The sequence below is a fragment of the Gluconobacter cadivus genome, assembly GCF_015244745.1.
Lineage (GTDB): Bacteria > Pseudomonadota > Alphaproteobacteria > Acetobacterales > Acetobacteraceae > Gluconobacter > Gluconobacter cadivus.
On the sequence record NZ_JABCQI010000004.1, the window covers coordinates 115,343 to 277,594 of the forward strand.

General features: G+C 57.9%; 150 protein-coding genes, 8 tRNA genes, 1 other RNA gene and 1 pseudogene (1 of these 160 running past the window's edge). 73 read left to right on the top strand and 87 right to left on the bottom strand.

Annotated features, from left to right (window positions below):
• The 11 genes from HKD28_RS07350 to HKD28_RS07400 all read right to left on the bottom strand — a co-directional run.
• On the bottom strand, window positions 1-347 hold the 5' portion of the coding sequence (locus tag HKD28_RS07350) for a ribonuclease J (protein WP_194267756.1). 1,312 nt of this gene lie to the left of the window's left edge; only the first 347 of its 1,659 coding nucleotides appear in the window; its start codon is at window positions 345-347; the stop codon falls past the left edge of the window.
• Window positions 348-387: 40 nt separating this feature from the next.
• A complete protein-coding gene (locus tag HKD28_RS07355; protein WP_194262085.1) occupies window positions 388-1,200 on the bottom strand; it encodes a type III pantothenate kinase in 813 nt (270 codons plus the stop codon).
• 16 nt (window positions 1,201-1,216) lie between these two features.
• Window positions 1,217-1,948, bottom strand: a complete 732-nt coding sequence (locus tag HKD28_RS07360; protein ID WP_194267757.1) for a biotin--[acetyl-CoA-carboxylase] ligase — start codon at window positions 1,946-1,948, stop codon at window positions 1,217-1,219.
• A 19-nt stretch (window positions 1,949-1,967) separates the two neighbouring features.
• A tRNA-Val gene (locus HKD28_RS07365) sits at window positions 1,968-2,042 on the bottom strand.
• Window positions 2,043-2,117: 75 nt separating this feature from the next.
• Window positions 2,118-2,402 (bottom strand): HU family DNA-binding protein, encoded by a 285-nt coding sequence (locus tag HKD28_RS07370; protein WP_011251684.1) that lies wholly within the window; start codon window positions 2,400-2,402, stop codon window positions 2,118-2,120.
• A 141-nt stretch (window positions 2,403-2,543) separates the two neighbouring features.
• Window positions 2,544-5,096 (bottom strand): endopeptidase La, encoded by a 2,553-nt coding sequence (gene lon / locus HKD28_RS07375; RefSeq protein ID WP_194267758.1) that lies wholly within the window; start codon window positions 5,094-5,096, stop codon window positions 2,544-2,546.
• Between the two features lie 152 nt (window positions 5,097-5,248).
• Window positions 5,249-6,514, bottom strand: a complete 1,266-nt coding sequence (gene clpX, locus HKD28_RS07380) for an ATP-dependent Clp protease ATP-binding subunit ClpX (RefSeq protein WP_194267759.1) — start codon at window positions 6,512-6,514, stop codon at window positions 5,249-5,251.
• Window positions 6,515-6,706: 192 nt separating this feature from the next.
• Entirely contained in the window at window positions 6,707-7,354 is a 648-nt protein-coding gene (locus tag HKD28_RS07385; protein ID WP_062029672.1) for an ATP-dependent Clp protease proteolytic subunit, read from the bottom strand.
• A 134-nt stretch (window positions 7,355-7,488) separates the two neighbouring features.
• The gene (gene tig, locus HKD28_RS07390; protein WP_194267760.1) at window positions 7,489-8,820 is read right to left on the bottom strand and encodes a trigger factor; all 1,332 of its coding nucleotides are present in this window, start codon (window positions 8,818-8,820) and stop codon (window positions 7,489-7,491) included.
• Window positions 8,821-8,879: 59 nt separating this feature from the next.
• Window positions 8,880-8,964 (bottom strand) — tRNA-Leu (locus tag HKD28_RS07395).
• A 68-nt stretch (window positions 8,965-9,032) separates the two neighbouring features.
• Window positions 9,033-10,502 (bottom strand): NAD(P)H-hydrate dehydratase, encoded by a 1,470-nt coding sequence (locus HKD28_RS07400; protein WP_194267761.1) that lies wholly within the window; start codon window positions 10,500-10,502, stop codon window positions 9,033-9,035.
• Between the two features lie 182 nt (window positions 10,503-10,684).
• Between HKD28_RS07400 and HKD28_RS07405 the strand changes: the two genes are divergently transcribed.
• From HKD28_RS07405 to HKD28_RS07415, 3 genes are all read left to right on the top strand, one after another.
• Window positions 10,685-11,137 (top strand): hypothetical protein, encoded by a 453-nt coding sequence (locus HKD28_RS07405; protein WP_194267762.1) that lies wholly within the window; start codon window positions 10,685-10,687, stop codon window positions 11,135-11,137.
• 157 nt (window positions 11,138-11,294) lie between these two features.
• Window positions 11,295-13,637, top strand: a complete 2,343-nt coding sequence (locus HKD28_RS07410; RefSeq protein WP_235993361.1) for a DEAD/DEAH box helicase — start codon at window positions 11,295-11,297, stop codon at window positions 13,635-13,637.
• On the top strand, window positions 13,612-14,955 hold the full coding sequence (locus tag HKD28_RS07415; RefSeq protein ID WP_194267873.1) for a class I SAM-dependent RNA methyltransferase: 1,344 nt from the start codon (window positions 13,612-13,614) through the stop codon (window positions 14,953-14,955). The genes HKD28_RS07410 and HKD28_RS07415 overlap by 26 nt, the downstream gene beginning before the upstream one ends.
• Here HKD28_RS07415 and HKD28_RS07420 read toward each other — a convergent pair.
• The 8 genes from HKD28_RS07420 to HKD28_RS07455 form a co-directional block, all read right to left on the bottom strand.
• A complete protein-coding gene (locus tag HKD28_RS07420) occupies window positions 14,900-15,256 on the bottom strand; it encodes a HesB/IscA family protein (RefSeq protein ID WP_099286457.1) in 357 nt (118 codons plus the stop codon). The two genes, HKD28_RS07415 and HKD28_RS07420, sit on opposite strands and share 56 nt — an antisense overlap.
• A 16-nt stretch (window positions 15,257-15,272) precedes the next feature.
• Window positions 15,273-15,641, bottom strand: a complete 369-nt coding sequence (locus HKD28_RS07425) for an SUF system Fe-S cluster assembly protein (protein WP_194267763.1) — start codon at window positions 15,639-15,641, stop codon at window positions 15,273-15,275.
• Entirely contained in the window at window positions 15,638-16,879 is a 1,242-nt protein-coding gene (locus HKD28_RS07430) for a cysteine desulfurase (RefSeq protein WP_194267764.1), read from the bottom strand. Before HKD28_RS07430 ends, HKD28_RS07425 begins: the two co-directional genes overlap by 4 nt.
• Window positions 16,876-18,069: a Fe-S cluster assembly protein SufD gene (gene sufD, locus HKD28_RS07435; protein ID WP_194267765.1), complete on the bottom strand. Its 1,194-nt coding sequence runs from the start codon at window positions 18,067-18,069 to the stop codon at window positions 16,876-16,878. Before sufD ends, HKD28_RS07430 begins: the two co-directional genes overlap by 4 nt.
• Window positions 18,066-18,836 (bottom strand): Fe-S cluster assembly ATPase SufC, encoded by a 771-nt coding sequence (sufC, locus tag HKD28_RS07440; protein WP_194267766.1) that lies wholly within the window; start codon window positions 18,834-18,836, stop codon window positions 18,066-18,068. Before sufC ends, sufD begins: the two co-directional genes overlap by 4 nt.
• A 1-nt stretch (window position 18,837) precedes the next feature.
• On the bottom strand, window positions 18,838-20,322 hold the full coding sequence (sufB, locus tag HKD28_RS07445) for a Fe-S cluster assembly protein SufB (RefSeq protein ID WP_194267767.1): 1,485 nt from the start codon (window positions 20,320-20,322) through the stop codon (window positions 18,838-18,840).
• 12 nt (window positions 20,323-20,334) lie between these two features.
• Window positions 20,335-20,817, bottom strand: coding sequence for an SUF system Fe-S cluster assembly regulator (locus HKD28_RS07450; protein ID WP_194267768.1), 483 nt, complete (start codon window positions 20,815-20,817; stop codon window positions 20,335-20,337).
• A gap of 120 nt (window positions 20,818-20,937) precedes the next feature.
• Window positions 20,938-22,227, bottom strand: a complete 1,290-nt coding sequence (locus HKD28_RS07455) for a DUF445 domain-containing protein (RefSeq protein ID WP_194267874.1) — start codon at window positions 22,225-22,227, stop codon at window positions 20,938-20,940.
• A gap of 134 nt (window positions 22,228-22,361) precedes the next feature.
• Between HKD28_RS07455 and HKD28_RS07460 the strand changes: the two genes are divergently transcribed.
• Window positions 22,362-25,139, top strand: a complete 2,778-nt coding sequence (locus HKD28_RS07460; RefSeq protein ID WP_194267769.1) for a phosphoenolpyruvate carboxylase — start codon at window positions 22,362-22,364, stop codon at window positions 25,137-25,139.
• 89 nt (window positions 25,140-25,228) lie between these two features.
• Window positions 25,229-26,812, top strand: a complete 1,584-nt coding sequence (locus HKD28_RS07465) for a S10 family peptidase (protein ID WP_194267770.1) — start codon at window positions 25,229-25,231, stop codon at window positions 26,810-26,812.
• Between the two features lie 171 nt (window positions 26,813-26,983).
• Here the strand turns inward: HKD28_RS07465 and fusA are convergent, their stop codons facing one another.
• The 3 genes from fusA to HKD28_RS07480 form a co-directional block, all read right to left on the bottom strand.
• Window positions 26,984-29,086, bottom strand: a complete 2,103-nt coding sequence (gene fusA / locus HKD28_RS07470) for an elongation factor G (protein WP_099286467.1) — start codon at window positions 29,084-29,086, stop codon at window positions 26,984-26,986.
• 169 nt (window positions 29,087-29,255) lie between these two features.
• Entirely contained in the window at window positions 29,256-29,558 is a 303-nt protein-coding gene (gene rpmB, locus HKD28_RS07475) for a 50S ribosomal protein L28 (protein WP_041110511.1), read from the bottom strand.
• Window positions 29,559-29,671: 113 nt separating this feature from the next.
• Window positions 29,672-31,468: an ABCB family ABC transporter ATP-binding protein/permease gene (locus HKD28_RS07480; protein ID WP_194267771.1), complete on the bottom strand. Its 1,797-nt coding sequence runs from the start codon at window positions 31,466-31,468 to the stop codon at window positions 29,672-29,674.
• A gap of 67 nt (window positions 31,469-31,535) precedes the next feature.
• Between HKD28_RS07480 and HKD28_RS07485 the strand changes: the two genes are divergently transcribed.
• The 3 genes from HKD28_RS07485 to HKD28_RS07495 all read left to right on the top strand — a co-directional run bounded on the left by HKD28_RS07485 (window position 31,536) and on the right by HKD28_RS07495 (window position 34,069).
• Entirely contained in the window at window positions 31,536-32,378 is an 843-nt protein-coding gene (locus HKD28_RS07485; RefSeq protein ID WP_328749555.1) for an NUDIX hydrolase, read from the top strand.
• Window positions 32,375-32,821, top strand: coding sequence for a DUF3574 domain-containing protein (locus tag HKD28_RS07490; RefSeq protein ID WP_194267773.1), 447 nt, complete (start codon window positions 32,375-32,377; stop codon window positions 32,819-32,821). The genes HKD28_RS07485 and HKD28_RS07490 overlap by 4 nt, the downstream gene beginning before the upstream one ends.
• Window positions 32,822-32,944: 123 nt before the next feature.
• A complete protein-coding gene (locus tag HKD28_RS07495) occupies window positions 32,945-34,069 on the top strand; it encodes an AI-2E family transporter (protein ID WP_194267774.1) in 1,125 nt (374 codons plus the stop codon).
• 22 nt (window positions 34,070-34,091) lie between these two features.
• Here HKD28_RS07495 and HKD28_RS07500 read toward each other — a convergent pair.
• The 7 genes from HKD28_RS07500 to HKD28_RS07530 all read right to left on the bottom strand — a co-directional run bounded on the left by HKD28_RS07500 (window position 34,092) and on the right by HKD28_RS07530 (window position 38,545).
• A tRNA-Pro gene (locus HKD28_RS07500) sits at window positions 34,092-34,168 on the bottom strand.
• A 60-nt stretch (window positions 34,169-34,228) separates the two neighbouring features.
• Window positions 34,229-35,047, bottom strand: coding sequence for a MerR family transcriptional regulator (locus HKD28_RS15580; RefSeq protein WP_207728909.1), 819 nt, complete (start codon window positions 35,045-35,047; stop codon window positions 34,229-34,231).
• Window positions 35,037-35,360, bottom strand: a complete 324-nt coding sequence (locus tag HKD28_RS07510) for an integration host factor subunit alpha (RefSeq protein WP_194262106.1) — start codon at window positions 35,358-35,360, stop codon at window positions 35,037-35,039. Before HKD28_RS07510 ends, HKD28_RS15580 begins: the two co-directional genes overlap by 11 nt.
• 72 nt (window positions 35,361-35,432) lie before the next feature.
• Window positions 35,433-36,407, bottom strand: coding sequence for a beta-ketoacyl-ACP synthase III (locus HKD28_RS07515; RefSeq protein WP_194267775.1), 975 nt, complete (start codon window positions 36,405-36,407; stop codon window positions 35,433-35,435).
• 7 nt (window positions 36,408-36,414) lie between these two features.
• Window positions 36,415-37,524 carry a phosphate acyltransferase PlsX gene (gene plsX, locus HKD28_RS07520; RefSeq protein WP_194267776.1) on the bottom strand — a complete coding sequence of 370 codons (1,110 nt, stop codon included), beginning with the start codon at window positions 37,522-37,524 and terminating at the stop codon, window positions 36,415-36,417.
• 73 nt (window positions 37,525-37,597) lie between these two features.
• Window positions 37,598-37,810 carry a 50S ribosomal protein L32 gene (rpmF, locus tag HKD28_RS07525; RefSeq protein ID WP_062026921.1) on the bottom strand — a complete coding sequence of 71 codons (213 nt, stop codon included), beginning with the start codon at window positions 37,808-37,810 and terminating at the stop codon, window positions 37,598-37,600.
• Window positions 37,811-37,963: 153 nt separating this feature from the next.
• A complete protein-coding gene (locus tag HKD28_RS07530) occupies window positions 37,964-38,545 on the bottom strand; it encodes a DUF177 domain-containing protein (protein ID WP_099286476.1) in 582 nt (193 codons plus the stop codon).
• A 107-nt stretch (window positions 38,546-38,652) separates the two neighbouring features.
• Between HKD28_RS07530 and HKD28_RS07535 the strand changes: the two genes are divergently transcribed.
• The gene (locus tag HKD28_RS07535) at window positions 38,653-39,225 is read left to right on the top strand and encodes an outer membrane protein assembly factor BamE (protein ID WP_194267777.1); all 573 of its coding nucleotides are present in this window, start codon (window positions 38,653-38,655) and stop codon (window positions 39,223-39,225) included.
• Between the two features lie 16 nt (window positions 39,226-39,241).
• Here HKD28_RS07535 and HKD28_RS07540 read toward each other — a convergent pair whose 3' ends face one another.
• Genes HKD28_RS07540 through def form a run of 4 tightly spaced genes read right to left on the bottom strand, consistent with a single transcriptional unit; the run spans window position 39,242 to window position 42,306 of the window.
• A complete protein-coding gene (locus HKD28_RS07540) occupies window positions 39,242-40,636 on the bottom strand; it encodes an ATP-binding protein (RefSeq protein ID WP_194267778.1) in 1,395 nt (464 codons plus the stop codon).
• On the bottom strand, window positions 40,614-41,312 hold the full coding sequence (locus HKD28_RS07545; protein ID WP_194267779.1) for a response regulator: 699 nt from the start codon (window positions 41,310-41,312) through the stop codon (window positions 40,614-40,616). The genes HKD28_RS07540 and HKD28_RS07545 overlap by 23 nt, the downstream gene beginning before the upstream one ends.
• Window positions 41,309-41,797 (bottom strand): MarR family winged helix-turn-helix transcriptional regulator, encoded by a 489-nt coding sequence (locus tag HKD28_RS07550; protein WP_194267780.1) that lies wholly within the window; start codon window positions 41,795-41,797, stop codon window positions 41,309-41,311. Before HKD28_RS07550 ends, HKD28_RS07545 begins: the two co-directional genes overlap by 4 nt.
• Window positions 41,794-42,306, bottom strand: coding sequence for a peptide deformylase (gene def / locus HKD28_RS07555; protein WP_207728910.1), 513 nt, complete (start codon window positions 42,304-42,306; stop codon window positions 41,794-41,796). Before def ends, HKD28_RS07550 begins: the two co-directional genes overlap by 4 nt.
• 201 nt (window positions 42,307-42,507) lie before the next feature.
• Between def and rpsU the strand changes: the two genes are divergently transcribed.
• The gene (rpsU, locus tag HKD28_RS07560; protein ID WP_011251722.1) at window positions 42,508-42,711 is read left to right on the top strand and encodes a 30S ribosomal protein S21; all 204 of its coding nucleotides are present in this window, start codon (window positions 42,508-42,510) and stop codon (window positions 42,709-42,711) included.
• Between the two features lie 117 nt (window positions 42,712-42,828).
• Here rpsU and HKD28_RS07565 read toward each other — a convergent pair whose 3' ends face one another.
• Genes HKD28_RS07565 through HKD28_RS07590 form a run of 6 tightly spaced genes read right to left on the bottom strand, consistent with a single transcriptional unit; the run spans window position 42,829 to window position 49,899 of the window.
• Window positions 42,829-44,946, bottom strand: a complete 2,118-nt coding sequence (locus HKD28_RS07565) for a prolyl oligopeptidase family serine peptidase (protein WP_194267782.1) — start codon at window positions 44,944-44,946, stop codon at window positions 42,829-42,831.
• Window positions 44,947-44,998: 52 nt separating this feature from the next.
• Window positions 44,999-45,865, bottom strand: coding sequence for a flagellar motor stator protein MotA (motA, locus tag HKD28_RS07570; RefSeq protein ID WP_062027286.1), 867 nt, complete (start codon window positions 45,863-45,865; stop codon window positions 44,999-45,001).
• Between the two features lie 26 nt (window positions 45,866-45,891).
• On the bottom strand, window positions 45,892-46,842 hold the full coding sequence (locus tag HKD28_RS07575) for a flagellar motor protein MotB (protein ID WP_194267783.1): 951 nt from the start codon (window positions 46,840-46,842) through the stop codon (window positions 45,892-45,894).
• A gap of 50 nt (window positions 46,843-46,892) precedes the next feature.
• Complete coding sequence (locus HKD28_RS07580) at window positions 46,893-48,293, bottom strand: ArnT family glycosyltransferase (RefSeq protein WP_328749570.1); 1,401 nt, start codon at window positions 48,291-48,293, stop codon at window positions 46,893-46,895.
• 4 nt (window positions 48,294-48,297) lie between these two features.
• A complete protein-coding gene (locus HKD28_RS07585; protein ID WP_194267785.1) occupies window positions 48,298-49,404 on the bottom strand; it encodes a glycosyltransferase in 1,107 nt (368 codons plus the stop codon).
• Window positions 49,405-49,416: 12 nt separating this feature from the next.
• The gene (locus HKD28_RS07590) at window positions 49,417-49,899 is read right to left on the bottom strand and encodes an Lrp/AsnC family transcriptional regulator (protein WP_099286487.1); all 483 of its coding nucleotides are present in this window, start codon (window positions 49,897-49,899) and stop codon (window positions 49,417-49,419) included.
• Window positions 49,900-49,998: 99 nt separating this feature from the next.
• Between HKD28_RS07590 and trxB the strand changes: the two genes are divergently transcribed.
• Both trxB and HKD28_RS07600 read left to right on the top strand, forming a co-directional pair.
• The gene (gene trxB, locus HKD28_RS07595) at window positions 49,999-50,973 is read left to right on the top strand and encodes a thioredoxin-disulfide reductase (RefSeq protein ID WP_194267786.1); all 975 of its coding nucleotides are present in this window, start codon (window positions 49,999-50,001) and stop codon (window positions 50,971-50,973) included.
• Window positions 50,974-51,091: 118 nt separating this feature from the next.
• On the top strand, window positions 51,092-51,997 hold the full coding sequence (locus HKD28_RS07600) for a LysR family transcriptional regulator (protein WP_099286563.1): 906 nt from the start codon (window positions 51,092-51,094) through the stop codon (window positions 51,995-51,997).
• Between the two features lie 24 nt (window positions 51,998-52,021).
• Here HKD28_RS07600 and HKD28_RS07605 read toward each other — a convergent pair whose 3' ends face one another.
• From HKD28_RS07605 to HKD28_RS07620, 4 genes are all read right to left on the bottom strand, one after another.
• Window positions 52,022-52,348, bottom strand: coding sequence for a hypothetical protein (locus tag HKD28_RS07605; protein WP_194267879.1), 327 nt, complete (start codon window positions 52,346-52,348; stop codon window positions 52,022-52,024).
• 97 nt (window positions 52,349-52,445) lie between these two features.
• Window positions 52,446-52,751, bottom strand: a complete 306-nt coding sequence (locus HKD28_RS07610; protein ID WP_194262120.1) for an integration host factor subunit beta — start codon at window positions 52,749-52,751, stop codon at window positions 52,446-52,448.
• Between the two features lie 40 nt (window positions 52,752-52,791).
• Window positions 52,792-53,736 carry a signal peptide peptidase SppA gene (sppA, locus tag HKD28_RS07615; protein ID WP_194267787.1) on the bottom strand — a complete coding sequence of 315 codons (945 nt, stop codon included), beginning with the start codon at window positions 53,734-53,736 and terminating at the stop codon, window positions 52,792-52,794.
• Window positions 53,737-53,779: 43 nt separating this feature from the next.
• Window positions 53,780-54,247 carry a MucR family transcriptional regulator gene (locus HKD28_RS07620; protein ID WP_194267788.1) on the bottom strand — a complete coding sequence of 156 codons (468 nt, stop codon included), beginning with the start codon at window positions 54,245-54,247 and terminating at the stop codon, window positions 53,780-53,782.
• A 199-nt stretch (window positions 54,248-54,446) separates the two neighbouring features.
• Between HKD28_RS07620 and HKD28_RS07625 the strand changes: the two genes are divergently transcribed.
• Window positions 54,447-55,712 (top strand): UdgX family uracil-DNA binding protein, encoded by a 1,266-nt coding sequence (locus HKD28_RS07625; RefSeq protein ID WP_194267789.1) that lies wholly within the window; start codon window positions 54,447-54,449, stop codon window positions 55,710-55,712.
• A 27-nt stretch (window positions 55,713-55,739) separates the two neighbouring features.
• Complete coding sequence (locus HKD28_RS07630) at window positions 55,740-57,983, top strand: FUSC family protein (RefSeq protein ID WP_194267790.1); 2,244 nt, start codon at window positions 55,740-55,742, stop codon at window positions 57,981-57,983.
• A gap of 47 nt (window positions 57,984-58,030) precedes the next feature.
• Here the strand turns inward: HKD28_RS07630 and glsA are convergent, their stop codons facing one another.
• Entirely contained in the window at window positions 58,031-59,101 is a 1,071-nt protein-coding gene (gene glsA, locus HKD28_RS07635; RefSeq protein WP_207728911.1) for a glutaminase A, read from the bottom strand.
• Window positions 59,102-59,593: 492 nt separating this feature from the next.
• Here glsA and HKD28_RS07640 point away from each other — a divergent pair, with 492 nt between their 5' ends.
• Genes HKD28_RS07640 through HKD28_RS07660 form a run of 5 tightly spaced genes read left to right on the top strand, consistent with a single transcriptional unit; the run spans window position 59,594 to window position 66,934 of the window.
• A complete protein-coding gene (locus HKD28_RS07640; RefSeq protein WP_194267791.1) occupies window positions 59,594-60,823 on the top strand; it encodes an acyl-CoA dehydrogenase family protein in 1,230 nt (409 codons plus the stop codon).
• Window positions 60,823-62,190: an LLM class flavin-dependent oxidoreductase gene (locus tag HKD28_RS07645; RefSeq protein WP_194267792.1), complete on the top strand. Its 1,368-nt coding sequence runs from the start codon at window positions 60,823-60,825 to the stop codon at window positions 62,188-62,190. The genes HKD28_RS07640 and HKD28_RS07645 overlap by 1 nt, the downstream gene beginning before the upstream one ends.
• Window positions 62,191-62,242: 52 nt before the next feature.
• Window positions 62,243-64,705: a TonB-dependent receptor gene (locus HKD28_RS07650; RefSeq protein ID WP_194267793.1), complete on the top strand. Its 2,463-nt coding sequence runs from the start codon at window positions 62,243-62,245 to the stop codon at window positions 64,703-64,705.
• Between the two features lies 1 nt (window position 64,706).
• Window positions 64,707-66,005, top strand: coding sequence for an MFS transporter (locus tag HKD28_RS07655; protein WP_194267794.1), 1,299 nt, complete (start codon window positions 64,707-64,709; stop codon window positions 66,003-66,005).
• Window positions 66,002-66,934 carry a TauD/TfdA dioxygenase family protein gene (locus tag HKD28_RS07660; protein WP_194267795.1) on the top strand — a complete coding sequence of 311 codons (933 nt, stop codon included), beginning with the start codon at window positions 66,002-66,004 and terminating at the stop codon, window positions 66,932-66,934. Before HKD28_RS07655 ends, HKD28_RS07660 begins: the two co-directional genes overlap by 4 nt.
• A 135-nt stretch (window positions 66,935-67,069) precedes the next feature.
• On the opposite strand, the gene HKD28_RS07665 is transcribed toward HKD28_RS07660, so the two are convergent.
• Window positions 67,070-67,159 (bottom strand) — tRNA-Ser (locus tag HKD28_RS07665).
• Window positions 67,160-67,451: 292 nt separating this feature from the next.
• Between HKD28_RS07665 and rplU the strand changes: the two genes are divergently transcribed.
• The 4 genes from rplU (at window position 67,452) to proB (ending at window position 70,310) form a co-directional block, all read left to right on the top strand.
• Entirely contained in the window at window positions 67,452-67,766 is a 315-nt protein-coding gene (gene rplU / locus HKD28_RS07670; RefSeq protein WP_062494728.1) for a 50S ribosomal protein L21, read from the top strand.
• Window positions 67,767-67,799: 33 nt separating this feature from the next.
• Window positions 67,800-68,066: a 50S ribosomal protein L27 gene (rpmA, locus tag HKD28_RS07675; RefSeq protein ID WP_062027139.1), complete on the top strand. Its 267-nt coding sequence runs from the start codon at window positions 67,800-67,802 to the stop codon at window positions 68,064-68,066.
• A gap of 100 nt (window positions 68,067-68,166) precedes the next feature.
• The gene (obgE, locus tag HKD28_RS07680) at window positions 68,167-69,177 is read left to right on the top strand and encodes a GTPase ObgE (RefSeq protein ID WP_194267796.1); all 1,011 of its coding nucleotides are present in this window, start codon (window positions 68,167-68,169) and stop codon (window positions 69,175-69,177) included.
• Window positions 69,174-70,310 (top strand): glutamate 5-kinase, encoded by a 1,137-nt coding sequence (gene proB / locus HKD28_RS07685; RefSeq protein WP_194267797.1) that lies wholly within the window; start codon window positions 69,174-69,176, stop codon window positions 70,308-70,310. Before obgE ends, proB begins: the two co-directional genes overlap by 4 nt.
• A gap of 17 nt (window positions 70,311-70,327) precedes the next feature.
• On the opposite strand, the gene HKD28_RS07690 is transcribed toward proB, so the two are convergent.
• Both HKD28_RS07690 and HKD28_RS07695 read right to left on the bottom strand, forming a co-directional pair.
• The gene (locus HKD28_RS07690; RefSeq protein ID WP_194267798.1) at window positions 70,328-70,942 is read right to left on the bottom strand and encodes a hypothetical protein; all 615 of its coding nucleotides are present in this window, start codon (window positions 70,940-70,942) and stop codon (window positions 70,328-70,330) included.
• 54 nt (window positions 70,943-70,996) lie between these two features.
• Window positions 70,997-71,263 (bottom strand): DUF2312 domain-containing protein, encoded by a 267-nt coding sequence (locus HKD28_RS07695; protein WP_099286501.1) that lies wholly within the window; start codon window positions 71,261-71,263, stop codon window positions 70,997-70,999.
• A gap of 276 nt (window positions 71,264-71,539) precedes the next feature.
• Between HKD28_RS07695 and zwf the strand changes: the two genes are divergently transcribed.
• Together zwf and HKD28_RS07705 are read left to right on the top strand one after the other, a co-directional pair.
• Window positions 71,540-73,009 carry a glucose-6-phosphate dehydrogenase gene (zwf, locus tag HKD28_RS07700; protein ID WP_194267799.1) on the top strand — a complete coding sequence of 490 codons (1,470 nt, stop codon included), beginning with the start codon at window positions 71,540-71,542 and terminating at the stop codon, window positions 73,007-73,009.
• A 6-nt stretch (window positions 73,010-73,015) separates the two neighbouring features.
• Complete coding sequence (locus HKD28_RS07705; protein WP_174694266.1) at window positions 73,016-73,486, top strand: hypothetical protein; 471 nt, start codon at window positions 73,016-73,018, stop codon at window positions 73,484-73,486.
• A gap of 23 nt (window positions 73,487-73,509) precedes the next feature.
• Here the strand turns inward: HKD28_RS07705 and HKD28_RS07710 are convergent, their stop codons facing one another.
• Window positions 73,510-74,505 carry an alpha/beta hydrolase gene (locus HKD28_RS07710; protein WP_194267800.1) on the bottom strand — a complete coding sequence of 332 codons (996 nt, stop codon included), beginning with the start codon at window positions 74,503-74,505 and terminating at the stop codon, window positions 73,510-73,512.
• 75 nt (window positions 74,506-74,580) lie between these two features.
• Here HKD28_RS07710 and rnpB point away from each other — a divergent pair.
• Window positions 74,581-75,000, top strand: an RNA gene (gene rnpB / locus HKD28_RS07715) — RNase P RNA component class A.
• Between the two features lie 138 nt (window positions 75,001-75,138).
• On the opposite strand, the gene HKD28_RS07720 is transcribed toward rnpB, so the two are convergent.
• Window positions 75,139-75,291, bottom strand: coding sequence for a hypothetical protein (locus HKD28_RS07720; protein ID WP_194267801.1), 153 nt, complete (start codon window positions 75,289-75,291; stop codon window positions 75,139-75,141).
• On the opposite strand from HKD28_RS07720, the gene mraZ reads away from it, so the two are divergent.
• The 23 genes from mraZ to HKD28_RS07835 all read left to right on the top strand — a co-directional run bounded on the left by mraZ (window position 75,290) and on the right by HKD28_RS07835 (window position 102,787).
• A complete protein-coding gene (gene mraZ / locus HKD28_RS07725) occupies window positions 75,290-75,784 on the top strand; it encodes a division/cell wall cluster transcriptional repressor MraZ (protein ID WP_194267802.1) in 495 nt (164 codons plus the stop codon). The genes HKD28_RS07720 and mraZ overlap by 2 nt on opposite strands.
• Window positions 75,781-76,737 carry a 16S rRNA (cytosine(1402)-N(4))-methyltransferase RsmH gene (gene rsmH, locus HKD28_RS07730; protein ID WP_194267803.1) on the top strand — a complete coding sequence of 319 codons (957 nt, stop codon included), beginning with the start codon at window positions 75,781-75,783 and terminating at the stop codon, window positions 76,735-76,737. Before mraZ ends, rsmH begins: the two co-directional genes overlap by 4 nt.
• Window positions 76,734-77,531 (top strand): cell division protein FtsL, encoded by a 798-nt coding sequence (gene ftsL / locus HKD28_RS07735; protein ID WP_194267804.1) that lies wholly within the window; start codon window positions 76,734-76,736, stop codon window positions 77,529-77,531. Before rsmH ends, ftsL begins: the two co-directional genes overlap by 4 nt.
• An 81-nt stretch (window positions 77,532-77,612) precedes the next feature.
• Window positions 77,613-79,604, top strand: coding sequence for a peptidoglycan D,D-transpeptidase FtsI family protein (locus tag HKD28_RS07740; RefSeq protein WP_194267805.1), 1,992 nt, complete (start codon window positions 77,613-77,615; stop codon window positions 79,602-79,604).
• Window positions 79,605-79,612: 8 nt separating this feature from the next.
• Window positions 79,613-81,073 (top strand): UDP-N-acetylmuramoyl-L-alanyl-D-glutamate--2,6-diaminopimelate ligase, encoded by a 1,461-nt coding sequence (locus HKD28_RS07745; RefSeq protein WP_194267806.1) that lies wholly within the window; start codon window positions 79,613-79,615, stop codon window positions 81,071-81,073.
• Entirely contained in the window at window positions 81,070-82,443 is a 1,374-nt protein-coding gene (locus tag HKD28_RS07750; protein ID WP_194267807.1) for a UDP-N-acetylmuramoyl-tripeptide--D-alanyl-D-alanine ligase, read from the top strand. Before HKD28_RS07745 ends, HKD28_RS07750 begins: the two co-directional genes overlap by 4 nt.
• The gene (gene mraY, locus HKD28_RS07755) at window positions 82,443-83,534 is read left to right on the top strand and encodes a phospho-N-acetylmuramoyl-pentapeptide-transferase (RefSeq protein ID WP_194267808.1); all 1,092 of its coding nucleotides are present in this window, start codon (window positions 82,443-82,445) and stop codon (window positions 83,532-83,534) included. Before HKD28_RS07750 ends, mraY begins: the two co-directional genes overlap by 1 nt.
• Window positions 83,531-84,877: a UDP-N-acetylmuramoyl-L-alanine--D-glutamate ligase gene (murD, locus tag HKD28_RS07760; protein WP_194267809.1), complete on the top strand. Its 1,347-nt coding sequence runs from the start codon at window positions 83,531-83,533 to the stop codon at window positions 84,875-84,877. The genes mraY and murD overlap by 4 nt, the downstream gene beginning before the upstream one ends.
• A 4-nt stretch (window positions 84,878-84,881) precedes the next feature.
• Window positions 84,882-86,075, top strand: coding sequence for an FtsW/RodA/SpoVE family cell cycle protein (locus HKD28_RS07765; RefSeq protein WP_194262142.1), 1,194 nt, complete (start codon window positions 84,882-84,884; stop codon window positions 86,073-86,075).
• Window positions 86,072-87,169, top strand: coding sequence for an undecaprenyldiphospho-muramoylpentapeptide beta-N-acetylglucosaminyltransferase (gene murG, locus HKD28_RS07770; RefSeq protein WP_194267810.1), 1,098 nt, complete (start codon window positions 86,072-86,074; stop codon window positions 87,167-87,169). Before HKD28_RS07765 ends, murG begins: the two co-directional genes overlap by 4 nt.
• 31 nt (window positions 87,170-87,200) lie before the next feature.
• A complete protein-coding gene (gene murC, locus HKD28_RS07775; protein ID WP_194267811.1) occupies window positions 87,201-88,634 on the top strand; it encodes a UDP-N-acetylmuramate--L-alanine ligase in 1,434 nt (477 codons plus the stop codon).
• Complete coding sequence (gene murB / locus HKD28_RS07780) at window positions 88,631-89,551, top strand: UDP-N-acetylmuramate dehydrogenase (RefSeq protein WP_194267812.1); 921 nt, start codon at window positions 88,631-88,633, stop codon at window positions 89,549-89,551. The genes murC and murB overlap by 4 nt, the downstream gene beginning before the upstream one ends.
• A complete protein-coding gene (locus HKD28_RS07785) occupies window positions 89,548-90,459 on the top strand; it encodes a D-alanine--D-alanine ligase (protein ID WP_194267813.1) in 912 nt (303 codons plus the stop codon). Before murB ends, HKD28_RS07785 begins: the two co-directional genes overlap by 4 nt.
• Entirely contained in the window at window positions 90,459-91,415 is a 957-nt protein-coding gene (locus tag HKD28_RS07790) for a cell division protein FtsQ/DivIB (protein ID WP_194267814.1), read from the top strand. The genes HKD28_RS07785 and HKD28_RS07790 overlap by 1 nt, the downstream gene beginning before the upstream one ends.
• Window positions 91,412-92,809, top strand: a complete 1,398-nt coding sequence (gene ftsA, locus HKD28_RS07795) for a cell division protein FtsA (protein WP_062028568.1) — start codon at window positions 91,412-91,414, stop codon at window positions 92,807-92,809. The genes HKD28_RS07790 and ftsA overlap by 4 nt, the downstream gene beginning before the upstream one ends.
• A gap of 57 nt (window positions 92,810-92,866) precedes the next feature.
• Complete coding sequence (gene ftsZ, locus HKD28_RS07800) at window positions 92,867-94,399, top strand: cell division protein FtsZ (protein WP_194267815.1); 1,533 nt, start codon at window positions 92,867-92,869, stop codon at window positions 94,397-94,399.
• Between the two features lie 121 nt (window positions 94,400-94,520).
• A complete protein-coding gene (gene lpxC, locus HKD28_RS07805) occupies window positions 94,521-95,552 on the top strand; it encodes a UDP-3-O-acyl-N-acetylglucosamine deacetylase (RefSeq protein WP_194267816.1) in 1,032 nt (343 codons plus the stop codon).
• 69 nt (window positions 95,553-95,621) lie between these two features.
• Entirely contained in the window at window positions 95,622-96,521 is a 900-nt protein-coding gene (locus HKD28_RS07810; RefSeq protein ID WP_099286519.1) for an outer membrane protein assembly factor BamD, read from the top strand.
• Between the two features lie 45 nt (window positions 96,522-96,566).
• On the top strand, window positions 96,567-98,288 hold the full coding sequence (gene recN / locus HKD28_RS07815) for a DNA repair protein RecN (RefSeq protein ID WP_194267817.1): 1,722 nt from the start codon (window positions 96,567-96,569) through the stop codon (window positions 98,286-98,288).
• Window positions 98,285-100,336, top strand: coding sequence for an NAD-dependent DNA ligase LigA (gene ligA / locus HKD28_RS07820; protein ID WP_194267818.1), 2,052 nt, complete (start codon window positions 98,285-98,287; stop codon window positions 100,334-100,336). Before recN ends, ligA begins: the two co-directional genes overlap by 4 nt.
• A 70-nt stretch (window positions 100,337-100,406) precedes the next feature.
• Window positions 100,407-101,756 (top strand): hemolysin family protein, encoded by a 1,350-nt coding sequence (locus HKD28_RS07825; protein ID WP_194267819.1) that lies wholly within the window; start codon window positions 100,407-100,409, stop codon window positions 101,754-101,756.
• A gap of 36 nt (window positions 101,757-101,792) precedes the next feature.
• Window positions 101,793-102,365 carry a nicotinamidase gene (locus tag HKD28_RS07830; protein WP_194262154.1) on the top strand — a complete coding sequence of 191 codons (573 nt, stop codon included), beginning with the start codon at window positions 101,793-101,795 and terminating at the stop codon, window positions 102,363-102,365.
• A gap of 11 nt (window positions 102,366-102,376) precedes the next feature.
• Window positions 102,377-102,787: an Ivy family c-type lysozyme inhibitor gene (locus tag HKD28_RS07835; protein WP_194267820.1), complete on the top strand. Its 411-nt coding sequence runs from the start codon at window positions 102,377-102,379 to the stop codon at window positions 102,785-102,787.
• Window positions 102,788-102,830: 43 nt separating this feature from the next.
• Here the strand turns inward: HKD28_RS07835 and HKD28_RS07840 are convergent.
• From HKD28_RS07840 to gpt, 3 genes are all read right to left on the bottom strand, one after another.
• A tRNA-Arg gene (locus HKD28_RS07840) sits at window positions 102,831-102,907 on the bottom strand.
• A 17-nt stretch (window positions 102,908-102,924) separates the two neighbouring features.
• Window positions 102,925-103,001 (bottom strand) — tRNA-Pro (locus HKD28_RS07845).
• 49 nt (window positions 103,002-103,050) lie between these two features.
• The gene (gene gpt / locus HKD28_RS07850) at window positions 103,051-103,557 is read right to left on the bottom strand and encodes a xanthine phosphoribosyltransferase (protein WP_062029496.1); all 507 of its coding nucleotides are present in this window, start codon (window positions 103,555-103,557) and stop codon (window positions 103,051-103,053) included.
• Window positions 103,558-103,627: 70 nt separating this feature from the next.
• On the opposite strand from gpt, the gene HKD28_RS07855 reads away from it, so the two are divergent.
• Window positions 103,628-104,854: an MFS transporter gene (locus tag HKD28_RS07855; RefSeq protein WP_194267821.1), complete on the top strand. Its 1,227-nt coding sequence runs from the start codon at window positions 103,628-103,630 to the stop codon at window positions 104,852-104,854.
• Window positions 104,855-104,925: 71 nt separating this feature from the next.
• Here the strand turns inward: HKD28_RS07855 and HKD28_RS07860 are convergent.
• From HKD28_RS07860 to ispH, 4 genes are all read right to left on the bottom strand, one after another.
• Window positions 104,926-105,001: transfer RNA gene (locus HKD28_RS07860), tRNA-Asn, on the bottom strand.
• A 110-nt stretch (window positions 105,002-105,111) separates the two neighbouring features.
• A complete protein-coding gene (gene rnhA, locus HKD28_RS07865; RefSeq protein ID WP_099286527.1) occupies window positions 105,112-105,564 on the bottom strand; it encodes a ribonuclease HI in 453 nt (150 codons plus the stop codon).
• A complete protein-coding gene (locus tag HKD28_RS07870) occupies window positions 105,557-106,507 on the bottom strand; it encodes a homoserine kinase (RefSeq protein WP_194267822.1) in 951 nt (316 codons plus the stop codon). Before HKD28_RS07870 ends, rnhA begins: the two co-directional genes overlap by 8 nt.
• Window positions 106,508-106,513: 6 nt before the next feature.
• Window positions 106,514-107,524 carry a 4-hydroxy-3-methylbut-2-enyl diphosphate reductase gene (gene ispH / locus HKD28_RS07875; protein WP_194267823.1) on the bottom strand — a complete coding sequence of 337 codons (1,011 nt, stop codon included), beginning with the start codon at window positions 107,522-107,524 and terminating at the stop codon, window positions 106,514-106,516.
• 114 nt (window positions 107,525-107,638) lie between these two features.
• Here ispH and HKD28_RS07880 point away from each other — a divergent pair, with 114 nt between their 5' ends.
• Window positions 107,639-108,232: a hypothetical protein gene (locus HKD28_RS07880; RefSeq protein WP_194267824.1), complete on the top strand. Its 594-nt coding sequence runs from the start codon at window positions 107,639-107,641 to the stop codon at window positions 108,230-108,232.
• Window positions 108,233-108,328: 96 nt separating this feature from the next.
• The gene (locus HKD28_RS07885) at window positions 108,329-110,212 is read left to right on the top strand and encodes an OPT family oligopeptide transporter (protein WP_194267825.1); all 1,884 of its coding nucleotides are present in this window, start codon (window positions 108,329-108,331) and stop codon (window positions 110,210-110,212) included.
• Window positions 110,213-110,230: 18 nt separating this feature from the next.
• On the opposite strand, the gene HKD28_RS07890 is transcribed toward HKD28_RS07885, so the two are convergent.
• The 3 genes from HKD28_RS07890 to HKD28_RS07900 all read right to left on the bottom strand — a co-directional run bounded on the left by HKD28_RS07890 (window position 110,231) and on the right by HKD28_RS07900 (window position 112,195).
• A complete protein-coding gene (locus HKD28_RS07890; protein WP_194262161.1) occupies window positions 110,231-110,791 on the bottom strand; it encodes a hypothetical protein in 561 nt (186 codons plus the stop codon).
• A gap of 214 nt (window positions 110,792-111,005) precedes the next feature.
• Window positions 111,006-111,578, bottom strand: a complete 573-nt coding sequence (locus HKD28_RS07895) for a cob(I)yrinic acid a,c-diamide adenosyltransferase (protein ID WP_194267826.1) — start codon at window positions 111,576-111,578, stop codon at window positions 111,006-111,008.
• 26 nt (window positions 111,579-111,604) lie between these two features.
• Complete coding sequence (locus HKD28_RS07900; RefSeq protein ID WP_194267827.1) at window positions 111,605-112,195, bottom strand: DUF4142 domain-containing protein; 591 nt, start codon at window positions 112,193-112,195, stop codon at window positions 111,605-111,607.
• Between the two features lie 115 nt (window positions 112,196-112,310).
• On the opposite strand from HKD28_RS07900, the gene HKD28_RS07905 reads away from it, so the two are divergent.
• Window positions 112,311-112,745 (top strand): DUF423 domain-containing protein, encoded by a 435-nt coding sequence (locus tag HKD28_RS07905; RefSeq protein ID WP_194267828.1) that lies wholly within the window; start codon window positions 112,311-112,313, stop codon window positions 112,743-112,745.
• Here the strand turns inward: HKD28_RS07905 and HKD28_RS07910 are convergent.
• Window positions 112,726-113,058 carry a hypothetical protein gene (locus tag HKD28_RS07910; RefSeq protein ID WP_194267829.1) on the bottom strand — a complete coding sequence of 111 codons (333 nt, stop codon included), beginning with the start codon at window positions 113,056-113,058 and terminating at the stop codon, window positions 112,726-112,728. The genes HKD28_RS07905 and HKD28_RS07910 overlap by 20 nt on opposite strands.
• Before the next feature lie 89 nt (window positions 113,059-113,147).
• On the opposite strand from HKD28_RS07910, the gene HKD28_RS07915 reads away from it, so the two are divergent.
• Window positions 113,148-113,666: a TlpA family protein disulfide reductase gene (locus tag HKD28_RS07915; protein ID WP_235993363.1), complete on the top strand. Its 519-nt coding sequence runs from the start codon at window positions 113,148-113,150 to the stop codon at window positions 113,664-113,666.
• Window positions 113,667-113,707: 41 nt separating this feature from the next.
• On the opposite strand, the gene HKD28_RS07920 is transcribed toward HKD28_RS07915, so the two are convergent.
• The 12 genes from HKD28_RS07920 to HKD28_RS07975 form a co-directional block, all read right to left on the bottom strand.
• A complete protein-coding gene (locus HKD28_RS07920) occupies window positions 113,708-115,396 on the bottom strand; it encodes a M3 family oligoendopeptidase (protein WP_194267831.1) in 1,689 nt (562 codons plus the stop codon).
• Between the two features lie 54 nt (window positions 115,397-115,450).
• Window positions 115,451-116,662 carry a pyridoxal phosphate-dependent aminotransferase gene (locus HKD28_RS07925; RefSeq protein ID WP_194267832.1) on the bottom strand — a complete coding sequence of 404 codons (1,212 nt, stop codon included), beginning with the start codon at window positions 116,660-116,662 and terminating at the stop codon, window positions 115,451-115,453.
• Window positions 116,659-117,861, bottom strand: coding sequence for a pyridoxal phosphate-dependent aminotransferase (locus tag HKD28_RS07930; RefSeq protein ID WP_194267833.1), 1,203 nt, complete (start codon window positions 117,859-117,861; stop codon window positions 116,659-116,661). The genes HKD28_RS07925 and HKD28_RS07930 overlap by 4 nt, the downstream gene beginning before the upstream one ends.
• Before the next feature lie 143 nt (window positions 117,862-118,004).
• Window positions 118,005-119,114, bottom strand: coding sequence for a 3-isopropylmalate dehydrogenase (gene leuB, locus HKD28_RS07935; RefSeq protein WP_194267834.1), 1,110 nt, complete (start codon window positions 119,112-119,114; stop codon window positions 118,005-118,007).
• A complete protein-coding gene (gene leuD, locus HKD28_RS07940; RefSeq protein ID WP_194267835.1) occupies window positions 119,111-119,737 on the bottom strand; it encodes a 3-isopropylmalate dehydratase small subunit in 627 nt (208 codons plus the stop codon). The genes leuB and leuD overlap by 4 nt, the downstream gene beginning before the upstream one ends.
• Window positions 119,737-121,164: a 3-isopropylmalate dehydratase large subunit gene (gene leuC / locus HKD28_RS07945; RefSeq protein WP_194267836.1), complete on the bottom strand. Its 1,428-nt coding sequence runs from the start codon at window positions 121,162-121,164 to the stop codon at window positions 119,737-119,739. Before leuC ends, leuD begins: the two co-directional genes overlap by 1 nt.
• A 21-nt stretch (window positions 121,165-121,185) precedes the next feature.
• A complete protein-coding gene (gene rplS / locus HKD28_RS07950) occupies window positions 121,186-121,578 on the bottom strand; it encodes a 50S ribosomal protein L19 (RefSeq protein ID WP_041110658.1) in 393 nt (130 codons plus the stop codon).
• A 24-nt stretch (window positions 121,579-121,602) separates the two neighbouring features.
• Window positions 121,603-122,307 carry a tRNA (guanosine(37)-N1)-methyltransferase TrmD gene (gene trmD / locus HKD28_RS07955; RefSeq protein WP_062109737.1) on the bottom strand — a complete coding sequence of 235 codons (705 nt, stop codon included), beginning with the start codon at window positions 122,305-122,307 and terminating at the stop codon, window positions 121,603-121,605.
• A complete protein-coding gene (gene rimM / locus HKD28_RS07960; protein ID WP_194267837.1) occupies window positions 122,304-122,846 on the bottom strand; it encodes a ribosome maturation factor RimM in 543 nt (180 codons plus the stop codon). The genes trmD and rimM overlap by 4 nt, the downstream gene beginning before the upstream one ends.
• Window positions 122,847-122,874: 28 nt before the next feature.
• Entirely contained in the window at window positions 122,875-123,219 is a 345-nt protein-coding gene (gene rpsP, locus HKD28_RS07965) for a 30S ribosomal protein S16 (RefSeq protein ID WP_062029531.1), read from the bottom strand.
• 40 nt (window positions 123,220-123,259) lie between these two features.
• A complete protein-coding gene (gene ffh, locus HKD28_RS07970; RefSeq protein WP_194267838.1) occupies window positions 123,260-124,687 on the bottom strand; it encodes a signal recognition particle protein in 1,428 nt (475 codons plus the stop codon).
• A gap of 129 nt (window positions 124,688-124,816) precedes the next feature.
• The gene (locus HKD28_RS07975) at window positions 124,817-125,344 is read right to left on the bottom strand and encodes a Spy/CpxP family protein refolding chaperone (protein ID WP_235993364.1); all 528 of its coding nucleotides are present in this window, start codon (window positions 125,342-125,344) and stop codon (window positions 124,817-124,819) included.
• A gap of 219 nt (window positions 125,345-125,563) precedes the next feature.
• Between HKD28_RS07975 and HKD28_RS07980 the strand changes: the two genes are divergently transcribed.
• Both HKD28_RS07980 and HKD28_RS07985 read left to right on the top strand, forming a co-directional pair.
• A tRNA-Ser gene (locus tag HKD28_RS07980) sits at window positions 125,564-125,653 on the top strand.
• Between the two features lie 453 nt (window positions 125,654-126,106).
• Window positions 126,107-126,658 carry a GNAT family N-acetyltransferase gene (locus HKD28_RS07985; protein WP_194267839.1) on the top strand — a complete coding sequence of 184 codons (552 nt, stop codon included), beginning with the start codon at window positions 126,107-126,109 and terminating at the stop codon, window positions 126,656-126,658.
• Between the two features lie 104 nt (window positions 126,659-126,762).
• Here HKD28_RS07985 and HKD28_RS07990 read toward each other — a convergent pair whose 3' ends face one another.
• The 3 genes from HKD28_RS07990 to HKD28_RS08000 all read right to left on the bottom strand — a co-directional run bounded on the left by HKD28_RS07990 (window position 126,763) and on the right by HKD28_RS08000 (window position 129,655).
• A complete protein-coding gene (locus HKD28_RS07990) occupies window positions 126,763-127,590 on the bottom strand; it encodes a bifunctional transcriptional activator/DNA repair enzyme AdaA (protein ID WP_194267840.1) in 828 nt (275 codons plus the stop codon).
• Window positions 127,590-128,279 (bottom strand): flavin reductase family protein, encoded by a 690-nt coding sequence (locus HKD28_RS07995; protein ID WP_194267841.1) that lies wholly within the window; start codon window positions 128,277-128,279, stop codon window positions 127,590-127,592. The genes HKD28_RS07990 and HKD28_RS07995 overlap by 1 nt, the downstream gene beginning before the upstream one ends.
• A 224-nt stretch (window positions 128,280-128,503) precedes the next feature.
• Entirely contained in the window at window positions 128,504-129,655 is a 1,152-nt protein-coding gene (locus HKD28_RS08000; RefSeq protein ID WP_194267842.1) for an FAD-dependent monooxygenase, read from the bottom strand.
• Between the two features lie 99 nt (window positions 129,656-129,754).
• Between HKD28_RS08000 and HKD28_RS08005 the strand changes: the two genes are divergently transcribed.
• On the top strand, window positions 129,755-130,390 hold the full coding sequence (locus HKD28_RS08005) for a TetR/AcrR family transcriptional regulator (RefSeq protein WP_194267843.1): 636 nt from the start codon (window positions 129,755-129,757) through the stop codon (window positions 130,388-130,390).
• Window positions 130,391-130,456: 66 nt separating this feature from the next.
• Here HKD28_RS08005 and HKD28_RS08010 read toward each other — a convergent pair whose 3' ends face one another.
• On the bottom strand, window positions 130,457-131,086 hold the full coding sequence (locus HKD28_RS08010) for a LysE family translocator (RefSeq protein ID WP_194267844.1): 630 nt from the start codon (window positions 131,084-131,086) through the stop codon (window positions 130,457-130,459).
• Between the two features lie 149 nt (window positions 131,087-131,235).
• Complete coding sequence (gene metC / locus HKD28_RS08015) at window positions 131,236-132,435, bottom strand: cystathionine beta-lyase (protein ID WP_194267845.1); 1,200 nt, start codon at window positions 132,433-132,435, stop codon at window positions 131,236-131,238.
• Between the two features lie 101 nt (window positions 132,436-132,536).
• Between metC and HKD28_RS08020 the strand changes: the two genes are divergently transcribed.
• Together HKD28_RS08020 and HKD28_RS08025 are read left to right on the top strand one after the other, a co-directional pair.
• On the top strand, window positions 132,537-132,995 hold the full coding sequence (locus HKD28_RS08020; RefSeq protein WP_194262181.1) for an Lrp/AsnC family transcriptional regulator: 459 nt from the start codon (window positions 132,537-132,539) through the stop codon (window positions 132,993-132,995).
• 121 nt (window positions 132,996-133,116) lie between these two features.
• Window positions 133,117-134,235 (top strand): MFS transporter, encoded by a 1,119-nt coding sequence (locus tag HKD28_RS08025; protein ID WP_235993365.1) that lies wholly within the window; start codon window positions 133,117-133,119, stop codon window positions 134,233-134,235.
• A gap of 69 nt (window positions 134,236-134,304) precedes the next feature.
• Here HKD28_RS08025 and HKD28_RS08030 read toward each other — a convergent pair whose 3' ends face one another.
• Window positions 134,305-134,715, bottom strand: a complete 411-nt coding sequence (locus HKD28_RS08030; RefSeq protein WP_207728912.1) for a winged helix-turn-helix transcriptional regulator — start codon at window positions 134,713-134,715, stop codon at window positions 134,305-134,307.
• Between the two features lie 102 nt (window positions 134,716-134,817).
• Here HKD28_RS08030 and HKD28_RS08035 point away from each other — a divergent pair, with 102 nt between their 5' ends.
• From HKD28_RS08035 to HKD28_RS08045, 3 genes are read left to right on the top strand one after another with little or no spacing between them, the layout of a single operon-like run.
• Window positions 134,818-135,837, top strand: coding sequence for a zinc-binding alcohol dehydrogenase family protein (locus HKD28_RS08035; protein WP_194267847.1), 1,020 nt, complete (start codon window positions 134,818-134,820; stop codon window positions 135,835-135,837).
• 52 nt (window positions 135,838-135,889) lie between these two features.
• The gene (locus tag HKD28_RS08040; protein ID WP_194267848.1) at window positions 135,890-136,324 is read left to right on the top strand and encodes a cupin domain-containing protein; all 435 of its coding nucleotides are present in this window, start codon (window positions 135,890-135,892) and stop codon (window positions 136,322-136,324) included.
• A gap of 13 nt (window positions 136,325-136,337) precedes the next feature.
• Window positions 136,338-137,480 (top strand): SMP-30/gluconolactonase/LRE family protein, encoded by a 1,143-nt coding sequence (locus HKD28_RS08045; RefSeq protein ID WP_235993366.1) that lies wholly within the window; start codon window positions 136,338-136,340, stop codon window positions 137,478-137,480.
• Window positions 137,481-137,639: 159 nt separating this feature from the next.
• Here HKD28_RS08045 and HKD28_RS08050 read toward each other — a convergent pair whose 3' ends face one another.
• The 4 genes from HKD28_RS08050 to metX form a co-directional block, all read right to left on the bottom strand.
• Window positions 137,640-138,938 (bottom strand): DEAD/DEAH box helicase, encoded by a 1,299-nt coding sequence (locus HKD28_RS08050; RefSeq protein WP_194262186.1) that lies wholly within the window; start codon window positions 138,936-138,938, stop codon window positions 137,640-137,642.
• A 262-nt stretch (window positions 138,939-139,200) separates the two neighbouring features.
• Window positions 139,201-139,809 carry a nitroreductase family protein gene (locus HKD28_RS08055; RefSeq protein WP_194262187.1) on the bottom strand — a complete coding sequence of 203 codons (609 nt, stop codon included), beginning with the start codon at window positions 139,807-139,809 and terminating at the stop codon, window positions 139,201-139,203.
• A 95-nt stretch (window positions 139,810-139,904) separates the two neighbouring features.
• The gene (gene metW, locus HKD28_RS08060) at window positions 139,905-140,510 is read right to left on the bottom strand and encodes a methionine biosynthesis protein MetW (RefSeq protein WP_194262188.1); all 606 of its coding nucleotides are present in this window, start codon (window positions 140,508-140,510) and stop codon (window positions 139,905-139,907) included.
• Window positions 140,510-141,700 carry a homoserine O-acetyltransferase MetX gene (metX, locus tag HKD28_RS08065; protein WP_194267850.1) on the bottom strand — a complete coding sequence of 397 codons (1,191 nt, stop codon included), beginning with the start codon at window positions 141,698-141,700 and terminating at the stop codon, window positions 140,510-140,512. The genes metW and metX overlap by 1 nt, the downstream gene beginning before the upstream one ends.
• 648 nt (window positions 141,701-142,348) lie before the next feature.
• Between metX and HKD28_RS08070 the strand changes: the two genes are divergently transcribed.
• Together HKD28_RS08070 and HKD28_RS08075 are read left to right on the top strand one after the other, a co-directional pair.
• Window positions 142,349-145,606: a glycoside hydrolase family 99-like domain-containing protein gene (locus tag HKD28_RS08070; RefSeq protein ID WP_235993375.1), complete on the top strand. Its 3,258-nt coding sequence runs from the start codon at window positions 142,349-142,351 to the stop codon at window positions 145,604-145,606.
• Between the two features lie 147 nt (window positions 145,607-145,753).
• The gene (locus tag HKD28_RS08075) at window positions 145,754-146,611 is read left to right on the top strand and encodes a PhzF family phenazine biosynthesis protein (RefSeq protein ID WP_194267852.1); all 858 of its coding nucleotides are present in this window, start codon (window positions 145,754-145,756) and stop codon (window positions 146,609-146,611) included.
• Between the two features lie 490 nt (window positions 146,612-147,101).
• On the opposite strand, the gene HKD28_RS08080 is transcribed toward HKD28_RS08075, so the two are convergent.
• Entirely contained in the window at window positions 147,102-147,350 is a 249-nt protein-coding gene (locus HKD28_RS08080) for a hypothetical protein (RefSeq protein WP_194262192.1), read from the bottom strand.
• A gap of 595 nt (window positions 147,351-147,945) precedes the next feature.
• On the opposite strand from HKD28_RS08080, the gene HKD28_RS08085 reads away from it, so the two are divergent.
• The 3 genes from HKD28_RS08085 to HKD28_RS08095 all read left to right on the top strand — a co-directional run bounded on the left by HKD28_RS08085 (window position 147,946) and on the right by HKD28_RS08095 (window position 151,699).
• A complete protein-coding gene (locus HKD28_RS08085; RefSeq protein ID WP_194267853.1) occupies window positions 147,946-149,226 on the top strand; it encodes a Hint domain-containing protein in 1,281 nt (426 codons plus the stop codon).
• 26 nt (window positions 149,227-149,252) lie between these two features.
• Window positions 149,253-151,238 (top strand): glycosyltransferase family 4 protein, encoded by a 1,986-nt coding sequence (locus HKD28_RS08090; RefSeq protein ID WP_194267854.1) that lies wholly within the window; start codon window positions 149,253-149,255, stop codon window positions 151,236-151,238.
• A gap of 212 nt (window positions 151,239-151,450) precedes the next feature.
• Window positions 151,451-151,699, top strand: coding sequence for a hypothetical protein (locus HKD28_RS08095; RefSeq protein ID WP_194262192.1), 249 nt, complete (start codon window positions 151,451-151,453; stop codon window positions 151,697-151,699).
• A gap of 211 nt (window positions 151,700-151,910) precedes the next feature.
• Here HKD28_RS08095 and HKD28_RS08100 read toward each other — a convergent pair whose 3' ends face one another.
• Both HKD28_RS08100 and HKD28_RS08105 read right to left on the bottom strand, forming a co-directional pair.
• Window positions 151,911-152,723 carry an SDR family NAD(P)-dependent oxidoreductase gene (locus tag HKD28_RS08100; protein ID WP_194267855.1) on the bottom strand — a complete coding sequence of 271 codons (813 nt, stop codon included), beginning with the start codon at window positions 152,721-152,723 and terminating at the stop codon, window positions 151,911-151,913.
• A gap of 61 nt (window positions 152,724-152,784) precedes the next feature.
• On the bottom strand, window positions 152,785-154,317 hold the full coding sequence (locus tag HKD28_RS08105) for an efflux transporter outer membrane subunit (RefSeq protein ID WP_235993367.1): 1,533 nt from the start codon (window positions 154,315-154,317) through the stop codon (window positions 152,785-152,787).
• A 101-nt stretch (window positions 154,318-154,418) separates the two neighbouring features.
• Between HKD28_RS08105 and HKD28_RS08110 the strand changes: the two genes are divergently transcribed.
• The 5 genes from HKD28_RS08110 to HKD28_RS08130 all read left to right on the top strand — a co-directional run bounded on the left by HKD28_RS08110 (window position 154,419) and on the right by HKD28_RS08130 (window position 160,387).
• Complete coding sequence (locus tag HKD28_RS08110) at window positions 154,419-155,027, top strand: TetR/AcrR family transcriptional regulator (protein WP_194267856.1); 609 nt, start codon at window positions 154,419-154,421, stop codon at window positions 155,025-155,027.
• 46 nt (window positions 155,028-155,073) lie between these two features.
• Window positions 155,074-156,255 carry an efflux RND transporter periplasmic adaptor subunit gene (locus HKD28_RS08115; RefSeq protein WP_328749631.1) on the top strand — a complete coding sequence of 394 codons (1,182 nt, stop codon included), beginning with the start codon at window positions 155,074-155,076 and terminating at the stop codon, window positions 156,253-156,255.
• Window positions 156,165-159,041: an efflux RND transporter permease subunit gene (locus tag HKD28_RS08120; RefSeq protein WP_194267857.1), complete on the top strand. Its 2,877-nt coding sequence runs from the start codon at window positions 156,165-156,167 to the stop codon at window positions 159,039-159,041. The genes HKD28_RS08115 and HKD28_RS08120 overlap by 91 nt, the downstream gene beginning before the upstream one ends.
• Window positions 159,042-159,200: 159 nt before the next feature.
• Window positions 159,201-159,800: a glutathione S-transferase family protein gene (locus HKD28_RS08125; protein ID WP_194267858.1), complete on the top strand. Its 600-nt coding sequence runs from the start codon at window positions 159,201-159,203 to the stop codon at window positions 159,798-159,800.
• Window positions 159,797-160,387, top strand: a complete 591-nt coding sequence (locus HKD28_RS08130; protein ID WP_194267859.1) for a hypothetical protein — start codon at window positions 159,797-159,799, stop codon at window positions 160,385-160,387. Before HKD28_RS08125 ends, HKD28_RS08130 begins: the two co-directional genes overlap by 4 nt.
• On the opposite strand, the gene HKD28_RS08135 is transcribed toward HKD28_RS08130, so the two are convergent.
• Complete coding sequence (locus HKD28_RS08135) at window positions 160,377-161,294, bottom strand: LysR family transcriptional regulator (RefSeq protein ID WP_194267860.1); 918 nt, start codon at window positions 161,292-161,294, stop codon at window positions 160,377-160,379. The two genes, HKD28_RS08130 and HKD28_RS08135, sit on opposite strands and share 11 nt — an antisense overlap.
• Window positions 161,295-161,397: 103 nt before the next feature.
• Between HKD28_RS08135 and HKD28_RS08140 the strand changes: the two genes are divergently transcribed.
• Window positions 161,398-162,153, top strand: a complete 756-nt coding sequence (locus tag HKD28_RS08140; RefSeq protein ID WP_194267861.1) for an NAD(P)H-dependent oxidoreductase — start codon at window positions 161,398-161,400, stop codon at window positions 162,151-162,153.
• Here HKD28_RS08140 and HKD28_RS08145 read toward each other — a convergent pair.
• Window positions 162,142-162,252 (bottom strand): annotated as a pseudogene (locus HKD28_RS08145) (IS481 family transposase); the annotation flags it as partial. The gene HKD28_RS08140 and the pseudogene HKD28_RS08145 overlap by 12 nt on opposite strands.

The following is a 162,252-nucleotide window of genomic DNA, read 5'->3' on the forward strand; positions in this document are numbered from 1 at the left end:
AGATGCGCTTCCTGCAATTTGCGCCGCAGAACAGCCGCCGCAAACGGCGTTGCATAAACCGGGCAGCGCAGATACGGCCACAGATGCGCCACGGCACCCAGATGGTCTTCATGCGCGTGCGTAATTACCAGACCGCACAGATCCCGTGCGCGATCGGCGATGAAGGTCGGGTCCGGCATCAGCACTTCGGCTTCGGGTGTGTCGTTGCCCGAAAATCCGATGCCGCAATCGATGGCAAGCCAAGTGTCGCGACCATTCTTTGTCAGGCAGTAGAGATTGAAATTCATGCCGATCTCGCCCGTCCCGCCCAAGGGCAGGAAAGACAGACCGTCCGGTGTTTCCGTCATGATGGTTCCTTGCAGATACGATATAAAATCAAAACGTGAGTCATTGCCCAACGCCCTGCGGGCGCTCAGGGGAATAGGAAAGCGGCGGACCCGTATTGCGGTCCGCCAGAAGGCGCAGGCCATCCAGCGTCAGATCGGGCGCCAGCACATCAAAAAGCGGCGTTCCCTCAGAGAACAGTGGAGCCAGACCGCCTGTTGCGATCACTGTTGGCTTTGCGTCCATTTCATCGGAAATACGACGGATTAGTCCCTCGACGAGGCCGACATACCCCCAGAACAGACCGGAGCGCATCGCAACACTCGTATTGCGGCCAATCGCCGTGGAAGGACGGCCAATGCTCATGCGGGGCAATCGTGCGGCAGCCCGGTGCAGCGCGTCGATCGACAGGTTCACACCCGGAGCAATCGCCCCCCCACAGAACTGACCCGCCGTGTTGACCACATCGAATGTCGTCGCGGTACCGAAATCAACAACGATCAGGGGTGTGCCATAAAATTCACGGCCTGCCAGACCATTCAGACGCCGGTCCGCACCCAGTTCGTTCGGATTGTCCACAAGAACATCAATGCCCCAGTCCAGCCTTGCATTGGCGACAAGAGGCACGACATCCAGCCATTCACGACAGAAACGGCGCAGTTCATACAGCGCAACAGGAACCACGGTCCCGATAATGGCGCGACTGATCTTTGTCGCATCCAGACCGCGCCGGTCAAAAAGCGTCAGAAGCCAGGCCGCATATTCATCCGCCGTCCGTGCTTCGTTCGTCGAGATTCGCCACTGCCCGAGCCACGACTCTCCGTCGTGTACAGCGAACACGATGTTGGTGTTTCCAGCATCAATGACGAGAAGCACGTTGCGGTCCGGTCCTTCAGTCCAGCAGGATATCGCCGGTTACAACCGGAATGGTTTCACCGTTGGGAAGGGTGAGCAGCAGGCGTCCCTGCGCATCGAGCCCTGAAAACGAACCTGTAATATAGGTTTCACAACCCTGAACCGCAAGCCGCGACCCAACGGGGTGTGCGCGGGCCAGCCAGGCAGCCCGGATCGGTGCAAAGCCCTGCACCGCCAGAATGTTGGTCCAACGCTCGATCTGCGCGACCAGAATTTCGCCAAATGCCTTTGCGGATGGCGCAGCCGTTTTTTCGGAAAGCGCGGCGAGACGGCGACCGGGGATCTCGGGAGCCTGCGCCAGATTGGCGCCGATTCCCACGACAACCCACGGCCTGCCCTGTGGTCCGCCCGTCTCGATCAGGACACCAGCCATCTTCCGGCCATCCAACAGCAGATCATTGGGCCACTTCACCATGAAAGGCGTCGGCCCCACAGCGGCAGGACAGAAATGCGCGGCCGTCTCGTAAAGAGCCACTGCAGTGAGGAATGGAAGAGCTTCTATGAACGGCACAGGCTCAGCAGGCCGGAACAGGAGAGAGATCGCAAGGTTTCCCCCCGGATCAGTCCAAGTTCGTCCGCGCGTACCACGGCCTGATGTCTGGGAAAAAGCTTGAATAGCCAGATATTCGGGCTCGCCAGCCTCAGCTCTGATTTTGCACAGATCGGAAGTGGAGCCGAGCGTTTCATGGTATTCGAAACGCCAGTTCATGGCTGCATTGTATTCATAATGGTGGGCGATGACGGGATTGAACCGCCGACCCTCTCGGTGTAAACGAGACGCTCTACCGCTGAGCTAATCGCCCTCAGAATGTTTGTGAGGTCTATATACACGGTTCCGGATGGCGGTAAAGCCACCCGAAACCGTTTTGTGAGCTTTCTCAGCTCACGGCGTCCTTCAGACCTTTGCCCGGCTTGAAGCGGACAGAGGTGGATGCCGGAATGTCGATCTCTTCGCCTGTACGCGGGTTACGGCCCTTGGCGGCCTTACGCGTTGCGGTCACGAAGCTGCCGAAGCCGACGAGACGGACTTCCTGCTTCTTGGCAAGCGTCGCTTCGATCGTGCTGAACACCGCATCGACAACTTCGCTGGCCTTTGCCTTCGGAAGATCGGCAGCGTCTGCAACGGCGGCGATCAGTTCCTGCTTGTTGAGGGGCTTCTCCATGATGTGCCTTTCTGGTGTTAGAGCGCCTGAGCCGGGCTCAAATGAGTCCCTTCTGGCTCAGGCGCCTTGTTCGATCTGCGGCCGCACTATGAAGCGGATTTTTCCGGCGTCAACTGCCAGAATCGCAGAAGATCGTCCGTGTTAGTGGGGAAGTGCCTGTGGAGCCGCTTTATCCACCGTTATTTCACTGATGGGATCAACATTTTCATCCCATTCAATGGCTTCCGGCATACGAGTCAGCGCAATCTTGAGCACTTCGTCCACATGGCTCACGGGAATGATCTTGAGTGCGTGACGGACATTGTCCGGCACCTCCGCCAGATCCTTCTCGTTATCCTTGGGAATCAGGACCGTCTTGATCCCTGCCCGCAGGGCGGCCAGCAGCTTCTCCTTGAGCCCGCCGATCTCCAGAACCCGGCCACGCAGGGTGATCTCACCCGTCATGGCCACGTCCCTGCGGATGGGGATCTGCGTCATGACGCTCACCAGAGACGTCGCAAGCGCAATACCGGCAGACGGACCGTCCTTGGGCGTTGCCCCTTCTGGAAGATGGATATGGATATCCCTCTTCTCGAACAGGGGCGGCCGGATTCCGAATTCCTGAGCCCGCGAACGGACATAGGAGAGCGCAGCAGAAATACTTTCCTGCATAACTTCGCCAAGCTTGCCGGTCTGCTTGACGTTCCCCTTGCCGGGAACCATCACGCTTTCGATCGTCAGGATCTCGCCGCCAACCTGCGTCCAGGCCAGACCTGTCACGACGCCAACCATATCCTCCGTCTCGGTCTCACCATGACGGAAACGACGGACGCCAGCATATTTCTCGAGGTTTTTTGGCGTGATCTCGACATGCTTGACGCCGGTCGTGATGATTTCCTTGACCGTCTTGCGCGCCAGCTTGGCAAGTTCGCGCTCAAGATTTCGCACACCGGCTTCCCGGGTATAAGCCCGGATCAGTTCGCGGATCGTATCATCCGTGACCGTCCATTCATCTGGCTTGAGATTATGCGCCTCAGCCTGCTTGCCCAGAAGATGACGGCGCGCGATCTGCACTTTCTCATCTTCGGTATAGCCAGAGAGGTTAATGATCTCCATGCGATCCAGCAGCGGCTGGGGCATGTTCAGACTGTTGGCCGTCGTGACGAACATCACGTCCGACAGATCATAATCCACTTCAAGATAATGATCGGCAAACGTAGCGTTCTGTTCCGGATCCAGCACCTCAAGCAGCGCCGAAGACGGATCACCGCGCCAGTCAGCGCCCAGCTTGTCGATTTCATCAAGCAGAAAGAGCGGATTGGACGTCCGGGCCTTCTTCATGCCCTGAATGATCTTGCCTGGCATGGAGCCGATATATGTCCGCCGGTGGCCACGGATTTCGGATTCATCCCGAACGCCACCCAGTGACATACGGATGTAGTTCCGGCCGGTTGCTTTGGCGATGGAACGCGCCAGAGAGGTCTTGCCCACACCTGGAGGTCCGACAAGGCACAGGATCGGTCCTTTGAGCTTCTGCGAACGCGTCTGCACAGCCAGATATTCGAGAATACGTTCCTTGACCTTTTCCAGACCGTAATGCTCGGCTTCGAGCACGTCTTCAGCATGCTGGAACTCGCGCGTGATCTTCGAGCGCTTCTTCCAGGGAATGCCCAGCAGCCAGTCCAGATAGTTGCGGACCACCGTGCTCTCGGCCGACATCGGGCTCATGCCACGCAGCTTCTTCAGCTCGGCATGAGCCTTTTCCTTGGCCTCCCGGCTCAGGCGGGTCTTGTTGATCTTCTCTTCAAGCTCGGAGTTTTCGTCCTTGCCATCCTCGCCCTCGCCGAGTTCCTTCTGGATCGCCTTAAGCTGCTCGTTCAGGTAATATTCGCGCTGGGTCTTTTCCATCTGCCGCTTCACGCGGTTCCGGATGCGCTTCTCGACCTGAAGAACGCCAATTTCCGTTTCGATATGCGCGAACACCTGCTCGAGACGTCGTGCTGGAGACGCCGTTTCCAGAATGTCCTGTTTCTCGGAAATCTTGAGGTTCAGGTGGCTCGCAATCGTGTCGGCCAGTTTCGAAATACCCTCGATCTGGTTGATCGAGACCATGACCTCAGGCGGAATTTTCTTGTTGAGCTTGATATACTGCTCGAACTGCGAAACCGTTGAGCGGCTCAGCGCCTCGATTTCGCTTCCCGGAGCCGCATCCACGGCTTCCTCCGGAATTTCTTCGATTTCAGCTTCGAAATGTCCGTCCACATCGAACAGACGCGTGATATGCACACGGCGCGTCCCCTCGACCAGAACCTTCACGGTCCCATCCGGCAGCTTCAGCAACTGCAGAATGGTCGAGACCGTACCATAACGGTAGATATCATCGACCGAAGGATCGTCCAGAGAGACATCCTTCTGCGCTACAAGCAGGATCTGCTTGCTTTCACGCGTCACGGTTTCCAGTGCCTTCACCGACTTTTCACGCCCGACAAATAGCGGCACGATCATGTGGGGGAAGACCACGATATTGCGCAATGGCAGAACGGCCATCACATCGTGACGCACAGGCTCCTCAACGGGTTCCACAACAGTGGGTGCAGCAGCCTTGCGAGGCTTACGAACGACCTTTTTGGGGGCCGTTACGGATGTTTCGGCAACAACCACGTCATCCGTTTTTTTTGTCCGGCGACGGGTTTTCGGCTTGGTATCGTCAGTCATTCACTTGATCTCCAGAGGGACGATCTTGCGATACCAACCTGCTTTGCAGCGTCGGTATCGCATCTCTTTCATGCCTTTGAGGCACGAATTGGGACAACCTCAGTCAGTTATGTCGAAACCCGAGGGCTCCGGCACAAGAGCCGAAACCATTTTTACGCAGACTGTTCGGCAGGCTCGGACTTGCCTTTCCCATAAACATACACTGGCTGAGCCTTGCTTTCAGCCACTTCGCGATTGATGACGACTTCTTCGACCCCTTCAAGGCCGGGAAGATCGAACATCGTACCGAGCAGGATGTTTTCCAGGATCGAGCGCAATCCACGCGCACCGGTTTTACGCTCAATGGCACGCTTAGCGATGGCAGCCAGTGCATCATCCGTGAAGGTCAGCTTGACGCCTTCCATTTCGAACAGACGACCGTACTGCTTCACCAGAGCGTTCTTAGGCTTGCTCAGGATCTGGATCAGGGCGGCTTCATCCAGATCATTTAGCGCAGCAATGACCGGCAGACGGCCGATAAATTCGGGAATAAGGCCGAATTTCAGCAAATCTTCCGGCTCGACGCTCTGAAGGATGGCTCCCAGACGCCGTTCGTCCTCGGAACGCACATCCGCGCCGAACCCGATCCCCGAACCCTTGCCGCGGGCCGAGATGATCTTGTCCAGACCGGAGAACGCTCCACCGCAGATGAAGAGCATATTGGTCGTATCGACCTGCAGGAACTCCTGCTGCGGATGCTTGCGACCACCCTGCGGCGGCACGGAAGCGACTGTGCCTTCCATGAGCTTCAGAAGTGCCTGCTGCACGCCCTCGCCCGACACGTCACGCGTGATGGAAGGATTGTCGGACTTGCGGGAAATCTTGTCGATTTCGTCGATATAGACGATGCCACGCTGCGCCCTGTCCACATTGTAATCGGCGGACTGGAGCAGTTTGAGAATGATGTTTTCCACGTCCTCGCCGACGTAACCGGCTTCGGTCAGGGTCGTGGCGTCGGCCATCGTGAAAGGAACGTCGAGAATACGGGCCAGAGTCTGGGCGAGCAGGGTCTTGCCCGAACCCGTCGGACCAATCAGCAGGATATTCGACTTGGCAATCTCGACATCGGTGCTCTTCGCGGCGTGGGCGAGGCGCTTGTAGTGGTTGTGAACAGCCACAGAGAGCGCGCGCTTGGCCTCGAACTGTCCGATCACATAATCGTCAAGAACCTTGCAGATTTCCTTGGGCGTCGGAACGCCGTCACGCGACTTCACAAGATGGGTCTTGTGCTCTTCACGGATGATATCCATGCACAGCTCGACACATTCATCGCAGATGAAGACCGTGGGACCCGCGATCAGCTTACGGACTTCGTGCTGGGATTTCCCACAGAACGAGCAATACAGGGTGTTCTTGGAATCGCCGGATTTGTTGCTCACTGCTGCTTCCTTTCCCTTACGCACGACATGGCCGCATTCACGCAGCAGACATGCGAAAGAACTTTAACTTTAGGCCGAGGTCAAAGCCTTCGGCAACCCCGGAGCCTGAAAGCCCCAAGACACGAAAAGCGGCACATCGAAATGCCGCTTTTCAGTTCCAAGAGGAGAACTGCTCCCCGTACTGGAAACGCCTTAACTCGGGTCTGCTGTCGTCTCATGCGGATTACGCTCGACGACCTTGTCGATCAGGCCGAATTCGCGGGCTTCATGCGCCGAAAGATAGCTGTCACGTTCGAGCTTCTGTTCGATCTGTTCCAGCGTCTGACCGGTATGCTCGCGATAAATCTCATTCAGCCGCTGACGGATGATGAGAATTTCGCGGGCCTGAATCTCGATGTCCGAAGCCTGTCCCTGCGCACCGCCAGACGGCTGGTGGACCATCACGCGCGCATTCGGAAGGGCGTAACGATGCCCTTTCTCGCCACCTGCGAGCAGCAGCGACCCCATGGAGGCAGCCTGACCGATGCAGACCGTGCTGACCGGGCAGCGGATGTACTGCATGGTGTCATAGATCGCGAGACCGGCGGAAACGACACCGCCCGGGCTGTTGATATAAAACGAGATTTCCTTGGTAGGATTGACGCTCTCAAGATAGAGAAGCTGCGCGCAGATCAGGGAGGAGACCTGATCGTAAACGGGTCCGGTCAGGAAAATGATGCGCTCCTGAAGGAGACGCGAAAAGATGTCGAAAGCGCGCTCTCCGCGGGCAGTCTGCTCGACCACCATCGGCACCAGAGAGTTGCTCAACACCTCGAGGGGATCACGATCCCGAATGGCCATGCTGTCTGTTCCTCAATGCCCGATGGGCTTTCTTCTACTCCCTAACATGGACCCGACATGGCGTTCCGTCAAAGGGAGCAGGCAGGAAAAAACGGGCACCCCGAAGAGTGCCCGCTGGTTCCCACGCCGAAAGATCAGAGTTCGGCGGGCGGGATTTCTGCCAGTTCTTCCGGCGTCACGTCCTTGTCGGTGACGTCGGCCAGCTCGATCAGGTAATCGACGACCTTGTTTTCCAGAATCGGGCCACGGAGCCCTTCAACGGCCTGCGGGTTCTTGGAGAAGAACTCGAAAACCATCTGTTCCTGACCCGGATAACGCTGGGCTTCCTGCTGCATCGCACCCAGAAGCTCTTCACGGGAAACCTGGATTTCCTGCTTGCGGCCGATTTCAGCCAGCAGCAGACCCAGCTTCACGCGACGCTCGGCAATACGACGGTAATCGGCCTTGAGAGTGTCTTCGTCCTTACCAGCATCTTCCTCGTCCAGACGACCGGCCTTGCGGTCTTCCTCGACGCGGGCCCAGATCTGGTTGAACTCGGCGTCAACCATGCTGGACGGCGCTTCGAAGTCCGTCTTCTCGGACAGCGCGTCCAGAAGATCGCGCTTGATGCGCAGACGCGACAGCTGCTGGTATTCGCCTTCAGCCTGTTCCGTGATGATCTTGCGGATCTGTTCGAGGTTCTCGAAACCGATCGTCTTGGCAAGCTCGTCATCGATGGCCGGATCAACGGCCTTCTTCAGGGACTTCGCCTTGATGTCGAAGGTCACGGCCTTGCCGGCCAGTTCTTCGGCCTGATAGTCGGCGGGGAACGTCACGTTGATGACGCGCTCTTCGCCAGCCTTCATGCCTTCCATCTGCTCGGCGAAGCCGGGGATGAAGCCTTCGCCACCGATTTCGACATTCACGTCGTCAGCCGTGCCACCGTCGAACGGCGTACCGTCCAGCTTACCCACGAAGTCAACGCAGACGACATCGCCCTGAGCGGCTGCGCGGTCTTCTTCGATCGTCTCGAACTTGCGGCTGCGACGGGCAACGTCGTTCAGGGCCTTCTCAACGGTCTCTTCGCTGACCTTGGCGCCAAGGCGCGTCAGCTTCAGGCCGGACAGGTCGGGAACTTCGATTTCCGGGAGAACTTCGGTCTCAACCTTGAATTCGAGATCCTTGCCGTCTTCGATGGCGGAAACCACTTCGACCTTCGGCTGCATCGCCGGGCGGACGTTCTGCTCTGCGAACAGCTTGGTCGTGGCGTCGTTGATGACTTCTTCCAGCAGTTCCGCATTCACGGAATCGCTGTAACGCTGCTTGACGAGGGAGGCCGGCACCTTGCCCGGACGGAAGCCCGGAAGTTTGATCGTCTTGGCGACTTCAGCGAGTCGTGCATCGCGACGGGCCTGCAGGTCAGCAGACGGGACAACGACGGTGAAGGCGCGCTTAAGTCCTTCGTTGAGCGTGGGCGTAACCTGCATGAGCCAGGCGATCCTCTCGGTCGGTAGGTTGGTCAAATCTCTTTCTCGGGAAGCCGGGTTGGTGCGGGCGGAGGGACTTGAACCCCCACGACTTGCGCCACCAGAACCTAAATCTGGCGTGTCTACCAATTTCACCACGCCCGCAGCGCTCGGCTTCCTGGCTCGTGTTACCGAACCTCGGAAGCGCGGCCTTTAGCGCATGAAACGCGACTTCACAACAGGGAGCCGACCGCCTTTTTGCGTCCGGCCTCCTGCGCAAGGCGTGTGGCGGTGGCACGGGCCGCCCCAAGAGGCAGGTCCAGATCTTCTGCCACAGGCCAGCCACCATGGGCTTTCCCGGCCTCGATCCCGGCTTCTCCATGCAGCCAGACGCCTGCACAACAGCCTTCCCAGACGTCCATTCCCGCAGCGAGCAATGCAGCGATCACACCCGTTAGCGTATCTCCCGAGCCTGCGGTCGCAAGAGCGGAAGACGCATGATTATTGATGGCAATCCGTCCGTCAGGGGCCGCGATAATGGTATCCGGCCCCTTCATGACAACGACGGCAGCAAGGCGTTTTGCCGCCATACGCGCCGCATCGAGGCGACTTCCTTCGACAGGCCCGAACAGTTTGCGAAACTCGCCGATATGCGGCGTGATGGCTGCAACACCTTCCAGGCGGGACAGATCCTTCGCTCCCCAAGCCAGCGCCCCGGCATCGGCAATCACCGTACGACCGGCCTCCAGAAGCTGCGGCAGGGTCGTTGCGGCTTCATTTTCGGTCAGGCCGGGCCCGCAGATCCACACTTTGCGCCGAGCATCTTCCAGCAGCTCGGAAAGCGGTTCAGCGTCCACAACCAAACCGGGGGCGCCGAGTCGATAGGCTGGCGCCCCCTCGCCCGCTGAAATCCGGACCAGTCCCGCGCCGCTTCGTCGGGCCGCTGCCGCTGCAAGACGGGCCGCGCCCGGCATCTGGGCCCCACCACACAGACTGACGACCCCGCGACGATATTTGTAATCGCCCTCACCCGAGACGGGCAGGCTCCACAGGCCAGGATCGTTATGCTGCACGGTCGGTGCAATTCCCTCCCATGCACGCTCAGGCATCCCAATATCGGCGCAGATCACTTCGCCACACAGACCAGCGCCCGGCTGCAGAACGTGGCCGGGACGTAAGCGCACAAAGGTCACGGTGAGGAGGCAATCGCGCGCCCGACCCAGAATTTCACCCGACGCACCCGAAACGCCGCTGGGCACATCGATCGCCACGACACGCCGAGCAGCGGCCAGTACGGAGGCGATCTCGTCCGAAACCGGTCGCTTCAGTCCCGAACCGAAGACCGCATCCACCACCAGATCCGCCCGCTCCATTTCTTTAACCGAAAATGGAACCGTAAGGCCCGTCCATCGCGCAGCCATTTCCGCTGCTGGTGTTCCTGCCTTCGGACTGGAGAGTGCGGCCACACAGACCGGCCAGCCCTGATGCGCAAGATGGCGCGCAACGACATAACCATCGCTACCATTATTCCCCGGACCGCAGGCCACAGTGACACGACAGGGCGAAAATCGGCTTTGGATCACGCGGGCAACAGCCCACCCGGCATTTTCCATCAGAAGCGTGGAAGGCAAAATGCTGGCCGCCGCCCGATCCATCCGGTCACTTTCGTCTGGAAGAAGCAGTGCAAAAGGATGTCGGGACATATCGGGGCAATCTCCTGTCGAACTCAGAACGCAAAGACCGAACCACATTTTGCGCCGCGCGGTTTACGATGACACTTTCGCAATCACTCTGGCGCAGAGAGGGCTGCGTCGGGTATTCAAGAGAAACGTATTTCGGGAATGATCTTTCCCTCTCTTTCAATTTTCAACCCTGACGAGAATCAATGACAGGATCGATTATCTGGAGCCTAGTGCTCGCAATTCATGTGCTGTGCATGACTTACTGGGTTGGCGGGTCGATCTATTCGACACTGGTTGTCCGCTCCACGGTCGGACTGCTTGATCCCGGACCGCGCAATTCAGTTCTGCTTCAGGGCTATACACGCTTTTTCCGAGGGCTTTATCAGGTGGTACCCTTTTCCCTGCTGAGCGGCTGGGGACTGATTTTTCATGAAGGTGGCTTTGGCGCCGTGGCCTGGCCCGTCAATGCCATGCAGCTTCTGGGGCTGGTCATGGCGGCGGTGTTCATCCTGACCGTTCAGGGGCCATTCCGTCGGGCACGCCGGGCCATGCGTCCCCAGCAGGCCCTGTTCGACACGCTGCGCAGCCGCACCGCGATCATGGCGGGGCTGGGTGTTCTGACCATCCTTGTCGCAGCAATGGCACGCGGCATCTGAAATCGTATGCGATACGGCGCTTTTGGGGCCGTATCGCTTGCCATTTCTGCCATTTATCGATAACGCACCAGATTATAGCTGCGGGTCACTGCCCCGCCCTCAACTCCGGCCCGCACCTGTTGGGGTGCGCACCGTCAACGAGAGTCTCGAGAGTCATTTGAGCGCGAAAACGACCTCCGGTCCTTCCAAATCCCGTACGACTGCCACCCCCAAACGTGGTCGCCCTCCCGCTTCGCGCAGTGCCGCAGCCGAGGTTTCCCCGACGCCTGCCGATGACGGCGATACGTCTGCGACACCGCAAGCCCCTGCTGCCAAGGCCCCGCGAGCCCGACGCTCAAAAACCGCAGCTCCTGCAACCCCGGATAAGACGGAGGCTGCAAAGCCCGTCACGCGTCGCGCCCGCAAGGTGACATCTCCGGCTGTTGAGACTGTAACCGAGGCCGAAGCTCCTGTTGCCAAATCTGCCGTTCGCCGCAAGAAGACTGCTGCTGAACCTGAGGCAATCAGTGAAACAGCCCCTGCCCCCCGCCGTAAGCGTTCCGCGAAAGTGGCGGATGAGACGGTAGCTGAGGCAGCGCCCAAACGTCGTGGCCGCCCGCGCAAGGTTGCGCTTGTAGAGCAGCCTGAATTGGAAGTCCTGGCGGAAGAAACTCCGAAGCCTGTCGAAGCTCCGCGTCGCCGCGGTCGGCCCCGCAAAACGGACGTAGTCGCCACGGCCGCTCCCGTGGAAAAACCTGACGCCAAAAAGACAGAGAAGAAAGCCCGCACGACCCGTCGCAAGACCTCTGCTCCGGTTGAAGAAATCGCCGCGCCTGTCGTCGAAGAAAAGGCCGCCTTGGCCGCTGAACCGACCAAGAGCGAAAAAGCTCCGGTCCGGCGGCGTCGCACTAAGGCTGTTGTTACAGAACCCACCGTCGCCGCTGAAGACAGTGTCGAACTCCCCGCCGTCGCTGAGACTGTCGTGATCGCCGAGGCTTCTTCCGACAAGCCCCTCTTTGCCGATCTGGGTCTTGGCGAGCCAATCATGCGCGCCATTGATGAACTGGGGTACGAGCACCCCACCCCCATTCAGGCACAGGCTATTCCTGAAGTCCTGAAAGGCCATGACGTTCTGGGCGTCGCGCAGACCGGCACCGGCAAGACCGCTTCTTTCACACTGCCGATGCTTCAGAAGCTCTCCGGATCGCGTGCCCGCGCCCGGATGCCGCGTTCGCTGATCCTTGAGCCGACGCGTGAACTGGCTTTGCAGGTCGCGGAGAATTTCAAGCTCTATGGCAAACACCTACGCCTGACGCATGCGCTGCTGATCGGCGGCGAAAGCATGGCCGAACAGCGCGATGTCCTGAACCGGGGCGTCGACGTACTGATCGCAACGCCGGGACGCCTACTCGATCTGTTCGGCCGGGGCGGCCTGCTCCTGACGCAGACCAGCACACTTGTGATCGACGAAGCCGACCGTATGCTGGATATGGGCTTTATCCCCGATATCGAGAAAATCGTCGGGCTGCTGCCACCCCATCGCCAGACATTGTTCTTCTCCGCCACAATGGCTCCGGAAATCCGCCGTCTGGCAGATGCTTTCCTGCGTCACCCGGCTGAAATTACGGTCTCGCGTCAGTCTTCCGTCGCTGCGACCATCGAAGAAGCTCTGGTGATCGTGCCGGAGGACGAAAAGCGTCGCACCCTCAAAAAGCTGCTGCGTCGTGAAAACGTCCAGAGCGCGATCGTGTTCTGCAACCGCAAACGCGATGTGGACATGATCCAGCAGTATCTGACCAAGCACGGCATAGAGGCTGGACATCTGCACGGAGATCTGGCCCAGTCGCTGCGCTTCTCGACGCTTGAGCGTTTTCGTTCCGGGGAACTGAAGTTTCTGATCTGCTCGGATGTGGCGGCTCGCGGTATCGACATCGGCGGCCTGTCACATGTCTTTAACTATGACCTGCCATTCAATGCCGAAGATTACGTCCACCGGATCGGACGCACCGGACGTGCTGGCAAGGAAGGCCACGCTTTCAGTCTGGCATCGCCGCGCGATCGCAGACTCCTTGAGGCGATCGAGACCCTGACGGGTAAGGTCATTGCACGCCCTGCGCTCGAAGGGATCACAACTGTTGACTGGGCTCCGGAAGACGGCGAACGCCGCCCGACAGAAGCCACTCCTGCGCCGCAGGAATCCTCAGAAGACGGCGAACACCGTGCACGCAAGCGTCGTCGGGGTGGTCGCAAACGCAACCGTGGCGACCGTGAGGAAAACGAGAGCATTCAGCAGGCAACTCCTGTTGCCGTCCCGCCTTCCGTCTCCGTGATCGAAGCTCCTGTGAGCCATCGCTCGGTTGAGCTGGCGCCCGCATTCGAAAACGATGGCCCGAAGACCGGCTTTGGTGGAGATACACCGGCCTTCATGCTGGTTCCGCGCCGTCGGAAAATCATGGTGTCCGGTGACACCGATCTCGCTGCTCCTGTTCAGCATGATGGACGCCATTACGGTAATGAATGAAACCTTAACCGGAGTTGCAGAACTCCGGATTGAAGGACTGGGTGCGGCAGGCGACGGCGTTGCGCATCTTGATGGCCAGAGCGTCTTCATCCCGGGTACCTTGCCCGGAGAAGAGGTTCGGGTCCGCCTTGCTTCCGGCCACCCTGAACTGATTGATATCGTTCATCCATCTCCTGAGCGCGTAACGCCGCCCTGCGACCTGTTTGGTGAATGCGGCGGCTGTGCATTGCAGCACCTTTCCCTCCCGGCCCTGCTGGAGTGGAAATCGCAGCGCGTCCTCCATGCCCTGACAGCCGCAGGTTTCACCGATCTGCCGCCTGCACGGATGTTCCAGACTGCGCCTAAAACACGGCGACGGATGGATTTTGCTGTCCAACGCGTGCCGGGTGGCGTGATTATCGGGCTGCATCGCCGCAACGGTGACCCTGTGGACATGACGGAATGTCACGTCCTGCACCCTGCGATTTTCGAGCTTCTGACGCCATTGCGTGAAGTTCTTGGAAGTCTGGGAGCCCTGACGAGTCGCGGAAGCCTGATGATCAACCTGCTCGACAGCGGACCGGATCTGACACTTCAGACCCCTGCCCCACTGACCAGCGCAGACCGCACCAAACTGGCGGCCTTCGCACGCGAACATCATCTGTCCCGCATTTCCTGGCAGGACCCGAAAGATCAGGGAATCGAGACCGTCGCCCATTCTGGAGCCGTGCGGGAAGAGTTTGGCGGGGTAGCCGTCTCGCCACCACCTTCTGCATTCCTTCAGGCAACGGCGGATGCCGAAAAGGCCATTGTCACGGCCGTTCTGGATGGTCTGCCGTCGCTGAACAAAAAAGACGTAACGGTCGAACTGTTTGCCGGCTGTGGAACGCTCACCTTTCCGATGTCGGAAAAAGGGCGCGTCATGGCTTATGAGGGTAATCTGGCCGCCGCAAACTGCCTCAAGACGGCAGCGGGTGGCCGACGCGTGGATGGTTTTCATCGGGATCTGGGGCGCCAGCCACTTCTGCCGCATGATCTGAAATCAACACGGGCTGTTGTGCTCGATCCGCCTTATGCAGGTGCGGGCGCACAGACTGTGCCTCTGGCAAAATCTGCCGTCCCGGACATCGTTTATGTAAGCTGCAACCCTGCTGCCCTTGAAAAAGACGGCAGAGTGCTTTGGAACGCAGGTTTTTCAGTCATTGGCCTGACAATTGTGGACCAATTCCTGTGGTCCACAGAAGTCGAAGCGGTTGTTGTGCTGTCGCGGGATGCGAAGCGGATCAAACGTGAAAGCTCTCGCCGCAACCGCAACGACCCTTCTCGTTCGGATTCCTGAACGTAAAACCGGATTCGAGGTCTTTGACCTCGTAGTCCATGACAGTACCAGTCAGGAACAGGGTGGCCTTGCGATCCACCAGCAGGGTCACGCCCTGATCCTCGACCCGCTCATCGGCGGGTTGCGGCTCTGTCACGAAATTCATTTCGTAAGACAGACCCGAGCATCCACGCGTTCCTACGCTGATCCGGAGAAGCTGTCCCTGATGAGAGCCTTCATAAAGAGCTTTCAGACGCTTGGCAGCCTGATCAGAAACGCTCATGAGCGCAGGCAGAGGACGGCGCGTTGCAACATCGGACATGATGGTTTTCCCCGGATCAGAACATGTTAAGGGCAAGACGGGCATCATCGCTCATACGGCTCATGTCCCACGGCGGATCCCAGACGATTTCGATCGTCGCCTGACTGACGTCCGGCACATGAGAGACGGCATCACGCACCATCTCGGGAAGTTCCTGCGCGCTGGGGCAATTGGGCGCCGTCAGCGTCATCTCCATATGGACGCGGCCGTCGTCATGCAGATCGATGGCGTAGATCAGGCCGAGTTCATAGACATTCACCGGAATTTCCGGGTCATAAACCGTGGCAATAGCGGCAATGACCGCGTCCTGATCAGGCGCAGTTCGGGTGGCCGGAACGCAGGCTGTGTCTTCAGTGGTGGGGATATCGGTCATGGCTTCACTCATGTGAGCATCATCCGGGCCCGTTCAAGACCCTCGATAAACGTGTCGATTTCATCGGTCGTGGTATAGATGCCAAAACTGGCGCGCGCTGTTGCCTGCACGCCCAAACGGCGAACTAGCGGCTCCGCACAATGCTGTCCCGCACGGATGGCAATCCCAAGCTGATCGAGCAATGTCGCCAGATCATGCGGGTGTGCACCATCCATAATGAAGGAAATCACGCCACCACGCTCCGCAGGTTCACCCAGAACATGCAGACTGTTGATTGCGCGCATTTTTTCCAATGCGTAGCGGGTAAGTTCCGCTTCATGACGGGAGATCGCCTCATAGCCGATCTCTTCCACGAAGCGCACGGCAGCCCCGAGGCCGATTGTTTCCAGAATGGCCGGTGTGCCGGCTTCGAACTTGTGCGGAACATGCGCCCATGTCGCGCGCTCGAACGAGACGTTCTCGATCATGTCACCGCCGCCCATGAACGGCGGCATAGCGTCCAGAAGCTCCATCTTGCCCCAAAGCACACCGATGCCTGTGGGACCATAGAGCTTGTGCCCGGTGAAGGTGAAGAAATCCGCGCCAAGCTCCTGCACATCAATCCTGCGATGCACGACGGACTGCGATCCATCCAGCAGGATGCGCGCGCCATAAGCGTGAGCAATGTCCGTCAACTTGCGGGCCGGGGTAATCGTTCCGAGCACATTGGACATATGCGTGACGGCCACAAGCGCCACTTTGCCATCCGACAGGAGCGCCTCATAGGCATCGAGATCAATGTCGCCAGCGTCATTGATGGGCGCGACACGCAGATCAATCCCCGCCCGGTCCCGCAGCATGAGCCAGGGCACGATATTGGCGTGATGTTCCAGTTCGGAAATCAGAACCGCCTGCCCTGGTTTCAGCAGACTGCCGAAACTGTGGGCCACGAGGTTGATGGCCTCGGTACTGTTGCGGGTAAAGACAATTTCGCGATGATCGGGCGCATTGAGAAGGCGGGCAACGTCATGACGGGCGCGCTCATAGGCTTCTGTCGTGCGCTCGCTCATCCAGTGCAGGCCGCGATGGATATTGGCATATTGATGATACGCCGCATCTCGCATGGCCTCGATCACGACATCCGGCTTCTGGGACGAGGCCGCGCTGTCGAGAAAAACCAGCGGGCGGCCATGAACGGTTTCGTTCAGGATCGGAAAATGAGCGCGGATTTCAGCCGTGGTTTTTCCGGGCGAGGGGCTGCTGCCGGTCATGACGCCATGCTCCGCACCAACAGATCACGCAGGGCCTCATCGGCGACGAGATCCAGTGCATCGATCAGGAACGCCCGCACGAGAATATCGCGCGCCTGCGCTTCGGGAACGCCGCGAGAGCGCAGATAGAAAAGCTGTTCGTCATCAAGAGCGCCTACGGTCGCGCCGTGGCTGCACTTGACGTCGTCGGCATAGATTTCCAGCTCGGGCTTGCTGTTGATCTGCGCTTTTTCAGACAGCAGCAGCGCCTGATTCATCTGATATCCATCGGTTTTCTGGGCCACGCGGTCCACGAGGATCTTGCCCTGAAAAACACCCTGCCCGGCGTCGGACAGAACCGTCTTGACGGTCTGGCGCGAACTGCCATCGGGAGCCGCATGGTGGATCATGGAGGTCAGGTCGTTCAGCCGCTGGCCGTCCACGATCTGCACCCCATTCACATGCACCATGGCATGTGGGGCGTTCAGCGTCACGACGGCTTCGTGTCGGGCGAGGCTCCCGCCCTGATTTAGGGTGAAGCTGTCATACTCTCCCTTCTCCGACACGTCAGCGGACACGATCGCAAGATGCGTACCGCTCAGGCTCTCGCGCTGCAATTTGATGTGACGCAGCGTGGCGCCTTTGCCCACGACGATATCGAAACGCGGATTGGCGATATACCGCCCTTCGCCTGCATTGACGTCGTACAGTGTCAGAGATGCGCCCTCTTCCAGCACGATGCGGTGCTGAAGATGCGTCGAAACAGTATCGCCGCTGGACAGGCTGATAAGGGTCAGCAGTCCTGCGTCCATTCCTGCCGGAATGTGAAGATCAAGCCCCTTTTCGCCCAGCGCCATATTCAGCGTTGCGGAAAAGACACCCTTGAGCGGGGAAACATGGTCCGAAGCCTGCTGGACAACGTCTAAAGGAGCAGACAGCCCCTCTAACAGCCTGCCATTGCCATAAACCATACGCGCGCCGCTTTCCGGCAGCGGCAAATCGTTCAGAAGCGCACTGACGGATTCGGCCGCCAGAGGAGCAGCCTGTGTCCATGCCGTGTCCGCGATCGCCCGCAGCGGTGTATAGCGCCATGCTTCGACGCGGCGTGTCGGCAGGCCGATTTCAGCAAGAGCGCCCCCATGCGCAGCCGAGCGCTGGACGAACACCTCCAGAGCTGGAGCGCCTGACGCTACGGAGGACTGTACGCTCACGCTGCCGCCTCGAGAAACTGGGTATAGCCCTGCTTTTCAAGCGTCTTGGCAATATCGGGGCCGCCGCTATGGATGATACGGCCATGCGCCATGACATGCACACGATCCGGCACGATATAGTCGAGCAGACGCTGATGATGCGTGATGACCAGAGCAGAAAAATCTGGGCTACGCAGGGAGTTCACGCCTTCCGCGACGATGCGCAGGGCATCGATGTCCAGACCGCTATCCGTTTCGTCAAGGATGGCAAAGGACGGCTGGAGCAGACGCATCTGGAGCACTTCGTTGCGCTTCTTCTCGCCACCCGAAAAGCCGACATTGACCGCACGCTTGAGCATGTCGTCGGACATGGACAGATGCTTGGTCTCGGCACGCACAGCTTTGAGAAAGGCCACGGCATCCAGTTCGGCTTCACCACGCGCCCGGCGAACCGCGTTCACAGCAGTTCGCAGGAAATTCGCGTTGTTCACACCCGGCAGTTCGACCGGCGACTGGAATGCCAGAAACAGGCCCAGAGCAGCCCGTTCTTCGGGTTCAAGAGCCAGCAGATCCTGCCCCTTGAACGTGGCCGACCCACCCGTGACTTCGTAGTCGTCACGACCGGCAAGCACATAAGACAGCGTGGATTTACCCGAGCCGTTCGGCCCCATGATGGCATGGACTTCACCCTGGGGGACTTCGAGATCGAGCCCCTTGAGGATATCCTTGGGCGTGCCGTCGGCGTCGATGCGGGCCTGAAGACCCTGAATTTTCAGAAAATCGCTCATATTAACCCACACTTCCTTCGAGGCTGATCTGCAGAAGCTTCTGCGCCTCGACCGCGAATTCCATCGGCAGCTCTTTGAGCACCTCGCGGCAGAAACCATTGACGATCAGACCAACCGCATCTTCTTCCGACAAGCCGCGCGAACGGCAGTAGAAGAGCTGGTCCTCAGAGATTTTCGACGTGGTCGCTTCATGCTCCACGCGCGCCGTCATGTTACGGCTTTCGATATAAGGCACCGTATGCGCGCCGCACTGATCGCCGATCAGAAGACTGTCGCACTGCGTGAAATTGCGCGCATTGCGAGCCTTCGGCTGCATACGAACCAGACCGCGATAGGTGCTGTCCGACTGACCGGCCGAGATCGTTTTGGCAATGATCGTCGAGCGCGTGTTCGGTGCCAGATGGATCATCTTAGTTCCAGTATCGGCCTGCTGATGATTGTTGGTCACCGCGACCGAGTAGAACTCACCGACCGATCCCTCACCCGCCAGCACGCAGGACGGATATTTCCATGTGATCGCAGAGCCGGTTTCGACCTGCGTCCACGAAATCTTGGACCGTGCGCCACGGCAGATGCCACGCTTGGTGACGAAATTGTAGATGCCACCCCGGCCTTCATCATCGCCCGGATACCAGTTCTGGACCGTGGAATACTTGATCGAGGCGTCTTCCATCGCGATCAGTTCGACCACCGCCGCATGAAGCTGGTTCTCATCACGCTGCGGCGCCGTGCAGCCTTCCAGATAGGAGACGGTGGCACGGTCTTCAGCGATGATGAGTGTGCGTTCGAACTGCCCCGTATTGCGCGCATTGATGCGGAAATAGGTGGACAGCTCCATCGGGCAACGAACACCTTCAGGGATGTACACGAATGAGCCATCGGTAAAGACAGCAGAATTCAGCGCCCCGAAGAAGTTGTCGGATACTGGCACGACCGTGCCCAGATATTTCCGGACCAGTTCGGGATGTTCGCGGATGGCCTCGGAGATCGGGCAGAAAATGACACCAGCCTCCGCAAGCGTTTTGCGGAAGGTCGTTGCGACGGACACGCTGTCAAAAACGGCGTCCACGGCAACCGGCAGGCGCGCTTCTTCAGCACCTTCCACACCGGCCAGAAGAGCCTGTTCGTGCAGGGGAATGCCCAGCTTAGCGTAGGTCTTGAGAAGTTCGGGATCGACTTCATCAAGGCTCTTGGGGCCGGATTTCTTCTTCGGCTGGGCGAAGTAATGTGCGTCCTGATAATCGATCGGCGGGTGATGGATATGAGCCCAGGTCGGCTCTTCCATTTCCAGCCACGCACGAAAAGCCTTCAGACGCCAGTCCAGCATCCATTGCGGCTCGCCCTTGCGCTCGGAGATCAGGCGGACCGTTTCCTCATTGAGACCCTTGGGCGCGATATCCATTTCGATATCGGTCTCAAAGCCCCATTCGTAGCTGGATTTCGCGAGTTTTTCGACTGTCTCGCGGGTTTCCGTCACGGCTGGCATGGTGTGTTGTCCTTAACTGACCGCTTCGGTCACGGAGGGGGCCTCCGCTCCAACGGTGGCGACAGGAGCCGGGGCGGGGCCGCGCCTTGGCAGGCGCTCCGCATGCCGGCCCATATCGGCCAGTGTAATACTGTTGAGTGTGCTGAGGATGGCATCGTTCACGACATCCCACTGGCCCGACAGACCGCACAGGGAGCTATGTTCGCACTCGCGCCCGTCACAGCAGGCGGTAATGGCGATAGGTCCGTCCACGGCCGCGATAACGGCGGCGACGGTCACTTTTTCAAGCTCGCCCGCAAGGCGGTAGCCGCCCCGTGCGCCACGATGGGACAGGACCAGACCGCTGGAGGCCAACCCCTTGAGGAGCTTGGCCACGGTGGGTTCGGGAACGCCGGTTTCTACTGCAAGGGCTGCGGCTGTTGCCAGTCCTTCATGACGACCGAGATGGACCAGAAGGACAGTGGCGTAATCGGCCAGTTTGGAGAGCCTCAGCATCGCTTGCACACTCGCATCTTGTTCTAATTCAAGACTTGCTAAGTCCTGATTTGTTCCAAATGACCCATACCGGAGCAAAGGTCAAGGCTTCTGTGCCCGACCTTTGGCTGACATGGAATGTCACACACCAAAAAACAGTCGGGAAACGCCGTCAAGCGCCGCTCCGGCCAGAAAACCGACCACCGTGCCATTGATACGGATGTAGGCAAGGTCACGCCCGACACGCGACTCCAGCCGCATTGCCAGATCGTTTCCGTCCCATCCTGCCATGACGGCGGCGATGAACCCGGACAGCTTCTCGCGCAGCCCCGGCAGGATCCGCTGGACCGTACTTTCTACAGCCTGATTAACTTTCAGACGCAGAATATCGTTGGAGCGCAGGGCAGTCGCAAGCTGGACGATTGCGGCATCAACAACCGTGGCGCTCCAGCCATCCTCACGTCCGCTGTCTTCCTCCACCATGCGCCGCAGACGGTCCCATAGCTCCGAACTCCATCCCTTGAGGCTGGTATGGGTCAGGACGGAGGTGATGGTATCGGCCATATCCTTGCGACGGACTGGATCGTGTTCGATCCGGTCGATTTCGCCGCGAACCCATGTCGTGAAGCCGTGCCGCAGGTCCGAGTCCATCGGATCGACCCGTTCGAACTCGGCATGCAGCGCCATGAGAACACGACTGGCGACGGAACCCCCAATCGCCCACCCCAGAAAACGACCGCCCTGTTCCCGCACACGCTCCTCAACAAAATGTCGCAGGTCCGACTCACGGGATGTTACGGTGGTCTTGATGCGCTCAAGCAGGAAGGACAGGACCTCCTGATGCATCTCACTGTCCACCATGGCGCGCATGCCGCGGGAGACGAGAGGCGCCATTTCCTCTCCATTGAGCAGGACCGGAAGGGCGCGTGAAATGGCAGCTTTGGCCCGCCCGTCTTCAAGATGGTCGAACATCAGAGGAATGGCGGAGCGCATGCTGTTGACGAGGGTCTGGCGCGTCGCGGGCTCGCTCAGCATATCGGCGATCAGGCTGGAGAGATCGATTTTCGACAAAGCGCGTCGAACGTCGTCTTCGGTGAAGAACTGTCCTGAAATAAAACGGCCCAGTGCCTGACCGAGACGCTCTTTCTGACGCGGCAGAATGGCCGTGTGCGGAATGGGAAGGCCCAGCGGATGGCGAAACAACGCAGTCACGGCAAACCAGTCGGCCAGACCACCAACGACGCCTGCCCTGGAGCCCGCTCTCAGGAGTCCAAATGCCAGACTGCTGTCGCCGATATGACGGGCAGCCGCCAGCGTCGTGCCCGCAGCGAGTGCCCCCATGCCAACGAGCAGTCCCCCGGCCATAAAGCGTGGCGACAGACCTGAAGGGCTGGATTTTCGTGAAACGGGATGAGGCGTGTCCGCGTGCATCCACACACGGATAGCATCATCCGGGCGGGCTGTCGCGGTCAGAGCAAGGTTGCACTTGGCGGCAGGGCGTGAAAAGTATTGCGGCCCGTTTTTCGGTCCATTTTTCTTTTTTCGCAGAAGCGAGACTGCTCCCGATGTCTGACTGCGCCTCCCGGCTCGATCCGTCTCTCCATGACCGTATTGACGCGATGACGTCCCGGCTGCTCCACGAACGCGACGGTCTTGAAGACCTGATTGCGTCTATCGGGCAGGATCTGTCCAACGACGATCCGGAGACGTGCAAGGCACGACTAACCGAGATCGGAAACGTTGTCCGCGCCCTGCGTGACGAGCATTTCGTCGAGCGCGCCGCACATCTGCGCGCGTATGTCGGTCTTGATGAAGCGGCCCCGCAGGAGCGTCTCGAAGCCGTGGCGAAATCTCTGGTGGATCAGGCTGCCGATGCGGTGTCCCTGACCGTGCCTAAAATTGCCGCAGTTTTCACCGCGCATCCGACCTTCGCACTGGCGGACGGCGTGTATGACATCCTGACGCAACGGGCCGAAAATCCCGACATGCCGATCCCTTGCCTCAAAACGCATCGCCGTCCGGGGCCGCCGACACTGGCACAGGAACAGGCTCTCGCACTGGCAGCCATTCTGCGGGGCCGTGATGCGCTTGATGACCTCACAACAGCGCTCCTGCGGGAGATGTCCCAGCGCTGGTCGGGAGAAAACAGCCATGTCGATCCCGCCCCTGTCGTTCTGGCAAGCTGGGTCGGTTTCGATACGGACGGACGCAACGATATTGGCTGGTGGGACACTCTCCGTATCCGGCTTGAATTAAAGTCGTCCCAGCTTTATCGTCTGACGGATGGGCTGGAGCGGCTGGGCCTTCAGGAAAGCGCACTGGCTATGCGCACGCGCCGGGCTATCGAAGCCGTCAAAACACAGCACGCCGCCTGCCCGACCGGACGAGATGCTGCACCGGAAACGATCCGCGATTTTGCCCAGACGCTGATTTCGCACCGTGACAAAGCGCTTCTGGACGCGGCTGAACTTCTGCCGCTCTTTCAGGATGCTGCCTCCGGTCTCGATGAAGACAGTCTGCTGCATCTGCGGACGCTCCGCGCTGGCTTCATGAGCCACGGCCTCGGCATCGCGCGTATCCATACCCGACTGAACGCGGCACAAATCTATAATGTCGCGCGCACACGACTGGGCCTGACGGATGACCCCGCCCTGCCCTCGCGCCGACGCGTCCTGCTGACGAAAATCGACGAGGCTCTCTCTGACCTGACGCCCCGCGCCGTGGATTTCGGCTCGCTGCTGGTCGAGCCTGCATCCGCCGCACGGTTGATGATGACCATGGCGCAGATCCTCAAGCACATCGATTCAGGATCGCCCATCCGCTTCCTCATCGCCGAGACGGAGAGTGGCTACACGCTGCTGGCGACGCTCTGGCTGGCACGACTGTTCGGAATTAAAGACCATCAGATCGAGATTTCGCCGCTTTTTGAGACGGAAAGCGCGCTGGAAAATGGTGAGACCATTCTCGAGGAAGCGTTCCGTTCAAGCCATTGGCGCGATTACCTGAAGGCAAACGGACGGCTGTCGCTTCAGTTCGGCTACTCCGATTCGGGACGCTATGTCGGACAGCTTGCCGCCACCAATCTGGTCGAGCGTCTGCGGATGCGGACTCTCTCTTTGCTAGCAGAACATGGGCTGGAGGATGTTTCCCTCACCCTGTTCGATACGCATGGCGAAAGCATCGGACGTGGGGCCCATCCTTTCAGCCTGCGTCAGCGTCTGGATTATTTCTCCCCGGCCCGCACACGACTGGCCATGCGCGAAGCCGGGATCGGCTGCCGCGTTGAAACCGCGTTTCAGGGTGGCGACGGCTACACGCTGTTCGGAACGAAGGCTCTTGCGGCCTCCACGATTGCCACTCTTGCCGAGCATACGGCTGAAATTCCGCAGGACACGAAAGATCCGGTCTATACGCGCCCTGACTTCGCAGCGGACTTCTTCTCCACCATCGCGCTCGACATGGGCGCTCTGGTCGATGATCCGGGCTATGCAGCCCTGCTCAGCGCCTTCGGGCCGTCACTGATCGACAAGACGGGCTCCCGTCCCTCGGCCCGTCAGTCTGACGCAGCGACCGTGACGCGTATCACGCATCCCGGCCAACTTCGGGCCATTCCCAACAATGCAATCCTTCAGCAGCTCGGCTGGTGGGCGAATGTGCTGCACGGGCTGGGCAATGCGGCGCAACGCCATCCCGAGACATTCGAGCAGTTCGCAACAGAATCATCGCGCTTCCGCGAAGCCATGGACTTTGCGCGTCAGGCGCTGGCTCATTCCGATCTGGATGTTTTGCGGACGACAATCCATCAGCTCGACCCCGGCACCTGGCTGGATCGTGCAGCCAACGCCCAGAGCGATGAGGAACGGCAGAGCCTGTTGAGCATTTCACACGGGCTGGAGCTGCTGCGCTTCTGGACCAGCGGCCCCGCAATGTTCCGGCGTATTCAGGCGGACCACATCGCCTTGCGCGCCGCATGGCCCGACGCACCACGTATGGCGGCGCGTGAAAAGCTGCTTCATGCGATCCGTTTTGCCCTTATCGACCGTCTGTGGGGTCTCTCGACGCGCATTCCCTATTTCGGCCCTCGCAATAGCCTGACACGGGAATCGATCACGAACCTCATCCTCTGTCTGGATGTGCCGCGCGCGCTTCATCTTCTGGACGACCTGTTCCCCCTCACCGTTCCCAGCGTTGCCAATCTCGATTTCGCAGAGCCGGGCGATGCGGCGGAAGCTGGCGGCTTTGCACGGGAACATCAGGAGATTTTCGAGCCGCTATCGCACTGTTTTGCGCTGCTGCGCGAAGTCGGGATCGCGATCATGCATGCCAACCGGGCTTTCGGCTGAGGAATGATACGCGGCCGGAACCCTTGTCGGTAACGGCCACGTCCGTTTAGAAGGCTCTCGTAACAAACCCTAACGGAAAGTTCCTCTGCATGCTTCGCAAGGCCCTTCTTCTGGGTGCAGCCATGATGGCTGTGCCTGCTCTGGCCGCAGGTCCCGCCACACCGGCACCCAATGCTGACAGCGTGACGAACGGGACGGTGACGGTCAATGGCGTCACGATCCCCTACCGGGCTGTTGCGGGAACCATTCTGGTTCATGGCGCCGACTATAACGATTCCAGCGATGTTCTGGCCAAGCGCGGCACGAAAATTGATGGCGGCAAGGACGACGACAGCAAGAACGCGCCGGTCGCGTCCATGTTCTACACGGCCTATTTCAAGGAAGGCGTACCGTCGGAAAAGCGTCCGATCACGTTCCTCTATAATGGCGGTCCGGGATCAGCATCGGTCTGGGTCCATATGGGCACGTTCGGTCCACGTCGCGTCAATACGCCGGGCGACACCCATCTGCCCGCTGCCCCTTATGCGCTCATTAACAACCCGCAGTCTTTGATGGACGTCTCGGACGTGGTGTTCGTCGATGCACCGGGAACAGGTTTTTCGCGGATCGCCGGAAAAGATGCCGACAAGGAATTTCTGGGCGTTGATGGCGACGGCGAGGCGTTCACGCATTTCATCTCGAAGTTCCTCGCCAAATATCACCGCTACAACTCGCCAAAATACCTGTTCGGCGAGAGCTACGGCACGATGCGTTCGGCTGTGGTCATCAACGACCTTGAGCAGGACGAGAACATCGACTTCAACGGCGTGATCTTGCTGTCGCAGATCCTGAACTACGACAACAGCGATGATGGCCCGGAGTTCAACGCTGGCATGGACGACCCGTATGTGCTGGCGCTGCCAACCTATGCGGCAACGGCCTGGTATCATCACTGCCTGCCCGCCGAACATCCGGACCTGAAGACGTTCCTGCACGAAGTCGAGCATTTCGCGATGACCGACTACACACTGGCCCTGCGTCAGGGTGCAGACCTGCCGGAAGACCAGCGTCAGGCGATTGCGGCAAAGCTGCATGACTATACGGGCTTGCCCGTCGATTACATCCTGCGGGCGGATCTGCGCGTCAATGGCGGCGAATTCGACCAGCAACTTCAGGCCAAGACCGGCATGGCGACGGGCCGTCTGGATACACGCTATTCAAGCCCGACGATCGACCCGATGAGCCAGGAAGTGGATTACGATCCGCAGTCCAGCGCCATCAGTTCGGCCTATGTTACGGCCTTCAACGACTATGTCCGCAATACACTCAAATACGGCACGGACGAGGATTATCGTCTGTATAACAGCCAAGGGCACTGGGACAATCACCACCGTCAGCCCGGTCACGGCTACCAGCCCAAGGGCGAGCCTAACGTCATGACCGATCTGGCCATGGCAATGAAGACCAACCCGAACCTGCATGTGATGCTCAACGCGGGCTACTACGATCTCGCAACGCCGTATTTTGAAGGCATTTACGAGATGAAGCACCTGCCGATGGCCAAGAGCCTGCAAAAGAACATCGAATACGCGCAGTATCCTTCTGGCCACATGGTTTACGTGGACCCGGCAACGCTCCAGCAGCTGCATGACAATGTCGCGGCCTTCATTCGCCGGACAGACAATCTGCACTGATCCCTGACGGGACCGGAAAAGGCGGCGGAGGGGAAACCTTCCGCCGCCTTTTTTATGCACTACTAAGACGCAGGAACCGGGAAAGCGATCTCACCCGACAAAAGATCAGACACAAAAAAAACCCGCCAGATTGCTCTGGCGGGGTTCGATGTTTCAGCAAGGCTGAAGAAATCAGGCGGACTTCGCGATGATTTCGTCGGCCACGTTCCGGGGAACGGCTTCGTAGTGGTGGAACTGCATGGTGAAGGACGCACGGCCCTTCGTGGCAGAACGCAGATGCGAGATGTAGCCGAACATTTCCTTCAGCGGCACCTGTGCTCGGATCATCACGGTCGAACCAGAGGTTTCCTGATTCTGGATGATGCCACGACGACGGTTGAGATCGCCCACAACGTCACCGACATGGTCGTTCGGGGTCGTGACTTCAACGTCCATGATCGGTTCGAGGATCACCGGACCGGCGTTCTTCATGCCTTCACGGAAGCAGGCCTTGGCGGCAATTTCGAAGGCCAGAGCCGACGAGTCAACGTCATGGTACTTACCGTCGAGCAGCGTGAACTTGAAGTCCACCGTCGGGAAGCCGGCGAGAACACCCGTGGTGCTCTGCATACGGATGCCCTTTTCGACAGCCGGGATGTATTCCTTCGGAACCGTACCACCGACGACCTTGTTTTCGAAGATGATCTCATCCGGCTTGTCGGACGGAGCAAACTCGATCTTGACTTCAGCGTACTGACCCGAACCACCAGACTGCTTCTTATGGGTGTAGGTCTCGACATGCGGCCGCGTGATCGTCTCACGGTAAGCCACCTGCGGTGCGCCGATGTTGGCATCAACGCCGTATTCGCGACGCAGACGGTCAACGATGATGTCCAGATGAAGCTCGCCCATGCCAGACAGGATGGTCTGACCCGTTTCCTGATCGGTCTTGAGGTGCAGGGACGGATCTTCAGCCGTCAGCTTCTGCAGCGCCAGCGTCATCTTCTCGACGCCGTCCTTGGTCTTCGGCTCGACGGAGATGTCGATCACCGGAACCGGGAACTGCATACGCTCCAGAACCACCGGATCGGAAGCATCAGCAAGCGTGTCACCCGTGACGGTGTCCTTGAGACCCACGAATGCGGCGATGTCACCGGCACCGACGGACTTCACTTCCTGACGCTTGTCGGCGTGCATCTGGAACATGCGTCCGACGCGTTCCTTGTGACCCTTCGTTGTGTTCAGGATGGTGTCACCGGAGTTCAGGACGCCACGATAGACGCGAACGAAGGTCAGCGTGCCGTACTTGTCGGAAATGATCTTGAACGCAAGGCCAGCGAACTTGCCATCCGGATCGACCGGAACGATCGGCAGGAAGTCTTCGTCGACTTCTTCACCTTCCGGCGGAGCAATACGGATGCCTTCGACTTCGTCAGGAGCCGGCAGGTAGTCGATGACCGCGTCGAGCAGGGGCTGCACGCCCTTGTTCTTGAACGCCGTACCGCACATGACGGGACGGAATTCACCGGAAATCGCACCCTTCTTGATGCACTTCTTCAGGGTTGCGACGTCCACGTCGCCCTTCTCGAAGTACTCTTCCATGGCAGCGTCGTCGACGGCGAGAGCCGTGTCGAGCAGAACCTGGCGGGCTTCGTCAGCCTTTTCCTTCAGGTCAGCCGGGATCTCTTCGTAGTGGAACTTGGCGCCGAGTTCGCCGCCTTCCCACACGATGGCGCGCATCTCGACCAAATCGACCACGCCAACGAAGTTTTCTTCGGCACCGATCGGGAGCTGCAGCGGAACGGCCACGATGTCCAGCTTCTCTTTCAGCGTGCTGAAAGCGTAATAGAAGTCGGCGCCGGTACGGTCGAGCTTGTTGATGAAGATGACGCGCGGAACGTTGTAACGGTCAGCAAGGCGCCAGTTCGTTTCGGACTGCGGCTGCACACCAGCCACGCCTTCGATCACGAAGATTGCGCCATCGAGCACGCGGAGCGAACGGTTGACTTCGATGTTGAAGTCAATGTGGCCCGGGGTGTCGATGATGTTGATGCGGTGGTCGTTCCACTCACACGTCACGGCAGCCGAGGTGATCGTGATGCCACGCTCACGCTCCTGCGCCATGTAGTCGGTGGTGGTGTTGCCTTCGTGGACCTCACCGATCTTGTGAGAGACACCCGTGTAATACAGGATACGCTCGGTCGTCGTGGTCTTACCGGCATCGATGTGCGCGGTAATACCGATGTTGCGAATCTTCGAGAGAGCCGACTTGGCTTCCTGAACGCTTTCGGACACGGAGAACCTCCAAAATACAATGAAAGGTGTTTCAGCCTGGACCGAAACACCTCCGCTGCGGCCCTATGAAAGGACCGAACCTGATTTATCCCAGTGGCGGCTGAATGACCCAGACCGCCATGGTTTTCAAGAGCAATCTTGTTACCAAACAAAGTTCGGTAAAGATTCCTCAGGCGGTCTGGGCAGCCTTGCGTTCCTGAACGCGCAGGATACGGCGCTTGATGACCTGAGCTTCCGTCGGAAGCTTGCGGTTCGGCGTACCCAGCAGGAACGAATCCAGTCCACCGTTGTGCTCAACCGTGCGGATACCATTGGTGGACAGGCGCATACGCACCGAAGCACCGAGAATATCGGAGATCAGCGTGGTCTCCTGCAGGTTCGGGAGAAAACGACGGCGGGACTTGTTATTGGCGTGGCTGACGTTGTTGCCCGTCAGCACGCCCTTGCCCGTGATCTGGCAACGGCGAGACATGGTGATACTTTCCTCGATGCTGGATGACGCAGGACAGCGAGGCCCGGCGTGTTCCGTAAATCAGGCGCGGCTTATGACGTATGGTTGGGGGCTTCGTCAACCCCCGGAGACGTTCAAGCGGCGTTTTCCCCGGCCTGCGCGGCCCACATTGCGGCATAATGGCCACCTGCGGACAGCAGTTCCGGATGGCTTCCCTGCTCCACCACGCGCCCCGCGTCAAGCACGACGATGAGATCGGCATCCTGCACGGTGGACAGACGATGGGCCACAATGATCGTCGTGCGTGCCTGGGAGAGGATCGCCAGTTCCTTCTGGATGGCGACCTCGGTGCGGGTATCAAGCGCACTTGTGGCCTCGTCCAGCAGCAGGATACGCGGGTCTTTGAGGATAACGCGGGCAATAGCGACACGCTGTTTCTCGCCCCCTGAGAGCTTCAGCCCCCGCTCCCCGACAACAGTCTCATACCCGTCGGGCAGTTCCCGGATGAAGGCGTCGATCTGCGCGCTACGGGCCGCATTTTCAATCTCTTCGCGGGAGGCCGACAGATCGCCATAGGCAATATTGTCGCCAATGCTGGAATTGAAGAGCACCGTATCCTGCGGGACCGTCCCGATAATGTTCTGAATGTCGGTCGGCGCGATCTCACGCAGGTCATGCCCATCAATGCAGACCGAGCCCTGCGTGGGATCATAGGCGCGGGTCAGCAAACGCCCGAGCGTAGATTTCCCAGAGCCTGTATGGCCGACAACGGCCAGAGACGTCCCTGCGGGTACGGTGATGGACACATCATGCAGGATCTGCCTTGCGGGGCTGTAGCCGAAAGAGACATGGCGGAACGCAACCGCTGCCGCTCCGGCCTCTGACAGTTTTCCAGCAAGGTGCACAGGGTGTGGAACCTGAAGAATTTCGGACCGGATGGCGAGCAGTTCGAGGTAGTTTTCCAGATCGACGCGGGCATTACGCCAGCCTGCACTGACATAGTTCAGGGCGCCCACGGACGAATAAAGCCCGCTCAGATAACTGCCGATCAGAACAAACTGGGCCACCGCGAGACGATGCAACACGATATCATGCGCGGCCATAGCCAGAAGCGTGGTAGTCGTCGCGGCTATCAGAAAGCCCCGGCTGATCTGGGACAGGCTGACATAACGCTGAAGGCTGATTTCCGCCTGCCGGAGATCCTTGCGCGCTGCGTCGTAACGCTCGATCTCGTGGCTTTCATTGGCAAAGCTACGCACTGTCTCGAAGTTGAGAATGCTGTCTACAAGCTGGTGCTGGGCCTGATTGCTGGCACGGTTCCGCGCCCGACGGGCCGTCATCCTCAAACGGGTAAAGACATAGGAAACGGTGGAATACAGCCCCAGCGCCACCAGAAGCAGCGCCACATATCGCCAGTCGAAGATTTTCAGGATGACGGTCAGCGTCATGATGAGTTCGATGACGTTAGGCAGAACGTTGAACAGCGCCAGTGAAAGCAGTGTTCCAACAGCATCGGCTCCACGATCAAGCGTTCGGGTCAGGGAGCCCGTCTGCCGGTCCAGATGAAACCGGACACTCAGATCATGCAGATGTCGCAGCCCGAGGACAGCGACACGACGTTCAAGATCCGTTTCGACCGGCTTGACCAGAAATTCCCGCAATGGGCTCGCCAGCCCGGAAATAATGCGGATGACCGCATACTGGGCGATAAGCCAGACCGGAACAGCCAGAAGAGTTTCGGGACGCGAAAGACTGCTGACCATGCGACTAAAGAGCCAGGGCGTTGCAACTGCAGTCGCGCTCTCCACCAGAAGAATGAGCAGCGCAAACCCGATGCGCGTCGCGTCCGGCCAGAGCTTCTCCGGTCGGATAAGGGGCCACAAAACACGAAGGGAAAGCGCTTCAGACGTCGAATCGGTTTTTTTGAGCATGGATTGAGTATGTGGAAGTGCTGACGGCGCTTTGCAAATAACTGTCCTGCATGCGACATATTCAGCTGTGTCGAATAAATCTTTCTCCCGCACCCTTGAGCCGTTTCTGCGGCATATCGCAGCCTGCAACAGCGCTGTCCTGCCGGGCGGTCGCACTCCGTTCTTTTGTGCTGACTCACAGATCGGCTGGCTCAGTCCGCCCACGGTGCAGGCTCTTGAAACCCTTGGTGTTCGCGAAGGGGAAAAATTCGGCGTCAGCGCCGGAGCAGACCTCTTTCCGCTGTCCCACACGCTCTGCGAGATGGGCCTCTACGCCTCCCATCACGAAGCCTTCGACGTGCGCGATGACAGCGGCATCGTTCTTGGACAGGTGGACCGGGGTGCCATTCCGGTTCTGGGGCTTGCGGCCGAAGGCGTACATCTGAACGGACTGGTCGAGCGTGCAGACGGACTTTTCCTCTGGGTCGCACGGCGCAGCATGAGCAAGCGCCTCGATCCGGGAAAGCTGGATCATCTGGTTGCAGGAGGCATGAGCGCCGGTCTCGACCCGCAGACGACCGTGATCAAGGAAGCGCAGGAAGAAGCCGGGATCCCCGCCGAACTCGCGGCAAAAGCGCAAGCCGTCGGACGGATCCACTATGCTCTTGAGCGACCTGAAGGGCTAAGGCGCGATGTCCTGCACTGTTATGATCTCCTGCTCCCCGAGGGCTTCGTGCCCATAGCGGAGGACGGAGAAGTGGAAAGCTTCCACCTTCTGCCCATTCAGGAGGTCATGGCACTGGTCCGCGACACCGACGACTTCAAGTTCAACGTCAATCTCGTCCTGATCGATCTCTTCCTCCGCCGCGGTCTTTTCGCTCCCGCCGACGCCGCCATTTTACGCCGCGCCCTCTCCGGACAGGCCGCGTGAGAAAAGCAGTCGCGTCCCTGATCCTGACGACGCCTCTGTTGGGCGGATGCATTGTTCCTGTCAGCGTCACACCCAATCTGTGTCGGGAAATCGGCGCGCATGACGGATTGCAGATCCGTCTGGCATTCGGCCTGACCCGCCCTGATGGCAGTGTCATCGAAAGGCAGGACTGGCAGCAGTTTGTGGACAGCGAAATCACACCGCGTTTCCCTGCGGGTTTTACCGTGATCGACGCTCAGGGGCAGTGGTATGATGCCGCTGGTCACAAGGTCATTCAGGAAGGGTCACGAATCGTCTGGATTGTTGCGCCTTCCACAGACCGCAGCCTTCAGGCTCATCTGAGAGCCATTCGTCAGATCTATCAAAAACGTTTCAACCAGCAGGCTGTTGGACTCAGCATACAGTCCGGCTGCTCTTCATTTGAAAGCCTTCCCGTGGAATAGTTCCGCACTACGGAACCGCGTTTCCCGGTTTTTTTGACGCCTTCTTCATCCGGACTTTTCTCGTCACGGCAGATCGCTCTGCACGGGACGACAGTTCAGGCATGTTTTTCTTCCGGAAGTCCCATGACAGATCTTTCTTCTCCCTCAGCACCCGACACCATCACGATAGAGGCCTCAGACTCCACGGGAACGATCCAGCGGCGCGCACGGGGCTTTCTGGCACTCTTTTTCGTGGCGATAGGCCTCTATACCCTCAAGGGCTTTCTGCCGGCGCTTCTCTGGGGCTGCGTGTTCGCAATTTCGATCTGGCCGCTCTACCGCCGCGCTGAACTGCGCTTCGGTCGCAGCGACTGGCTACCCATAATCTTCACTCTGGCCGTGGCATTGATCTTTCTGGTGCCTGTCTCGCTGGTTGGGGTGAAAGTCGCGGATGAGGCACGAAGCGCGCTGGAATGGATTGATGACGTCCGCAATAACGGCATTCCGATGCCGGAATGGGTGCCTCGTCTGCCCTTTATGGCCACTCAGGCCACCAACTGGTGGCAGAACCACATGACCAGCCCCCAACGCCTCTCCCATCTGCTTCATTCTGTCGATGTCGGACACGGAATGCAAATGACCAGACAAGTGGGAACCCAGCTCGCCCGCCGGGGCACGCTGTTCGCCTTTTCGCTCCTGACACTGTTTTTCCTGCTGAAAGATGGCGACAGCGTCATCCGTAAATGCCTTCTGGGATCACAGCGTCTGTTCGGTGAGCAGGGAGAAAGCCTCGCCAAACAGATGATTTCGTCAGTTCACGGGACGTTGGCCGGACTGGTTCTGGTCGGTCTGGGTGAAGGTGCGATCATGGGCATCGTCTATATGTCGACGGGCGCACCCCAGCCCCTGCTGTTTGCAATGGTGACGGCTGTAGCCGCCATGATCCCATTTCTGGCATGGCCGACGGTTGGGCTGGTGGCGCTGCTGCTGCTGGCAAAAAGCAGCATGATCGGAGCGATCGTCGTAGCCGCCATCGGCTCCGTCGTGATCTTCATCGCGGACCATTTTATCCGCCCCGCCCTGATTGGTGGCAGCACGAAAATGCCGTTCCTGTGGGTTCTGCTGGGAATTCTTGGCGGCGCCGAGACCTGGGGTCTGCTGGGTCTCTTCCTTGGTCCGGCCATCATGTCCGCCCTGCATCTGCTGTGGACGATCTGGACAGAGACAAATCCCCGCAAAGGGATCTATGCAAAAGACACTGAATATTAAGGAAGAATTATTACCGCAGGACTGGTCGGGCAGGCGGGATTCGAACCCACGACCCCCAGTCCCCCAGACTGGTGCGCTACCAGGCTGCGCTACTGCCCGTCGTCCTGCGGTGGCGGTGGTTTAGCAGTGTCCTACCCTCACCGCAATGGGGGATTTTGACTAAACTGGCAGAAGATTTCGCAAATTCTGAAGCTCTTCAAAAATTTCGCGCAGTTCCGCCCGCAACAGACCGTTCTCGGCCTCGGTCTTTTCGAGCGCGTTGAACAGAAGCTCGTTTTCGTCACGCAGGGTTATGAGAAGAGCAGAATCGTGCGCTTCGGCTTCGGCTTCGGCTTCGGCTTCGGCTTCGGCTTCGGCTTCGGCTTCGGGCGTCTTCTCTTCTTCTGGAATGTCAACAACCTCAGTCACGATGACGTTGTGAGCTTCGGCAGGAAGTTCAGGGAAAATGATTTCGTCGTCAGCTTCGGTTGCTGATGCGATATCCAAGTCCTCATCGTGGACAACCTCCGTAAGCAGCGATTCATCCGCAGAAGGCTGCTCCTCCTCAGTCAACTCGGCGCTAACAATGGGCATAGAAACCAATTCCGCGGAGTCTGCTGAAATTTCAGGTACTGCTTCCGGAACTGCCTCTTCAACAGTCTTCTGACCCGCCCGTGCTTTCTGCGCACGGCGTTCCCGCAGCACGCGCAGAACCCCCTGCCCCTTGTAGCCCTGCACATAAAGCAGGTCTGAAATCAGCCGAAGCGTCTCGATATGCTCGGGGCTGTAATAGCGCCGTCCACTTTCCCCACGAAACGGCTTTACACCCGGATAGATGGTTTCCCACGAACGCAGACGGTGCTGGGGAATATGCAGTTCCTCGGCAACCTCGCTGATGGTCCGGTACGCATCCGGAGCCTTCCTGACCTTTTCAGCGCCAGCCGGAATATCGTCATTCGGCGGCAGCACGACGGCTTCGGGCATAGACTTATCTGTCATGGGACGATGCCTCGGCAGCGACCGTCTCGGAGCCGTTCATGCGATCCCTCAACAGTTGAGAGGGCCTGAACACCAGTACAGCTCTGGGAAGGATGGGGACTTCCACGCCCGTTTTGGGATTGCGTCCAATGCGCTCTCCCTTCTGGCGGACGGAAAAGGTTCCGAACCCGCTCAGCTTTACGGATTCGCCCGCCTCGAGCCGGTTGGAAATCGCATCCAGAAGGCTCTCGAGAATCATGGAGGAATCGTGCCGGGAAAGACCGACACGACTATAGAGATGCTCGACAAGATTCGCGCGCGTGACTGTGCTCATGTCACTTGCGTATCATGACGTTCAGAACAGTCAAAGGAATCAATCATTAACCTGCTCTAAACGGGGAGCAGGTTACATCCGGACGAGAGCGGATCCCCATGTCAGGCCGCCGCCCAGTGCCTCCATAAGAACCAGATCGCCCTTCCGGATCCGTCCGTCCCGCACCGCCTCGTTCAGGGCCAGCGGAATGGAGGCCGCAGAGGTGTTGGCATGACGGTCCACAGTCACGACGACCCGATCCGACGGCAGCGCCAGTTTCTTCGCCATACCTTCGATAATCCGCAGATTGGCCTGATGCGGCACCATCCACTGAATATCCTGACCCGTCAGATTATTAGCAGCCAGCGCTTCATCCACGGCTTGCGAGAGCTTGACCACAGCATGGCGGAAAACCTCACGTCCCTGCATGCGCAGTTTCTGCGTCGCGGACGCACAGCCTGCGGCACCGTCCACATAAAGAATATCGCCCGTCCGGCCATCGGAGTGTAGATGAGTGGAGAGAATACCCTCCTCACCGTCACGGCTTGCTTCCAGCAGGACCGCACCCGCGCCATCTCCGAAGAGAACGCAGGTGGAACGGTCCGTCCAGTCCAGAAGGCGCGAAAAAACTTCGCTCCCGATCACGAGGATTTTCTTCGCCTGACCTGCCAGCATCAACGCGCGTGCCGTTGCCAGCGCATAGACAAAACCCGAGCAGGCAGCGCTGAGGTCGAAACCGAAACCCGTCGTCATGCCGAGCAAAGCCTGAACCTGCACAGCCACAGCGGGGAAAACCTGATCCGGCGTGGCCGTGGCGACCAGAACCGCATCGACTTCGGAAACGTCAACGCCAGCGTAGTCCAGCGCCTGTCGGGCTGCTTCAGCCGCCATGCTGGCCGTGGTTTCGTCACCGGAAGCGATATGCCGCTGGGCAATGCCGGTTCGGGTCCTGATCCATTCGTCCGAAGTCTCGATGCCGTATTTCAGGGCAAGGTCGTCATTGGTTACGACGTCGCGCGGCAGATAGGCCCCGACACCCGTCAGACGGACACGAATGGGATCGGACATATTTTTTTCAGCTCACAGGTTCAGGAACAGCCTTGGTGGACACGGCATCAGTCGGTTCGGACGTCCCCATGCCCAACTGCTCCAGACGATCACGGATCTTGTCGTTCAGATGGTGCGTGACGGCATCCATGGCAACATCGACGGCTGCGGCAAAGCTCTCGCCATCCGCGCCGCCATGCGATTTCACGACAATGCCGTTCAAACCGACGAATAGAGCTCCGTTGTAGCGACGCGGGTCAATCCATTCCCGCATCCGCTCCAGTCCGGGTTTGACCAGCAGATATCCAAGGCGGGTCAGCAGATTGGTTTCAAAAACGCGCCGCAGGAGGCCAAAGGCAAGTTTCAGCGCACCTTCGCCGGTTTTCAGCGCGATATTGCCGGTAAATCCGTCCGTCACGATCACGTCGGTCGTGCCGGCGGTAATATCATGTCCTTCGACAAAGCCATGAAACTGCGGCGCCAGAGGGCTGGCCCTCAGGCGCTCGGAAGCTTCTCGCAAACGGTCATCCCCTTTCAGCTCTTCCGAGCCGACATTGAGAAGGCCGATTGTCGGAGACGGCAGGCCGAGCGCGGCTTGAGCGAAAGCCTCGCCCATGATCGCAAACTCGACCAGATTGCGCGCATCGCAGGCGATGTTCGCGCCGAGATCGAGCATTACGACATCACCACGCGCAGACGGCTGGACCGCGACCATGGCAGGTCGGGAAATTCCTGGAAGGGCTTTGACGATGATTTTCGCAAGCGCCAGCATGGCACCGCTATTACCCGCAGAAACAACGCCACGGGCTTCGCCTGCCGCCACAGCTTCCATAGCCATACGCATGGACGAACCCCGGACACGCAACGCGGATGTCGGCTTCATTTCCATGGGAATGCTGGCGTCTGAGTGACGGATATCACACAGGCTTGCAGCTTTGGGATGTTTGAGCAGAGCGGCCCTGAGAACGACTTCATCTCCGATCAGGAGAAGACGAGCCTTCGGGTGCCGGTCGGCAGCCAGATCAAGTCCGGCAAGGACGATATCCGGGGCCCTGTCACCACCCATTGCATCGACGGCGAGGGCATAAGGCCCGGAGGCCGCGACGTCACGTTCGGGCGTGACAGGCGCATTGGTCATTGAGACAGTTTCCCGGACAGCATCACAGATGCGGGGCCGCGCTCCTGGGAGGCAACGGACCCGCAGGTAGGGATCAGGCGCGGACGGCGGTCTTCAGGCCCTTGCCGCTGTTGCCAGCAGCGACCACTTCACGGCCGTCATAGTGACCGCAATGGCTGCAAACGTGGTGCGGACGCTTCAGTTCGCCACAGTTCGAGCACTCTGCGTGCGCCTCGACGGTCAGGGCGTCGTGGCTGCGACGCATGCCACGACGGGACGGCGTAGTCTTTCTTTTAGGGACGGCCATGGCTTTTATGCCTCTTTCTGCTTCTGTGTCGGCACCCCTGCTCCGCTCCCCGCGGCATCCGGTGCCCTGTTGTTCGTCGTCTCGTATTTACGTCGAGTTCAGGCGGGCGGCTCTAGCAGAGCCAGAAGAAACCCGCAAGTCAGACGTGGGATTTTATTCTTTCCTGTCCCCGTTCTTCAGCGCGGAAAGTGCTGAAAACGGATTGGGACGGCGTGGACCATCCGGTCCTTCGCCAGACAACTCAGCCCCTTCTTCCCCTTCTGCGGGCGCCACGTCAACCGCATTTTCCAGACCGACGCCGGGTTTGCGCGGATACGGGTCCAGCATCAGGGCAAGCTGCTCCGCTGCAGCCTCGCCGATATCAAGGGCCTTTCCGTCATGCGGAACCTCGTCCGGACCGTCCAGATCAATGGAATCGATATCGAACTCGTCTTCCGGCATCTCTTCTGCGGGGATGAACTTCAAAAAGAAGGTTTCGGCCAGAACATCCTTGAACGGTTCTGACGTGATAACGCAGACCTGCGTAAGCTTTGCGGCAAGATGCCCCTCCGCCAGAACGCTTCGGTTGGTCGATGGCGTCAGACGGAAACGGCAGGTCAGGGTTTCAATCTCGGGGATACCCAGACGGGCCGCGAGGGCTGCCCGCTCTGCGGGCGTTGCCTCGATCGTCTCGTCCAGTCCCGATCCCAGCCGGTTGAAGAGAATACGTCGGGAAAATTCAGGAGAATGGGACATTCAGGCACTCCAGCCCCCGGATTATGGGGGAAATCGTTGACATGCAGGCGCCATTCGGGCACGCGCTCAGTGGAGCGGTTCTCTTGCACAGGATAGTTTCCGGATCCATGAATAACGCATCTTCCCCGACGCCCCAAAGCAGAACACGCCGCCTTCGCCGTTTCGCGCAGGCTGGAGTGGCATGTGTTCCGCTGATGCTCGGCGGATGCTCGTTCTTTTCTCCGATTCCCGAGCCACGCGGCTCCCTGATCGAAAAGACCGATTACGCACAGCTCGTACCCGGAACAAGCACCCGCACGGATGTTCTCGATCTGCTGGGCTCACCGACGGCGCACGCGACCTTCGATGACAATACCTGGATCTACGTCTCGATGATCACGTCCCCTACGCCGCTGACATTCCCGAGCGTTAAAAAGCAGGAAGTCGTGGTGCTGAACTTCGATAATGGCGGCGTCCTGCGCAAGGTGGACACACTCAACAAGAAGAACGCGATGTATGTCGGCATGGTAGGCGCGAAGACACCAACGCCAGGCACCAGCTCGTCCATCCTGCAGGAACTGCTGGGCAATGTCGGCCGCTACAACCCGATGAGCGGCATGAGCAGCCAGTTTGGCGGAAGCACCGGACCGATGGGCGGTCAGGGCACCGGCAATGGTGGCGCTGGCAACTCGCTGCCCTAAGTTTCTGGAAACCTGATTACTTCGGGAGGTTGAGCAGAACGCCCAAACCTCCCAACGGACTGTCCGTCAAACGGATGGACCCGCCATGGGCGTGAATGATGTCCCGCACAATTGTCAAACCCAGACCTCCGCTTTGTCCGTCCTGACTGACACTCGTGCCATTCAGTTCCGAAATGGCGGCCCGGCGGCTGGCGGACAGGCCCGGCCCGTTATCCTCCACAGAAATTTCGATAGTCCGCTCTCCTTCGCGCAAGGAGAACCGCATCGCTCCGCCATGACGGCGGGCATTTTCTGCCAGATTCGTCAAAACGCGGCGCAATGCGTCAGGCCGTACCACAGCCTCAACGCCTTCCCGACCTTCAACGCCCAGAACCTGCCCTCCCGTACGCAGCGTGGCAGTCGCGACATCGTCCAGCATGCCTCTCAGGTCGGTCAGAACGGGCTCCTCGGCCCCTTCTCCACGCGCGAATGACAGATAGCTGCCGATCAGACGTTCCATGTCCTCGATATCCGTGACCATATCCGCCAGATCCGGCTTGAGGCTCTCGGCGCGGATCGGGCCGAAGGTCGGGATCATGGCAACTGTCAGGCGCAATCGGGTCAGGGGCGTTCGCAGATCGTGCGAAACACCGGCGAGAACAGCCGTGCGTTGCGCCACAAAGCGGTTCACCCTCGCCTGCATGCGATTGAACGCAACAGCAGCCTGTCGCACCTCCCGCGCGCCCTGAGGGCGGATCGGCCCAGCATCCCTTCCCATCCCGAACAGTTCGGCAGCCTGCCCCAGACGGCGGATGGCGCGCACCTGATTGCGCATGAACAGCCCGGCGATCAGGAACAGGAGAATGGAACTGCTGACGGCCCAGACCACGAAAAGCCAGATCGGCCCGATATTCAGGCGCTTGACCGGCACCATGACCACCATCACACCCTGCGGAAGCTGGATTGAGGCGCGGACTGTCTGGGGCGCTTCAGACCAGTCCACATCATAGGCTTGGCCAAGGTTCTGCCGGATCGAGCGGGCAAAATCGTCATCCATTGGGCCAAGCACATGATTGGTGCCGTAGCGGGAGAGTTTTTCAGCAGGATGGAATGAGAAGCCCAGTTGGGTCCGCGAGGACGCATCCTGCAGGATGAGCTCCTGTTCCGCTGGGGATGAGGCGTGCTCGATCATGGCCACGACTAGCGAAATCTCGCCCGTCACGCCGTCTGACAGGCGGCGAGAGACGACGTTCAGATAGGTTCCGTAAAACAGGCCCAGCGCGATCGCCTGCGTCACCAGTAGCGGAATGAGCACGATCAGCATCGACCGCCCCATGAGGGAGCGCGGCAGAATACGCCTTAACGGGCGGTCCAGCTTCTGCCAGGACTCGTCCCGCTCAACCGTTGGATCAGCGTCCCGGTTTGAGAACATAACCCTTGCCCCGCACGGTATGAAGGAAACGGGGTTCCTTGGGATCGACCTCAATCCGACGACGCAGACGCGTGACTTGAACATCGACCGCACGTTCGCCGATCTCGTCCATTTCCAGCGCCTTGGCGATGGCTTCACGCGACAGAACCGTTCCCGGCTGACTGGTGAGAACGCCCAGAAGCGCGGATTCTCCTCCCGTCAGATGAACGGCCCCCTGAGGGCCACTGAGGAGCCCGCGTTTGACATCGAATTCCAGCTCTCCCAGCCGCAGGATGTCGGGAACTTCGTCCACCACAGGCAACGCAGGCACAACACGTCGAAGATGGGCCCGCAGACGGAGCAGAAGCTCACGCGGTTCAAAAGGCTTACCCAGATAGTCGTCCGCACCGGCTTCAAGCCCCCCGATCCGGTCCGCAGGCTCCCCCCGCGCCGTCAGGAGCAGAATGGGAAGTGACAGACCCTCCTTGCGCAGGCTGTTGGTCAGGGACAGACCGTCCTCGCCTGGCATGGTCACGTCGAGAACGAGTGCATCGGGCTGAATCCGTTGCAGAACGTCGCGGGCCGCCAGAGCATCCAGGGCCGTGCTCACCCGATAACCGTTCTCGGACAGGTAACGCTGAAGTAGCCGCAAAAGGCGCGGATCATCATCAACGACCAGAATATGCTCGTCACTCATGGGACAGGATTCCCGGCTGGTGTCTGGAGGGGCGCAAGGACCCGGCGGAACCCTTCCACAGCCGTCATGCCCGCTTCACGATAGGCCCGGGTCATCACTTCGCGGATCATAAGGAACAGTTCGCGTTCAAGAGCCTCCCCGGCTTCCGTCAGGCGCAGGGGACGTCTGCGGCGGTCATGGCGGTCTTCTTCCTGTACGAGCAGTTTGCGATCCCGAAGATCCCCCAGAGCGCGACCCAGAGACTGTTTGGTAATGCCAAGACTGTTCAAAAGCGCGCCCGGGGTAATCCCCGGGTGTGCGGCAGCCAGGAAAAGAATGCGGTGATGCGCTGGCCCCAGCCCTTTCTCGCGCAGAAGACTTTCACAATCGGCATTCAGGGTCCGCCAAGCCAGCATCATGGCCTCATAGGACTGCCGGATCCGGTCTTCCCGCAGATAAAGATGGGCCGTCGCGGATGACGGGATGTCCATGGTTCTGGCCGTCACCGAAGGGTTTCCTCCACATATCCGAAGCGATCGAAGTCAATGATGCGCTGCGGATAGAGAATGCCGTTCAGATGGTCGTTTTCGTGCTGCAAAACATTGGCATGAAACCCCGTCGCCTCGCCTTCGATCAAGACACCATCCTGATCCAATCCCGCATAGCGCACTGCGGCATAACGCGGCACATCAGCCCGCAGTCCCGGAATCGACAGGCACCCTTCGGTGCAAGTCATCATCTCTTCACCCAGAGGCGTGATTTCGGGATTGATGAGAACGCGGGGCAGCAATGCCTCCTCGGGAGTCGCCACGCGGCTTGCAGGAACGTGATAAACGAACATCCGCAAGGGCTGATGGACCTGAGGCGCTGCCAGCCCCGCCCCGAGCGCATCGGCCATCGTTTCCATCATGTCTGCGATGAGAGACTGGATTTCCGGGGCTTTCGGGTCGGAAACGGCCCGTGCCACCTGATGCAGGACGGGGTTGCCCATCCGGGCAATCTTGAGCAGGGCCATGAAATCCTCTTTCTTCAGACGGACGTTGCATCGGGTGGAACGCAAATACACGCCGCAGAGTGCGCTTTGCGAAGAATCCATTCAAGCATGGCCGAATGAATTGCGTTCCCCGCAAAAGATGTGTTAAGGGCACCATCCTTAGTTGGATTGCCATATCACGGGTGGCGCTGAAGAGCGGGCCCATAAGGAGTTGACGGCACCGTGCAGGTTCTCGTTCGTGACAACAATGTTGACCAGGCGCTTAAGGCGCTCAAGAAGAAGATGCAGCGCGAAGGCGTGTTTCGTGAAATGAAGCTGCGTCGCCACTTCGAAAAGCCCTCCGAGAAGCGCGCCCGCGAAGCAGCTGAAGCTGTTCGTCGCGCCCGCAAGATGGAGCGTAAGCGTCTGGAGCGTGAAGGCTTCTAAGCCTTCCCGTCCTCCGAACGGAAAAAAAAGCCGCCTCCTTTGGGAGCGCGGCTTTTTTTGTGCCTGAAATGCTTTCGCTCCCCTGCCCGCCATCTGCGGACAGGGGAGACGCACAGGTTACTGCGCGTCCATCAGGCGGTGACTGAGATAGATGGCTTCCAGAGCCCGCTCATGCGCGACTTCCGCCGCATTGACCGTACCCGCATGGCCGCCTTCCACGTCTTCATAATACAGGAAGGGCTGTTTCAGGCTTTCCAGCCGCGCCGCGAAACGACGCGCATGGATCGGGCCGACGCGATCATCGCGCGTTGACGTAAAAATAAATGGCTCCGGATAGGCCACACCCGCCTTCAGGTTCTGCAAAGGCGACATTTTCTCCCAGAACGCTCGCGGCCCTGGCTCCGAGACGCTGCCATACTCGGCGGCCCAGGACGCGCCCGCCGCCATCTGCTCGTAATTCATCATATCCAGAAGCGGCACGCCAATGATGGCGGCATTCCACAGTTCTGGATGTTGGGTGAACTCCACCCCCGCCAGCAGACCGCCATTGGAGCGTCCCCGCAGCCCCAGATGCCGTGGCGATGTGATATGACGCGCCGTCAGATCCCGGGCAACGGCTGCAAAGTCGTCATAAGCCTTCTGCCGCCCTTCCCGACGCGCGACATCATGCCATGCCGGGCCAAATTCTCCGCCGCCACGGATATTGGCCATGACGTAAACGCCACCGCGGTCAAACCACGTGATCCCAAGATCGGGATGATAGACCGGCAAATAGGAGAGTCCGAAACCACCATAGGCCGTCATCAGCGTCGGACGGGCCCCGTCTTTCTGCCAATCCTTGGCATGCACAATGAAATAGGGAATGGCCGTCCCATCCGTGCTGGTCGCCGACATCTGCTCGACAGCCAGATTGGATGCATCGAACAGATCGGGTTGTCGATACAGAGGCTGAGCGGTCTGAACTGTCGTATTCAGGCTCCAGATCTGTGGCGCCTGAATGAAGCCTTCAAGCTGGAGATAGGCCTGCGACACGCTAGGATCTGACGAAACGATTTCTGCGGCCATATTCTTTGGGAGATCAATGGACCGCGAAATCCATGCTCCAGTCGCGGCCCGGCGAAAGAGCTTCAGGACAGGTTGAACGTTGTCATACAGAACAACCACCAGACCCTCTTTTGTCACCGCCAGAGCATCACCCATCCCATCCCCAACCGTCTGACGGGACGTCGGCGACAGGATGAGTCGAGGCACGGCAGGATTTTTCAGGTCCAGCGCGACAATGCTATCGGCGTGAAATGTCTGACCGGACACCGTCCAGTCCTGCAAGAGATGCAGAACCAGTTGGCGATTCAGATAGGACAGGCTGTCATATTTTTCTGGCAGAGGCAGCCGGGTCAGCGTCTGCGTGGCAGGATCAAACAGACTGACTTCCGTGTGGAAAAAATCCCGATGGCGGCTGATCAGAAAGACTTCGTGGCCTTTTTCATCACGCAAGCGCTCCGGTGCCACATCCATATCCGTGATCTGACCGCGATAGACTTCGACGGCCCGATCCAGCTTCTGCCCACGATGCAAAAGCCGAACCGAATAGGGGTAGCCCGAATGCGTCAGCCCGGCATTGCCCGTCCCCCAGTCCCGCGAGACCAGAAGTGTATTGGCATCAACCCAGATGGCCGTCTGCTTTCCGGAAGGAAGATCAAAGCCGTCTTTTACAAAAGTATCTGCCTGCGTGTCGTATTCCCGGACCACATGAGCATCTTCCCCCGCCTGTGAGAGCGACATCAGACAGAACCGGTCCTGCGGACTGAGACAGTACAAACCTTCCATGACCCAGTTGGCATGCTCATTGCGCGCCAAAGCATCAAGATCGAAACGCGTTTTCCATTGCGGATGGCCGGACTGGAAGGAGGAGGTGGACGTGCTGCGCCATATCCCGCGTGTATGATGCTCATCCTGCCAGAAGTTCCAGATTTCTCCGCCCTGCTGCGTCGGAAGCGCAAGACGTGCGGGGGACTGCTGGGCCGTCAGGATTTTCTGATAGAGAGGCTTGTAGCGGGGATCAGAAGTGAGCGTCGCCTCTGTATGGGCGTTCTGTGCCCGCACCCATTCCAACGCTTTGGCGCCGTCTGTCTGACTCAGTTCAGCAGGCGACGGAAGAGAAGATGAGCCCGCATAGGCTGCCAGAGGCAGGATGGAGAGAGACAGACAAAGTGCTCTCGCAAGAACAGGAGACATGGAACGCCTTTACGATACCGACAATATCGGCATCGTAAAGGCATCCGGACAATCAGGCCACAGCTGCTGCGCTGACTGCTTCTTCCACTTCCTGAAAGCTCGGCATCAGATCGGATGGAATGCTTTTGCGGCCGATTTCGACACTGACCTGAGGCGCATTGCCCTGAAGATGCGCCACGATCACAGAGCGCACGAGATCAAGATAAGAGGATTCTTCCTCCACTACGCCCCCCAGCCGACTGGCAATTGGTGCGACAATTCCGTAGGCCAGAAGAATACCAAGAAATGTTCCGACCAGAGCGCCTGCAATCATTTCACCCAGAATGATGGGCGGCTTGCTGATGGACGCCATGGTCTTGATCACACCCAGAACGGCCGCCACGATCCCAAGTGCAGGCAGCGCATCAGCAATGGACTGCAGCGCATGGGAAAGGTGCATTTCCTCCCGCATGTTTTTCTTGAGTTCATTCCCCATCACCTCATCCATCTGATACGGATCGGTGGCGTTCATACCCGCCATACGCAGGTAATCGCAGATGAACGAACAAACATGGGAATTGTCCCGGATTTTCGGGAAAGCACCGAACACCGTACTGCCCTGCGGGTCTTCGATATGGGATTCAAGCGCCATGAACCCTTTGGAAGAGGCCAGCTTCGAGATATGGAACAACAGACTCAAAAGGTCGACATAGTCCGAACGGACATACTGCGAACCCTTCATAGCCTTCTTCAGGCCACCCGGCAGGTGCTTCACGGCCGCTATGGAATTGGCCATCAGAAAGGTTCCGACGGCAGCCCCCAGAATGGTCAGAAGCTCGAAAGGCATTGATGAAACGAGAGGGCCAATGGCCCCGCCGGATGCCACGAACGATCCGAAAACACAGCCCAGAACAACAACCAGACCGATAATGATGAACATCCGAAAACTTCCTGACTGACCTGAATTTATTGAGAAATATCGGGCGACAGCACCAGAACGATGCGACGGTTCCGCGGATTGAGAGGCTGGGTGGGGTCAAACAGGTTCCGATCGGCATATCCGCTGACGGATTTCAGGCGTCCATCCGGAAAGCCGTTCTGAACCACCAGATCCCGTACGGCGACCGCTCTTGCACTCGACAGGCTCCAGTTGCTCATCTGTCCGGGACGGTAGGGTGCTGCGTCCGTGTAACCGGCGATGGAGAGCTTGCCGTGCAGTTTTTCGAGGTAGGGCACGATCGCCTTGATCAACTGAACTGCATGGGCATCAGGAGTAGACTTACCCAAAGCGAACATCGGTTGATGGTCGGAATCTGCGATCTGGATATGAAGGCCATCATCGCCCGCGGAAACCGAGACCTGCGAACGGACATCGGCCAGTTCCGGCGCATTGCTGATCAGGGCCTGAATTTTCTGGGCCGCAGCCATTCTGGCAGCCTGTTCCGCCTTCTGGTCTGCGTTCCGGGGAGAGGACGTGACAGGCGGCTCGCCGGGCTGGATCTGATTATCATGAAGAACGACGATCTGGGCCGTATGAGGGCTGGACGTGCTCTGATCTCTGGCCGTTTGTGCGCCCGAAGCCCCTCCCTGCACCGGTTTTCCGTACTGGTCCTTGCCCGGTTTCAAGGCGACGGCTTTTGTTTCCAGAGAAACAGGCTCGGGAGCCGCAGGCAGAACATTATCCACGGGTGGTGGCATGTCTTTCCAGACCGCCATCGGGTTGAAGAAGTTGGCGATACCCTTTCGCTGCTCTTCCGTCGTGGCGTTGATGAGCCACATGACCAGAAAGAACGCCATCATGGCCGTTACGAAATCGGCGTAGGCGATTTTCCATGCCCCGCCGTGATGACCACCTTCAACAACGTCAAAACGTTTGATGATGATCTTTCGTGCTGCTTTGCCGTTCTGGTTGGACATCCCGCCTCCTGAGTGGTCTCAGTATGACAGGCAAGTTCTTAAGGAGAGGTTTAAGAACGCTCCGGCAGCCCCACGCCTGTGACAAAATCCAGCTCATGCAGAATGTAACAGCGGATAGCTTGACCCCGAACTTCGCGGCAGGAGGTCGCGGCTTTCTGCCCTTCCCCGCCATGCCTCTGCTCTTCAATCACGACCGTTTTCGCCCTCGCTGTGGCTGGAAGGCGGAAAAGATGCCACCGCGGATCCGTTCCGATAACGGGAAGAATATTCTGCGTAAATGCCAGACGGGAGGCCAGACCATAATCTTCGGCAGCCAGAGCCGTCGCGCCCTGCGCCTTTGCCTGTAAGGCAACCTTGCGGGCAAATTCATCCCATCCTCCGGTCAGACGCAACACCGGGTCGCGATGCGGGACGAGATGAAGCGGCGAAAATATTGCCTGAATGCAAACGATCATGGTGATGACCAGCCCACTGATCACAGGCCAGCGGATGCGCCATCCGGCTTCAAGTGCGGCGATAGCAAGCACCGGATAGATGACGGCAGGCCAGTTTGGCTGCACGCGATCTCCGAAAGCATGGGCGACAAACACGGCCGTCGGCACCAGAGCCAGCCATGCCAGAAGCCGGTTACGCCTGACACACACCCAAAGCCCGACCACAAACAGGATAAAAACAAGCGGCGTGGCGAGTCCGATCTGTCCGCCAATCAGTTCTCCCATGAACTGGAGCGCCCGCGCCGGATGCCAGTCGCCCGTTCGGCCTCCCTGCCTGATAAAGCTGGCCCAGTGATGTCCCGCATTCCACACAATGACAGGCGACATCGCCACAAACAGCCCCGGAAGAGCCAGCCAGGGGCCGGACTGCTGACGCAGGCGTTTCGTCGTGAGAACCGCCCAGCCCAGCCCAAGACCGATCAGGACGGCGGTATATTTTGAATCAAACGCCAGTCCCAGCAGAAGGCCTGATCCGATCCACCACGGAAGAGCCGCGCGTGCGGTCAGTCCGGGATCAATCGCGCGGCTGAGCGTGTAGAGAAACAGCGTAATGAAGAACAGCAGCGGCGTATCGGGCGTCATCGTCGCAGCCCCCAGCCCAAGCATCAGGGTAGCATTGAGCAAAAGCGCGGCCCTGAGCCCCGATTGTGGCCACGGAGACCCCGGTAACAGCCGCCGCGCCGCATGGTACAGCGCCCAGCTTCCCGGCAGAACAGACAGTGGCCCCAGAAGACGGACACCCAGCGTCGTATCCCCGACGATCCATGTTCCAACACGGATCCACAGGGCCACCATGAACGGATGGTCCAGATAGCCGGGCTGAAGATTGCGCGACCAGACCCAGTAATACGCTTCGTCCGGCGTTAGTGGCACACTGGCTGCAAGATACAGACGGATAATCGTCAGGCCCGCAAGAAGCCCCCAGAAGAGCCGGATATTTCGCGTATTGTCACCCACGGTCTCAGCGCCAGACCAGCGTGGAAGACACCGCATAGTTCCAGACCACACCAACGACGGCCCCCGCCGCAGACGAGCGGTCCCAGTGACCATGACCCGCACTATCCAGCATCATCCGGGCAATGCCGATATTGGCAACGGCCCCCAGCGAACAGACCGCGACGAAGACAGCCAATCCTCGCCAGAGCTTGTGACCCTTGAGACGCCGATCATGGTAGGTGAAGCGGTTGTTCAGCAGAAAATTCGTCAAAATAGCGACAGCGGTTCCGGCGAGTTGTGCCCAGGAAAAACTCAGGCCGCATGCGCCTGCCAGATCCAGAACGCTGACATTCACGACCACACCAATAAGCCCGACCAGCGCGAAGGCCATGAAGCGGGTCGGCAGCCAGCCATGCGTCAGCTTGTCGAGCACCATGGTCGCAAACTGAAGCAGTACCACGACATCAAGCTTGCTCTCGCCTGCAAGGCGCGGGCGGAAGACGAATGGCACCTCGACAATCCGGACAGTTTTAGGGGCGGACATCACCAGATCGAGCAGGATCTTGAAGCCTGTCCCGGACAGGCGCGGCAACAGGGATTCAAAAAGATCCCGACGAATGGCGAAAAAACCGCTCATCGGATCGCTCAATGGATGCGGCATGACGGCCTGTGCAGCCCGGATGCCCGCATCCGAAAGCAAATGCCTCCAACGCCCGGCCAGTCCGCCACTATCGCCACCCTCGACATGGCGGCTGGCTACAACCAGTTCGGCACCCTTCTGTAATTCAACAAGCATGGTCTGCAGAACGGATTCATCGTGTTGCAGATCGCCGTCCATCACCGCAACCAGAGGAGCGCTGGACGACAGAATGCCTTCGATCACGGCAGAAGACAGACCCCGACGGCCAACGCGGCGCACCAGCCGGACCTGTGGGTCCAGCCGCGCAAGCCGGGACACCTCATTGGCCGTTCCATCCGGTGAATTGTCATCAACGAAAATGACTTCCCACGCCCTGCCCTCAAGCGCCGCGTCAAGGGCTGCAACCATCGGCGCCACATTGGACACTTCGTTGTAGCAGGGAACTATGACGCTCAGTTCGGCCGGAAGAGACAGCAACCGGGAAGCGGTCATGGATTCAGTCGATCAGATCGGCACGCCGGCAAGATCGCGGCTCGTATGGATGGTCTGGAGAGTCTGGACGCGAACGACATGCGGACTGTCGGTCAGCAGGCGTGTCAGGGCATTCTGATGGGCGGCATCACGGGCGACCAGACGGACGAGAAAATCTCCCCCGCCCCGGATCATGTGACATTCGCGCGTTTCGGGCCATGCACCGACCTGAGCTTCGAAAGCCTCAAGAACACTTCCCTTCTGGCTGTCGAGGCCAATCAGGGCGTAGAAATTCAGGGACCACCCCAGCAGGGCAGCATCCACTTCGGCGTGATATCCCTTAACGATTCCCAGCTCTTCCAGCCGTCGGACCCGCCTCAGGCAGGGAGGCGCGGAAATGCCGGTACGACGGGCAAGTTCCACGTTGGTCATGCGTCCATCGGCCTGGAGTTCGGCAATGATCTGCCGGTCGATGGCGTCCAGTTCAATCGGTGCGGAGTGCGAAGAAGCGTTCATTTCAATCTGACGTATATGTCAGCCGACATGATCCGCAAAGATGGCACATGCGTCCGAAGTCCCTATATGAAGGGGCCTGATATCATTTGAGGACCAATCATGCCCGAAATCCATCATACGGATCTGCTGGTTGTGGGCGCTGGCCCTGCTGGCTACACGGCAGCAATCTACGCGGCCCGCGCAAGTCTTAAGCCGATTCTCGTGACCGGAATGCAGCCCGGCGGCCAGCTGACCATCACGACGGATGTTGAAAACTATCCCGGCTTTGCGACTCCTGTTCAGGGCCCCTGGCTGATGGAGCAGATGCGCGCGCAGGCCGAGCATGTCGGAACGCGCCTGATTTATGACCTGATCGTTCAGGCCGACCTGAAGAAAGGCCCCGGACCTGATGGATATTTCCGACTGGTTGGAGACTCGGGAGACGAGTTCCGGGCCCGCACGGTCGTGATCGCTACGGGCGCACAGGCCCGGTGGCTCGGCCTCGAATCGGAAAAGCGTCTCCAGCGCGGCGGCGTCTCTGCCTGCGCGACCTGCGATGGCTTCTTCTATCGTGGCAAGACGGTGGCCGTGATCGGTGGCGGCAATACGGCCGTCGAGGAAGCGCTGTATCTGACGCATCACGCGGACAAGGTTCATCTGATCCATCGTCGGGACAGCCTGAGAGCCGAGCGTATCCTTCAGGAGCGTCTGTTCTCCAACCCGAAGATCGAAGTTCATTGGAACAAGGCCGTCGAAGAGGTTTTGGGCTCAGGCGAACCGGAAGTGGTTTGTGGGATCGCTCTGAAAGATACCCAGACAGGCGCGCCGTCCAAACTGGATGTCGACGGGGTTTTCGTCGCCATCGGCCACACGCCGAATACCGGTCCTTTCCTGCATGAGGTGGCCTGTGACAGCGACGGATATATCCTGACGGAAAGCGGCGGAACCGAAACGTCTGTCAAAGGCGTGTTTGCGGCAGGCGACATTCAGGATCGCATTTTCCGGCAGGCCGTCACAGCGGCCGGAACAGGCTGCATGGCCGCTCTGGAAGCCGAACGATATCTTTCTGGCATACCTGCCATGACAAAAACTTGACCCTCGCGCGTGCTTCAGACAATTTCGTCCTTTCAACGACATATCTTGACGGATAACGCCGGGACGTATGGGTAAAAAGGACGAAGACCGTCGCCTTGGCGAACGGGGAGAAAACCAGATGGACTGGGACAAGCTGCGGATTTTTCATGCCGTCGCTGAAGCTGGCTCCTTCACCCATGCCGGTGACCGGCTGGGACTCAGCCAGTCGGCAGTTTCCCGGCAGATTTCCGCGCTTGAAGACGTCCTGCGCGTGCCGCTGTTCCATCGGCATGCGCGCGGGCTGATCCTCACGGAACAGGGCGATGTCCTGAACCGTACGGTCCGCGAAGTCTTTTCGAAGTTGGCTCTGACGCAGGCCTTCCTGAGCGAAAGCAAGGAGCGGGCCGCGGGAAAGATCAAGATTACCACGACAACGGGCTTCGGCCTGTCATGGCTCTCCCCACGTCTGAACCGTTTTCTGGAACTGCATCCCGACATTGAAGTCACACTTCTGCTTGAAGATGCAGATCTGGATCTGGGCATGCGTGAGGCAGACGTCGCCATCCGGCTGCACCCGCCCACACAGCCCGATCTGGTGCAGCGTCATCTCGCCAATTTCCCCATGCCGATCTATGCAAGCGCCGCCTATCTTGAGCGCCATGGGACGCCGCACTCTATCGAAGATCTGGCCAATCATCAGATCATCAGCTTTGCAGGCTGGCACCTGCCACTGCCTAATGTGAACTGGTTGCTGGATCTTCTGCGTCAGGAAGGTGTTGCACGCCAAGGTAGCCGTCGTCTGGCCATCAACAATATCTCGGCGGTCGCGAATGCGATTGCAGCCGGAACCGGCATCGGCTCCCTGCCCCTCTATGCCGCAGCAGGCTATCCTGATCTTGTCAGGATATTGCCGAACCAGCAGGTGCCCTTGGTGGAAGCCTATTTCGTCTATCCTGAAGAATTGCGGACATCAAAGCGGATCGCGGTCTTCCGGGACTTTCTTCTTTCCGAAATCAGCAACCTCAAAGGGCAGGAACAGGGATAAGAAACCGGGAGGCTTTTACGCCTCCTACCCCCTGCGACCATGTGTCGAGGGACAGGCATGAGGCCGATTGCTGGATCGGAAGACCGCTTCCCCAATCGGCGCAAATCCACTGCCCCGTCCGAGGCGATGCGCATTGTTGGGCATCTGTTCGAGCACGATGACACCTGATGCCATCCGGTAGCAGGCTGCTGCCTGCGGGGAATGAGCCTTTTTGCCATGGCGAGCCAGAGAGTTCCCGACCGGTTTCGGGAAATTATGAGCCCATGCCGTCGAGGGGATCGCAAGCAAAGCCCCAGAAGACAAGCCCATCACCCAGACAGAAATCACCAGAAAATGCGGAACAGGCTTCATGCGCTCATGATATCGCAAAAACGATCTGCTGAACCAGCGTTGACCAGACACGGCCATCATCTTGCAGCACAGCTGATGCGCCTTGGCCACAATAGTATCAGTTCCCGGATTTTGACGATGACAGGCGCTGGTTAACGCGCTCCCTGAGTTCCTTGCCCACCTTGAAGAACGGGACGCTCTTTTCCTCAACAGGCACGATATCGCCCGTCCGGGGATTTCGCCCTGTCCGAGCTGCACGTTCACGGGGGAGAAATGCCCCAAAACCACGCAGTTCCACACGATCCCCGCGCGCGAGTGCAGAACCGATCTCGTCAAAGACCGCGTGGACGATACGTTCTATATCGCGGGTGAGAAGGTGCGGATATGCTTCCGCCAGTTCGGCGATAAGTTCGGATCGAGTCATGACAGTTGTTCCACCTGACTCCGCCTTCTGAAACAGGCCATCAGAGTTGCAAAATCGCAACGGCTCCGTCAAGGCCTTCACGGTCGAGAGCGCTGGAGAAACTTCCCCCGAGCAACCCTGTCAGAAGCGCCTTCTTGCCGGGCCATTCATACCAGCGTCTGGAGCGTTCTGGCATCAACGGCACAACCGGATAGGACAACGTCCCGATGTTCAACCGTTTTCTGAGCCACAGACGCGCCGCATCTTCGTCCCCGAGTTCATCGACAAGCCCGAGTGCAATGGCCTGCCGCCCCGTATAGGCACGCCCATCGGCCATGCTCCGGACTTTTTCTTCCGTCAGATGACGGCCGTCCGCAACCATCGACACGAATTGAGCAAACAGATCGTTGACGATACCCTGAAGCATCTGACGTCCTTCAGGAGTGAGAGCACTGGTCGGGTCGGTCTGATCTTTCATGGCACCGGATGTAATGGCATCCACGCCGATTCCCAGACGCCCAAGCCCGACCGAAACATCAGGACGCTGAAAAATAACCCCGATTGATCCGGTCAGCGTTGAAGGCAAGGCAACGATATGCTGCGCCGGTACAGAGAGCATATAGGCCGCAGATGCTCCCATATCTCCCATTGAAACAGAAACCGGCTTGACTGCGGCGAAGCGCTTGACTGCATCATGAAGCCTTTCGCCGCCTGTAACGCCTCCACCCGGACTGTCCACAACCAGAAGGAGCCCGGTCACATCCGGTGCCGTCTGGGCCTGTTTCAGAGCATGGACGATCTGTGACACGTCGTTCTGAACGACGCCGTTGATGGCAAGACGGACGATATGCGGTCTGTGGCTGAAATTCGGCCCAACAGACCCACCATGGCCCATCATGGAAATGACAACCGCGCCGCAGAACGTAACGAGCGCTCCCACCCGCCAGAAGAGTAATTGCCGATGCTTTAACTGACGTGTCAGAAAAAGATTCAGTTCAGCACTCATAACGGGAATTCTGCTCCTGCTTTCCGGACGCGGTCAAAGAAAATCAGTCTTCTTTTTTGGTGCGACGGGCGCGGGTAGGCTCTTTCTTGCCCTCTCCGCTTGCCGCACTGATCTTCCGACCCAGACCGATCTCACGCGCCAGGGCAGAACGACGCTGGGCGTAGTTCGGAGCCACCAGAGGATAATCCGCCGGCAGACCCCAGCGCTCACGGTACTGTTCCGGCGTCATGTCATAGGCGCTCTGAAGATGGCGTTTGAGCATCTTCAGCTTTTTGCCGTCTTCAAGACAGATGATGTAATCAGGAAAAACGGAGCGCTTGACAGGGACAGCAGGTTGCGGACGCTCGGGCTGCGGCGCCTCTTCGGGAACACCAGCCTTTGACAGCGCGTCATAAACCTGACGGATCAGGGCTGGCAGAGCTTCAGCTTCGAGCGTTCCGCGAGAGGCCTGGGCAGCAACGATTCTGGCCGTAAGCTCTAAGAGTCCTGTATTGGAAGTGCTTTCAGACATAATATCTCATCCTATCCATTCGAATGAATTTTCAGTTCCTTAACGCCTGTAAAGGGTCAGGTAAATGCGGCATGGAAATATTTGACGTATTCCTTTTCCCACCCATGATTATCACCATATCAAAATAACCCGCAAACAAAAATAACTCTATGCGCTTACAAATGTATCCTGTGTTGCGCCTGACAACTGGAATGACGACATGATCCGTGAAACCGTCACGCTTTCAACAACAAGTGATTTTTCCGGCTGGCGTGCATGGGCGCGCAAACTGCTTCATGACAAAGTTTCGGCCGAATCAATACAATGGATCGTGGAAGCCCCACCGTCCCTTTACGGCACCTCTGCCACGCGGACTCTTCCTACAGCCCCGTCGACCGCCAGTCTTCCTCGCGCTCTTGCCGCGATTTTTCCCGCTGTTTTCGTTTCCGATGCCCCTGACAGGCTGCACCTGTTATACCTCACGCTTCAGAGTTTACGCGACGGTATGCCGGTGCCAGATGAATTGACCGAGCGCCTCCGCAGCATCGCTATGGAAACTCGGAAAAAAGCACTCGACCTGCGCTGCCAGATGCCCGACGCCATCAATCCGGAATGGCAGATCCTGCATACCTCTCATACTGCGGCCCTGATCGACAGTCAGGCAGACGCACTGTCAAACCTACGACCCACACCGTGGATCGTGATGGCGCCTGATCGAACACTGCTCTGGGATGGTCGGGAATATCGTTTTGGACCAGGTTTCACAGATAATGCACTGCCGCCATCAGAGGTGATCGAAACTGCACAAAAGCTCGCTACCGCTGGCCGCGGAAACGCCTATTGGGACGGAATCGCGCCGGTACGACTCCATCCTACCCCCGGAAAGATTGAATCTTCTTCTTCACTCGCCAGTCTGCGCGCTCAGGCGATCGACTGCCAGATGTGCGAATTGTGCAAGCCCGCGACGCGAACCGTTTCCGGAGAAGGTAACCCCAAAGCCCGAGTCATCTTCATTGGCGAGCAGCCCGGAGATCAGGAAGATCTTCACGGACGCCCCTTTGTTGGACCAGCAGGACAACTGTTTGACCGTGCTCTGCGAGAGGCTGGCGGCAGTCGTGCAGAGATGTGGATCACCAATGCCGTCAAACATTTCAAATTCATTCCAAAAGGACATCGCCGCATCCATCAAAAACCCGATGCACCTGAGATCAACGCCTGCACACCGTGGCTTGCAACAGAGCGCAGGGTTCTGTCTCCCGAAGTGACGGTCATGCTGGGCGTTACAGCGGCCAGTGCTGTTCTGGGACGCTCGGTTACAGTGTCGCGTGAGCGCTCGAGGCCTATTCCTCTCGAAGACGGCAGTATCGGTCTGGTAACCGTACATCCGTCTTATCTACTGCGCCTGCCCGATGAGGAGTCGAAGGCACGCGAATATACAAAATTCGTAAACGATCTCAGAATGGCGATTTCCACTCTCGCCGGATAATGCCGTTAGGGCTAAGAAACCCGGGCAATGAGTGGCAGCACCATCTCCTCGGGACAACCGACTCCGGATAATACGACCACACGGCCTGCACCGCTGCGGCCGCGGGCACGTCCTTTTCTCTCGTGGCTTTACGCTCCCAGCGCTTCATCCGTCACGTTTGCCCTGCGCAACACCATTGCGGCCTGTCTGGCGATCGGGATTGCCTTCTGGATGGAACTGGACGACCCGGCATGGGCCGCCATGACCGTCTGGGCCGTCGCGCAGACCAGCCGGGGTGAAAGCCAGTCCAAGGCCAAATGGCGTATCGTCGGCACCATCAGTGGCGGCGTTGCCGCCATCACTATCATGGCGCTTGCCCCGCAGGCTCCATGGCTGTTCTTCCCCATGATCGCATTATGGATCGGCCTGTGCAGCGGTTTTGCAACATTCGTTAGCAACTTCCGCTCCTATGCCCTTGTTCTTGCAGGATATACCTGCTCCATCATCTGCATGGGCGCGGCGTCCAATCCCGACAATATTTTCATGGTCGCGATGTCGCGCGGCACTTACATTGTGCTCGGCGTGTTGTGCGAAGCCTTCATGGGGCTGATTTTTGCCACCAGTCAGGAACGGCATGCCCGCGCGCAGCTCAGACAGAAACTTGAATCGGCGCTGGTTCTCGTTACGACAACATTGTGCAGCCTTCTGGGCGAAGAACGCGGCGCTCTGAACGCGGCCCGGCGTCAGTTCGGTACGATCCTCAGCATCAATGACCAAATCGAATTTGCCGAAGTCGAAATGGGACCGCACGGCCATGAAGGCGATCATGCACGCGCGGCCCTCGCGGCTGTCTCAGCCCTTCTGTCACGCGGGTTCGGAATGGCCATGCGCCTTCAGGTGCTCAACCATAACCACCCCGCCTTTACCAAAACCGCAGACGAAATCCTGGCTTTTCTGAAGCAGTTTCCACAGCGCCTGCCCGACCAGAATTCCGTCCCTGCCCTTCTCGCGGATTTACAGCATTTTCGGGATGTCTGCCGTCTATATGCTGCACCGCATCGCGAAACCGACATTCGTCCTGATCTTGAGCCGATCCCCGGGCATGAACCCTTTGATGCGATCGACGCCAGCCCGGAGACGCTGGACGACAGACTGGACGAGCGCGTGCTTTTCGTCTCGCTGGGTGAGCTTCTGGGCGATCTGGAACAGGCTATCAAGGAATACGAAGCCAGCACGCACCGCATCAAAGGCGATCACTTCCACTTCCAGCTTGAAACCCATCGCGACACCCGTGAAGCCGTGCATAACGGCCTGCGTGGAGCCTGCGCGGTCCTGATCACCGCCTATATTTACGAAGTGACGGCCTGGCCGAACGGCCTTGGCTTCATCGCCATTACAACACTGGTCTGCGGGCTTTTTGCCACCAAAGAAAATCCCGTTCTTGGCACCACGGAATTCCTCAAAGGCGCCGTGGCAGCCTATATCGTCGCGTGGTTCCTGGTCTTCGTTCTGATGCCAAAAGTCACGACCTTCGAGACCCTGACGCTCTTTCTGGGGCCCGCCATGTTTCTGGGCGGACTGGCCAAGGGTAACCCGGCCACTGCGGGCGGCTCGGCGGCCTACGGGCTTTTGCTTCCGGCCATGCTTGGTCTGGAAAACCATCATGTCATGAACGAACTTGCCTTTTATAATGGCAACATGGCGACTGTTCTTGCGGTCGCCGTCAGCGTGATCGTTTTCCGAAGTGTCCTACCCTTCAGCAGCGATGCCGAGCGCCTCCGCCTCCGCCGCGTCATGCTGGGTGAGCTGCAACACTTGGCCCATCCGGGCTTCACACCGCGCATCAGCGTATGGATCGGTCGCAATACGGACCGCTTTGCCCGCCTGATCCGTCATGCAGGCCCAACCCCTGCCCCGCTGATCGAAGCCTGCATCCTCGGAACGCTGGCCACATTGACTCTTGGGCTAAATGTCATCCGTCTACGCGCCTTGCTGGATCGCGAGTATCTGCCCGAAAGCGCAAGACGGCCAATCCTGCTTGTTCTGCATTATGTTGAAGAATCAACCCGCAGACACGACAAAGCCGCCCGCATCGCAGAAGCCGCCGTACGACGGCTCCGCGTTCTCGATGCCCAGGAAACGGACCTGGTAACGCGCCTTGAGCTCACACGCGCCATCACCTATCTGGTCGTGATTGCCCATACCATGCGGACGAACGAAGATTTCCTTGATGCCAGCAAACCCTTCCGGGGCGAAAGAAACAGCCGACTGCTCAACTCCGGACAGAGCTGAGCAGTTTTCCAAAGAGAGACAGGGCTGCAAATGCCCCCGCCTCGACGCTATTTTTGCATCTGGATCTTGAAAATATTTACTCCGAGATCCTGCGCGATAGACTGAATAGCCAGCTGTCCGCGGACACTGTTTCCCGCAGCATCAAGCGGTGACGAGTAAACCGCAATTGCCATTTTCCCGGGCACAACCGCAACAATGCCACCGCCAACACCGCTTTTCGCAGGCAGCCCAACATTATAAAGCCACTCACCAGACGTATTATAAAGACCAGCGGTCGCCATAACGGCTAAAACGCGCGTGCTTGTTTCAGCATCGGTAACCGCTTCGTGGGTCAGCGGATTGGTGCCACCATTCGCCAGCGTCGCCCCCATCACAGCAAGATCTTTTGCTGTAACATCATAGGAACATTCACGAGTATACAGATCGATGGTTTCAGTTGGATCTGCGTATAGCGATTTATAACTTTTCAGCAGCACCGCAATCGCCAGATTATGCTGATTATCCGCCATTTCAGAATCATAGACGTCTTTATTCAGCATCAATGAATGCCCCGCAAAAGCCGAAGCTTCCTTGAGAAGCATGTTCCATTTTTCTTCGAGTGATTTGCCGTCAACGAGACTTGCCGTGGCAATAGCGCCTGCATTCACCAAAGGATTACCGGGCGGAGGACTGCCCGTCAGTTTGTCATGATTAAGCTCGATCGCCAGAGCAGAATTAAAAGGAAGGCCGGTAGCATTAACGCCTATTTTGTTTTGGACGGTTTTTGCTCCCTGCACTTTCAGGACATGAGCCAAAGTAAAAACCTTGGCGATCGACTCAACGGGGAAAAGATGCTCCGCATCTCCCGCTTCAAAAATTTTTCCGTCTGTCGTGACAACTGCAATACCGTAAAGTTTTGTATTGGCCTTCGCTAAATAAGAAATATACGCGGCATTAGAGCCGTCTATTACTGTTTTATAATGATTATAGGCTCGATCGACTACCTGCTGAATATTTGATGCAGGAGCCTGTTGAGAAAAATCGCGCGCGAGCGCAGCCTGCGTTATACAAAAAACGGCATATGAAGCGATTGCTGCTGTATTCAGATATCCCGGAAAAGATTTTTTTCTCGTCATCATAATAGCTTTTCTATGTCTTCAGATGGAGACAGCGTAGCAAAACCACCCTGCGTTTTATGAATGATCGTGGCGCAATTTAGTTCCGGGTTTTTAAATTTCTAAATATCCTGATTGCATACATCAGGATGATATTTTGCTATTTATACAGGTATATTTGAGTAATTTATTACCGTATTTTAGTATTTATTTTCCATCTATCGGCTCAATATCCATACTCAGACGCATATGCTGGAACCACACAGAGGGTTTCAAGCCAGAGGCCATACGATCTGCTGGCACTTCTCTATATAACACTATTAAATAGTTAAATTTTGAAATAACTATTTTATTGACGGAACAAAAGAATCATCTCAATAATTTCTGGATATCTAATAATAACGAGAAATATTAGTTATATGTTTGTCGCACTGCTCTGTCCCTGTTCCCCGATGATGCGGGGCCTCCCCCTGCCTTCACTCCCGTTATTCGGCCCCGGCGCTACAGGCAGACATCATGACATATATCTCCGCTCCGCTTCCTGATCTTTCCCTTCTCTGGGGGAAGGACGCCCGTGAAGCCACGGCTCTTCACGACCGCTTCGCTCCCGTTTTCGAGCAGATCCGCAGACAGGCGCTACAGGCCGAACTCAGTCGCGAGCTGCCTTTCGAACAAATCCGTCTCCTTAAGGAGAGCGGCTTTACAGCCCTTCGCGTTCCCGTTGCGCATGGCGGTTCCGGAGCAAGTCTTGAAGACCTGTTCGCTCTGATCACTACGCTGGCCGCAGCCGATTCAAACGTCGCACAGGCGCTCAGGGCGCATTTTGGTTTTGTCGAACATCTTCTGTTTGAATCTGCTGGCCCTTACCGCACAAAATGGCTCGACCGCCTTGGCGCAGGACAAACGGCCGGCGCTGCTGCTGCTGAAGGACCAGCTTCCAAACGCGATCTGTTCAGCACCACTCTGTCTCAAGCTGATGGCAAGTGGGTTATCAACGGTTCCAAGTTTTTCACGACCGGCTCGCTTTACGCCGACTGGCTCACCGTTACCGGCACCACCGAAGATGGGCAGACCGTCAAGACGCTGGCCGCCCGTCACGATCCGGGCCTTGAAATTGTGGATGACTGGGATGGAATTGGGCAGCGCCTGACGGCCAGTGGCACCGCACATTTCCGTAACGTTCATACGGAAGAAGCCGATCTTCGCTACGGCAACACGGCCTTTCCGCATTCGCAGGCTTTCTTCCAGCTTTATCATCTGGCGACTGTCGCTGGTATTGCCCGCGCTGCGGCAACGGACGTCGCAGATGCCGTGCGTCGTCGCAAACGCTCTTTCAGCCATGGCAATGCGGATCTGCCAGCTAAGGACCCCCAGATTCTCGAAATCGTTGGTCATGTATTCAGTGGCGCCTATCTTGCGAGTGCTGCCGTTGAGCGCGCTGCCCGCGCCATACAGGCCGTCGCGGACAGTCCGGCTCCGGAACTCGACCTCACGGTCGCCCGAGCCGAACTCGAAGTCTGGCAGGTTCAGGACCGCATCCTCCCGCTGGTTCTGGAGGCCACGACTGCCCTGTTCGATGCGTTGAGTGGCGGCGCGACCCTGCGCGTGGCTGGTCTGGATCGACACTGGCGTAATGTTCGTACGCTGGGCAATCACAACCCGCGCGTCTATCGCACGCGTGTTGTCGGAGATTACGCCGTCAACGGCACCCTGCCGCCGATCCAATGGCGCGTGGGGGTGGCGTAATGGGGCAGCACATCATCCTCAACGGTTTCACGATGGCGACGGTCTCGCATCTGAATTACGGGCTGTGGCGCCACCCTGCCGACCAGACATATCGCTATAAGGACATCACATACTGGACCAAACTGGCCCGCACGCTGGATGATGCCGGGTTTGATGCCCTGTTTATCGCGGACGCCCTTGGCCAGATTGACGTTTATGGCAACAGCCCCGACGCTGCCCTGAAACACGGCATCCAGTCTCCACTGATCGATCCGCTTTTACTCGTGTCCGCAATGGCAGCGGCGACCACATCGCTTGGTTTTGGTATCACGCTGTCCACGACCTATGAGCATCCCTATCTGCTCGCCCGCAAACTGACGACCCTCGATCATCTGACCAAAGGGCGTCTGGGCTGGAATATCGTGACGTCCCAGCAGGAAAGCGCGGCCCGGAATCTTGGACTGGACCACCAGATCCCACATGACGAACGCTATGACCGCGCAGACGAATTCATGGATATCGTCTACAAGCTCTGGCTGAAATCCTGGGAAGAAGACGCCGTCATCCGCGGCCAGACGGCATCAGGCGAGTGGATCTATACCGACCCGGAAAAGATTCATCCCATCCGTCATGACGGCCGGTATTACCGTGTTCCGGACGGCCATACCGCCGAGCCAAGCCCGCAGCGCGTTCCCGTCCTTCTTCAGGCTGGTGCCTCCGCTCGCGGGGGCGCTTTCGCGGCCCGGCATGCGGAAGTCATTTTCGTCGTCGGCGCCGGGGCAGAAGGAACGCGAAAGAACGTCCGACGCATCCGCGAGGAAGCCGCGCGCGAGGGCCGCGATCCCGAAAGCCTGCGCTTCATCTGCGCTGCCGCCGTCGTGGTGGGCGAGACGGAAGAAGACGCCATCCGCAAATTTGCAGAATACAAGGCGTTCTACGATGCGACCGGATCGCTCATCCATTATTCCTCCATGACGGGCGTGGATTTCTCGAAGAACCAGACGGACGAGGTTTTGACCTATCGTCCGACAGAGGCCAGCCAGTCCGTCCTTGAACAGTTCGATCCTGCCATCAGCGGCCGCTCCTGGACCATCGCCGAAGCGACGAGTCCGGCAGAAGGCTTCGGTCGGGCCAAAACGTTCGTCGGCAGCCCCGAAACCGTCGCAGACCAGATCGAACGCTGGCTCGAAGAGTCGGAAACCGACGGGCTGAACCTGATCCAGCTCATCAATCCGGACAGTTACAACGACTTCATCCGCCTCGTCCTGCCGGAACTGAAGCGTCGCGGTCGCATCCGCCCTAAACCCGGCAACACCCTGCGCGAAAGCCTCTTCCCGCAGAACTCCTCAGCCCATCCAGCCGCCGATCATCCGGCGTGGCGCTGTTGATCCTCCCAAGACCTGAAAATCCCCGTTTCCTGTTTCTTGTGAGTGTCTTTTCATGCCCGTTTTTCCGTTTTCCAATCGTCACACCATCCGTACGTCCGGAAGCTCCGTCTCTCTGATCGCCCTGCTGACTCTCTCGGTCAGCACAACGGCATTCGCTGCCACAGACGCACCCGTCGCCAAACCCGGCGAGAAGCCCCGCCACGCCACACCCGCGTCGGCACACAAAGCGTCCGCCAAAACACATGCCCTGACCTCTCGTACTGCCGAAAATATCGGCGTGGAGGGGCATCGACAGGCCAACTGGGTGTCCAACCCCGTCTCCGCCGCCACCATCCGCGAGTATGTCGCCGGCACAAACCCGCTCAAGGCCCTGACGCGCCTGCCCGGCGTGCTGTTCAATTCCGGTGACCCGCAGGGCGTGAACACCTGGCAGAACTCGTTCCTGATGCATGGTTTCGACCAAAGCCAGATCGGCATGACGCTGGATGGCATCCCGCTGGGTGACCAGCAGTTCAGCAACGTCAACGGCCTCAGCCCGACATCTGCCATTTCGTCCGAAAATATCGAGCGAATGGACGTCTCGGCCTCCACGGGTTCGGAAAGCGTCGCCAGCACATCCAATCTGGGTGGCACGGTGCAGTTCATCTCCCGCGATCCGTCCCATAAGCGCGGCGCAAGTGTGAACCAGACCTTTGGCAGCAATGCGATGTACCGGACATTTCTGCGGCTCGAAAGCGGCGATCTGAACCCGCAGGGGACGCGTTTTTATGTCTCCTATGCCCGTAACGACACCAACAAATGGCGTGGCGGACAGGACCAGTTCATGCAGCAGGTCAATGCAAAGGTTCTGCACCCCATCGGGCAGGACAGCCGCATCACGGCCTTCTTCGATTACGCGGATCTTCAGATGCAGAACTACCAGGACTACAGCCTGGATATGTTCAACCACGGTGGCTACGCGATCGACAATTTCATCGGACAACCCGGAGGATATGAGAAAGCCTATCGTCTGGCACTGGCCCAGCGCGGTCTGCCCGGCGGACAGGTTCCGGCTGCCTATGCCAACCTCAAGAGCCCCTACACCGCGTCCTATTACGAGGGCGCGCAGATGCAGCATTCCTATATCGGCGGCGTCTCGGCCGATCTCGCTTTAACCGACCGCCTGCGCTGGCAAAGCACCGCTTATGGACATCGTTCCTACCAGCGTGGATCGGTTGCAAGCCCGCTGATCGCGTCGCCCAATGGCGCCCCGCTGATCGATCAGGTCACGCAGCCCGATACGGACCGCTTCGGCTTCACGACGTCCCTGTCCTACCGCATCGCGCATAACGTGCTGAATGCGGGGCTGTGGTACGAAAACACCCATTTCGACATCAGCAAACCGCTCTATCAGGAACCCCTGCTGGAAGACGTGCTCAACGGCACCGCAACGCCGGTCAATGGTCTCGATAATCTCAAGAACCCGTTCCAGAACGGCTATCGACAGGTCTTCAACACCAACACCTTTGTCGCCTATTTTCAGGATACCTATCACGTCACGAACACCATCGCCCTGCATGCCGGTTTCCGTTCCGTCCTGAATACCAGCCGCGTCGGTGCCCTTGCCAACTGGCAGACCTACACCCGCACCACTGCGATTGCAGGCGGAGATTCCCTCACCTCCAGCAAACCGTTCCTCCCGCATTTCAGCGGGGAATGGCGTTTTGCTCCCGGTCATCAGCTTTATTTCGATATTGCGGAGAACGTGAAGGTCTATCCGGTCTCGGGCTATAACAGCGGATCATCACCGTTCTCGACCTCGCAGGCGTCCTATCTGGCGTCCAAAAGCAGCCTGCAACCTGAAACCGACTGGAACTTCGCTGGCGGCTACCGTTACACCGGCCGCCTCATCAGTGGCTCGCTCTACGGCTACCACACGATCTTTTCCAACCGTCTGCAACGCATCTCAACCGGCCCGACAACCCAGCCTTACACCACCATCCAGAATGTCGGCGGCGTGACGATGAGCGGCGTGGACGGTGCCGTCACACTCACCCCCGTCAAAGGGCTGAGCCTGACCAACAGCATCAGCTACAATCGCGCTGTCTATGATGACAACATCACCCAGACCATCAATGGATCGCGGGTGACCTACAACATCAAGGGTCAGCAAGTCGTCGCTTATCCGCGCCTGATGTACCATGCCGATCTGTCCTACACATGGCATGACCTTCAGGCTCACATCGAGGCCCAGTATGTCGGCAAGCGTAACCTCAGCTATACGGGAGATACCAAAGTCCCGTCCTACTGGCTGACCAATTTCGGTGCCCGCTACGACCTGAGCAAACAGCTCCACCGCCTGTCCCATACAGGTTTCGTCCAGCACCTCTCGCTGGACTTCAACGTCTATAACCTGACAAACGTGAAATACATCTCCACCATGGGCCAGAACGGCTATCCCATGGCCGGCGATTACCAGTCTGTCGTCCTCGGTGCCCCACGCCAGTATTTTGGCGCGGTTCATGCGGATTTCTGAGATGCAGACGATGGTTCCCACCGCCTCACTCCTGCCCGCCAGCCGCCTGCCACGGAGCTTCGCACTGCAATATGCCGGGCTTCTGGTTTTCATGATCGGAGATGGTGTCGAGGTCGGCTATCTGTCGCCGTTTCTGGTCCAGACGGGCCAGACGGAGCACTTCGTCGCCCTCCTTTTTACGGCCTATGGTCTGGCTGCTGCCCTGGCGGCCTGGTTCTCGGGCCTGCTATGCGATATTTTCAGCAGCCGCACGGTCATGACGGCAGGCTTGCTGTTCTGGGTTCTCCCGCAGATCCTGTTTCTTGGCGTGGCCATTCCGGCCCACTCTCCCGCGCTCCTGCTGCTGACCTACGGATTACGGGGCGCAGGTTATCCGCTGTTCTCCTACGGGTTGCTGACCCTGCTCGTCACTACGGTCCGGCAGGACCGTCTGGGACGGGCCGTCGGCCTGTTCTGGTTCTGCTTCACCTGCGGCCTGCCCACGGTTGGCTCCATCGTGGCGCAACTCCTGCTGCCGGTTTACGGCCAGTACGTCACGCTCTGGATCGCCCTGCTCGGCGTGGGAGCGGGAGGCGTTCTCGCCATCCTGCCCCTGCCCGCAACGCCCCGGTCGCAGAAAGGGAGACTGAAGGATATCGGCCCGACCCTGCGCGAAACAGTGCGCCAGGTCCGTCACAATCCGGGCGTGGGACTGGCCTGCATCGTACGCGCAGTCAATTCCAGCGCCACACATGGCCTGATCGTCTTCATGCCCTTTTTCTTCACCGGCCGTCTGGGCCTGTCGCAGGATGTGTGGATCCGGTTTCTGGAAATCATCTTCGCCAGCAATATCGTCTTCAACCTGCTGATCGGTTTTGCCAGCGACTATATTTCCTGGCGCCAGACTGTCATCTGGTTCGGCGGCATCGGCAGCGCGCTGAGCTGCGTCGGACTGTACTGGATTCCACTGCTTTACGCACAGAGCAGCCTGTTCACAGTCTACGCCTCTGCTGCCGTCTTCGGCATGACACTCGCCGGATATGTACCGCTCTCGGCCCTGACGCCGTCTCTTTTACCGGATCACAAGGGCATCGCCATGTCCCTGCTGAACCTCGGCGCGGGCAGCAGCGTCTGGATTGGCCCCTTCATCGTCTATGCCTTTGAAGGTGCTGTCGGCACGCAGGGAATCATCCTCATTTACGCCGCACTTTTTCTGGCCAGCGCCATCCTCACTTTTTTCATCACACCCCCGCCCCTCACACGCCCTGACCGTCCTCTCAACAGCACCGCAGTCCCCCAGCCCGAAGGACTTCCCTCATGACGACCCTCCGCCTTGTCCCCAACGAACCCGCTTTCGCCGACACCCTCAGTGCCGAAAAGGTCACGTCTCGCATCGGTGCCATCATTCATGGCGTCAATGCCCGAGAGCCTTTGCCTGAAGAACACAAGGCGTTTCTTCGGGAGACACTGCTGCGCCACAAGGTGATCTTGCTGCGCGATCAGTTCCTCGATGACGCCCAGCACGAAACACTCAGCCGCGTTTTCGGAGACCCGATCCTCCATCCGACCATCCCGGCCGCAGGTGGCACCCCCTATACGTTCGAGCTGAACTCCCGCAACGGCCGCTCCACGGATTCCTGGCACACGGATGTCACGTTCGTCCCCGCCTACCCCAAAGCCTCCATTCTACGCGCCATCACGATCCCACCTTATGGTGGCAGCACTCTCTGGGCCAACACGGCCGCGGCCTATGACGACCTGCCCGCCCCACTCAAACAGCTCGCCGATACGCTCTGGGCCGTTCATGGCAACGACTACGATACCAATTTCTACAAATACGATCTTCGCCATGAGGAAATTGCCGATTTTCGCGCCCGTTTCATTTCAAGAATTTATGAAACAGAGCACCCCGTCGTTCGCATTCACCCGGAAACCGGCGAACGCACACTCGTTCTGGGTCATTTCTTCAAAGAAATCCGCGGAATTCCTACCCAGCACGCCAACCGGTTACTGGAAATCTTCCAGTCCTACATTACGCAGATCGACAACACTGTCCGCTGGAACTGGAAGCCCGGTGATGTCGCCATCTGGGACAACCGCGCCACGCAGCATTATGCCACAGCCGACTTCGACACCCATCCCCGCCTCCTCCGTCGGATCACTGTACGCGGAGACACGCCCATCAGCATTGCGGGCGAAAAAAGCCGCCTGCTCAAAGGTCCGGATGACGGCCAAGACCTCGATCACTGAAACATGAGCAAAGACATTTCCAAACCAGACAACTTTAATGTGTGGCTGCCTCAATTTTTAAGATGGCGTCCACAGTCGGACGCATTTCGACAAACCAGATACCGCTCTGAAAAATATGGGATTTTTTGATTTATCTGGCGGAGAGGGTGGGATTCGAACCCACGGTACCCGCGAAGGCACAACGGTTTTCGAGACCGCCCCGATCGACCACTCTGGCACCTCTCCGTACGGCTCTGCTGTTGCGCTGAACCTGATCGACGGAGGGGCTTATGACGGGCTTTATCCGATATTGCAAGAGGGTAGAAACGCCTTCCTGCGAGAAATATGGTTGCGGCGCGGTTTTTTAGTCGTTTCTGATTGACTGAAAGCCTTCATATCTGTATCGACCGCGGCTGTTCCATACGACCGCATTGTATGTGGTTGCCTTGGAGCCAACGACAAAAAGCGACTGGGTCGCGCCAGACCGGGACCACCCGGCAGCAGCGACCACGAGATCGGAACAGAGAGAGTTTCCAGAATGTACGCAGTCATCCGCACCGGCGGTAAGCAGTATCGCGTTGCTCCCGAGAGCATCCTCAAGGTTGAGAAGCTCGAAGCTGAAGCCGGCAGCACCATCACCTTCACCGACGTCCTGATGGTTGGCGGCGAAGGCACCGTGACCGTTGGCGCACCGCTGGTTGCTGGCGCAACCGTGACGGCAACCGTCGTCGCTCAGGATCGTCTGCCGAAGGTGATCATCTTCAAGAAGCGTCGCCGTCAGAACAGCCGCCGCAAGAATGGACACCGTCAGCCGGTGACCGTCCTGCGCATCAACGCGATCAACGCGGCCTGATTGGCCAGACACTTTAGGTAAGGACAAACAGTCATGGCACAAAAAAAGGCAGGCGGCTCGAGCCGTAACGGACGCGACAGTGCAGGTCGTCGTCTGGGTGTAAAGAAGTTCGGTGGCGAAAGCGTCATCGCAGGCAACATCATCGTCCGTCAGCGCGGCACAAAGATGAAGGCTGGCGCCAATGTCGGTATCGGTCGCGACCACACGCTGTTCGCTCTGGTGGACGGCCACGTGCAGTTTCAGCGCCGCGCAGAAGGCCGCGTCCACGTTTCCGTGGCACTGCCGGAAGCCGCTGAATAAGCCGCCCGCTGTTCCAGCGCGAGCAGAAAGGGCCGGTCCTGTTCGGGACCGGCCTTTTTGCGTATAAAGCGCCCCTCACCTTATTCTTTCGGACAATACGATGAAGTTTCTCGACCAGGCCAAGATCTATGTGCGTTCCGGTGACGGCGGTGACGGCGTGATCGCATTCCGGCGCGAGAAATACATCGAATATGGCGGTCCGGACGGCGGTGATGGCGGTCGTGGTGGCGATATCCTTTTCCGTGCGGTCCCCGGCCTGAATACCCTGATCGATTTCCGCTACACGCAGCATTTCAAGGCCCGTAAGGGCGGCAATGGCGCAGGGTCCAACCGAACCGGGGCTGCTGCTTCGACCGTCACCATTAATGTGCCGGTTGGAACGCAGATTTTCGACGAAGACCGCGAAACCCTGCTGGCTGATCTGGACGCCGAGGGCAAGGAAGTCCTTCTGTGCCGCGGCGGTGATGGCGGCCTTGGTAACACCCACTTCAAGAGCAGCACCAACCGTGCGCCACGCCGGGCCGACAAAGGCTGGCCGGGCGAAGAGCGCTGGGTGTGGCTGCGCCTCAAGCTGATCGCCGATATCGGCCTTGTCGGACTTCCAAACGCAGGCAAGTCCACGCTTCTTTCCGTCGCATCCCGTGCACGCCCGAAAATTGCCGATTACCCGTTCACGACCCTGCACCCCCAGCTCGGCGTGGTTCGCCTGAACAACACCGAAGAATTTGTAATCGCCGACATCCCCGGCCTGATCGAAGGTGCCAGCGAAGGCGCGGGCCTCGGGGACCGGTTTCTGGGCCATGTGGAGCGCTGCGCGACGCTCCTGCACCTGATCGACGGGACGGAAAGTCAGGTCGTCAAACACTGGCGCCTGATCCGCAAGGAACTTGAGGCCTACGATCCGGAGCTTGCAGCCAAGCCCGAAATTATCGTTCTGAACAAATGCGACTCCCTGACGCCCACACAGCGTTCCGCCAAAAAGCGGGCACTGGCCAAGGCATCCGGGGCCGAGGTGCTGATGCTGTCCGGCGCGACGCAGGAAGGCCTGCCCGAACTGCTTCGGATGCTTCAGGATCGTGTGACGGCTGCCAAACAGGACCGGCAGGGATGAACGCTGCGGCTTGTGCTCCTCATCTGGCGCAGGCCCGCCGGATCGTCATCAAGATCGGAAGCGCGCTTCTGGTCGATTCAGCAAACGCGACCCTGCGCCAGCAATGGCTGCAGGGTGTTTGCGCCGACATCTCTGACCTGCGCGCGCAGGGCGCTGAGGTTATTGTGGTCTCGTCAGGCGCAATCTCTCTTGCCCGGCATCGTCTTGGCCTTACGTCCCGCAAACTACGTCTGGACGAAAAACAGGCGATGGCCAGTGTCGGGCAGATCGGACTGGCACAGGGCTGGAGTGCAGCGCTGGCGGACCACAATCTGGTCGCGGCACAGCTTCTTCTGACGCCGGACGATACGGAAAACCGTGAACGCCACCTCAACGCCCGCGCCACGCTCCAGACACTGCTCGATCTGGGCTGCGTGCCGGTCATCAATGAAAATGATGCCATCGCCACCAGCGAAATCCGCTTCGGCGACAATGACCGTCTGGGCGCGCGCGTTGCGCAGATGACGGGAGCGGATTGCCTGGTCCTGTTGTCCGATATTGACGGGCTCTATACGGCCGACCCGCGACAGGACCCGTCTGCACGGCATATTCCCGTGGTCGAACAGATGAGCGACGACATCATGGCCATGGGGGGCGAGCCGCCACCGGGTTATTCATCGGGCGGAATGCGCACGAAACTGCTGGCTGCAAAGATTGCAACGCGCGCCGGTGCGAACATGGTCATCGCGGCCGGACAGGAACACCATCCGCTGCGCAGGCTGCAGAATGGCGGCCTCTGCACCTGGTTCCTGGCCCAGACCGATGCAGGCTCAGCCCGCAAGCGCTGGATTGGCGGGAGCCTCCACCCCAAAGGCTCACTGACAATTGACGCCGGCGCACGCCGCGCTCTTCAGGAAGGGGCCTCCCTCCTTCCCGCAGGCGTAACCAGTCTTGAGGGCATGTTCGGACGTGGCGATCTCGTTGCCATCCGCGATGCTGAAGGCAATGTAATCGGGCGCGGCCTGATTGGCTATGACGCAGAAGAAAGCGTGAAGCTGATCGGACACCGCTCCGGCGAAATGGAGCAGCTTCTGGGATATCGCGGCCGGGATGCGTTAATCCATCGGGACGATCTGGCTCTCGATCATCCCTGACACCCCTGCCCTGCTGCTCAGCCCCTTGGGGGCCAACGCAGCTTGGGTTCGGAACGGGGCTGGTAAGCGTCGCTCTCCGCAACTGTTTTTGCGGACTGCTTCTTGTCAATGGCGCGACTCAGAGGCTGGCGCGCAGTCTCTGTTGCGCCCTGCTCCCATGGCGCGCGCGACCAGACCCGCTCGGACGCACCAGGCAGGTCGTCTCTCGCTGGAGGGGATGCGGCCTTAAAACCCCGGCGCGGCAGGGTCTCAGGGTCTGCCCGTCCCGTAATGCCCTGCCCCGAGCCACTCTGCCCAGGACCATCCTCATAGGACGGCAGATCAGGACGCAGGGTGTGTGCGGGCATCAGATAGTCTTCATCTATCCGCGCCATGCGCTCCTGAGATGCTGTGACGGCCTGTGCCATTGGTTCAGCAGAAGGACTGTCGGGACGGCTCGAAACAGCCAAGCGCAGGTTCAGCGCCCGGAGTTCAGCGCGCATCTCGGCGATCTGGAACTCCAGATCCTGCAACCGGGGCTTGGTGCCGAACACGGCGAACGGCATGCACAGCAGTGCCAGTCCGAAGAGTGCGGCTACCACGACCAGGCACCCGAGGGCCCAGCCTGGCAGCCATGAAAAATCAGACATCATGAGGAGGCCCGGTCCAGTCTGAAAGTGGCGTGTTCGATGTTCCGGCGGCCGGAATTACATTCCAAGGGCGCGACGATAGATATCGAGCAGGGTTTCCTGTTCCTCGATTTCCGCAGGCTCCTGCTTGCGCAGACGGATGATCTGCTTGATGACTTTTACGTCAAATCCAGCCGATTTGGCTTCGGAAAAAATGTCCTTGATATCGCCAGCCAGAGCCTTGCGCTCCTCTTCCAGACGCTCGACACGCTCGATAATGGAGCGCAGACGGTCCGCAGCGATCCCGCCCGTGGCAGCGCCTTCGTTCTTGATTTCTGCATCCATGGTCCGGTTTCCTTATGTCGTCTGGGCTATGTTTTGCCGACGCTGCGCAAACACAGCATCCGCCGCGCGGCTTATCGTGATGAGGGTCGGACGGTCAACGGAATTATGCGCACGTTTCATGAACGCGTGAGCATGACGAAGCTTTTCTCCCGATGTCGTGCACGGCTCATCCCTTGACAGAAAGCCCCCCGACAGGGAACTAGACGGTGCCTGAAACGGCCTGAACCTTAACCCTTTTTTCCCGGTCTGCGGGTTCGAGAGGTCAGAGAGTCTCCCATGGAACATTTTCAGCAGGTCGAACCCTTCGACTATGTCATCTTCGGCGCCACTGGCGATCTCACGATGCGCAAGCTGCTGCCCGCGCTCTATAACCGCCTCCGGCTGGGCCAGATTCCGGATGATGCCCGCATCATCGGAGCCGCCCGGACGGAGCTGAGCCGTGAGGCCTATGTCGCGCGTGCCCGTGAGGCGCTTGAGCGTTTCCTTCCTTCGGATGTCCTGAGCCCCGGACTGGTGGACCGCTTTCTGGCCCGTCTGGACTATGTGACCCTCGACAGCAGCCGCCAGAGCGAACAGTGGGACAGCCTGACGTCCCTCTTCGCCAAGGCACAGCCTGACCGGGTGCGGGTCTTTTATTTCGCAACCGCGCCGCAGCTTTACGGCAGCATTTGCGAAAACCTGCACCGATATGGGCTGATCACGGCCAATTCGCGGGTGGTGCTTGAAAAGCCCATCGGAACGGATATGGCGACCGCAACCGCCATCAATGACGGTGTGGGCCAGTATTTCCCGGAAAAGCAGATCTACCGGATCGATCACTATCTCGGCAAAGAGACGGTCCAGAACGTTCTCGCCCTGCGCTTTGCCAATCCGCTCATCAATGCGGCATGGTCAGCAGAGCATATCGAGAGCGTGCAGATCACCGCTGCCGAGACGGTCGGCGTTGAAGGTCGTGCCGCCTATTACGATACGTCAGGCGCACTGCGCGACATGATCCAGAACCATCTGCTTCAGGTGCTGTGTCTGGTCGCCATGGAAGCGCCGGATTCCCTTGAAGCTGATGCCGTCCGTAACGCCAAGCTGGCGGTTCTGAACGCGCTGCGCCCGATTACGGAAGCCAGCGCAGCGACCGAGACCGTACGTGCGCAGTACACGGCCGGCGTGATCGGCGGCGAGAATGTTCCGGGCTATCTTGAAGAATTGGGCACGCCCAGCGCCACCGAAACCTTTGCCGCAGTCCGCGCCTGGGTGGATACGCCCCGCTGGAAGAACGTGCCGTTCTATATCCGTACGGCCAAGCGTTCGGCCCGCAAGGTCAGCGAGATCGTCGTGACGTTCCGCCCGGCTGCGACCACGATGTTCGGCGCCACTCCCGCCAGCAACCGCCTCGTGTTGCGCATCCAGCCCAATGAGGGTGTGGAACTGCGCTTGAACGTCAAGAACCCCGCGCTGGATGTGTTCAACCTCCACACGGCGGATCTGGACACCTCCATCCGTATGGAAGGCGGCATGCCCTTCCCCGACTCCTACGAGCGGCTGCTGCTTGACGCGGTCCGGGGTGATCCGGTCCTCTTCATCCGTCGCGACGAAGTCGAAGCTGCATGGCGCTGGGCTGAACCGGTCCTTGATGCGTGGAAGCATAATAAGGTACCCATGCAGACTTACAGCGCCGGTTCCTACGGTCCGGAGCAGGCGACCCGTCTGCTTGCCGAGCATGGCGACACCTGGCACGAAGCCTCGGAGTGACCACATTTGAGTGATGATAAAAGCGCAACGCCCCGTCTGGGCCGCGCGCCGGGCAAAAATACACGCCGTCAGCCCCGCAGCTTCAAACAGCTTCTGCTGCGGCGGCTTCTGATCGTCATCCCGGCTTTTCTGCTCATGTTCATTGCAGTCCGGAGTGGGCTGCTGGACATGTCTTATGACAAGATCACGTTCAGCAAGCTGAGCTGGTTCGATAACACCGCTCTAGTGGAGCATCTCCGCCTTGCGGTGGTGAAGGACAATCTGACGGATCTACCGCGCAACTGCCTCGTCTTCGTCGTTAACGGTAGCGCGTCCGACAACACGCCGACGATGGACGTTCTCGGACGGCACGGCAATGGTTGCCCCGGCGAGAAACCATCAGCCGACAAACTGTTCAGCCTGAAGATCAACCGTGCCGACCGGACCGTACAGACCGATGCGGGAACGCCCGGTTCCTTCCACGATCTGCCTCTCTGAGATGTTCTAAAAAACGGAGCGCCCTAGGACGCTCCGTTTTTCTCCTGCGCAAAAGCCTCGCGCAGAAACATTCCCCCTTCTCTCAACGCCCGCCGCCCATCGCGAAACAGCGCGTAGCCGTTCAGGAAACCATGAATCATGCGCGGGAAGTTTTTCAGCACAACCGGCACCCCGGCCTCATTCAGGCGACGGGCATAAAGTTCGCCTTCGCCCCTGAGTGGATCGAACCCCGCAGTGACGATCATAGCGGGCGGCAGAGTCTCGAAATCGTCAGCCAGCAATGGCGAAAATTCCGGATCGAAAAGCTGCTCCGCACTCGCCAGCGTCTGGCCACAATACCAGTACAGAAGCTCCGCACTCAGCATGTAGCCGTCCGCATAAGCCTGACGGGACGGCGGAACAAACGGACCGCTCAGGGCGGGATAATACAAAAGCTGGGCGCTGAGCGGGCGTGATCCCCGCGCCCGCACCCATTGCGTGAGCGCGGCGGAAAGATTGCCCCCCGCACTGTCACCCGCCACAGCCACAGGCATATCGGCTGGCACAGTCGTGAAAATCCACTCCAACGCGGCTTTGGCATCATCCAGAGCAGCCGGGAAACGGTGCTCGGGCGCAAGACGATAATCCAGCGACAGCATCATCGCCCCTGAAGACGCCGCAAGGCGGCAGCAGATCCCATGATGCGAGACGAGATCGCAATGCACGAATCCGCCGCCGTGCAGAAACAGCACAACACCTCTGACTTTCCCCCGTGGCCGGTACAGACGGGCATTCCGCTCTCCCTCCGCTCCGGGAACACGGATCTCACGCCACCGCCGGATCCGTAGCGACGAAAGACTGACCGGGAAACTCGGGCGTCCCGTCACACGGCGGATCTGTTGCAGAACGTCCGCAGAAGGCTGTGGGGCAGGGATGGGCGGAATTTCGTCAAGAGCGATTGTTCGCGGTGCAACACCACGTCTGCGGCTCTGTCGGGCCAGCCAGAACAGGAAGATCCGCAATGTCAGGGTCGGGCGCATTTATCCCTTATGCTCCGGTCATCAGTAAAAGTCTGCCCTTGACCCCGCAGGCGTCCCGGAGCAGTGTCTGCCCCGCCAGACGGCTGGACGATCGCTGTGTGTGCGATGAGGATCGCATACAGGGAGGAAAGTCCGGGCTCCACGGGAAAACGGTACCGGTTAATTGCCGGCGGGGGCGACCCTAGGGACAGTGCCACAGAAAACAGACCGCCCGCCGGACTGTTTTTTCAGCGATTTATCGCGGGGAAAATACGTTGCGGGTAAGGGCGAAACGGTGCGGCAAGAGCGCACCGCATCTCCGGCAACGGCGATGGTCACGGTAAACCCTACCGGGAGCAAGACCGAATAGGAACGGCAGGTTTCCGCAAGGAAGCCGGGGGCTTCTCGCCCCGTCGTTCGGGTTGGTTGCGTGAGGCCTGCAGCAATGCAGGTCCCAGAGGAATGATCGTCCCGCTTTCGGGCGGACAGAACCCGGCTTACAGGCCGTCTGGCACCCTCTGAAAATCTGTTCTTCCAGTAATTGTCCCCTCCCCCAAAGAAGAACAAAAACAGAACAAATAACGGCAGGTATAGATCCGCCTCCGCGATTATCCCTGATAAACCCTAACAAACAGCAAAAATTTTTGTCACATTTCAACTTTTGAAAATGCCGCAGTTTTCTGCGGTTTTTTGATGATATCTGTTTGACGTCCCATGAAATCCCATGATATCCCAATAAAGACCAAGCCAAATAATCAGCAGCCGAATACCCGGTTTCTGAATGCAGGAAGGAGGCACATCGTTCATGAGCATGTTCCTCGGCACGCATCAGAACCGTTTCGATGCCAAGGGACGCGTCTCTATTCCTGCACCTTTCCGTGCTGCCCTGAAATCTCAGGCCCAGCCGGGCGACCCGCTGGTTATTCTCCGCCCGTCCCATCTCCACCCATGCATTGAGGGTTGGACGGTTGGCGCTTTCGCCTCCCTTGCCACCCCGCTTGACGAATACGATCCATTTTCGGAAGACCACGAAGATCTGGCCGCCAGCCTCTACGCGGATGCTTATCCGCTGGACAGCGACAAGGAAGGCCGCATCATTCTGCCCGAAACCCTGCGCACCCACGCGGCGCTGACGGATGAAGTGTCTTTCATGGGGCTGGGACGGACATTCCAGATCTGGCATCCCGCCGCTGCCGAAGAGCGCCGTCAGGCCGCCCGGAGCCGTGCAAAAACACTTGCAACCAGCCGTCGCCCCATCAGCGCGCCCGCCGCCACAAACACTGCGGGAGCAGCCGAATGAACGCGATCACTCTGGTTCACTCGGGGCACGTCCCCGTCATGCTGCACGAGGTACTCGAAGCCCTCGCACCCCGCGCTGGTGGCCGGTATCTGGACGGTACGTTCGGTGGCGGTGGCTATGCCCGCGCCATTCTGAACGCTGCTGACTGCACCCTCGACGGCATCGATCGTGATCCGGCGGCTATCGAACGCGGAAACGCCATGGCCGTTCAGGCCAACGGGCGGCTGCGGATGCATCAGGGCACGTTCGGTGACATGGAAGCTCTGGTCGGCGCAGAAGGCCCGTTTGACGGCATCGTACTGGATCTGGGCGTCTCGTCCTTCCAGATCGATCAGGCCGAGCGCGGCTTTTCCTTCCGGAACGACGGTCCGCTGGACATGCGTATGGGTTCGGACGGTCCTTCCGCCGCCGATCTGGTCAATGACCTCAAGGAAGCGGACCTCGCGGACATTCTTTACCGATACGGCGAAGAAAAACTCTCCCGCCGCATCGCACGCGCCATTGTGGCGGCCCGTGCTGAAGCTCCGATCACCACCACCGGCCAGCTTGCCCATATCATCCGCTGCTGCGTCCCCCGCGACCGTGCCAATATCGACCCCGCAACCCGCAGCTTTCAGGGGTTGCGGATTGCTGTGAACGACGAGCTTGGCGAACTGGAGCGGGCCTTGGAAGCAGCGCCGCGCCTTCTGGCGCCGGGTGGTATTTTCGTGGTTGTCACCTTCCATTCCCTCGAAGACCGTCTGGCGAAACGTGCCATGGCTGTTCTCGCAGGACGGACGGGAAATCCTTCCCGCTACGAACCGGCTCCGCTTCGTCAGAACGCGCCGGCTTTTTCCCTTCTCCATTCCCGCCCCCTCTCCGCTACGGACGAGGAATCCCGGGAAAATCCGCGCGCCCGCAGCGCCCGTCTGCGTGCACTGGTCCGTAATCCCGCCTCAGGAATCTCCTCATGATCCGGCCCTTCACCGTCGCCTGTGCCGTCCTTGCCGCAGGATCCGGCCTGTTTCTCTATACGAAGAAGCATGAGACTACGGTTCTGGACCAGCAGATCACGAAAATCGTGCAGGACACGCAGCGCGTGCGAAGCCAGACCGCCATGCTACGGACGGAATGGGCCCTTTTGAACCAGCCGGACCGCCTCAACACACTCGCTGCCCGCTTCGTCCCGGCGCTCCATCCGATGGAGCCTGACCAGTTCATCCGCATGACGTCTCTTGAAGCGCATCTTCCAGCCCCCGGCTCGAAAGCGCAGGCGGCAGATCCTCGCGAAGGTCTGCATGAAGTCGTCAACAGGGCAGCAGAAGCCGCACATCTGCCCCTGCCCGCCCCGCAGCAGCCTGTTGTGCATGCACCTCCTCCTGCCCAGAGCACGCCCGCGCCCCGACCAGTGGTCGTAGCCATGGCAAGTCACCCTGCCCCGGTCGTCGTCAAACCTGCTGCGATTTCGGCACACCCTTCCCATGCCCATACTGCGGACGTCCAACTCGCCTCTGCCGCTTCGCATCCAGCTACAGCGTCCGTTCACAGCCATGCTGACACGGCGCCGAACGTGCATCTCGTCAGCTATCGTGAGAGCCACCCTGCTCCGCTGATGGTGGCTGCCTGGCATCCGCAGACTGTTCATGTCAGCCATGCGCCTGTAACGACCCGCCTTGCGGAAGAGCGTCCGCGGGCGCATCACGCTCAACTTTCCGCTCTGGCAAATGTAAATGACGCATTGCCCGCGCCGGTGCCGTTGGCTAACTGAAAGCCCCTTCATCGTTAACCGCTCGTTCAGCATTCTCAGATAGCTTAGGGCGAGCCCTTCAACAGGACGCACCCCCGCACGATGCCCCAGGACGTGCCACCTTCTTCCGGTTCGCAGCGCCCCGCGCGTCAGGATGTCCCGTCAGGACGTCCCCGGAAAGGTGCGGCATCACGAAGAGGTAGCCGCCTGAATCTCGACCAGATGCACGGACGCCTTCTGGGCGTCGGAATGGGCTTTCTGGCGATTTATGGTGCCGTAGCGCTCAAGGCGACCGTCGCCACGGTCCTGATGCCGATGGAGCCCGAAAAGCGGCAGATCGCCCCACAGGTTCCCGAGATTCCCAAAAGCGATCCGCGCGGGGAAATGTCCGGCGATTTCGTACTGCCGACCGTCAAGCGCGCCACCATCACGGACCGCACGGGTCAGGCTCTGGCGCTCTCTCTGCCCGTGGCGCAGGTCTATGCCAATCCAATGGAGCTGATCGACCCGGCAGACGCAGCAGACAAACTCCGCAAAGTCCTCCCACAGCTTGACCGGGATGAGACGATCCGGCGTTTGTCGCTTAAAAAACAGTTCGTTTATCTGGCGCGCGATATTTCCCCCGTTCAGGAAATCGCCATCAACAATCTGGGTATTCCGGGCATCTATTTCGAAGCTGGCGAACGCCGTCACTACCCGCTTGGCCGGACCGCCGCACAGATCATGGGCAGCGTCGATATCGACGATCATGGCATCGCGGGTGTGGAGCGGTATTTCGACAAGCGCCTGAATTCCGACAAATCTCCGCTGCGCCTGTCTCTGGACGTTCGCGTACAGACTGTCGCGCATGACGAGCTTCAGGCCGCAAAAGACGAATTCTCCGCCATTGGTGCCAGCGCCATCGTCATGGATGTCCGCACCGGCGAAATTCTGGCGATGGTCAGCCTGCCCGATTATGACGCCAACGATTTCGGACACGCCCCCAACGATGCGCGCTTCAACCGCGCCGTTACCGGCATGTATGAACCCGGTTCGACCTTCAAGCTCCAGACCGCCGCAATGGGCCTTCAGCTTGGTGTCGTGCATATCTGGGACCGCTTCTCGACCATTCCGATCAGGGTCGGGCGCTTCACCATCCGGGACATGAAGACGGACCATTTCGCCCCGTGGCTCTCGCTGCCCGGCGTTCTGGCGTTTTCGTCCAACCCTGCCGCCGCACATATCGCGCTTGATGTCGGTGCGGCCCGACAGCAGGACTGGTTGCGGAACATGGGCTTCTTCAACCGTGTTCCTGTCGAACTGCCCGAAGCCGGACGTCCGCTCGTTCCAGCTTCGCGCAACTGGGGTATTTCCACCGTTATGACAGTCGGCTTCGGTCATGGTGTGGCCGAACCGCCGCTTGCAATCGTGCGTGGAACAGCCGCGACCGTGAATGGTGGCATCCTGCTCAAACCAACGCTCGTAGCCCGCGATACCGAAGACGATAGCAAGCCGACGCCCGATGCTGATGCGGCACAGCTTCGCCCGGTCGCATATCGTCCGGATTCCGACAGCGACGAAATCGGTGCCGAAACGCCTGTGGGCACACGAGTTCTGTCTGAACAGACGTCAGCCCTCCTGCGCAAACTTCTGCGCCTCGACGTTACGATGGGAAGCGGTAAATCCGCTGAAGTTCCAGGCTATTATGTCGGCGGAAAAACCGGCACAGCGGAAAAGATTGGCGCCCATGGCGGCTATCTGAAGCACGTCAACGTCTCTGCCTTCACCAGCGTCTTTCCGATGAACAATCCGCATTACGCCGTCTATGTCATGCTCGACAGTCCACAGGGAACCGCCGCGACCCATGGCTGGACGACGGCAGCCTGGAACGCAGCCCCGACGGTAAAAAAGATCATTTCCCGCGTCGGCCCGATCCTGAACCAATTCCCGGATCTTACGAACAAAGACGCTATCGATGCCTCTCTGGCCATTCCGATGAACCCGGTCGTCCCCGCCGGTTATCATGCCCTCGGCCCCGGAAATGACCCCGGAGACCCGCGTAATCAGCCTCACGAACCCAAGACCACCTCTCCGAAGACCAAGACACAGCACTGAACCGTCCCATGCGCCTCTCCCAGCTCTTCGCCCTCTGTGGCACATCGCAGTCCCTGACGGACGATCCTGACATTCTGGCCGTCACTGCCGACAGCCGCAGGGTCGGACCGGGCGCGCTGTTCTTTGCCCTACGCGGCGCAAAGCAGGATGGGAGCGCCTTCATCGCACAGGCCCTCTCACAAGGCGCCGCCGCAGTCATCGCAGATCATGATACGGCAGAGATCCCGGCCCAGATCCCTGTGATCGTGCGCCCGGATGCCAAGCATCTTCTGGCCTGCATGGCTTTCGCCCTTGCTGGCCCGCAGCCCTCCTGTATCGCGGCGATCACCGGAACAAACGGGAAAAGCAGCACGGCCGATTTTCTCCGGCAACTCTGGATCCTTCAGGGAAACCGCGCGGCCAGTCTGGGAACGCTTGGGCTTGTGTCGGATACAAAAATCCCCGCCCCTCCAAGCCTCACCACGCCCGATCCCGTTTCGCTAGCCCAGACTCTTGCCGCACTGGCCGGGAACGGGGTGGATCACGTCGCGCTTGAAGCCTCCTCGCACGGACTGGAGCAGCACCGCCTAGACGGCATCACACTGACAGCGGCTGGCTTTTCCAACCTGACGCGCGATCACCTCGACTATCATCTGACGCTGGACGCCTACCGCACGGCCAAACTGCGCCTGTTTGACGAAGTCCTGCCCGAGGGCGGCATTGCAGCCGTCAATGCCGACATGGACAGCGAAACTTTCGCAGCCCTTCAGGCGATCGCGGCCAGACGAAACCTGAAACTCCGCAGCGTCGGACGCAATGGCACCGCCCTTCGGCTGATCGAGGCCCGTCCCACGCCCTCCGGTCAAATCCTCCGTCTGGCGCTGCATGGCGAGGAGCTACCCGAGCTGTCTCTTTCACTACCGGGCCGTTTTCAGGCCGACAACGTCATGCTGGCAGCAGCCATGTGCTGGACGGACAAGGCCAACGCCAAGCAGGTTGTCGAACTTCTATCGCGACTGACAGGTGTCCACGGCCGCTGCGAACGGGCGGTCGAGCTGCCCAACGGTGCCGCGGCCTATGTGGATTACGCCCACACGCCCGATGCCCTCGACTGTGTCCTGTCCAGCCTGCGCCCACATACGACGGGCCGTCTGGTCGTGGTGTTCGGCGCAGGCGGGGACCGCGACCGGGGCAAACGTCCGCTGATGGGAGAGGTCGCGGCACGTATGGCAGATCTGGCCATCGTCACGGACGACAATCCGCGCACGGAAGACCCCATGACGATCCGCTCCGAAATTAGGGCCGCCTGCCCGGACGCTCTGGAAATTGCAGACCGCCGCAGCGCCATCGCAGCGGGGCTTGAGGCCCTGAAGCCCGGCGATATTCTTGTCGTAGCGGGCAAGGGACACGAACAGGGGCAGATCGTAGGCACGGACATCCTGCCTTTCGACGATCGTCTCGTCCTCCGCGAACTGGCAGGTGCAGCATGAGCGTTCTGTGGACCAGCGCAGACCTGCGCACTGCGACGGGCGGCACGCTTGAGGCCGATGTCCACGTCACGGGCATCTCAATCGACACTCGCACGCTCGCGCCCGGAGACCTGTTCATCGCCCTGCGTGGCGAAAGCAGCGATGGCCACGCCCATATCCGGCAGGCTCTGGACAAGGGCGCGGCCTGTGTCCTCGTGCACGACACCGCCGGTCTGGACGATCCGCGCCTTCTGATCGTTCCCGACACCATGACCGCACTGGTGGATCTGGGTCGCTATGCCCGCGCCCGTTTCCGCGGAAAAGTCGTGGCCATTACCGGGAGCGTCGGCAAAACAACGACCAAGGACATGCTGAAGGTCGCCTTATCCGCGATCGGCCCGACACATGCCGCCGTGGCCTCCTACAACAATCACTGGGGCGTTCCCCTCACGCTGGCCCGGCTGCCGCAGGACGCGCGCTTCTGCATTAGCGAAATTGGCATGAACCATGTGGGAGAAATCGCGCCCCTTGCCGCGCAGGTCCGTCCCGATGTGGCCATTATCACCACGATCGGCACGGCGCATCTCGGCCACATGGGCAGCATCGAAGCGATTGCACAGGAAAAAGCCTCCCTGTTCGGCGCTCTTCCCGTCCATGGGATCGCAATCGTCCCTGATGATGCTCACGGGCAGACAGTCTTTGCCGGCGCTCTTCCTGAAGGCTGCACGCTCTGGCGGTCAGGCTTTTCCGCAACAGCGGAACTCCGCCTTGAAGACCTGAACTGCACGGCGGAAGGCAGTCATTTTTTGCTCCACACGCCCAACGGCGAGCAAAACGTGACGCTCACTGCACCCGGCGAACATCTTGCCAGAAACGCAGCTCTGGCCCTCGGCGCTGTTGCAGCCCTTGGCGAAGACGTCGCAGCAGCAACCCACGCCCTGAACGGTTTCGTGCCAGGCGCAGGACGCGGACAGATCCGCACGATCCTGAACGACGTGCGCCTGCTGGATGAGAGCTACAACGCTTCCACCCCCAGCGTCCGCGCCGCTTTGGCGACGCTTGCCCTCCTTCCGGCCCAGCGACATGTCGCAGCCCTCGGAGACATCCGCGAGCTCGGTACATTCGCCGATGCCGAACATCGCTCGCTGGCTGACGCCGTGCAAACCGCAAACGCTCTTACGTTCTGCTGCGGCCCACACATGCGCGCCCTTTATGACGCGCTTCCCTCCGAACTTCAGGGAGGATACGCCGCCGATGCCGCCTCCCTCGCTCCCATTCTTCTTGATGCCCTCCGCCCCGGCGATCTCCTGCTCGTGAAAGGCAGCTTCGGCAGCCGGATGCGTGACGTGATTTCAGCCCTCGACAACGCCTCCAGCCCGGTTTCTGCCTGATGCTTTTCAATCTTATCGCCGCTCACGACACGTCTCATGGCGGGTTCTTCAACCTGTTCCATTACCTGACGTTCCGCTCAGGCTGCGCCTGCCTGACGGCACTGGTCATCTCGCTGACACTGGGCAAACCCTTCATCGCACAGCTCAAACGCATCCAGCGCGAAGGCCAACCGATCCGCTCCGTGGGCCCCGAACGACACATTCTGGAAAAAGCCGGCACGCCGACAATGGGCGGGATGCTGATCCTGATTGCGCTTTTCTCGGCAACACTTCTCTGGGCGGATCTCACAAACGGCTTCGTCTGGGCCGTCATGCTGACGACGGCCGCTTTCGGCGCCGTTGGCTTTGCCGACGATTATCTGAAGCTCTCCAAGCGCAACACGACAGGGGTCTCAAAGCGCACCCGGCTGTGCTGCGAATTCCTGACATCGCTGATTGCCGGCATCTGGCTGCAACATTTGACGCCGCCAGAACTGCGCAACATGGTCGCCTTCCCTTTCGTCAAGGATGTGCTGCTGCCGCTGGGTTATGCGTTTCCGATCTTCGCCATGATTGCCATCACCGGCTTCGGCAACGCCGTGAACTTCACGGACGGTCTGGACGGACTGGCCATCGTACCGGTCGTGATTGCCGCACTGGTCTTCGCCCTGATTTCCTATCTGGTCGGCAACCATGTCTTTGCGGACTATCTGCAACTCCATCCGGTTCCGGGTACGGGCGAACTGGCGGTTTTCTGCGCGGCCCTGATCGGCGCGGGCCTTGGGTTTCTATGGTTCAACGCCCCGCCTGCGGCTGTTTTCATGGGCGATACCGGCTCCCTGTCCCTCGGCGGAGCGCTTGGCGCCATCGCGGTCGCCACCAAGCATGAACTCGTCCTGTGCATCGTAGGCGGCGTTTTCGTAGCCGAAACCCTTTCGGTCGTCATTCAGGTCTTCTGGTTCAAACGAACGGGACGCCGCGTGTTCCTCATGGCGCCGCTGCATCATCATTTTGAGAAAAAGGGCTGGCAGGAACCTAAAATCGTCATCCGCTTCTGGATCGTCTCCATTGTGCTCGGCCTCTGCGGCCTTGCGACCCTGAAACTGCGATGAACGCCTTTTCGCCCAACCTTCTCACAGGCGAGCGTTATGCCGTCTGCGGTCTGGGGCGCAACGGTGCGGCTGTCGTCCAAGCCCTGCTCGGAATGGGCGCAGAGGTTCAGGCCTGGGACGATCGCAACGCCGATCTGCCTGCACATCTGAACCTGACGCTTGCGCCCTTGACCGATCTGTCCGGGATGACGGCCCTCATCCTGTCCCCGGGTATTCCGCACCTGCTGCCAAAGGCGCATCCTGTCGCAGATCTCGCCCGCACGCAGGGCGTCCAGATCCTGTCCGATGCCGAAATCCTGTATCGGGTCGTTCGGAAATCCGGCTCAAAAGCCGCGTTCGTGGCCGTCACCGGCACAAACGGCAAATCGACGACAACAGCCCTGATCGCCCATCTCTTTACGATGGCCGGGCGTCCCTGCGTGGCAGGTGGAAATCTCGGAACAGCCTCTTTGGCCTTGCCGCTCCTGCCCGATAATGGCGTCTATGTGATCGAAATGTCGTCCTACATGCTTGAGCGGCTGGACCGTTTCCATGCCAGCGCGGCCTGCCTGCTGAACCTGACGCCCGATCATCTGGACCGGCATGGCGACATGACCGGATATGCCGCCGCCAAAGCGCATGTGTTCGACAATATGGGCTCCGGTGACCTCGCCGTGATTGGCACCGATGATGACTGGTGCCGCGCTATCGCGTCACAGTTCGCAGCGCGCGGTGTGCAGGTCATGGAACTGGACGCCGATACTCTGCCCCCCTTCGAGGGGCCGGCGCTTCCGGGCCGACACAATGCCCAGAATGTTGGTGCAGCCTGCGCCATTGCGCGTCATCTCGGCCTTGATGAGGCAGCACTCCGCGACGGTCTGAAATCATTTCCCGGCCTGGAACATCGCCTGCAAAAAGTCGCGGAATGCGCTGGTGTGTCGTTTATCAATGACAGCAAAGCCACAAATGCAGAAGCTGCCTCCAAGGCTCTTGCTTCCTATGACAGAGTCATGTGGATTGCGGGCGGCGTTGCAAAAGCGGGCGGCATCGAAAGCCTTGCACCGTTCTTCAACCATATCGCACAGGCCTTTCTGATCGGGCAGGATGCGGACACTCTCGCTGGGACACTGGCCATACACGGCGTGCCTTTCCAGCAGTGCGGAACGCTGGAGAATGCCGTCTCGGCAGCCTTCAGCGCAGCTCTCGCCCAGATTGTCCCGGTTGTTCTGCTCTCACCCGCCTGTGCAAGTTTTGATCAATTTCGCAGTTTCGAGGATCGTGGGTCACACTTTCTTCATATTTGCGATAATATTGTGAAATCAGGCCATTCAGGCACCACGCTCACGCAAAAGCTGGAGAATTGACACCATGTCGGGACTGTCCCGTGTCGAGACCTCCGCTGTCGCCCGCTGGTGGCGAAACCTTGATCGCGTCACGCTGGCCTGCGTCGGCCTGCTGATCGGTCTGGGGTATGTGCTGATGCTCGCCGCCAGTCCTGCGGTGGCATCGCGCATCGGTGCCTCGCGCAACATGTTCATTCTCAAGCAGGTGATCTTTCTGGCGCTGGCTGGTGGGATCGTGCTCGGCACGTCGTATCTGTCCCGCAAAGCCATCAAAAGACTGGCGATCATCGGCGGGATCATCGCACTCGGTGCTACGGCCATGACGCTGGTTCATGGTATGGAAATCAAGGGCGCGCGCCGATGGATCGCGCTGCCAATGATGTCCGTGCAGCCCTCCGAATTCCTCAAGCCCTGCTTTGCGGTCGTGACAGGCTGGCTGCTTTCCGCACGACGTTCTGTCGTCATGTGGGGCAATATCGCCTTTCCGGGCATGCTGATTGCCTTCCTGTGCTTCGGCTTCATCCTGCTCCTGCTGAAATCACAGCCGGATATCGGAATGCTCTCCGTCATCACGATGGTCTTCATGACCCAGCTTTTCGTGGATGGGCTCAAACTCTACTGGGTTGGATTGTGCGTTGCAGGCATGGCAGGCGCCTTTGCTGTGGCCTATATCGTCTTTCCGCACGTCCAGTCCCGCGTCCAGCGCTTCCTGCATCCCGATGTCGGTGATCATTACCAGATCGACACCGCATTACGTGCCTTCGGAAACGGTGGCCTTCTGGGACGCGGCCCGGGTGAAGGACGGGTAAAGGACCTGTTGCCCGACGCCCATGCCGACTTCGTCTTCGCGGTTGCTGGTGAAGAATACGGCCTGATCCTGTGCGTGATCATCATTCTGCTTTTCGGAACGATCGTTTTGCGGACCCTCCTCAAGCTGATGCATGAAGACGATCCGTTCGTCATTGTTTCTGCTGCGGGACTGGTGACGGGTTTCGGCCTTCAGGCCTTCGTCAACATGGGTTCGACATTGCATCTGATCCCGACAAAGGGCATGACCCTCCCCTTCATTTCCTATGGCGGCAGTTCGGCAATGTCGGTCGCCCTGACCATGGGAATGGTTCTGGCCCTGACCCGCCATCATGTCGGCCAGAGCAAAATCGCACAAAGAGCCGCTGCATCTTACGGCCAGAACCCGTTGTTTGAGAGGAATGCGCCGTGAGCCGCCCCATCGTTATCGCCGCCGGTGGCACCGGGGGACATTTCTTTCCAGCCGAAGCCGTTGCAACCGTTCTTGCAGAGCGAGGCCATGACCTCGTTCTCATGACCGACGCTCGGCATGGACGCCGAGACACGGGCCTGTTCAAAGACCTTCCGCAATATGTGCTGGATGGTGCCGGTGTGGCAGGCAAGGGCCTTGGCGGAAAAATCCGTGGCGTGCTCGCATTGCTCCGCGGCATAGGAGAAGCACGTCGCGTCCTCAAATCCCTCGATGCAGCAGCCGTCGTCGGTTTTGGCGGCTATCCGTCCATTCCGCCCCTGACCGCATCCCGGTTTCTGCCTTCCGCAAAGCGGCCCCGCATGGTCATTCATGAGGGCAATGCGGTCCTTGGTCAGGCCAATGCCTTCCTGTCCCGCTTTTCTCCCCTGATCGCCACATCCTACGCGACGGTCGCGCGCCTCCCGCAAAACGCACAGACGACGCTCACTGGTATGCCCGTGCGCGCAGGCATCGAAGCGCTCTTTGAAAACGCCTATGCGGTGCCCGAAGAGCAGATCAACCTTCTGGTCTGGGGTGGTTCTCTCGGAGCGCGGGTCTTTTCCGAGATCGTTCCACAAGCTCTGGCCGCTCTGCCCGAGGAACTCCGCAAGCGCCTCAAAGTCACACAGCAGATCAAGGCTGACGATCTGGACCGCGTCCGCACCATCTATGCCGATGCCGGTATCGAGGTTGAAGCTGCACCGTTTTTCACCGATGTGCCAACCTGCCTCAAAGACGCACATCTCGTGATCGGTCGTGCGGGCGGCTCTTCGGTCGCGGAACTGACCATGTCAGGCCGCCCCTCCATTCTCGTTCCTCTGCCCATCGCGGCCTCCGATGAACAGGGGGCGAATGGTCAGGCGCTCGTGGATGCGGGTGCCGCCTGGATGATCCGCCAGCCTGATTTCACGCCCGCAGCCCTAACCACTCTGCTGACGGACCTGTTTTCCCATCCTGAAAAGCTCGAAAATACAGCAAAAGCCGCTCATTCCTGCGCGCGCCCTCATGCTGCCGTAAAAGTCGCGGATCTGATTGAATCCGCTCTTCGTCCCTGATCCCCCGTTTCTACCCAAGAGTACCTGCCCCATGCGCGCCCTGCCCCTGAACATCGGAACCATTCACTTCGTCGGTATCGGCGGCATCGGCATGTCCGGCATCGCCGAAGTGCTGCACATGCTGGGCTACAGGGTGCAGGGTTCGGACATCGCGGAGGGTGCGAATGTGCAACGCCTGCGTCAGTCCGGGATTATCGTTCACATCGGCCATAACGCAGCTAATCTGGGCGATGCACAGGTTGTCGTCACGTCTACGGCCGTAAAGAAAGACAACCCCGAAGTCGTGGCGGCGCGCGCCAAGCTCATTCCGGTTGTCCGCCGTGCAGAAATGCTAGCCGAACTGATGCGTCTGCGCTGGTCCGTCGCCATCGGCGGCACACATGGCAAGACCACGACCACCAGCCTCGTCGCCTGTGTTCTGGAACATGCCAAACTCGACCCCACCGTCATCAACGGCGGCATCATCGAAGCCTATGGCACCAACACACGCATGGGCTCGGGCGACTGGATGGTTGTCGAGGCCGACGAAAGCGACGGCTCCTTCCTGCGTCTGCCCGCCGTGATCGCGGTCGTGACGAACATGGACCCGGAACATCTGGATCACTGGGGCACGGAAGAGGCCATGCAGGCCGGTTACGACCAGTTCGTCTCCAACATCCCGTTCTATGGCTTTGCCGTTTTGTGCGTGGATCACCCGCAGGTGCAGCAGATGATCCCGCGCCTGTCCGATCATCGCGTCATCACCTATGGCTTCAGTCCACAGGCCGATATCCGCGCCGAAAAAGTCGTCATGGACAAGCGCGGGGCCACGTTCGAGGTCGTGGTCACGAACCGCCAGCGCAACCGCTCACGCCGTGCGGGTCCGTTCCGCCTGCCGATGCTCGGGCACCATAACGTCCTGAACTCGCTCGCGGCGATCGCTGTTGCCCTTGAAATGGAAATCAGCGATTCCGTCATCGCGTCTGCCCTGACGACCTTCAAAGGCGTCAAGCGCCGCTTCACGCGCACCGGCGACTATAACGGCATCTCCATCATCGACGATTACGGCCATCACCCGGTTGAAATCGCAGCCGTCCTGAAAGCCGCGCGTCAGGCGGGTGCGAAGAACGTCATCGCCGTCGTGCAGCCGCATCGTTATTCGCGCCTGAAAGTCCTGTTCAACGAATTCTGCACCTGCATGAATGATGCCGATACGGTCATCGTGGCAGACGTGTACGCTGCGGGTGAATCTCCGATCGAAGGTGCGGGCCGAGATGCACTTGTCGAAGGTCTGCGCGATCGCGGCCACCGCTCCGTCGTGCCGCTCCCCGATCCCGCACATCTTCCGGAAATGATCAACGCCATCGCCAAACCCGGTGATTATGTTGTCTGCCTCGGTGCCGGAACCATCACCCAGTGGGCTCAGGCGCTTCCTGCCCAGCTCGAAGCGCTGAACCGGCAGCCCGCAACCGAAGGCGCGGCATGACAGACAGCAGAGATTTTCCGGTCACAGGCCTGCGGGGAAGACTGACGCCGAACGCCCCTCTTGGTCCGCGTGCGTGGTTTCGCGTCGGCGGCCCGGCGGACTGGGTCTTCATCCCTGAAGATCAGGACGATCTGGCACTTTTCCTGCGTGAAAAGCCTGCGTCCATGCCCGTTACGGTTCTGGGGGCTTGCTCGAACGTCATCATCCGCGATGGCGGCATCGCAGGCACGGTCATTCGTCTGGCGCGTGGCTTTGCGGATATCGACATACAGGGCAACAGCCTGATCGTCGGAGCCGCAGCCCTCGACATCACCGTAGCCGAACATGCCGCCGCAGCCGGTCTCGCTGATCTGGAGTTTCTGGCTGGCATTCCGGGTTCAATCGGCGGCGCTGTCCGCATGAACGCAGGCGCCTACGGATCGGATCTCGATGCCATTCTCGAATGGGCCGAAATCCTGACAAACAAAGGCGAACTGCGCCGTCTCTCCCGTGCAGAACTGGGCTTTGCATATCGCCATTCAGAGCTTCCCGAAGGCAGCGTGGTGATCCGGGCCTGCCTGCGCGGAACGCCGGATGATGCAGACGCCATTCGCAGCCGCATTGCAGATATCCGGGCGTCTCGCGAGGCTTCACAGCCCGTCCGTGCGCGCACAGGCGGCTCCACGTTCCGCAACCCGGAAGGCCACAAGGCCTGGCAACTGATCGACGAAGCCGGATGTCGCGGCCTTCGGATCGGCGATGCGCAGGTTAGCGAAAAACACTGCAATTTCCTGCTCAATCTGGGACAGGCCAGCAGCGCTGATCTGGAAACGCTGGGAGAGACCGTGCGCGAAAAAGTTCTGGCACAGAGCGGCGTCAGTCTGCATTGGGAAATCAAACGGATCGGACGTCAGTCCAAAGGAGACCAGACGTTATGAAAGTCGCAGTCCTGCTGGGCGGGACATCCAACGAGCGCCCCGTCAGCCTCGTGACCGGCGATGCCGTGATCAAAGCCCTGCGCGAGACGGGTCACGACGTCACGCCGATCGATGTCGGGCCCGACATCGCCGCGACAATCGCCAGCCTGAAATCCGCAGCTCCGGACGTCGTCTTCAATGCGCTGCACGGCCCGCGTGGCGAAGATGGCGCCATTCAGGGCGTTCTGGAATGGCTCGGCCTACCCTACACGCATTCCGGAATCCGCGCCTCTGCCGTCGCAATGGACAAGGGCGCTACCCGTATCCTTCTGGCGGCTGCCGGTCTGCCAGTGGCGCAGGGGCGTGTGGTGACGGTTGAAGAACTGGCCGAAGCCGACCCTCTTCCCGCCCCCTATGTCATCAAGCCCGTTGCCGAAGGCTCTTCCGTAGGGGTCGAGATCGTGCGGACGGGCGATAACCGCCGTGCGGAAATCGCACAGACCTGGCGTTTCGGAAAAGACGCACTGGTCGAAAGTTTCATTCCCGGCCGGGAACTGACTGCCAGCGTCATGGGAGACCGCGCCCTCGCCGTCACCGACATCCTGCCCTGCGAAACAGCCGCGTTCTATGATTTCGAAGCCAAATACAAGGCTGGCGGCTCGCGTCACGTTGTTCCTGCGGATCTGCCCCAGGCTGTAACGGATCGCGCGCTCGACTACGCCCTTCGCGCCCATCAGACGCTGGGCTGTCAGGGCGCCAGCCGTACGGATTTCCGCTATGACGAGGATACCGACACGCTGATCATTCTCGAAGTCAACACGCAGCCGGGGATGACACCCACATCCCTGCTTCCGGAACAGGCTGCCTATTGCGGCATTCCCTATCCGGAGCTGTGTGACTGGATGGTCCGGGAGGCCCTGACACGCTGATGCGGGAAGACCCGTCCTTTCAGAAAAACGATTTTGTCCGGGAGCGTTATTCCGGCGGCATGCCGCCTCAGGAAGACCGCCCTTCCCGGGCCAAGCTGTTCTGGCGCCGACAACGGCGGCTGATCCGGCCTGCGATCGTGTTTCTGGTCGTGATGGGTCTTGCAGGTGCGGGCATGCGCCTGCTGTATGACGCAGCTTCGGAAGAACGCTTTGCACCCCTACGCGAACGTCTGGTCGCAATGGAGCCGCTGCCCATCCGCCACATCGTCATCAATGGTCGCGGCATGACGAGCGAAGCCTCAATTCAGGACGCGCTCGGAACCTCCATCGGACACCCGATTTTCGGGTTCTCCGTCGAAGCCGCCCGCCAGCGACTGGACGAACTGCCATTCATCGACCACGCCACGGTCGAGCGACACATGCCCGATACCGTCATCATTACACTGGTCGAGCGCACCCCGATCGCCGTCTGGCAGGACCGCGGGCATTTCATGCTCATCAACCGCGTCGGCGAGGAAGTTCCCGATCAGGGCCTGACCGGGAAGAATGCGCAGGCTTTTCTCCAGCTTCCTCTCGTTGTGGGTGAAGGCGCCAATACCGCTGCTGCAAGCGTTATTGACGCGCTCAACCACGAACCGCTGGTCAAGGCTCAGGTCACGGCGCTGATCCGGGTCGGAAGCCGCCGCTGGAATGCAACACTCAAGGATGGCACCACTGTTTTGCTGCCTGAAGGCGAAGAAGCTGCAGCTTTTGCGCGTCTGGCGCGTTACCAACAGAGCATGCGCCTGCTGGAACGTCCGGTACAGTCGATTGATCTGCGCCTCCCGGACAGAATGGTCGTCCACCAGCCTCCACAGGTCGCCCCGGTTACAGCCACTTCGCCTGCCGAAGGAGCGAAACCCGATCCGTCTCCGTCCTCTCCTCCACCCCCAGCAGACAGCACGAAGCAGCCATGAATGACCTTACCTCCATGTCAGATCTTCCGGCATTCCGGCGCCGGGGTGGTCTGAGAGGCCGGTCCCTCATCCCTGTTGGCGGCGAGCGTGATGTCAGCGTCAACCGTGTCCCGCGCGACATCCTGCCGCTCCCTCCCGAAGAGACGCATCGCAGTATCGCATGGCGTCCGGGCATTTTCGGCGCACTTGATATCGGTACGACGAAAATGACCTGCCTGATCGGCAAGGGAGAGGCCGACGGTTCCATTCAGGTTCTAGGCCACGGATGGCGCCGTTCTCACGGTATCCGCTCAGGATCGATCGTCGATATCCGCGAAGCCGAAGCCGCGATCCGGGCGACGGTCGGTCAGGCCGAAGAAGCCGCCGAACGACGCATGGACTCCCTCGTCGTCAACCTGTCTTGCGGCAGACCGTTGAGCCGGCTGGTGGACGCTCAGATCCCGATCGGTGGACGCGAAGTGACGGCCGGAGACGTTCAACGCCTCATCGCAGAAGGACAGGCTCGCGCCTGGATGGAAGGCCGAGAGGTCATCCATACGCTCCCGATCGGATATGTCGTGGATTCCATTCCCGGCATTGCCGATCCCATCGGCCACCAGTGCGAAGAACTGGCGACCCGGATGCATGTCGTGGACATGAACTCCAGCGCCTTGCGCACTCTGGACGCCGTTCTGCAACATGCGGAACTCAAGCTGGACGGACTGGTGGCAAGTCCGTTCGCCTCGGGCATTTCGGTTCTTGCAGCCGAAGAGCGGGAGCTTGGCGTCACGGTCGTGGAAATGGGCGGGGGGACCACGTCTCTGGCTGTTTTCTGCGAAGGTAAACTGCTGCACACGGCCCAGATCCGCGTTGGCGGCCTGCATGTCACGCGCGACATCGCAGGCGTCCTGTCGACGTCTCTAGAAACGGCCGAACGTCTCAAGACGATGTATGGCGCAGCCCAGATGGGTTCTGACGACCAGCGGGAAATCCTGTCCGTTCCCCTGATCGGGGAAAACAGCGACCGCTTGGTGCGCCTACAGCGTTCCAAGGTCATTTCCGTCATCCAGCCCCGGATCGAGGAAACCCTTGAACTCGTCCGACAGTCCCTCGACAATGCCGGACTGGGCCGACTGGCTAACGGCAGGGTCGTCCTGACAGGCGGAGCCTCTCTGCTTGAAGGGATCGTTCCCGTTGCTACCCGTATTCTGGGCCGTCCTGTCCGGATGGGAAAACCCCAGAACATCTACGGCCTGCCCGAGACAGCCGCGGCTTCGGCAGGCTTTTCAACCGCTGCGGGGCTTCTGGCCTGGGCAGCGGGTGCGGATCGGGACTTCGGAGATATATCCGCACCCGAACCAAGACCTCGCGGACTTGTTAAACGTCTCGTAGGCTTCATACGCAATAATGTATAAGCTATTACAGATCATAACGCCCTCACCTGTCGCTTTCCTGAAGTTCCGGACCAGATCATGACGCTGAACCTTACCCCTACTCCCAATTCCCACGTTGAGCTGGCGCCACGGATTACCGTGATCGGCGTTGGCGGCGGCGGGACGAACGCCGTCGACAACATGATTGCGTCTGATCTCAAGGGCGTCGAATTCGTCGTTGCCAACACCGACGCACAGCAGCTTGCCCATTCCAAGGCTGAACGCCGCGTCCAGCTCGGCCCGCATCTGACCCGCGGCCTGGGTGCAGGCGCAAAGCCGGAAATCGGTCGTGAAGCCGCTGAAGAAGCTGCTCAGGAAATCGACCGGCAGCTTGAAGGTGCGAATCTGGTCTTCATCACGGCTGGCATGGGCGGCGGTACGGGTACGGGTGCGGCTCCGGTCATCGCACGCATGGCACGCGAACGCGGCGTCTTGACGGTGGGCGTCGTCTCGAAACCTTTCAATTTCGAAGGGCGTCGCCGCACGACGGCTGCTGAAAAAGGCATTGCCGAACTTCAGAAGCACGTCGATACGCTGATCGTCATCCCGAACCAGAATCTTTTCAATTCCGCAACGCAGAATACGACATTCCGCGAAGCCTTCCGGATGGCCGACAACGTCCTGAACATGGGCGTTCGCGGCATTACGGACCTTATGGTCTCCCCCGGCCTGATCAATCTCGATTTCGCGGACGTCAAGGCCGTGATGGAAGAGATGGGCAAGGCCATGATGGGGACGGGCGAAGCCTCCAGCGAAGAAGACGCGGAAGACCGTGCCGTCCTCGCAGCCGAACGTGCGATTTCCAATCCGCTGCTGGAAGATGCCTCAATGGCAGGCGCACGCGGTCTTCTCATCAACATCACCGGTGGCGAAGACTTGACGCTATACGAAGTCAACGCCGCCGCAGACCGTATTCGTGAAGAAGTGGCCGACGATGCAAACATCATCTTCGGCGCCCTGATTGACGAGAAGCTGAACGGTCGCGTGCGCGTCTCAGTCGTCGCAACCGGCATTGATACCCAGCCCTCTCAGGATCCGTCTGCTGCTCCCGAGCCCGTTCAGACATCGGCACCGCACGCAAACCCCATGTCCCAGCCTAGCGCCCGGGAAACATCGTCTTCCCGTGCCAACGCACCGTCTTTCCAGCCCGGCTCAACCTATGCTGGTGGCCCGCCGCGCCCGAATTTCGCACTCGACGCACAACAGACACAGGCTCACAACACAGCTCCCCTGTCCGCACAGGAAGCCCCTGCTCCTGAGCAGACTGCCCCTGAAAACCCCGCGCACCGACAGGAGAGCGCCCATCAGCCTTCTCCGCGAGCTGGTCTGTTTTCAGATCCCTCCCGCCATGCTCCCCAGCAGCAGGCCGAACCGCCCCGCAGCCTGTTCGGCATGGTCACAGGTGCTTTCCGCAGTCGTCCGCCCCAGCCGCAGCAGGGCCAACAGCCAACGCAGCGCGCAGAACCCAACACACGCGACAATTACCAGCATCAGGCCCCGCAGCATCCCGAACAGCCTTCGAGCGGCGGCGATGATTCCAATCTGGATATCCCAACCTATCTGCGTCGCTGATCAACGCCCCCCCCCTCTTGCTCGCAGGGCAAGAGGGGTAATATCCGGCAACAATCGTTGACTGGAACCAAAACCCAGTATCTGTTTTCTAGTCTCCGGAACCAGATTTTTCGGAGGCTTTATGCAGGTGACGCCCAAGCAAGGTGTAAAAACGGCGCGTGGCGTTGATGTCATAAAGCCAGAGACGGCTTCGGCTCTTGATGGCTCGCCTTCCCGCACTGAGCGCAGCAGTTCAAAAAACCTGCAGACAACTCTTGCACACCCCATCCACTGTCAGGGAATCGCCCTGCATAGCGGTGTCACGGTCGATCTCCATCTTTCTCCTGCTGCTGCCAATACGGGAATCCGGTTCCAGCGTTCCGACAGAGAAGGGTCGCCTTCTTTTCCGGCGACCTATGAGCACATCGTGGATACGCGCCTTTCAACTGTCGTCGCGTGCGAGGCCGATCCCTCCCTGCGTGTCGCGACGATCGAACATTTGATGGCGGCACTCAATGCCTGCGAGATCGACAATATCCTGATTTCGGTCAGCGGTCCTGAACTGCCGGTTCTCGACGGCTCTTCTGACGCCTTTGCATTCCTGATCCAGTGCGCTGGTCGCAAGATCCTTGATACACCTCGCCAGGTCATTGAGATCCTGCGTAATGTTCGCGTCGAAGGCGAAGACGGAGCATTTGCCGAACTGCGCCCTGCCCAGCGCGGACTGTCACTGGCCATTTCCCTGAGCTTTGCAGCACAGGCCATCGGAAATCAGCGTTACGCAATGCAGCTCAACGAGCAGCGCTTCATGGAAGAAGTGGCGTTCTGCCGGACATTCGTTAATCGTCAGGACATTGAATATCTTCAGAGTATTGGCCTTGCTCGCGGTGGATCACTGGAAAATGCCGTCGTCGTGGATGGCGAAAATATCCTCAATCCTGCTGGACTGAAAATCGAACGCGAGTTTGCCCGCCATAAATTACTTGATGCCATTGGCGACCTTTATTGTGCCGGACACCGGATGCAGGCTGGTTTCATTGGCCATAAATCCGGACATACGCTCAACAACAAGCTTCTGCGAACCGTTTTTTCAGATGCTTCCAACTGGCGCTTCGTTCCCACAGCCCCTTCCCGGTCCGTTACAAAAGCTTTGCGCACACGCGTTGCCGCCTGAGGCCGCATGGCAGGTCTTTCGTCAGCGCATTCCCGTGATATAAGACGAGCTTCCACGGGAAGAGCAGGTATGACAAGCAGCACTCAGCGTCATTTTGAAGCATCGGTCACGAATGGTGGTTTCATTCTGAGAGCTGCGGCTGTCAGCGGACTTCTTCTGCTGTCCGGCTGCTCCCTGTTTTCGCATCAGCACGAAAAACCAGCGATTCCAAAAACCGCTGATGCCGAGACTCTGTATAATTACGGAATCGATGCGCTGCATACGGGCCATTACGAACTGGCTGGTGGCGAATTCGAACTGCTTCAGCAGAATTACCCCTATTCCGGTTTTACTGGAAATGCGGAGCTGATGGAGGGATATGCGTATTACCTTCAGGGCGAATACGCACTTTCAGTTCAGCAGCTCGAACGTTATCTCCAGCTGCATCCGACCAGCCCGGATGCCGCATACGCCTTTTATTTGCGGGCACTCTGCTATTACGAACAGATTGCCAATGTCGAACGTGACCAGCAGGGTACGGTTGAAGCACTGGACGCGCTTGAAGAAGTCATCACCCGCTTCCCCCAGACGTCCTACGCCCGCGACGCCCAGCTGAAAATCGATCTGTGCCGCGACCATCTGGCCGGCAAGGAAATGCTGGTTGGCCGCTGGTATCAGCAGCAGCGCAACTACGAAGCCGCCATGACACGTTATCAGCGCGTCGTGCAAGACTACCAGACAACCAACCACGTCGCCGAAGCTCTTGAGCGTCTTGTGGAAGTCTATCTGTCTCTTGGTCTCAAGGATCAGGCCCGCCAGACGGCTTCCGTTCTCGGCTACAACTATCCCGACAGCCAGTGGTATCGTTATGCCTATAATGATCTTCGGGAGAATAAGCTGCTCAATGGCGATCTCAAGAAGCCTGTCGTCCGTCCGGGCCAGCAGGACCATCGTGGATTTTTCTCGCGGATGTGGCACAGCGTCTTTTGATACTGGCCCTTTGAAACAGGCCGCTCCACTCCCAACATTGCTGTCATGCTGACCCATCTCTCGATCCGCGACGTCGTTCTGATCGAAAAGCTCGATCTTGGTCTCGCACCCGGCCTCACCGTTCTGACCGGCGAGACGGGCGCAGGAAAGTCCATCCTGCTCGACAGTCTGGGGCTGGCCCTCGGAGAACGTGCCAGCGGTGGCCTCGTGCGCTCCGGTGCCACGCAGGCCAGCGTCTCGGCTATTTTCGAAGTCGACACCCGTCACCCCGTTCTCACCCTGCTCGACGAACACGGCATCGTCCGCGAAGACCCGTCGGACCCGATCGTCCTACGACGCATCGTGACGCCGGATGCCCGCTCCCGCGCCTATATCTGTGACCAACCGGTCGGCGTCGGCCTGCTGCGTCGCGTGGGTGCCCATCTCGTGGAAATTCAGGGCCAGCACGAACAGATGGGGCTTGCCGATCAGAGTACGCATCTGGATCTACTGGACGCGTTCGGAATTGCCCCGCCGCTCCGGGAGAAAACGGCCAGCACGTTCCGGCAATGGGCCGCAGCACGCGCGGCCCTCAAAGCCGCGCGCACGGACATGGAAGCCGCAGCACGCGAGGAAGAATGGCTGCGTCAGACAGTGGACGATTTGGAACGTCTCGCCCCACAGGAAGGCGAGGAAGATGCGCTCGCCGCCACGCGCGTCAGCCTCCAGCGTGATGAACGTCGAGGCGAAGCCGTTGCTGCCGCCCTCTCAGAGCTGACCCCCCGTGACCGCCGCTCATCCGCGCCTTCTGCCGCCCTGCGTGCAGCCAGCCGCGCGCTCGCAAGACTGCTGCCAGCCCCGACAGAAACGGAAACCCTCTCAGACAGCCACCAGACACAGGCACAGGACGCGCTCGACGCCCTCGGAAAAGCCGAAGAAGCCCTCGCCGAGGCGGAAATGCTGCTCAGCCGTCTTGCCGCAGACACGGAAGGTGATCCGCGCCTGCTGGAAGAAACGGAAGAGCGGCTGTTTGCGCTTCGGGCAGAAGCTCGCAAACACAATATTTCCGTGGCCGAACTGCCCGGCTTTCTCGCCGCTCTGAAAACACGACTGAGCGCACTGGATTCCGGTAACGCCGAACTGGCCCGCCTTCAGACAGCCCTGACCGAAGCCCGTCTGGCCTATGAAGACGCTGCCCGCACCCTCTCTGCCGCCCGCCAGAAAGCTGCCGAAAAGCTCGAAAAAGCGGTCAGCACGGAACTGCGCCCCGTCAAACTGGAACGCGCGCGCTTTATCGTCTCGCTTCTTCCTCTGGAACCCGATCACTGGAACAGTCAGGGTATGGAACAGGCCTCGTTCCTGATCGCAGCCAACCCGGGGCAATCTCCCGGACCGCTCGCCAAGGTGGCATCCGGTGGTGAGCTGTCCCGCCTGATGCTGGCCTTGAAAGTGGTTCTGGCGGAACGCTCCGATATCGGCACACTGGTGTTCGATGAAGTCGATTCTGGCGTAGGCGGTGCCACGGCATCCTCAATCGGTGACCGGCTTCACAAGGTCGCGCAGGACGTGCAGGTTTTGGTCGTCACCCATAGCCCACAGGTTGCGGCGCGTGGCGACCATCACCTGCGAATCGCAAAACGTGTTCGCAATGACCGGACCGAAACACTGGCCGAACCTCTGCCTCATGACGCCCGGCGCGAGGAAATCGCCCGGATGCTCGCGGGCGATATCATTACCGACGCGGCCCGCGGGGCCGCCGACAGCCTTCTTGGACATCAGATTTCATGACCACTGCCCCAGTCTCCGTCGCCGAGCGTCACGCTGAACTCGAAGCGGACCTCGCACGGTGGGACGAGGCCTATCATGGGCGCGACGAACCCGAAGTTTCTGATGCCGTCTATGATGCGGCTCGGCGCGAACTTCTGGCTCTGGAAGAGGCACACCCGGACCTGCAATCGGAAAATGGCTTCAGCCAGCGCGTCGGATCGGCGCCTGATTCCGCTTTCGGGAAATACCGTCACCTCGTCCCGATGCTGTCCCTCGACAACGTTTTTGACCCGGAAGGCTTCGACGGCTTTGTCTCCAAGGTCGGGCGCTTTCTCGGGCTGGACGAACAACGTCTTCAGGCTCTCCAGTTCGTCGCGGAACCCAAGATCGACGGCCTTTCCATCAGCCTGACCTACGAACACGGCCGTTTCGTCCGTGGCACCACACGTGGAGACGGTATCGAAGGTGAAGATGTTACCGCCAACCTTCTGACCCTGAACGATATTCCTCACGAACTCACCGGCCCCGTTCCCGAACGTCTCGAAATCCGCGGCGAAGTCTTCCTCTCCAAAAGCAGCTTCCTGACTCTGAACGAACAGCAGGTCGCGCGCGGCGCGCGTCCCTTCGCCAACCCTCGCAACGCAGCCGCGGGTTCTCTGCGACAGCTGGACGCCGAAATCACCCGCAGCCGACCGCTTTCTCTCTTTGCTTATTCACAGGGCTACACATCCTCGCCCATTGCCACGACGCACTGGGACTATCTCGAAAAACTGCGGAGCTGGGGCTTCAGGGTCAATCCACTCTCCGAAATGATCGCCCATGCCCGCGACATTCCCGCCTATGTCGACAAGCTGGCCCTAGAGCGTTCAGGGCTGGACTACGATATCGACGGTATCGTCTTCAAACTGGACGATATTAGCTTGCAGGAACGGCTGGGTTTCGTCGGTCGGGCGCCGCGCTGGGCCATAGCCTGGAAATTTCCGGCTGAGCAAGCCATCACGCGCCTGCTGGAAATCGAAATTCAGGTGGGCCGCACAGGTGCCCTGACGCCAGTCGCGCATCTGGAGCCGGTGAATGTCGGCGGTGTCATCGTCTCGCGTGCCACACTGCATAACGAAGACGAAATTGCCCGCAAGGACGTGCGCGTCGGCGATCTGGTCCGCCTTCAACGCGCCGGAGACGTCATTCCTCAGATCCTCGGTCCGGTACCAAGCGAGGAACCGCGCTCAGAATCGTTCGTCTATCCCGATCACTGCCCGGTCTGCGGATCTCTCGCCGAGCGTGTTCATGGGGAAGCCGTCCGTCGCTGCACGGGTGGTCTGACCTGTGAAGCCCAGGTCGTGGAACGGCTGATCCACATGGTCTCGCGCAACGCTTTTGACATCGATGGCCTTGGCGAGCGCAGCATCCGCGAATTCCACGACGCTGGATATATCCGCACACCGGGCGATATTTTCCGCCTGCGCAAGCATGAAGACGCCCTGCTCCAGCGCGACGGCTGGGGGCGACTGTCGGTCGACAATCTGTTCCGCGCGATTGACGAACGACGAACGATCCCGCTGGCACGTCTTGTTTTCGGCCTCGGTATCCGGCGCATCGGCGAACGCAATGCCCAGCTTCTGGCGCGACACTACCAGACTTTCGAGAACTGGCGCGGCGCCATGCTGGCTGCCCGCCCGGATTCAGAAGAACGAGCCGCCCTCGGCGCGATTATGGGCGTAGGCGATGCGATCGCCGACGAACTGTCCGCCTTTTTCGCCGAGAGCCATAACATCGAAACTCTTGATGATCTGGCAACGGAATTGACTGAAATCACTCCCGAAGACGCCCCTCAGGAAGGCCATCTTTCGGGAAAAGTCATTGTGTTCACAGGGACTATGACGACCATGTCCCGTCCGGAAGCCAAAGCCATCGCCGAACGGCTGGGTGCACAGGTAACGGACAGCGTTTCGAAAAAAACGTCTCTGGTCGTCCTCGGTGAAAAAGCAGGCTCGAAAGCCAGGAAAGCCGCCGAACTCGGGATCGAAACCACGGATGAGGACGGCTGGCGCGTCTTGGCCGGACTGTAACAGAACTGCAAAACCAAAACCGTGAGAAAGTTGGTAATATTTCACTTTTTCAGGGTATAACGCCTCCCGCATGTCAGTCCTTCCTTCATCCCAGCAACAGATCGTTTTCCTCCTGCTGGGCTTAGCCGCCACGGTCGCGCTGATTGGCGTCTCCATCCTGATCTCGCTATCGGAGATCTCTTTTGCTGCGGCACGCGATGTGCGCCTTCGCTCCAGAGCCGAGGCGGGAGACCCTCGTGCTGTCGCGTTTCTCAAACTGCGACGCAACAGCGGCCAGGTCATTACGGTCCTTCAGATCTGCCTGAACGCGGTCGGAGTTTTGGGCGGCATCATCAGCGAATCCATGCTGAGCGACCCGATCGCGGCAGGCTTTCGTGCGATGGGCACAAGCCCAGCACTTGCCAGCAAGCTGGGTTCAGCCTGTTCCTTTATGCTGATCACCGGCCTTTTCGTCCTGTTCGCAGATCTTTTGCCCAAGCGAATTGCCATGAACGCGCCCGACCGGATCGCGCTCAAGGTCGGCTGGTTTCCCGCCATCGCCCTGAAAATTCTCTACCCGGCGGTTCTGGTTTTCTCGAAAATCTCCGACTGGCTGCTCAAACTTCTCAAGATCCCGGCCGCCGCAACCGTCGAGCCTGTCACGCCTGAAGACCTTCGCGCCATTCTCGCGGCCGGAACAGCCTCCGGCGTGCTTCTGGAAGAAGAGCACCAGATGATCCAGAACGTGCTCGGCCTTCAGGACCGCGCCGTCACGTCCGCCATGACACCACGCGACGAGATCGTCTTTCTGGACGTACAAGAAAGCCCTGAAAGCCAGCGCGACAAGGTGCGGGTTCGTCCCTATTCGCGCTACCCGCTCTGCGATGGTGGTCTCGATAAGGTTATCGGCTCCATTCGCGCAGAAGACGTTCTGGTTGCCGTTGTTGACGAACCTCAGCCCAAAAGCACGGGTCTGACCACCATCGCCAGCCAGATCTTCCGCATGCGCCGCGATGTCCTTTCGCTCCCCGACACCTTGAATTTGTGGGAAACCCTCGCACAGTTCGAGGCACATTCAGCAGGCTTTGCCCTGATCGTCAACGAATATGGTCTCGTGGTCGGCCTCATCACCTACAAGGACATTATGGGCGCCCTGATGGACGGTCTGGTGAGCCCGTTCGAGGAACAGGCCATCGTCCGCCGCGACGACAAATCCTGGCTGATCGATGGCGCTGCCCCCATCGGCGACGTCATCCGCGAACTGGACATCCCCATGTTCGACGATGCCCAGAACTTCGACACGGTCGGCGGCTTTGTCATGAACCGTCTACGTCGCATGGCGCGCAAGGCGGACAGCGTACAATCGTCCGGATTCCGGTTTGAAGTGGTGGACGTGGAAGGCTTCAGAATCAACCAGTTGTTGGTGACACGTCTGAACTGACTTCCTCTGCCGGACGCAGGCTGCTTAGATCGTGACATGATCGATCTCAACCGCTCCGCTCTTATCCTTGTCGATATCCAGAATGATTTCCTGTCCGGCGGTGCACTTGCCGTACCAAATGGGGACAGCATTCTTGAGGCCGTCAACGCGCTTGCCAGACGCCCCTTCAGGGCAGTGATCGCAACGCAGGACTGGCACCCTTCCCATCACTGCTCTTTCAGCTCTCAGGGCGGTCCTTGGCCGGTTCACTGCGTTGCAGGCACCCATGGGGCTGATTTTCCTGAAGCACTCACGCCCGAACCAATAACGCACATCATCCGCAAAGGCGTTCTGCAGGAGCGGGACAGCTATTCGGGTTTTCTTGACAATGATCGTGCAACTTCAACAGGGCTCGACGGGTTATTGAAAGGTCTTGGCATTGACCATGTGGTCGTCTGTGGGCTGGCTCTGGATTACTGCGTCATGGCGACGGCGCTGGATGCCGTAAATTGTGGCTATCAAACCGACGTCGTGCCGGAAGCCTGTCGAGGGATTTCGACTGATCCAAATGCCACCTTGGAAAAACTTGAAAAACAAGGCGTTCGGTTGAAAAACCTGAATGCCTTCTGAAGGGCACAATCATGCATATAACCCGACTGCTTCCTGCCCTGCTGGCATGTGCGGCGTTTCAGACTGCCTCGGCAGCGACACCTCCGATAACGGCGGATCTGGCGAACACGCAAGGGTTCCGACAGGCCTATCAGGCTATGGTGACACTGCCGTCATGGGTGATGACGGCACATGCGACCTCCGTACCGGTCAGCGATTTCAGCATTGGGGGCAAGTCTTATCTTCTCGGGCATATGTGCCGCCAGCATGACTGTGCAGCAGAGCAGCTCGAGGTTGTTTTTGCGAAAGACCATTCAGCCGCGTGGGGGCTGTTGAGCATCAAACGGGATGGGCCGCTGAAACAGACTTTTCTAGGTGCACCCGATTCCGAGATGCAGAAAGTGCTTCTCAAAGCCTATCAGGATAATAATCCAACAGACTGAATTTAAAGGAAAATGGAGCGCCAGCCGATGTCTCTGAAATGGCTGGTGCGCCCTGATGGATTCGAACCATCGACCCACAGCTTAGAAGGCTGTTGCTCTATCCATCTGAGCTAAGGGCGCATCAATTGGCCGTTAACTGGTCGGGGCGCCCGGACTCGAACCGGGGGCCTCTTGTACCCAAAACAAGCGCGCTACCAGGCTGCGCCACGCCCCGAACCGGCCGGAACCTAGGATGTCTGGCCGGTCGAGGCAAGAGGGTTTTTTTACTCGCCTTCGCTTCTTACGAGCGGCGGCACGAAAAGCGGCGCTGTGTCCCACGGAAAGAGCACCCAGGTGTCCTGCGCAACTTCCGTCACATAATGATCCGTGAAGGGTTTGCCCTCAGGTTTGGCATAGAGGCACGCAAAGACTGCCTTGGGCAGCAGTTCGCGCACGATACGAGCGGTCACACCCGAATCCACGAGATCGTCCACAATCAGGAAGCCATCGCCATCTCCCGCAGCAACAGGCGGCTTGACGACTTTCGGCTCATGCTGCGTGCCTTCTTCGCCCGCATAGCTGATGACCGAAACGCTTTCGATCAGGCGGCAGCCCATCTCGCGGCCAAGAATGGCGGCGGGGATCAGGCCACCACGGGTAATGGCGACGATCCCGCGGAAAGGCCCATGTTTCTGCATGAGGGTTGAGGCCAGAAGACGCGCATCACGATGGAGCTGGTCCCAGGTGACGGTAGCATAATGAACGGTTTGGGGAGTCTGATTGGCTGTCATGATCTTCCTCTGCCTTCCGTCTCGCAATTTTGCAATAAACTTGAGAGACGGAAGTGCCTAAAGTGCCGCAATGATCGATCCGGCCCTGCGCACCCTCCCCGGCCTTCCGGCTCTTATCGTCGGAAGAATTTTCTCACAGCTTTCCGCGACCACCATGACGATCGCCATCGGATGGCAGATCTATGCGCTGACGCATGACGTAGCCTCTCTGGGCTATCTGGGGCTGGCACAGTTCCTGCCCATGATCCCGCTGACATTCGTCGCAGGACACGTTGCGGACCGCTTCAACCGGCGCACCATCGTCCTTGTCTGTCAGATCTGCGAAATTCTCTCTACGGCCGCCCTTGCCGTTGCCGCCGCACTTCACGGGCTGACGACGGGCGGCATCTACGCGTTCGCAGCCTTCTATGGCGTTCTGCGCAGCTTCGAGATGCCCTGCCAGCAGGCATTTCTCCCCGCCATCGCACCTCCAGCCCTTCTGCCCCGCGCACAGGCCCTACTCTCCTCGCTCTTCATGACAGCCTCCATCGTCGGCCCGAGCCTTGGCGGCCTGCTTTACGGCATTGGGCCGGTCGTCTGTTATGGCCTCTCGACCATCGGGTTTGCCGTGGCCTTCTCAGGAACATTTTCCCTGAAACTGGTGCACACCGTTCCCCCAAAAGAGCCGATCACATTCGCTTCGGTCTTTGCCGGTCTCTCCTTTCTTAACCGCCGCCGCGACCTTCTGGGGGCGATTACGCTCGATCTGTTCGCCGTTCTTTTGGGAGGCGCCACAGCCATGCTCCCGGTTTATGCCGACGGCATTCTGCATGTTGGTCCGGTCGGGCTGGGACTGCTTCGCGCGGCTCCGGCGATTGGCGCACTCCTGATGTCCTGGGGCCTGTCCCGTTACCCCCTCAGGGGGCGTGCAGGTCTCGTCATGTTTGTGTCGGTTGTCGTGTTCGGCGTTGCGACGATTGTCTTTGGCGCATCCCACACGGTTTGGGTCTCGATTGTAGCACTGATGATCCTCGGAGCTGCTGACGTCATCAGCGTCGTGATCCGTTCCTCGTTGATCCAGCTTGCAACACCGGATTCGATGCGTGGACGTGTCTCAGCCGTCAATACGCTGTTCATCGGGTCCAGCAACCAGCTTGGCGAATTTGAGAGCGGCATGCTCGGAACGGCGATCGGACCGGAAGCCGCCGTGATCGCGGGCGGCATTGGCACCATTCTGGTGGCGGCAGCATGGGCGCGGCTTTTCCCGCGACTATGGGCGCTGGATCGTCTGGAAGACGTCTTCCCCGAAGAACGGTAAGGCCAGAAACGCAAAAAGCTCCCGAAAGGGAGCTTTTTATTGCGGCCAAAGCAGCTTTTCAAAAGAAAAGCTGGCTCCCGAAGTAGGACTCGAACCTACGACCCAGCGATTAACAGTCGCTTGCTCTACCAACTGAGCTATTCGGGACCGGCGAGGTGGTATGTAGCCAAATGGTCGGGGTCGGTAAAGCCCCTAAATGAACTTTTTTTGGAGATTTTTTCGTTTTTCTTCAAAGACCTGAGAAAAACCGTCATTTTTCAGAGCTCTTCCCGCCCCCGCGTTGCAAGCTGATCCACGCGTTCGTTGTTTTCATCGCCCGAATGCCCTTTGACCCAGAGCCATTCAATCTCGTGCGGCTTCGCAGCTTCCAGAATACGCTGCCACAGATCCATATTGGCGACAGGGTCCCCAGCCGCATTCCGCCATTTCCGGCGCACCCAGCCCGTATGCCAGCGGGTAATGCCATTCCGCAGATATTCGCTGTCCGTATGCAGCGTCACGATGCAGGGGCGTTTCAGAGCCTCCAGCGCCTCGGCGGCAGCCGTCATTTCCATACGGTTGTTGGTCGTTTCCGGATGCCCACCCAGAAGCTCTTTTTCCTGACCGCGGCAGACCAGAAGCGCCCCCCAGCCACCCGGGCCGGGGTTGGGTTTACACCCGCCATCCGTCCAGATTTCAACCTGAGGCCGCTCCGCAGAGGCCTCAGACATGCGCGACACCCGCGAAATGACGCAGGCGCACCAGATAGGCCAGCGGGTCTTTGCGTGTCACGAGTGCATTGGCCGGAGTGTTGATCCAGTCATACAGACGCGTCAGCAGAAAGCGGATCGAAGCCCCCTGACACAGCAGGGGAAGCGCCGATTTCTCCGCCTCAGTCAGCGGGCGAACACTTTCATAACCCTGAAGAATGGCCGCAGCGAATGACGGCGCGAATGTCTTTTCGTCCCGGAAACACCAGGCATTCAGGCAGATCGCCAGATCGTAAGCCAGAAAATCCGTACAGGCGAAATAGAAGTCGATCAGCCCCGACACCTGCCCGTTCTGGAAGAAAACATTATCCGGAAACAGATCCGCATGGATCTGCCCACGCGGCAGTTCATCCGGCAGAGGCCATGCGCTTTCGATCAGCTGCAGCGCAGCCCGCACTTCAGCTGTCAGGCCGGGCGACAGTACGTCTCCGCTCTCCCCACAGCTATCAAGCAGCGGTCCCCATGCCGCCGGAGAGAGCGCATTCGGACGAACAGCGCTATATCCCTCACCAGCAATGTGCAGCCGGGCCAGCGCCTTGCCGAGTTCCAGACACAGCCCCCCATCGAGCTGTGTGGCGGACACACCGGGAAGGAATGTCGTGATGGCAGCCGGACGGTCTGCCAGTGTCCGCAGCGCGGTGCCATTCCGGTCGGATACGGGAAGCGGGCAGTTCAGCCCCCTGCCCGCAAGATGCTGCATAAGCCCCAGAAACCATGGAAGCTCACTGGCATTTACCCGACGCTCGAACAGCGTAAGAATAAAATCCCCCTCCGTCGTACGGAGGAGGAAATTGCTGTTTTCGACACCCTCGGCGATGCCATGAAATGAGACCAGAGTGCCGATCGCGTAAGTGCCAAGAAACGCTTCAAGCGTCTCGGCCGCCAGTTCCGTATAGACGGCCATGAGAAATTAGTCTTCCTCGCCAGCCAGCGGACCGGGCAGTCGAAAGTTGATGTTCTCTTCCTTGACAATCCGCTCTTCGATCTTGAGCGAATATTTCTCGGACAGAGCCGTCACCATTTCCTGCACGAGGCTCTCGGGAGCGGACGCACCGGCACTGATGCCCAGCGTTTCCACGCCTTCAAGGACGCTCCAGTCCAGATTTTCGAGCTTCGGCACCAGAAGCGCACGACGCGCGCCCGACCGTTCAGCCACTTCGCGCAGGCGCTGTGAGTTGGACGAGTTCGGAGAACCGATCACGATCACCAGATCACTTTCGGGCGCAATCGCCTTCACGGCTTCCTGACGGTTGGTCGTCGCGTAGCAGATGTCTTCGCGCTTCGGCCCTTCGATGAGCGGGAAGCGCGAACGCAGGATGTCCACGATCTCGGCCGTATCATCGACCGACAATGTGGTCTGCGTGATGAAGGCCAGTTTCGCGGGGTCTTCCGGCTGGATCGTACGGGCTTCTTCCGCATCGTTGATGAGCGTGACAGCACCCGGCGGGAGCTGGCCCATGGTGCCAACAACTTCCGGATGGCCCGCATGACCGATCATGAGGATATGGAGCTGGTCCGGCCCACCACCCGCGAAGTGACGCTCGGCCTCACGATGAACCTTCGACACCAGTGGGCAGGTTGCATCCAGATACAGCAGATTGCGGCGCTGGGCCTCGGCGGGAACGGATTTTGGAACGCCATGCGCAGAGAAAACAACATGTCCGTCCTCGGGAACCTCGTCCAGTTCCTCGACGAAAATGGCCCCCTTGGCCTCAAGCCCCTCAACGACCGTGCGGTTATGGACGATCTCGTGACGGACATAGACCGGAGCGCCATAACGACGCAGCGCTTCTTCCACGACACGGATTGCGCGGTCCACACCGGCACAGAATCCACGCGGACCGGCAAGCAGGACGCGAAGGGTTGGAGGAGCATCCACACCATTGGTGCGGGCAGGAGCGAAAGTCGTCTGTTCTGACATGGTGTTCCCCAAGCGGGCGGAGTTCGATATGTAGGACCAGTATCGACCGGATTGCCTCTCGTCGCAACGTCCGGGCTTCTTTGCCGAGCCTCTTTGTAGGAGTTTCTTCAGCTGATGCCAGCCATCCGGCGCTTCGCCTCGCCCCTGTTTGCTCCGGCTTTCGCCCTCCTGGCCCTTTCGAGTCTGGCCGGCTGCGACGAATCCAACCAGAGTTTCTTCGCCCCCGCCTGTCCGGCGCTCGATATCCCGGGATCGGCAGCGGACCAGTTCGTCTATGACGGCAAGAGCGCGGATATCGGAAGCCTCGTCAGCCATGCGCAGATCACATCTCTGTCCGGAGACTGCGAGCGCGGTCCGGAAGGACCTCATGGTCACCAGACGGTCCGCACGCGTCTGAGCCTTGCCATGAACCTGACCCGTGGCCCGGCGGCGACCAGCAATACGATCGATGTGCCGTATTTCATTGTCATCATGCGGGACGGCAAGATCGTGGACAAGAAAGTCTTCACGGACACGTTCCGCTTCCCACCGAATGTCAGCACACAGTCCGTCCGCACGGATCTGCGCCTGATCGACCTGCCAGCCACCGACAACATGGCGCAGGAAAATCCATACACGCTCGAAATCGGGTATCAGCTGACACACGGCGAACTGGGCTATAACCGCGAACACCTCTCCCCGGTCGCTTTTCACAGCCACACCCAGTAAAAGTACCAGTAAAAATCGGCGGGGCTGAAGCATCAGCCCCGACATGCAGTCACAGCGAGCGGCTCTGTGCCTGCCATCATTTCGGAACAGAAATACATGGACAATCGCGAACTGACCCTCCGGGGGATTATTCTCGGAGCCCTCATCACGGTCGTCTTTACGGCAGCAAACGTTTATCTGGGCCTGAAAATCGGTCTGACTTTCGGCTCGTCCATTCCAGCCACCATCATCTCGATGGCCGTCCTGCGCCTCATGGGCGGCGGGACCATGCTGGAAAACAACATGGTTCAGACGCAGGCTTCTGCTGCCGGTACCCTGTCCTGCGTGTTTGCGGCCCTTCCGGCCCTCATCATGGTTGGATACTGGCATGAATTTCCGTATGTCATCACCCTGCTGCTGACGATGGCGGGCGGCATGACGGGCGTTGTTTTCACCATCCCGCTGCGCCGGGCCCTCGTGAGCAACTCCGATCTGCCCTACCCCGAAGGCACGGCCTGTGCCGAAATCCTGCGCGCCTCCTCGCCGGAGGGCGATGCCCGGAGCCTCAAATCCCTCACCCTCGGCACTCTTGTCTCGGGTGCTGTAGCGTTTGCCACATCGGGTCTGCGCCTCCTGTCGGACGGATTTTCTGCTGCTACCGTCGTCGGGTCCTCGGCATTTCGTCTGAGTGGAAGTTTTTCGCTGGCCCTGCTGGGCACCGGCTATCTGGTTGGTATCGGCGGCGGTATTGCGATGCTGCTCGGCGTGTTTCTGGCCTGGGGCGTCATGGTGCCGGTTCTGGGCCACCTCGCCCCCTCAGCCACGCCACTGGCCGAAGCCTCGGGACTTTGGCTGCACAAGGTGCGTTTCATCGGTGCCGGAACCATTGCAGTGGCAGCGGTCTGGACGCTGCTCGCTCTTGCCCGTCCGGTCGCACAAGGGTTGAAAGAAGCGCTTTCCGTCACTCATCTGGCAACCGGCGATGACAGCGACCGCGATCTTTCTCCTCGTACACTGATTGGTCTTTGCGCAGGTCTTGCAATCCTGCTCGCTGCGCTGTTCAGCTATTTCCTGTGGCCTGTCATGCCGCATGGTGGCGCTCTGGGAACACTGGTCGTTCTGGGGTTGATCGCCTGTTTCGGACTGGGTTTTCTGGTCGCCAGCGCGTGCGGCTATATGGCTGGTATCATTGGATCATCATCTTCGCCGATATCCGGTGTTGGCATCATCGCCATCATTGTCATTTCGGTTGCTCTCTGGGGGCTGGAGAGCGGCGGCATCCTGACGGTGGACCAGCGCCCGATCGCCATCGCGTTCGGCTTGTTCGTCCTCTCCGCCATCACTGCCTCAGCCGCCGTTTCGAACGATAATCTGCAGGATCTCAAGACAGGCCAGCTCGTCGGCGCGGCACCCTGGAGGCAGGAAGTTGCGCTGCTTATCGGCTGTGCCGTTGGCGCGATCGTTATCCCCTGGGTGCTTCAGGTGTTGTATCAGGCTTATGGTTTCGTGGGTGCCATGCCACGTGCAGATATGAACCCTTCGCGCGCACTTGCCGCCCCCCAGCCCGCCCTGATGGCAGCTATTGCAACTGGGATTCTGACGCACCGACTTGACTGGCTGATGCTGGAAATCGGAGCAGCCATTGGCGTCTGCCTGGTCGTACTGGATATTGTGCTGAACCGCCGCAACCTTGCTCTCCCGCCGCTGGCCGTGGGAATGGGCATCTACCTCCCGGCAGAGGTCTCGGTAACTATCGGGATTGGTGCAGGGCTTGCGTGGCTTCTGCGCCGTTTCCCCAGAGAACAGGGAACGATGATCGCCTCAGGATTCATTGTCGGGGAAAGCCTGATCGGCGTAGCACTTGCGGCCATGACAGGCGCTACGGGAAGCTCAGATACTCTGGCGCTTCCCGTTCCAGCTCTGTTGAATGCCGGATTGGGCTGGGCTGTTTTCTGTGGTGTTCTGCTCTGGTTCGGACGCCGGGTCAGACATTCAGAGTAAATAAATAAAGGCCTGCGGTCAGGCCTTCACCCACCACTGCACAGGCTCCTGTTCGGCAATCTCGGCTTCCGCCACATCCACCACCTGCGGAGCAGGCTCCTTGCGAGGGCGTCCAACAGGGCGCGGTGTACGGCGTGCTGCTTCGGCAGCCTGCTCACGCGCCTGATGAAGAGATGCCTTCAATGTCTGGATCGTATCCTGATTTTCGCGTAACTCGCGGTTCAGTTCACTGATCTGGATTTTCGCATGGGCTTCGCGCGTCTCGAACGCCTTGAGCTGGCTGCGAATTTCCCCGAGGCTCCGCTCGGCCTCTTCCCAGCGACGCTGTTCACGCTTGACCGACTGGCGAAGACGCTCAAGTTCTTCCTGATCGTCCTGCCCGACATTACGCGCTGCAATTCCACGACCGCCCTGATGTTCGACCACAACCTGCCCGTCGCGGACGAAACGACGACGGCGCTCGGCAGTCGGGGGAACGGGCCTTGACTTGTTTGGAGTGCGTGAGGACGCCCCGGCACCCAGACGGGCCAGAGCCTGTCGCAGTTTGTCTTCTTCGTTAGCCTGATGCTCGTCCTGCATTCTGTATTCTTCAACCAATATGATATTTATGGATTTTCCCCTGCAAAACAGGTCTGCCGAAAAGCAGAAAAGCTGACCGGATTTAAACCCGCTCAGCCGAAACATGTCCTGACAAGGATATGAAAAGTCGACTCGCCTAGAGAAACCCCAGCGTTCTGACGAGGCTTTCCTAGCACTTCACGCCCATTCTGTCATCAGGGCAATAAGCGTTTATTTATATTTTCTTCTCATGCCAACGACCCGGCGACCAGAGAATATCGGTTTCACCATGATTGTTCGCGTGACGCGCAAGAACAAAGAAGTAATCAGACAATCTGTTCAAAAAACGAAGTCCCTCTACCGGCCTCTGTTCAAGAAGCGCAACACGCCGTTCTGCCCGGCGCGCAACAGTTCTGACAAGATGCGCTTGAGCCGCGACGGAACAGCCCCCTGGCAGCACGAAGCTTCTGAGTTCCTTCTGGTGTCGGCGCAGAGCCTCCAGCCTGCTTTCCAGCCATATAATGGCTTCCGAAGGCAGGCTGGAGGTACGTTCTGGGTCAGGCAGACAAAGGTCCGCACCAAGATCGAACAGACAGGACTGGATCTGACGGATCTCGTCTTCAAGCACAGCCATCCGGGAATCCTGCGCCATGGTACAGCACAAAATTCCCAACTGGGCATTCAGCTCATCAACAGTCCCCATCGCCTCGATCCGGTCTGAAGACTTGGGGACGCGTGTGCCATCTCCAAGAGACGTCTGCCCGCCGTCTCCACCCCGTGTTACGATCTTATCGATGCGGATCGTCATGACCTGTCCAATCCTCCGCGCTGGTCTTAGCGGCTTCTTTTGTGCTTCGCGTGATGACCGATGCTGCGATCGCCCATCAGATCACGGGCGCGGGATGTATGATCCGTCAGCATCTTGTCCGTGTCCGTAGCGAGGGTCTTGATGTCCGGCGTGCCGCCCGAAGCCTGAGCCGTCGCGATGGCCTTGCTCAGATCCGGCGTGCGGATGCTGACGATATCGCGCAGGAACATCCGGTCGAACGCAGCGCCGTAAAGATGGGAAAACGACTCGACATGCTCCTGATCGGCCGCATCAATCTTGGAGGCAACCGTCAGATTGGCGTCTGAGGCGATCTTGGCGACGGCTTTCTGATTGGTCGTGTAATCACCCTGAACGGTCGAACCGAAGGCTTTGACCACGTCACTGTTGCTATGGGTCGCGGCCAGCGTCGCAATGGCGATCTGGGTCTGATCCATCTCATCCACCTGCTGGAGGAACGCCGCATCTGCCGTCGTCAGCTTGTAGGTCGAAGCGACGCTCGGCAGCGCAGGCGCAGGCGGCGCATCGGGAGCGTTACAGGCCGCAAGACCGGCGAGAAGGCCCGCGGACAGACACAGGCGGAGATACGAAACAGTCATCGAAGCTTCCTTTTTCAAACGCGCCTGCCTCGAAAAGACAGGCCGCGACAGACTGACAATGCACTCATGACAGTCTCTCATTCGCTGTTCAGACAACACATGATACATTCACGGCATGTCCGCAAACCCCATCCAGCCCGGTACACCAGTTCTGCTTCGAGGCAGTTTCATTTTCGCGGCCCTCTCTGCAGCGTCCGGCGTCATGCTCGGCGCCCTGTCCTCCCATCTGCCGGACCGATTATTTGCCGTTCCGGGTGGCAGGGCCATGCTGCATTCCGCAGTGGAAATCCAGATGTGGCACGCCCTTGGGCTCGGTCTGTTTTCCCTGAACGCTGCGCGCCTGTCGCCTCGGCTGATCCGCATGGCGTGCCTGTGCATGGCGGTCGGCATGGTTCTGTTCTGCGTGCCCGTCACCCTGCTTGCGCTGTTTGACCTGAAGCTGGGGCCAGTCTCGATTGGCCGGATCGCGCCTTATGGCGGGACGATGCTCATGCTTGCATGGTGTCTGGCAGCCGTTTCGGCCCTGAAAGTCAGGCCCGGTTTTTTCTAAGCTTCCGAAAAATCAGAAATCCGACGGACTGGACGGCAAGTGCCAGCAGAAAACAGGCCACCATGATTCCGGTCAGGATCAGTTGCTCGCGTCCGACCCCTGAGTCGATATGAAACAGGCTGTAGAGTTCCTGCCAGACAGACGTTCCAGCGATATGCTGCGCGGCCTTGATGGCCGGTTGCCAGAAACGGAAGACCGATGCAAAGGCCAGCGTTAACGCCACGAGGATTGCTGTCCGGATCAGGGTTTCCGTAACACTGACTTCACGCGGAGACGCGACTTGCGGGCGGGGTGCTGCTTTTTTCAAACGCATGACCTTTCCTGAAAATTGGGCTTTAATCATCTGTTCCTGTCATTCTGCGTTATGGCATGCAGAGGACAACATCAATGAAAGCCTTTTTCATGAACCGTTCCCTTCTTGCCGCCGGCCTTGGTCTGGCGCTGACTGCAACCCTTCCGGCACATGCCGCATCCACAACGCCAGCAGTCCCCGCCCCACAACTGACCGAAACATCTGCACCGCCCGTAGCAGCGCCCTATCCCGATACCTCCGTAGCGCACGAGCAGGTGGAACAGGCCTTCGCGCTCGCGAAGAAAACGCATCGCAAGGTTCTGCTCGATTTCGGCGGCAACTGGTGCCCGGACTGCAAAATGCTCAGCGGCATTTTCGCATTGCCTGATGCGGCACGCTGGCTGGACAGCCAGTTCGTGGTGGTACCGATCAATGTCGGACGCATCAACACCAATCTCGATCTGGCGGAACGCTATGGCGTGACCATCAAGGCCGTCCCGACCGTCATTATCGTTACGCCGGAAGGTCATGCCCTGAACGGCGACGGCTCCAAGGCGCTTGGCAACGCCCGCAGCATGTCACCGCAGGCTGTTCTTGACCTCATTTCCGATTGGAACAAACGCGGATAAGTCCTTGAGGCTCCGGTTTTTTCCGGAGCCTTACTCTATCCTCAGAGCGCGAGCACCTGCTCGGCTTCATGGACGACTTCAGCGAGCACATCCGCTTCAAACGGAGAGGTCAGTCCCGCTTCGGACACGAGTTGCGCGAACGGTTTCGACCCACCTTCGGCGCAGAGCCTGCGGTAGATTTCCAGCGTCCCTTCCCGGTCCAGACGCGCCCCCAGCCAGAGTTGCAGCGCACAGCACTGCGCCAGCGCGTAGTCGATGTAATAAAACGGCAAGCGGTAAATATGGAGCTGCGCCTGCCAACGGCCACCCTTGGCCGGATAGGCCAGATCGCCCCAGTCCCGCCAGGGCATGTAGAGTTTTTCAAGCCGCTCCCAGGTCTGATGCCGTTCTTCTGGCGTCATGTCAGGATGGGCATAAATCTCATGCTGGAAGTGATCCACACAGACGCCATAGGGAAAGAACGACAGCGCATCGATCAGATGCATGCGCCGATATCGTTCTGCCGCGCCATTCTCGACCAGTTCTCCAATCTGCGGCCAACTCAGGAACTCAAGGCCCATGGAGTGGATTTCCGCCGCTTCCATGGTCGGCCAGAGTTGATCGATCCACGGCAGATCACGGCTTTTCCAGTTCTGGAACGCATGACCCATTTCATGGGTGAAAACGCCGATATCGTTATGGGTGCCATTGAAGTTAGCGAAAATATAAGGCGTCCCGACCGTCGGAAAAGACGTACAGAAGCCGCCTCCCGCCTTGCCCTCTCGGTTTTTCAGATCGAGATACCCAAGATCGCGCATCTGGACGTAAAAATCCGCCATTTCCCCTGAAGGATCGAGGTCGCGGAACATGGTTTCAGCGCGCGCCACCAGTAGGTCATGATCGCCAGCGGGCTCGGGGTTGCCCTGAAGGTCAATCAGAGCCTCATCCCACGCCATCACCTTGTCCCAGCCCATTTTCAGACGACGACGCTCCATGAGCGCGCTGATCAGGGGTGTGACATAAGCCAGAACCTTCTCTCGAAAGGCTGCGACCTGCTCAGGACCGTAATCTGTCCGGCGCATCCGGCGATACCCGAGTTCGATATAGTTATCGAAACCAAGGGTTTTCGCCATCCGGTCCCGCAGAGCGACCAGTTTGCCGTAAAGGGCATCCAGTTCAGCGCCGTTCTGCTCGAAAAAATCCCAGCGCGCCTTCTCCGCCGCATGACGGACATCCCGATCCATGCCCTGAAGATAAGGCACCAACCCCGACAGGTTCAGGACTTTCCCATCAAAAGCGATTTTCGCAGCCGCCAGAAGCGCCGTGTATTCCCCTGAAAGACGGGCTTCCTCTTCCAGATCCGTACTGATACGCGGATCGAATGTGGTCGTATCAGCTTCCCAGAGCCGCACCACATGCGACGTTACAATGGCTTCAAGACCCGCGCGGTCGGGATCGGCCAGAAGACGCTTCTTGACCGTCACCTCATGATCGGTTGCGACCGGAGACAACCGATCCGCATAATCCCGATCTGCCTTGGCGGTCTCATCCTGTGTATTGCGCGAAAATTGCAGATGAACGTGCGATGCCCACGACTCATACTCGCGTCGGACAGCATCAAAAGCCTTCAGGGCTTCCACCCGGTCCCCGGCATCCAGCAGAAACGCGATGGCATCGTAGCGCGCTTTGAGCGACTGCTCGTCAAGCCGGGGGAAAGACAGTTTGGAAAAGGGGGGGAGTGTCTTCGTCATGATGCAAGTCTGACACTCCCCTGCTTCTGCGTCCATGCCCTGCCTTTGTTGCCGTCAGACTTGCCGGATCTCGCCCACAAACTGTGCAATACGGCGGCAGGCTTCTGCAAGCTGTTCATCGGACGCCGCAAAAGACAGGCGAAGATACGGGCTATATCCGAACGCCGAACCCGGAACCGTCGCGACATGCGCCTCTTCAAGAAGGGCTTCCGCGAACGCCACATCCGTCTCCAGAAGACGCCCCTGCCTGGATGTGCGACCGATCAGCGCTTCAATCCCCGGATAGGCATAAAACGCCCCTTCCGGCATCACGCAGGTCAGTCCGGGAACCTTCTGCAAGGCACCTACAACCAGAGCCCGACGTCGCTCATACGTCGCCAGCATGTGTGCAATTCCGTCAGCGTCCCCATCAAGAGCGGCCACCGATCCGGCCTGTGCCAGCGTGCAAACGCCCGACGTGGAATTGCCCTGCACCGCAACCATGGCTTGAATCAGCGGGGTAGGACCACAGGCAAACCCGACGCGCCATCCCGTCATGGCGTAAGCTTTCGCCATACCATTTACGATCAGAATCCGATCCACAAGATCAGGCGCGACATTCAGCAAGGAGAGGTGTTTGCGGCCGTCGAACGTCAGATGCTCATAGATCTCGTCGCTCATCACAAGAACATGCGGCGCCTTACGCAGTACGTCTGCGATGGCTTCAAGGTCCCGCCGTTCCAGAATGGCACCGGTTGGGTTGTTCGGAAAATTCAGAACCAGCCATTTCGTGCGCGGCGTAATCGCCTCGCGGATAGCTTCCGGGTCCGGGCGAAAACCGTTCTCTTCCCGGCATCGAATTTCGACCGGAATCCCGCCCAGCATCCGGGTAATCAGCGGATAACTCACCCAGTACGGCGCAGGAATGATGACCTCGTCGCCAATTTCCAGCGACGCCATCAGCGCATTGAAAATGATCTGCTTGCCGCCATTCGCAACCATGATTCGACTGGGCGCAACGTCCAACTCGTTGTCACGCCTGAACTTGCGGATAATGGCATCGATCAGCGGCTTCTGTCCGGGGATCGGCGGATAGCCCGTATCCCCGGCTTTCGCGGCTGCATAAGCGGCTTCAATCGCCTCTGGAGGAGACGGAAAATCCGGCTGCCCCAAGGCAAGTGAAATGACATCCGCGCCCTGCGCCCTCAGTTCGCGGGCGCGGGCAGCCATGGCAATCGTTGCAGGTCGCGGCAGATCCGCAAGGCGTGATGCGATGGTAAAACTCATGAAAGACCCTGACAGAACTTCTGGATCCGGGTGCAGGCTTCAACTAGAAGATCCGTGCTGGTGGCATAGGAAATCCGGAAATATCCCGGCGTCAGGAACGCCGTTCCATGCACGGCCGCCACGCCGGTTTCTTCCAGAAGAGCCGTTACGAAAGCCTCGTCACTCTCAATCAGGCGACCGCCCTTGCTGGTCTTGCCCAGAACGCCAGCAATGGACGGAAAGGCGTAGAACGCCCCTTCAGGGAGAGCGCAGGTCAGACCGGGTGCATCATTGAGCATGCCGATCACCAGATTGCGCCGCTCCTGATAGACCGCCACCATCTCCGAAATGAAATCCTGCGGGCCGGATACGGCCTCCTGCGCTGCCGCCTGCGCGATGGAACAGGGATTGCTCGTGCTCTGTCCCTGCAGCTTGATAAGCTGTTTTGTGAACTCCACCGGCGCTGCGGCAAACCCGATCCGCCAGCCTGTCATGGCATAGGCTTTGGAGACACCATTCATCGTCACGGTCCGGGAGCGCAGACGCGGCTCGACCTGAACAACCGTTTTGGCGACTGCCCCATCATACAGGAGCTTGGCATACATATCGTCCGTCAGGATCCAGATATCCGGATAGTCCAGCAGAACATCCGTCAGCGCCTTGAGTGCCTCGGTATCATAGGCCGCTCCTGTCGGATTGCAGGGCGAATTGAGGCAAAGCCATTTCGTACGAGGCGTAATCGCCGCACGAAGCTGTTCTGCCGTCAGGCGAAAGCCATTTTCAGGATCAGTCTGGACGATGACAGGCGTTCCATCGGCCAGGGTTACGATGTCAGGATAAGACACCCATGCCGGTGCCGGAATGATAACCTCATCACCTGCATTCAGGGTCGAGACCATGACATTGTAGATAACCTGCTTTCCCCCCGTGGAGACGCAGATTTCCTCGGCCTTGTAATCCAGATCGAAATCGGCGTTCAGACGGGCCGCGACCGCCTTGCGCAGTTCGATCGTACCCGCAACGTCCGTATATTTTGTCTTGCCGGCCTCGATTGCCCGGATCGCAGCACGCTTGATGAAGTCAGGAGTATCGAAATCCGGCTCACCTGCGGAAAGGCTGATGATATCGCGGCCCTCTGCCTTCAGGGCGCGGGCTTTCTGGGTCACGGCAATCGTCTGGCTGGGAAGGATACGGTTCAGACGGTCGGCAATAAAAGACATGACAGGGTTCCGGATCATTTCGATGACGAGATCCTAGGCATGTTCCAAGGGTTTTGACCACAGCCAGCCGGGCTGCGAACAACAAAAAAGGCGCCCTCCCCAAGGAAGGCGCCTTTTTTGTGTCAGACAGAGCCCGCAGAAGATCAGGCCAGCTTTTCCATCTCGCGCAGCACGGCCTGCCCCATCATTTCGGTGCCGACTCGAGCCATGCCCGGAGACATGATATCGCCTGTCCGCAGTCCCGAAGCCAGAACGTTGGACACAGCCGTCTCGATCAGGTCGGCATCCTCGCCACGATTAAGCGAATACCGCAGTAACATAGCGAAAGACAGGATCTGGGCCAGCGGATTGGCGATCCCCTTGCCAGCGATGTCCGGCGCACTGCCATGGATCGGCTCATACAGGGCATTGCGCTTGCCATCGGCGCGAACCGGGCCAAGCGTTGCGGAAGGCAGCATCCCGAGCGAGCCCGTCAGCATCGACGCCAGATCGGACAGGATATCCCCGAACAGGTTGCCTGTGACAATGACATCGAACTGGTTCGGGTCACGCACGAGCTGCATCGCGCAGTTGTCAGCCAGCATATGTGAAAGCTGGACGTCGGAATATTCGCGCTTGTGAATGTCGGTTACGACCTCCTTCCACAGCAGGCCGCTTTCCATGACGTTACACTTCTCGACCGAACACACACGGTTGTCGCGCTTGCGGGCCAGATCGAACGCCACGCGCGCCACACGCTCGATTTCGGACGTCGTATAAACTTCCGTGTTGATACCGCGACGGGAGCCATCTGGCAGCGTTTCGATTCCACGCGGCTCACCGAAATAGATGCCGCCGACCGTTTCGCGAACGATCATCAGATCAAGCCCGCGCACCACTTCCGGCTTCAGCGCGGAGGCGTCAATCAGGGCATCAAACAGCTTGGCCGGACGCAGATTGGCGAACAGTTCAAGTTCTTTGCGGAGCTTGAGGATCGCCACTTCCGGGCGCTTGTCGAACCCGACATGGCTCCAGGCCGGATCTCCCACCGAGCCAAACAGTACCGCGTCAGACTGGCGGGCCAGTTCAATGACCTCATCGCGGATGGGGACCCCATGCACGGCCAGCGACGCTGCGCCGACAAGTTCTTCCGTGATTTCAAGCTTCAGTCCGCGATGCGCACTCATCCAGTGCACGATCCGCGCCACTTCGCGCATGACTTCCGGTCCGATCCCGTCTCCGGCCAGAACCAGAAGCTTGTGTGCGTCGCTCATTTCACAGTCCCTATGGTAATTGACGGCACCCACGCACGAGCCAGGCGATGTTCAAAGCTGCTGATTTCGGCATCATGGGCCATGGTCTGTCCGATATCGTCCAGCCCTTCCAGCAGCATGTGACGACGGAACGGATCGACCTCGAACGCGATGGTCTCACCATTCGGACGCACAATCACCTGACGCTCCAGATCCACCGTCAGACGCGAATTCGACCCCTGACGGGCATCGTCCATCAGTTCGTCGCAGATCTCGCGCGGCAGCGGGATCGGCAGGATACCGTTCTTGAAGCAGTTATTGAAAAAGATATCGGCAAAGCTGGGCGCGATCACACAACGGATCCCGAAATCCAGCAACGCCCACGGGGCATGCTCGCGCGAAGATCCGCAGCCCAGATTGTCGTAAGTAATCAGGATTTCGGCGTGCCGGTATGGCTCCTGATTAAGCACGAAATCCGGCTTTTCATTGCCATCGGCGTCATATCGCTGGGCCGCGAAAGCATTCTTCCCCAGACCGGTCCGCTGGATGGTCTTGAGAAAGCGGGCCGGAATGATCTGGTCCGTGTCGATGTTCTCGGTCGGCATGGGCGCCGCAATGGCGGTCAGTTCCGTGAACTTGTCCATCAGACAGTCTCCTTCACCAGTTCACGCACATCGCACAAACGTCCCGTCACAGCCGCGGCTGCCGCCATGGCAGGCGAGCAGAGATGCGTGCGACCATCCGGGCCCTGACGGCCTTCAAAATTACGGTTGGATGTCGAAGCACAGCGCTGGCCCGGCGTCAGACGATCCGGGTTCATCCCCAGACACATCGAACAGCCTGCCTCACGCCATTCAAAACCGGCATCAAGGAACACCTTGTCCAGTCCTTCCACTTCAGCCGCATGTTTCACCAGACCGGAGCCGGGAACGATCATAGCCCGAACGCCCTCGGCAACATGGCGACCACGCACCACGTCCGCAGCAGCGCGCAGATCTTCCAGACGGCTGTTCGTACAGGAGCCGATGAACACGACATCCACTGGCGTCCCGGCAATTTTCTGCCCGGCTTCGAGACCCATATAATCCAGAGCACGCTGGATCTGGGCAGCACGGGCCGGATCGGCAACGTCTGACGGAGATGGCACGGAACCGTCGATCGGCAGCACGTCCTGCGGGCTGGTGCCCCATGTGACGGACGGGATGATCTCTTCAGCGGCGAGCGTGACTTCCGTATCGAAATAGGCACCTTCGTCAGACGCCAGACTGCGCCAGTACTCACAGGCCTGCTCGAACGCTTCGCCCTTCGGCGCGAACGGGCGGCCCTTCACATAGGCGAAGGTCGTCTCGTCAGGCGCGACCAGACCTGCACGCGCACCGGCTTCGATGGACATGTTGCACAGCGTCATACGCCCTGCCATGTCCAGATCACGGATCGCAGATCCTGCAAATTCAATGACATGGCCAGTGCCACCCGCGGTGCCAATGCGCCCGATGATGGCCAGCATGATGTCCTTGGCCGTTACGCCCGGACCGACCTTGCCTTCGACCGAAACACGCATGTTCTTCGCGGGCTTCTGCAGGATCGTCTGGGTCGCGAGCACATGCTCGACCTCGGACGTGCCGATCCCGAATGCCAGCGAACCAAGAGCGCCATGCGTGGAGGTATGGCTATCGCCGCAGACGATCGTCATGCCCGGCAGGGAAATGCCCTGCTCCGGCCCGACAACATGCACGATCCCCTGAGAGGCGGAACGCAGCGGGAAATAGGGAACGCCGAATTCGGCAACATTCTTCTCAAGCGTTTCGATCTGGAGGCGGCTCTGCGGCTCCTCGATCGGCTTGGAACGGTCGGACGTGGGGACGTTGTGGTCCACCACGGCCACCGTGGCATCCGGACGACGCACACGGCGCCCGGACAGCCGCAGACCTTCAAAGGCCTGCGGGCTTGTCACCTCGTGAACGAGGTGACGGTCGATGTAGAGGATGCACGTCCCGTCTTCGAGACGTTCGACGACATGATCGTCCCAGATCTTGTCAAAAAGGGTTCTGGGCGAATTGGTAACGGGCATCCTGTCTCTACTCCGAACGGTTTAGGAAGCGGCCTTGCTGTCCGCCTTCGGCAGATCGCGGGGACGCTCGGCAATACGGGCGGACTTGCCCGAACGGCCACGCAGATAATACAGCTTTGCGCGACGGACCTTACCGCGACGCACGACTTCGATGCTGGCGATCGACGGTGCATACAGCGGGAACACGCGCTCAACGCCTTCACCGTTGGAGATCTTGCGAACCGTGAAGTTGCTGTTCAGACCCTTGTTGGAACGGGCGATAACAACACCTTCGAAGCTCTGGACACGCTCACGCGTGCCTTCGACAACGCGGACGCCAACGCGGACCGTGTCACCTGCAATGAACTCGGGAACAGCGCGGACGCCGGAAAGACGCTCGATTTCGCGCGCCTCATACTGCTGGATAATGTTCATGACCAAACTCCTGAAAACAAAACTTCAATGGACCTGCTGTCGTGCCAGATACGCATCCCAGAGGTCCGGGCGGCGCGCCTTCGTGACGGCGATTGATTGTTCATGGCGCCAGCGGGCGATAGCACCATGGTTGCCGGAGAGAAGAATGTCGGGCACGTCCCGCCCGTCCCACACTGCCGGCTTGGTGTATTGTGGATATTCAAGAAGCCCTTCGGCGAAGCTCTCATCCTGACCGCTGACATCTGACCCCATGACGCCGGGGAGGAGCCGTACGCACGCATCCAGAAGAGTCAGAGCAGGAATTTCTCCACCTGACAGTACGACATCGCCCATACAGAGCTGTTCGATATCGTGCTTTTCCAGAACGCGCTCGTCCACGCCTTCAAAGCGCCCACAGAGAACGACGACCCCCGGCCCGGACGACAGGCGCTCCGCATCTTCATGCGACATGCGCTTGCCCCGTGGCGTCGGGTAGACAACCGGGCGCCCATCCAGCGCGGGAAGCGCCGAGAGGGCCGTATCCAGAACGTCTGCCCGCATCACCATGCCGGCTCCGCCACCAAAAGGCGTATCATCGACGGCCCGGTGACGTCCCAGTCCATGCTGGCGCAGATCATGCGCCTCACAGGACCAGATCCCCCGCTCCAGCGCCCGGCCCGCAAGGGAGAATCCCAGCGGCCCCGGGAACATGTCGGGGAAAAGGGTCAGGATGTCCGCGCGCCAGCTCATGCCCGCACCTGGACCTCGCCGGAAAGATCCCCCTCAACCTCGACTTCAACAGGAGGAACAAGGGTCACTTCCCGTTTCGCGAGATCAACGCGCGGCACACAGGCCAGCGTGAAAGGCACGATCAGACCACGATCCACTTCGAGGCTGACGCCTGCGCCGTAATCGTGAACGACCGACACCGTCCCGAGAACCTCTCCGTCTTCCGAGACAGCCGTCATACCGATCAGATCGGCATGATAGAATTCGTCGTCTCCGGCTTCCGGAAGAACGGTACGCGGAACATACAGCTTGGCATTGACCAGACGTTCGGCGGCCGTACGGTCAGGAAGATCCTGGCCTTCGGCATCCGTCAGTGCAGCCACGCCAGCCGAAATCCAGCGTGCCGTCCATGCCCTGCCCTGCCCGTCATGCAGCACGCCCAGCGTCTCGACCGAAGCCGGATCATCTGTGGCAGCATGAAGATGCACCAGACCGCGGACACCGTGCGGACGACCGACGGTGGCAATCAGGACATCGCTGTCAGGGTTGAAGCGGGGCACGTCTCGGGCTTCCTGAAAAGCAGCTCAATCAGGCCGCAGCAGCGGCAGCAGCAGCCTTGGCGCGTTCCTGAGCCTTCGCCTTCGGAGCGGACTGCTTGGGCTGCTCGTTGTAGGTCGGCTTCGGAGCCAGGCCTGCATTACCGAGGAAACGGGCGACACGGTCCGTGGCGAGGGCGCCGTTGGACAGCCAGTGCTTGATGCGCTCGTCAACCAGACGGATACGGTCGGCGTGATCAGCCGGCAGCATCGGGTTGTAGGAACCAACCTTCTCGATGAAACGGCCATCGCGCGGGCTGCGGCTGTCAGCAACAACGATGTGGTAGTAGGGACGCTTCTTGGCACCTGCACGTGCAAGGCGGATCTTGAGGCTCATGAAATACTCCTAAGAGACAGAACTTGTAAAACGGGACAGATCAGACGAAAGGCGGGCGTCCGCCGGGTTTTCCCCCGGGGCCACCCATGCCCTTCATCAGATCCGCCAGACCTCCTGCACCACCCATGCCGCGCATCAGGCCACCAAGGCCCATCTTGCTGATGCGTTTCATCATGGTGGACATGTCGTTGAACTGTTTGAGCAGACGGTTGATCTCCGGAACCGTGGTTCCCGAGCCTGCCGCAATGCGCTTTTTGCGGGACGCCTTGATGATCTCCGGCGTCTTGCGCTCCTGCTTCGTCATCGAGGAAATGATGGCTTTGTGACGCTTGAAGATCGACGTATCGAGCTCCTTGTCGCCCAGCATATCCTTGATCTTTCCCATCCCCGGCATCATGCCGAGAATGCCGGAAATCGAGCCCATGCGGTTGATCTGGTTGATCTGGGACACATAGTCATCCAGATCGAACTTGCCCGCGAGCATCTTCTTGGCGACGCGCTCACCTTCCTCGTGATCGAGGGTTTCAGCAGCACGTTCCACCAGCCCGGCAACGTCCCCCAGACCGAGAATACGGCCTGCAACACGCTCGGGATGGAATTCTTCAAGCGCTTCGAGGTTCTCGCCCGAACCGGCCAGCTTGATCGGCGCGCCCGTGATGGCCTTCATGGACAGGGCCGCGCCACCGCGGGCGTCGCCGTCCATCCGGCTCATGACAACGCCGGTAATGCCAACAGCTTCGTTGAAGGCCTTCGCGGTGTTGACGGCGTCCTGACCGGTCATCGCGTCAACGACCAGCAACGTCTCTGCCGGCTTGGTTAGTGTACGGATTTCCCGCACTTCATCCATCAGCGCTTCGTCGATGGACAGCCGACCTGCCGTATCGAGAATGACGACGTCATAACCTTCGAGACGACCGGTCTCGAGCGCACGCTTTGCGATCTGGACAGGCGACTGCCCGGCAATGATCGGCAGAGCCTGAACGCGACCTGTCTTGGCGTTGACGCGCTCAGCCAGCTGCTGAAGCTGGAGCTGCGCGGCCGGACGTTGGACGTCAAGGCTGGCCAGAAGGACTTTCTTGTTCTCGCGACCGGACAGGCGCAGGGCAATCTTGCCGGAGGTCGTGGTCTTACCCGAACCCTGCAGACCCACCATCAGCACTGGAACCGGCGGATTGGCGGACAGGTTCAGCGGAACCGCCCCTGCCCCGCCCAGTGCGTCGATCAGGGCATCGTTGACGATCTTGGCGACAGCCTGACCGGGAGAAACGCTTTCCAGCACCTCTTGCCCGACAGACCGCTCGCGAACCTTGTTGACGAAGTCCCGCACCACAGGCAGAGCAACGTCTGCCTCCAGCATGGCGAGACGCACTTCACGCATGGCCTCGGTGACATCAGCCTCCGAGAGCTTCCCGTTCTTGGAAAGCCCTTCGAGGACACCGGACATCTTGCCTGAGAGTTGATCGAACAACGGGTCACCTTAAAAGCAAACAGAAACACGCCACTGCGCGAGTCTTCGCGAGGTGGCGTGTCCGGAAACAGAGTTCGTCTATCGCCTTGCCGCCGAGGCGTCAAGCGATAGACGCAGAAACCTCGGTTTTCAGGGCATGTCGTCCGGTTCGCCTTCTGGCGGATGCCCCATCAGAGCCTTCATCTGTTCATGAAGGGCCTTGAGCTTGTCCATGGTCTCTTTGCCCTGCTGGCGCTGAGCAGGCGTCAATAGATCATGAAGCTGCTCCATGGTTTCGAGATGCAGCGCGGAGACTTTCGCCTTGAGGGCGTTTTCCTGCCCACTCAGATCCGTCAGCGTTGCACGATCCAGATCGCCGACAGCACTGAGGGCATCGTGGATCTTGTCCTCGATCGCCCGCCCTTCGAGACGAAGCGCGCGCTCATCCTGATGAGCCTTTTCAAAAATGGCCTTGAGCTTTGTTTTCTGAGCCGCCGTCAGTGTAACGCCGGGAGGAACAGGAGGCATCATATGGCCGGGAGCGCCACGCGGACCTCCCGGAGGCGGCTGAACCCAATCGGACGCATGGTGCGCCTGCGCCGAAGCCAGAAGAGGAGTTCCCATCAGGCCTAGAGCCGCAATGAGGGGAAGAAAAACAACAGGACGAAGGATCGTCATGGACGTCATATCCTTGGAGGTTATGGCAGCCGGAAACGCACAAGGCGCCTTCCATGACGTTCTAGATGGCATGCTTCAATGTTGCTGAGTTCCCCCTCCTCCGTTTCAAAGAGTAAGGAGAGAGGGTATATGTAACATAGCGACTTGACGGCAAATGCTTCCCGTCGCATGAAGCATCCAGATCCGAACAGAAGTCTTCAGAAATGAAGTCTGCCGGATGGAGAGGTGGCCGAGTGGTTGAAGGCAGCGGTCTTGAAAACCGCCGTGCGTGGAAGCGTACCGTGGGTTCGAATCCCACCCTCTCCGCCACTAAGATAAATTTCATGATATCCCGTCACATTCGGTCCTGAATCTCGCAGGGGTGCGCGATATTCAAGGACCTAAAGCGGGCTGAGGTTTTCCGGGAACTCCCTATCAACGCGATCCTCTATTGATCCGCAAACAACGCCAGGCAGAAGCCCGCAAGCGGCATAACGGATACAGCATAGACTGAGCGCGATTTTCCCTCGGCACCCCCGCTGGTCTTGGCACATTATATCCCGCAACAATCATCAAAAGGCAGTCGTCTTAATAAGAAGAGGTATCAGTCTGCTATCATAAATCTGGGTAAACTGCACGATCAGTTCTGCGAGGTTGATGCCATTTCAGTTCATTTTGTAACGCTACTGGCGCTCAGCTTTCTGGCCCTGTCATCTATACCGCCCAGCATTACCTGATATCGTCGGTATATATGCGCCAACACGCCTCAGCAAAGTCCTGAACATGAATTCACGCGTCCAGAAGCAAACTTTTCAGATCCGTGACGCACGCCTGACGGACATAGAGCAACTGCCCGCCATTGAACTTTCTGCAGCACAATCTTTCAGGTCTGTGCCGGGACTGGCCTGGATTGCGACCTCAGAGACGATGCCAGAGGAGGCGCACCGAAGCTCTATACAGACAAAGACATGCTGGGTAGCTGTGGATACAGCAGATACGCCTGTCGGTTTTCTGACAGCTTCTGTGAAGCATAAGGACGTCCATATTCTTGAAATGTCAGTCGCGTCGTCCTGGCAGAAATGCGGGATCGGGAAAGCATTACTACAACATCTTAAACACTGGGCTCTACGCAAAGAGCTGGCAGATATAACTTTAACTACTTTTCAGGAAATTCCATGGAATGCACCATTTTACTCCAAAATGGGTTTCGTGATCCTTACGCATGACGAGTTGAATCAGCGCCTGATATCCATCCTCGACAGGGAGCAGGCACATGGATTTCCAGAGGGTTCCCGGTGTGCAATGCGGTTCGATCTAAGGCGCATCACAGACTAAAAGGGCATTTATTTTGTATCTATAAATCAATAATACCCTTAACGCACAAACATACAATTACTTTAAAAAATTAGGATTTTATTTTAATTGTTATAATTTTACGATCACTTCTCTTTTTTCAGTTTCTCTCTGTCCAGTATGATCTCTTTACGATCCACGCCCCATGCATAACCAGACAGAGAACCGTCACGGCGAATCACACGGTGACATGGAATTGCGACAGCCAACTTGTTAGCTGCACAGGCTTTTGCCACTGCCCGTGTGGCGCGTGGCAGACCAATATATTCCGCAACAGCAGTGTAAGACCGCGTTTGCCCAAAAGGAATATCGCGAAGGGCCTGCCATACTCTGCGCTGAAATGCTGTGCCTCTGATATCCAGCGGCAAGTGAAGTCCGATTTTAGGTACTTCAATAAATCCTACGACTTCAGCCACAACCGCTTCATAATCCGCTTCGGCACCGAGCAGGCGCGCTTTTGGGAACATATCCTGAAGTTGGCGAAGGAGCACTTCAGGATCATCACCAAGCAAAATAGCGGCTACCCCCGCAGCACTTGAAGCCACGAGAAGATCACCAAGCGTTGTCTTTGCAATCGCGAATTTAATATCTTCGTCGGCCCCTCCTTTGCGGTAGCGTGATGGTGTCATACCAAGCATTGCACGAGACGTTTCGTAGAACCGACCACTGGAGCTAAAGCCGGAATCGTAAATCGCATTGGTGATGGTTGCCTCACGCGCCAATGCCGCGCGAACGCGCTTTGCACGATGTGCGGCAGCATAGTCCTTGGGTGTAAGCCCGGTATGGGCCTTAAAAGTACGATGAAAATAGCCGCTGCTCAGGCCAACCGCCTGCGCAAGATCTGTCAGCGAAAGGCTTTCTTCGCTTTCCTCGATAAGACGACAGGCCATTGTCACGGCTGCGGCGCTCTTCATCAGAGCCAGTTCTTTTCTGTACGCGCCCGATCCACATCAGGCATCCGATAAATTGTTTCATCAATTTCGGCGAGACGGGATGGCACGATCTGAGCATCAGAAACTCCGTACAGTTTTTGGAAGTTCATGATGAGAGGATGCCATTTATCCGGGTCAATTCTATTCTCGTATCCTTCCATAAGGATGCCCGGATGCGCATGGACACGCGTTATACGCACTTCGAAAGCCGAGATGAGGCCTGCAACCTGGGGATCATCGTCCATGATACCGTGCTGCGCGACCAGAACGGCTTCCAGTTGAATTGGACATTCCAGAACACGAGGCGCGTTGACCGTTTGAGACGCGACGGGTGTAAGACCCGCAACTTCAAATTTGGACGGCTCGTAAGTATAGCCCAGTTTTTGTTTGAATTCAGGAATGCTTTTGCTTCCAGTAAGGCGAGCAAGCCTGTTCACTGCATCAGCCTGCGCCGGAGATGGCAGGTTGAGAACGCATTGTCCTGTGCGCAACATATTCTGTGGGGTTTTTGACGCCGTCTGAAGTCCTAGCATGGCTCTCCAGCCCAGCCACCACGCGGCTGACATCGGCGCAAGATTAGAGCTTCCGTCTTCATTAACCGTATTGATCAGGACAACTGGAGTCCCCAGATAAAGAATGGACGGCTCAATCGTGAGATGCGGATCGTTCATCGAAAAATTCCTGGCGATAAAGACGGATTCTTATGTCGCCTTCGGTGCCCTCACGAACTCCGTTTCTTGCCCTTAATGCCTTTTTTATTCGCCATGAAAATCGATAAAACTGCGATGCTGCGCCTCACGGGCGGCCACCCAATCTCTCGGCAAACGTCCGCTTTCAGAGACAAACGAAAGGTCTGGTTTAGAGATAGACTATATCAGCCCTGCCTTCCCCTTCCTCATGCATTCTTGCGGAAGAGGTATTTCCTGGAGCGCAGCAGGATCTGCCACAGAACACGGCGCCCCCAGAGCGAAAAGCGGTTTGACGGGACGAACAACTGGGAACGCAGAGCGATGAATCTCTGATGCTTGCGGACAAATGGGCGCATCCGGGCCTCGAACGTTTTCAGCGCACCATCAATGTCCTGCGGACAAGCCGCGAAAGCTTCGCCGAGGACCTGTCCACCGAGCATCCCGGCTGAAGCCCCCATGCCTGAATACAGTGTCAGACACCAGGCTGAATCCCCCAGAAGCAGGACACGACCTTTCGACCAACGAGGCATTTTGACCATCTGAACGGAATCAAAAAGGAAGTCGTCTGTTGTTGCCAGATCCTCAAGAGCTTTGGAAATAATCCCGCCCACATCCAGATCGGCAAATATCTGGCGCAGCGTGGGAAGAGGATCTTTTCTCGAGGCTCTTTCCGGATTTCTGGTTCGGTATGAGAAAAGTGCGGTTGAGGGACGTCCTTCCAGAGGAAAGACGGTCAAAGTGCGCTTTACATCCGCGACCATAAGGCCATCGCCAGCTTTGAAGCCCTCGACGGGCCGCGCCAGGGGAAAAGCACACAGCATCGTGCCAATTGAATGGAAGAACGCTTTATCCGGACCAAAGACCAGTCTGCGCACCGTTGAACGGACGCCATCAGCCCCTATCACAAGATCATAGGTTTCCGTCGTTTCCTCACCGCCTTCGGTGCGGAGTGTGACCTGAGCCTGCATGGCGCCATTCGCGATCGCCACGGGGACAGTGCCGAACCGGACGTCCACCTTTCCTTCAATTCCGGACCAGAGAGCTTCTTCGATATCCCCTCGCAGCACGGCAATCGGCGCATTTGTCTCTTGCGTCAGATCGGCAATGCGTCTGCGGGTGCCATCCTTGCGCACATCCCAGAAACGAATGTTTTCCGGAGTTCTTTTTTCCATGACATCCAGCACACCCAAAGCCGAGGCGGCATTTTTTCCCTCATCGCGCAGACCGATGAAATACCCACCTTTCCGCCGCTCGGGAGCACGTTCGACAATCACAGGCGTCCAGCCCTGACGCTGCAATGCGATGGCAGCGGACATGCCGCCAATGCCGAGGCCTACGATCAGTGCGCGCTGTGTCATATAACGTCTCCCAGTGGAGTGATTTCTCCATCTGAACATTGCATAGATTGAAGCAGCCATCAATTTGAACGATGTTCACATTAACACACAGGAGGTGATATGAGCGTGACAGCACGGGAAAGCTATCACCACGGCGATCTGAAAACGGCACTTATTGTGGCGTCAGAAGCCATCATCAGAGCAGAAGGCGTTGAAGGGTTTACCCTGAGAAAAGCTGCGAAGTCTGCTGGCGTCTCTCCCGGAGCCCCCTCGCATCATTTCAATGGCACGAAGGGGCTTCTGACAGCTGTTGCCATCCGGATTTTCAAGCAGCTCGGAGCGGAACTGGATGCTCTCCCGTCATCCGGAATGCCGGCTCAAGATCTTCGGACGCAGGCTCTGGGCTACGTGACATTCGCCGCACGTAATCCCGGATTATTCCGGCTTATTTGCCGCGTGGATCTGATTGATTTCAAAGACGCTGATTTGATGCAGGCTTCTTTTGAAGCGCTGACACACTATGCCCATGCAGCAGCAGCCTATTTCGGGCACGAACCAACCAATCTGCATCACCGTGTCTTTCGCCCCCATATGGCCAGTGCAATGGCAACGGCTCATGGACTGGCGCATATGGTGATAGAAGGCCGCCCTGCACTCTTGTTCGATACGCCAGATCCGATCGGCACTTTTATCGAGACGGCGCTTCCCTCCATTCTGCTGGCGACGTGGCCAGACCCAACCAGCATTGATCCGTAACGATCACTCAAGCGCGCAAAAACAGACCGTCATCATTCAGGCGAAGCGTGGATCTGATGTGAAAAATCAATTGGGGCGGGTTTTCAGAAGAAGAGCTGCGAACCCAACGAAAATCACTCCTGTGACACGATTGAAGATGCGTTTGATGGAGGGACGCGTCAGATAATGGGATAACGAACGCCCCCCTGCGGCATAAATGACGTACCAAAAACATTCGACAGCCGAGAAGCTCGCAACAAGGATTGCAAACTGAGGGGCCTGTGCGGCAACGGGATTAACAAATTGCGGGAGAAAAGCTGCTGCGAACAGAAGAAGCTTGGGATTACTGATACCGATGATAAAGCCGCCCCGAAACAGAATGGCCGGAGAGAGACACACAGGGAGCTTGTCCTCATCGACATCGAGAGGGGCAACATCGCTGCGCCACGCTTTGATGCCGAGATAAAGCAGATAGGCGACACCGACATATCTCAGAATTTCGAATGCGCCCGGAAGCGCCATAAGCAGCGTGGTTAATCCTACGGATGACGCTGTCAAAACGGTCACGAGTGCCGTGAGGCAGCCCGCCATGGCAGCAATGCTTCGCCTCATACCAAGGTCAACACTGCGCGACAGAATGTGCAGCATATTGGGGCCCGGCGTGCCTGAGAGCAGAAAAACAGCGGCCAGAAAGAGCCACCAAGTGTGTAGTGTCATAATGCCGTTTCTCCTTAACCCAAGCGTGCCATCCGGGAATGATATGTCTTACACATCCTTCTCATCCTGATGGGTTATAAAAAATCATTGAGTGCAGGCATCACGCGAATCAATTCCGCATGCTGTCTGCGCCAGACATTTCGGTCGGGTCAGGCATGACCTGTCTGTCGTAGGTTTTTCTGCGTTGCGATCGCTCTCAGGCGGCTGAAACCCCCTTCAAGATCAGCCATCAGGTCATCGACGTCTTCCAAACCGATATGCAACCGTATGAGATGCCCGGTTTCCGTCCATTGTGTGGCAGTGCGCATGGAACGGGGATCCACGGGCAGCGCCAGACTTTCAAAGCCGCCCCAGCTATAGCCGATCGTAAACAGCTTCAGCCCGTCGATCATAGCTGCCACGACGTCGGATGACGGACTACGGGTCACGAATGACAGCAAACCGCTGGCCCCTCGGAAATCCCGCTGCCACAGAGCATGATCCGGATGAGACGGGAGCGCGGGATAAAATACACGCGAGACTTCAGGCCGCTGTTCCAGCCAGTGGGCAATGGTCAACGCACTTTCCTGATGCCGTTGCAGACGGACATCGAGGGTACGAAGCCCGCGCAGAACAAGCGTCACATCGTCCGGCCCGACGTACTGGCCAAGCTGGAAATGCATGTCTCTGACCTGCTCCCACGCACGGGGGCCACAGGCGATCGTGCCCAGCATCACGTCGGAATGACCACCGATATATTTCGTTGCCGCCATGATGGACAGATCAACACCCAGTTCCAGTGGCTTCAGGAACAGAGGCGTTTCCCAGCTATTATCCATCAGAACGCAGATATCACGCTCATGGGCTATGGCGGCGATAACGGGAACGTCCTGAATTTCGAACGTCCCGGAACCAGGAGATTCGAGGAAGACGGCACGGGTATTGGGTTGGAGCAGTTCGGCAATGCCAGCCCCAACGCGGGGATCGTAATAGGTGGTCTGGATATCCATCCGTCGTGCCGCGGTATCGCAGAAATGTCGGACCGGGCCGTAAACGCTGTCGGGAACCAGCAGATGATCGCCCGCACCACATACCGCCAAGATCGCTGTGGTGCAGGCCGTCAGACCGGACGGGCAGAGCACCGTGCCGATAGCTCCTTCCAGCGCATTGATGGCCTCACACAGTGCGGTTGAGGTTGGGTTACCCCATCGACCGTAACGATAGGGCTGCGTCCTCCCAGCCAGAGCAGCGACGTTGGGGAACGCGACGGTCGAACCGCGATAGATGGCAGGGTTGATGAACCCATGGTGCTCAGCCGGATTGACAGCCGCGTGGGTCAGGAGTGTGCGATCATTCATTTTCTTAGGCATTTTGCCTCCATTCCCTTCGAACCTAGGAAATTCCTGACAAAATGTGCTTTCAAAAGCTTGGTTTCATGGACGTGTTTGGGAAAGAATATTAACCTGATCTGATGATAAAGCTGGATCAGATCGACCGTACGATTTTACAGGCGCTTCAGGCGGATGGACGCCTGAGCAACAGCGATCTGGCGCAGCGGGTCGGTATTTCCGCGCCCGCGTGCTGGAAACGGCTGAAGCGGCTGGAAGCCGACTGCATTGCGGGATACCACGCAGAGTTAGACGCAAAAGCGCTTGGCCTCAATCTTCTGGCGTTTCTCAGCATCATGCTCGATGACCATTCAGAAGAAACGATGACCGGGTTTGAAAGCGCAGTCTCGAAAATGCCCGGAGTGATCGCCTGTCATAATGTCTCGGGAAAATATGATTATCTGCTACAGATAGTCGTCCGGGACATGAACGATTTTCATAACCTCTCGATGCGGCAAATCCGGATGCTGGGGTGCATCAAGGAAATGCATACGCATTTCTCAATCCGCGAAATCAAACGGTCCGGCAGCTTGCCCGTGTGACATCACGCCGAAAGCCCCTCTGACCAGTGCCTCCCTACCGCATGAAAATAAAGGTTTTTTCGACGTGTCATTGATGGGCAATCCTCACCCAGCTTCGCTCCGGGCCCAGCACTCAACCCGTTTGGCATTCCTCATCGCCGGTTTTTCGGGTGCGGCATGGGCGCCGATCATTCCCTATGTCAAACTGCGATGCGGCCTCACAGACGCCAATCTTGGTCTGCTCCTTTTATGTCTGGGGATGGGATCGATCATCGCCATGCCCATTGCTGGAAGTCTGGCTGGACGCTTCGGTTGCCGATGGATCATTGCAATGGCCACCCTGGCCGTCTGCTGCGCTTTGCCTGTTCTGGCGTCTTCAGACTTTATGCCTCTTCTTGTGGCTGCCCTGATTATTTTCGGCGCGGGAGTTGGATCGATTGACTGCGTCGTGAATGTCCAGGCTGTTATCGTCGAACGCGGCTGCCAAAAAACCATGATGTCGGGCTTTCATGGCCTTTTCAGCGTAGGTGGCCTCCTCGGAGCCGTAGGCGTGAGCAGCCTGCTCAGCCTTGGCTTCACGCCCACTCAGGCCTCTCTTGTCGTTGTTGTTTTGCTGTTTCTGAGTGCATGTCTGGCGCTCTCTGGTCTGCTGACCGGGCGAACCAGTTCGGACGCCGGGACCGCCTTTGCTCTCCCTCATGGGATCGTTCTGATCATAGGGATTATGTGCTTTATCGTCTTTCTGGCGGAAGGAGCTGCCATCGACTGGAGCGCGGTCTTCCTGGCGACAGTGCGTCACGTCGAGATGCGCTATACGGGGCTGGGATACGTTGCGTTTGCTTCCACAATGACAGTCGGGAGATTGCTGGGAGATCGGTTGGTTCGCCATATCCCCGGCCGTATGCTGGTCGTGGGTGGAAGTCTTCTGGCTGCCATGGGAATGTTTCTGGTGACGATGTTTCCGGTCTGGCAGCTGACCCTTGTGGGCTACGCACTGGTTGGCGCAGGGTGTGCCAACGTGGTTCCAGTGCTTTATTCAGCCGTTGGAAGACAGACTTTCATGCCAGAACATCTTGCCGTGTCGGCCATAACAACGCTCGGATATTCAGGAATTCTGGTTGGCCCTGCGGCCCTGGGATTTGTCGCCCAGAGTGCAAACCTTCCCATCGCGCTCGGAAGCGTGGGGGTTTTGCTCATCTTTGTCACCATGATGGGGCTGATAATTCCCCAAGCTCTCATCAATGGTGGAACTTCGCGCTAAGAAACACGAACCATGGAGATGGATCGAAAATCCCCTATGGCTTCTTCTCACCCAGTATTTCCGGAGTGTTCATTCAGCGGCTGAAAAGGAGTCAATGACAGGCAAAAATGCTTCGTCCTGACCCTTGCAGTCCGCAGGGCCGGGCTTGAAAACCGTGTGTTCGTCCCCCCATTTCTTGAGGGCCATGATGACGGGCTCGAGAGTCCACCCGCGTGGGGTGAGACTGTATTCCACCTTTGGCGGAACTTCCGGATAAACCGTCCGTAACACGAACCCGTCACGCTCCAGTTCGCGAAGCTGGGTCGTCAGCATTCTCTGCGTGATGTTGGGCAGGCGCTTGCGGATGGCGTTGAAGCGCAGGGTCCCCTGAAGCAGGTGATAGAGGATCACGCCTTTCCATTTTCCGTCGATGAGCTGAAGCGTTGCTTCAACAGCGCAGCCGGGGCTGCAATCGAGCGACTGATGGCGGATGCGGGTCATAACGGTATCATTTCCGACACTATGGGCGTTAAAAGTGCGTTCTTGTCTGAAAACAGCATAGTGCTCACTCTTCTCCTCATCCAACAGAGGAGCAGAGACATCATGCGGGCCATCGGTTATCAGACGCCGCTTCCCATCGAAAATCCGGCGTCCCTTCAGGACATCGATCTGCCGAAACCTGTTCCTTCGGGCCGGGATCTTCTGGTGGAAATCAGGGCCGTGTCGGTCAATCCGGTTGATACAAAAGTCCGCCGCAGCGCAACACCGGAGGCGGGTCAGTGGCGTGTTCTGGGCTGGGATGCCGCAGGCATTGTCGTCGGCACCGGACCGGACGTCACGGATTTTTCTGTCGGCGATGAAGTCTTTTATGCGGGCGCGATCAATCGTCCGGGGACCAATGCCGAATTTCATCTGGTCGATGAACGGATTGTCGGTCGCAAACCCCGTTCTCTGAACTGGGCCGAAGCCGCGGCCTTACCGCTGACCGCAATCACCGCCTGGGAGATGCTTTTCGATCGTCTGGACATTCGTCGGCCTGTCCCGGGAACGACGCCGTCCATATTGATCATCGGGGGCGCAGGCGGGGTCAGTTCCATGGCGATCCAGCTGGCCAAGGTTCTGACCGACATCACGGTCATTGCCACGGCTTCGCGCCCTGAAACGCAGGACTGGGTCACATCTCTCGGGGCAGATTGTGTGATCGATCACAGCAAGCCTCTGGCCGCACAGGTTGCTGCCCTTCCTACCGGCGCTCCTGGTTTTGTTTTTTCCACGACGCAGACGGATCGACACCTGGCGGAGATCGTCGAACTTCTTGCCCCTCAAGGACATTTCGGCCTGATTGATGATCCGGCTGAACTCAATGCTGTACCCCTCAAGCGCAAAAGCCTGTCCCTGCACTGGGAACTGATGTTCACGCGTTCACTATTTGGGACGGAAGACATCAGCGCTCAGGGGAAAATCCTGAACGACGTGTCGCGGCTCGTAGATGACGGTCGTCTTCGCACGACGCTCGGCAAAAATCTCGGTCTCATCACTGCCGCCAATCTGCGAGAGGCTCACGCTCTGATCGAGAGTGGTCAGGCCAAAGGCAAAATCGTTCTCGAGGGTTTTGCTGCCTGAAAGGAGGCAATCATGACGAAAACAGCCAAAGCATTTGAGAGGAGCAGACCTCATGAATGACAAAGAGCATCTGATGATCCTGAACCGGATGGGAGGTCGCTTCGATCTCAATAAAATTGCGACGGCGTTTCCCGAAACGGCAGACACGATGCTGCTGGACACTTATCTGACGGACAAGCCGGAAGCCAGTATCCGGGTCTTCCGGATCTACCGGGATGTGCCACCGCATTATCATACCCAGTGCGATGAAGTGCTTCATGTCCTCTCCGGGACAGGCACATTCTGGATTGATGATCCCAAGGAGGAGGCGCCGTTTGCCCCCGGCCATCTTCTGATGTTCCCCCGTCGGGCTGTGCATGCCGTGCCCTGTATTCTGAGCCATCCAGTCGTTTTTCTGGCCATCGATACGCCGCGACGGGCACCAGACGACGTGGTGTTTGTCGATCCTGCTGACGGTACGCCGTCCGGTTTTATTGCAGGGATCTGACATCATGGGATTCATGAAACAGAATCGACAGCAGACTTTCTCTAAAAGAGGCCTGCGCAGGATCGCCATTGCCGTTTGCACGGGTTTCGTTGCGGCCTGCACGTATTCCGTCCCGTCGCATGCCCAGACCATCAGGATCGAAGCGACCACTAAATCAATGGACTGGAACGCCGTGGCGCTTGCTGGTGGCCATGTGTTTGTCGCAGGCCCTCGCTGGACCGGATTTTCCGGACCGGCCGGAGGTCTTCTGACGAAGAATGGAAAGATAGTGCCATTTCCGGATGCTGACTGGAATGGCTGGAAACCCGGACGGGATTCAACGCATCGCTTTGTCAACGTCAACGCCCTTCATGTCGCTCCTGACGGCACGCTTTGGGTTGTTGATACGGGAACTCCATCTTTTGGAGGTGTCCCCGTATCTGGAGGAGCCAAACTGGTCCGCATTGATCCGGCAACAGGGCATGTGCTGCGGATCTATCCTCTGGGCCCAGAAATCGCGAAGGCAGGCAGTTATATCGACGATATCCGTTTCAACGGGATGCGTGCCTATCTGACGGATGCGGGCAAGGCAGCGCTGATCGTACTTGATATTAAAACAGGTCAGGCGCGTCGTGTTCTGGACAACGATGTTTCCACACGCGCACGGACAGATCGACCGATTGTCATGGATGGACACGTCGTGGAGAACCGTTCGCAACAGCCGCTTCTGGTGAATACCGATCCACTAGAAGTCAGTCCGGACGGGAAATGGCTGTATTTCGGGCCGCTTGAAGGGCCGTGGTCTCAAGTTCCGACAGCTCTGCTCGATGATCCCAATGTGTCGTCAACCGATCTGTCTGCAGCTGTAAAACCTTGGGCAGATTTACCTCCAATCGGAGGAAGCGCCATGGATGCTGCAGGAAATCTCTATTTCACCAATCTGAAGGATAATGGCGTCTATCGGAAAGACGTTTCCGGAAAGATCACGAGATTGCTCAAGGATTCACGTTTGCACTGGGCGGATGCACCTTGCCTTGCACCGGATGGCCGACTGTGGCTGCCCGTCGCGCAACTGGATCGTCTTTCGATGTTCCATCAGGGACATTCCCGCAGTCACCAGCCATTTTTGCTGGTATCTATCGATCCCCATGCCGGTCAGGTCAAACCCGGGCGATAGAGTCGGCATGAACTGACAGAAGACATTGTTATTTATTAAAATGGAATTCCCTACTCTATAAGAATAATGGTCTTTGGTACGGACCCGAGCAATATAAAAAAAACCCGCTCCTGCATGTGTGCAGAAACGGGCTCTTCAGGAAATATTTTCAAAGACAGATCAGCGTGGGCCGGAACGATGACCGCTACGGCTGGGAGCGCCTCCACGTCCGCCACCCGGACGACCACCTGACGGAGGTCCCGAACGGCGTCGTCCACCTCCGCCGCCGCCACCACGCCCCCCGCCAAGAACGGGAGGACGCTGGGTGGAGAGGCGTGCTTCTTCGGAATGGAAAGGATGATCGGTCACGACAGGGATAGGCTTGCCGATTTTCTTTTCGATATCCTTGAGCCATGCACGCTGTTCGGCATCACACAGCGACACTGCGCAACCCTCACGTCCGGCACGTGCGGTCCGGCCAATACGATGGACGTAAGATTCCGGAACGTTGGGCAGGTCGTAATTGAAGACGTGACTGACCTCGTCCACATCAATACCACGCGCCGCGATATCGGTGGCCACCAGTGCCTTGATGGCTCCACTGCGGAACCCAGCCATAGCGCGCTCGCGCGCACCCTGAGACTTGTTGCCGTGAATGGCTTCCGCACGGATCCCGTTCTTGTTCAGGAATTCGGCGACCTTGTTGGCTTCGTGCTTCATCAGCGTAAAGACCACGGCCCGGGCAACGCTCGGGCTTTCCAGCAGCATGAGAGCCGCATCTTTCTTGCTGTTCGAATCAACGAACATCACGGCCTGATTGATGCGATCAACGGTGCTGGATTCAGGTGTGACCTGAACGGTCGCCGGGTCCTTCAGCAGCGAATGCGCCAGATCGCTGATGGACGGCGGCATGGTTGCCGAGAACAGCAGGGTCTGACGCTGCTTGGGCAGAAGGGCCATAATGCGCTGGATGTCGCGCACGAAGCCCATGTCCAGCATGCGGTCGGCTTCATCAAGCACGAGAATTTCAAGGCTGGAGAGGTCGATATATTTCTGCCCGATCAGATCAAGCAAACGGCCCGGCGCAGCCACAAGAACGTCTACACCGCGGCGCGTTGCCTCGATCTGTCGCCCCTGCCCCACGCCGCCGAATACGACAGCGTAGGAAAATTTCATGTGCCGTGCGTAAGCGGCAAAGCTTTCGCCGATCTGGGATGCCAGCTCTCGCGTCGGCGCCAGAACCAGAGCCCGAACGCCCTTAGGCGGCGCAGGACGACGGTTTGAAAAGATATGATTCAGAATCGGCAGGGCAAATGCTGCAGTTTTTCCTGTGCCGGTCTGGGCAAGACCCAGAAGATCACGGCCTTCCAGCAGATAGGGAATGGCCCCGGCCTGAATCGGCGTAGGCGTGGTGTAACCCTCTTCTGCGAGAGCCTTCTGAATCGGTTCAGCAAGCTTGAGTTCGGCAAAACTGGTCATGGACCTCTCCTTTGAGACGGCAAGGTCATGCTCAGTTAACCGCACCGCTATACATCCCGCCCGACCAATCGGCCGCAGGCTTTATATTGCAGACCACTTCTTGCCCGATGTGCTCACAGAGCCAGCAGGATCATGAAGTCATCGTCACATTTCAGAAAATGCCCCTGAAGTGCTTATGGGATGTAGGACAGCACTTGTCCCATTGCAAGGATACAGCAATGCCATTCTGTGAAAAACCATTGCTATTTCTTGAGTTTTGCCATCAGGCGAAGCTGTCGTATTGAACCAGTGCATCAAGAGGCAAGAGCCCGCCGCGAGGCTTTGGCGAGGATGCCTCACGCCCAAGCGCGACAAACATCACAATTTCATGATCCACCGGAAGATTAATGATCTCCCCGACCCGATCGAAATCAAACCCGTCCATAGGACATGTCTGGAGACCATAGGCCGATGCTGCCATCATGAGCGCATAGGCCGCCAGACCGCACGACCGGAAACCTTCGTCTCGCTGCACCTGTTCGCGCCCTTCATAGTAAGAGCGGATCATGCCGACATACCCTTCGCGTACGGATTCCGGCGCGTCTTTCCAGTACCGTGCGGGATCTTTCTCCCACGCTTTGATATCGGCACACATGACGATCAGCGCGGAACATTCCTCGACCTGCGGCTGATCCCATGCGGCGGCGCGAATTCTGCGACGCTGATCGGCGTCCCGCACAACCAGAAAGCGATAGTTCTGGATATTGAATGCTGTCGGCGCATGGCGGGTCGCCTCCAGAATCGCCGTCAGATCAGCATCCGCAATCTGATGGTCCGCATCAAAATGCTTGGTAGCACGACGGGATGCGATGGCCTGAAGAATATCGCTCATAAATCCAGCACTCCGCTTTGATGATGAAAGACCTGAGTCAGGCCTGTATCTTCAAACCCTACCCTAAAGGAAAGGTTGCAAACAATTGAACCCGGTCAGGGTTCTGCTCGCCGCAGCAGGAACATCGCCTGTTCCCCGAACAGGTTGGCGAGCCTGATGGAGCGACGCCAGGGCGCACGGGCTCCATCTTCATCAATCGCCAGCCACTGCTGAACGACATATCCCTCTTCTTCACACAGAACGAGGAAATCCCGGATTGTGCAGGGATGGATGTTTGGTGTCGTGTACCAGGGCGTGCTCCAGACAGACGTCATTGGCATCCGGCCTGTCGTCAGAAGCTGAAGCCTCAGCCGCCAATGTCCGAAATTTGGGAAGGAAACAATCGCATAGCGCCCGATCCTGAGCATCTGCCGCAGGACTTCCCGCGGACGCTCGACGGCCTGAAGGGTTCTTTGCAGCACGACGTAATCGAACGTACCGTCTGGATAATCCGCCAGATCATGATCCGCATCGCCGTGCATGACAGGCAGACCGTGGGCAACCGACTGCGTGACGTTCTGCATGTCGATCTCTATGCCACGCGCATCGCACGAACGCGTCCGGTATAGGTAGTCGATTAGAGTGCCGTCTCCGCTTCCGACATCCAGAACACGGGCCCGGGGCGCAATCATTTCGGCAATCAGGCGCTGGTCAACACGCATCAGCCTTCTCCCGCCAGAAGGGCTGCATGTTCGGCAGCGCCATTGATGAAGCCCCGGATGGTCCGGTCAAAATCGGGCTCTTCCAGCAAAAAAGCATCGTGCCCGCGATCGCTCTCGATTTCGACGAAAGACACGTTCGCGCCTGCCCGGTTCAATGCCCGCACCAGAAGACGCGACTGGGATGTCGGAAACAGCCAGTCCGAACTGAAAGAAACGACGCAGAAACGCGTCTGCGATTTCCGGAAAGGGTTGGCCAGATCCCCATCGTGTTCCGCAGCCAGATCGAAATAGTCCATCGCGCGCGTGATGGTCAGATAGGAATTGGCATCGAAGCGCCGCACGAATGACGAACCCTGATGACGCAGATAGCTCTCGACCTCGAACATCTCGCCAAACAGAGACGGACTGCTGGACGCCGGCACAGCCGTGGCGGCATCATGCCGGATGCGCCGTCCGAATTTCCGGCTGAGGGCCTCCTCCGACAGATAGGTGATATGCGCCATCATCCGTGCGACCCCAAGCCCACGGGCCGGAATGGCATCGAAGTCCCGGTAGTGACCGTCATGCCAGTCCGGATCGGCAAAAATAGCCTGTCGGCTGACTTCGTTGAAGGCGATATTCTGGGCGGAATGAAACGGCGAGGTTGCAATCGGCATGGCGGCAAACACCCGGTCCGGGAAATCCGCAGCCCAGGTCAGGGCCTGCATTCCGCCCATTGATCCACCAATAACGGCAAACAGGCGTCCAATCCCCAGATGGTCGATCAGCTTGGCCTGGGCAGCCACGATGTCATGCATGGTGATCGGCGGAAACGCGCTATCCCACGCTTTCCCGTTTTCTGCACAGACCGAGCGCGGCCCCGTCGTGCCCATACAGCCCCCCAAAACATTGGAGCACACAACGAAATACCGATCCGTATCAATCGGAAGGCCTGGCCCCACCATGCGGCTCCACCAGCCGGGTTTTCCGGTCAGAGGATGCTGTTCCGCGAGATACTGATCGCCCGTTAATGCATGACAGACCAGAATGGCATTGTCGCGTGCTGGCGAGAGCGTTCCATATGTACAATACGCGATCTCCAGCGGTGCCAGATGCACCCCGCATTCCAGATCGAGGCCGCCCTCAAGACGCACAGTCCGGTGCTCATGAACCGGACCATCCGCGACAATCGGTAACGCGCTGATGTCCATCGTTAACCCGCCTCCGATACCAGACCTGAAAGCAGCATTGCCTTCAAGGCGCCACGGTATGACACCGCACGGCAATGCGATCAAATTCCTTTTGGAATGACGATCAATTAACGGCTTGAATAAAGTTAAAAAACCGTAAAAAAGTCATTAATGCCGAATGCGTTCTCACATTCCCCTGCTGACGATTCACAAGCACCGCCTTTCCCGGTCGATGCGTCGCCTCTTCAGATTCTCGGGCATTCCGGACTTTTCGACGCATTTTACTATTTGAAAACCAATCCGGATCTTGAACCGCTTGGAACCGACGTTCTTCGCCATTTTCACCAGCATGGATGGCGCGAAGGCCGCAAACCCAATCCTTTTTTTGATCCTCACTGGTATCTCAGTCAGAACCGCGACGTTATTGGCGATCCGTTACTGCATTATGTCCTGCGCGGTGAGCGGGAAGGACGTCGCCCGATCGCATGGTTCGACCCGACCTGGTATGTAAAAACCTATCACGTTCCGGAACGGATGCTGGCCCTCGCCCATTATCTGCTGAACCGACACACGACCCCTCTGCGCCCCATTCCGGATTTCGATCCGGAATTCTATCTGCGGTCTTATCCGGATGTCGCGAAAGCTGGCCTGGATGCGCTTGAACATTATATGATTCAGGGATTTCGCGAAGCGAGACGCCCCTTCGACGGGTTCGACCCGCTTTATTACAGGCGCAAACACCTGCGAAACGCGCCCGAAAGCAATCCATTTCTTCATTATCTGGAAAACCGCGAACGACCGGATGTTCATCCATGCAGTCCTGAAAGCGAAATATCGGTTTTTGGCGAAATCAAACGCAGAACAAAACCCGGCCCATTTTTTGAAAAGCCCCGCCCCCTTCCCAAAAGCGCCATTCGCCGCGCGCGAGTTCTGGCCTATTATCTTCCGCAGTTTCACGCCATTCCAGAGAACGACGCCTGGTGGGGCGATGGCTTCACGGAGTGGGCCAACCTGCCCCGCGGCGTTCCACGTTTTGCAGACCATTATCAGCCACGCATTCCACGCGACCTCGGTCACTACACTCTGAACTCGCCAGAAATCCTCGAACGGCAAGCTGCCATGGCCCAGGCAGCGGGCATTGAAGGGTTCATTTTCTATTTCTACTGGTTCAACCGCCAGCGCCTGCTGGAACAACCACTGGACATCCTGCTGGCCAACCCGCAGATCGACCTTCCGTTCTGCCTGATGTGGGCCAATGAGAACTGGAGCCGTCGCTGGGACGGATCGGATGACGACCTTTTGATTGCGCAGGACTACCGCCCCGAAGATGACGAAGCCCTCGTGGACTGCTTTGCCCGCTATTTGAAAGACCCGCGCTATATCCACTGCGATGGCCGACCGGTCCTCATGATTTACCGTCCCGGCACAATTCCCGCTGCTCCGGCCACGATCGCCAGATGGCGCGCGATGTTCCGGGAGCGACACGGATTAAACCCGATCCTTGTCATGGGACAGGCCTTTGGAGACGAAAATCCCGACCTTTTCGGACTGGACGGGGCCATTGAGTTTCCGCCCCACAAGGTTGTATCAGGCTGCAACCTGATGAATGACGAACTCAAACTCTTCGATAATGAGTTCAGTGCTCAGGTTTATGATTACAGTGACGTCGTGGAGCATGCCCTGTCTCAACCCGAAGCGCCGTTTCCACTCATCCGAACTGCGGCCCCCTCCTGGGATAATGACGCGCGCAGGCAGGGAAAAGGTCTTGTGCTGCAGGGATCAACACCGGAACTCTACGAACACTGGCTCGGCGGCCTGATCGAACAGGCTCAAACCCGGACTTTCTTCGGAGACCCGGTCGTGTGCATCAATGCCTGGAACGAATGGGCCGAGGGAGCATATCTGGAACCGGATCAGCATTTCGGAAGCGCCTATCTCAACGCGACGGCCCGCGCCTGTACGGGCTTTGGCGGCAAGCGGTCTCGATCCAAGCTTCTGCTGATTGGTCATGACGCATTTCCAGCGGGCGCGCAGAGACTGCTTCTGGAAACAGGCCGCACCCTGCAACACTGCTTTGGAGTGGAGCTTCAATTTCTTCTTCTAGCGGACGGCGCACTTCTGAATGACTATCGGAATGTAGCACCGACTGAAATACTTTCTGCAGAAGCAGAAACACTCGCATCTCGTCTCTACACACTTCAAAAGCAGGGATTTCAGTCAGCTATCCTCAATAGTGCTGCGTCTTCAGGAATCGCGCCTCACCTTGCGCAGGCAAGTATCGATTTCCTGTTCCTGATCCATGAACTTCCGACCCTCCTCCGCAGCCGCAATCTTTATACGTCTATGAAACAGGCCTGCGCGCTTGCTCGGAATGTTATTGTCCCGGCCAGAAGTGTGGCCAGAAAACTTGATCTCGAAGCTGCAAAAACCCTGAAAATCCTGCCACAGGGCCTCTATACCGCCGCGTCACTTTCCTTGCAGACACGGCAGACGATCCGCAAACAGATGGGCTTTAGCTCAACAGATCCGGTCGTGATCGGCGCAGGCTACGCGGATTTGCGAAAGGGGTTTGACCTTTTCCTTCAGCTCTGGCGCAAACTGCGCAGCACAGTACACTGTGTCTGGCTGGGAGATATTGATCCGTCTCTGAAAAACAGCCTTCACACTGAACTGGAAAACGCCTGCTCCAGCGGCACATTCCACATGCCGGGACGGATAGACAATGTTCCGGCCTGGTTTGCCGCGGCCGATGTGTTTGTTCTGCCATCACGCGAAGACCCCTACCCTTCGGTTGTTCTTGAAGCCCTGGCTGCGGGCCTTCCATGCGTTGCATTCGACGACGCAGGGGGAATTCCAGATCTTTTGAAAGAACTCGACAGCAATAAAGATTTCCAAAACCGGACTGTTCCGTTCGCAGATGTCTCAACTCTGGCCAGTGCAACTGAAGAACTGGCCATCTGGTCCATGAAAAGAACTGGTAAAGAACGCCAGAAAGCCGGGCGGTTCGCACAGGACGCATTCAGCTTCAAACACTATGCTCAGAACATTCTCAGCCTGGCTCTCCCAAAGGTGCCAAACATCTCCGTCGTTATTCCGTCCTATAACTATGCCCGTTACATGAGCAGCCGCCTGTCTTCCATTTTTGCACAGACAATACCGGTTTTTGAAATCATTGTCCTTGACGATGCGTCTCACGATAACAGTCTGGAAATTGCGCGTCAGACTGCAAAAGACTGGAACCGAGACATTCTCTGCATTGAAAATACTGTTCCCTCAGGATCTGTCTTCCGGCAATGGCACAAAGCCCTTAACCTCGCACAAGGCGACTGGATCTGGATTGCCGAAGCAGATGATTTTTGTGAACCTGATTTTCTCGAAAATATTCTGGACGGCATCAACAGCAATCCGTCTGTTGTTATGGCATTCACCGATAGCCGCTCTGTAGATGAAGACGGAACGCCAATGTCTTCATCTTATCGTCCCTACTACTCACAAAGTGTAGGCGCACTTCTGGAAAATAATAGTCAATTTACAGGTGAAGGATTTGTAAGAGAATGCCTGTTTGAACGTAATCTCGTTCTCAATGTCAGTAGCGCCATTTTTCAGAAAAAACGTTTGTTGACTGCTATTAATGCCTGTCAAAAAGATTTAAAAACACTTCGCGTTGCTGGAGACTGGAGAATTTATGTAGAACTTCTGACGCAGGAAGATGCAGAAATTGTATACATAGCAAAATCTCTCAATGTTCATCGAAGACATGCTGTTTCAGCAACACACTCTCTCAATCGACTAAACCATATCGAAGAAATTGCGTACATGCATACCCTGCTCATCAATCGCCTAACCCTTCATGAAGCACATACAAAACGTCAAAAAGATTATATTGCCGCATTAGAAAATCAATTCGGAATACAGCAAACACACTAAAGGAAAATATAAATCGCAACCCATATTAATGGGCGCCCGCTTCTTTCCGGGTAAATCCTTACGACATAATTAACATTATATTTTTAATTTTTTGTAGCGTGATTTAATATCAATTAAAGATACAGAAAAATTCCAAAAGGAAATGTCATGAGCCGCGATTTCAAAATTGTGGATGTTTTCAGCTCTACTCCCTTTAAGGGAAATCCTGTTGCTGTTGTACTGGATGCTGGAGGACTGAACACAAAACAAATGCAAGCGATCGCTGGTTGGACAAACCTGTCGGAAACGACATTTCTACTCCCCCCAACTCAGCCAGGTGCAACCTATAAGCTGCGCATCTTCAGCCCCCGCAACGAACTGAACTTTGCTGGACACCCTACACTCGGAAGCGCATTTGCCGCGCTCGAGGCAAAGCGTATTTTTCCTACAAACGGAAAAATTATTCAGGAGTGTGGTGTCGGTCTGGTCACTCTCCACGTGGAAGATACGCATATTTCTCTTACGCTTCCTGAACCGAAACTGAAGGTTGTTACCAACGAAGCCATTTCAGGAATAGAAGCCGCCCTTGGGCGCTCTGTGTCCAGAATCGCTTCTCCTATGACGGTCAATACAGGGATTGTTTGGATTGTCGCCTATATCCCAGATGCAAAGGATGTTTTGAATATCAAACCAAATCTGGAACGCCTGACAGCTCTTTCTAATAAATTGAACGTCACTGGCGTAACAGTTTTTGGCGATAAGGGTCAGTCTGGCGAGATTGAGGTCCGGACATTCGCGCCTGCATGTGGCATCGAAGAGGATCCCGTCTGCGGTAGCGGAAATGGTAGCGTTGCGGCTTTCCGCCAACATTACAAACTTTTAGAAATACAGGAAACGACTTATATCGCCAACCAAGGTCAAAAAGTTGGTCGCGATGGAAAAATTGTCATTCATTACACCGAAGATGGTCAAATTATTCTTGGTGGATCGTGCATCATAACAGTAAACGGAACAATAAATATTTAATATTCCAATAAATCTAAACATATTTTAGCATCTCTTGCCATCCTTCACCCTGTCCATAATGACGCATGCAAGATCCGAGCCTTTCCAAGCTTAACTAAGTTTTGCAGACAAAGGTTATTCATTGGAATGGTGAGACAAGATTGACGAAGGCAAGATATGATTTCTTGGCTTCGTCATATCGGTTGACAATACATTGCCAGTCCTAGAGTTTATAGAAGAGGCGCTCGACGAAATTTCGCCAACGATACTTATCCTATCATGAGAGACAGGATCGCGGCGGTTGTTTTCGTGTGGAATGACGGCTTCGGAAAGCTCCTCGCGAATGAAGTCTGCATCGTAACCTTTATCGGCCAGAAACGCCTTGATCCTGTCAGGGATCACGGAACGTCGAGCCGAAACCATGGACATCGTGTGTCTATGTCGGCGTCAGGACAAAACCGATAGGACACCCCTGACGTTGTATCGGGCCTGCAATTTGGCGCTGAAACTGTCACGCGACCGTCCAAACGCCTCGCTTGCCTGAGATCTTTTTTATAACGATGAAATAATGATTCACTGGGGTCAACGTGCTGACGATCATGTCTGATTTGGTATCTCGCTCGACCGCCTCAGCCAGGATTTCCTGCACCGTATCGAACACGTCCGTTGTCACCCAGCGTCGGTAGCGTCGGAACACGCTGTTCCACTTGCCAGAGTCATGAGGCAGACAGACGATTGTTTTGCGCAGGACGACAGCCATGATCCTTCTCGAGCGAAAGCATCGTCCCGATAAGGGTTCATCCTTCGTTAGAAATGCTCAATACGATCGCCCAACAATGCCTCTAAAAAGCAGCCCTGAATCAATCAGGGATGTTACTGTCAAACCTCGTCCACGAAATCTAGGCTGTGGCGTCCATGTGCAGATGCATCTGCCGCTTGTCAACGATATTAGACAATCTGATTCGCGCAGCAGCCAGTCTCATTTTTGATTTAGAGTCAAAAAATAGAGTGGTGAGGTCGATAGGGCGGATTATCCTTCTTTCTTGCTATCAAAAATAGTACGGGCTTCGTGATCTATTTTTAGGCCAACATAGACGGAATGGAATCACTGAAGCGTAACTCAAAAACTGAGTATTTTTCAGAAATTTTCATTTTAGATAATTCGACGCAATATGCGTGGACCAAAGAGGAATCTGATTCTCGGTAACCATTTATTATATAATATAACTATTTTATGATGGCACTTTATGTGAAAGTGTCGTAATTTTTTATAGAAATAAATTATTTTTCTTGTTTTGCTTCATTCAGTCTTTCTGGGTTGATGTTCGAGTCAACGAGAAAAATGGAGAAGTAACATGTCCAATATCGGAAATACTTATTACGGATCTGGGAATTCTCTCTCACTTACAGCCTCAACAAATGGTGGCAGCTACAATCTGGGTTCTCTTTTGGCTATTGGTGCCAATGACTTGACTGTGGAATCCGGAGACGGATCTGCAGTCAGCGCCACTGTCCAGTTGGCTGCGCTCGCGGCCGCTGCTTCATATACGATAACGGCGGAAGCTCACACGACAGTCGCAGTCAGCAGTGGAACAGTTGGCATTTTGACCGGAGTTACGCTTGATGCGGACGGCGGGACAATGTCTATTAGCGGCGGTTTGTTGGATGCATTGAAATACGTAACAGTAAATATTACAAACGGCGGCACTTTTAGTGGATCTGCCAGTTTTATTAGCGCGGCGTCAGGCCTTCAGATCAATTTTGGGGAGGGAGGGGGAACCCTCAATCTTGCAGCATCAAGCGCGAATATCGCTCTTTTGAGTGGAGCAACTATCAATGGTTTCGGGGCAGGCGACGAGATTATCGTGAGCTCTAACGGCACTCCGGCAACGATTACAGGTGTTACATACAACTCCCTGCTTGACACAAGTACGATCTCTTTTGGCAATGGGGATACATTAATCCTCAATGGGCAATACACGGATCAAGAAGATGGAGAGGGGACATATCTCTCCACACAGTCCGTTTCAGGCGGAAATGGAACGGAGCTTGTCGTCGCGTGCTTTGCGAAGGGGACCGCAATTCAGGCTGCAGACGGAGAAGTCTCCGTAGAGAAGTTGCAGATTGGGGATCTGGTTCGAACTGTGAGCGGAGATTTGAAACCTGTAGTCTGGATTGGCTACAGAAGTTATTCATCGCGTTTCGCAGGCGTAAACCCGAATGTTATCCCTGTAATTTTCAAACGTGGTTCGTTGGGAGGTGGTCTCCCCGTTTGCGATCTGACAGTCTCTCCGAAACATGCAATGTTGATAGATGGAGTGCTTGTCCAAGCTGAAAGCCTTGTGAACGAGACAACAATAGTCCGATCGTTTAGTAAAAAAATAATTGAATATTATCATATAGAACTTGAAGAGCACGACGCTGTTTATGCAGAAGGGACGCCTTCCGAGACGTTCATCGACGATTCAAGCCGATCAATGTTCCATAACGTAAACGACTATTATACACTTTACCCAAACCGGAGGGTGAAACCGGTGCATTACTGTGCTCCGCGATTGGAAGAAGGGCCCATCGTAGAGCGTATTCGTCGCAATCTCCAAGAGATTTCCAAGAAAAACACGCTTCTTTCAGCGTGATTATAGTATGAAGATACTTATTGATCATGAATGGAAAAAATCTTGACGGAGAGGGATCTCTCGTTGTCGTACGTGGATTTGTCGATAAAATCGACAAATCCACCATCGTAGGATGGGCATATAATGGGACGGATGAGGCGGTAGCTATCCGTCTATTGTGTAATGGAGTTGTTCTAGGGATCATTAAAGCCGATTTGTATAGAGAGGATCTCGAGCACTCTGGTATAGGTGATGGATGTCATGGTTTTTGTTTCAATGTCGTAGGTGGATTACCTTCAGGAGAGTTAATCCAAATTGAAGCAAGAGAAGCCGTGAGTGGCGTCGAGTTGGAGGGTTCTCCCTGCCAAGTCGAAATCCCGGCTGAGCCACGCCAGGTTACTGCATTAGCAAATTTGCAGGAAGGAAAGCATGCAGGCATTCTGGATACTGTTGAAAGGCGCTGTATCGCGGGGTGGGCATGGGACGAAAGCCATCCCGAAAATTCTGTTGGCATACAGGTAATTGTTAATGATTGTGTATTAATAAACTCTATAGCAAATAGGTTTCGAGAAGATTTAAAAGAATGCGGGATTGGAACGGGATATCATGGATTCATTATAATATTACCAGAATTATTATCCCCACACATATGCAATACCGTTCGTGTTATCAGAGATGATGGGGCTGAATTACAGGGGTCCCCAGTTATTATCGAAGCGGTTTCCATTTTTGATCCAGATATACTTTGGTTTATGCAGCTTGCAGCAAAGCGCGTTGGAAATAATGAAGAGAGAGAGCGAATTTCGGAAATACTTCTGTCAACGTTGGATATTTTGAAGACAACGGCTAATGACGAAATATCTGGTTATGACAAGCATTCCATTGAACGACAGAAGGCTTTGACATCGGGTTTTGAAGATCCTTCTCGTAAGATTAAAAATCGTTATAAACGTGCGCTAGTGATAGATAGTAGATTTCCAAATCCAAGTCGCGATGCTGGCTCAAATGCTATTATATCGCATATTCGTGCACTTTCAGATATGGGATACGATGTTTCTTTTATTGCGTTAAATGAAACAAAGGCGACCAAAGAACAAAAGAATTTTTTGGAAAAAGATGGGATCCAAATTTTAGAGGCCCCGCTTTTTGATACTGTGGAAGTAGTTTTACGCAATCAACGTGATAGTTTTTCCTTGATTTATCTTCATCGAGTGGAGGTGGCACAGGCTTATATCGGTCTTGCAAGATGCTTTCAGTCGCGCGCTCGTATCATTTTTAGTGTTGCCGATCTGTCTTATTTAAGATTGGAACGCCAAGCCATAGAACTTGATGATATGGAATTAAAGAGTAAGGCGCAGCGTGTACGGGTTCTGGAGCGAATTTGTGCAATTCAGGCTGACGCTTTAATTACGCATTCAACAGAAGAAATGCGTATTCTGAAAGAATTAGCGCCTCGAACTCCTGTTTTTGTTGTGCCATGGGTGATTGAAACGCCCCCCGTTATTCAACGGCTTCAAAATCGTAGCGGTTGTCTTTTTGTCGGGCATTACGCTCATCAACCTAATCTCGATGCAGCCTTCTGGTTAATAGAAGAAATTATGCCGCTTGTTCACAAGCGGCGTCCGGATATCATTTGTTATCTTGTTGGCTCTCATATGCCAGAGCGCCTTCGGAATACCACAAGTCCGGGCATAGAAATTCTTGGTTATGTTCAGGATCTGAATGAAGTTTTTAGCAGGGTAAGGATTGGCGTTGCGCCTCTTCGCTTTGGAGCGGGTATTAAAGGCAAGGTTCTTGAAATGTTGGGGTGGGGTCTTCCTGTTGTCATGACACCTGTCGCTGCTGAAGGGATCCCTCTTCCGGTAGAGTTGAAGGAGGTTGTTGTGGAGAAGGACGCTGATAGTATTGCGAATATGATTATTTCCATGCATGACGACAGAGATATTGACAGTATATCAAGAATTGGCGTTTCTTTTATTAGGGAAAAATATTGTATTTCTTCAATAATAAATTCAATGAAGAAAATCGAGTAATATAATATATTTTTAATTAATTATCAGTGGGAATTTATGGTGTCTTTATAATTATTATGGAAAATTTTTTTGGGTTTCGTGGACGAGATTTGGCAGTAACGTCACTGATTGATTCAGGGCCGCTTTTTAGAGTCATTGTTGGGTGATCGTATTGAGCTTTCTGATGAAGGATGAACCCTTATCGGGACGCTGCTTTCGCTCGAAAAAGGGTCATGGCTGTCGTCCTGCGCAAAACAATCGTCTGTCTGCCTCATGACTCTGGCAAGTGGAATAGCGTGTTCCGACGCTACCGACGCTGGGTGACGACGGACGTGTTCGATACGGTGCAGGAAATCCTGGCTGAGGCGGTCGAACGAGATACCAAATCAGACATGATCGTCAGCACGTTGACCCCAGTGAATCATTATTTCATCGTTATAAAAAAGATCTCAGGCAAGCGAGGCGTTTGGACGGTCGCGTGACAGTTTCAGCGCCAAATTGCAGGCCCGATACAACGTCAGGGGTGTCCTATCGGTTTTGTCCTGACGCCGACATAGACACACGATGTCCATGGTTTCGGCTCGACGTTCCGTGATCCCTGACAGGATCAAGGCGTTTCTGGCCGATAAAGGTTACGATGGAGAGCTCGTGACCAACAGGCCCTGCATCGCCTATCACCAATACCGGTAAAGATTATGGCCCCAGAACTTTCTTCATCGCGGCTCTTTGCATTGATCTTGGCATTAGGCGGTTGGAAAACACGACGATCTTGTTCATGATCCCGGCTGTGACACTCGCCTTTCCTTTCCAAAGTGCCGAAAGACCACTTTGCACGACTGGACGGGGCTGCATGGTCAACATCCGCAATGCAGTTGAAACGCTCGCACCAGCCACTGCGTCAAAGCCCGTTTCCGTATGGCCCGGGCAAAGGACGGTCACCTTTACACCGCGAGAGCGGAGTTCATCGTGCAGCGCCTCCCCGAAAGAAAGCACATAGGCTTTCGTCGCAGCGTAAGCCGCATAGGTCGGCACGGGCTGAAATGCCAGAATGCTGGACACAAGCAGAATATGACCATTGCCGCGCTCCGCCATGGCCGCGCCAAACATATAGCTTAACTCAGTAAGCGCCGTGATATTAAGCTGGATCATGTCGGCGGTTCGCTCAATCGGAATATCCAGAAAATCTCCATGCAGGCCATAGCCAGCATTATTCACCAGAATATCGATCTGGAGCGATCGGGCATCCAGCCTCTCTCTGAGACGACCAGCAGCTCCGGAGCTGGCCAGATCAAACGGTTCAACGATGACATCCACACCATGTTGAAGCCGAAGTCTTTCCGCCAGCGTCTCCATCGGATCCTGTCGTCTGGCGACAAGAACAAGATCCACTCCCTGCGCTGCCAGTAAATCGGCAAAATCGACACCCAGACCACTTGAAGCCCCAGTGACCAAGGCTCTTTTACCGCGGGTAATCGTTTCATGTGTTCCAGAAATATTCTGTGCCATATTCTGCTCTTTCAACTTTGATGCTTACTGAAACAACGACCACGACAAGTCTGTTGATGGCCTAACGTGAGGCTATTTGGAGACCGTCCGCCGCTCCTTCCCAGCCGCCGCCGATCGCTCTGAAGGATCGGACAGCGGCCTGGGCGGTTTCGCTCTGGTTATCGGCCTGGCGGTCTTCGGCCTCGAGCAACTGCCGGTTGGCATCAAGGACATCCGTGAGAGGAATAACCCCCGCCTTGTAGGACTGGCTGGAAAGATCACGAACCTGTGTCAAAGAAGCCACTTCGGTTCTGAGATCGTCTCCACGTTTTTCAGACTGAGCCAACGCCATAAAAGCGTTTTCCACGTCTTCGGCCGCGTGAAGAACCGTTGACCGATACTGTGCCAGTTGTTCGGCATGTGCGCCTTTTGCCTGCTGGACTTCCGCATCGATCTTGCCGAAATCGAAAATCCTCCACCGAAGAGCGCCGGACGCCGACGGCCCGAAACCTGCTGGCGTAAACATCTTGTTCACGCTCAGACTCTGAAACCCAAGCGCACCCGAGAGCGAAAGCTTCGGATAATAATCAGCCAGTGCCTGACCGATACGTGCGTTTGACGCGGCAAGACGCCGCTCTGCCGCGATAATATCGGGGCGGCACCTCAAAATATCTGCGGGCGTGACATTACCAATGGACGGAATTGCTGGCGAAGGCGAGGCAAAAGCCAATTCCTGTGCATAAGTCCCCGGCTGGGCGCCCATCAGGACATCCAGCCGGTTAAGCTGAACCTCTAACGCGACCCGTAGTACCGGCACTGTCTCGCGTGCGGACTGAAGAAGGGCCTGCGCCTGATCAAGCGCACGCTGCGACGCAACACCGCGGTCCCGCTTTTGCTGCACAAGATCAAACAAGTGCCGATCCGTTGAAATCTGATCCTGCGCGATGCGTAGCCGGGCCTGATATCCCCGTATCTGGAAATAAGCATCCGCGGCCTCTCCTGCGACACTGATCCGTACGCCCGCGCTCTGCGCAACAGCAGCCTCGGCTTCATCTCGGGCCGCCTCATGCCCACGTCTCAGACCGCCAAACAGATCCAGTTCCCAACTGGCCACGCCATGCATATCATAAGCTCGCTGATCGCGGTTATAGCCCGGAAAATTATGCGCTATCCGACCAATCAGTCCTTCATTGGACAGCCTGTAGGCCGATGCCTGCGGAGCAAAATCCAGTGTTGGCAGCATTTGTGCAGCAGCAGCCTCAGCCGCACCATGAGCCTGTCTTATGCGCCAGATTGCCGCTTCCAGATCAAGATTCTGCGTCAGAACACGCTGTTCTATGCGAACCAGTTCAGCGTCGTGGAATTCCTCCCACCAGCGATCCAGAGAAGCCTGCCCGCCGCCATACCCTAGCAAGTCGACATTATGAAACGCGGCAAGATCCGAGTGAGGTGCCTTGTAATTTGGCCCCACCGCACATGCCCCGAGACTTAACATAGCCGCAAGTGACAAAGGCGTTCTCGCGAAGCGCACGCCCCTTGAGGGCTTCATAAACATCGCTCGTGCGGTGTGATCGACGGCCATACGCTCATGCCCCAAATGTGATCCAGCAATCATATCTGGCTCTACAATGCGAGTGAATAGTTTTCACATTCGTCACTCGTTGTCAATGTTGGGTAACAGAGCTATGAAGGACGGGTAAAACAAGGGGCAAAACGATGACCAGAAAACCTTCCGGGCAGCGAGGCCCCGTCGATCATGACCGTCGGGACCAGATTATCACGGCGGCACACGAGCACTTCCGGCGGTACGGCTATAAAAAAACGACAGTCGCGGATCTGGCAAAAGCGATCGGTCTGTCCACCGCCTATCTCTATAAATTCTTCGACTCAAAAAAAGCCATTGGTGAAGCGATCTGCACCCTCTGTCACGACAAGCTCCTGACCGACATCCAGACCGTCGTGAGAGAAGACATCACACCCCCTGAAAAACTGCGAAAAACCTTTCAGTCTCTTGCTCATAATGGGGCCGATCTGTTTATTCATGATCGTAAAATGCACGATATTGTCGCGTCCGCGATTGAGGAGAAATGGCACGCCGCCATCGCCTTCGATCAGGAATTGAGCAGCATTATCCGCCACATTATTCTGGAAGGGCGCGAACAGGGAGAGTTCGAACGCAAGACGCCGATTGATGAAGCCTGCCGCGCCATCACACTCAGCCTTCAGCCCATCCGGCATCCCGTTCTTCTCGAATACAATCTGGAAACCCTCGATACCGATGCCACGATGATTGCCAATCTGGTTCTGCGCAGCCTCGCACCGTAAATTTTAAGTGACGATTTGACATTTTATTCACTAATAAACAGGATAAGTGACCACTCTTGTCCTGGAGCCCTCAATGGCCGTCTTGCGCCTGCCCCGCCTTACGGCGGCAACTTTGTTCGCCACTTTAGGACTCGTCGGCTGCAAACGAGAGGTTCACTCCGACCCTCGCGTTGTCGATCGTATCGTTCAGACCGCCCAGATCGAAAATGCGCGCGCCGACACGTACCAATTCACCGGGACTGTCGTCGCGCGGGTGCAAAGCGATCTGAGCTTTCGTATTCAAGGCAAAATTATTGAGCGTCTGGTTGACGTCGGCCAGCAGGTAAAGGCTGGTCAGGTGCTGATGCGGCTTGACCCGACTGATTACGTTCATGCCCTCACGGCACAGACAGGGAGCATGGCTTCCGCGCATGCCCGTTGGGTAAAGGCTACCGCCGATGAAAAGCGCTATCGCGGCCTTGTTGGCACAGGAGCGGCGTCTGCCTTAACCTATGACGAAGTGAAAGCCGAAGCTGACAGCGCAAAAGCTCAGCTCGATGCCGCCATCGCTCAGGAAAAAGTTGCCCGCAATCAGGACGATTATTCACTGCTCCGCGCCGATGCCGACGGGGTTATCGTCCAGACACTGGCAGAACCGGGCCAGGTTGTATCAAGCGGCCAAGCCGTCATCGTCCTGGCTCATGCCGGTCCCCGCGAAGCGCGCGTCGATCTTCCGGAAGGCCTCCGTCCAGCGTTGCATTCAGAAGCAAGCGCTTTTCTCTATGGCGGCGCTCAGAAGATCTCTGCCCATTTGCGAGAGCTTTCCGATGCCTCGGATGCCTCAACGCGCACCTATGCGGCACGCTATGTCTTGGAAGGCGAAGGCGCATCGGCTCCTCTGGGAACGACGGTCAGGGTCGAACTCCCGTTCGATCAGGACGCACAGAGTCTTCAGGTTCCTCTGGGAGCACTGGATGACGAAGGACAGGGTCAGGGCATATGGATCGTAGACAACAAAACGTCCCGCGTCAGTTTCCATAAGGTTGCCGTTACCCACCTGACAGAAGAAAACGCCGTCCTCAGTCCTGCCAGCGACCCTATATTACACTCTGGAGCGACGATTGTCGCAATAGGAGGCCAGGTGCCACGGCACAGGAGATGCAGGATCTCGTCGCAGACCCTCTGGAAAAAAGACTTCAGGAACTTCAGTGGTATGACCGGGTCGAAACCCTCTCCAGGCCCGGAATGACCGTTCTTCTGGTCACACTAAAGGACAACACGCCGCCATCTGCGGTGCCAGAACAGTTCTATCAGGCGCGCAAAAAGCTTTTTGATACGACCCCCAAACTACCGCGCGGCGTCATGGGGCCTTTTGTCAACGACGAATACAGCGACGTCGATTTCGCCGTTTATGCGATCGAAGGCCATGGTCTGCCCGAACGGCTGCTGGTTCGCCATGCCGAGACCATCCGCCAGCGCCTGCTGCATGTGCCGGGTGTGCGAAAAGTCGACATCGTCGGAGAACGTCCCGAGCAGATTTTCGTCAATCTTTCCAACGCGCGCCTCGCCACACTTGGCATCCGGCCGCAGGATATTTTCAATACTCTTTCCCACCAGAACAGCATCACGGCAGCGGGTTCGATCGATACCAGCGGTCCACAGGTTTTCATCCGTCTGGATGGCCGGTTCAACGATCTCGAAGCGATCCGCAATACACCCGTCGCAGCCAATGGCCGAACCTTCCGAATAGCCGACATCGCTACAGTCGATCGTGGTTATGAAGATCCTCCGACCTACCTGATCCGGCACAATGGCGAGCAGGCGCTGGTCCTCAATGTCGTAATGCAGGAGCACTGGAACGGTCAGACACTGGGGCTTGCGCTCGATGACGCAGGCAAGACCCTCTCGGCAGGCCTTCCCCGAGGCGTCACGTTGACAAAAGTCGTCGATCAGGCAGTGAATATTCACGCGGCGGTCGGCGAGTTCATGCTCAAGTTTTTTGTGGCGCTGATCGTGGTGATGATTGTCAGCCTCATCAGTCTGGGCTGGCGTGTGGGCATTGTGGTTGCCGCTGCTGTTCCCCTTACGCTTGCGACCGTCATGATCATCATGCATCTGACTGGCCGGGCACTTGATCGTATTACTCTTGGCGCCCTGATTATTTCCCTTGGCCTTCTGGTGGACGATGCCATCATCGCAATCGAGATGATGGTGGTGAAACTTGAGGAAGGGTATGAACGCACCAGCGCTGCGGCCTATGCCTGGAACCATACCGCGGCCCCAATGCTCGCTGGCACACTCGTCACGGTTATTGGCTTTACACCGGTGGGTTTCGCCCAATCCACGGCTGGCGAATATGCGGGCAACATCTTTTGGGTGGTCGGATTTGCACTGATCACCTCTTGGGTCGTTGCGGTCGTTTTCACGCCTTATATGGGGGTAAAGCTTCTCCCCAAAATCCATAAGGTCGGTGACGAGCACGGCTCGCCTTACATGACGCCGCGCTATCAGAGGTTTCGTCGCCTTGTCATCTGGGCAGTGCGTCGCAAGTTCATGGTTGCGGGCAGTGTCACGGCAGCTTTCCTTCTGGCGGTCGTGGGAATGGGAGCCGTCAAACAACAGTTCTTTCCGACATCCGATCGTCCCGAAGCACTCGTTGAAGTCCAGATGCCCGAAGGTACGAGCATTGAAGCAACCAGCAAAATCACCGCACGCGTGGAAAACTGGCTACGCACCCAGCCGGAAGCCACCATCGTCACGAGTTATGTAGGTGCCGGCGCGCCCCGTTTCTTCTTTGCCTATAACCCTGAACTTCCCGATCCGTCCTTTGCGAAAATTATCGTTCTAACCCCGAACGAAAAAGCGCGTGACCGTCTTAAATTCAAGCTCAGAGCGCAGATCGCGCAGGGATTGGCGCCGGAAGCCCGCATCCGTGCAACGCAACTCGTCTTCGGCCCCTATTCTCACTTTCCCGTCGCATTTCGTGTCATGGGTCCTGATGCAGACGAATTGCGAGTGATTGCGCGGCAAGTGCAGGACATCATGAGGCAAAACCCGAATACCCGCCAAGTGAATACCGACTGGGGCGAACGCGCTCCTACAGCTCATTTCGTGCTGGATCAGGCCCGTTTGCGGCTCGTTGGCTTAACACCCGAAGAGACCGCTTCCCAGATTCAATTTCTCCTTCTGGGTATTCCAGTCACTCAAGTACGCGAGGATATCCGGACCGTCGATCTGATCGCCCGAAGCGCGGGTCATGACCGCCTCAATCCTGATCGTCTCAAGGACATGACCATCAGCAATGACGAAGGTAAAGCGATTTCCCTGAGCCAGATCGGTCATCTCGACTACCGCGCAGAAGACCCCATCCTGCGCAGGCGGGACCGTGTGCCGACCATTACGGTGCAAAGCGATATCGACGAAAACCTTCAGCCCCCACAAGTCTCGACAGAGATTGAAGCTGCTTTGGCTCATCTGAAGGCAACCCTGCCGCCCGGCTATCGTATCGAAACGGGTGGAAATACAGAGGAAGCTGGAAAGGCTAATCGCGCTCTGCTTCCGATCTTTCCGGTGATGGTCCTCCTGACCCTTCTCGTTCTGGTCATTGAGACACGCACCATGTCCGCAATGATAATGGTCTTTTTAACAGCACCATTGGGGCTGGTTGGTACTGTTCCCGTCCTGCTGCTTTTTCATCAGCCCTTTGGCTTCAATGCAATTCTGGGGCTGATCGGACTATCGGGCATATTGATGCGCAACACACTGATCCTGATAGGGCAGATCAAGGTCAATCAGGCTGCGGGACTTGATCCTTTTCATGCCGTCGTTGAAGCCACCGTACAGCGTGCACGCCCTGTCATTCTGACGGCCCTCGCGGCTGTACTGGCCTTTATTCCTCTGACAGAATCAGTGTTCTGGGGTTCGATGGCCTTTACCCTCATTGGAGGAACCATTGCAGGAACAGTGCTGATTCTGCTCTTTCTGCCCGCTCTTTATGCGATCTGGTACAAAATAAAGCCAAGCGCAGACGTATGAACACAGAAAATCGTAATGGCCCGGAAACAGAGGCAGGGAATTCAAAAACCCTCTCCCCATCCCTCTACTCATTTCCAGTACGGCAACGAAGCGTGCGCTTGCTGGGGGAAAGCTTTATACAAATCAGACGTAGTCATCACGCATGACGGAGAAGCGTTCATGAAACTCTACAATCTCGAGCTCTCCGGCAATTGTTATAAGGTGCGCCTCTTGGCAGCCTTGGCCCGAATTCATCTGGAACATGTACCCGTGGACCTCGCGGCAGACGAACAGCGCACTCCAGAATTCACGGCCCTGAATCCGTTTCAGGAAGTGCCAGTTCTGATCGACGGGGAGATCGTTCTGCGTGATTCCCAGGCGATCCTCGTCTATCTGGCCGGCCAACTTGCGGACAGAACATGGTGGCCACAAGAACCAGCAGCCCAGGCTGAAATCGTGCAATGGCTTTCCATTGCCGCGAATGAGGTGCGCGACGGCCCAAACACGGCCCGCCTGATCCGAAAATTTGGCTATGACCGTTCGATGGAAAGCGCACGTCTTGTCACGCAGCGGCTTTTACCTCTGTTGGACCAGCATCTGAGCGTCCATAACTGGTTCGCTCTTAACCGACCGACCATCGCGGACTGCGCACTATTTCCCTATCTTGCGCTCGCCCATGAAGGCGGGATCGACATCACCCCTTTCAGCGCGCTGACACGCTGGCTCGATCGTGTTCGGGCGCTACCGGAATTCGTGCCAATGCCCGGCATTGACAGATGACACCTAAAGGCGCCGCGACGCTTTCCCCGAACTGGATCGAGACGCTTCTGCCTCGTGTTGATTTTCGGGAACGACATAGCATCGATATTGCGGCTCCTCCGGGACGCATTCTTGACTGCGCGATGGACTACCGCTTGAAACATGATCCGCTGGTTCGTGCTGCCATAAAGCTACGCGAACTGCCCATGCATATGTTGGGACGCACCAGTCGACCACCCTTTGACCAGGACGATTTTACCTTTTTAGGACGTGATGGAGACAGCACCCTTGCTTTCGGGCTGGTTGGTGCATTCTGGGAAGCCGATTACGGGTTACTCCCATGCCGTTCAGTGGAAGATTTCCGGAGTTGCGCAAAGCAGAACGTTTGCAGACTTGTGCTTTCCTTCACGCTTCTGCCTCTGACACACGGAAGAGCGCGCCTCACGACCGAGACATGTATCTACTGTCCTACGCCCGCGACCCGACGACGTTTCGCGCCTTACTGGTATCTTATCCGCCCCGTGAGCGGACTGATCCGCAGACGCATGTTAGCTTATGTGCGCGCGCAGGCTGAACGCCGCAGCAAAGTTCGAACACTCACCGGCTGATGCCGGGAACCCGCCTAAGTCCCTTCGCAAGAAAATCAACGCAGAGACGGACCCGGGTCAGGTTCGTCCGTTCCGGTGCGATCAGCATACTCAGCGGCACGGGCGACAGCGTATAATCTGGCAGTATATGCTCAAGACGACCATCCCGCAGGCAGTCCTCTATCAGCCACCGATGGGCCGGCCCGTAGCCTCGACCTGCAAGAAACGCATCCCGCGCTGCCAGACCATGATCGACGATCAAACGACCGTGGAACGGCACAACGTGATTTCTGCCCCTCGTGCTCTGCAAAACCAGCCGGTCCGATCCATGCACACGAGACATCCGTACGCCCTCAAGCTGACGCAGGTCCTCGGGGCTCTGCACCGGACCGTTGCGACGCAGCCATTCGGGAGATGCGACCAGCATACGCTGACTCTCTCCAAGAGAACGCAGTTTCATCGCGCAATCGCTCAGGGGGCCAAGACGGATGGCAATATCAACACCGTCACGCACCAAATCAATACGCTCGTCCGTCAGACCGAATTCCACCCTGATCCCTGGGTTCTCGTCCTGAAAAGCATAGACGAGACGACTGACATGCAGAACACCCAACGCACCGGTACAGGAAATACGCACCGTTCCGGCCGTTGCCTGCCGAGTGTCGCGCATTTCCTGACTCGCCTGTTCGACAAGAGAAAGAATCTGCACGCACTGCGCATAATATCGCGTGCCTTCGTCTGTTAACGCGGTCCGGCGCGTGGTGCGCATCAGTAACGAGACACCCAGAGCCTCTTCAAGTTCGCGCAGATGCCGCGTTACTGTCGATTGTCCGGCACCGGTTTCCCGTGCGACTGCGGCCAGATTGCCGCGTTCAGCGATGCGTACAAAGGTGCGCATCCGTTCCAGCGAGATCAAGGATTGTTCCATTTTTCGGCACAGTGCCTTCCGCTATCTCCATATGGGAGAAGAATATCCTATCGCCTAGTCTTGCCGGGAAACGAACCCTTTTTGCAAAGACAAGGCCCCACGCATGAATGTCCTGATCGTGTTCGCCCATCCCGAAAGACACTCCCTCAATGGCGCTCTTCTCGATATCGCAGTCGCCGAACTGCAATCGCAGGGGCACGAGGTCAAAGTCTCTGATCTTTATACCATGCACTGGAAAGCGAATGTCGACCGCAGCGATTTCCCGGATCTGCCTGCCGACGAGCGCCTGAAAGTGGCATCTGCATCTTCCCGTGCATTCGCAGCGGAAGGCCTAACGGATGACGTGAAAGCAGAACAGGAGAAACTTCGCTGGGCCGATACCGTGATTTTCCAGTTCCCGCTCTGGTGGTTCGCCATGCCGGCGATCCTCAAAGGCTGGGTTGACCGCGTTTATGCCTGTGGCTTTGCGTATGGCGTTGGTGAACACAGCGACCGCCGCTGGGGGGATCGCTATGGCGAGGGCGTGATGGCAGGCAAGCGCGCCATGCTGCTCGTAACGACCGGAGGTTGGCCGGAGCATTATTCCGAACGCGGGATCAATGGTCAGATCGATGATCTGCTGTTTCCGATCAACCATGGCATTCTGTTCTATCCCGGCTTCACAGTGCTACCGCCTTTCGTGGCTTACAGGACAGACCGACTGGATGACGCACGTTTCGAAATTGTGTCCGAACAACTTCGCGAGCGTATGCGCACGCTCGCAACGACAACGCCGATCCCATACCGGAAACAAAACGGCGGCGACTATCAGATCCCGACGATGGAGTTGAAACCCGGCCTGGAAACACTAGGTGTTTAGTCCCGGGATTTGATGGGTTGGATTGATGATGAATCTTTCTAGCTCTGAAGTCCAGATTTTGCAGACGTATTCGTAAGGGGTAAGGCCACTGAGGGTCTT

Bases quoted from the DNA above. Each gene is read 5' to 3' on its own strand.
- HKD28_RS07360 (WP_194267757.1), bottom strand. From the start codon at position 1,948: ATGAACTGGCGTTTCGAATACCATGAAACGCTCGGCTCCACTTCCGAT.
- HKD28_RS07370 (WP_011251684.1), bottom strand. From the start codon at position 2,402: ATGGAGAAGCCCCTCAACAAGCAGGAACTGATCGCCGCCGTTGCAGAC.
- lon (WP_194267758.1), bottom strand. From the start codon at position 5,096: ATGACTGACGATACCAAGCCGAAAACCCGTCGCCGGACAAAAAAAACG.
- HKD28_RS07385 (WP_062029672.1), bottom strand. From the start codon at position 7,354: ATGGCCATTCGGGATCGTGATCCCCTCGAGGTGTTGAGCAACTCTCTG.
- tig (WP_194267760.1), bottom strand. From the start codon at position 8,820: ATGCAGGTTACGCCCACGCTCAACGAAGGACTTAAGCGCGCCTTCACC.
- HKD28_RS07400 (WP_194267761.1), bottom strand. From the start codon at position 10,502: ATGTCCCGACATCCTTTTGCACTGCTTCTTCCAGACGAAAGTGACCGG.
- HKD28_RS07405 (WP_194267762.1), top strand. From the start codon at position 10,685: ATGACAGGATCGATTATCTGGAGCCTAGTGCTCGCAATTCATGTGCTG.
- HKD28_RS07415 (WP_194267873.1), top strand. From the start codon at position 13,612: ATGGACGCCATTACGGTAATGAATGAAACCTTAACCGGAGTTGCAGAA.
- HKD28_RS07420 (WP_099286457.1), bottom strand. From the start codon at position 15,256: ATGTCCGATGTTGCAACGCGCCGTCCTCTGCCTGCGCTCATGAGCGTT.
- HKD28_RS07425 (WP_194267763.1), bottom strand. From the start codon at position 15,641: ATGAGTGAAGCCATGACCGATATCCCCACCACTGAAGACACAGCCTGC.
- HKD28_RS07430 (WP_194267764.1), bottom strand. From the start codon at position 16,879: ATGACCGGCAGCAGCCCCTCGCCCGGAAAAACCACGGCTGAAATCCGC.
- sufC (WP_194267766.1), bottom strand. From the start codon at position 18,836: ATGAGCGATTTTCTGAAAATTCAGGGTCTTCAGGCCCGCATCGACGCC.
- sufB (WP_194267767.1), bottom strand. From the start codon at position 20,322: ATGCCAGCCGTGACGGAAACCCGCGAGACAGTCGAAAAACTCGCGAAA.
- HKD28_RS07450 (WP_194267768.1), bottom strand. From the start codon at position 20,817: ATGCTGAGGCTCTCCAAACTGGCCGATTACGCCACTGTCCTTCTGGTC.
- HKD28_RS07455 (WP_194267874.1), bottom strand. From the start codon at position 22,227: ATGCACGCGGACACGCCTCATCCCGTTTCACGAAAATCCAGCCCTTCA.
- HKD28_RS07460 (WP_194267769.1), top strand. From the start codon at position 22,362: ATGTCTGACTGCGCCTCCCGGCTCGATCCGTCTCTCCATGACCGTATT.
- HKD28_RS07465 (WP_194267770.1), top strand. From the start codon at position 25,229: ATGCTTCGCAAGGCCCTTCTTCTGGGTGCAGCCATGATGGCTGTGCCT.
- rpmB (WP_041110511.1), bottom strand. From the start codon at position 29,558: ATGTCTCGCCGTTGCCAGATCACGGGCAAGGGCGTGCTGACGGGCAAC.
- HKD28_RS07480 (WP_194267771.1), bottom strand. From the start codon at position 31,468: ATGCTCAAAAAAACCGATTCGACGTCTGAAGCGCTTTCCCTTCGTGTT.
- HKD28_RS07495 (WP_194267774.1), top strand. From the start codon at position 32,945: ATGACAGATCTTTCTTCTCCCTCAGCACCCGACACCATCACGATAGAG.
- HKD28_RS15580 (WP_207728909.1), bottom strand. From the start codon at position 35,047: ATGACAGATAAGTCTATGCCCGAAGCCGTCGTGCTGCCGCCGAATGAC.
- HKD28_RS07510 (WP_194262106.1), bottom strand. From the start codon at position 35,360: ATGAGCACAGTCACGCGCGCGAATCTTGTCGAGCATCTCTATAGTCGT.
- HKD28_RS07515 (WP_194267775.1), bottom strand. From the start codon at position 36,407: ATGTCCGATCCCATTCGTGTCCGTCTGACGGGTGTCGGGGCCTATCTG.
- plsX (WP_194267776.1), bottom strand. From the start codon at position 37,524: ATGACCAATGCGCCTGTCACGCCCGAACGTGACGTCGCGGCCTCCGGG.
- rpmF (WP_062026921.1), bottom strand. From the start codon at position 37,810: ATGGCCGTCCCTAAAAGAAAGACTACGCCGTCCCGTCGTGGCATGCGT.
- HKD28_RS07530 (WP_099286476.1), bottom strand. From the start codon at position 38,545: ATGTCCCATTCTCCTGAATTTTCCCGACGTATTCTCTTCAACCGGCTG.
- HKD28_RS07535 (WP_194267777.1), top strand. From the start codon at position 38,653: ATGAATAACGCATCTTCCCCGACGCCCCAAAGCAGAACACGCCGCCTT.
- HKD28_RS07540 (WP_194267778.1), bottom strand. From the start codon at position 40,636: ATGTTCTCAAACCGGGACGCTGATCCAACGGTTGAGCGGGACGAGTCC.
- HKD28_RS07545 (WP_194267779.1), bottom strand. From the start codon at position 41,312: ATGAGTGACGAGCATATTCTGGTCGTTGATGATGATCCGCGCCTTTTG.
- def (WP_207728910.1), bottom strand. From the start codon at position 42,306: ATGGCCCTGCTCAAGATTGCCCGGATGGGCAACCCCGTCCTGCATCAG.
- HKD28_RS07565 (WP_194267782.1), bottom strand. From the start codon at position 44,946: ATGTCTCCTGTTCTTGCGAGAGCACTTTGTCTGTCTCTCTCCATCCTG.
- motA (WP_062027286.1), bottom strand. From the start codon at position 45,865: ATGTTCATCATTATCGGTCTGGTTGTTGTTCTGGGCTGTGTTTTCGGA.
- HKD28_RS07575 (WP_194267783.1), bottom strand. From the start codon at position 46,842: ATGTCCAACCAGAACGGCAAAGCAGCACGAAAGATCATCATCAAACGT.
- HKD28_RS07585 (WP_194267785.1), bottom strand. From the start codon at position 49,404: ATGACCGCTTCCCGGTTGCTGTCTCTTCCGGCCGAACTGAGCGTCATA.
- HKD28_RS07590 (WP_099286487.1), bottom strand. From the start codon at position 49,899: ATGAACGCTTCTTCGCACTCCGCACCGATTGAACTGGACGCCATCGAC.
- trxB (WP_194267786.1), top strand. From the start codon at position 49,999: ATGCCCGAAATCCATCATACGGATCTGCTGGTTGTGGGCGCTGGCCCT.
- HKD28_RS07600 (WP_099286563.1), top strand. From the start codon at position 51,092: ATGGACTGGGACAAGCTGCGGATTTTTCATGCCGTCGCTGAAGCTGGC.
- HKD28_RS07605 (WP_194267879.1), bottom strand. From the start codon at position 52,348: ATGAAGCCTGTTCCGCATTTTCTGGTGATTTCTGTCTGGGTGATGGGC.
- HKD28_RS07610 (WP_194262120.1), bottom strand. From the start codon at position 52,751: ATGACTCGATCCGAACTTATCGCCGAACTGGCGGAAGCATATCCGCAC.
- sppA (WP_194267787.1), bottom strand. From the start codon at position 53,736: ATGAGTGCTGAACTGAATCTTTTTCTGACACGTCAGTTAAAGCATCGG.
- HKD28_RS07620 (WP_194267788.1), bottom strand. From the start codon at position 54,247: ATGTCTGAAAGCACTTCCAATACAGGACTCTTAGAGCTTACGGCCAGA.
- HKD28_RS07625 (WP_194267789.1), top strand. From the start codon at position 54,447: ATGATCCGTGAAACCGTCACGCTTTCAACAACAAGTGATTTTTCCGGC.
- HKD28_RS07630 (WP_194267790.1), top strand. From the start codon at position 55,740: ATGAGTGGCAGCACCATCTCCTCGGGACAACCGACTCCGGATAATACG.
- glsA (WP_207728911.1), bottom strand. From the start codon at position 59,101: ATGATGACGAGAAAAAAATCTTTTCCGGGATATCTGAATACAGCAGCA.
- HKD28_RS07640 (WP_194267791.1), top strand. From the start codon at position 59,594: ATGACATATATCTCCGCTCCGCTTCCTGATCTTTCCCTTCTCTGGGGG.
- HKD28_RS07645 (WP_194267792.1), top strand. From the start codon at position 60,823: ATGGGGCAGCACATCATCCTCAACGGTTTCACGATGGCGACGGTCTCG.
- HKD28_RS07650 (WP_194267793.1), top strand. From the start codon at position 62,243: ATGCCCGTTTTTCCGTTTTCCAATCGTCACACCATCCGTACGTCCGGA.
- HKD28_RS07655 (WP_194267794.1), top strand. From the start codon at position 64,707: ATGCAGACGATGGTTCCCACCGCCTCACTCCTGCCCGCCAGCCGCCTG.
- HKD28_RS07660 (WP_194267795.1), top strand. From the start codon at position 66,002: ATGACGACCCTCCGCCTTGTCCCCAACGAACCCGCTTTCGCCGACACC.
- rplU (WP_062494728.1), top strand. From the start codon at position 67,452: ATGTACGCAGTCATCCGCACCGGCGGTAAGCAGTATCGCGTTGCTCCC.
- rpmA (WP_062027139.1), top strand. From the start codon at position 67,800: ATGGCACAAAAAAAGGCAGGCGGCTCGAGCCGTAACGGACGCGACAGT.
- obgE (WP_194267796.1), top strand. From the start codon at position 68,167: ATGAAGTTTCTCGACCAGGCCAAGATCTATGTGCGTTCCGGTGACGGC.
- proB (WP_194267797.1), top strand. From the start codon at position 69,174: ATGAACGCTGCGGCTTGTGCTCCTCATCTGGCGCAGGCCCGCCGGATC.
- HKD28_RS07690 (WP_194267798.1), bottom strand. From the start codon at position 70,942: ATGATGTCTGATTTTTCATGGCTGCCAGGCTGGGCCCTCGGGTGCCTG.
- HKD28_RS07695 (WP_099286501.1), bottom strand. From the start codon at position 71,263: ATGGATGCAGAAATCAAGAACGAAGGCGCTGCCACGGGCGGGATCGCT.
- zwf (WP_194267799.1), top strand. From the start codon at position 71,540: ATGGAACATTTTCAGCAGGTCGAACCCTTCGACTATGTCATCTTCGGC.
- HKD28_RS07710 (WP_194267800.1), bottom strand. From the start codon at position 74,505: ATGCGCCCGACCCTGACATTGCGGATCTTCCTGTTCTGGCTGGCCCGA.
- mraZ (WP_194267802.1), top strand. From the start codon at position 75,290: ATGAGCATGTTCCTCGGCACGCATCAGAACCGTTTCGATGCCAAGGGA.
- HKD28_RS07720 (WP_194267801.1), bottom strand. From the start codon at position 75,291: ATGAACGATGTGCCTCCTTCCTGCATTCAGAAACCGGGTATTCGGCTG.
- rsmH (WP_194267803.1), top strand. From the start codon at position 75,781: ATGAACGCGATCACTCTGGTTCACTCGGGGCACGTCCCCGTCATGCTG.
- ftsL (WP_194267804.1), top strand. From the start codon at position 76,734: ATGATCCGGCCCTTCACCGTCGCCTGTGCCGTCCTTGCCGCAGGATCC.
- HKD28_RS07740 (WP_194267805.1), top strand. From the start codon at position 77,613: ATGCCCCAGGACGTGCCACCTTCTTCCGGTTCGCAGCGCCCCGCGCGT.
- HKD28_RS07745 (WP_194267806.1), top strand. From the start codon at position 79,613: ATGCGCCTCTCCCAGCTCTTCGCCCTCTGTGGCACATCGCAGTCCCTG.
- HKD28_RS07750 (WP_194267807.1), top strand. From the start codon at position 81,070: ATGAGCGTTCTGTGGACCAGCGCAGACCTGCGCACTGCGACGGGCGGC.
- mraY (WP_194267808.1), top strand. From the start codon at position 82,443: ATGCTTTTCAATCTTATCGCCGCTCACGACACGTCTCATGGCGGGTTC.
- murD (WP_194267809.1), top strand. From the start codon at position 83,531: ATGAACGCCTTTTCGCCCAACCTTCTCACAGGCGAGCGTTATGCCGTC.
- HKD28_RS07765 (WP_194262142.1), top strand. From the start codon at position 84,882: ATGTCGGGACTGTCCCGTGTCGAGACCTCCGCTGTCGCCCGCTGGTGG.
- murC (WP_194267811.1), top strand. From the start codon at position 87,201: ATGCGCGCCCTGCCCCTGAACATCGGAACCATTCACTTCGTCGGTATC.
- murB (WP_194267812.1), top strand. From the start codon at position 88,631: ATGACAGACAGCAGAGATTTTCCGGTCACAGGCCTGCGGGGAAGACTG.
- HKD28_RS07785 (WP_194267813.1), top strand. From the start codon at position 89,548: ATGAAAGTCGCAGTCCTGCTGGGCGGGACATCCAACGAGCGCCCCGTC.
- HKD28_RS07790 (WP_194267814.1), top strand. From the start codon at position 90,459: ATGCGGGAAGACCCGTCCTTTCAGAAAAACGATTTTGTCCGGGAGCGT.
- ftsA (WP_062028568.1), top strand. From the start codon at position 91,412: ATGAATGACCTTACCTCCATGTCAGATCTTCCGGCATTCCGGCGCCGG.
- ftsZ (WP_194267815.1), top strand. From the start codon at position 92,867: ATGACGCTGAACCTTACCCCTACTCCCAATTCCCACGTTGAGCTGGCG.
- lpxC (WP_194267816.1), top strand. From the start codon at position 94,521: ATGCAGGTGACGCCCAAGCAAGGTGTAAAAACGGCGCGTGGCGTTGAT.
- HKD28_RS07810 (WP_099286519.1), top strand. From the start codon at position 95,622: ATGACAAGCAGCACTCAGCGTCATTTTGAAGCATCGGTCACGAATGGT.
- recN (WP_194267817.1), top strand. From the start codon at position 96,567: ATGCTGACCCATCTCTCGATCCGCGACGTCGTTCTGATCGAAAAGCTC.
- ligA (WP_194267818.1), top strand. From the start codon at position 98,285: ATGACCACTGCCCCAGTCTCCGTCGCCGAGCGTCACGCTGAACTCGAA.
- HKD28_RS07825 (WP_194267819.1), top strand. From the start codon at position 100,407: ATGTCAGTCCTTCCTTCATCCCAGCAACAGATCGTTTTCCTCCTGCTG.
- HKD28_RS07830 (WP_194262154.1), top strand. From the start codon at position 101,793: ATGATCGATCTCAACCGCTCCGCTCTTATCCTTGTCGATATCCAGAAT.
- HKD28_RS07835 (WP_194267820.1), top strand. From the start codon at position 102,377: ATGCATATAACCCGACTGCTTCCTGCCCTGCTGGCATGTGCGGCGTTT.
- gpt (WP_062029496.1), bottom strand. From the start codon at position 103,557: ATGACAGCCAATCAGACTCCCCAAACCGTTCATTATGCTACCGTCACC.
- HKD28_RS07855 (WP_194267821.1), top strand. From the start codon at position 103,628: ATGATCGATCCGGCCCTGCGCACCCTCCCCGGCCTTCCGGCTCTTATC.
- rnhA (WP_099286527.1), bottom strand. From the start codon at position 105,564: ATGTCTGAGGCCTCTGCGGAGCGGCCTCAGGTTGAAATCTGGACGGAT.
- HKD28_RS07870 (WP_194267822.1), bottom strand. From the start codon at position 106,507: ATGGCCGTCTATACGGAACTGGCGGCCGAGACGCTTGAAGCGTTTCTT.
- ispH (WP_194267823.1), bottom strand. From the start codon at position 107,524: ATGTCAGAACAGACGACTTTCGCTCCTGCCCGCACCAATGGTGTGGAT.
- HKD28_RS07880 (WP_194267824.1), top strand. From the start codon at position 107,639: ATGCCAGCCATCCGGCGCTTCGCCTCGCCCCTGTTTGCTCCGGCTTTC.
- HKD28_RS07885 (WP_194267825.1), top strand. From the start codon at position 108,329: ATGGACAATCGCGAACTGACCCTCCGGGGGATTATTCTCGGAGCCCTC.
- HKD28_RS07890 (WP_194262161.1), bottom strand. From the start codon at position 110,791: ATGCAGGACGAGCATCAGGCTAACGAAGAAGACAAACTGCGACAGGCT.
- HKD28_RS07895 (WP_194267826.1), bottom strand. From the start codon at position 111,578: ATGACGATCCGCATCGATAAGATCGTAACACGGGGTGGAGACGGCGGG.
- HKD28_RS07900 (WP_194267827.1), bottom strand. From the start codon at position 112,195: ATGACTGTTTCGTATCTCCGCCTGTGTCTGTCCGCGGGCCTTCTCGCC.
- HKD28_RS07905 (WP_194267828.1), top strand. From the start codon at position 112,311: ATGTCCGCAAACCCCATCCAGCCCGGTACACCAGTTCTGCTTCGAGGC.
- HKD28_RS07910 (WP_194267829.1), bottom strand. From the start codon at position 113,058: ATGCGTTTGAAAAAAGCAGCACCCCGCCCGCAAGTCGCGTCTCCGCGT.
- HKD28_RS07915 (WP_235993363.1), top strand. From the start codon at position 113,148: ATGAACCGTTCCCTTCTTGCCGCCGGCCTTGGTCTGGCGCTGACTGCA.
- HKD28_RS07920 (WP_194267831.1), bottom strand. From the start codon at position 115,396: ATGACGAAGACACTCCCCCCCTTTTCCAAACTGTCTTTCCCCCGGCTT.
- HKD28_RS07925 (WP_194267832.1), bottom strand. From the start codon at position 116,662: ATGAGTTTTACCATCGCATCACGCCTTGCGGATCTGCCGCGACCTGCA.
- HKD28_RS07930 (WP_194267833.1), bottom strand. From the start codon at position 117,861: ATGTCTTTTATTGCCGACCGTCTGAACCGTATCCTTCCCAGCCAGACG.
- leuB (WP_194267834.1), bottom strand. From the start codon at position 119,114: ATGAGCGACGCACACAAGCTTCTGGTTCTGGCCGGAGACGGGATCGGA.
- leuD (WP_194267835.1), bottom strand. From the start codon at position 119,737: ATGGACAAGTTCACGGAACTGACCGCCATTGCGGCGCCCATGCCGACC.
- leuC (WP_194267836.1), bottom strand. From the start codon at position 121,164: ATGCCCGTTACCAATTCGCCCAGAACCCTTTTTGACAAGATCTGGGAC.
- rplS (WP_041110658.1), bottom strand. From the start codon at position 121,578: ATGAACATTATCCAGCAGTATGAGGCGCGCGAAATCGAGCGTCTTTCC.
- trmD (WP_062109737.1), bottom strand. From the start codon at position 122,307: ATGAGCTGGCGCGCGGACATCCTGACCCTTTTCCCCGACATGTTCCCG.
- rpsP (WP_062029531.1), bottom strand. From the start codon at position 123,219: ATGAGCCTCAAGATCCGCCTTGCACGTGCAGGTGCCAAGAAGCGTCCC.
- HKD28_RS07975 (WP_235993364.1), bottom strand. From the start codon at position 125,344: ATGACGATCCTTCGTCCTGTTGTTTTTCTTCCCCTCATTGCGGCTCTA.
- HKD28_RS07985 (WP_194267839.1), top strand. From the start codon at position 126,107: ATGAATTCACGCGTCCAGAAGCAAACTTTTCAGATCCGTGACGCACGC.
- HKD28_RS07990 (WP_194267840.1), bottom strand. From the start codon at position 127,590: ATGAAGAGCGCCGCAGCCGTGACAATGGCCTGTCGTCTTATCGAGGAA.
- HKD28_RS07995 (WP_194267841.1), bottom strand. From the start codon at position 128,279: ATGAACGATCCGCATCTCACGATTGAGCCGTCCATTCTTTATCTGGGG.
- HKD28_RS08000 (WP_194267842.1), bottom strand. From the start codon at position 129,655: ATGACACAGCGCGCACTGATCGTAGGCCTCGGCATTGGCGGCATGTCC.
- HKD28_RS08005 (WP_194267843.1), top strand. From the start codon at position 129,755: ATGAGCGTGACAGCACGGGAAAGCTATCACCACGGCGATCTGAAAACG.
- HKD28_RS08010 (WP_194267844.1), bottom strand. From the start codon at position 131,086: ATGACACTACACACTTGGTGGCTCTTTCTGGCCGCTGTTTTTCTGCTC.
- metC (WP_194267845.1), bottom strand. From the start codon at position 132,435: ATGCCTAAGAAAATGAATGATCGCACACTCCTGACCCACGCGGCTGTC.
- HKD28_RS08020 (WP_194262181.1), top strand. From the start codon at position 132,537: ATGATAAAGCTGGATCAGATCGACCGTACGATTTTACAGGCGCTTCAG.
- HKD28_RS08030 (WP_207728912.1), bottom strand. From the start codon at position 134,715: ATGACCCGCATCCGCCATCAGTCGCTCGATTGCAGCCCCGGCTGCGCT.
- HKD28_RS08035 (WP_194267847.1), top strand. From the start codon at position 134,818: ATGCGGGCCATCGGTTATCAGACGCCGCTTCCCATCGAAAATCCGGCG.
- HKD28_RS08040 (WP_194267848.1), top strand. From the start codon at position 135,890: ATGAATGACAAAGAGCATCTGATGATCCTGAACCGGATGGGAGGTCGC.
- HKD28_RS08045 (WP_235993366.1), top strand. From the start codon at position 136,338: ATGAAACAGAATCGACAGCAGACTTTCTCTAAAAGAGGCCTGCGCAGG.
- HKD28_RS08050 (WP_194262186.1), bottom strand. From the start codon at position 138,938: ATGACCAGTTTTGCCGAACTCAAGCTTGCTGAACCGATTCAGAAGGCT.
- HKD28_RS08055 (WP_194262187.1), bottom strand. From the start codon at position 139,809: ATGAGCGATATTCTTCAGGCCATCGCATCCCGTCGTGCTACCAAGCAT.
- metW (WP_194262188.1), bottom strand. From the start codon at position 140,510: ATGCGTGTTGACCAGCGCCTGATTGCCGAAATGATTGCGCCCCGGGCC.
- metX (WP_194267850.1), bottom strand. From the start codon at position 141,700: ATGGACATCAGCGCGTTACCGATTGTCGCGGATGGTCCGGTTCATGAG.
- HKD28_RS08070 (WP_235993375.1), top strand. From the start codon at position 142,349: ATGATTCAGGGATTTCGCGAAGCGAGACGCCCCTTCGACGGGTTCGAC.
- HKD28_RS08075 (WP_194267852.1), top strand. From the start codon at position 145,754: ATGAGCCGCGATTTCAAAATTGTGGATGTTTTCAGCTCTACTCCCTTT.
- HKD28_RS08080 (WP_194262192.1), bottom strand. From the start codon at position 147,350: ATGGCTGTCGTCCTGCGCAAAACAATCGTCTGTCTGCCTCATGACTCT.
- HKD28_RS08085 (WP_194267853.1), top strand. From the start codon at position 147,946: ATGTCCAATATCGGAAATACTTATTACGGATCTGGGAATTCTCTCTCA.
- HKD28_RS08090 (WP_194267854.1), top strand. From the start codon at position 149,253: ATGAATGGAAAAAATCTTGACGGAGAGGGATCTCTCGTTGTCGTACGT.
- HKD28_RS08095 (WP_194262192.1), top strand. From the start codon at position 151,451: ATGGCTGTCGTCCTGCGCAAAACAATCGTCTGTCTGCCTCATGACTCT.
- HKD28_RS08100 (WP_194267855.1), bottom strand. From the start codon at position 152,723: ATGGCACAGAATATTTCTGGAACACATGAAACGATTACCCGCGGTAAA.
- HKD28_RS08105 (WP_235993367.1), bottom strand. From the start codon at position 154,317: ATGATTGCTGGATCACATTTGGGGCATGAGCGTATGGCCGTCGATCAC.
- HKD28_RS08110 (WP_194267856.1), top strand. From the start codon at position 154,419: ATGACCAGAAAACCTTCCGGGCAGCGAGGCCCCGTCGATCATGACCGT.
- HKD28_RS08120 (WP_194267857.1), top strand. From the start codon at position 156,165: ATGCAGGATCTCGTCGCAGACCCTCTGGAAAAAAGACTTCAGGAACTT.
- HKD28_RS08125 (WP_194267858.1), top strand. From the start codon at position 159,201: ATGAAACTCTACAATCTCGAGCTCTCCGGCAATTGTTATAAGGTGCGC.
- HKD28_RS08130 (WP_194267859.1), top strand. From the start codon at position 159,797: ATGACACCTAAAGGCGCCGCGACGCTTTCCCCGAACTGGATCGAGACG.
- HKD28_RS08135 (WP_194267860.1), bottom strand. From the start codon at position 161,294: ATGGAACAATCCTTGATCTCGCTGGAACGGATGCGCACCTTTGTACGC.
- HKD28_RS08140 (WP_194267861.1), top strand. From the start codon at position 161,398: ATGAATGTCCTGATCGTGTTCGCCCATCCCGAAAGACACTCCCTCAAT.